This window comes from Synechococcus sp. ROS8604, assembly GCF_014279655.1.
Lineage (GTDB): Bacteria > Cyanobacteriota > Cyanobacteriia > PCC-6307 > Cyanobiaceae > Synechococcus_C.
Genome location: NZ_CP047946.1, coordinates 2,260,198 through 2,481,366 on the forward strand (window position 1 = coordinate 2,260,198; position 221,169 = coordinate 2,481,366).

Annotated in this window: 245 protein-coding genes, 3 tRNA genes and 4 pseudogenes (1 of these 252 only partly in view); 126 read left to right on the plus strand and 126 right to left on the minus strand. The window is 54.1% G+C overall.

What is annotated here, in order from left to right; all coding sequences use genetic code 11:
* Nucleotides 1-727 precede the first annotated feature (727 nt).
* A complete protein-coding gene (locus SynROS8604_RS12255) occupies nt 728-928 on the minus strand; it encodes a hypothetical protein (protein ID WP_186545968.1) in 201 nt (66 codons plus the stop codon).
* A 320-nt stretch (nt 929-1,248) separates the two neighbouring features.
* On the opposite strand from SynROS8604_RS12255, the gene SynROS8604_RS15530 reads away from it, so the two are divergent.
* From SynROS8604_RS15530 to SynROS8604_RS12270, 5 genes are all read left to right on the plus strand, one after another.
* Nucleotides 1,249-1,626 carry a hypothetical protein gene (locus tag SynROS8604_RS15530; RefSeq protein ID WP_255445044.1) on the plus strand — a complete coding sequence of 126 codons (378 nt, stop codon included), beginning with the start codon at nt 1,249-1,251 and terminating at the stop codon, nt 1,624-1,626.
* 495 nt (nt 1,627-2,121) lie between these two features.
* Nucleotides 2,122-2,394, plus strand: a complete 273-nt coding sequence (locus SynROS8604_RS16050) for an acyltransferase family protein (protein ID WP_255445045.1) — start codon at nt 2,122-2,124, stop codon at nt 2,392-2,394.
* Nucleotides 2,395-2,566: 172 nt separating this feature from the next.
* Nucleotides 2,567-2,974, plus strand: coding sequence for an acyltransferase family protein (locus SynROS8604_RS16055; RefSeq protein WP_255445046.1), 408 nt, complete (start codon nt 2,567-2,569; stop codon nt 2,972-2,974).
* A gap of 208 nt (nt 2,975-3,182) precedes the next feature.
* On the plus strand, nt 3,183-3,455 hold the full coding sequence (locus tag SynROS8604_RS12265) for a DUF3303 domain-containing protein (RefSeq protein ID WP_186544207.1): 273 nt from the start codon (nt 3,183-3,185) through the stop codon (nt 3,453-3,455).
* Nucleotides 3,456-3,685: 230 nt separating this feature from the next.
* Nucleotides 3,686-4,186 carry a cupin domain-containing protein gene (locus SynROS8604_RS12270; RefSeq protein WP_255445047.1) on the plus strand — a complete coding sequence of 167 codons (501 nt, stop codon included), beginning with the start codon at nt 3,686-3,688 and terminating at the stop codon, nt 4,184-4,186.
* 936 nt (nt 4,187-5,122) lie between these two features.
* Here SynROS8604_RS12270 and SynROS8604_RS12275 read toward each other — a convergent pair.
* A complete protein-coding gene (locus SynROS8604_RS12275; protein ID WP_255445306.1) occupies nt 5,123-5,578 on the minus strand; it encodes a GNAT family N-acetyltransferase in 456 nt (151 codons plus the stop codon).
* An 802-nt stretch (nt 5,579-6,380) separates the two neighbouring features.
* Between SynROS8604_RS12275 and SynROS8604_RS12280 the strand changes: the two genes are divergently transcribed.
* Complete coding sequence (locus tag SynROS8604_RS12280; protein ID WP_186544209.1) at nt 6,381-7,667, plus strand: MFS transporter; 1,287 nt, start codon at nt 6,381-6,383, stop codon at nt 7,665-7,667.
* 14 nt (nt 7,668-7,681) lie between these two features.
* On the opposite strand, the gene SynROS8604_RS12285 is transcribed toward SynROS8604_RS12280, so the two are convergent.
* From SynROS8604_RS12285 to SynROS8604_RS12295, 3 genes are read right to left on the minus strand one after another with little or no spacing between them, the layout of a single operon-like run.
* The gene (locus tag SynROS8604_RS12285; RefSeq protein WP_186544210.1) at nt 7,682-7,948 is read right to left on the minus strand and encodes a hypothetical protein; all 267 of its coding nucleotides are present in this window, start codon (nt 7,946-7,948) and stop codon (nt 7,682-7,684) included.
* A gap of 36 nt (nt 7,949-7,984) precedes the next feature.
* Nucleotides 7,985-8,398: a hypothetical protein gene (locus SynROS8604_RS12290; RefSeq protein WP_186544211.1), complete on the minus strand. Its 414-nt coding sequence runs from the start codon at nt 8,396-8,398 to the stop codon at nt 7,985-7,987.
* A gap of 36 nt (nt 8,399-8,434) precedes the next feature.
* Nucleotides 8,435-8,848, minus strand: a complete 414-nt coding sequence (locus SynROS8604_RS12295; protein ID WP_186544212.1) for a hypothetical protein — start codon at nt 8,846-8,848, stop codon at nt 8,435-8,437.
* Between the two features lie 586 nt (nt 8,849-9,434).
* On the opposite strand from SynROS8604_RS12295, the gene SynROS8604_RS12300 reads away from it, so the two are divergent.
* From SynROS8604_RS12300 to SynROS8604_RS12310, 3 genes are all read left to right on the plus strand, one after another.
* The gene (locus SynROS8604_RS12300) at nt 9,435-9,851 is read left to right on the plus strand and encodes a hypothetical protein (protein ID WP_186544213.1); all 417 of its coding nucleotides are present in this window, start codon (nt 9,435-9,437) and stop codon (nt 9,849-9,851) included.
* 335 nt (nt 9,852-10,186) lie between these two features.
* A complete protein-coding gene (locus SynROS8604_RS12305; RefSeq protein WP_186544214.1) occupies nt 10,187-10,879 on the plus strand; it encodes a hypothetical protein in 693 nt (230 codons plus the stop codon).
* On the plus strand, nt 10,783-11,604 hold the full coding sequence (locus tag SynROS8604_RS12310; protein ID WP_186544215.1) for a hypothetical protein: 822 nt from the start codon (nt 10,783-10,785) through the stop codon (nt 11,602-11,604). The genes SynROS8604_RS12305 and SynROS8604_RS12310 overlap by 97 nt, the downstream gene beginning before the upstream one ends.
* 315 nt (nt 11,605-11,919) lie before the next feature.
* Here the strand turns inward: SynROS8604_RS12310 and SynROS8604_RS12315 are convergent, their stop codons facing one another.
* From SynROS8604_RS12315 to SynROS8604_RS12335, 5 genes are all read right to left on the minus strand, one after another.
* A complete protein-coding gene (locus tag SynROS8604_RS12315) occupies nt 11,920-12,123 on the minus strand; it encodes a hypothetical protein (protein WP_222930110.1) in 204 nt (67 codons plus the stop codon).
* A 46-nt stretch (nt 12,124-12,169) separates the two neighbouring features.
* Nucleotides 12,170-12,466, minus strand: coding sequence for a hypothetical protein (locus tag SynROS8604_RS12320; protein WP_255445048.1), 297 nt, complete (start codon nt 12,464-12,466; stop codon nt 12,170-12,172).
* Nucleotides 12,467-12,873: 407 nt separating this feature from the next.
* Nucleotides 12,874-16,575, minus strand: coding sequence for a hydantoinase B/oxoprolinase family protein (locus SynROS8604_RS12325; protein ID WP_186544216.1), 3,702 nt, complete (start codon nt 16,573-16,575; stop codon nt 12,874-12,876).
* Nucleotides 16,576-16,579: 4 nt separating this feature from the next.
* Nucleotides 16,580-17,305 (minus strand): glucosamine-6-phosphate deaminase, encoded by a 726-nt coding sequence (locus SynROS8604_RS12330; RefSeq protein ID WP_186545971.1) that lies wholly within the window; start codon nt 17,303-17,305, stop codon nt 16,580-16,582.
* 75 nt (nt 17,306-17,380) lie between these two features.
* The gene (locus tag SynROS8604_RS12335; protein ID WP_186544217.1) at nt 17,381-18,802 is read right to left on the minus strand and encodes a SpoIID/LytB domain-containing protein; all 1,422 of its coding nucleotides are present in this window, start codon (nt 18,800-18,802) and stop codon (nt 17,381-17,383) included.
* Nucleotides 18,803-18,944: 142 nt separating this feature from the next.
* Here SynROS8604_RS12335 and SynROS8604_RS12340 point away from each other — a divergent pair, with 142 nt between their 5' ends.
* A complete protein-coding gene (locus SynROS8604_RS12340; RefSeq protein ID WP_006854276.1) occupies nt 18,945-19,889 on the plus strand; it encodes a ribonuclease Z in 945 nt (314 codons plus the stop codon).
* A 117-nt stretch (nt 19,890-20,006) separates the two neighbouring features.
* Complete coding sequence (gene psbV / locus SynROS8604_RS12345) at nt 20,007-20,519, plus strand: photosystem II cytochrome c-550 (protein ID WP_222930111.1); 513 nt, start codon at nt 20,007-20,009, stop codon at nt 20,517-20,519.
* A gap of 67 nt (nt 20,520-20,586) precedes the next feature.
* Here the strand turns inward: psbV and SynROS8604_RS12350 are convergent, their stop codons facing one another.
* The 4 genes from SynROS8604_RS12350 to serA form a co-directional block, all read right to left on the minus strand.
* Nucleotides 20,587-21,009 carry a hypothetical protein gene (locus tag SynROS8604_RS12350; RefSeq protein ID WP_186544218.1) on the minus strand — a complete coding sequence of 141 codons (423 nt, stop codon included), beginning with the start codon at nt 21,007-21,009 and terminating at the stop codon, nt 20,587-20,589.
* Between the two features lie 103 nt (nt 21,010-21,112).
* Nucleotides 21,113-21,412: a ferredoxin gene (locus tag SynROS8604_RS12355; protein ID WP_006043345.1), complete on the minus strand. Its 300-nt coding sequence runs from the start codon at nt 21,410-21,412 to the stop codon at nt 21,113-21,115.
* A gap of 141 nt (nt 21,413-21,553) precedes the next feature.
* On the minus strand, nt 21,554-22,447 hold the full coding sequence (gene prmA / locus SynROS8604_RS12360; RefSeq protein ID WP_186544219.1) for a 50S ribosomal protein L11 methyltransferase: 894 nt from the start codon (nt 22,445-22,447) through the stop codon (nt 21,554-21,556).
* Nucleotides 22,447-24,033: a phosphoglycerate dehydrogenase gene (gene serA / locus SynROS8604_RS12365; protein ID WP_186544220.1), complete on the minus strand. Its 1,587-nt coding sequence runs from the start codon at nt 24,031-24,033 to the stop codon at nt 22,447-22,449. The genes prmA and serA overlap by 1 nt, the downstream gene beginning before the upstream one ends.
* Nucleotides 24,034-24,179: 146 nt before the next feature.
* Between serA and SynROS8604_RS12370 the strand changes: the two genes are divergently transcribed.
* The 6 genes from SynROS8604_RS12370 (at nt 24,180) to SynROS8604_RS12395 (ending at nt 29,114) form a co-directional block, all read left to right on the plus strand.
* Complete coding sequence (locus tag SynROS8604_RS12370) at nt 24,180-24,737, plus strand: hypothetical protein (RefSeq protein WP_186544221.1); 558 nt, start codon at nt 24,180-24,182, stop codon at nt 24,735-24,737.
* Complete coding sequence (locus SynROS8604_RS12375; protein ID WP_186544222.1) at nt 24,734-25,513, plus strand: photosystem II S4 domain protein; 780 nt, start codon at nt 24,734-24,736, stop codon at nt 25,511-25,513. The genes SynROS8604_RS12370 and SynROS8604_RS12375 overlap by 4 nt, the downstream gene beginning before the upstream one ends.
* Before the next feature lie 96 nt (nt 25,514-25,609).
* Nucleotides 25,610-25,681 (plus strand) — tRNA-Val (locus tag SynROS8604_RS12380).
* A gap of 27 nt (nt 25,682-25,708) precedes the next feature.
* On the plus strand, nt 25,709-27,109 hold the full coding sequence (gene murD / locus SynROS8604_RS12385; protein WP_186544223.1) for a UDP-N-acetylmuramoyl-L-alanine--D-glutamate ligase: 1,401 nt from the start codon (nt 25,709-25,711) through the stop codon (nt 27,107-27,109).
* Between the two features lie 780 nt (nt 27,110-27,889).
* Nucleotides 27,890-28,360 carry an EVE domain-containing protein gene (locus SynROS8604_RS12390; RefSeq protein ID WP_186544224.1) on the plus strand — a complete coding sequence of 157 codons (471 nt, stop codon included), beginning with the start codon at nt 27,890-27,892 and terminating at the stop codon, nt 28,358-28,360.
* On the plus strand, nt 28,344-29,114 hold the full coding sequence (locus tag SynROS8604_RS12395) for a hypothetical protein (RefSeq protein ID WP_186544225.1): 771 nt from the start codon (nt 28,344-28,346) through the stop codon (nt 29,112-29,114). The genes SynROS8604_RS12390 and SynROS8604_RS12395 overlap by 17 nt, the downstream gene beginning before the upstream one ends.
* Here the strand turns inward: SynROS8604_RS12395 and SynROS8604_RS12400 are convergent.
* The 4 genes from SynROS8604_RS12400 to SynROS8604_RS12415 all read right to left on the minus strand — a co-directional run bounded on the left by SynROS8604_RS12400 (nt 29,066) and on the right by SynROS8604_RS12415 (nt 30,600).
* Nucleotides 29,066-29,299, minus strand: coding sequence for a DUF2811 domain-containing protein (locus SynROS8604_RS12400; RefSeq protein WP_071778057.1), 234 nt, complete (start codon nt 29,297-29,299; stop codon nt 29,066-29,068). The two genes, SynROS8604_RS12395 and SynROS8604_RS12400, sit on opposite strands and share 49 nt — an antisense overlap.
* A gap of 397 nt (nt 29,300-29,696) precedes the next feature.
* Nucleotides 29,697-30,065: a DUF1818 family protein gene (locus tag SynROS8604_RS12405; RefSeq protein ID WP_186544226.1), complete on the minus strand. Its 369-nt coding sequence runs from the start codon at nt 30,063-30,065 to the stop codon at nt 29,697-29,699.
* Nucleotides 30,062-30,289, minus strand: coding sequence for a DNA-directed RNA polymerase subunit omega (locus tag SynROS8604_RS12410; RefSeq protein ID WP_011620178.1), 228 nt, complete (start codon nt 30,287-30,289; stop codon nt 30,062-30,064). Before SynROS8604_RS12410 ends, SynROS8604_RS12405 begins: the two co-directional genes overlap by 4 nt.
* Nucleotides 30,290-30,315: 26 nt before the next feature.
* Nucleotides 30,316-30,600, minus strand: coding sequence for a hypothetical protein (locus SynROS8604_RS12415; RefSeq protein ID WP_006854290.1), 285 nt, complete (start codon nt 30,598-30,600; stop codon nt 30,316-30,318).
* Nucleotides 30,601-30,639: 39 nt separating this feature from the next.
* On the opposite strand from SynROS8604_RS12415, the gene SynROS8604_RS12420 reads away from it, so the two are divergent.
* The 3 genes from SynROS8604_RS12420 to SynROS8604_RS12430 all read left to right on the plus strand — a co-directional run bounded on the left by SynROS8604_RS12420 (nt 30,640) and on the right by SynROS8604_RS12430 (nt 33,462).
* Complete coding sequence (locus SynROS8604_RS12420; RefSeq protein WP_186544227.1) at nt 30,640-32,271, plus strand: Hsp70 family protein; 1,632 nt, start codon at nt 30,640-30,642, stop codon at nt 32,269-32,271.
* 111 nt (nt 32,272-32,382) lie between these two features.
* Nucleotides 32,383-33,189, plus strand: coding sequence for a hypothetical protein (locus tag SynROS8604_RS12425; RefSeq protein WP_255445049.1), 807 nt, complete (start codon nt 32,383-32,385; stop codon nt 33,187-33,189).
* A 51-nt stretch (nt 33,190-33,240) separates the two neighbouring features.
* Nucleotides 33,241-33,462: a ferredoxin-thioredoxin reductase variable chain gene (locus SynROS8604_RS12430; RefSeq protein WP_006854293.1), complete on the plus strand. Its 222-nt coding sequence runs from the start codon at nt 33,241-33,243 to the stop codon at nt 33,460-33,462.
* Nucleotides 33,463-33,473: 11 nt separating this feature from the next.
* On the opposite strand, the gene pyrR is transcribed toward SynROS8604_RS12430, so the two are convergent.
* The gene (gene pyrR, locus SynROS8604_RS12435) at nt 33,474-34,043 is read right to left on the minus strand and encodes a bifunctional pyr operon transcriptional regulator/uracil phosphoribosyltransferase PyrR (protein ID WP_006854294.1); all 570 of its coding nucleotides are present in this window, start codon (nt 34,041-34,043) and stop codon (nt 33,474-33,476) included.
* A 146-nt stretch (nt 34,044-34,189) separates the two neighbouring features.
* On the opposite strand from pyrR, the gene gpmI reads away from it, so the two are divergent.
* Both gpmI and secG read left to right on the plus strand, forming a co-directional pair.
* The gene (gpmI, locus tag SynROS8604_RS12440) at nt 34,190-35,821 is read left to right on the plus strand and encodes a 2,3-bisphosphoglycerate-independent phosphoglycerate mutase (protein ID WP_186544229.1); all 1,632 of its coding nucleotides are present in this window, start codon (nt 34,190-34,192) and stop codon (nt 35,819-35,821) included.
* Nucleotides 35,822-35,834: 13 nt separating this feature from the next.
* Nucleotides 35,835-36,065, plus strand: coding sequence for a preprotein translocase subunit SecG (secG, locus tag SynROS8604_RS12445; protein ID WP_006854296.1), 231 nt, complete (start codon nt 35,835-35,837; stop codon nt 36,063-36,065).
* A gap of 288 nt (nt 36,066-36,353) precedes the next feature.
* Here the strand turns inward: secG and SynROS8604_RS12450 are convergent.
* The 5 genes and pseudogenes from SynROS8604_RS12450 to groES all read right to left on the minus strand — a co-directional run.
* Nucleotides 36,354-37,841: pseudogene (locus SynROS8604_RS12450) on the minus strand (IS5 family transposase); the annotation flags it as partial.
* 174 nt (nt 37,842-38,015) lie between these two features.
* Nucleotides 38,016-38,354, minus strand: coding sequence for a hypothetical protein (locus SynROS8604_RS16060; protein ID WP_255445050.1), 339 nt, complete (start codon nt 38,352-38,354; stop codon nt 38,016-38,018).
* The gene (locus SynROS8604_RS12455; RefSeq protein WP_255445051.1) at nt 38,290-39,384 is read right to left on the minus strand and encodes an ammonium transporter; all 1,095 of its coding nucleotides are present in this window, start codon (nt 39,382-39,384) and stop codon (nt 38,290-38,292) included. Before SynROS8604_RS12455 ends, SynROS8604_RS16060 begins: the two co-directional genes overlap by 65 nt.
* Before the next feature lie 236 nt (nt 39,385-39,620).
* A complete protein-coding gene (gene groL / locus SynROS8604_RS12460) occupies nt 39,621-41,252 on the minus strand; it encodes a chaperonin GroEL (RefSeq protein ID WP_186544230.1) in 1,632 nt (543 codons plus the stop codon).
* Between the two features lie 69 nt (nt 41,253-41,321).
* Entirely contained in the window at nt 41,322-41,633 is a 312-nt protein-coding gene (gene groES, locus SynROS8604_RS12465) for a co-chaperone GroES (protein WP_006854300.1), read from the minus strand.
* A 221-nt stretch (nt 41,634-41,854) separates the two neighbouring features.
* Here groES and atpD point away from each other — a divergent pair, with 221 nt between their 5' ends.
* The gene (atpD, locus tag SynROS8604_RS12470) at nt 41,855-43,318 is read left to right on the plus strand and encodes a F0F1 ATP synthase subunit beta (protein ID WP_186544231.1); all 1,464 of its coding nucleotides are present in this window, start codon (nt 41,855-41,857) and stop codon (nt 43,316-43,318) included.
* A gap of 73 nt (nt 43,319-43,391) precedes the next feature.
* Nucleotides 43,392-43,799 carry an ATP synthase F1 subunit epsilon gene (gene atpC, locus SynROS8604_RS12475; RefSeq protein WP_006854302.1) on the plus strand — a complete coding sequence of 136 codons (408 nt, stop codon included), beginning with the start codon at nt 43,392-43,394 and terminating at the stop codon, nt 43,797-43,799.
* A 184-nt stretch (nt 43,800-43,983) separates the two neighbouring features.
* Here the strand turns inward: atpC and SynROS8604_RS12480 are convergent, their stop codons facing one another.
* Entirely contained in the window at nt 43,984-44,544 is a 561-nt protein-coding gene (locus SynROS8604_RS12480; RefSeq protein WP_186544232.1) for a 30S ribosomal protein PSRP-3, read from the minus strand.
* A 93-nt stretch (nt 44,545-44,637) separates the two neighbouring features.
* On the opposite strand from SynROS8604_RS12480, the gene SynROS8604_RS12485 reads away from it, so the two are divergent.
* Nucleotides 44,638-45,429, plus strand: a complete 792-nt coding sequence (locus SynROS8604_RS12485; RefSeq protein WP_186545972.1) for a TIGR01548 family HAD-type hydrolase — start codon at nt 44,638-44,640, stop codon at nt 45,427-45,429.
* Nucleotides 45,429-46,571: a calcium:proton antiporter gene (locus SynROS8604_RS12490; protein ID WP_186544233.1), complete on the plus strand. Its 1,143-nt coding sequence runs from the start codon at nt 45,429-45,431 to the stop codon at nt 46,569-46,571. Before SynROS8604_RS12485 ends, SynROS8604_RS12490 begins: the two co-directional genes overlap by 1 nt.
* Before the next feature lie 3 nt (nt 46,572-46,574).
* Here SynROS8604_RS12490 and SynROS8604_RS12495 read toward each other — a convergent pair whose 3' ends face one another.
* Nucleotides 46,575-47,915, minus strand: coding sequence for an aminopeptidase P N-terminal domain-containing protein (locus SynROS8604_RS12495; protein WP_186545973.1), 1,341 nt, complete (start codon nt 47,913-47,915; stop codon nt 46,575-46,577).
* A gap of 53 nt (nt 47,916-47,968) precedes the next feature.
* On the opposite strand from SynROS8604_RS12495, the gene SynROS8604_RS12500 reads away from it, so the two are divergent.
* The 7 genes from SynROS8604_RS12500 to SynROS8604_RS12530 all read left to right on the plus strand — a co-directional run bounded on the left by SynROS8604_RS12500 (nt 47,969) and on the right by SynROS8604_RS12530 (nt 55,705).
* A complete protein-coding gene (locus SynROS8604_RS12500; RefSeq protein ID WP_186544234.1) occupies nt 47,969-48,982 on the plus strand; it encodes a CNNM domain-containing protein in 1,014 nt (337 codons plus the stop codon).
* On the plus strand, nt 48,979-50,328 hold the full coding sequence (locus SynROS8604_RS12505; protein WP_186544235.1) for a GTP-binding protein: 1,350 nt from the start codon (nt 48,979-48,981) through the stop codon (nt 50,326-50,328). The genes SynROS8604_RS12500 and SynROS8604_RS12505 overlap by 4 nt, the downstream gene beginning before the upstream one ends.
* On the plus strand, nt 50,325-50,903 hold the full coding sequence (locus tag SynROS8604_RS12510) for a nicotinate-nucleotide adenylyltransferase (RefSeq protein ID WP_186544236.1): 579 nt from the start codon (nt 50,325-50,327) through the stop codon (nt 50,901-50,903). Before SynROS8604_RS12505 ends, SynROS8604_RS12510 begins: the two co-directional genes overlap by 4 nt.
* A 6-nt stretch (nt 50,904-50,909) precedes the next feature.
* Nucleotides 50,910-52,631, plus strand: a complete 1,722-nt coding sequence (locus tag SynROS8604_RS12515; protein ID WP_186544237.1) for an NAD+ synthase — start codon at nt 50,910-50,912, stop codon at nt 52,629-52,631.
* 70 nt (nt 52,632-52,701) lie between these two features.
* Nucleotides 52,702-53,841 carry an alanine dehydrogenase gene (gene ald / locus SynROS8604_RS12520; RefSeq protein WP_186545974.1) on the plus strand — a complete coding sequence of 380 codons (1,140 nt, stop codon included), beginning with the start codon at nt 52,702-52,704 and terminating at the stop codon, nt 53,839-53,841.
* A gap of 110 nt (nt 53,842-53,951) precedes the next feature.
* Entirely contained in the window at nt 53,952-55,415 is a 1,464-nt protein-coding gene (locus tag SynROS8604_RS12525) for a SagB family peptide dehydrogenase (RefSeq protein WP_186544238.1), read from the plus strand.
* A 152-nt stretch (nt 55,416-55,567) separates the two neighbouring features.
* A complete protein-coding gene (locus SynROS8604_RS12530; RefSeq protein WP_006854313.1) occupies nt 55,568-55,705 on the plus strand; it encodes a hypothetical protein in 138 nt (45 codons plus the stop codon).
* A 122-nt stretch (nt 55,706-55,827) separates the two neighbouring features.
* On the opposite strand, the gene SynROS8604_RS12535 is transcribed toward SynROS8604_RS12530, so the two are convergent.
* From SynROS8604_RS12535 to SynROS8604_RS12605, 15 genes are all read right to left on the minus strand, one after another.
* Nucleotides 55,828-56,013 (minus strand): hypothetical protein, encoded by a 186-nt coding sequence (locus SynROS8604_RS12535; protein ID WP_186544239.1) that lies wholly within the window; start codon nt 56,011-56,013, stop codon nt 55,828-55,830.
* Between the two features lie 42 nt (nt 56,014-56,055).
* Nucleotides 56,056-56,493 carry a YchJ family protein gene (locus SynROS8604_RS12540; protein ID WP_186544240.1) on the minus strand — a complete coding sequence of 146 codons (438 nt, stop codon included), beginning with the start codon at nt 56,491-56,493 and terminating at the stop codon, nt 56,056-56,058.
* On the minus strand, nt 56,493-57,521 hold the full coding sequence (locus SynROS8604_RS12545) for a DUF3326 domain-containing protein (RefSeq protein ID WP_186545975.1): 1,029 nt from the start codon (nt 57,519-57,521) through the stop codon (nt 56,493-56,495). The genes SynROS8604_RS12540 and SynROS8604_RS12545 overlap by 1 nt, the downstream gene beginning before the upstream one ends.
* Nucleotides 57,522-57,559: 38 nt before the next feature.
* Complete coding sequence (locus tag SynROS8604_RS12550) at nt 57,560-57,727, minus strand: hypothetical protein (protein ID WP_255445052.1); 168 nt, start codon at nt 57,725-57,727, stop codon at nt 57,560-57,562.
* A gap of 17 nt (nt 57,728-57,744) precedes the next feature.
* On the minus strand, nt 57,745-58,086 hold the full coding sequence (locus SynROS8604_RS12555; protein WP_038014577.1) for a 2Fe-2S iron-sulfur cluster-binding protein: 342 nt from the start codon (nt 58,084-58,086) through the stop codon (nt 57,745-57,747).
* A gap of 46 nt (nt 58,087-58,132) precedes the next feature.
* The gene (locus SynROS8604_RS12560) at nt 58,133-58,840 is read right to left on the minus strand and encodes a TIGR02466 family protein (RefSeq protein WP_186544242.1); all 708 of its coding nucleotides are present in this window, start codon (nt 58,838-58,840) and stop codon (nt 58,133-58,135) included.
* Nucleotides 58,841-58,894: 54 nt separating this feature from the next.
* Nucleotides 58,895-59,848 carry a F0F1 ATP synthase subunit gamma gene (locus SynROS8604_RS12565; protein ID WP_006854320.1) on the minus strand — a complete coding sequence of 318 codons (954 nt, stop codon included), beginning with the start codon at nt 59,846-59,848 and terminating at the stop codon, nt 58,895-58,897.
* A 10-nt stretch (nt 59,849-59,858) separates the two neighbouring features.
* Entirely contained in the window at nt 59,859-61,379 is a 1,521-nt protein-coding gene (atpA, locus tag SynROS8604_RS12570) for a F0F1 ATP synthase subunit alpha (RefSeq protein WP_006854321.1), read from the minus strand.
* 59 nt (nt 61,380-61,438) lie between these two features.
* Nucleotides 61,439-61,987: an ATP synthase F1 subunit delta gene (atpH, locus tag SynROS8604_RS12575; RefSeq protein WP_186544243.1), complete on the minus strand. Its 549-nt coding sequence runs from the start codon at nt 61,985-61,987 to the stop codon at nt 61,439-61,441.
* Nucleotides 61,987-62,508, minus strand: a complete 522-nt coding sequence (locus SynROS8604_RS12580; RefSeq protein WP_186544244.1) for a F0F1 ATP synthase subunit B — start codon at nt 62,506-62,508, stop codon at nt 61,987-61,989. The genes atpH and SynROS8604_RS12580 overlap by 1 nt, the downstream gene beginning before the upstream one ends.
* Nucleotides 62,508-62,972, minus strand: a complete 465-nt coding sequence (locus tag SynROS8604_RS12585) for a F0F1 ATP synthase subunit B' (protein WP_006854324.1) — start codon at nt 62,970-62,972, stop codon at nt 62,508-62,510. Before SynROS8604_RS12585 ends, SynROS8604_RS12580 begins: the two co-directional genes overlap by 1 nt.
* Nucleotides 62,973-63,058: 86 nt before the next feature.
* Nucleotides 63,059-63,304: an ATP synthase F0 subunit C gene (gene atpE, locus SynROS8604_RS12590; RefSeq protein WP_006854325.1), complete on the minus strand. Its 246-nt coding sequence runs from the start codon at nt 63,302-63,304 to the stop codon at nt 63,059-63,061.
* A gap of 168 nt (nt 63,305-63,472) precedes the next feature.
* On the minus strand, nt 63,473-64,198 hold the full coding sequence (atpB, locus tag SynROS8604_RS12595; RefSeq protein ID WP_006854326.1) for a F0F1 ATP synthase subunit A: 726 nt from the start codon (nt 64,196-64,198) through the stop codon (nt 63,473-63,475).
* Nucleotides 64,199-64,223: 25 nt separating this feature from the next.
* Entirely contained in the window at nt 64,224-64,607 is a 384-nt protein-coding gene (locus SynROS8604_RS12600; RefSeq protein ID WP_255445053.1) for a hypothetical protein, read from the minus strand.
* Between the two features lie 38 nt (nt 64,608-64,645).
* Nucleotides 64,646-65,866, minus strand: coding sequence for a trans-aconitate 2-methyltransferase (locus SynROS8604_RS12605; RefSeq protein WP_186544245.1), 1,221 nt, complete (start codon nt 65,864-65,866; stop codon nt 64,646-64,648).
* 157 nt (nt 65,867-66,023) lie between these two features.
* Between SynROS8604_RS12605 and SynROS8604_RS12610 the strand changes: the two genes are divergently transcribed.
* From SynROS8604_RS12610 to SynROS8604_RS12640, 7 genes are all read left to right on the plus strand, one after another.
* Nucleotides 66,024-68,930 (plus strand): phycobilisome rod-core linker polypeptide, encoded by a 2,907-nt coding sequence (locus SynROS8604_RS12610; RefSeq protein ID WP_186544246.1) that lies wholly within the window; start codon nt 66,024-66,026, stop codon nt 68,928-68,930.
* 410 nt (nt 68,931-69,340) lie between these two features.
* Nucleotides 69,341-69,826, plus strand: coding sequence for an allophycocyanin subunit alpha (locus SynROS8604_RS12615; protein WP_006854330.1), 486 nt, complete (start codon nt 69,341-69,343; stop codon nt 69,824-69,826).
* 40 nt (nt 69,827-69,866) lie between these two features.
* Nucleotides 69,867-70,355 carry an allophycocyanin subunit beta gene (gene apcB / locus SynROS8604_RS12620; protein WP_006854331.1) on the plus strand — a complete coding sequence of 163 codons (489 nt, stop codon included), beginning with the start codon at nt 69,867-69,869 and terminating at the stop codon, nt 70,353-70,355.
* Complete coding sequence (locus SynROS8604_RS12625) at nt 70,355-70,555, plus strand: phycobilisome linker polypeptide (protein ID WP_006854332.1); 201 nt, start codon at nt 70,355-70,357, stop codon at nt 70,553-70,555. Before apcB ends, SynROS8604_RS12625 begins: the two co-directional genes overlap by 1 nt.
* Nucleotides 70,556-70,676: 121 nt before the next feature.
* Entirely contained in the window at nt 70,677-71,927 is a 1,251-nt protein-coding gene (locus SynROS8604_RS12630) for an FtsW/RodA/SpoVE family cell cycle protein (protein ID WP_186544247.1), read from the plus strand.
* An 89-nt stretch (nt 71,928-72,016) separates the two neighbouring features.
* On the plus strand, nt 72,017-72,685 hold the full coding sequence (locus SynROS8604_RS12635; RefSeq protein WP_186545978.1) for a cytochrome c biogenesis CcdA family protein: 669 nt from the start codon (nt 72,017-72,019) through the stop codon (nt 72,683-72,685).
* A 4-nt stretch (nt 72,686-72,689) separates the two neighbouring features.
* Nucleotides 72,690-73,997: a cytochrome c biogenesis protein ResB gene (locus tag SynROS8604_RS12640; protein WP_186544248.1), complete on the plus strand. Its 1,308-nt coding sequence runs from the start codon at nt 72,690-72,692 to the stop codon at nt 73,995-73,997.
* Here SynROS8604_RS12640 and queF read toward each other — a convergent pair.
* Nucleotides 73,969-74,379 (minus strand): preQ(1) synthase, encoded by a 411-nt coding sequence (gene queF / locus SynROS8604_RS12645; RefSeq protein ID WP_186544249.1) that lies wholly within the window; start codon nt 74,377-74,379, stop codon nt 73,969-73,971. The genes SynROS8604_RS12640 and queF overlap by 29 nt on opposite strands.
* Nucleotides 74,380-74,529: 150 nt before the next feature.
* On the opposite strand from queF, the gene SynROS8604_RS12650 reads away from it, so the two are divergent.
* Nucleotides 74,530-74,757: a hypothetical protein gene (locus SynROS8604_RS12650; RefSeq protein WP_186544250.1), complete on the plus strand. Its 228-nt coding sequence runs from the start codon at nt 74,530-74,532 to the stop codon at nt 74,755-74,757.
* A 31-nt stretch (nt 74,758-74,788) separates the two neighbouring features.
* Nucleotides 74,789-75,127, plus strand: a complete 339-nt coding sequence (locus SynROS8604_RS12655; RefSeq protein WP_186544251.1) for a P-II family nitrogen regulator — start codon at nt 74,789-74,791, stop codon at nt 75,125-75,127.
* On the opposite strand, the gene SynROS8604_RS12660 is transcribed toward SynROS8604_RS12655, so the two are convergent.
* A complete protein-coding gene (locus SynROS8604_RS12660) occupies nt 75,116-75,934 on the minus strand; it encodes a TlyA family RNA methyltransferase (RefSeq protein WP_186544252.1) in 819 nt (272 codons plus the stop codon). The genes SynROS8604_RS12655 and SynROS8604_RS12660 overlap by 12 nt on opposite strands.
* Before the next feature lie 98 nt (nt 75,935-76,032).
* On the opposite strand from SynROS8604_RS12660, the gene SynROS8604_RS12665 reads away from it, so the two are divergent.
* The 4 genes from SynROS8604_RS12665 to fumC all read left to right on the plus strand — a co-directional run bounded on the left by SynROS8604_RS12665 (nt 76,033) and on the right by fumC (nt 79,151).
* The gene (locus SynROS8604_RS12665) at nt 76,033-76,296 is read left to right on the plus strand and encodes a hypothetical protein (RefSeq protein WP_186546101.1); all 264 of its coding nucleotides are present in this window, start codon (nt 76,033-76,035) and stop codon (nt 76,294-76,296) included.
* Between the two features lie 65 nt (nt 76,297-76,361).
* A complete protein-coding gene (gene purB / locus SynROS8604_RS12670; RefSeq protein WP_186544253.1) occupies nt 76,362-77,657 on the plus strand; it encodes an adenylosuccinate lyase in 1,296 nt (431 codons plus the stop codon).
* 4 nt (nt 77,658-77,661) lie between these two features.
* Nucleotides 77,662-77,763 carry an adenylosuccinate lyase gene (locus SynROS8604_RS12675; RefSeq protein WP_186544254.1) on the plus strand — a complete coding sequence of 34 codons (102 nt, stop codon included), beginning with the start codon at nt 77,662-77,664 and terminating at the stop codon, nt 77,761-77,763.
* A complete protein-coding gene (fumC, locus tag SynROS8604_RS12680) occupies nt 77,760-79,151 on the plus strand; it encodes a class II fumarate hydratase (protein ID WP_186544255.1) in 1,392 nt (463 codons plus the stop codon). The genes SynROS8604_RS12675 and fumC overlap by 4 nt, the downstream gene beginning before the upstream one ends.
* A gap of 41 nt (nt 79,152-79,192) precedes the next feature.
* Here fumC and SynROS8604_RS12685 read toward each other — a convergent pair whose 3' ends face one another.
* Complete coding sequence (locus SynROS8604_RS12685) at nt 79,193-81,928, minus strand: RNA helicase (RefSeq protein ID WP_186544256.1); 2,736 nt, start codon at nt 81,926-81,928, stop codon at nt 79,193-79,195.
* A gap of 48 nt (nt 81,929-81,976) precedes the next feature.
* Between SynROS8604_RS12685 and SynROS8604_RS12690 the strand changes: the two genes are divergently transcribed.
* From SynROS8604_RS12690 to bioA, 6 genes are read left to right on the plus strand one after another with little or no spacing between them, the layout of a single operon-like run.
* Entirely contained in the window at nt 81,977-83,134 is a 1,158-nt protein-coding gene (locus tag SynROS8604_RS12690; RefSeq protein WP_186544257.1) for an aminotransferase class I/II-fold pyridoxal phosphate-dependent enzyme, read from the plus strand.
* A 9-nt stretch (nt 83,135-83,143) separates the two neighbouring features.
* Complete coding sequence (locus SynROS8604_RS12695; RefSeq protein ID WP_186544258.1) at nt 83,144-83,869, plus strand: alpha/beta fold hydrolase; 726 nt, start codon at nt 83,144-83,146, stop codon at nt 83,867-83,869.
* Nucleotides 83,866-84,621: a methyltransferase domain-containing protein gene (locus SynROS8604_RS12700; protein WP_186544259.1), complete on the plus strand. Its 756-nt coding sequence runs from the start codon at nt 83,866-83,868 to the stop codon at nt 84,619-84,621. Before SynROS8604_RS12695 ends, SynROS8604_RS12700 begins: the two co-directional genes overlap by 4 nt.
* Entirely contained in the window at nt 84,618-85,283 is a 666-nt protein-coding gene (gene bioD / locus SynROS8604_RS12705) for a dethiobiotin synthase (protein ID WP_186544260.1), read from the plus strand. The genes SynROS8604_RS12700 and bioD overlap by 4 nt, the downstream gene beginning before the upstream one ends.
* Entirely contained in the window at nt 85,280-85,435 is a 156-nt protein-coding gene (locus SynROS8604_RS12710) for a hypothetical protein (protein ID WP_186544261.1), read from the plus strand. The genes bioD and SynROS8604_RS12710 overlap by 4 nt, the downstream gene beginning before the upstream one ends.
* A 44-nt stretch (nt 85,436-85,479) precedes the next feature.
* Entirely contained in the window at nt 85,480-86,772 is a 1,293-nt protein-coding gene (gene bioA, locus SynROS8604_RS12715; protein WP_186545979.1) for an adenosylmethionine--8-amino-7-oxononanoate transaminase, read from the plus strand.
* Between the two features lie 4 nt (nt 86,773-86,776).
* Here the strand turns inward: bioA and SynROS8604_RS12720 are convergent, their stop codons facing one another.
* Complete coding sequence (locus SynROS8604_RS12720; protein ID WP_186544262.1) at nt 86,777-87,034, minus strand: DUF3143 domain-containing protein; 258 nt, start codon at nt 87,032-87,034, stop codon at nt 86,777-86,779.
* Entirely contained in the window at nt 86,985-87,515 is a 531-nt protein-coding gene (locus tag SynROS8604_RS12725; RefSeq protein ID WP_186545980.1) for a J domain-containing protein, read from the minus strand. The genes SynROS8604_RS12720 and SynROS8604_RS12725 overlap by 50 nt, the downstream gene beginning before the upstream one ends.
* Before the next feature lie 62 nt (nt 87,516-87,577).
* Here SynROS8604_RS12725 and rsmG point away from each other — a divergent pair, with 62 nt between their 5' ends.
* Nucleotides 87,578-88,342, plus strand: coding sequence for a 16S rRNA (guanine(527)-N(7))-methyltransferase RsmG (gene rsmG, locus SynROS8604_RS12730; protein ID WP_186544263.1), 765 nt, complete (start codon nt 87,578-87,580; stop codon nt 88,340-88,342).
* On the opposite strand, the gene SynROS8604_RS12735 is transcribed toward rsmG, so the two are convergent.
* From SynROS8604_RS12735 to rpsT, 14 genes are all read right to left on the minus strand, one after another.
* Nucleotides 88,318-89,535 carry an aldo/keto reductase gene (locus tag SynROS8604_RS12735; RefSeq protein ID WP_186544264.1) on the minus strand — a complete coding sequence of 406 codons (1,218 nt, stop codon included), beginning with the start codon at nt 89,533-89,535 and terminating at the stop codon, nt 88,318-88,320. The genes rsmG and SynROS8604_RS12735 overlap by 25 nt on opposite strands.
* A gap of 6 nt (nt 89,536-89,541) precedes the next feature.
* Nucleotides 89,542-89,982: a ferredoxin gene (locus tag SynROS8604_RS12740; RefSeq protein ID WP_186544265.1), complete on the minus strand. Its 441-nt coding sequence runs from the start codon at nt 89,980-89,982 to the stop codon at nt 89,542-89,544.
* Complete coding sequence (locus tag SynROS8604_RS12745) at nt 89,975-90,367, minus strand: DUF1257 domain-containing protein (protein ID WP_186544266.1); 393 nt, start codon at nt 90,365-90,367, stop codon at nt 89,975-89,977. Before SynROS8604_RS12745 ends, SynROS8604_RS12740 begins: the two co-directional genes overlap by 8 nt.
* Nucleotides 90,367-90,606, minus strand: coding sequence for a DUF2997 domain-containing protein (locus tag SynROS8604_RS12750; RefSeq protein ID WP_186544267.1), 240 nt, complete (start codon nt 90,604-90,606; stop codon nt 90,367-90,369). The genes SynROS8604_RS12745 and SynROS8604_RS12750 overlap by 1 nt, the downstream gene beginning before the upstream one ends.
* Nucleotides 90,607-90,681: 75 nt before the next feature.
* Nucleotides 90,682-91,491, minus strand: coding sequence for a HEAT repeat domain-containing protein (locus SynROS8604_RS12755; RefSeq protein WP_186544268.1), 810 nt, complete (start codon nt 91,489-91,491; stop codon nt 90,682-90,684).
* A gap of 24 nt (nt 91,492-91,515) precedes the next feature.
* On the minus strand, nt 91,516-91,641 hold the full coding sequence (locus SynROS8604_RS16065; protein ID WP_255321986.1) for a hypothetical protein: 126 nt from the start codon (nt 91,639-91,641) through the stop codon (nt 91,516-91,518).
* 32 nt (nt 91,642-91,673) lie between these two features.
* Nucleotides 91,674-93,437, minus strand: coding sequence for a sodium:solute symporter family protein (locus tag SynROS8604_RS12760; RefSeq protein WP_186544269.1), 1,764 nt, complete (start codon nt 93,435-93,437; stop codon nt 91,674-91,676).
* Between the two features lie 33 nt (nt 93,438-93,470).
* Nucleotides 93,471-94,511 (minus strand): 23S rRNA (adenine(2503)-C(2))-methyltransferase RlmN, encoded by a 1,041-nt coding sequence (gene rlmN / locus SynROS8604_RS12765; RefSeq protein ID WP_186544270.1) that lies wholly within the window; start codon nt 94,509-94,511, stop codon nt 93,471-93,473.
* A complete protein-coding gene (locus SynROS8604_RS12770) occupies nt 94,508-94,660 on the minus strand; it encodes a high light inducible protein (RefSeq protein ID WP_006854361.1) in 153 nt (50 codons plus the stop codon). Before SynROS8604_RS12770 ends, rlmN begins: the two co-directional genes overlap by 4 nt.
* A gap of 68 nt (nt 94,661-94,728) precedes the next feature.
* The gene (locus tag SynROS8604_RS12775) at nt 94,729-98,826 is read right to left on the minus strand and encodes a DNA-directed RNA polymerase subunit beta' (protein WP_186544271.1); all 4,098 of its coding nucleotides are present in this window, start codon (nt 98,824-98,826) and stop codon (nt 94,729-94,731) included.
* Between the two features lie 47 nt (nt 98,827-98,873).
* Nucleotides 98,874-100,778, minus strand: coding sequence for a DNA-directed RNA polymerase subunit gamma (locus SynROS8604_RS12780; RefSeq protein ID WP_186544272.1), 1,905 nt, complete (start codon nt 100,776-100,778; stop codon nt 98,874-98,876).
* Between the two features lie 47 nt (nt 100,779-100,825).
* A complete protein-coding gene (gene rpoB / locus SynROS8604_RS12785; RefSeq protein WP_186544273.1) occupies nt 100,826-104,119 on the minus strand; it encodes a DNA-directed RNA polymerase subunit beta in 3,294 nt (1,097 codons plus the stop codon).
* A gap of 274 nt (nt 104,120-104,393) precedes the next feature.
* The gene (locus SynROS8604_RS12790) at nt 104,394-105,179 is read right to left on the minus strand and encodes a TatD family hydrolase (protein WP_186544274.1); all 786 of its coding nucleotides are present in this window, start codon (nt 105,177-105,179) and stop codon (nt 104,394-104,396) included.
* Between the two features lie 50 nt (nt 105,180-105,229).
* Nucleotides 105,230-105,529: a 30S ribosomal protein S20 gene (gene rpsT, locus SynROS8604_RS12795; RefSeq protein ID WP_186545981.1), complete on the minus strand. Its 300-nt coding sequence runs from the start codon at nt 105,527-105,529 to the stop codon at nt 105,230-105,232.
* 147 nt (nt 105,530-105,676) lie between these two features.
* Between rpsT and hisD the strand changes: the two genes are divergently transcribed.
* Nucleotides 105,677-106,960 carry a histidinol dehydrogenase gene (hisD, locus tag SynROS8604_RS12800; protein ID WP_186545982.1) on the plus strand — a complete coding sequence of 428 codons (1,284 nt, stop codon included), beginning with the start codon at nt 105,677-105,679 and terminating at the stop codon, nt 106,958-106,960.
* Nucleotides 106,961-106,966: 6 nt separating this feature from the next.
* Here hisD and rpiA read toward each other — a convergent pair whose 3' ends face one another.
* The 4 genes from rpiA to SynROS8604_RS12820 all read right to left on the minus strand — a co-directional run bounded on the left by rpiA (nt 106,967) and on the right by SynROS8604_RS12820 (nt 111,666).
* Nucleotides 106,967-107,683 carry a ribose-5-phosphate isomerase RpiA gene (rpiA, locus tag SynROS8604_RS12805; RefSeq protein ID WP_006854368.1) on the minus strand — a complete coding sequence of 239 codons (717 nt, stop codon included), beginning with the start codon at nt 107,681-107,683 and terminating at the stop codon, nt 106,967-106,969.
* A gap of 37 nt (nt 107,684-107,720) precedes the next feature.
* Nucleotides 107,721-108,857: a trypsin-like peptidase domain-containing protein gene (locus SynROS8604_RS12810; protein ID WP_255445054.1), complete on the minus strand. Its 1,137-nt coding sequence runs from the start codon at nt 108,855-108,857 to the stop codon at nt 107,721-107,723.
* Between the two features lie 425 nt (nt 108,858-109,282).
* Complete coding sequence (locus SynROS8604_RS12815) at nt 109,283-110,929, minus strand: cellulose binding domain-containing protein (protein WP_186544275.1); 1,647 nt, start codon at nt 110,927-110,929, stop codon at nt 109,283-109,285.
* A gap of 263 nt (nt 110,930-111,192) precedes the next feature.
* Nucleotides 111,193-111,666: a response regulator transcription factor gene (locus SynROS8604_RS12820; RefSeq protein WP_255445055.1), complete on the minus strand. Its 474-nt coding sequence runs from the start codon at nt 111,664-111,666 to the stop codon at nt 111,193-111,195.
* An 833-nt stretch (nt 111,667-112,499) separates the two neighbouring features.
* On the opposite strand from SynROS8604_RS12820, the gene SynROS8604_RS12825 reads away from it, so the two are divergent.
* From SynROS8604_RS12825 to SynROS8604_RS16070, 10 genes and pseudogenes are all read left to right on the plus strand, one after another.
* Nucleotides 112,500-112,766, plus strand: a complete 267-nt coding sequence (locus SynROS8604_RS12825) for a hypothetical protein (RefSeq protein ID WP_186544277.1) — start codon at nt 112,500-112,502, stop codon at nt 112,764-112,766.
* Between the two features lie 88 nt (nt 112,767-112,854).
* Nucleotides 112,855-113,772, plus strand: coding sequence for an extracellular substrate binding-like orphan protein GrrP (gene grrP, locus SynROS8604_RS12830; protein WP_186544278.1), 918 nt, complete (start codon nt 112,855-112,857; stop codon nt 113,770-113,772).
* A 38-nt stretch (nt 113,773-113,810) separates the two neighbouring features.
* The gene (grrA, locus tag SynROS8604_RS12835) at nt 113,811-114,125 is read left to right on the plus strand and encodes a GrrA/OscA1 family cyclophane-containing rSAM-modified RiPP (protein WP_186544279.1); all 315 of its coding nucleotides are present in this window, start codon (nt 113,811-113,813) and stop codon (nt 114,123-114,125) included.
* On the plus strand, nt 114,122-115,270 hold the full coding sequence (gene grrM, locus SynROS8604_RS12840; protein WP_186544280.1) for a cyclophane-forming radical SAM/SPASM peptide maturase GrrM/OscB: 1,149 nt from the start codon (nt 114,122-114,124) through the stop codon (nt 115,268-115,270). The genes grrA and grrM overlap by 4 nt, the downstream gene beginning before the upstream one ends.
* Nucleotides 115,271-115,287: 17 nt before the next feature.
* Nucleotides 115,288-115,809, plus strand: a complete 522-nt coding sequence (locus SynROS8604_RS12845; RefSeq protein WP_186544281.1) for a hypothetical protein — start codon at nt 115,288-115,290, stop codon at nt 115,807-115,809.
* A 113-nt stretch (nt 115,810-115,922) separates the two neighbouring features.
* Nucleotides 115,923-116,390 carry a ribosome maturation factor RimP gene (rimP, locus tag SynROS8604_RS12850; protein WP_186544282.1) on the plus strand — a complete coding sequence of 156 codons (468 nt, stop codon included), beginning with the start codon at nt 115,923-115,925 and terminating at the stop codon, nt 116,388-116,390.
* Nucleotides 116,391-116,446: 56 nt separating this feature from the next.
* On the plus strand, nt 116,447-117,952 hold the full coding sequence (gene nusA, locus SynROS8604_RS12855; protein WP_186544283.1) for a transcription termination factor NusA: 1,506 nt from the start codon (nt 116,447-116,449) through the stop codon (nt 117,950-117,952).
* Nucleotides 117,949-118,230: a YlxR family protein gene (locus SynROS8604_RS12860; protein ID WP_186544284.1), complete on the plus strand. Its 282-nt coding sequence runs from the start codon at nt 117,949-117,951 to the stop codon at nt 118,228-118,230. Before nusA ends, SynROS8604_RS12860 begins: the two co-directional genes overlap by 4 nt.
* A 62-nt stretch (nt 118,231-118,292) precedes the next feature.
* On the plus strand, nt 118,293-121,742 hold the full coding sequence (gene infB, locus SynROS8604_RS12865; RefSeq protein ID WP_186544285.1) for a translation initiation factor IF-2: 3,450 nt from the start codon (nt 118,293-118,295) through the stop codon (nt 121,740-121,742).
* A pseudogene (locus SynROS8604_RS16070) lies at nt 121,742-122,254 on the plus strand (low-complexity tail membrane protein); the annotation flags it as partial. The gene infB and the pseudogene SynROS8604_RS16070, both read left to right, overlap by 1 nt.
* Nucleotides 122,255-122,506: 252 nt before the next feature.
* Here SynROS8604_RS16070 and SynROS8604_RS12870 read toward each other — a convergent pair.
* Entirely contained in the window at nt 122,507-122,764 is a 258-nt protein-coding gene (locus tag SynROS8604_RS12870) for a DUF3493 domain-containing protein (protein WP_370586514.1), read from the minus strand.
* Nucleotides 122,765-122,805: 41 nt separating this feature from the next.
* Between SynROS8604_RS12870 and SynROS8604_RS12875 the strand changes: the two genes are divergently transcribed.
* A tRNA-Thr gene (locus tag SynROS8604_RS12875) sits at nt 122,806-122,878 on the plus strand.
* A gap of 405 nt (nt 122,879-123,283) precedes the next feature.
* On the opposite strand, the gene SynROS8604_RS12880 is transcribed toward SynROS8604_RS12875, so the two are convergent.
* The 3 genes from SynROS8604_RS12880 to SynROS8604_RS12890 form a co-directional block, all read right to left on the minus strand.
* Entirely contained in the window at nt 123,284-123,475 is a 192-nt protein-coding gene (locus SynROS8604_RS12880; RefSeq protein ID WP_186544286.1) for a hypothetical protein, read from the minus strand.
* Between the two features lie 449 nt (nt 123,476-123,924).
* Nucleotides 123,925-124,083, minus strand: coding sequence for a metallothionein (locus SynROS8604_RS12885; protein ID WP_186544287.1), 159 nt, complete (start codon nt 124,081-124,083; stop codon nt 123,925-123,927).
* Nucleotides 124,084-124,107: 24 nt separating this feature from the next.
* Nucleotides 124,108-124,290, minus strand: a complete 183-nt coding sequence (locus SynROS8604_RS12890; protein ID WP_186544288.1) for a hypothetical protein — start codon at nt 124,288-124,290, stop codon at nt 124,108-124,110.
* On the opposite strand from SynROS8604_RS12890, the gene SynROS8604_RS12895 reads away from it, so the two are divergent.
* Nucleotides 124,289-125,560 carry a DUF389 domain-containing protein gene (locus SynROS8604_RS12895; RefSeq protein WP_186544289.1) on the plus strand — a complete coding sequence of 424 codons (1,272 nt, stop codon included), beginning with the start codon at nt 124,289-124,291 and terminating at the stop codon, nt 125,558-125,560. The two genes, SynROS8604_RS12890 and SynROS8604_RS12895, sit on opposite strands and share 2 nt — an antisense overlap.
* Here SynROS8604_RS12895 and SynROS8604_RS12900 read toward each other — a convergent pair.
* Both SynROS8604_RS12900 and psbA read right to left on the minus strand, forming a co-directional pair.
* Complete coding sequence (locus tag SynROS8604_RS12900; RefSeq protein ID WP_255445056.1) at nt 125,545-126,078, minus strand: HIT family protein; 534 nt, start codon at nt 126,076-126,078, stop codon at nt 125,545-125,547. The two genes, SynROS8604_RS12895 and SynROS8604_RS12900, sit on opposite strands and share 16 nt — an antisense overlap.
* A 179-nt stretch (nt 126,079-126,257) precedes the next feature.
* Nucleotides 126,258-127,337: a photosystem II q(b) protein gene (gene psbA, locus SynROS8604_RS12905; RefSeq protein ID WP_006854385.1), complete on the minus strand. Its 1,080-nt coding sequence runs from the start codon at nt 127,335-127,337 to the stop codon at nt 126,258-126,260.
* Nucleotides 127,338-127,521: 184 nt separating this feature from the next.
* On the opposite strand from psbA, the gene SynROS8604_RS12910 reads away from it, so the two are divergent.
* From SynROS8604_RS12910 to SynROS8604_RS12925, 4 genes are all read left to right on the plus strand, one after another.
* On the plus strand, nt 127,522-127,662 hold the full coding sequence (locus SynROS8604_RS12910; protein ID WP_006854386.1) for a hypothetical protein: 141 nt from the start codon (nt 127,522-127,524) through the stop codon (nt 127,660-127,662).
* Nucleotides 127,663-127,694: 32 nt separating this feature from the next.
* Entirely contained in the window at nt 127,695-128,045 is a 351-nt protein-coding gene (locus tag SynROS8604_RS12915) for a hypothetical protein (RefSeq protein WP_186544290.1), read from the plus strand.
* Between the two features lie 89 nt (nt 128,046-128,134).
* A complete protein-coding gene (locus SynROS8604_RS12920) occupies nt 128,135-128,503 on the plus strand; it encodes a hypothetical protein (protein ID WP_006854388.1) in 369 nt (122 codons plus the stop codon).
* Between the two features lie 65 nt (nt 128,504-128,568).
* On the plus strand, nt 128,569-128,937 hold the full coding sequence (locus tag SynROS8604_RS12925) for a hypothetical protein (protein WP_186544291.1): 369 nt from the start codon (nt 128,569-128,571) through the stop codon (nt 128,935-128,937).
* Here the strand turns inward: SynROS8604_RS12925 and SynROS8604_RS12930 are convergent.
* On the minus strand, nt 128,926-129,864 hold the full coding sequence (locus SynROS8604_RS12930; protein ID WP_186544292.1) for an aspartoacylase: 939 nt from the start codon (nt 129,862-129,864) through the stop codon (nt 128,926-128,928). The two genes, SynROS8604_RS12925 and SynROS8604_RS12930, sit on opposite strands and share 12 nt — an antisense overlap.
* 55 nt (nt 129,865-129,919) lie before the next feature.
* Here SynROS8604_RS12930 and SynROS8604_RS12935 point away from each other — a divergent pair, with 55 nt between their 5' ends.
* From SynROS8604_RS12935 to SynROS8604_RS12950, 4 genes are all read left to right on the plus strand, one after another.
* Complete coding sequence (locus SynROS8604_RS12935; protein WP_186544293.1) at nt 129,920-130,912, plus strand: glutathione S-transferase C-terminal domain-containing protein; 993 nt, start codon at nt 129,920-129,922, stop codon at nt 130,910-130,912.
* Entirely contained in the window at nt 130,909-131,571 is a 663-nt protein-coding gene (locus SynROS8604_RS12940) for a DUF2301 domain-containing membrane protein (protein WP_186544294.1), read from the plus strand. The genes SynROS8604_RS12935 and SynROS8604_RS12940 overlap by 4 nt, the downstream gene beginning before the upstream one ends.
* A complete protein-coding gene (locus SynROS8604_RS12945) occupies nt 131,568-133,487 on the plus strand; it encodes an ATP-binding cassette domain-containing protein (protein ID WP_186544295.1) in 1,920 nt (639 codons plus the stop codon). The genes SynROS8604_RS12940 and SynROS8604_RS12945 overlap by 4 nt, the downstream gene beginning before the upstream one ends.
* A gap of 146 nt (nt 133,488-133,633) precedes the next feature.
* Nucleotides 133,634-133,852, plus strand: a complete 219-nt coding sequence (locus tag SynROS8604_RS12950; protein WP_186545985.1) for a CP12 domain-containing protein — start codon at nt 133,634-133,636, stop codon at nt 133,850-133,852.
* Between the two features lie 77 nt (nt 133,853-133,929).
* Here SynROS8604_RS12950 and cgtA read toward each other — a convergent pair whose 3' ends face one another.
* On the minus strand, nt 133,930-134,919 hold the full coding sequence (cgtA, locus tag SynROS8604_RS12955; protein ID WP_186544296.1) for an Obg family GTPase CgtA: 990 nt from the start codon (nt 134,917-134,919) through the stop codon (nt 133,930-133,932).
* Between the two features lie 60 nt (nt 134,920-134,979).
* Here cgtA and SynROS8604_RS12960 point away from each other — a divergent pair, with 60 nt between their 5' ends.
* Nucleotides 134,980-136,212: an ABC transporter ATP-binding protein gene (locus SynROS8604_RS12960; protein ID WP_038014606.1), complete on the plus strand. Its 1,233-nt coding sequence runs from the start codon at nt 134,980-134,982 to the stop codon at nt 136,210-136,212.
* Between the two features lie 9 nt (nt 136,213-136,221).
* Here SynROS8604_RS12960 and SynROS8604_RS12965 read toward each other — a convergent pair whose 3' ends face one another.
* From SynROS8604_RS12965 to SynROS8604_RS12980, 4 genes are all read right to left on the minus strand, one after another.
* Nucleotides 136,222-138,639 carry an endonuclease MutS2 gene (locus SynROS8604_RS12965; protein WP_186544297.1) on the minus strand — a complete coding sequence of 806 codons (2,418 nt, stop codon included), beginning with the start codon at nt 138,637-138,639 and terminating at the stop codon, nt 136,222-136,224.
* Nucleotides 138,639-139,040: a VOC family protein gene (locus SynROS8604_RS12970; protein WP_186544298.1), complete on the minus strand. Its 402-nt coding sequence runs from the start codon at nt 139,038-139,040 to the stop codon at nt 138,639-138,641. Before SynROS8604_RS12970 ends, SynROS8604_RS12965 begins: the two co-directional genes overlap by 1 nt.
* 90 nt (nt 139,041-139,130) lie before the next feature.
* A complete protein-coding gene (hemB, locus tag SynROS8604_RS12975) occupies nt 139,131-140,132 on the minus strand; it encodes a porphobilinogen synthase (protein ID WP_186544299.1) in 1,002 nt (333 codons plus the stop codon).
* 42 nt (nt 140,133-140,174) lie between these two features.
* Entirely contained in the window at nt 140,175-141,155 is a 981-nt protein-coding gene (locus tag SynROS8604_RS12980) for a DnaJ C-terminal domain-containing protein (protein ID WP_186545986.1), read from the minus strand.
* 115 nt (nt 141,156-141,270) lie between these two features.
* Between SynROS8604_RS12980 and SynROS8604_RS12985 the strand changes: the two genes are divergently transcribed.
* Together SynROS8604_RS12985 and SynROS8604_RS12990 are read left to right on the plus strand one after the other, a co-directional pair.
* On the plus strand, nt 141,271-141,639 hold the full coding sequence (locus tag SynROS8604_RS12985) for a thioredoxin family protein (RefSeq protein ID WP_186544300.1): 369 nt from the start codon (nt 141,271-141,273) through the stop codon (nt 141,637-141,639).
* A 3-nt stretch (nt 141,640-141,642) separates the two neighbouring features.
* Nucleotides 141,643-143,289, plus strand: a complete 1,647-nt coding sequence (locus SynROS8604_RS12990) for a SulP family inorganic anion transporter (RefSeq protein WP_186544301.1) — start codon at nt 141,643-141,645, stop codon at nt 143,287-143,289.
* An 840-nt stretch (nt 143,290-144,129) separates the two neighbouring features.
* Here SynROS8604_RS12990 and SynROS8604_RS12995 read toward each other — a convergent pair.
* Together SynROS8604_RS12995 and SynROS8604_RS16075 are read right to left on the minus strand one after the other, a co-directional pair.
* On the minus strand, nt 144,130-144,402 hold the full coding sequence (locus tag SynROS8604_RS12995; protein WP_006854405.1) for a DUF1651 domain-containing protein: 273 nt from the start codon (nt 144,400-144,402) through the stop codon (nt 144,130-144,132).
* A 137-nt stretch (nt 144,403-144,539) separates the two neighbouring features.
* Nucleotides 144,540-144,608: a hypothetical protein gene (locus tag SynROS8604_RS16075; RefSeq protein ID WP_255445307.1), complete on the minus strand. Its 69-nt coding sequence runs from the start codon at nt 144,606-144,608 to the stop codon at nt 144,540-144,542.
* 300 nt (nt 144,609-144,908) lie between these two features.
* Between SynROS8604_RS16075 and SynROS8604_RS16080 the strand changes: the two genes are divergently transcribed.
* Nucleotides 144,909-145,142 (plus strand): hypothetical protein, encoded by a 234-nt coding sequence (locus SynROS8604_RS16080; RefSeq protein ID WP_255445057.1) that lies wholly within the window; start codon nt 144,909-144,911, stop codon nt 145,140-145,142.
* Here SynROS8604_RS16080 and SynROS8604_RS13005 read toward each other — a convergent pair.
* Together SynROS8604_RS13005 and SynROS8604_RS13010 are read right to left on the minus strand one after the other, a co-directional pair.
* Complete coding sequence (locus SynROS8604_RS13005) at nt 145,124-145,441, minus strand: hypothetical protein (protein WP_186544302.1); 318 nt, start codon at nt 145,439-145,441, stop codon at nt 145,124-145,126. The two genes, SynROS8604_RS16080 and SynROS8604_RS13005, sit on opposite strands and share 19 nt — an antisense overlap.
* Nucleotides 145,442-145,928: 487 nt before the next feature.
* On the minus strand, nt 145,929-146,189 hold the full coding sequence (locus SynROS8604_RS13010) for a hypothetical protein (protein WP_186546103.1): 261 nt from the start codon (nt 146,187-146,189) through the stop codon (nt 145,929-145,931).
* On the opposite strand from SynROS8604_RS13010, the gene SynROS8604_RS13015 reads away from it, so the two are divergent.
* Nucleotides 146,188-146,757 (plus strand): hypothetical protein, encoded by a 570-nt coding sequence (locus tag SynROS8604_RS13015; protein WP_255445058.1) that lies wholly within the window; start codon nt 146,188-146,190, stop codon nt 146,755-146,757. The genes SynROS8604_RS13010 and SynROS8604_RS13015 overlap by 2 nt on opposite strands.
* Before the next feature lie 38 nt (nt 146,758-146,795).
* Here SynROS8604_RS13015 and SynROS8604_RS13020 read toward each other — a convergent pair whose 3' ends face one another.
* The 3 genes from SynROS8604_RS13020 to SynROS8604_RS16085 all read right to left on the minus strand — a co-directional run bounded on the left by SynROS8604_RS13020 (nt 146,796) and on the right by SynROS8604_RS16085 (nt 147,670).
* The gene (locus SynROS8604_RS13020) at nt 146,796-147,119 is read right to left on the minus strand and encodes a sulfiredoxin (protein ID WP_255445059.1); all 324 of its coding nucleotides are present in this window, start codon (nt 147,117-147,119) and stop codon (nt 146,796-146,798) included.
* On the minus strand, nt 147,100-147,342 hold the full coding sequence (locus SynROS8604_RS13025; RefSeq protein ID WP_186544303.1) for a hypothetical protein: 243 nt from the start codon (nt 147,340-147,342) through the stop codon (nt 147,100-147,102). The genes SynROS8604_RS13020 and SynROS8604_RS13025 overlap by 20 nt, the downstream gene beginning before the upstream one ends.
* A gap of 193 nt (nt 147,343-147,535) precedes the next feature.
* Nucleotides 147,536-147,670 (minus strand): hypothetical protein, encoded by a 135-nt coding sequence (locus SynROS8604_RS16085; protein ID WP_255445060.1) that lies wholly within the window; start codon nt 147,668-147,670, stop codon nt 147,536-147,538.
* A 128-nt stretch (nt 147,671-147,798) separates the two neighbouring features.
* Between SynROS8604_RS16085 and SynROS8604_RS13035 the strand changes: the two genes are divergently transcribed.
* The 3 genes from SynROS8604_RS13035 (at nt 147,799) to SynROS8604_RS13045 (ending at nt 150,619) form a co-directional block, all read left to right on the plus strand.
* Nucleotides 147,799-148,071 (plus strand): DUF3764 family protein, encoded by a 273-nt coding sequence (locus tag SynROS8604_RS13035; protein WP_186544305.1) that lies wholly within the window; start codon nt 147,799-147,801, stop codon nt 148,069-148,071.
* A gap of 760 nt (nt 148,072-148,831) precedes the next feature.
* The gene (locus tag SynROS8604_RS13040; protein ID WP_186544306.1) at nt 148,832-149,107 is read left to right on the plus strand and encodes a hypothetical protein; all 276 of its coding nucleotides are present in this window, start codon (nt 148,832-148,834) and stop codon (nt 149,105-149,107) included.
* A 333-nt stretch (nt 149,108-149,440) separates the two neighbouring features.
* Entirely contained in the window at nt 149,441-150,619 is a 1,179-nt protein-coding gene (locus SynROS8604_RS13045) for a hypothetical protein (RefSeq protein ID WP_186544307.1), read from the plus strand.
* Between the two features lie 338 nt (nt 150,620-150,957).
* Here SynROS8604_RS13045 and SynROS8604_RS13050 read toward each other — a convergent pair whose 3' ends face one another.
* Nucleotides 150,958-151,278 (minus strand): hypothetical protein, encoded by a 321-nt coding sequence (locus tag SynROS8604_RS13050; RefSeq protein WP_186546104.1) that lies wholly within the window; start codon nt 151,276-151,278, stop codon nt 150,958-150,960.
* 89 nt (nt 151,279-151,367) lie between these two features.
* On the opposite strand from SynROS8604_RS13050, the gene SynROS8604_RS13055 reads away from it, so the two are divergent.
* Entirely contained in the window at nt 151,368-152,093 is a 726-nt protein-coding gene (locus SynROS8604_RS13055; RefSeq protein ID WP_255445061.1) for a MauE/DoxX family redox-associated membrane protein, read from the plus strand.
* Nucleotides 152,094-152,287: 194 nt separating this feature from the next.
* Here SynROS8604_RS13055 and SynROS8604_RS13060 read toward each other — a convergent pair whose 3' ends face one another.
* Nucleotides 152,288-153,142 carry a bile acid:sodium symporter family protein gene (locus SynROS8604_RS13060; protein WP_186544309.1) on the minus strand — a complete coding sequence of 285 codons (855 nt, stop codon included), beginning with the start codon at nt 153,140-153,142 and terminating at the stop codon, nt 152,288-152,290.
* A 338-nt stretch (nt 153,143-153,480) separates the two neighbouring features.
* Here SynROS8604_RS13060 and SynROS8604_RS13065 point away from each other — a divergent pair, with 338 nt between their 5' ends.
* Nucleotides 153,481-153,705: a hypothetical protein gene (locus SynROS8604_RS13065; protein WP_006854417.1), complete on the plus strand. Its 225-nt coding sequence runs from the start codon at nt 153,481-153,483 to the stop codon at nt 153,703-153,705.
* Nucleotides 153,706-153,962: 257 nt separating this feature from the next.
* Here SynROS8604_RS13065 and SynROS8604_RS16090 read toward each other — a convergent pair whose 3' ends face one another.
* Entirely contained in the window at nt 153,963-154,094 is a 132-nt protein-coding gene (locus tag SynROS8604_RS16090) for a hypothetical protein (protein WP_006854419.1), read from the minus strand.
* 64 nt (nt 154,095-154,158) lie between these two features.
* Between SynROS8604_RS16090 and SynROS8604_RS16095 the strand changes: the two genes are divergently transcribed.
* Nucleotides 154,159-154,281 (plus strand): hypothetical protein, encoded by a 123-nt coding sequence (locus SynROS8604_RS16095; protein WP_255445062.1) that lies wholly within the window; start codon nt 154,159-154,161, stop codon nt 154,279-154,281.
* A 204-nt stretch (nt 154,282-154,485) separates the two neighbouring features.
* On the opposite strand, the gene SynROS8604_RS13070 is transcribed toward SynROS8604_RS16095, so the two are convergent.
* Nucleotides 154,486-154,815 (minus strand): hypothetical protein, encoded by a 330-nt coding sequence (locus tag SynROS8604_RS13070; protein WP_255445063.1) that lies wholly within the window; start codon nt 154,813-154,815, stop codon nt 154,486-154,488.
* A 426-nt stretch (nt 154,816-155,241) separates the two neighbouring features.
* On the opposite strand from SynROS8604_RS13070, the gene SynROS8604_RS13075 reads away from it, so the two are divergent.
* From SynROS8604_RS13075 to SynROS8604_RS13085, 3 genes and pseudogenes are all read left to right on the plus strand, one after another.
* The gene (locus SynROS8604_RS13075) at nt 155,242-155,442 is read left to right on the plus strand and encodes a hypothetical protein (protein WP_186544310.1); all 201 of its coding nucleotides are present in this window, start codon (nt 155,242-155,244) and stop codon (nt 155,440-155,442) included.
* Nucleotides 155,443-155,607: 165 nt separating this feature from the next.
* Nucleotides 155,608-155,925, plus strand: a pseudogene (locus tag SynROS8604_RS13080) (DUF3303 domain-containing protein).
* A 98-nt stretch (nt 155,926-156,023) separates the two neighbouring features.
* Nucleotides 156,024-156,413 (plus strand): putative quinol monooxygenase, encoded by a 390-nt coding sequence (locus SynROS8604_RS13085; RefSeq protein WP_186544311.1) that lies wholly within the window; start codon nt 156,024-156,026, stop codon nt 156,411-156,413.
* A gap of 154 nt (nt 156,414-156,567) precedes the next feature.
* Here the strand turns inward: SynROS8604_RS13085 and SynROS8604_RS13090 are convergent, their stop codons facing one another.
* The gene (locus tag SynROS8604_RS13090; RefSeq protein ID WP_255445064.1) at nt 156,568-156,927 is read right to left on the minus strand and encodes a 4a-hydroxytetrahydrobiopterin dehydratase; all 360 of its coding nucleotides are present in this window, start codon (nt 156,925-156,927) and stop codon (nt 156,568-156,570) included.
* Nucleotides 156,928-157,309: 382 nt separating this feature from the next.
* Between SynROS8604_RS13090 and SynROS8604_RS13095 the strand changes: the two genes are divergently transcribed.
* A complete protein-coding gene (locus SynROS8604_RS13095; RefSeq protein ID WP_186544313.1) occupies nt 157,310-157,651 on the plus strand; it encodes a hypothetical protein in 342 nt (113 codons plus the stop codon).
* A gap of 96 nt (nt 157,652-157,747) precedes the next feature.
* On the plus strand, nt 157,748-158,098 hold the full coding sequence (locus tag SynROS8604_RS13100; protein ID WP_186544314.1) for a hypothetical protein: 351 nt from the start codon (nt 157,748-157,750) through the stop codon (nt 158,096-158,098).
* A 337-nt stretch (nt 158,099-158,435) separates the two neighbouring features.
* On the opposite strand, the gene SynROS8604_RS13105 is transcribed toward SynROS8604_RS13100, so the two are convergent.
* Complete coding sequence (locus SynROS8604_RS13105; protein WP_186544315.1) at nt 158,436-158,600, minus strand: hypothetical protein; 165 nt, start codon at nt 158,598-158,600, stop codon at nt 158,436-158,438.
* A gap of 382 nt (nt 158,601-158,982) precedes the next feature.
* On the minus strand, nt 158,983-159,375 hold the full coding sequence (locus SynROS8604_RS13110; protein WP_186544316.1) for a DUF1330 domain-containing protein: 393 nt from the start codon (nt 159,373-159,375) through the stop codon (nt 158,983-158,985).
* Nucleotides 159,376-159,916: 541 nt separating this feature from the next.
* Between SynROS8604_RS13110 and def (SynROS8604_RS13115) the strand changes: the two genes are divergently transcribed.
* Both def (SynROS8604_RS13115) and SynROS8604_RS13120 read left to right on the plus strand, forming a co-directional pair.
* Complete coding sequence (gene def / locus SynROS8604_RS13115) at nt 159,917-160,450, plus strand: peptide deformylase (protein WP_186544317.1); 534 nt, start codon at nt 159,917-159,919, stop codon at nt 160,448-160,450.
* Nucleotides 160,451-160,999: 549 nt separating this feature from the next.
* Nucleotides 161,000-161,578: pseudogene (locus tag SynROS8604_RS13120) on the plus strand (transposase); the annotation flags it as partial.
* Between the two features lie 247 nt (nt 161,579-161,825).
* Here the strand turns inward: SynROS8604_RS13120 and SynROS8604_RS13125 are convergent.
* Together SynROS8604_RS13125 and SynROS8604_RS13135 are read right to left on the minus strand one after the other, a co-directional pair.
* Entirely contained in the window at nt 161,826-162,902 is a 1,077-nt protein-coding gene (locus tag SynROS8604_RS13125) for an inverse autotransporter beta domain-containing protein (RefSeq protein ID WP_255445065.1), read from the minus strand.
* 560 nt (nt 162,903-163,462) lie between these two features.
* The gene (locus SynROS8604_RS13135; RefSeq protein WP_186546106.1) at nt 163,463-163,621 is read right to left on the minus strand and encodes a hypothetical protein; all 159 of its coding nucleotides are present in this window, start codon (nt 163,619-163,621) and stop codon (nt 163,463-163,465) included.
* A 1,165-nt stretch (nt 163,622-164,786) separates the two neighbouring features.
* Here SynROS8604_RS13135 and SynROS8604_RS13140 point away from each other — a divergent pair.
* Nucleotides 164,787-164,954, plus strand: coding sequence for a hypothetical protein (locus tag SynROS8604_RS13140; RefSeq protein WP_186544318.1), 168 nt, complete (start codon nt 164,787-164,789; stop codon nt 164,952-164,954).
* Nucleotides 164,955-165,070: 116 nt separating this feature from the next.
* Nucleotides 165,071-165,856 carry a transposase gene (locus SynROS8604_RS13145; protein ID WP_186544319.1) on the plus strand — a complete coding sequence of 262 codons (786 nt, stop codon included), beginning with the start codon at nt 165,071-165,073 and terminating at the stop codon, nt 165,854-165,856.
* Between the two features lie 221 nt (nt 165,857-166,077).
* On the opposite strand, the gene SynROS8604_RS13150 is transcribed toward SynROS8604_RS13145, so the two are convergent.
* From SynROS8604_RS13150 to SynROS8604_RS13165, 5 genes are all read right to left on the minus strand, one after another.
* The gene (locus tag SynROS8604_RS13150; protein WP_186544320.1) at nt 166,078-167,031 is read right to left on the minus strand and encodes a carbamoyl-phosphate synthase; all 954 of its coding nucleotides are present in this window, start codon (nt 167,029-167,031) and stop codon (nt 166,078-166,080) included.
* A gap of 141 nt (nt 167,032-167,172) precedes the next feature.
* A complete protein-coding gene (locus tag SynROS8604_RS13155) occupies nt 167,173-167,565 on the minus strand; it encodes a cupin domain-containing protein (protein ID WP_255445066.1) in 393 nt (130 codons plus the stop codon).
* 357 nt (nt 167,566-167,922) lie between these two features.
* Nucleotides 167,923-168,234 carry a DUF1651 domain-containing protein gene (locus tag SynROS8604_RS13160; RefSeq protein WP_255445067.1) on the minus strand — a complete coding sequence of 104 codons (312 nt, stop codon included), beginning with the start codon at nt 168,232-168,234 and terminating at the stop codon, nt 167,923-167,925.
* 437 nt (nt 168,235-168,671) lie between these two features.
* A complete protein-coding gene (locus tag SynROS8604_RS16105; protein ID WP_255445308.1) occupies nt 168,672-168,878 on the minus strand; it encodes a site-specific integrase in 207 nt (68 codons plus the stop codon).
* On the minus strand, nt 168,815-169,627 hold the full coding sequence (locus tag SynROS8604_RS13165; RefSeq protein ID WP_255445068.1) for a tyrosine-type recombinase/integrase: 813 nt from the start codon (nt 169,625-169,627) through the stop codon (nt 168,815-168,817). The genes SynROS8604_RS16105 and SynROS8604_RS13165 overlap by 64 nt, the downstream gene beginning before the upstream one ends.
* Nucleotides 169,628-169,898: 271 nt before the next feature.
* On the opposite strand from SynROS8604_RS13165, the gene SynROS8604_RS13170 reads away from it, so the two are divergent.
* From SynROS8604_RS13170 to SynROS8604_RS13195, 6 genes are all read left to right on the plus strand, one after another.
* Nucleotides 169,899-171,116, plus strand: a complete 1,218-nt coding sequence (locus tag SynROS8604_RS13170; RefSeq protein WP_186544322.1) for a site-specific integrase — start codon at nt 169,899-169,901, stop codon at nt 171,114-171,116.
* A gap of 424 nt (nt 171,117-171,540) precedes the next feature.
* Nucleotides 171,541-171,765, plus strand: a complete 225-nt coding sequence (locus SynROS8604_RS13175) for a hypothetical protein (RefSeq protein WP_186544323.1) — start codon at nt 171,541-171,543, stop codon at nt 171,763-171,765.
* Nucleotides 171,762-173,573, plus strand: a complete 1,812-nt coding sequence (locus SynROS8604_RS13180) for an AAA family ATPase (RefSeq protein WP_186544324.1) — start codon at nt 171,762-171,764, stop codon at nt 173,571-173,573. Before SynROS8604_RS13175 ends, SynROS8604_RS13180 begins: the two co-directional genes overlap by 4 nt.
* A gap of 266 nt (nt 173,574-173,839) precedes the next feature.
* Complete coding sequence (locus SynROS8604_RS13185) at nt 173,840-174,850, plus strand: hypothetical protein (protein WP_186544325.1); 1,011 nt, start codon at nt 173,840-173,842, stop codon at nt 174,848-174,850.
* Nucleotides 174,843-175,724, plus strand: a complete 882-nt coding sequence (locus SynROS8604_RS13190) for a sulfotransferase domain-containing protein (RefSeq protein WP_186544326.1) — start codon at nt 174,843-174,845, stop codon at nt 175,722-175,724. Before SynROS8604_RS13185 ends, SynROS8604_RS13190 begins: the two co-directional genes overlap by 8 nt.
* A complete protein-coding gene (locus tag SynROS8604_RS13195) occupies nt 175,717-176,283 on the plus strand; it encodes a hypothetical protein (protein ID WP_255445070.1) in 567 nt (188 codons plus the stop codon). Before SynROS8604_RS13190 ends, SynROS8604_RS13195 begins: the two co-directional genes overlap by 8 nt.
* On the opposite strand, the gene SynROS8604_RS13200 is transcribed toward SynROS8604_RS13195, so the two are convergent.
* Nucleotides 176,280-176,561, minus strand: coding sequence for a PqqD family protein (locus tag SynROS8604_RS13200; protein WP_186544328.1), 282 nt, complete (start codon nt 176,559-176,561; stop codon nt 176,280-176,282). The genes SynROS8604_RS13195 and SynROS8604_RS13200 overlap by 4 nt on opposite strands.
* 61 nt (nt 176,562-176,622) lie before the next feature.
* On the opposite strand from SynROS8604_RS13200, the gene SynROS8604_RS13205 reads away from it, so the two are divergent.
* On the plus strand, nt 176,623-177,408 hold the full coding sequence (locus tag SynROS8604_RS13205) for a transposase (protein WP_186544329.1): 786 nt from the start codon (nt 176,623-176,625) through the stop codon (nt 177,406-177,408).
* A gap of 298 nt (nt 177,409-177,706) precedes the next feature.
* Here the strand turns inward: SynROS8604_RS13205 and SynROS8604_RS13210 are convergent, their stop codons facing one another.
* Nucleotides 177,707-178,687, minus strand: a complete 981-nt coding sequence (locus SynROS8604_RS13210) for a carbamoyl-phosphate synthase (RefSeq protein ID WP_186544330.1) — start codon at nt 178,685-178,687, stop codon at nt 177,707-177,709.
* A gap of 156 nt (nt 178,688-178,843) precedes the next feature.
* Entirely contained in the window at nt 178,844-179,038 is a 195-nt protein-coding gene (locus SynROS8604_RS13215) for a hypothetical protein (protein ID WP_255445071.1), read from the minus strand.
* 150 nt (nt 179,039-179,188) lie between these two features.
* Between SynROS8604_RS13215 and SynROS8604_RS13220 the strand changes: the two genes are divergently transcribed.
* The 3 genes from SynROS8604_RS13220 to SynROS8604_RS13230 are packed head-to-tail and all read left to right on the plus strand — an operon-like array spanning nt 179,189 to nt 181,155.
* Nucleotides 179,189-179,722, plus strand: coding sequence for a hypothetical protein (locus SynROS8604_RS13220; RefSeq protein ID WP_255445072.1), 534 nt, complete (start codon nt 179,189-179,191; stop codon nt 179,720-179,722).
* Entirely contained in the window at nt 179,715-180,596 is an 882-nt protein-coding gene (locus tag SynROS8604_RS13225; protein WP_186544326.1) for a sulfotransferase domain-containing protein, read from the plus strand. Before SynROS8604_RS13220 ends, SynROS8604_RS13225 begins: the two co-directional genes overlap by 8 nt.
* Nucleotides 180,589-181,155 (plus strand): hypothetical protein, encoded by a 567-nt coding sequence (locus tag SynROS8604_RS13230; protein WP_255445070.1) that lies wholly within the window; start codon nt 180,589-180,591, stop codon nt 181,153-181,155. The genes SynROS8604_RS13225 and SynROS8604_RS13230 overlap by 8 nt, the downstream gene beginning before the upstream one ends.
* Here the strand turns inward: SynROS8604_RS13230 and SynROS8604_RS13235 are convergent.
* Complete coding sequence (locus tag SynROS8604_RS13235) at nt 181,152-181,433, minus strand: PqqD family protein (protein ID WP_186544328.1); 282 nt, start codon at nt 181,431-181,433, stop codon at nt 181,152-181,154. The genes SynROS8604_RS13230 and SynROS8604_RS13235 overlap by 4 nt on opposite strands.
* 61 nt (nt 181,434-181,494) lie before the next feature.
* Between SynROS8604_RS13235 and SynROS8604_RS13240 the strand changes: the two genes are divergently transcribed.
* Nucleotides 181,495-182,280, plus strand: coding sequence for a transposase (locus SynROS8604_RS13240; protein ID WP_186544331.1), 786 nt, complete (start codon nt 181,495-181,497; stop codon nt 182,278-182,280).
* 258 nt (nt 182,281-182,538) lie between these two features.
* Here SynROS8604_RS13240 and SynROS8604_RS13245 read toward each other — a convergent pair whose 3' ends face one another.
* The 3 genes from SynROS8604_RS13245 to SynROS8604_RS13255 all read right to left on the minus strand — a co-directional run bounded on the left by SynROS8604_RS13245 (nt 182,539) and on the right by SynROS8604_RS13255 (nt 184,163).
* The gene (locus SynROS8604_RS13245) at nt 182,539-183,525 is read right to left on the minus strand and encodes a carbamoyl-phosphate synthase (RefSeq protein WP_186544332.1); all 987 of its coding nucleotides are present in this window, start codon (nt 183,523-183,525) and stop codon (nt 182,539-182,541) included.
* Nucleotides 183,526-183,657: 132 nt separating this feature from the next.
* Nucleotides 183,658-183,987, minus strand: coding sequence for a hypothetical protein (locus SynROS8604_RS13250; protein WP_255445073.1), 330 nt, complete (start codon nt 183,985-183,987; stop codon nt 183,658-183,660).
* Nucleotides 183,987-184,163, minus strand: a complete 177-nt coding sequence (locus SynROS8604_RS13255; protein WP_186544334.1) for a hypothetical protein — start codon at nt 184,161-184,163, stop codon at nt 183,987-183,989. The genes SynROS8604_RS13250 and SynROS8604_RS13255 overlap by 1 nt, the downstream gene beginning before the upstream one ends.
* A gap of 812 nt (nt 184,164-184,975) precedes the next feature.
* On the opposite strand from SynROS8604_RS13255, the gene SynROS8604_RS13265 reads away from it, so the two are divergent.
* Nucleotides 184,976-186,130 carry a class I SAM-dependent RNA methyltransferase gene (locus SynROS8604_RS13265; RefSeq protein ID WP_186544335.1) on the plus strand — a complete coding sequence of 385 codons (1,155 nt, stop codon included), beginning with the start codon at nt 184,976-184,978 and terminating at the stop codon, nt 186,128-186,130.
* A 10-nt stretch (nt 186,131-186,140) separates the two neighbouring features.
* On the opposite strand, the gene SynROS8604_RS13270 is transcribed toward SynROS8604_RS13265, so the two are convergent.
* Together SynROS8604_RS13270 and SynROS8604_RS13275 are read right to left on the minus strand one after the other, a co-directional pair.
* The gene (locus tag SynROS8604_RS13270; RefSeq protein ID WP_186544336.1) at nt 186,141-186,539 is read right to left on the minus strand and encodes a phage holin family protein; all 399 of its coding nucleotides are present in this window, start codon (nt 186,537-186,539) and stop codon (nt 186,141-186,143) included.
* Nucleotides 186,536-186,964 carry a YqjD family protein gene (locus SynROS8604_RS13275; RefSeq protein ID WP_186544337.1) on the minus strand — a complete coding sequence of 143 codons (429 nt, stop codon included), beginning with the start codon at nt 186,962-186,964 and terminating at the stop codon, nt 186,536-186,538. Before SynROS8604_RS13275 ends, SynROS8604_RS13270 begins: the two co-directional genes overlap by 4 nt.
* A gap of 45 nt (nt 186,965-187,009) precedes the next feature.
* On the opposite strand from SynROS8604_RS13275, the gene SynROS8604_RS13280 reads away from it, so the two are divergent.
* The 3 genes from SynROS8604_RS13280 (at nt 187,010) to SynROS8604_RS13290 (ending at nt 192,303) form a co-directional block, all read left to right on the plus strand.
* Nucleotides 187,010-187,432 carry a hypothetical protein gene (locus SynROS8604_RS13280; RefSeq protein WP_186544338.1) on the plus strand — a complete coding sequence of 141 codons (423 nt, stop codon included), beginning with the start codon at nt 187,010-187,012 and terminating at the stop codon, nt 187,430-187,432.
* A 104-nt stretch (nt 187,433-187,536) separates the two neighbouring features.
* Nucleotides 187,537-191,094 (plus strand): chromosome segregation protein SMC, encoded by a 3,558-nt coding sequence (smc, locus tag SynROS8604_RS13285; protein WP_370586516.1) that lies wholly within the window; start codon nt 187,537-187,539, stop codon nt 191,092-191,094.
* Nucleotides 191,095-191,154: 60 nt separating this feature from the next.
* Nucleotides 191,155-192,303, plus strand: coding sequence for a PRC-barrel domain-containing protein (locus SynROS8604_RS13290; RefSeq protein ID WP_186544340.1), 1,149 nt, complete (start codon nt 191,155-191,157; stop codon nt 192,301-192,303).
* A 26-nt stretch (nt 192,304-192,329) separates the two neighbouring features.
* Here SynROS8604_RS13290 and msrB read toward each other — a convergent pair whose 3' ends face one another.
* The 3 genes from msrB to SynROS8604_RS13305 all read right to left on the minus strand — a co-directional run bounded on the left by msrB (nt 192,330) and on the right by SynROS8604_RS13305 (nt 194,181).
* Nucleotides 192,330-192,755: a peptide-methionine (R)-S-oxide reductase MsrB gene (msrB, locus tag SynROS8604_RS13295; RefSeq protein ID WP_186544341.1), complete on the minus strand. Its 426-nt coding sequence runs from the start codon at nt 192,753-192,755 to the stop codon at nt 192,330-192,332.
* A 28-nt stretch (nt 192,756-192,783) separates the two neighbouring features.
* Nucleotides 192,784-194,070: a glycosyl transferase gene (locus tag SynROS8604_RS13300; protein ID WP_186544342.1), complete on the minus strand. Its 1,287-nt coding sequence runs from the start codon at nt 194,068-194,070 to the stop codon at nt 192,784-192,786.
* A gap of 29 nt (nt 194,071-194,099) precedes the next feature.
* Nucleotides 194,100-194,181 (minus strand) — tRNA-Leu (locus SynROS8604_RS13305).
* Between the two features lie 100 nt (nt 194,182-194,281).
* On the opposite strand from SynROS8604_RS13305, the gene accC reads away from it, so the two are divergent.
* Nucleotides 194,282-195,625 (plus strand): acetyl-CoA carboxylase biotin carboxylase subunit, encoded by a 1,344-nt coding sequence (accC, locus tag SynROS8604_RS13310; protein WP_186544343.1) that lies wholly within the window; start codon nt 194,282-194,284, stop codon nt 195,623-195,625.
* Nucleotides 195,626-195,666: 41 nt separating this feature from the next.
* On the opposite strand, the gene SynROS8604_RS13315 is transcribed toward accC, so the two are convergent.
* Complete coding sequence (locus SynROS8604_RS13315) at nt 195,667-195,999, minus strand: YggT family protein (protein ID WP_186544344.1); 333 nt, start codon at nt 195,997-195,999, stop codon at nt 195,667-195,669.
* Between the two features lie 100 nt (nt 196,000-196,099).
* On the opposite strand from SynROS8604_RS13315, the gene psbX reads away from it, so the two are divergent.
* From psbX to SynROS8604_RS13335, 4 genes are all read left to right on the plus strand, one after another.
* Entirely contained in the window at nt 196,100-196,222 is a 123-nt protein-coding gene (gene psbX, locus SynROS8604_RS13320; protein WP_011620364.1) for a photosystem II reaction center X protein, read from the plus strand.
* Nucleotides 196,223-196,302: 80 nt separating this feature from the next.
* Nucleotides 196,303-197,277 (plus strand): Ycf66 family protein, encoded by a 975-nt coding sequence (locus SynROS8604_RS13325; RefSeq protein ID WP_186544345.1) that lies wholly within the window; start codon nt 196,303-196,305, stop codon nt 197,275-197,277.
* 23 nt (nt 197,278-197,300) lie between these two features.
* A complete protein-coding gene (locus SynROS8604_RS13330) occupies nt 197,301-197,828 on the plus strand; it encodes a Tol biopolymer transporter periplasmic protein (protein ID WP_186544346.1) in 528 nt (175 codons plus the stop codon).
* 74 nt (nt 197,829-197,902) lie between these two features.
* Nucleotides 197,903-198,310 carry a hypothetical protein gene (locus SynROS8604_RS13335; protein WP_370586517.1) on the plus strand — a complete coding sequence of 136 codons (408 nt, stop codon included), beginning with the start codon at nt 197,903-197,905 and terminating at the stop codon, nt 198,308-198,310.
* On the opposite strand, the gene SynROS8604_RS13340 is transcribed toward SynROS8604_RS13335, so the two are convergent.
* The 3 genes from SynROS8604_RS13340 to SynROS8604_RS13350 are packed head-to-tail and all read right to left on the minus strand — an operon-like array spanning nt 198,311 to nt 200,899.
* Nucleotides 198,311-198,547 carry a chlorophyll a/b-binding protein gene (locus SynROS8604_RS13340; protein WP_186544348.1) on the minus strand — a complete coding sequence of 79 codons (237 nt, stop codon included), beginning with the start codon at nt 198,545-198,547 and terminating at the stop codon, nt 198,311-198,313.
* Complete coding sequence (locus SynROS8604_RS13345; protein ID WP_186544349.1) at nt 198,544-200,532, minus strand: ATP-binding cassette domain-containing protein; 1,989 nt, start codon at nt 200,530-200,532, stop codon at nt 198,544-198,546. The genes SynROS8604_RS13340 and SynROS8604_RS13345 overlap by 4 nt, the downstream gene beginning before the upstream one ends.
* 25 nt (nt 200,533-200,557) lie before the next feature.
* Nucleotides 200,558-200,899 (minus strand): histidine triad nucleotide-binding protein, encoded by a 342-nt coding sequence (locus SynROS8604_RS13350; RefSeq protein ID WP_186545991.1) that lies wholly within the window; start codon nt 200,897-200,899, stop codon nt 200,558-200,560.
* Between the two features lie 69 nt (nt 200,900-200,968).
* Between SynROS8604_RS13350 and SynROS8604_RS16110 the strand changes: the two genes are divergently transcribed.
* Nucleotides 200,969-201,871 carry a magnesium chelatase domain-containing protein gene (locus tag SynROS8604_RS16110; protein ID WP_255445074.1) on the plus strand — a complete coding sequence of 301 codons (903 nt, stop codon included), beginning with the start codon at nt 200,969-200,971 and terminating at the stop codon, nt 201,869-201,871.
* On the plus strand, nt 201,793-202,542 hold the full coding sequence (locus SynROS8604_RS16115; RefSeq protein WP_255445309.1) for an ATP-binding protein: 750 nt from the start codon (nt 201,793-201,795) through the stop codon (nt 202,540-202,542). The genes SynROS8604_RS16110 and SynROS8604_RS16115 overlap by 79 nt, the downstream gene beginning before the upstream one ends.
* 12 nt (nt 202,543-202,554) lie before the next feature.
* Here the strand turns inward: SynROS8604_RS16115 and SynROS8604_RS13360 are convergent, their stop codons facing one another.
* From SynROS8604_RS13360 to def (SynROS8604_RS13380), 5 genes are all read right to left on the minus strand, one after another.
* The gene (locus SynROS8604_RS13360; protein ID WP_186544350.1) at nt 202,555-202,701 is read right to left on the minus strand and encodes a hypothetical protein; all 147 of its coding nucleotides are present in this window, start codon (nt 202,699-202,701) and stop codon (nt 202,555-202,557) included.
* A 137-nt stretch (nt 202,702-202,838) separates the two neighbouring features.
* Nucleotides 202,839-203,009 carry a 30S ribosomal protein S21 gene (rpsU, locus tag SynROS8604_RS13365; protein ID WP_006043142.1) on the minus strand — a complete coding sequence of 57 codons (171 nt, stop codon included), beginning with the start codon at nt 203,007-203,009 and terminating at the stop codon, nt 202,839-202,841.
* Between the two features lie 53 nt (nt 203,010-203,062).
* Nucleotides 203,063-203,641 carry a DUF3747 domain-containing protein gene (locus tag SynROS8604_RS13370; RefSeq protein ID WP_186544351.1) on the minus strand — a complete coding sequence of 193 codons (579 nt, stop codon included), beginning with the start codon at nt 203,639-203,641 and terminating at the stop codon, nt 203,063-203,065.
* Nucleotides 203,642-203,700: 59 nt separating this feature from the next.
* Nucleotides 203,701-203,898, minus strand: a complete 198-nt coding sequence (locus tag SynROS8604_RS13375; RefSeq protein WP_006854479.1) for a hypothetical protein — start codon at nt 203,896-203,898, stop codon at nt 203,701-203,703.
* A gap of 4 nt (nt 203,899-203,902) precedes the next feature.
* A complete protein-coding gene (def, locus tag SynROS8604_RS13380; RefSeq protein WP_186544352.1) occupies nt 203,903-204,511 on the minus strand; it encodes a peptide deformylase in 609 nt (202 codons plus the stop codon).
* A 65-nt stretch (nt 204,512-204,576) separates the two neighbouring features.
* Between def (SynROS8604_RS13380) and SynROS8604_RS13385 the strand changes: the two genes are divergently transcribed.
* A complete protein-coding gene (locus SynROS8604_RS13385) occupies nt 204,577-206,490 on the plus strand; it encodes a S9 family peptidase (RefSeq protein ID WP_186544353.1) in 1,914 nt (637 codons plus the stop codon).
* Here SynROS8604_RS13385 and SynROS8604_RS13390 read toward each other — a convergent pair.
* The 3 genes from SynROS8604_RS13390 to SynROS8604_RS13400 all read right to left on the minus strand — a co-directional run bounded on the left by SynROS8604_RS13390 (nt 206,480) and on the right by SynROS8604_RS13400 (nt 208,947).
* The gene (locus tag SynROS8604_RS13390) at nt 206,480-207,154 is read right to left on the minus strand and encodes a class II aldolase/adducin family protein (protein ID WP_186544354.1); all 675 of its coding nucleotides are present in this window, start codon (nt 207,152-207,154) and stop codon (nt 206,480-206,482) included. The genes SynROS8604_RS13385 and SynROS8604_RS13390 overlap by 11 nt on opposite strands.
* Before the next feature lie 13 nt (nt 207,155-207,167).
* Nucleotides 207,168-208,280 carry an S-methyl-5-thioribose-1-phosphate isomerase gene (gene mtnA / locus SynROS8604_RS13395; protein WP_186544355.1) on the minus strand — a complete coding sequence of 371 codons (1,113 nt, stop codon included), beginning with the start codon at nt 208,278-208,280 and terminating at the stop codon, nt 207,168-207,170.
* Nucleotides 208,281-208,395: 115 nt separating this feature from the next.
* Nucleotides 208,396-208,947, minus strand: a complete 552-nt coding sequence (locus SynROS8604_RS13400) for a DUF1543 domain-containing protein (RefSeq protein WP_186544356.1) — start codon at nt 208,945-208,947, stop codon at nt 208,396-208,398.
* A gap of 37 nt (nt 208,948-208,984) precedes the next feature.
* Here SynROS8604_RS13400 and SynROS8604_RS13405 point away from each other — a divergent pair, with 37 nt between their 5' ends.
* Nucleotides 208,985-209,686: a class I SAM-dependent methyltransferase gene (locus SynROS8604_RS13405; protein ID WP_186544357.1), complete on the plus strand. Its 702-nt coding sequence runs from the start codon at nt 208,985-208,987 to the stop codon at nt 209,684-209,686.
* Nucleotides 209,687-209,693: 7 nt separating this feature from the next.
* Here SynROS8604_RS13405 and SynROS8604_RS13410 read toward each other — a convergent pair whose 3' ends face one another.
* The 5 genes from SynROS8604_RS13410 to SynROS8604_RS13430 are packed head-to-tail and all read right to left on the minus strand — an operon-like array spanning nt 209,694 to nt 214,838.
* Nucleotides 209,694-210,962, minus strand: a complete 1,269-nt coding sequence (locus SynROS8604_RS13410; RefSeq protein ID WP_186544358.1) for a SufS family cysteine desulfurase — start codon at nt 210,960-210,962, stop codon at nt 209,694-209,696.
* A complete protein-coding gene (gene sufD / locus SynROS8604_RS13415) occupies nt 210,959-212,191 on the minus strand; it encodes a Fe-S cluster assembly protein SufD (RefSeq protein WP_186544359.1) in 1,233 nt (410 codons plus the stop codon). Before sufD ends, SynROS8604_RS13410 begins: the two co-directional genes overlap by 4 nt.
* A gap of 2 nt (nt 212,192-212,193) precedes the next feature.
* Nucleotides 212,194-212,982, minus strand: a complete 789-nt coding sequence (gene sufC / locus SynROS8604_RS13420; protein WP_186544360.1) for a Fe-S cluster assembly ATPase SufC — start codon at nt 212,980-212,982, stop codon at nt 212,194-212,196.
* A gap of 51 nt (nt 212,983-213,033) precedes the next feature.
* Nucleotides 213,034-214,473: a Fe-S cluster assembly protein SufB gene (gene sufB, locus SynROS8604_RS13425; RefSeq protein WP_186544361.1), complete on the minus strand. Its 1,440-nt coding sequence runs from the start codon at nt 214,471-214,473 to the stop codon at nt 213,034-213,036.
* A 5-nt stretch (nt 214,474-214,478) separates the two neighbouring features.
* Complete coding sequence (locus tag SynROS8604_RS13430) at nt 214,479-214,838, minus strand: ferredoxin-thioredoxin reductase catalytic domain-containing protein (RefSeq protein WP_186544362.1); 360 nt, start codon at nt 214,836-214,838, stop codon at nt 214,479-214,481.
* Nucleotides 214,839-215,115: 277 nt separating this feature from the next.
* On the opposite strand from SynROS8604_RS13430, the gene sufR reads away from it, so the two are divergent.
* The 8 genes from sufR to SynROS8604_RS13470 form a co-directional block, all read left to right on the plus strand.
* A complete protein-coding gene (gene sufR, locus SynROS8604_RS13435; protein WP_186544363.1) occupies nt 215,116-215,757 on the plus strand; it encodes an iron-sulfur cluster biosynthesis transcriptional regulator SufR in 642 nt (213 codons plus the stop codon).
* 3 nt (nt 215,758-215,760) lie between these two features.
* On the plus strand, nt 215,761-216,192 hold the full coding sequence (locus tag SynROS8604_RS13440) for a hypothetical protein (protein ID WP_186544364.1): 432 nt from the start codon (nt 215,761-215,763) through the stop codon (nt 216,190-216,192).
* Nucleotides 216,189-216,800 carry a phycobiliprotein lyase gene (locus tag SynROS8604_RS13445; protein ID WP_186544365.1) on the plus strand — a complete coding sequence of 204 codons (612 nt, stop codon included), beginning with the start codon at nt 216,189-216,191 and terminating at the stop codon, nt 216,798-216,800. The genes SynROS8604_RS13440 and SynROS8604_RS13445 overlap by 4 nt, the downstream gene beginning before the upstream one ends.
* A 104-nt stretch (nt 216,801-216,904) precedes the next feature.
* Nucleotides 216,905-217,663, plus strand: coding sequence for a phycobilisome rod-core linker polypeptide (locus SynROS8604_RS13450; RefSeq protein ID WP_186544366.1), 759 nt, complete (start codon nt 216,905-216,907; stop codon nt 217,661-217,663).
* A gap of 202 nt (nt 217,664-217,865) precedes the next feature.
* The gene (locus SynROS8604_RS13455) at nt 217,866-218,951 is read left to right on the plus strand and encodes a DUF4912 domain-containing protein (RefSeq protein WP_186544367.1); all 1,086 of its coding nucleotides are present in this window, start codon (nt 217,866-217,868) and stop codon (nt 218,949-218,951) included.
* Complete coding sequence (locus SynROS8604_RS13460; RefSeq protein WP_038014540.1) at nt 218,942-219,136, plus strand: hypothetical protein; 195 nt, start codon at nt 218,942-218,944, stop codon at nt 219,134-219,136. The genes SynROS8604_RS13455 and SynROS8604_RS13460 overlap by 10 nt, the downstream gene beginning before the upstream one ends.
* 37 nt (nt 219,137-219,173) lie before the next feature.
* A complete protein-coding gene (locus SynROS8604_RS13465; RefSeq protein WP_186544368.1) occupies nt 219,174-220,610 on the plus strand; it encodes a phosphatidylserine/phosphatidylglycerophosphate/cardiolipin synthase family protein in 1,437 nt (478 codons plus the stop codon).
* On the plus strand, nt 220,522-221,169 hold the 5' portion of the coding sequence (locus tag SynROS8604_RS13470; protein WP_186544369.1) for a hypothetical protein. It continues 462 nt past the right edge of the window; the window shows 648 of its 1,110 coding nt (coding positions 1-648); it begins with the start codon at nt 220,522-220,524; its stop codon lies beyond the right edge, outside the window. The genes SynROS8604_RS13465 and SynROS8604_RS13470 overlap by 89 nt, the downstream gene beginning before the upstream one ends.

Sequence of the window (221,169 nt, forward strand, 5' to 3'; positions counted from 1 at the left end):
AAGGCCATGAATACTGGTTAGGTTCACTGTCATCACCAATCTTGCACAAGACTCATTCCGCTGACGTCATCTAGATTGAGATTTGGATCATCACCGCAAAGATTGGAGCAATCCATTAAAAAGCTGAAATAGCAAAGATTTTCTTGCTTTTCACAAACAAGTTTAAATCCATCTGCAAAATGTTGCTGAGTCAGAAATTCTTATCAGGATTTGCTCTTCAGGCAACGCTTCTTGGTGCATGATCGAGGAGATGGATTGTAGCCAATACTTAGACCCAAGACAAACGTTTTAGAGTGGCTTGAAAAAGTCTGATTTTGATTTTCCTCATCAAACTGCTGTTGGAATAGCGACTCTTTCTCTGAGATCAATCGCCAACTCCTTTGCTCCATTCAGCGAGCAAGCAAGAAGCTTCAATCACTGAATCACCCAAAGAATTGCTTTGCCTATGAGAGAAGGCGAAACAGCAATTGAACGCCCTTGGGCCAATTCCAATATGGCTGCATTTTGAAAAGAAGATACTTACAAATCAAGATTTTTAAATCTCCATTCCAAAGCGAATAAAACCTGAAAAGCCTACAAACATAGCGTGGGCTTAGCCATCTCACCAACGGATACAAGCTCTATCGATTCACCATCTGCGAACGGCTTCTTTCCCGCATGCCCCTTGCACGGTTGTTGTGACTGGCATAGATGATCGTGCCAACAACCCAGGCACGCAAGCCAAGCCTCAACGCATCAAAAGCCAGACAGCAAGACCACCGATTCCTACACCCTTAAAGAACTGAGCCCAAGTCAGCCCATAGGTATCAAGCTGGAATGACCTCATCATCCAATTGAGAAGCTCTTTGTGCTTGCGAATCAAAAGGGGACTATCCGCCGTATTCAGCTGCTGAATTTGCTTGAGCTTTATCTCACCAAGCTTTGCCACGAACCCTTTCAACAAAGAATCACAATCTTAAAGCCATCGAGGTGATAGCAAGCTGTTGAGCGGCACGATTCCATCGCCCCCTTCGCACGCCAAGCAATCAGTCGATTCGCATGCCGCGACATCGAAATCCAAATATCGGGACGAATCCACAAAAAAATCATCAAAAAAGCACGAGCAACCTAACATTTAAAGTAACGCATACAACGAAAGTCAAATCAATGCCTGATGCAAGCTTACTTTTACCCACAACCATAGAATAACACCTTTTCAGGTAGAAAAACTTCACTCTGGTTCTTTTATGTGTTGACCGCGATAACACTTTGGTGCAGCCAACACCACTTACTCGCGGCCGATGGAGGTACACAATCGCTAGCCACCATCCGCTTGACACCTATTCAGCAGAAGCATCAGGAAGCGTTATTGGGATATTTACACTTTGGGGTCTATCACAATTAGTCATCGGAATCATCTATCTTGCGACATGCTTGAGATACAAAGCACTCATACCTCTTTTATATGCCCTTGGCAGCATTGAATACGGAGTAAGAGCTTTTTATATTGGCCACTACAAACCAATTAAGACAATGGGTGAAGCCCCAGGAGCCATCATCAATATACCTTTAATGATCATCCTCATCGCCATGCTATTGCTGTCCTTATGGAGAAAGGATCATCCAGAGCGACGGCAATCTTATTAACTATTCAAAGTAAACATGAATCCATGGGCCTTCATAACCCCAGGACCATGGCCATATCCCGGAGCTTGGGTGGCCGGCTCCAATCGCAACAGATAGGAGCATTTCAGCACCAGTCATTGATCAGAGCCCATCTTGATGAAAACAATTACACCCTTCATCACAATCTTCTTGAGGTGAGACCACAGTTTTCACCAAGCAGGAATTGAGTGGCAATCTTGAAACGCAACAGAGGATTCAAAGACCTCCTACAAGACCTCTTCACGAGACAATAACAAAACCAAACGAAGGACAATTGTGCTCTCTAGCCCCACAAAAGCGCCAGAAAGGCTGATTTTTTTAGATCAAATCAACGCAATTATGATAGCCCTAGTAATCGCCAGTCATACGATATTTGTAGGAATACTTTTCACAACAGACACGAGACAAATGATTGCGTTATAACCTATTTACGAGGCAGCGAGCAATTGGTTTGGCTGGATCTGCAACACATTTTACATGAACATCCTAATCCTGATCTCAGGCTACCTATTGCCAAATTCAGTGCATAAACGAGGGGTCAGATGCCTTGCCAAGCACCGCCTTCCTCGCCTTGGAATCCCTCTGATTATTGCAATTTTGATACTTAATAACATAACGCCTTTAGCCGGTCTCGCCATCCCAAACAGCACCGTATTTGCGCAAGAAATCAACACTCTTCCACTGAATAGAATTGGGCCTCAATGGTTTCTTGTAATACTCATTTTATTGAATGCAATGTACTGCTGCTGAACCTTCATTCGAAAAGCCGATTTTCAGTTAAGAATACACAACAGTTACCAGACTGGCGTTCCTGGCTGATGAGTGCTGTAATTATTGGGACACTAGAGATCATACTGGGACACTTCACAGGATTCTGGTCAAACTTAAAAAATCCCATTTAGATGGTCTTGGCTATCAGGGAATGCACCTTTGGAGTGATTACTTTTTATTCTTTTTGGGATGTAAAGCAGCATCGCATCAATGGTTAGAACGTATGAACAATCGGCACGCATTGCGATGGCTACAACTTTCATTACTGATCACACTGGTATTCATGGCTGCAAACCACGCACCATTTCAAGTCCCCCTTAACGAGACAGACTCGCAAACGTTTACGCCAATCATGAAATTTTTAACACCACTCATTGGCTGGGGATATATGGCCGCAATTTTAGCTTGGAGTCAAGACCACCAACAGCCAGAACAGCATTGGCTTGTCAAGGCAGGCAAGGATAGTTTTGGCGCCTATTTAATCCACATACCACTCCTCGCAGGAACCATGATCACCTCCTATTCTCTGGGGGAAGAAACATCTGGTTGCTTGGATTAGGATCAACAACAATGTCGATTTTTTATCATTTTTAGCAAGCCATCAATTGCGCCGAATTCCTGCCATTAAGGGCATCGTGTGACAAAATATACCGAAAGAAGGCTGAACCATCAGGTGCAAAACGCAGCAAGATGCCAATTCAATGTGTATCAAAAGCCACATGACTTTTTGAGCAGTCGTGCAGAATAGACAATTAACGAAAACGTTCATGACATTTTTAATGCATTGGTCATTTAAAACTGGTTATCACGCCATTGCCGCTAAAAAGTTTTTATCCACAGGGGCTCCATTCCCTGAATGCAAATCATGGAAGCGGTTTCACGGTCCTGGCTCAGTAGAAGGCTGGATTTTGGTGGAAGCAGATAATGCTGATGCCTGCTACGAACACGCTGCCGAATGGGCCGAGTGCTTGGATTGGGAAGTGACCCCCGTTCTTACGGACGATCAGGCAGCTCCCTTCATGGCCAAGGTTTACAGCTGATTTCAACCGGAAGAAGGAACGCTCGCCACCAGCAAAATTTTCGTTGTGTGGCTTCCATTCCTTCCGAAGCGCCACCTCTTGATAGGGTTCGCATGATTGGAATGCTATCCAATACAAACTCTGAACACATCCATCAAGAAGAGCACAACCGCTGAGCCAATCCATAAATGCGAGCCAGTACAAAAAAATTCTCTAGCCTATCGTGATATATTGGTAAGAAAGGATCAAGGATGACCGCGAACCTATCAAGAACATTCTTACGAAATAAGGCAATCAAAAATCTTTTCATTACCTTATCTTTCGTCTTTACAACATCAATCTTGTGGCCATCATTCGCAAACAGCGATGAGGGGCACTCAGCAAGCCATGGAGTCAAGGTTGAGGTATTAGCAAACTCCACTAAAATGTGGAATGGGATCGTGTTACCCAGCTATCCCAAGGGACAGCCCAATATCAAAATACTTCGGATCCAAGTGTCAAGTGGAGTGACATTACCCTGGCACTACCATCCTGTGATCAATGCCGCCGTCATTCTCCAGGGAACACTAGAGCTCAAATTAAAAGATGGCACTAAAAAGACTTACCAACAAGGCGATGCTCTCATAGAAGTTGTCAACACGATTCACGAAGGCAAAGCATTAGGAGCAACCGATGTAGATCTGATTGTATTTTATGCGGGAGAGAAAGATGTGCCAACCACAGTTCTCATCGATCCTCAAAACAATCAGTAGCAGTATGAAGCTGCCTCCGCGTCGATAAAAATGCTAACGATGCAAAGGGAAAAAGAAAGAAGCACTCGCCTACAATAAAAACATCAAGAGAAGAAACCTGTTGAATGGCTTCAGCTGATGGCAAAGCTTGCTCATTCACTACACTCCTTCTCATCCGCTTTCAAATGTTCGAGCAAATAGGAGTACCAGTTACAATACGCAACAGCAGCATCCTTCGTGATTTCATTAGCCTCTATTGCTGCAAGTAGTCGATATGCAGCTGCTCGTTGTTTTTGATCCAATGCCCATTACCCCCCCCGATCATCGAAAGGGAGTGAAGCAAAGTTGGCGCAGGCATCTCAGATACGAACTTCGAGAAAGAGATCTTCGTTTGACAATAGTTGGGCTCACATTTAAACGGAGAAGACATTAATTCAACAAGCTCTCTCCGCTCTTTCTTCATAGCAAATACTGGCAATTCAGGCATCAATGTTGGTTCTGAGTGATGAGATCACTATCGCCCACACACATTCAAAAGAACTCCCCCAAACGGGTGATCGTAGACATCGAATGAATCACCTATTCAGGGGAGACAGAAGGTTGGATGCACCCAGCACGGCATCGCCCATCGCGATGAAATTCCATAAAGGGCATCAGGAGCAGGCAATTGAGACCACTAAACTTGCTATGAGCTCAACGCAGAATCTATTCACATTGGAGAGACCCATGAAAATAAGACAACGAATACCGCCTAAGCTAAGTAATCTGATCGACAAAATCAGACGAAGGATTGCCTACGTCCCAGCCGTGAGCGATACGATTTCATCCATGAAAGATCTTGGAATCGACCTGAAAGAGGACAAAAAAAACAACGAATGAAAGGCCTCTAGGGAAACCAATGATCAGGATCATGGATTCCGCCTTGGTCTTGCCCTCGTGATTCCTGGTTTCTATGCGTCAATCTCGACGCTCCAACCCCCCAGCCCCTTGCAGTGACTTGAGAAACCAACAGTCACAACCACCATGCCCTGTTTGGCCAAGAGGGTGTTCCATCTGGAGGAATCCCCAAGCCCGATACAGCTGTTGAGCAGCAACCATTCCAGAAAGCGTTTCGAGATACATCCAGCGATAGCCCATCACACGAGCCTGTTCCAACAAGCTCCCCATTAGGCGCCAACCAACACCCTTTCCTCTCGCTGACGGAGCTAAATACATCTTCTGCAATTCGCAAGTAGCCTCCACACCCCTTAGGGGTCCTATTCCGGCTCCGCCAAGAACATTGGTGCCCTCCACTGCAACGAAATAAAGACATCCAGGGGCGTCGTAGGTCTTGCTCATTGCATCGAGCTCTGGATCTTGCCAAGCAAAACCAGGGCGATCAGCACCAAACTCAACAAGTGCCGACCGAATCACTTTGGCCAACGCTATGTCGTCCGACGGGTGTAATGGGCGAAGCTTGATGACAAGCCCTTCACTCAAAAGGATGACCTCCAAATCGAGAGACCTGTTCGAAGTTCAATCGAGACAACCCCAGTGAACTGGATCTGATGAGAGACATCGTCAGCAACCAAAGCGGGCAAAGGAACTCAACATCAACATTAATCAAATCAGCCAAAGAGCAAGAAAATCAATCATGAATCCTATGCATTCAGCAGCTTTGATATGACAAGTGCCTCCAACGCAACAACAGGTGGGGCACTAAGCCATAGCGGTGTTCATGCTAGATTCAAGAAAATATTACCAACATGCTAGATATTTTACCTGGATATTATATTGTTTTCTTGGCACTAGGACTAGCAGCCGTTCTCGTGGTCTTTTTTTATTCCTTTACTCGAAATTCCAACTATGAAGTGCAACAGCGAGCCAAAAAAATCCAAGAGAAGAGGCAAAAAACATCAAAGCCTAACGATGAATAGCCTCTAACACATCTGCCAAGTGTTGTGCTTACAGTTTCAAGTCTCTGCTTTTTTGCCAAGGGAGATCGAAACCAAGCGTAAACGAGCAATCTTGGCATTGAATCAACTAATTACTTTCAATGCAGATTTTGCGTGCTCTGCACGAATAGTCATTCACAAAAACATGCTGATCAATCCCAATTGCCCCCAAACCATTCATTATCAGACATTGGCGCAATATAGCCTCAACAAAAAGTTGTTCGTAGCGTGCATCAGCGAAGCAATCTCTTTAGTTTTTTCCAAAAAAACTCTCAGCCAAGATGTTCAATTCAAGAGAGCAAAGCAGAATCACTTCAAGCTGGAAACGGATTGTCGCCGTAGGAGTGGAGGGCTTTGCAAGTGGTCTTCCACTGATGTCAGTTAGCACGCTGCTTCAGGGATGGCTAACCGCTAATGGGATTCCGATTGCAACGATTGGGCTTCTTGGACTCACAGAACTGCCCTACACCCTCAAATTGTTTTGGGCGCCCCTGATGGACCACTGGGCCATCCCATGGCCAGACCGGCGCCGAGGATGGATCGCCCTCCTACAGCTAATGATCGGCATTGGCTTGGTGAGTTTCGCCCGTTTCGGGGCAACAATTTCCACAAATGAGATTATCGCGATCGGCGTTGCTGCTTTTGTGATTGCGATATTGAGCGCATCTCAAGATGTTGTCGTTGATGCCTATCGGACGGACCTGCTAGCTCCACCCGAACGGGGCGGAGGTGCGGCATCAGCAACACTCGGTTACCGAGGCGCCATGTTGTTTATTGGCGCCGGCTGCTTCGTGATCGCGGGCCAATTTGGCTGGCAAACATCCTTCATCACGGCTGGAAGCGCCATGTTGGTGATTGCGCCCATCACCCTAGCTGCTCCAATACTCCCTGCAATCCAAAACCCGGTTCCAACCCTCAGGGGAGCCGTTCTTGGACCTTCCCGTGAATTCATCACTCGGACAGGCCGAAAGCGGGGCGTTCTGATTTTGCTCCTTGTGATGCTGTATCGCTGGCCCGATGGGCTTCTGGGTTTGATGGCCGTTCCATTCCTGATCCAAAGCGGGTTCTCTCCAGAAACGATTGGCACGGTTCAGGGAGGCTGGGGCATTGGCGCTGCAATCGCTGGCACTGCGGTCGGTGGACTCTTTTTTTCCAAGCTAGGGCTCAATCGTGCTCTATGGGTCTATGGCGTGATCGGGGCCTTCAGCAACCTCGCCTACTGGGCACTAGCTCGATTTGGAGGCGGCTTCAAAGGTCTTCTGGTCGCTGTGAGCGTAGAGAACTTCTGTAGCGGAATGATGGTGAGTGCCTTTTTAGCACTGCTGATGAGTTTATGTAATCCTCGCTTTTCTGCCGCTCAATATGCACTTTTATCTGGAATTTATGCCCTCAGCCGATCACTCTTGTCCACGCCTGGAGGCGTGATTGCAAGTCAGGTGGGCTGGAGTACGTTTTTTGCTCTCACGATGGCAGCGGCGGTTCCATCTCTACTCTTGTTGTGCGTGTTGGCTCCATGGAAAGAACGCTTGCCCCGCGGTGCATTCGACCTCAGTCGAGACGCGGCCTAACACCACTTGATCGTTTAAAGGAGAGCAACAAGCAAGCCACTTTCAGTCTCGTCGGTTTTGGTTCTAGTGGCAATGCGCGATTGCACCGATGCGCTGTCCACCCGTCTAAGCCACACTTTGTGTATCGAAATCGGAGGAGCCATGACGGCCGACACTCCACCTGAGCAGATCACAGAAGCAGCCTGACCACTTGGCCCCTGCTCCAACAGTTTTTTCACCCAACGGCGAGTTCCGTCCTTCGGTAGGCAATCTCTTGAGCGCCACGTCGATCGACACTCCATCTGCACCGAACCAGGTGCCCTAAGGAGTTCAAACACTCACCACTTAGGAACCAGGCCCCAGGCGCCGAACGCCAGACGCTTCGCACTCCTCTTTCCATTCACTGTTGTCGTTTCGAGGTTCACACTTCTCCGATACAGATTCACTGGATATTGGTTAGCGATATGCATAAACGAGCGAGCTAGGCCGTCTCTTCCATCCGGGAGGGGCGGCCTCTCCTCGTCGGTTTTGGTTCTAGTGGCAATGCGCGATTGCACCGATGCGCTGTCCACCCGTCTAAGCCACACTTTGTGTATCGAAATCGGAGGAGCCATGACGGCCGACACTCCACCTGAGCAGATCACAGAAGCAGCCTGACCACTTGGCCCCTGCTCCAACAGTTTTTTCACCCAACGGCGAGTTCCGTCCTTCGGTAGGCAATCTCTTGAGCGCCACGTCGATCGACACTCCATCTGCACCGAACCAGGTGCCCTAAGGAGTTCAAACACTCACCACTTAGGAACCAGGCCCCAGGCGCCGAACGCCAGACGCTTCGCACTCCTCTTTCCATTCACTGTTGTCGTTTCGAGGTTCACACTTCTCCGATACAGATTCACTGGATATTGGTTAGCGATATGCATAAACGAGCGAGCTAGGCCGTCTCTTCCATCCGGGAGGGGCGGCCTCTCCTCGTCGGTTTTGGTTCTGATGGCAATGCGCGATTGCACCGATGCGCTGTCCACCCGTCTAAGCCACACTTTGTGTATCGAAATCGGAGGAGCCATGACGGCCGACACTCCACCTGAGCAGATCACAGAAGCAGCCTGACCACTTGGCCCCTGCTCCAACAGTTTTTTCACCCAACGGCGAGTTCCGTCCTTCGGTAGGCAATCTCTTGAGCGCCACGTCGATCGACACTCCATCTGCACCGAACCAGGTGCCCTAAGGAGTTCAAACACTCACCACTTAGGAACCAGGCCCCAGGCGCCGAACGCCAGACGCTTCGCACTCCTCTTTCCATTCACTGTTGTCGTTTCGAGGTTCACACTTCTCCGATACAGATTCACTGGATATTGGTTAGCGATATGCATAAACGAGCGAGCTAGGCCGTCTCTTCCATCCGGGAGGGGCGGCCTCTCAATTCACGAATTATTGATCCCTCAGATCATGCCGCAGAGTATTTCTGGCGATATGACTGATACTATATCGATAGTAAGCCTTAACAAATAACCACTGACTATTGGTAGCCAACTAAAAAATCTGAAGCCAAGCCAAAACATCTTCTCACTTAACTGCTTACATCAATCCCAAGAAAAAATCAGCCTCAAACAAGGCTTAGTCAACGACAACCCCCTAACCGATTCGACAATAAACAGAACGGACAGCTTAGGCATTCTTGCTTAATCACCAAAGCAACGAAAAGTATATTTCACAACGTTTAGGAGCCTCATGCACTCTCTCAAAGTTAGTCGTTACTTATTATCTTAAAAGCATAGACGCCTTCGGGGCATGAAATTCAATCTTCGCTTAGTGCTCTCTGCCTGGAACCAAGTAGGGCTGGACCTTGTCAAGGGAGCAGAGCGTGGCCCAACGATAAGTAGTCGCTTTTACGCTCTTCTCAACATGGCAATGTGGGAGGCACTTGAATTTATTGAATCCAAACCTTCTAATGACTTATTCACAGATATTTTCGCATCAGAGCAGGAATCTGCAGCATTTGCTGCTCATAAAATAATCACAACAATTGGCATTGACTTGTTGAATGATCAGTATTTAGAAAACAAATGGGATCTTTCTGAGGGTACAGGAATTGCGCCTAATAATCCGCCAAAATTTGGAGATGATATCAGCGCATCCGATCAAAAAAATACTTTTTATCCATTGCCGATAATCTTTTACAGAAAATCATTAGTGATACAGGCTTAAATTCAGCCTATTCTGAAAAGATAGGGCATGCAGCAGCCCTCAAAGTCATTGACTTCTCATATGAAGATGGAGCAGATCAAAATGGAGATTATCAAGGTGAAAGCTCATATCAAATTCAACATTGGATTGAAGATCGTGATCTTGGTCCACTGATTGAGCGGCCTACATCATCTGATGGCACCCCACTGACCAACAAGCAGATTAACTACAACTTCTACGACGAGGATCGCTGGATTTATAAAAATTTTAATCCCAATATTGCTCTTGCTTCATTACCTGAGGGTTTTGTCATTTCAGAGAAAGGAGTCTTAAGCACTTCAAATGATCCTGGATTTATGGAGATCAACCTAGCCGTTAAGGCTGGTCAAACTTCTTTGACATCTACATGGCAGAGTATTACTGATTGGGGAATTTTCCCCACTATTGATGATGGGGGCACCCAAAAACCACTTACTCCTTACTGGGGAGATGTTGATGTATATTCTTTCGATACAGCTGATGATTATCAATTAACGTCATATGAATTGCCCTATCTTCCTGATGGCAGTTTGAATCAGGCTTTTGTTGATGAAGCAAGACAACTTGCCATCTTATCGAAAGGACTTCAGACAGGTCAATCTGATGCAGCACATAATAGAGCTATTGCTGAATACTGGGAGCTTGGTGATGGTTCACCTTACCCATCAGGCCACTGGATTAATCTAACCAATGATATCCTTCTTGATTCTAAGATAACGATCTCTGACGATATCGCCTCTGATTTATTATTTGCAGTGTCACAGAGTGTACGTGATGCAGGTGCAATTGGCTGGGGATTAAAGTACAACTTGGATACAGTACGACCTTTTACAGCCATAAATCAATTGTTTTACGGCTCTATTACTCCTGACTGGGAAGGAGACGACTTGGCGCAGATCGATGACAGAGAAGGATGGAACCCTTATCAATTAAGACGAAATTATACGCCGCCATTCCCGGACATTGTTTCAGGCCACTCGGCTTTCAGTACATCTTCTTCTGTTGTATAAGAGGTATTCTTGGAAGTAATTATTACCCCTATCAATCAGTTGAATTTAATTCCCGTTTTTCCGGTAACGATGGATTTGACGGTATCTCTAGCAATGGTAACGAAACACGTTCTTTGCAATGGAATTATTTCTCACAACAAGCAGAGGAAGCAGGGTTTTCACGAATGCTAGGAGGAATTCATATGGCTTCTGGCAATGTTGAAGGGATGAAGCTTGGAATTGAGATCGGACATCGAGTACTTCAACGTCTTAAACTCGATCAAGAGGGCTTAGAGCTTGAGGGAGACGTTTCAGAAACACTTTCCACCATGATTCCAGACTTGATTTTTGGGACTCTGGTAAACGATTCTATCACCGGTACATTTTCTTCAACAGCCAAAGTTGGTGAGGTATATGCTTTTGGCGGAGACGATCTGATTAGTTATAATGTTTCAGACCATTCATGCCTGGATCAAATTCATTTATTTGGCGGTTTAGGCAATGATCGTTTTCTGCTGGACGCTGAAGCTGTCAGCATTAATGTAAGAGTAGCTGACTTTGAAGCCGGTGACACCATCGAAATCATCAACCTAGGCTCAAGCGATAGCGTGGGTGATTTTAAATTTAGCATTATACAAACCGATGCAGGGACTCCAATCACTCAAATCATGCTAGACAATAATTTATTGTTTGAACTTGATGGCTACTTTGAACGCAACCTACTAGAAGCAATTAGCATAAGCTAGTGATTTATTTAACCGATCAACAATACAATCAGCCCAAGGATCTTTTCGTCAGCGCAAGTCATCACTTCGTGAATCAATGAATTTCCTGAGTAACTTCGCTGAACATGAGAGGCAACTATAGTCTATTGAACGTTAACCTGAGAGGAATAGTACTCCTGTCCGGAGCAAGATTACGCCCTAAAGATCGCTGTCAATCACTAGGCAGACTGCTTGATCCCTACCGCTTTTAGCACCTCAAACCCAAGTCAAAAACGATGGTTTTAGATATTTTCATTTTACTTTGCAGAGTAATCCTCCCCTGCGCATTCAAAGCTTTTATTTTCTTCCCGTCAGCTCATCCCAACTAACCGCAGCCTCAACATTCTCAATGCTTTGATTCAATCGACAGTGAGGATTCTGATGACGGTCAAAAAGGGAATACTGCTCAATCACTTTAGGGTCGATCAATCCGAGCCTACTTAGAGGCTCCTGCTTTGCATCAATAGAATCAGACATACAGCCATCTTCATCAAGAGCCATGAATTCAGCCTCAAAACAGATTTTTCGACAAATATTAGAACTTAAATCATTTAGACAGCTCAATTCCATCGTGATAATCATCTAAGAGCAAAGAAAACCCATTAAAGTAAGCACAGAGTTCACCACGCAGCTGTGCGTAATAGCTCAAAGCTTCATTACTATAAGCCTGGCTCATTTCTTTTAAAAGGTTATCAGTAAGTCTATCCAATGCTTGATGGGCGACAACCAAATCAACATGGATCAGATCCCTCCTTTCGTTCGAAGTGATTGGGTCATTACTGCTAGAAGCACAGCAAGGATTCGCCTCTATCAATTGCTGTCGAAATGCTTCAATTTCGCTCATCGGATCATGAAACCGTTGCCCCAGAAACATAGAACGTCTGCTCCCATCAACCTGGTTAATCCAGATACACAACAATGTGTTCGAGAACACGCATCACGCATCTACTCCTAAGAACAAATCATTCGCTAGCGGAGTCTAATCCGCATCAATAGCTACAAAGCAGCTAAACGTCAAAATACTCATGACTGAAATTTAGTATCATATTTAACCAGAAAAAAACGTCCAAGTAGCATTCAACACTCCCCGTCAGGATCGCCCCAAATCATGGTCAATGGAGAACAATTTCATAACCATGGAACTATTTGTTGGGATCTGCATCATTCCCTTTTTGAGCGCCCTCTTTATCCAAGCCGGTCAAAATGACGACGCTGACGACCATGATTTCCTTTAGCCAAGAAGGTCCTTTCTTAGGCAACCGAAGACATTGAGTCTTTGATTGATTGCGTTCGTTCCGCCATTCCCCAGCCGCCACCACCAGGCGTTGCAATCCAAAGCCGATCACCGGCTTCAACCCTCTGCTCGAAACAGCCTGATTGTTTCTGCCAGGGACCTCCCTGTTCACTCAACCAAGTCATCCCAAGAGCACCTGCCTCTCCACCAGCCAAACCAAATGGCGGCACGCGCCTTGACCCAGACAGCAAAGCCACCGACATCGGAGCAAGAAAACGAATCTGCCGCTCAAGCCCATCACCACCGCACCAGCGGCCGATGCCTCCACTGCCTCGGCGCAGCTGAAAGCGTTCCAAACGCACTGGGAATCGCTGCTCGAGGATTTCCGGATCTGTGAGTCTGGAATTGGTCATGTGGGTTTGCACGCCGGATGACCCCTGGAAACCCGGACCGGCCCCGCCGCCTCCAGTGATCGTTTCGTAGTACTGAGATTGCTCATCTCCAAACGTGAGGTTGTTCATGGTTCCCTGCGCCGCGGCCATCACTCCCATGGCTGCAAACAACAGGTTGCAGAGCGCCTGAGAGGTTTCCACATTGCCTGCCACCACGGCAGCTGGGGGAAGCGGATTCAACAACGATCCTTGCGGGACCACCAGGGTGAGCGGCTCAAAGCAGCCCGCATTCAGGGGGATCGATTCATCCACCAAGCAGCGCAGCACATACAACACAGCGGCTTTAGTCACCGCTAGCGGAGCATGAAAATTGTGCTCCCCCTGGGGACTCGTGCCCGTGAAATCCAGGCGCGCCGTCCTCGCTTGGTGGTCCACATGCACAGCAAGCTGCAAACGGCCGCCATGGTCTAACTCCACGCTGAACTGCTGGTCCGCCAAACGGCTGATCACACGACGCACCGTTTCCGCCGCATGGGTTTGAACAAAACGCATATATCGACTGACGCGGGCAGCTCCCTCGCGCAGCATCAACTGTTCGAGATGGTTCACGCCGAGGCGGTTCGCCGCCACCTGAGCCTGCAAATCTGCCCAAAGCACATCGGGAGAGCGCGGCGGCTGCCGCTCTGCCTTCAAGATCGCGTTCCAGCCATCCCGATCCAAAACACCCCCACGCAGCAGTGACCAGTTGCGGAGCCGTAGGCCTTCCTCTCCGATCTCTTGACTGAAGGGAGGCATGGAACCAGGCGTGAGTCCCCCAACATCGGCGTGATGTCCGCGACAAGCGACGTAATAGCTCGGCCGTTCCCCCTCCCCAAAGACAGGGGTCATCGCCGTGATATCCGGGAGATGGGTTCCTCCGTGATATGGGTCATTGCTGAGCACTGTTTCGCCCGGCTCAAGCGGCGGACGCTCTCCGCGCTGGATCTGATTCAGCAGGTCCAGCACCGCCTCACCCATGGATCCCAAATGAACGGGAATATGGGGTGCATTGGCAACCAAGGCCCCGTTGTGATCGAACAACGCGCAAGAGAAGTCCAGCCGCTCGCGGATGTTCACAGAGCGGCTCGTCTGCCGAAGCCGCTCCCCCATCTGCTCAGCAATCACCATGAAGCGGTGATGAAACAGGCTCAGATCCACCGGGTCTGGACCATCAACAACCTGATCCCGCGCTGCCCGTGGAACCGGAAGCTCCTCACCGGTGAGGAGCAAGCTTCCAGCTGAGTCACAGCAGGCTGACCAGCCAGGCTCGAGCACGGTGCAACCCGTGGCATCAAGAATTAAAGCTGGACCCTGCAAAGGCTCACGCAACAAAGCATCGGAACGCTGCAGCACCGGAACCTCCTGCCAGCCCAATCCAGGCCAGTGAATGGTGGCTGTTGTGCTGAGAGCTTCCCACAGCGACCGTGGCTCTGAAGCCATCTGGCTGTCGTCCTGAAGGCGTGCGGGTGCCGTAAACACTTCAACCTCCAACCGCTCCACGATCAAGGCGGTGGTGCGGGGAGGCTTGTAGCCAAAGCGCTGAGCATGGGCTTGGTCAAAATCAGCTTCCAACTGTGAGAGTTGCAAGGTGGGTGCGAGCTCAGCGATCGGGATCAGCAAGCCACGTTCTGACGCAGCATCCCGAAGCTCCAGCCGAATGCGCCGCTCAAATTGAGACGCAGGGCCTGCACCCGCTGCCTCCAGCTTTTCCTCTGCAACGTCCAACTCCTGGCGAATCATTCCAGGAAGGGACGTCAACAATTCCGCGTCAAGGGCACACCGCACCACCACCTGACGCCATTCCCGCAGGCGCGCCTGACCCAGGCCAAAAGCCGACAAAACGCCCGCGAGGGGATGGATCAACACTTGGCGAAGACCCAACACTCCCGCCACTCGGCACGCCAATTGCCCGGCCGCTCCGCCATAGGCCACAAGAGCTCCAGCACGGATGTCATGACCCCGCAGCAACGACACCTGCTGAATCGCACCAGCCATCGTTTCCACGGCCAGGTCAAGCGCCCCCTCCGCAAGCGACTCAGGATCCCGTCCCAATTGGCAAGCAAGCTCCCCGAAGCGCTTGCGCACCACCTCCAGATCCGGACGCAAATCAGCCGCCGGACCAAACACAGCGGGGAAGGCCTCCACCTGTAAACGACCCAGATAAAGATGAGCGTCGGTAATGGTTAGGGGGCCACCACAGCGGTAGCAAGCGGGTCCAGGGTTTGCGCCCGCAGAGCGAGGACCCACCTGCAAACGATCGCCATCGGTATCAATGATCGAGCCCCCACCTGCGGCGACGGTCTGGATCGGAAGTCGCGCAGCAGACAACTCGAGGCCGGCAATTTTGGTCTCCGCACTGCGCTCCCAGTCCTTATCAGAGGCTCCTGCTGGCAAACAAAACACATCGGTGCTGGTGCCACCCATGTCCACACCGACAAGCGCCTGACCTGCCAAACCAGCAGCCTCTGCTGCGGCAACCGCCCCAACCATCCCTCCAGCGGGCCCAGAGAGAATCGTGTCCTTCGCGAACAGTTGATCAAGACCTTGCAAGGCGCCACTGGAGGTCATCACCCGCAGGCGTGTCTGCCCTCCAAGGGACTGCATCACTTGCTGGAGATAACGAAAGAGCACCTGTTCCACCGCCGCCTCAACGACGGTGGTCTCAGACCGAGGAACCAAGCGCGGCAATGGGCTCACCTGGTGGGAGCAAACCACCGTGGTGAAGCCCACCGATCGGGCGAATGCCGCCAGTCGCCTCTCATGGCTTGGCTCACGCCAGGTATGCATCAGGGCAATGGCGCAGGCGTTGATACCGGCACTCCGATGAGCGCGGAGCCGCGTCTCCAGGTCGGCATCGAGGCAAAGCGGTTCTACCTCTTCTCCATCGGCATTCAATCGCCCTCTGGATTCAACAACCGCCACGGCCAGCGACGTCCGAACTGGAATCTCTAGAGCGAACAGATCAGGGCGATGCTGATCACCAATCAACAACAAATCCGCCAGACCCTGGTTGGTAATCAACAGAACTGGCTCCCCTGCCCCCTCAAGCAGGGCATTGGTCGCCACGGTTGTCCCCAAGCGCACCTCCTGGATCAAACCTGGCGGAATCTGAGCTGCCGCAGGTAAACCCATCAGCTCTCGGATGGCACGAACAGCGGGATCACCACAATCGATCGCTTGCTCTGAGAGCACTTTGCGAACCACAAGCTCACCACTGGGGGCGCGACCAACGAGATCCGTGAAGGTTCCGCCACGGTCAATCCAAAAGTTCCATTGGGTCGCCGTCATCGGTTCACGGTCCTTCCTCACCCCATGCCGCATCGTCCACCCACAACCAAAGCCTTGGGTGACGCCGTAGCCAGCTGGCCGGCACCTCTGGATCACCATCACGATCCAAAGCCTTGCGCAGGATCCCCGCCTTGGATGCACCCGTCACGATCAGGTGAAGTTCATCCGCCGCCAAGATCTCTTGAAGGCCAAGGGTGATTGCTTGCTCGGGCACCAACCCCGGACGTCCCTGGAACGCAGAGGCATTTTGAGATCGCGTACTGGAGCTGAGCCTGACCACGCGACAACGCACCTCTGGACCGCAGGGGGGCTCGTTAAACCCCACATGGCCATTGCTGCCCAATCCCAACAGCTGCAAGTCAATCCCCCCGGCGCTACGGATAGCGGCTGCATAGCGATCAGCGGCTGCTTCAGGGTCGGCAGTCGCTCCATCTGGCAGCGAGACCTGAGCAGGATCCAGGCCTAGAGGCCCCACCAGGTGGTGTCCCATAAAGGCGGAGAAAGAGCTGGGATGCTCCGCTGCCAAACCCACATATTCATCAAGGTTGAAACTGCGCCAGTGCTGACGCAAAAGCTCTAAACGATTCGTAGGCCAATCCCTTAAACGAGAGACCAAGGCGGCATAGAGGGGCTCCATGGTGCGTCCAGTCGCCAAACCGAGGGGCCGAAACGCCTCTGACTCAAGAGAGGCCAGCAAGCGTTGCTCAAGCTGATCAACCACAGCCTCCATGAGCTGCAGCGGATTGCGCTTGCGACTGATCGTGGTCGTGTCCGAGATCTTGAGCACGATGAACGGCCATTGTCATCAACCCCACCAGGCTGACTCTGAACGGAGCCGAAGCGCCACAGCTGGATCATCGCTGGAGCGATAAGGGCGAATTTCTGCACCGCGGTAGTAATGCAAAAGAATCTGACGAAAATCAGCACCTTGAAGAGCCAAACCATGGGCTCCCCACTGACTCATCCCAACCCCATGTCCAAAGCCTTGACCACGGGCTTCGAGCACCAACTCGCCCTCCCTGACATCAAGACGTGGACGGTTGAAGGCTGAAGGGTTGCGTTGGGGGAGTGGTGGCGGTAGTGGTGGTGGCAGGAGAGACGCCAGTCGACTCGGGGGGCTGGATGTGGTGGCAGGACCCGTGTTGTCAGAACCACTCGCAGAGTCCTGCCACAGACCGATCAAAGGCGGAGCTGCTTGAGAGCCGGATTGTGAGGCTGTCCAAGACGTTGTCCGAGTAGCTGTGTGAGTCGATGCCGTTGGAGGCTCGACCGAGCCATTGATGAGCTCGAATTGAACCATCGTGCTTTTGAGACCGAGACGCTTGCGCAGCTCCCTCCCCGTTAGCAGCAAAGAGCCTCGTGGACCCTGCACACGCGCCGAACGCACCCGACCCGTCGAGCTTTTCTTGAGCACCTGCAAGCGCTTGACACCTCCAGTTTCACGGAAGAGATCGCGCAGCTGATCGTCATCAAACCGTTTGTTCCAGCGATGCACCGGACTGTGTTGATCGTGATCCGCAACGCTGACCAGATAGGGAAGTTGACTGCGCCAAACCTCACCACTGGGTTCCGTTGCACCACCAGAGCTGCTGTGAAACACAGCGTTAATCAGCCGGCCGGCATGGACTAAAACCAACGAGCGAGTGCTTTCCACGGCTTCGATTGTGCTGGGGGTTTCGGATTCAACCCCGCGGTAAACCTGGCTAGAGACGGTGGCCTTGACATCAAAGTCTCCTGTCTTCCCGCGCTGCCTGAGGGCATAGGTGCGCGCCGCAACCGCCTGCGCTTGCAAGGCCGGCAGTGGCCAACGATGGGGCATTTCACTCCCCACAACACTGGCTAAATAGGTCTCAATCCCAATGTGATTCACCACCTGCACCTGGCCGCCACGCACTAAAAACTGCAACCGGCCGCGATAACGGCGAGAGCCGAGCCAAATGCCGCGGGGGTCATTGCTTTGCACCTCGATCGCAGAGCCAGCTGACAGGGAGCGAGCCGAGCCGTCACTCATCTGACCACTGATCTTGAGGCGCCCGGATCTCAGACTGACCTCCATCGAGCGCATGCGTTGATCGCCGCGGCCCAGACCTCGCACCAAGAAAGGCTGATCTGCATCAGCGCGCAGACGCACCACCGAGGCTTGTGACAGCAGCACTCGCATCGACGGCTCCTGTGCCGCCTGCACAACCCGCTGCTCGAAGCTGACCGCCATCACAGCAATCGGCATGGCCAAGGCAGCAGTCAGCACAGAAAAAAACGCTGACGTACGTGTGAGCACTGCAAGCTGAAACCAGGCAGCTCAGTGTGACCTGATGATTCGGAAGCGGCTAGGTCCCCGTGGCAGATTTGATGGCTCAGCGCGTTAAAACGTGCAGGTCACCTTTCTTGGAACCAGTTCAGGCGTGCCCACCCGGGGTCGCAATGTTTCGTCTGTGGCACTGCGTTTGCCGCAGAGATCGGAGCTGTGGTTGTTCGATTGCGGAGAGGGAACCCAACATCAATTTTTGCGCTGCGATTTGCGCCTCTCCCAACTGAGGAGAGTGTTCATCACCCACATGCATGGCGACCATGTCTTCGGACTGCCTGGGCTGCTGGCAAGTTTGGGGCTGGGCGGCACAAGCAATGGGGTGGATCTCTACGGCCCTGATCCTTTGGATGCGTATCTCCAAGGGGTTCTGCGCACGAGTTCAACCCGCATCGGCTATCCGCTGGCGATCCATCGCGTGCGCGAAGCGGCTGAACAACACACCGTTGTGTTTGAAGACGACGATCTGATCGTGACCGCGGCCCCCCTCAACCATCGCGTTCCGGCCTACGCCTATCGAGCCGAACAAAAGCCAAGAGCAGGACGTTTTGACATCGACAAAGCGAGAGAGCTCCAAATCCCGCCAGGGCCTGTGTACGCCGCCCTAAAGCGCGGTGAGTCGGTCACGCTGGAGGACGGTCGAACCATCGATGGCCGGACCTTATGCGGGCCAGAACAACCGGGTGTGAGCGTTGTGTATTGCACCGACACCGTCTTCTGCGAAGCAGCGGTGCAGTTGGCTCAGGGAGCCGACCTGCTGATCCATGAATCAACCTTCTCCCACGCCGAAGCCGATATGGCTTTCAAAAGACAACACTCCACCAGCACCATGGCGGCACAGACCGCTGCTGAAGCCGGCGTCAAGCAGTTAGCGCTGACCCACCTCAGCCCGCGCTATGCCCCTGGAAACGCAGTCACCGCAGACGATTTGGTGGCAGAAGCCAGGGCCATTTTTCCGAACACGATTTTGGCCAAGGATTTCCTCAATGTGGACGTCCATCCCTCTTAATCCGTGGGCGCGCGCTGCAACAGTTCGTGATCACTAGACCCTTAAGGGGCTCATCCGCATCCCACCCCGTGATACAAGGACTTGGTGCGCTGTCTACGTCAGTCTCTGACATCTTTCATGGCCTCTTTTTTCTCCACATTGCGTCGATCCTTGAATCGACTGTTGATCGCCCTGCCAGTGCTGCTTGGACTGTTGATCAGCGCCCCCGCCCAGGCCGCCCAGTGGGATGCCGAGATTCTCACGGTGCCAGCTGACGGCGATGGCGCCCTGGTCACCTTCAGTGAGCAAGAAATCAAGACAGGGCGGAAGGTGTTCAACGTCAGCTGCGGCACCTGCCACGCCGGCGGCATCACCAAAACCAACCAGAATGTGGGCCTGGATACTGAAACGCTTGCGCTGGCCACTCCAGCCCGTGACAACGTCGCGTCTCTCGTGGATTACCTCCAAGACCCCACGTCCTACGACGGGGAATACAGCATCGCCGATTTGCATCCCAGCATGCGCAGTCGCGATCTTTATCCCGCCATGCGCGATCTCACCGATGAAGATCTCCGCCTGATGTCCGGATACATCCTGGTGGCCCCCAAAGTCTTGGGTGTCGAATGGGGCGGCGGCAAGATCTACTTCTAACGCCCAAACAAGTTCCCAATCGCTCAGCCTGCTCTATCGCTCAGCCTGCTCTTCGGAGCAGGCTTTTTTATGGAGTGTCCTCCGTGAAAGGCTCTGATCCAGAAAGCTCGGCAGGTGAATCATTGTCAGCAGCCATGGACTTCGGTTGACGGCTGTACCACCACTCCTGCAACTCAGGCGTCAAGCACATCGAAAAGAGCGTCAGGAGCGTGGCCGTAGGGCGAGATCCCGGCTGGAGCAACTCAACGGAATAGGAAGGGCAGCGCCTGGAAGCAAGATCTGGAACAAACCGGCGACCCACCCGACGCCAACTCGGCTCTTTGCTACGCCAAGCCAAGCGACAACAGGGCCAGGGCAGCTCCTCACGATCAAACAGACGACAACAGGGTCCAATCACCCGAAAGCTGTACTGTCCGCCTGGACTGGCATGCACCGTTCCGTGCTCCAGCAGTGCCTGTACATCAGAACGCAGAGCAGGAACAGGTTTCACAGGGATGATCAAGCACTTAGAGCCGTCATCACATTAAAAAGCCACCCCGAGGGGTGGCAGAAAGATCGCTCGGATAGGAGACCTCAGCTCGAAGCTGCAGAGCTCAATACAGCTCTTCTTCAGCGTGAGTTTTGATGGTGCAATCTGAAGTGGGGTAGGCCACACAGGTCAGAACGAAACCAGCTTCGATCTGGTCGTCGTCAAGGAAGCTCTGGTCGGACTGATCAACGGTGCCGGCAGTGATTTTGCCTGCGCACGTGGAGCAAGCGCCTGCACGGCAGGAATAGGGGAGATCGATACCTTGCTCTTCAGCAGCATCGAGGATGTACTGATCGTCAGGAACTTCGATGGTCTTGTTGAGGCCTTCGCTCTCGCTGACCAGGGTGACCTTATAAGAAGCCATGGATGGATGTAATGCGCAGAGATCGAATCGATCTGAACCTGCTGGACCGAACCCTTCTACATCGGACAGACACCTTGATACGGGATTCATCAGGGTTTTCCGTCCAAGCCCAATCAAAGACGGAGCATTGATAAGAAGGGCTTATTGAATGAGTCGCTTGATTTCGAGCAGGCCCCAGCGTCCTTGTTCCCCGATTGGCCTTGCCTGCCAGCCGCATTCAGCTAAAACCTCAATCAGCCGAGGCGCCTGATCCACCAACAAACCACTCAGCAGGCCGCGGCCTGTGGACTTGAGCACCGAAGCGAACTGCGGGGCTAAAGCTTCGATCACCGGAGCAAGGATGTTGCAGAGGAGCAAATCCGCCTCCTCTCCGTTCAACAGGGCCGCGAGCGCATCGATCGATCCATGGCTGACGCGAAGTTGTTCGGCTGTCAAAGCGTTCAGGCCAGCATTGTCTGTGGTCGCCCGAACCGCCAATGAGTCGGTATCAGCCGCAAACACCTCACGCGCGCCAAGGGCCAAGGAAGCCAAGCCCAACACTCCACTCCCACAGCCCAAATCAGCCACCCGCTGATCGCGTGGAGGCATCGCCTCAAGCGCTTCAAGGCAGAGGCGGGTGGTGGGATGACTGCCGGTTCCAAAAGCACTTCCAGGGTCCATCTTCAAGACCAAGCGGTGGGCGTGCTCTTCAGGGACCTGCAGCCATGCCGGAAGGATCAACAAGCGCTGACCCACGGGATCGGGTTGCCAATGCTTTTTCCAACTAAGACTCCAGTCTTCGTCGGCCAACTCCTCCCAAAGCGGCTCTGCCAAGGCCAGTCCGAACGTGGCCGCCATCGGGCGAAGGCTGTTCAGCAACTGGTCACGTTGATCTTGCGGCCACTCCGACGCTGGTAGCCATGCCAGCAACGTGCGCTGATCTGGCGACTCAGGGGCATGTTGAACGGCCAAGCGATGCAGCCCAAGGGACTCCAGCTTCCAAAGCAAGGACTCCTCAAGGACTGGAGGCAGGGGCAGGGAAAGGCGCCACCACATCACAGCGTGACGGGGTGGGCTTCCTGAATGCCGTTAATGCTGTGAATGGTGGTCAACAGAGCGGGAGGAATCGGGTCATCAATGCTGAGAACCATCACGGCATCCCCACGCACGATGCGACGCCCCACCTGCATGGAAGCGATGTTGACGTTGTGCTCACCAAGAAGGGAGCCGAGGTGACCAATGATGCCTGGCATATCGCGGTGCCTGGTGAACAGCATGTGACGGCTTGGCGGAACATTCACGGGGAATTCATCAATGCTGGTCACGCGTAAATCACCATCTGCAAACACCGCACCGGTCACGCTGTGACCTCCCTGACCACCGCGAGTGGTGAGCTGCAGAGACCCACCCGCAAAATCACGGCTGGCATCATCTTTAATTTCCAGCACATGAATGCCGCGGCCCTTGGCCTCCAACGATGCATTCACGTAGTTAATCCGATCTCCCAGTGCCGTGCTGAGCAAGCCCTTCAGAGCCGCCACTACCAGGGGTTGTGAGGGGTGGCTGGCGAATTCGCCTTGCAAACGCACCTCCAACTCCTGAATCGGCCCGCCACTGAGTTGACTCACGAGCAAACCGAGCGTTTCGGCCAGCTGGAGATGGGGCTTGAGGCGCTCCATGATCTCGGCACTGAGGCCTGGGATATTCACGGCGCTGCGGGCAGGCAGTCCCAGCAACACATCACGAATTTGTTCGGCGACATCAACCGCCACATTTTCTTGAGCCTCTTCCGTGGACGCTCCGAGGTGAGGGGTCAACACAAGACCTCGCTCCACAGCGCGCAGAGGGGAGTCTGGAGCTAGCGGTTCAGATGCAAACACATCCAGACCGGCTCCAGCGATCACTCCGGATTCAATTGCTTCCGCGATCGCAGGCTCATCGACAATTCCACCGCGCGCACAATTCACAATCCGTGCCGTACTTTTCATCGTGCGCAACAGCTCGGCATTGACCAGATTTTCTGTATCCGGCGTACGCGGAATGTGCAGGGTGATGTAATCGGCCTGCTGGAACAGAGCCTCCAGAGTGGTGAGCCGCACCTGCATCTGTTGGGCACGCTCTGCGGAGATGAACGGATCAAACGCGATCACCTCCATACCCATCGCTTTCGCGACGCGAGCGACGTGGGAGCCAATTTTGCCCAACCCCACCACGCCAAGCGTTTTTTTATAGAGCTCATTCCCCACGTATTTTTTGCGATCCCAGGCTCCAGACCGCATCGAACCGTGGGCTTGGGGCACGTGACGAGACACCGACAGCAACATCGCAAGCGCATGCTCCGCCGCGGCGATCGTGTTGCCCTCGGGTGAATTCACCACCAACACCCCGCGCTGCGTCGCCGCAGGCACATCCACGTTGTCGACCCCCACACCCGCACGGCCGATGATCCGCAACCGATCAGCAGCCTCAATCACATCCGCTGTGACCTGGGTGCCCGAACGGATCATCAGGGCGTCGTAATCGCCAATGATCGATTTGAGCTCTTCCGGTGACAACCCAACGCGCTGATCGACTTGAGCCACTTGGCTAAGGATGTCGAGCCCCGCCTGATCAATGGGGTCTGAAACGAGAACTTTTGTCATCCAGCGGCGGGAGAAAGCCACCATTAACTGTAGAGATCAGCCCGAACGGTCTTTTCCAAGTGTCTTCCAGCCCAAACAGTTCCAAGAGAATCGGCTCCAGGGGCAACAGTTCCGAGCGAGAATGAAAGCTCGGCTGCTGATGTTTGATGCCCGTTTGCGTTCTGGTTCTCAATGAGCGCACTGCTGCCGACCGTCTTCGCCTGTCGCTCCAAGAGTTAGGCACGCCATTGCTTCGCGTCGCCCTCGTCGCACCCGCCCCCGGGAAAGGCGCTGAGCCACAGCAGCAAGAATCCGCCTCTGGTTCTGATCTCCCTGCTGAGGCGATGGACGATGTGGACCTGCTCAACCCCAATCTGGCCCGCAGTCTCCGTCAAAAGTCGATGGCACGCTGGTTGATGCCCTTCGGGTTTTTCGCCGGCGCCACCTTCACCCAGATCACCACGCTCGATACGTTTGCGAGCTTTGGTCCCTGGGGTGCAGCCTTTATTGGGGGATTATTGGGCATGGGGTCGGGCCTGATGGGCAGCTATGCCGCCGCCGCCAGCGTGCCGTCGGAAAACGAGGATGGCGTAAGAATCCTGCGCAATCGACACCTCGAAGGCTGCTGGCTCCTGCTTCTAGAAACGAGGCCCGGGTTGGAATTGCCTTGGCAAACCGTCCAAAAGGCACGTCCCCAGCAAGTGGTTCGGCTCAGCGAACTATGAGCCTCCCTCGCGACGCGCTGCTTCGGTCCTGCAGGCATCCCACAACGATGGCCGCCTTGATCGACATTGCGGAAGACGTTCTGAAGACCTGGCAACCCCGATGGAGTCCTTTTCTCTCAGCCCTCATGCTGGAAGATGCCCATCAGCTTGGGGCCCTGGCAGAACTGAAGATCAGCCGTAATGGCGGCTACCCAGGAGCCGAGCGACAACGGTTGCTCATCCAACATGCGGCGTCCCCAGAGCCTGAGCCCCCTTGTCCTTTGGCGGGTCTCAACGTGGAGGGAAACTTCCTGTTCGACCCAACCTCACCCGACGAGATGCGCCTGGCCCTGCAAGGCATCGGGGTGGATGACGCGGCTCTCGGTGATCTATGGATCCGTGGAGACAGGGGTGCTCAGGCCATTTGCACTCCGGAGGCCGCGGCCCTGCTGCAAGGCCAGCGAGGCAGCGTTCGCGAGGTGATGATCGCCTGCGAATCTTGGCCACTCGAGGCCCTGCAATGGCCTATTCAGCGGGCTGCTCGCCGCTTGAGCAGCGTTGAAGCTTCATGCCGTCTTGATGCCATTGCCTCTGCCGGCTTTGGCATCTCTCGCTCAAAGGCCGTGAAACAAATTAAGGACGGGCGGTTGCGCCTCAACTGGGAACCGGTGCGGCTGGCAAGTCGCGATTTAAAAGTGGGAGACCGCCTGCAACTTCAAGAAAGAGGCAGCATCGAGGTCATGAACATCGAACGCACGAAACGGGAGCGATGGCGCATTGACATCCTCCGCCAATAAGTGGAGGGAATTCTGAGGGCACTCCAACTGCTAACTTCAGTGCCTGGTTGAGCCATTTATCAACCACCCGTCTCAAAGGACAAATTTGAGAATTGGGGGCGATTAGCTCAGAGGTAGAGCACTACCTTGACACGGTAGGGGTCACTGGTTCGATTCCAGTATCGCCCACTTCCCTTTAGGGACAGGAGTAGGACAATGGCATGCAGCTTGATCGTGGGGCTTGGCCGCTCCGGGGTCGGCGCAGCGCGCCTTCTTCATGCCCAAGGTCATCAGGTTGTTGTTCTCGAAAGGGATAACGGTCCCGAACAACAATCCAAAGCCCAACAACTAAGCGATCAAGGCATCCAAACCGAATTGGGATGCCCTCTGGAATTTTCCAGCTTTCAACCTTGGCTAGATCAAGTTGAGCAAGTGGTGATTAGCCCAGGGATCCCTTGGGACCATCCCACCTTGATGCAGCTACGCAACCACGGCGTGACGGTGAGAGGTGAAATGGCCGTGGCTTGGCAAGCCCTTCGCGATTGCCCTTGGATTGGAATCACCGGCACCAATGGCAAAACCACCGTGACGCACTTGCTGCATCACGTTCTCAACCAAGCCGGACTGCATGCGCCGATGGCGGGGAATGTGGGCCATTCCGCCGCCGAATTAGGGCTGCAATGCATGGATCCATCCCAAACCAAACCGGATTGGATCGTGATGGAGATGAGTAGCTACCAAATTGAATCGGCGAATGAAGTGAGACCAACCATCGGCATTTGGACCACGCTGACGCCCGACCATTTGGAACGGCACGGCTCCATGGCTGCCTATCGAGACATCAAACAAGGCCTGCTTCAACGCTCCAAGCATGCCGTTCTCAATGCCGACGACACCGACCTAAAGAGCAGGCAGGCTCACTGGCCGGATGCCCAGTGGGTTAGCTCTGCACAAACGAACCATGAGCCATTCAATCTTGAGCTTTGGGTGAACCCAGAGGGTTTCGTTTGCAATAAAAAAGGTGCCCTCTTTCCAGCCAATGCTCTAGCCATGCCTGGCGAACACAACCGCCAAAACATGCTGCTCGTCACCGCAGCTGCCTTGCAAGCTGGATTAGAGCCGCAAGCGATTGAGCGCGGCTTGCGCAGTTTCCCTGGAGTGCCCCATCGCCTAGAGAATCTGGGATCGCTCCACGGAATGAACGTCTTCAACGACAGCAAAGCCACGAATTACGACGCGGCTGCCGTTGCACTTCAAGCCGTACCAGGCCCAATCATTTTGCTTGCCGGTGGATTGTCTAAACAAGGCGATGCCAGTGGATGGCTGCAATTGCTTCAAGGCAAGGTTTGCTCCATCGCCCTATTCGGAAGTGATCGAGATGTTTTATCAGGCCTGATTCGCGGCTCCGGCTATACAGGAGACTTGACATCTCACTCCACCATGACGGATGCCGTGACAGCAGCGATTGAGCAAGGGAAAAACAGAAATGCCGCCTCTCTGCTGTTATCACCCGCCTGCGCAAGCTTCGATCAATACAGGGATTTTGAAGCACGCGGCAATCACTTTAGGGAGATGATTAAGCAATACTCTCATAGCCCATCAACGCGAGCAAACTAAGCCCATACGAGCGGTTTACCTGGCAAATCCATAGCCTTCTAAATCAAGGTTATCAGGATCAAGGTACGCTAGAAAGCTTTTAAAAAATATTTACTAAGACAGTGAAGACCCTATCCATTCGAAGTCCAGACAACCCAGAGTTCGACTCCTGCGATCCTTTCTCAGCACAGCAAACAATTCTCTCGAAAATCCAGACAAGCACCAGGCGCATACCCTAAATTCGTTGAATGAAGACATCAAAACGCCTTCTACCCTTCGTCCTCTTTGTCTTCTTGGTGTCTTGCAACGCCAAGGAAGCCAAAGATCAACAGACTTGCTTTCTTTACAACTCTGACAAAATTGACGCCGTCGAAGCTCTCGAACGCTTAGGGCTTCAGCCCAACACGAACGGGCAAAGGTTTGAGCCAGTTGAAACAACCTGTGCTTCCTTCAAGAATTCTCCTTGAAAGGGCGAAAAGCCCTTCTTCTAAGCAAGACAGATCCCTTTCCCCCAAGCAGACGGACTCGAACAAAACGAGGGAGATAATGATGATGGCCCCTCTTTTACTTAAAGCCATTTCACTTATCAGATAAAGCCATTAGCCAATCAACACCACAAGAAGATAGAGACATTTAATCAATGCATTTCCAAGAATAAGAACGAGTATTCGTGGCAACCACGCTGGATTGATCGGCACGAACAGCTAAAATCGATTGACTCCCGGGGCAATCTTCAAAGAATGCCGCGCATACGACCTGAGTAATGCACCCCCATCATCCCGCCTCTTCAAACTTTTCATCATGAATAAAGCCTCCTACTGGCTCATGAAAAGCGAGCCAAATGTTTACGGCATTGAACATTTAAGGGATGAAAAAGTTACACTATGGGATGGAATCAGAAACTACCAAGCCCGAAACTTCATGCGAAAGATGAAGGTCGGAGATCAAGCTTTTTTCTATCACTCGAATTGTAAACCTCCAGGAATTGTTGGTCTCATGGAAGTTACAGAAACGGGCCTTGTCGATCCAACCCAGTTTGATGTCAGTTCTAAATATAACGATCCAGCCTCCAAGCAAGAGTCTCCACGCTGGGATTGCGTGAAACTTGCCTATCGCGGCCAGTTTTCTGACATGCTGACCCTAGATGATCTCCGCGAGTCCTACCAAGCAGACCAGCTAACCGTCGTTCGTCGCGGAAATCGCTTGTCCATTCTTCCGGTTGACACAGAAATCGCGATGGATTTATTAAAGAGACTTGGACCACTTCAATGATCCGCTCGGAAGGATTTCTACTGAGCGACTGCCGATTGCCACCATTATTCCCAGGGCCTGGATTGGCTTCAGGAAAGCGCCCTGGTCCTTCATCGGACTGACAGCCTTGATGCTGATCAGCCTGACGGGCTTAGGGGTGATCGCACGAGATCTCCAACTCAGCAGCAATCGTTTCCTTCAATACACGGGCGATCTTGTGCTCGTGATGGCGGCCCTTGTTCCGCTCGCGCCCCTCTTAGCGCTTCTGCAGCTGGCAGATGAACACTTACCAGGGGGATTGGATCGAGACCCAGAGCAACCCGCGGCAAGACGCCGATTTTTTTGGCTTCTAAAGCAGACCTGCGGCCTCGTGGTTCTAGAGGTCCTCATCGGCATTGGAGGGATCAGCTCGATTCGTCTTTTGAGTCAGTTTTTGGCCCCCCATAGCGGCGTTCTTGCCAGCTTGGCCTTCCTGTTGGGTGGTGTCAGCATCGCCATCTGGATGATTGGCCAACTGCTCTCCATTCCGTTGCTGATCCATCACGGCTATCGGCCACTCCGAGCCATGGAGCACAGTCGCAAACTCGTTCAGGCCAATCGCCTCAAAGTTATGGCCTTGCTGGGACTTCTTCTAGGAATCAACTTGCTTGGCCTCATGGCCGCGAGCCTTGGGCTGCTCTTGAGTCTTCCGTTTAGCGCCCTCTTGTTGATGGCCAGTTGCCGGACTCAAACGCCTTGGCGAAGGGAGTCGCGACGAAACATTTTGCCGACGTAAAGGCGGGTGAGCTCTCTGGAGTCCACCCCATTCTGAACAAGAAATCCCGCCAAAGCGGCCTGCACGAGTCGGTACTGATCCCAATTCGGACAACGCTCAATAAAGTCCGCCATGGCCTGGTGCAAAGGCAGGGGCATCTCAGCTTGAAAACTGACGATGTCTTCACCCTGGATGGGCTCAGGCATTGCTTGGCCTGCACCAACTGCAACGGACTCAACAACCTGATCAGTCACCAATTGGCCTTGAATCACTCCTCGTCCCTCATCACGACGCCCCAAATCTATGGCCTGTTCTCCACAATCACAAGGGGCCGTCAACATAAGCCGCGCAGGCCATTGCCAACCACTCCGCCCCTGCGACCTAGGCCAAAAGAGCAGTCCAGGACAAGTGTTTTCCCTTCTCAAGGGAGTCCACTTGCCGCACTCGGGCAATAGCACACAATCTCCGAAACCGATGCTTTTCCACAAGGCGAAGGCCTCCACTCAAAACAGCCAGCGAGCCTGTGGAAAAGCTGTGCAATGGGGCTGTCCCAACGTGGAGAAATCAATCAATCCTGATTGATTAGACCAGTTAATAAAATCTTCAATCCCAAACCGTTCTCAGCGCAGCCAGGAAAGCTTGAGCCGCTGGAGCAGGCCAAGCGCCCTCGAGCCCTCGACTCCGCATCCCCTTGCCTTGAAGCACCACACGCAGCCCCCAGTGGTCACGGGTGCCATCAAGGCACCCCCACCACTCCTGCTGTTCCAGCTCCAAGGTGATGGATTCTTCCTCCATCAACTGATCACAAATCAGCTTGTGTTGATGGTCGAGCTCAACAAGAAGGGCCTGCAGCCCCTTCATTTCCATCTCAGTAAGCTCGACAGCCCAAAGTTCCCCTCCGATGAGGAAGGGAAAGCCGTCACGGCTGAAATCACGGGCGAGACGCCAGCCAGGCCCCTCCTCTTGGATCATCCAGGCAGGAGATCAGGCTGATCCTGCTCGTCGGAAAGCTCAACGATTGCGCGATGAACCGGCTTCACACTGGATTCCTCTAAAAGCCCGTCGAAGTCGTCAAAACGTCGCTGCTTAGCGCGAAAAGCGATTTTGACTGTTGTCAGATAACGGTTGGTGGACTGACGAATCAAGCTCTCACCCCGCTTCGCGAGGTCCTTTGAGTCCACACCTGCAGAAATCATTCCCATCTAGTCATCGACACTTCACTCTATGTGAGCAAATCGCTGTGAAACGGAACCTGCATGGGATAAGCGCGTTGGGGACGACCCGGCACTCGCAAAACGATCTGGCGGCCTAACCCCATCGCGAGGAGTGGACGTCTCAGGTGCGTCATCAAACCACTCACCTCTTCAAGGTGCTTCCCATCCATGCACTCAATACGAATGCATCCCCAACTACGGGACATCCGGCAATCACGTAACGGTTCCAACTCAGCTTCAATCTCTGGGTCCTCCCTGTAGAAGGAAAACACCAAGCGGCTCAACCGATCCATCGCTAGGCCCCGTAGCCTTAACTCCTTATCAAGATGGCCATGGCTGAGGATCAGCCCCTAAAGGACGAACAAAACCTTCATCTTTCTCTTCAAGGAACACTGGCCATCGACCTTGGGAGCACCAATACGGTGGTGGCCTTTCACGACGGCAGCGCCTCCCCCCCCCAACTCCTCGATCTCGCCCCGATCAGTCAACGACCGGGGGAAGTCCCGAGCCTCATCTGGAGCAACGCTCTTTCCAACCATCAGCCTCTCGTTGGCCGGCAAGTCCTCGACAGCGGACTCTCCGATGGCACATCCCCGGAACTTCATCGCGACTTCAAGCGCTGGATCGGCGTCTTAGACAAAACCGACCTTCCAGCACATCCCCTCAGCCCTGAGCAAGCTGGCGAGATTCTTTTGCACCAGATCTGGAAACGCCTACCCACGACCGTGTCGGTGAAGCGGCTGGTGCTCACAGCTCCAGTGGATCAGGCGCTTGGTTATCGCCAATGGCTGTTGCAGGCCTGCACGATCCTTCCGGTTGATGAGGTGGCTCTCGTGGATGAGCCAACAGCCGCGGCCATGGGCGCAGGACTGCCTGCAGGCTCCAAGTTGTTGGTGGTGGACCTAGGCGGGGGGACATTGGACCTCTCCCTTGTCGCTTTAGAAGGAGGCGAGGGAAGAGCAGCTCCACTAGCGCAGCTGTTGCGCTTTCGGGGACGTGATCTCAAAAACAGCAAGCAAACCTTGCGCTCGGCAAGGGTCTTAGGGAAAGCCGGCATCGCCTTGGGTGGCAGGGATCTCGATCACTGGATCTTGGATCACCTTTTTCCAAACGATCCGGATCTAATTCTGAGAAGTCAGACGAGCCTTTTGAATGCGGCTGAACGCTTGAAATGCCGCCTGAGCAGCCCTGATGTCGGAAATGAGGAGACCCTCAGCGAGTTAGCGAGCAGCATCGACCTCGCGCAACCCATCACCTTGTCGCTTAATCGCAACCAACTCCACGCGCTGTTTGAGCGCCGGGGATTGATCAAGGTTCTTGAAGGGCTGCTCGATCGCACATTGGCCTCGGCCCGCCAACAAGGCTGCAGACCGGAAGACCTCAACGCCGTCGTCGCCGTTGGAGGAGGAGCCCATCTTCCGCTGGTGCGCCAATGGTTATCAGAGACGATGCAGCCGGTGCCATTGCTGACGCCACCACCCGTTCAAGCCGTGGCCACTGGTGCTCTCAATCTCACTCCAGGGGTAAGGATCAGAGATCTCCTCCAAAAAGGCGTGTATTTGCGCTGCTGGGATCGTCGCAGTCGTGCCCATCACTGGCATCCCTTATTTCTGAATGGCCAACCATGGCCCTCGCTTCAACCCTTGGTGCTGAACCTGAGCGCAAGTCGCAGCCATCAACAGGACATCGAGCTCGTGCTCGGTGAGCCCCAGGGCGAGCGGCGTCACGAAGTGGTGTTCGTTGGAGGGCTTCCCACGATTAGGGACAACAGCAACGTTCCGGACACCATTCAGCCTCTTCCAAGCAAGACCATTCGTCTTCAACTCAATCCCGTTGGCCAACCAGGTGAAGACTGCCTCCGCCTAGCTTTTCAACTTGATGACGATGCTCAACTTGTGATGAGCGGGGAAGATTTAAGAACCGGTTTGGCCATCGAACCGTGCACTCTGATAACTGTGCAGTGAACAGTCCGTCCACATAGCGTTGAGAGTCCTTTCTCCCCTCCATAGAAAGGAGTTTCTCTAAAGAGGCTTTGGACTTTGGCGCTGCGTCGCCACCTGCCACATTTTTGGATCATGGCGACCCTTGGTGGAGTCGCAGCACTTTGTGCTGGAGCTTATTTATGGGAGCAACAGCTGCCGCGGAAATTGAGTCGGGCGCTTGCAGCTAACGACCTGCCTGCCTGCCTGCGCTACGGAGAACAATTAGCTGCCTTGCGTTGGCTCGGCCAGAAAGCGCCCGAAGAGCTTGCCGTATGTCGACGCAGACTCGCTCAACAAACCTGGGATCAGGCTGATCCAGGTCGAGCTCTGCTCCTTCAAGAGCAGCTCGTGAATTCAGGCGTTGGCTCTCCACAGCAAAAAGAACAAGATCAACAACAGCTCAAACGCTGGCGTGATCAGCTACGCGAACAGGCTCTCGCTCAATTTCGCGCTGGCAAGTTAAACGAGGCATTGACCATGCTTCAGCCGCTGGAGAAGCACGATGGACGCCCCGGAAGTCACTTAAGTGACGGCTTGAAGGAGAGCTGGAATCGCAATCGCCTTCAGCTGGAACAGCTGAGAGAGCATGTGAACCAAGAACAATGGTGGGAGGCACTCAGCGCCCTCAACCAGCTCGATCATCCCTGGTGGCAACGCCAAGCCGAACCCATGCGTCAGGAAGTCGAGCAGGCCATTGACGATTTAAGGGACCAGAAAGAGCACCACAGCCACGGAGCCTTGCCGGCTCACACGGTGGCGAGAAATCAATTGAACGAGGCAGTGGATGCCCACATCCGCGAGGGCATGGCTCCCTGGGAGGCATTCATGGCCGGTTGCAGCGATCTAGGCGGCACCATCGTTGAGGACGGTCCTGAGACGCTCTGTCAGGCCAAGAATTAAGGCCTTGTTTTGACTTCCCGTGAGACAATCGCCTGACTTGAACCGATGTCCATGCAGCCGGGTGACAAGGTTGTCGTCTCCACCAGCGTTGTGGTTTTCAACCACCCCCAACATCGAGGAGAAAGTTTCGATATGGAAGGAAGTGAGGGAGAGGTTTTCCAGGTGCTCGACGATTGGAAGGGGCGTCCCATCAGCCCAACGCTTCCGATTGTTGTGGCTTTTGGTCGCTACAAGGCCCACTTCCGAGTTGACGAGCTAACCCCAGCCGGGTGAAGCAAGCCTGATCATTCAGGGTTGTTTTCATGAACGCGTCGAAGGAAAACTCCCTCCTCCCCATCCAAACCAAGCAGGCGCAGTTCAATCGTTTCCGATTGACGCGTCGGCACGACCCTGCCGCAAAAATCCGGATGGATTGGCAATTCGCGATGGCCTCGGTCCACCATGACCAGCAAGGACACTCGCCGTGGTCTGCCCCAGGCCTGGATGGCCTCCAAGGCGGCTCTCACGGTTCGCCCCGTAAAAACAACGTCATCCACGAGCACGACATCCCTTCCCTCCACGCTCACGGGCAGGTCGGTGGCCTGAACCATGCGCACACCCACACGACCTAAATCGTCGCGATGAAATGTGGGGTCAAGAGTGCCCGTAGCCACAGCGTGACCGCTCTGATCTTGTAAAGAGCGAGCAAGGACACCCGCCAATTGAACTCCGCGGGTTGGGATCCCCAGCAACACCAGAGATTCCACGTTGGGCACGGACTCCAACACCTGGGACGCCAGACGCGTCACCGTTTTTCGCAGCTCATCCGCAGAGAGAATTTCAATCCGATCATTCCCAACGTCTCGATCTGCCATCGCTTTCTTTTAAGGCGATCAGTGTATGAATGATTTTCCCCAGCACGATCAGCTTTTGCAAACCTGCAAGGCACAAATCAGAAGCTTTTGGGCAGCAGGGAGGTAACTTGAATCTGTAGAGGGACTTAAGAACTGAGATTGACGGAGTGAACGTACCGAACAACCTCGAACAAAATCTTCCTCGCAACGCTCCCGTTGCACCTGTGGTTCTTGCGATCCTGGACGGCTGGGGAATTTGTGACTCCACTGAGCACAACGCCATCCGCAGCGCGTCAACTCCTGTCATCGATGCGCTCTGGCATGCCTATCCCCACGCCCTGATTGAAGCGAGCGGATCCCATGTGGGCCTTCCCGACGGTCAGATGGGCAATTCAGAAGTCGGGCATCTCACCATTGGAGCCGGTCGGATCATCCGGCAAGAGCTGGTGCGTATTAGTGAAACCGTGCGCGAACGGCGGCTTGGCAGCACCGCAGCGCTTCAAACCGTCGCCGACCGTCTCCGCAGCACTGGTGGCACCCTGCATCTGCTCGGTCTCTGCTCCGATGGCGGCGTACACAGCCATGTAGACCACGTTTGCGGACTGCTCGAATGGGCGGCAGAAGAGGGGCTTAAGAGCGTGGCCATCCACGCCATCACGGATGGACGAGACACGCCAACCCAAAGTGCACCGACACACCTGAGCAAAATCCAAGCCGCAATCAGCAGCCATGGAATTGGACGAATTGCCAGTCTCTGCGGGCGCTACTGGGCAATGGATCGTGACCATCGCTGGGAGAGAACAGAGCGGGCCTATGCCCTCCTGACGGATCCTGACTTGGCCAGGACCGACGCTGAGCCCTTATCCGCACTGACCAGCAGCTACGACCAAGACATCACCGACGAATTCTTAGAACCCGTTCGCGTCTCCGACGATCCACTGCGAGATGGGGATGCGTTGCTGATGTTTAACTTCCGTCCAGACCGAGCCAGACAGATTGTTCAGGCGCTCACACTCCCGGAATTTGACGGTTTCAAGCGTGTGCATCAGCCAAAGCTGGATGTCGTGACGTTTACTCAATACGAAACGGATCTACCAGTCTCCGTTGTCTTCCCACCCGAATCCCTCGATCAGCTTCTTGGACAGGTGGTCGCAGATGCCGGCCTCAAGCAGTACCGCACAGCCGAAACGGAAAAATATCCCCATGTCACCTATTTCATGAACGGGGGAATTGAACAACCCCTTCAAGGCGAAAAGCGACATCTCGTCCCCTCTCCCCGGGTCGCCACCTACGACCAAGCTCCTGCGATGTCCGCAGACACGCTCACCGAAAGCTGCGTTGCCGCTATCCAGCAGGGTGAACACTCCCTGGTTGTCATCAACTATGCCAACCCCGACATGGTGGGGCATACCGGCCTGATGGAAGCCGCTACGCAAGCGATTGAGACCGTTGATCGCTGCATCGGCAAGTTGCTGGATGCCGTTGGGCGAATGGGTGGCACCTTGCTGATCACGGCAGACCATGGAAACGCTGAGCGGATGCAAGGACCGGATGGTCAGGCCTGGACAGCACACACCACCAATCCCGTGCCGGTTATTTTGATCGAGGGAGAGAAACGCAAGGTCCCAGGATTCGGGAATTCGATTCGACTTCGAGAGAATGGGGGCCTTGCCGATATTGCGCCAACGCTTCTTCAACTGCTCAACTTGGACAAACCCGAAGCCATGACGGGCATTTCCTTGATTGAACCGATCGAAGCCTCAGCTCCAGCAACGACCAAGCTGCCACAACCCGTTTAAGTAAGATCCACTCATGCTTACGACTGTTCTCTCTTGGGTCTGGATCGGCAGTGGTGCCGTTCTGATTCTTCTCGTTCTCCTGCACAGTCCCAAAGGGGATGGAATGGGAGGTATTGCGGCAAGTGGAAGTTCATCGTTCACCAGCTCTAGCAGTGCAGAAGCAACGCTGAATCGCATTACCTGGACAACACTTTCATTTTTCCTCGCACTCGCTGTGATTCTGAGCGCAGGCTGGCTCAGCTAAATCCTCGGCTCAATCTAATGTCATCCCATCCCGTCAATTCATCGTTCACGCACGCATGAATTGAGTCTTAAAAGACGAGTTAAAGACCATATATTTGGAACAAAATCCCCGTTGTTTTAATTTTTTTTCGTCGGCTCAGCAGGGTTTTTTTAGGGCTTCCTGAGAAAGTGAGTTACAGGAGAGATGAAGCAGAACGAACTGGCCTGAGCAGCAATTGAGCGATGCTCAAGCCCCGTTCACCTGATAACTCAGCCCTCTGTTGTTGGAGCTCAAAGCCCGTGCAGCAGAGACCATGAGTTGCCAGCAGAGTGCACAAAAGAGATAAAGAAGCTCCAGCAGCTTCTCGAGGTTCATCACCAGCACATTCAGTGCAATCATTGAACCCTGGGTGATGGCGAGCTTCTCACGGATCAGACCCAATCCAAAGCGCCGCTTGCCTTGTCCAATCTTGCCTTCAACGGCATTCCTTTGGCGCTGGTCATCGATGAACTGCTGCTTCTCGGCGGCTACCAACTAAGGATCGTTCTTCGGCCGTCCCAGAGGCGGGCCGCTTCAACGGATTCCATGACGCTGACAGAAAGCTCGATTGGCGCGAGATCTGGTCAGCACAGATCACTTCCGGGTAATGACCGTGACGGCGGCGATAGGCCATTGCTTGAGCCTTGAGGTCTTCTCCTTCGTTGTAGGGGTCATAACTCAGGCGATCGAGAAAAGTGAATCCCTCGCTGCTGACAGAGATTGAGATCTACCGTAACCGGAAGCCCTTTGGGCTAGGGCTCCAAACTCAACATTGCAACGAGCTTTCCCACGAACAATCGGCCTGATATGGGCCTGGCCGAGACTGACGATGCGATCAGGGATGCTTCTACTGTCTGCGTGATAGAGAATTGTCTGCTGGCGGACCAGCTCGCTGATCACCAGCAACTTCTGATAGATATGCCGTCCGGCGGCCAGAAGGCATCCACCACAAGCGATCAGGCTGTCGATGCTCGCCAGATTCCGCTTGAGGTAGCCAAGCTGCTGCTTGATGGCCTTGCGTATCTTGTTGATACGGGGTCTCTTTTTCTTCTCAACAGCAAGAAACTGCCGCCTCGCCTGTTTGCGGTGCGTACGCGGCTTATGGCCAAAGCTTTCTCTGACCTGAGGATGCATCGCATCAATCAGAATCTCAGTCGCCTCCCTCGCTTCATTGAGCAGTGATAGATCTGTTGGATGACGGATATCTACAGGCGCGCAGGTGGCATCGATCAAAAGTGATCCCTGATTAGGCTGCTTCTGCGAGGATGATTTTGGCTGGCCTGCAGAACTGGTCGATCCACCACCACTGCCATTGATATCGCCTGGGCCCTGGAAATCGGATGAGCGAATCACTTTCGGGCCATGGCGCACAATTCGTTCATTGCAGTCATTCACAACGGCTTCCGGTAGGCGCTTGCGGAAATAGACCATCATCGATGAATCGAACGGCGCCGAATACTGGAATGCTTCCAGGCCGATGAAGAACTGGAAGTATGGGTTTTCCTTGATCTGCTCGACCAGTTCTTCATCCGTGAGCCCGAGACGGGCCTTGATGATCAATGCAACCAGTGCCATTCGAAAGGGTTTTGCCGGTGCTCCAAAGCCCTTGCAAAATTGCGCCGCATAGTCGGCCTCCAGCGCGTCCCACAGGATCAGCTAAGCCAGCTTGATCCAGCGATTGTCACCTGAGAGTTGTCCACCAAATGGCAGGAAGAAATCCTTGAACGAGAGCTGATGACGATGCTCGCGCCGATACATGTGGAAAACTCCGGGCGGCTTTTGGGCGCAAATGGACCCGTTTGCGTACATTTTACCGCCAGAAATTGCTCAGATCCATTGGGGCGCAAATGATCTGGCTTTATTCAGAAGACCCTTTTTAAAGAAGCGTGATGATGCCCTGGGCCTTGCAGGTGGACATCATCACGAGAGGAATCAAGACAGCTGCCGTAGCGATTCACTGGAATTGAGGAGAACCAACCCGTTCGGCATAGGCCTCTTCTCCATGGGCCTGCACATCATTCCCAGGTTTTCTGCTTCTTCTGACACCCGGAAGCGCAGACCCAGACCCCTCAAAACGAACGCGATCAAGAACGTGCCAACAGCTGCCAGGCCATAGGCCACCAAGACGGCTTGCAGTTGCCCAACAATCAGAGCACCCCGTCCCTGTTCGATCAGAACGTTGGCAGCAGGATGCCCAGCAATCAAGTCAGAACTGGCAAAAACACCCGTTAGCAAGGCGCCAATCGTGCCCCCCCACACCGTGAACCGCATAGGTATCGAGAGAATCATCAAATCGAAGTCTCACTTTGAGCTGAACTGAGGCAAAGCAAAACAACGACGTGATGGCACCAATGGCCATTCCCGCACCGGGGGTGACAAACCCAGCCGCCGGGGTAACACCAACCAAGCCAGCGACAGCACCTGTGGCCATACCAACAACGGTGGGTTTGCCACTCCTCCACGTCTCGATCAAAGACCAAGCCACAAAGCCCGCGGCTGCTGAGATGTGTGTTGTCGTAAACGGCAACTCTGCACCGGCTACCGCCAACTGACTTCCACCGTTGAAACCAAACCAACCAAACCAAAGCAGACCCGTCCCCAGAAGAATCTGACTGACATCGTGAGGAGGACGCACGGCCTTAGGCCACTGACGGCGCGAGCCCACCAGCCCAGCGAGCACCAAGGCCGATACGCCAGAACTGATATGAACCACCGTCCCACCGGCGAAATCAAGATCTTTACCAAGGAAGCCCCCACCCCAAACCATATGGGCCAAAGGGGCGTAGACCAGCAACAACCAAATCGGGCTGAACACACACCAAAACTTGAAACTGATCCGCTCCACCAGCGCACCCGAGATCAAAGCAGGCGTGATGATCGCAAACATGCCCTGAAAGAGCGCAAAGGTGAGACCTGAGATCGCCAGTCCATCCCAGACGGGAGGCACGTTCTCCAACAAAGCAAAGGAGAACGGATTAGCCACCACAGCTTGCAAGGCACCCCCATCGGAGAACGCAAGACTGAATCCAAAGGTGACCCACACCAACGTGGCAAGTCCCATCATCACGAAGCTCATCGCCATCGTGTTCAGTACGTTTCGAGATTGGACAAACCCGCCGTAGAAAAACGCCAAACCAGGCGTCATCAACAGCACCAAAGCCGAGGACGTCAGAATCAGGGTGTTGTCAGCTGCCAAAAGGGCCGTCTCTCCGGCGTAGGCAGGAAGCAAGGCAGCACTCAATAGTTGAAGTGCTGCCACCACCCATAGGGCGATGAGGAATCGACGAAGACGGGACGACAAAAGAGCCCTTTTGTATTCAGATACCGACGCAAGCCAAAGCTTGAAAAATTGTTCACTCTGAACAATTTTTCAAGCTTTGGCGAATCGAACGACCCTGATCAGATTTCATTCTCTGAAGGCGTCACGCTGCGTAACTGATCGCCCCCGCCATTAAAAAGGCACCCGTGAAGGCGCCAGATATGTTGCTAGTTGGTGTCTGATCCGTATCAGAGGGTGTTTCCACCCCCTCATTAGGGTCAGTAGTCGAAGTCGCCGCCCATACCACCGCCACCAGCAGCAGCTTCTTTCTTCTCAGGCATGTCAGCCACGATGCATTCGGTGGTTAGCACCATGCCAGCGATCGATGCAGCATTTTGCAAACCAGAGCGGGTCACCTTGGCCGGATCAACAATGCCAGCAGCAAGCATGTCGACGTAGTCACCATTGGCGGCGTTATAGCCCTCGTTAAAGGACTTGGATTTGACGTTTTCGGCAACGACAGCACCGTTCACACCAGCATTTTCAGCGATGCGCATCAAGGGAGCAGTCAGCGCTGAGGCCACAATGTTGGCACCGATCAACTCTTCGCCAGAAAGGTTGGCGGCTGCCCACTCTTCCAAGATTGGTGCCATGTGAGCCAAGGTTGTACCGCCACCAGGAACGATGCCCTCCTCAACAGCTGCCTTTGTGGCGTTGATGGCATCTTCCAGACGAAGTTTCTTGTCCTTCATCTCGGTTTCAGTGGCTGCTCCCACCTTCACAACAGCAACGCCACCGGCCAACTTGGCTAACCGCTCTTGGAGCTTCTCCTTGTCGTAGGTGGAATCGGTCTCATCCATCTGCTTCTTGATCTGCTCGCAACGCATTTTCACAGCCACCTCATTGCCTTCGGCAACAATCGTGGTGGTGTCTTTGTTGATGGTCACGCGGCGGGCAGTGCCCAACATCTCCAGCTTGGCATTTTCCAGCTTGAGACCTTGGTCTTCCGTGATCAGCTGACCGTTGGTCAGGACTGCCATGTCTTCGATCATCGCCTTACGGCGATCACCAAAACCAGGAGCTTTTACGGCCGCCACATTGAGCACACCGCGCAATCGGTTCACCACCAAGGTGGCGAGGGCTTCTTTCTCGATGTCCTCGGCAATGATCAGAAGAGGCTTTCCAGTACGAGCAATTTGCTCAAGGACAGGTACCAAGTCTTGTACCAAGCCGATCTTCTTATCAGTTAAGAGGATGTAGGGCTCGTCCAAAACCGCTTCCATCCGTTCCGTATCTGTTGCGAAGTAAGGGGAGATATAACCCTTATCGAAACGCATACCCTCGGTGACCTCAAGCTCGGTCTCCATGGATTTCCCTTCCTCAAGAGAAATCACACCTTCTTTACCAACTTTATCCATGGCGTCGGCAATCATTTTGCCAACCTCTTCGTCATTACCTGCAGAGATCGTGCCAACCTGAGCGATTGCATTGCTGTCTGCAATTGGCTTAGCGTTTTCTTGGATCTTCCCGACCAAGAAATCGGAAGCCTTATCAATACCCTTCTTCAGAGTGATTGCGTTGGCGCCAGCTGCCACGTTACGAAGGCCAGCTTTCACCATGGCATGAGCCAAAACGGTGGCCGTTGTGGTGCCATCACCAGCAGCATCGTTGGTTTTAGATGCGGCCTGACGAATGAGAGAAACACCGGTGTTTTCGATGTGATCCTCAAGCTCGATCTCTTTGGCGATCGTTACTCCATCATTGATGATTTGAGGAGCACCAAATTTCTTCTCAAGAACCACATTGCGACCCTTGGGGCCTAGGGTTACTGCGACAGCTTCGGTGAGAATGTCGATGCCTTTTTCGAGAGCACGGCGAGCATTCTCGCTATAGATAATTCGCTTAGCCATAGGAGGCGATTAAAAAGATGTAAGAGGAAAATTCAGTCGTTTCTGAGATAAAACTCAGAGAGATTGCGGTCAACCCACAACAGCAAGAATGTCTTTCTCGGACAACAGGACGTACTCGTCGCTGCCAAGCTTGATATCTGTACCGGCGTATTTGCTGTACAGAACCTTGTCGCCAATGCTGACTTCAGGAGCCTGACGGCTTCCATCGTCGTTGGACTTACCAGGACCCACTTGGACAACTTCACCCACCTGAGGCTTCTCTTTGGCCGTATCAGGAAGGAGAATGCCGCCTGCAGTCTTCTCTTCGGATTCAGAGATTTTTACGAAGACGCGGTCTCCAAGAGGCTTAACGGTGGAAACGCTGAGAGAAACAGCTGCCATAGGTATTTGAGAAGCAGGGACAGGGCGCTCGGCGCCGCTCGATCGACGCGAGTTAGCACTCGGGATCGATGAGTGCCAAAGCTAGGTCGGTGCATGGGTCAAGCACCAGCGGTGACCTGTGCGGGTGACCGAACAGCGAGAGCAACATCAAGACGGTGTTAAGGTTCTGCCGCTCAGGAAGGGATCGTCCTGTTGCGCGTCCCTCTCACTTCTCCTTACTTATGGCCGCTGCTGCTCCTGCCTCTACCGGTTCCAAGGGCGTTGTCCGTCAGGTAATCGGACCGGTTCTGGACGTGGAATTTCCAGCCGGCAAACTCCCCAAAATTCTCAATGCGTTACGTATTGAGGGCACCAACACTGCTGGTGAAAAGATCGGCCTAACCGCCGAAGTCCAGCAATTGCTTGGTGACCACAGAGTCCGTGCGGTGGCCATGAGTGGCACCGATGGTCTTGTGCGCGGAATGGAAGCCTTGGACACTGGCTCACCCATCTCTGTCCCTGTGGGAGAAGCCACCTTGGGCCGAATCTTCAACGTGCTCGGAGAGCCCGTTGACGAGCAAGGCCCCGTCAATACCGACGTCACTTCCCCCATTCACCGCGAAGCTCCCAAGCTCACTGAACTCGAAACCAAGCCCAAGGTGTTCGAGACAGGCATCAAGGTCATCGACCTTCTCGCCTCTTACCGCCAAGGAGGCAAAATTGGCCTCTTCGGTGGTGCCGGAGTTGGCAAAACCGTTTTGATTCAGGAGCTCATCAACAACATTGCCAAAGAACACGGCGGCGTTTCTGTGTTCGGCGGTGTGGGTGAGCGCACCCGCGAAGGCAACGACCTTTACGAAGAATTCAAGGAGTCCGGCGTGATCAACGCCGACGATCTCTCCAAGTCGAAAGTGGCCCTCTGCTACGGCCAAATGAATGAGCCTCCCGGCGCTCGTATGCGCGTAGGTCTCTCAGCTCTGACCATGGCCGAGCACTTCCGCGATGTGAACAAGCAGGACGTTCTGCTCTTCGTGGATAACATTTTCCGCTTCGTGCAAGCCGGTTCTGAGGTTTCTGCTCTCTTGGGTCGGATGCCTTCAGCTGTGGGCTACCAGCCCACCCTGGGTACTGACGTGGGCACTCTTCAGGAGCGGGTCGCTTCCACACTGGAAGGCTCCATCACCTCCATTCAGGCCGTTTACGTCCCTGCTGACGATCTCACCGACCCCGCTCCTGCCACAACATTTGCTCACCTCGATGCAACAACGGTTCTGAACCGTGCCTTGGCTTCGAAGGGTATCTACCCCGCGGTGGATCCTCTCGATTCCACAAGCACCATGCTTCAGCCAGCCGTTGTGGGCGATGAGCACTACCGCACAGCACGTGCTGTTCAATCCACCCTTCAGCGTTACAAGGAGCTTCAGGACATCATCGCCATTCTTGGCTTGGATGAACTGTCTGAAGACGATCGTCAGACTGTGGATCGTGCTCGCAAAATCGAGAAGTTCCTATCCCAGCCCTTCTTCGTTGCCGAAATCTTCACCGGAATGCCTGGCAAGTACGTGAAGCTTGAAGACACCATCAGTGGCTTCAATCAAATTCTTGCTGGGGAGCTCGACAGCCTTCCAGAGCAGTCTTTCTATCTGGTCGGCAACATCGACGAAGTCAAAGCCAAGGCCGAGAAGATCGCGGCTGAAGCCAATTGATCCCCATCGGGGCGCTTGCGCGCCCCGAACATGATCAACAACTCGCTTTCCAACTCTCCGCAGTCTTCTTTCCATGTCCCTCACCCTCCGCGTTCTGGCACCAGACCAGAGCGTGTTCGATGGTTCGGCCGATGAGGTGATCCTTCCCAGCACCACCGGTCAAGTCGGCATTCTTCCTGGCCACGTTTCCTTGCTCGCAGCGCTCGACGTTGGAGTTTTAAGAGTTCGTACCGATAGTAATTGGCAATCCATCGCCCTGATGGGTGGCTTTGCTGAAGTTGAATCCGATGATGTCACCGTTTTGGTGAACTCAGCCGAACTCGGCGTCAATATCGATTCCACATCAGCTGAAAGTGATCTTTCCGCTGCACGCACTGCTGTCACCAAGCTCGAAGGCCAGCCCTCCACTCCTGAAAAAGTGAAAGCGCAGCAGCTTTTTGAACGAGCCAGAGCACGCGCCCAGGCAAGCAAATCAACCTAAGTTGTAAAAAACAACGCCGGATCTGAAAAAAGCACCCTGAACAGGGTGCTTTTTTATGGATTGAATGTGTCTCCCAAAACTGATTTCAACATTCAACATTCCCCGTCGCAAAGACATAAAAAAGCCCCGTCGAAACGGGGCTAAAAACATGATCATTAAACGAAGAGCCTTCGTTCCGTTCCAATCAGGCAGTACCGCAAAAAGTAACGTCGGGGAACTTGAGTTTTGCTTCGTCAAGGCTCTTGCCTTTGCCTTCTTCTTGCCAGTAGTTAATGACCTCAGTGGCCTTGTTCAAAACTTCAACACGCTCGTTATCAGTGATCCAGCTTTTGCCTTCCAACTCACTTTTGAGAGTCTCCCAAGCATCTTCACGAGGCCAGAAGAAATAAGCCGTCAGTGGGCTGGGGCCACCGCCAACAATCTGATCAACCGCCAAAGCCACGTTATCAGGAAGCCAGAGAATCTTCAGCAAGAAGCGGCCTTCATCGGCTTTTGGGGTGTAGCCAGAGGGAACTCCATCCGCATCGATGGTGGCAGAAGCAAGTGCTGCACTGCCGCCGCGCATCACTGGACGACCTTCTTTGGGCTCCTGCTGCTGATCTGACACTTCACCCTTAGGAGTTGCATCTTCGCCCTGGGGAGCGGCATCACCCGCGGGTGTTGCGCCGGCCTGGGGTGCTGCATCAGATGCTGCTGCCTCTGTTGCGACCTCCTGGTCGACGGCTGCGCCTTCGGAAACCGTCATGGTGTCAGGGCTCAAGGATGAAGGACAAAGAACTAACTTACCAGTTGCTGAAGCCAAATCCCCCTGCAATCTTCAGGATCAAAGCCACAAGCAATCCTGCTTCTCGACATTGATGGCGTTATTCGGGATGTGGCAGGCAGCTATCGCCGTGCACTCCAGGCCACCGTGCATCACTACTGCGGGTGGAAGCCTGGTCACGAGACGGTTGATGCCCTGAAGGGTGAAGGACGCTGGAACAATGACTGGGATGCAAGCCTTGAACTTTTACGTCGGCACGCGCTGACCCATCCCTCACCCAACTCGTCCTCCCATTCAGCGGCCCTACCCAGTCGCACTGATCTGATTAACGTTTTCAGCCGTTTTTACTTCGGATCTGAACCAGAGGGCGATCCCTTTGCTTGGGATGGATTTATTTGCGATGAGCCCCTCCTCGTCGATCGAAACTTTTTTTCAGCCCTGACGAATCGAGACATTCTTTGGGGATTCGTTAGCGGAGCAGAGCCCCCTTCTGCTCGCTTCCTACTGGAACAACGTCTCCGCTTGCAGAACCCTCCCCTGATAGCGATGGGGGATGCGCCAGACAAACCTGATCCAGAAGGACTCATCAGGCTGGCAAGCACCCTTGTGGATGGCAACCTCGGTTCCGACGCACCGCTGATTGCCTATCTCGGTGACACCGTGGCGGACGTCAACACCGTGATTCGAGCCCGGGAGCAGGTCCCGCAACAACGCTGGATGAGCTTGGCGGTTGCACCTCCCCACCTACAACGCCCAGGGCAATCTGAGGCGCGAGCGCACTACGAGCAGACCTTACGGGCTGCAGGAGCAGAGGTGATCCTCACCGACACCCAAGCGGCACTCAACTGGAACCCCACTCAGCGTTGATGCGCAAAGAATGGCCCTTGCTTGTTGGAGCGGTTGTCCTCATCGGTCTCCAAACCACCCATCTCCTGGATTGGCTCTTGCTGCAATCGGCAACGCTCGTCTTAGGCGGATTAGGGGGACTCAGCCTCTTGATTTTGCTGCTGGCGAGACGCATTGCCAGCCAAGCCGATCATCTCGCCGAAAAGCTCGGTGAACCGCTTGGAACGCTTGTGCTCACAGGTTCCGTGATTTTGATCGAGCTGGCTCTCGTCACCAGCACCATGTTGAGCGGCGAAAGCAATCCCACGTTGGCGCGGGATTCGATGTTCTCGGTGTTGATGATTGTGCTCACTGGGGTGAAGGGAATCACCTTGATTTTGGCTTCGCGATTTCAAACAGCGGGGATCACGGAACCCTTCCAAGCAGAAGACATGGCCACCGTCAACCAAAGCGGTGCCTCCACTTACATCAACTTGATTACGACGATGAGCGTGCTTGTGTTGGTGCTCCCTAATTTCAGTGCTGACAGCACAGAAGCCAACTTTTCCCTCCCGATCAACTGGCTTCTCACCGTTGTGGCCATTGGGCTATACGCAGCTTTCCTGCGCTTCCAAACCGGCTCATACCGCAATCTGTTCCTTGAGGCCTCCCAGCGGCTGGAGTTGCCCAAAACCAAGGAGAAAAACGGGCTGACCCAGGCATCCAATGGCGATAACGACTCGGCTCTTCGGAGCGGCGTTCTCATGGCGCTCGGCCTCTTGATTTTGGTTCTGATCGCAGAATCGATGGGGAGCCTGATCGACATTGGCATCAGCGACCTCGGGCTCCCAAGCTCCCTGGGTGGTGTGCTTGTTGGCCTCCTCGTCGTGGCTCCGGAAGCGCTAAATGCCTTCCAAGCGGCCAATCGAGGGGAAGTGCAACGATCTCTCAATACCCTCTATGGATCGTCCTTATCGACGCTTTGCCTCACCGTTCCGACCGTGCTCTTCGTTGGAGAACTCACCAACACCAAGGTGATCCTTGGCCTCAATCCAATGGAATCCGTGTTGCTTGTTCTCACACTGATCTTGGTCCGCCCTCTCAGCGGACGGGTCAGCGAGCTCGATGGCCTGATGCTCTTGTCCGTTGGTTTGGTCTGGATTTCCCTGCAAGTGGTGAGCTGAACGTCATCCACTCTCCATCGAGGCAACATCCTTCAAGGCCGTAGCCGTCAAGACCTCATGACCATCCTTGAGAACGGCCACATCATCTTCAATGCGGATACCAATGCCTTTCCAGCGGTCATCGATTTCCGGCTGGCCATCCGGAACCGGTAAGCGGTCACTGACATAGAGACCAGGTTCCACGGTGAGCACCATGCCTGGATCCAGTTCGACATGGTGCTCACCAAGCCTGTATGCGCCAACGTCGTGCACATCCAACCCAAGCCAGTGCCCCGTGCGGTGCATGTAGAGATGGCGGTAAGCACCCTGCTCAATGATTCCGTCAGCCTCTCCAGCCAAGAGTCCAAGATCCAACAGGCCCTCCACAAGCGCTCGCAAAGCGGTCTGATGCACCTCCTCCGCTGTTCCTCCAGGCCTCACGGTGGCAATGGCCGACTCCTGAGCACTCAGAACCAATTCATAGAGCGCGCGCTGTTCACCGCTGAAGCGGCCATTCACAGGAAAGGTACGGGTGATATCACCGTTGTAGTAGTCACCGATTGAGCACCCGGCGTCGATCAGCAACAGATCACCGTCCTTGAGCGGATCCTGATTGTCGATGTAATGCAGGACGCAGGCGTTATCACCTCCCGCAACGATTGAGCCATAGGCAGGGCCCCGTGCCCCTTGATCAAGGAAGTGAAACTCGATGAGGGCTTGCACCTGTCGCTCATTCATTCCGGGCTTCACAGCGGCACGCGCCAACTCATGAGCCTGGGCTGAAATGCGGCACGCCTCGCGCATCCGATCCAGCTCCGCTGGATCTTTGCGCAAGCGAAGTTCATGCAGGACCGGGCAGGGCGCCACCAGCCCTAAAGCCGCGGCTCCACGTCGCGACGCCCGATCCAATTGTTCAGACCAAACCTCGAGCACCACGGACTCCACCGCCGGGTGATGCCCCGTGCGGAAGGCAATGCCCTCGGCATCTTTCAGATACCCACGCAGATGTTGGGCCAATTCAGAGCGGGGATGGGCCACATCCGCGCCGAACTGATCCACAGCCCCCTCTGTGCCCCACCGCCGCCCTGTCCAGACCTCGGCCCCTGGCTCACGAGGGTTCACAAACAATACGTAGCGCTCGCCTTCAGGCCGATGGGGCAAAAACAGGGCGACGGCATCCGGCTCATCAAAGCCGGTGAGATACCAGAAGTCGCTGTTCTGACGAAAGGGCCACTCACAGTCGGCATGGTGTGTCATCAGGGTTGCCGCTGGAATCACAGCCGCCGCACCGCCAAGATGGGCCATGAACCGCTGACGCCGCTCGGCGTAACCCTGAGCATCAATTGGGAGCGAACTATGAACCACGACGGAGACAGGGCACCAGGTAAACGTCAGGATGGCAGGCAAAGCATCCAGGCATGACTCACGACCTGCTGATCCTGATTCTGCTTGTGGTCGTGGTCCTCACAGGATCCGCCTTGTGTTCTGGCGTCGAAGCTGCTCTGCTCTCCGTCAACCCTGTTCGCGTTCTCGAACTCGCCGGTCGATCCAAACCGGTGTCCGGTGCAAGGAGATTGGCCCAACTCCGTCAGCGACTCGGCCGGACCTTGTCGGTTCTGGTGATTGCAAACAACGGCTTCAATATTTTCGGCAGTTTGATGCTCGGTGGCTACGCCGCTTGGCTGTTCGAAGACATGGGCATCAGCGCCGTGGCTCTGCCCCTGTTCTCCATTGGTCTCACCGTGCTGGTGATTCTTTTGGGGGAGATCCTCCCCAAGGCGATCGGCACCCGACTGGCGCTGCCTGTTTCACTCGCGAGTGCTCCGGTCTTGCACCTGCTTGGCGTTCTCATGCGTCCGCTCGTCCTTCTCCTGGAAAGACTGCTGCCGGCCTTAACCCAGGAAAGCGAACTCAACACAGACGAAGAGGAGATTCGACTGCTGGCCCGTATGGGGTCCCAAACCGGCCAAATCGAAGCGGATGAAGCCGCGATGATCGCCAAGGTGTTCCAACTCAACGACCTCACCGCGAGGGATTTGATGACACCAAGGGTTGCTGCTCCGAGCTTGGACGGAGCGAGCACACTGATGCAGTTAAGATCCGCCCTGCTCGAAAACGAGGCGCAATGGTGGGTGGTCCTGGGTGATGCCGTTGACAAGGTTCTTGGTATCGCAAGTCGAGACCGATTGCTGGCGGCACTCGTTCAAAATCAAGGTCAACTCACCCCAGCCGATCTGAGCGAGCCCGTCGAATTTGTGCCTGAAATGATTCGGGCCGATCGCCTGCTGACAGCCTTTCGTCGCGACAACAGCGGGGTTCGTGTTGTGGTGGATGAATTCGGAGGGTTTGTGGGCGTGATTGGCCCTGATGCGGTTCTGGCCGTGCTCGCTGGCTGGTGGCGCAAGTCAGCAGGAGCCAATGGGGCGTCATGACGACGTTCTCGCCTACATCCACCACGGAGCGCTGCCTTTCACTGCTGCAAACCTGGCGATCTCAGCTTCAGCTCAACCGCCGGGAAGAAACCATTTTAGCGGGTTCGCTCAGGAGCTTGGACCGGCAATTGGAGCGCTTATCGACTCGGAAGCTGCGCGTCGCGGTCTTCGGCCGCGTGGGAGTAGGGAAATCAAGCCTCGTCAATGCACTGATCGGTCAAGACCTCCTGGCCACCGACGTCGCTCACGGCTGCACGAGACAACAACAAGCGCTGCCTTGGACGATTTCCATTGCTGGTCTCCACGCGATTGAACTCGTCGACACACCAGGAATCGATGAGGTTGCAGCGGAAGCGCGCGCGCGACTGGCAGCGCGGGTGGCCCTGCAGTCCGATCTTGTGCTGCTCGTGTTGGATGCCGACATCAGCAGGGTTGAGCTCGATGCCTTGGAGACCTTAATCAGCAGTGGCAAGCCGGTGCTTCCCGTGCTGAACCGCAGTGACTGTTGCCCCCCAGAGCAACTCGACAGCCTCCGGCAAAGCATCAGCCACAGGATCCGGGAGCGGTGTTACCGCAACCATCACGCAAGGATTCCTCAAGCGATTGCCGTTTCAGCCGCCCCTCGCAAAGCCTGCCAACGCTCAGATGGCCGGGTGCGCAGCGAGCGACAGCCAGCGATGGTGAAACCACTCCGCACTGCCGTGATCAATCTGCTGAAAGAGCAAGGCCAAGCCCTCTTGGCCTTAAACGCCCTCCGCCAAGCAGAACGGCTCCAACAACAACTGGAATTAGGGCGACTGGAGCGCCGACGACACGATGCGCAAGGCCTGATCGGCCGCTACGCAGCACTCAAGGCCACAGGGGTTGCGGCCAATCCTTTGGTGTTGCTCGATCTAGCCGGAGGCTTGGCCTGCGATACCGCTTTGGTGGTTCAGCTCTGCAAGCTCTATGACCTGCCGATGGGAGGCCCAGCAGCACGACGGCTGATGCAACGGCTATCAGGACATAACGCCATGTTGGGAGGCGTCCAACTGGGACTTCAGCTGGCGCTCTCTGGACTTCAACAGCTGTTGCTGATCGCCGCACCCTTTTCCGGAGGCTTGAGCCTGGGTCCAGCGGCCCCCGTCGCCGTCGCCCAGGCGGCTCTCGCTGTGCACACCACGCGCAGAACAGGTCGGCTCACAGCACGTTGGCTGGTCGATCAACGCGGTCGTGGCAGGAGGGGCAATCCAGCACCGACGACCCTCATGCGGCGCCTGGTACGCAGCGATACCGGCATGCAACGTCTGCTTGCCGAGTGGCCACAGCCGCCCAAGCGGCCCCGGCGTGACGGGCTCTTGCCATGACTGCAACCATCGCCCTGCTCGGCACGAGCGCCGATCCACCAACGCTTGGGCATCAGGCTCTGCTTGAAGGCCTTTTGGATCACTTTCAACGCGTCGCCACCTGGGCTAGCGACAACCCAATAAAACGCCACGATGCCTGCCTCGAGCTCCGCAGCGAGCTGCTCCAGGCCTTGGTGATGGCCATCGACAACCCACGGGTGAGCATCGACCAAACCCTCAGCAGCCCGTTCACCATCACCACGCTTGAACGGGCAGCACGTCGATGGCCCAATCACGAGCTCTGCTTTGTGGTGGGCAGTGATTTGGCCGCTCAGATCCCCCATTGGAAACAAAGCGAGCTTTGGCTCAAGCGCTGCCAGCTGGGGGTGGTGCCGCGGAAGGGTTGGCCGTTGGAGCCCGAACACCTCGAACGACTCCGCCAGCTCGGCGCCCAGATCACCGTGTTGCCCTTACAGATTCCTGAGACAGCCAGCTCAAGCATTCGCAAAATGAGCGCTGCGGATCAAATCCCAAAACCGCTTTGGCCCCTCCTCTTGCAGCACAATCTTTATGGACTCCAAGACGCTCCTTCCTGAATTGCCATGCGCATCGCCCTGGCCCAGACCAATCCTCTGGTGGGCGATCTGTCCGGGAACGCCAAACGGCTCCTAGACGCTTGTCTCAAAATCAGCCATCAGGCGCAGGGCTCCGCTCCCGCCCTTGTGGTGAGCCCAGAGCTTTCCCTTTGGGGATACCCACCTCGAGACCTGCTGCTGAGTCCTGAGCATCTCCAGCAGCAGAGCGAGGCCCTCAACCAGCTGCAACAGGGGCTTAGGGAGAAGCTGCCGCAAACGGCACTGCTGGTGGGGGTTGTGGAACCAGCCCCAGACCAGCAACATCCACGACTCTTCAATGCGGCAGCCCTTGTAGAGGCCAACGGTTGGCGCGTCGTCGCCCGCAAACAGCTCCTTCCCACCTATGACGTCTTTGATGAATCGCGTTATTTCAGACCTGCCAACCAACCCAGTGTTCTGAGCTTTGAATCGGAAGGGCAGACTTGGCGCCTGGGGCTCACCATCTGCGAAGACCTGTGGGTTGAGGATGCGCTTCAGGCACAACGCCTGGTGGGACCAGATCCGATTGCCAATCTCATCCCGGAGCAAGTGGATGTGTTGCTGAACCTCTCCGCGTCCCCCTTCGGAAGAACCAAAGCATCCATCCGACATCAGCTCAGCGCCCGCGCTGCCAACCGTCTTCATTGCCCAGTGATTTATGTGAACCAGGTGGGGGGCAACGACGAATTAGTGTTCGATGGCGGCAGTTTCGTGATGACAGCCAGCGGTGAAGTGGCGTTGCAACTTCCCACCTGCCAGGAAGCCATCGCCTGCTGGGACAGCAGTGAAAGAGGTTCTGATGCATCGGCAGGCACGTCGGCCCCCACGGAAAGCGCTGATCTTGAGCAACTGTTCCAAGCCCTTGCGCTCGGCGTGCGGGATTACGCCCAAAAATGCGGTTTTCAACGCGCCCTGCTGGGTCTGAGTGGCGGCATCGACTCAGCTCTTGTGGCGGTCATTGCAGCAGCGGCACTCAAAGCAGACCGCGTGCAGGCTTTGCTCATGCCCTCTCCCTGGAGCTCTGTTGGGTCGATTGATGATGCAGAGGCGCTTGCAGAACGCCTGGGAATTTCCACGACAACCGTACCCATTCAAACCTTGATGCAGGGCTTTGAAACCACCCTGACCCCGGCACTGGATCAAGCACCGTCGGGCGTCACGGCAGAAAACCTGCAGTCGCGCATTCGAGGCACTTTGCTGATGGCTGTTGCCAATCAGCAAGGACAGCTCCTGCTCTCGACGGGCAACAAATCAGAACTTGCCGTGGGGTATTGCACCCTTTACGGCGACATGAATGGAGGGCTCGCGGTGATCGGTGATCTCTACAAGTCCACGGTGTTTTCCCTCTGCCGCTGGTTAGACAGCTCTGATGCCATGGCCTGTCGCCAAGAACTTGGACTTCCAGAGCACAGCGACTTGATCGGACGAGAAATCCTGACCAAACCTCCGAGTGCTGAGCTACGCCCTGACCAACAGGACAGTGACTCCCTTCCCGACTACGCAACGCTCGATCCGCTTCTGAATGATTTGATCGAGAAGCACAGCTCGGGCACTCAATTGATCGCAGCTGGGCATGACCCGGCGGACGTGAAACGGATTGAGCAACTGTTTCGCCGCGCGGAATTCAAACGCCGCCAAGCTCCTCCTGTTCTGAAAGTGAGCCGACAGGCCTTCGGGACCGGTTGGAGGCTCCCAATCGCCGCCCGCTGATTTCAAGACGCATAGACCAGTGGCCAATCCGGCTGAGCAGGGTCAGATTGAAGGATCGTCTTCGGCAGCCATGGCTCAATCCGTACTGACGGCTCCGATGGCCACCATCGGAGTCCCCACAGAGATCAAGGTTGATGAGCAACGCGTCGCGCTGACACCGGATGCCGTCAAAGAACTCGTCACCCATGGACTGGAGGTGCGGATCCAGAGCGGTGCCGGCTCCGGAGCAGGCATTGACGACGAGGCCTTCGCCGCAGCAGGCGCAGAGATCGTGGATCAAGAACAAGCCTGGGGTGCTCACTTGGTTGTCAAGGTGAAGGAACCACAGCCGGAAGAATTCCGCTTTTTGCGAAATGACATGGTGCTGTTCACCTACCTGCACTTAGCGGCTTACCCAGAGGTGGGAGAAGCTCTTCTCGCAGCTGGCACCACGGGGGTTGCCTACGAAACAGTGCAACTGGAAAACGGAACCCTGCCGCTGCTAGCGCCCATGAGCGAAATCGCTGGCAGGCTTGCCGCACAAGTGGGGGCTCGCTTGCTGGAGCGCCCCCAAGGAGGCAGAGGAGTGCTGATCGGAGGCTGCACTGGTGTGCAACCAGCCCGGGTGGTGGTCCTGGGTGCAGGCACGGTGGGTTTGAATGCGGCGCGTCTGGTGGCTGCCATGGATGCGGAAGTGATGCTTCTGGATCGCTCCCCGGAACGGTTACGCAGCCTGGAGGCCTATCGAAGCGGACGCCTGATGAGCGTGGTGAGCAGCCGCGGGCTGCTCGAGCGCTTAATCCCCACTGCTGATCTTCTGATTGGCGCCGTCTTAACCCCTGGAGGCAGGGCACCAACGCTGGTCGATGAAGCGATGGTGAAAGGAATGAAGCCAGGCTCAGCGATCGTTGATGTGGCCATCGATCAAGGCGGCTGCATCGCCACGAGCCGCGAAACAACGCACACCAACCCCACCGTGACCATTCACGGTGTGCAGCATTACGCCGTGGGCAACATGCCTGGCGCCGTGCCGTTCACCTCCACTGAAGCCCTGGTGAGCGTGACCTTGCCTTACATCGTTGGCATCGCAGGGCGCGGCCTGGAGGAAGCGGTCACGGAGCGACCTGAATTGCTGTCTGGTCTCAATACGGTGCAGGGCTCCGTCTGCCATCCAGGCGTCGCCAAAGCCTTAGACGTACCACCTCGTCATCCAATGGCCTGCTTGCGTTGATCAAACCCAGAAACAGTTCAAAGCAAGCACAGATATAGGCCCCAAACAAATCACTTCAAACGTATATATTCCAGCAGTTCGCCTCAAATCAAGAGACAAAGGACACAGACATGCCCAAATACTTATTTCGAGAAGGGGTGGACCTCAGCACAGATATTAACGACATTGTTGTCACAACTCCCTATGCCACGCGATCAAATCCCCATCGCCAAACATTTCGCCTCAAAAACGCAAAAGAGCCCCTAAAAAAACTGCTCGCAGCACTTTCTCAAGAAGGAGTCGAAAGCAATCAATATTTAGCATTACCAGAAACAACAGAATCTGCTGCCACGCATTTAGAGCTTGGACTGCAACTCAAAAACCTTTACGAGAAGGGCTTACTGATTCACGCAATCGATGGATGCAACGGCAGGGCAATGTGCCTGCTGCCGATGAAACCAGGAATCAAACAACAACCCTGCCCAGACGACGGAAAGGCATTAAAACTTTCGAAATTTACCAGCATTCACCCCTGCCTTGAAGGCCTCGATGTCACAACTCCCTTATCACCCACAACGTTGCGACTACAAGACCATCGGCTCTATCCACTCATCCAGAAGCTCCTGTCGCCCTGCACAACAGACATCATCAGGAACGTCCTCCCTGAAGATCTACGCATTCACCATCGAGAGCTTATTTCCCTCTTACTTTCATCTGGCGTGGCCGGAATCTGCAATACAAATCACAATGCAGACATCGACCAGGAGGCCATCGAAGCTGGCTGGAACAGGCAAGACCTGAGCTTCCATCAACAGACGCGGCGCCATATTGTTGACTTCAAGGCACAAGAGTCTCTGCCAAAGCCAATCGACAGGAAGGCCCCACCAGCGAAGCACCAAAGGATCATCCTCAGCACAGTCTCCTTACCAACACCATCGATCGACAATCAAAAAACAAATTTTTACCAGGTCATTCAACAAAGACAATCGATTCGTACCTACGACTCCAATCCTGTCAGCGCTGAAGCTTTAGGCAATCTACTCTGGTATTCGATGCATACCCGAGAAGAGATTCTCTGCGACCCAGCCCTACCTCGATCCTATGAAGGCTTACTGAGACCTGTCGCCAGCGCTGGAGGCCTTCATTCCATTGAGCTCTATCTATGCATTCATCTATGCATCGGCATCAGCCCAGGCTTTTATCATTACGACTCTTTTGAGCACTCACTCGGAAAAATCAGCGACCTCAACAGACCATGCGAAAGCATGCTTGAAATGGCAGTCAATACAACATGCCGAGCACCTCAGGCTTCCTCAGTATCACCTGGCTATGGACAAAGGCCCGACGTCCTCATCGTGATGGCCGCGCGCTACGAAAGAAATGCAAGCCTTCATTCTGAAACCGGGCTGGCCTATGCCCTGATTCTTAAAGATGCAGGGTCGCTTTACCAGCAGCTTTATCTTGTTGCCACAGCTCTTCAGCTCGCCCCCTGTGGGTTGAGCTTCGGAAGCAGTGAATTGTTCGAACAAGCTTCCGGCATCTCCAGCAAGGCTGAATGTTCCGTAGGTGAATTCATGATTGGCAATCCCAAGTAAGCCATCAAAACAATGCCCCCATCCCCCATGGCTTAAGAATGGCCAAAGAGCAAGACGGATGAAAACCAGGAAGGGGAAACAGGAGCCTGGGGATCCAATCCCAACAGGGCAGGTAACAATCTGTTACGATTGGTGAAATTGCGTTAATTCAGATGAATGACTCCAAATTTGGTTTCTCATCCTTTGCTGAGCAATGGAACGGAAGACTGGCAATGATGGGTTTCGTGATTGGCTTAGGCACAGAACTGCTCACCGGACAAGGCATCCTTTCCCAAATTGGTCTCGGCTGAAACAACTAGTTCGATTAGACAATCGAACACTGACGACAAGAGCTGGGATTTTCCAGCTCTTTTTTTTATGGAAAGGCAGCAGCTGTCGGCATTCCTTGAAGTCAACCAATGGTCCTTTGCGATCATTGATAGATCAAGATCGGTGCATAAGGTCGTCCGTACCAAATGGACCACCAGCGCGTGGCACGAGCTTCCGCAGCTCGCCGAGCCTCCACCGCCATGCGGTATTGGTGTTCCCTCTCTTCCCGCAGCTTGCGTTCACGGAATGCCTGCTGGCGATCATCGTTAGCCGCGCCTTCTCTCTCCATCTGGGCTCTAGCAGCTGATTTAAACCAAACCGATTCAACCCCCTACAGAGGCTTGATATAAAGCCAATGGCCTTTTGGATCCCTATCCTTGCGCTGGAAGAGCGACGTTTCAGTCATCACATTGCGTTGCCCCCCGGCTGCAAATGTGGCCTCAAATGTCACTGTGCCCTCAAGATCATTCACACCGCCAGCCTCCACAGCCTTGATCTTCAGGCCTAACCAACGCGCTTCGCGACAATTCTTCCGCAACTCTTTTCGGCGTTGAAGCAAAGGCGTCGCAGCATCGGGATGCGTTGCGATCAAATAATCCACGTCTGCAAACGCGAAAGCCGAATAACGCGAACGCATCAACTGTTCAGCAGTCGCAGCCCATTGCTCCCCTAGATGCAGAGGTTGGCAACATCGTTCGTAGCTCATTCCGCTCAAGCAAGGGCATGGCTCTCTACTTTTTGATGATCCAAAGCCAGCAGCTCTTGCCATTACGTCAACTCCTTCAAAGCAGGTAAGGGTCGCATCAAGGCGGATAAGGCCACACCCTCGCGTAAGGCCAGCACCATGCCAGCCGCTTCTGCATAAGAGCGCGCTTGCAACACCTCATGTCCCAGGCCAAGCGCCGTTGACGTGACTTGCAACACGGACGGATTGGCCACACTGATCACAGGAACCCTGCGCTCAAGACAAGCCAACACGGCTTCTCCACCCAGAGCCCCCTCTGGAGCAACCAACACTCCCAAATCATCAGCCACCAGATCCTGTGAATGAGCAGCAGCACGCTGGAGCAAATCTGGTGCCTGACTTAAACCCACCAACACGCATGCCAAAAAGGTGTAACCCAACTCTTCGCCTGCAGCACGAGGATCCAGCTGCTCATCCAGCGACAACGCTGATAAAGCCGGTGCATGAGCACAAGGAATCTGCAGGTGCCGCACCAGTAGATGACTGATCACGGCTTCGGCACCTGCAAGGGCATCCACGCCGCTGCCATGGCGGTAGGCCTGCAATGCCTCACTTCCCTGGTCGTCGGGGAAGCGGGCAACCACCGCAATCGCCGTTGCTCCATGGGCTCTTAAGCGTTCCCCCGCGCGCAATAAGGAATCCGGGCGCTCAAGGGTGCCCCAACTCGCACCGCTCTGGCCCAATCCCATGTGCACCCCTAACGGCACATCACTCGACACCACAGGGCCGATCTCAATGCCCAGCGTTGCCCTGCAACCATCGGCCACTTGAAGGTGACGTTGACGCAGCTCCGGTTCGATACCAGCATCCAAAAGCAAACCAATCCGCTGCTGACGAGCAGGCCGTAGAGCCCAATCGCCGACGGCAAAGCGATCGAGGCCATACCCCTCCACATAGCTAATGCGAGGGTCTTTCCAGTACAAGGACGCCCCATTCATCACGTTGGGGTGGGTGATCAAACAGCCGGAGGCCGAAGCGAGAAGCCTTGCACTGGGAAGCGCATCACCCGCATAGCCGCCGATCGCACATCCAATCCCCGTCGGCACCACCATCAACGTGGGCAGGGGAGATCCCAAAGACAGCCCCTCCTTCACTCGATCAACACCGCTTCAATCTTCAAGACAGCACTGTCTTCCTGCGTTGAATGATCGACAGCGGTAATCGCCCAACGCAAGGGATCACCATGAGCGCGTAATTGACCTTTCACCCAAGCGCTCAAATCCGCCGCCTTGCAATCTTTAGGCCAAAGCAAAGTCAACGTTTTCGACGTCAACCTCATTTTTGGTACTGACCAAACTGAGCCTCATAGAGCGCATCCTCCTGACCTGCTAACAGCTGAAGATCAGAACAAGGGAAGGCAACACAAAGCAAAGTAAATCCTTCGGCGCGTAGGTCCTCCTTGACACCCATCGCATCAGATTGTTCCACCGAACCGCTTTTTAAACGGGCGGCACACGTGGTGCAAACGCCTGAGCAGCATGAACTCGGAAGCATGACTCCTGCTTCTTCCGCCGCCGCCAACACCGTTTGATCTGATCGACAGGAAAAGCTGTGTTCAACAGCATCCACTTCGATGCTGACGTTGTAGGTGGCAACAGCACTGGCTTGATCGCTCATCCTGAAAGGGAAGCCTTGGTCATTCATCTTCTCAGGGCAAGAGGCGTCATGACGACAAATCCGAGCAGGGACTCCAATGAGAAGGATGGGGGGCAAGGTATTCCGGTGGGTTGCCCTGCTCAGGAGCCGTGAGCACAAAGTCGAAACTGATCGAGCAGCGCAGCGACTCAGGATCGCCATTGGGCAACACGCTGTGATCAAGCCTGGAAGGGAATAGCACTAGCAGGCCAACCTCCGGAGCCAAGTCCCAGCTGTCTGCATTGAAAGGATGATCAATCGCAATCGGCCCTGCATGGCCAGCGGACAGTCCTGGCAAGAGTTCATTGCTTTGCAATGGCGAATGAACACGAAGCACACCCTCCTCACCTGAGCCAGCCCCCGTGAGATACAACACGGCGCTGAGGTGGGCATTCGGATGGTGATGGCGGCCAACCAGCTGATCCCAATCGCTCAGCACAGGCCAGCAGCGCTGAAGATGCAAAGCCACCTGGCTGCAATCAAACCCAACCGCCGCCAAATAACGCTCGGCCTGGGCTGACACCTGTTGAACCAACGGAGCAAATTCAACTTGACGATGCAATTGCCAAACGCCGTTGATATCACCTGTCCAAGCGCAACCTTCACTCGGGTTGCCAACGGCCTCACCCCTAAGCGCTATCAGCGTCTGCAAATGCCCAGCAAGGTCGAGTGGATCGATTGCCAACTTTGTTGTGGCGACAACCGTTGGGAAAAGCTGGTGAAGGGTCAAAGTCATCACCCCATTAAAAAAGCCGGCCCAAAGGCCGGCTCAATCATGGTGAACAGAAATTTAGGCGCCTGCTGCTGCAGATCCACCCACCACTTCCAGAATTTCCTGGGTAATGGCTGCCTGACGTGCCTTGTTGTAGTCAAGCGTCAGAGTCTTAGCCAACTCCTTGGCATTGTCACTGGCATTGTTCATTGCCGTCATTCGGCTTGCCAGCTCGGATGCTGCTGATTCCTGCAGGGAACGCAAGAGTTGATTTTGTAGATACAAAGGCAACAACGCATTCAACAATTGATCAGGACTTTGCTCGAAGACGATGTCGGAAGGCAAAGGAGGCTGTGAATTATCAGGAGCACTTCCTGTTTCAACAGACAAGCGACCTTCTTTTGTTGTAAGCCTGAAGATTTCATCTTCGGCCTCAGCAATCCCTTGGGGATCAAGAGGCAGAAGCGTTTGCACTACTGGCTTGCAGCTCACCAAGTTGATGAACTTGGTGAAAATAATCTCAACTCGATCTGATGCCTGAGAAAGAAACTCAGCAAAGATTTCGCTAGCAATGGACCCAGCTTCATCAGCAGTAGGTACTTGCTCCAAGCCCGTGAAGGTAGCTTGGATGGGATAACTACGATTGGTGAAATAACTAATTGCTTTGCGTCCAATCAACACAAGAGTCACCTTGTAACCCTGGCTCTGAAGCTCAGCGAAACGCTTTTCAGTGCGCTTGATGATATTGGAGTTGTAACCACCGCAAAGACCACGATCGCCAGTAACGGCCATCAAGGTGATGGTTTCAACAGGACGCTGTTCCAGCAAGGGAGCATCCGCATCTTCAAAGCGCATCCGCGCTTGGAGGTTTTCAAGCAAACGTGCGAGCCGATCAGCAAACGGACGGCTGCGCAGGACTTGCTCTTGGGCTCGACGAACTTTGGCCGCAGCCACGAGGCGCATGGCCTCGGTGATCTTTCGGGTGTTCTTGACCGATTTAATCCGGTCCCGGATCTCTTTGAGATTTGCCATGGCTTAGCCCTCAGTTGGCGGAGGCCAGCATGGTGGACACAACTTCAGCAATCGCCTCTTTGAGAGTGGTTTCAGCTTCAGGGCTCAAGACCTTCTCCGTTTGGATTTTGCTGATGAACTCTGGCTTATTGCTCTTGAGGTACTCACGCAGTTCACGGGAGAACTGAACAACCTCTTCAACGGGAACATCATCAATCAGGCCTTTAACACCTGCATAAACAATCGCCACCTGCTCGGCCAAGATCAGTGGGCTGAACTGCGACTGCTTGAGAAGCTCACGAAGACGTTTGCCTCGGCTGAGCTGCTGCTGTGTAGCGGCATCGAGATCAGAAGCAAACTGGGAGAATGCCGCCAGTTCATCAAACTGAGCCAATTCAAGCTTAAGTGTGCCGGCAATCTTTTTGATCGCCTTGGTCTGAGCTGCACCGCCAACACGACTCACCGAGATACCAACGTTGATCGCTGGACGAAGCCCGGAGTTAAACAAGTCAGAACTGAGGAAGACCTGACCGTCCGTGATCGAAATCACGTTTGTAGGGATGTAGGCAGAAACGTCACCAGCCTGGGTCTCAATAATCGGCAGGGCGGTCATGGAACCTTTACCCATGGCATCAGAAAGCTTGGCAGCACGCTCAAGCAAACGGCTGTGGCAATAGAACACGTCACCGGGGTAAGCCTCACGACCGGGTGGACGACGCAATAGCAATGACATCTGGCGATAAGCCTGGGCTTGCTTGGTCAGATCGTCATAGATCACCAAAGTGGCCTTGCCCTTGTACATGAAGTACTCAGCAATCGAGGCTCCGGTGTAGGGAGCCAAGTATTGAAGAGCGGCAGGTTCGGATGCGTTAGCTGCCACCACGACGGTGTAATCAAGAGCGCCGCGCTCGCGCAGCACCTCTGTGACCTGTGCAACAGAAGCGGCTTTCTGTCCGATCGCCACGTAGACGCAAACCACATCCTGATCCGCCTGGTTCAGGATCGTGTCGATACAAATAGCTGTCTTGCCGGTCTGACGGTCACCAATGATCAACTCTCGCTGACCACGGCCAATGGGAATCATGGCGTCGATGGCCGTGATGCCCGTCTGCATTGGCTCATGGACAGACTTACGCTGAATAATTCCCGGGGCAGGAGACTCAATCAGCCGGGATTCAGTGGTGGCGAGGTCACCCTTGCCGTCAATCGCCACGCCGAGTGGATTCACCACGCGGCCAAGCATGGCATCACCGACGGGGACAGAAGCAATCTTGCCCGTTGCTCGGACGGTACTTCCCTCCTGAATGCCAAGGCCCTCGGCCATCAGCACAACGCCGACGTTGTCGTCTTCGAGGTTGAGGGCAATCCCTTCTGTGCCGTCTTCGAACTCAACCAGCTCTCCAGCCATCACCTGCTGCAGGCCATAAACGCGGGCGATTCCATCGCCTACTTGCAGGACTGAGCCGACGTTGCTTACCGATACGGACTTGTCATAGTCCTCGATCTGCTGCTTGAGAATGGCGCTGATCTCGTCGGGTCTGATGGAAACCATGGCGGGAAAACCCAGGGGCGGGTGGTGAGTGGAAGGGCGAGATGAAGGTGTGGCTTAGCTCAGCTCGCCTTAGCGAGTGCAAGACCAAGGCGACGAACCTGACCGGAGAGGCTGGCATCGATCACCTGAGAACCGAGGTTGACGACAAAGCCACCAATCAATGAAGGATCGACCTTGAGATCGATTTCAACAGCATTGGTTCCAGCCATTGACTGGACTTTGGCGGTCAATGAGGCCTGCTGCTCTTCTGAAAGAGGCTGAGCAGCACGAACATGAGCTAGGGCAATATTCCGAGACTCCCTATAGAGCTCGAGATAACGGCGAAGCACTGCCTCCAGAGCCGGAAGACGTTGGCGATCTGCCAAAACCTTGAGCAAGTTCAACAGCGAAGGCGCGACTTGTTCTGAAAGAAGGCTGGTTAGAACGCTCTTCTTGGCATCAGGCTCAAGGACAGGAGATGTCATCGCGTCACGAAGAGGCTCTGAAGACTCCCAAGCAGCGAGAAGGTCCTTGCACTGAGAGGCAACTTTTTCAGACTCCTGACGAACGTCAGTGACCTGAAGCAGGGCATCTGCGTAAGGGGTTGCGAGAGAATTTAAAAGAGGCATCAGACATCCTCCAAATTAGAAATAGAAGTGTCGATCAGCTTGGCTTGAGCTTTGCTGTCGAGGCGATTAGGCAGTTCAGTCAAGGCCTTATCAATGGCGGAAAGAGCCGCTTCTCTACGGAGTTGTTCCGTAAGTCGAGCACCCTCTGCAGTGAGGTCGGCTAAGGCATCTTGCTTGAGAGCAGCCATGGCCTGAATCGTTTTCTTCTCACCATCAGCACGAATCGCTTCAGCACGGGCCTTGCCGTCTTGACGGATTCTTTCAGCCTTTTGCTGGGCCGCCGATAGCTCCTCTTGAGCTTTCGACAGTTCAACCGTGGCCGTCTTCAAACGCTTTTCAGCATCTTGAAGATCTTTGAGAATGGCCTCGCGTCTGCGCTCGAGCATCCCCCCCAGAAATCCCTTCAGGAACCAATACAAAACACCGATCACAATGACCAGGTTGATCAGATTGGTTTCAAAGAGATTGAGGTTGATTCCGAATCCACCCTCAGTAGCAATCAAAGGAAATAGGACAGTCATCAAGCAGCTAGCAGTCGTTCAATGATCTGGGAGCTGAGCTGATCAACCTGAGCCATCAACTTTGACTGAGCAGATTCACGTTGAGACTCAATTTCTTTACGAGCTTGTTCTCGGGTGCGATTCGCTTCAGTTTCCGCTGTAGCTAGTGCCTCGCGGTAGAGAGCGTCAACTTCCGTTTCTGCTTCAACAATGGCTGACTGCGCAGCCTGTCTAGCGCCTCGAAGTTGATCTTGAAGGTCGGCCTCGAGACGACGAACTTGCTCAAGCTTTTGCTTGGCGTCAGCACGACTCGTATTGATATATCCCTCACGATCTTCCACGACCTTGCCAACCGGCCGGAAGAACAGAGAATTGAGCAGAAAGGTTAGGAGAACCACTTGAAGAGCCATTAAAGGCAAGGTGGCATCGAGGTCAAAGAGACCTCCCTCCGGAACCGCCGCTTCAGCGAACAGAAGCCAGGTCATGGAAGAGGTGAGCTGGAGAGGAGCGAGAAATTGCGTACAGAGTTATGCGGGGAGCGACATCACGGGAGACGCTCCCCAAATCTGCATCAAGCGAATGGGTTGGCGAACAGAAGAACCAGGGCCACCACAAGGCCGTAGATCGTCAGAGACTCCATGAATGCCAGTGAGAGCAGCAGGGTGCCGCGGATCTTGCCCTCAGCTTCAGGCTGACGAGCAATGCCTTCAACAGCACCTTGGGAAGCGCTGCCCTGACCGATACCAGGGCCGATGGCAGCCAGACCTACGGCCAGACCAGCAGCAACGACGGAGGCTGCAGAAGTGATGGAATCCATGTTGAGTGCGTTTGGGGGCGCGCCGGAAGGCGCTGAGAGTTATGAAGTGGGAGTTAGATCACCCTGCGCAGGGACACCGTCACTAAGGAAAGTGGGCCCGAATGTTGATGGTCGGACCTGCGCACAAGATTTTCTAGCAGACGAGCCTTTGAAAAGGCCGTGAATCAACTAGTGCGCTTCGTGAAGACCTTCACCGATGTAGAAGGCCGCAAGAGTCGCAAAAATAAGAGCCTGAATAGCACTGGTGAAGAGGCCAAGCAACATCACCGGAAGGGGAACAATAAGGGGCACAAGATAAACAAGCACACCTACCGCTAATTCATCAGCAAGGATGTTTCCGAAAAGACGGAAAGAAAGAGATAGAGGCTTGGTAAATTCCTCGATGATTTTGAATGGGAGCATGATGGGAGTTGGCTCCACGTAAAGCTCGAAGAATCTCCAACCCTTCTTGCTCAAACCAGCATAGAAATAAGCCAGTGTCACAAGCAGAGCCATCGCCACCGTGGTGTTGATGTCTGCGGTTGGAGCTCCAAGTTCTCCTTCAGGGAGTTCGATCACCTTCCAAGGGATCAGTGCACCACCCCAATTACTGACAAAAATGAACAGGAACAGGGTGCCAATAAAGGGGAGCCATTCGCGGTAATACTTCTCTCCGATCTGATCACGAGAGAGATCACGAATGTAATCCCACAAGAACTCAAGAAGGTTCTGCGCACCTTTTGGATCGCGACTAAGATTTTTAGTACCTACAAGCACAAAGGCGAGCAGGGCACCGATCAAAATCCAGGAGCTGAGGAAAATCTGGCCGTGCAGATTGAGGTTACCGATCTGCCAATACAGATGGTGACCAACCTCCAGTTCGGCGAACGGCAGTGTGAAAGGCAGCAAAGCCATGAATGCAGAAGAGGGAAGCGCGAGATCAGCCGTCGAAAACGGTCTGAAGAATCAAGGCGGGCTTGTAAAGGAGAAAACCTACAAATGCAGGTAAGAGGTCGAGCTGGGGAAATCGAGCTGCTGAAACGATGAGAACAATCGGAACAACGAGCTGAAAACGACCAACTTGACGGGAACCTCCACCGAGCCGGGCCACGCTGCGGGCGAGTAGACGCAAGTAAAAAAGACCAGCGACAGCTCCAACAAGCAGGCTTCTGGCTACTAAGAGATCGAAGTAAAACGCTGTGAACAAAATCACAACGACAGACACGATCACTGTGGCCAGCATCAGACGCACTTGAAGCCGAGCGAAAGACTCCATTCCATTTTCAGCTGAGGCGTTCACCGCAGCTGAATCTGAGGAGGGCAAGGCTTGCAAATTGCGCCTGAGAAAGCGGCCGGAATCTATCACGTGATTCCGCTGAGTAACGCATCGTTAGCCTCGAGCAAAAGCAATTTTTTGCTCATGAGGCCTCTGGCTAAAGAAGCAGTTGTTGGGTCTCCACTCAGGATTCCTAGGGGAACGTCAGGGTTTTCATCCACTAAACGGAGCAGGCTCATTTCCTCATCTGAAATGGAGATGGGTTCGAGATCTGGGCCCAACATGCTTCTGGAAGGCCACCCCCACAGACATGACTGGCGTCGACCAGACGCTTGGAGCAGCGTTTTGTCGTTGGGCCAACGCCAAGGCTTTATGGGTTGTGCGCTCACAAAAAACTCAAAGTGGCTGATGTCGGGGTCGAGCTGCTCGACCAGTGCCCATTGATCCGCTGGCGATAGAGCTTGAGCACGGGATAGCAATTCACCCTTGAGCAATCGAGCGGGGTCCCAGACAGAAGGATTGGAGAAGCCAGCGAAATAAAGCCCCGACGCCTTGATTAAGGCCATCAGCCTCCCGAGGTCGTAGCTGGTCTCCTGAGGGTGCAAATACATATCGGCAAAGTTGGCGTCAGCTTGGGTATCAAGCGCCCAACGTTGGTCGTGGGTGCGGCGCAAACGGTTGGTCTCAGGCAAGTCTGAAAACAACTCACGCCCCAACCTCAATCCGTCCGAACCCGTCCCAGCGTCCAATAGCTCCAGAGCTTTCTGCGTGCGATGAATCTCCCAACGGCCAGCGTCGGCATAGAGAAATAGATGCAAAATCCCCTGAGGAGCCAGTCGCTGGCCCAGTGCTTTCAATCCAGCCAGTGGGTCGCGCAGGTGATGCAAAACCCCTACGGAGTTGATGTAATCAAAAACACCTTCATCTTGAAGATCCAAAAGGCTGCGCTGCTCTTGTCGTAGGGATCGGACCTGTTCAGCACCTCCAGAACGGCGCAAGCGCTCCCGCGCCACATCGAGTGCTCCCGCACTGATATCCACGGCCAAAATCTCTGCGCCCGGATTGAGGTGACAGAGGTAGTCCGTACTGACTCCTGTGCCACACCCCGCATCAAGGATGCGAATCACCTCATCCTTGGAATCCTGAGCTTTGAGCCCTCCCTTCACCGCAGCGAGCACGCTGTCGTGGCACCAGCGCCAGTTGTATCCAGGAGGCGGACCGTCTTGAAGGGGGTCTGCTGGATAGGGGAAGCGGTCATAAAAGGCGCTCACCACAGGGGTCGCCACATCCGAGGGAGGAGTGTTCATAAAGCCACCAGTTCTGGAAGTAGACGCTCAAGCGAGCATTTCACGGGACATTGCCCTTACAGCCAAAACCTCATCCGAGCTGCAAACATTTGTTCATGGCTGCCCAGAAGCTCGAGAGATGGGCCGTAACCTGACGCAATCCGGCTTGCTCTCGTTCATGACAGTGACCGCTAGTAGCGGCAGCCCAAGGGTTTCCCCTCAGCTGTACGACACCCTGCCGCTCTCCAGTGTCCGTCAGGCTGAGCAACAAGACCGCTTCCCAGACGGCGGTGAGCTCGACACTCTGATCACTTTTTTCCGAAGTGGAAACGATCGGCTTGACGCAGCCCGACTCCTAGCGAGCAACGCGGAGTCCATCGTGGCCCGTGCCGCCAATCGAATTTTTGTAGGTGGAACTCCTCTCTCGTTTCTGGAAGAACCTCTAAGCACTGGAGAGGTGGCAGCCACGGACGCCACTCCTTTGGCCGCTGATCAGGTTGCATTCCAAGACTCGGTTCGCACCTTTACGGGCACTGAATCCGGCAATACCAGCGGTAATTTCATCAGCAGACTGCTTCAGGGCAGCGACGACGGCGATGTACGCGTCGTTTTACCAACGGGCTTTACCGCCATCAGCGTGGCGAAATATGGCCCAGGGAATATGCGCAAATCGGTGCGCGACCTGGGTTGGTTCCTTCGCTACGTCGGCTACGCCTTAGTAGCCGGAGACCCCAGCATTCTCGCGGTCAATACAAGGGGGTTGAGAGACGTGCTCGAAAAGGGCTGCTCTCTCGTCGCAACAAACGTGGCACTGCAAGAAATGCGTGCTGCTGCTGCGGCCCTTTTGAGAGAGCGCCCTGAAGCACGCCGACTCGCGATCGAATGCTTTGACGTTCTGCTCAAAGAGCTTGCTATCGCTACGCCTTCGACGCGCCAGAAGCTCGGAAGCGCTGTTCGACAAGGGCTGCAACTCCCTGCCATCTATGCCTTAGCCGCTGAAACGGCTCAGCGCTTTGAAATGCGGCCTGGACTCTCTGGAGCTGAAAAAGCAGAGGTTGTTCGTGCCGCCTATCGGCAGGTGTTTGAACGTGACATCGCCAAGGGCTACTCACAAACACCCTGTGCAGTGGAAGCCAGCCAGCTCGTCCAAGGCAAACTTTCCATGCGCGAATTCATTCGTGCGCTCGGAAAGAGCAAGGAATACAGAACTCAGTTTTACGGTCCCTTCGTCAACAGCAGGGTCGTCGAGCTGGCTTACAGGCATTTCCTTGGACGAGGGATCAGTTCTCTCGAAGAGTTCCGAAAAGCCTTCTCGATCGTCAGCAACCAAGGTCTCAACGGTCTTGTCGATGTGCTGATTAATGGTGCGGAGTATGCCCAAACCTTCGGAGAGGAAACCGTTCCTTATCTGCGTGATCTCGGGGAAGAGGCCCAGGAAAGTGCTGGCTGGGGTTCCAATCGCCGCTTGTTCCGATTCAGCGCTCCCTTCGAATCTGCGCCGCAATACGTCACCCTGTATGCCTCGTACCGCCAACCCTTAGGAGACCAGCACGTCTACGGCGGCGGCAATGATCCGATTGGCAATCAATACGGAGCCATTTTCCCGTCTGCCACGGCATCTGTTTCCACACGCCCAGCACCTTTCGGATACGACACCCGTCGTCTGCTTGTGAGCAATGGGCTTGCCCAGCCTGGGCAAATGGACAGTCCCCAGTTCCGCGGCAGCCGACCACGCCGACTTGGGCCCACGGTTGTCCGCTTACAACAGATCGCCACTGGGGGAAATTCCGTGCCCCGTCGGGGCGGACAACCCAGCATCCGTGGGACAGAATCCAGCACCCAGGCTGTCATTAAAGCCGTCTACGTGCAGGTTCTCGGAAACACCGGATATTCCGGAGAGAGGGTTGAAAGCGCCGAAAACAGACTCGAAAATGGCGATATCAACTTGCGTGAGTTCATCCGCCAAGTTGCCTGCTCTAACCCCTTCCGACGTCGCTATTGGGACGGCCTTTACATCACGAAGGCCATCGAAGTGATGCATCGCCGATTACTTGGTCGTCCCACCTTTGGTCGTTGGGAAATTGATGCGCTGTTTGACACCGCAGCTCGCAAAGGCTTCTACGGAGTTGTTGATGCCCTGATTAGCAGCAAAGAGTTTTCCGACTGTTTCGGAGATGACACGGTTCCCTATGAACGGTTCATTACTCCGAAAGACCTGACTGTGAGGCGCGCTCCTGGGCTTTGCCGAGAAGTGAAGGTTGAAAAACTGACTGATACAACCTTGCGCCAGCGGCCTGATCCCATTCGAAACAACAAGTTCCTTGGCACTGCAGACCTCACGACACGCAATCTGAAGCCAGTGGGATCTATCCCTTCCCTTTGGAGTGCCAACGTCAGCAACGCAACGCCTTCAGCGCAGTGGACAAACCTGATGCGTTCCCGTGGGGCACAAAACACCTCAGGAACTTCCCCGTTTGCATCACCAATCAGTCGAACGATTGGCAGCTCTACCCCCAATACATCTGAAGCTCGTCTGCGTGCAGCCCTAGCCACTGGCGAGCCCGACGGATATCGCTTCCGTGGAGGATTGCCAACACCGGCCATGCTGCGAAGACCCGCTGATGAAAGCGAGCTGCGCCAAGTCATCAATGCTACTTACCAGCAACTTCTCAATAAGGTTCCACTCGAAAATCAACGGATGGTCATCGCCGAGTCCAAACTGCGCGATGGTCAGATCGATCTTGATGAATTCGTTGAAGCCGTTGCCCTCGGAGAGGACTTCCAAGAGCGTTTGTACTGCATGGCACCCCTGCGAGCAGCCACCGCTGCGTCGTTAGCCCTTCTCGGACGCGCCTCAACGCCATCTGAAACGAGTCGATTCCTGAGAATCAGATTTGAATCAGGTCAGCCAGCAGCCGTCAGTGAAGTTTTGGCCCAGAGGAGTGAATCCAAGGAGCCATCAAGCGTTCCAAGTCTCGATGGAATGAACACCCAACCGGGTGTCCCTCAGGAGACAATCACTCGCACTGCGTCTCTTTACCGAGGCCCAGCGGGCATGTCGCCGCCACCACGAAAAGCTCTTTAATGTTTTCTATTGCTTAAATAGCCCTAAAAAATAATAAACAAAGCCGGGATTAAATTTCCGGCTTTTTATTGCCTTGTTATCATAAAAACAACGCAAAAGCCCTTTAGTCGCATCAAGTTTTCGCTTTCTGAGCAAGCAATGAAGATCTGTTACCGATGTCAATTCAGACGGGCAGATTGCACGAAAATATCCTTGGCAGAGACAGGTTCCGCTTCACGAAGCCGACCCAGCCTTGGCCCCGAAACGTCAACAGATACAACATCTGCGGGCCTTTCGACTCGGATCTTCCGATCCACCCCCCTTGCGGCACTTAAGCTGCTCCACGATCTCCTCGGAGATCTCCCCACACACCCATCACTCACCGGATATCGGTCTCCTACGGGCGGCCGCTTGTTTCGAGGTAGAACTGCATGAGCATCGTCTCCAACTCGATCATCAACGCGGATGCCGAAGCCCGCTATCTAAGCCCTGGCGAACTGGACCAAATCAAGTCCTTCGTCAGTGGTGGCCAGCGTCGCCTGCGTGTTGCCCAGGTTCTCAGCGAGAGCAGGGAGCGCATCGTCAAAACAGCAGGCGGCCAGCTTTTCCAAAAGCGTCCTGATGTCATCTCTCCAGGCGGTAACGCCTACGGAGAAGAGATGACCGCAACCTGTTTGCGAGACATGGATTACTACCTTCGCCTTGTCACCTACGGCGTCGTGGCAGGCGATGTCACTCCGATCGAAGAGATTGGCGTCATTGGTGCCCGTGAGCTGTATCGCTCCCTTGGCACTCCTCTTGAAGCCATGGCTGAGTCCGTGCGCGAAATGAAGTCAGTCGCCATGGGCATCCTCACCGGCTCAGACGCCGAAGAGGCTGGTTTTTACTTCGATTACGTGATTGGCTCCCTCGCCTAAATCAACGAAACCATCTCTCTCCACGTCATTCCTCTGATCCATGCAAGACGCGATTACCAACGTCATCAACAAGTCGGACGTTCAGGGCCTGTATCTGGACACCACGTCCATGACCAGCCTCGAGTCGTATTTCGCCAGCGGCGAACTGCGTGTTAAGGCTGCCGCCACCATTAGCGCTAACGCCTCTTCGATCATCAAAGATGCGGTTGCCAAGGCCTTGCTGTACTCGGACATCACACGTCCAGGCGGCAACATGTACACCACGCGTCGCTATGCAGCTTGCATTCGCGACCTGGATTACTACTTGCGCTATTCCACCTACGCGATGCTCGCTGGTGACACCTCCATCCTTGATGAGCGTGTCCTGAACGGTCTTAAGGAGACCTACAACTCCTTGGGCGTGCCGATCGGCGCAACCGTCCAAGCCATCCAAGCTATGAAGGAAGTCACGGCTTCCCTGGTTGGCCCTGATGCCGGCAAGGAGATGGGTGTCTACTTCGACTACATCTGTTCTGGTCTCGGCAACTGATGCGTCTCTTCAAGGTCACGGCCTGCATCCCCTCGCCCGAGAAGGTTCGTTCACAGCGTGAGCTGCAAAACACCTTCTTCACCAAGTGGGTGCCCTACGAGAGCTGGTTCGCTGAACAACAGCGAATCCAGAAGCAAGGTGGCCGCATCATCAAAGTTGAACTTTGTACCGGTGGCCGTCAGGTCAACGTTGGTAACTAACCACCGAGGCGTTTCATTGCATCACTCCAACCCGGCCTTGGCCGGGTTTTTTGTTGTCTTGGCTTGGCAAAACGTTCAGAGGGCGGCTCAATAGGAGCTGTACTCTTCATCTCTTCATCTCTTGAGCGACACCAGCGTGACCTCCAGAAGGAGCCGACCCACGCGGAAGAGGGCTGGGGCTTTGAAAGGCCCTAAGGACTCAACGTCTCGTCCGCGTGGATTCTGGCAAAGGTTGTTGCCTCTCGATTGGTCCCTTTGGCCAACAGAGGCGAGGCTCCTCCTGAGTCTGACTGCCATCTGGTGCATTGCTGGATTGTTGGTCCTGGCATCCGCCAGCTGGTGGGTAGCCGCTCGCGAGCAAGGAGAAGGGGCTTACTACCTCAAACGCCAACTGGTCTGGATGGTGGCTAGCTGGAGCCTGATGGCCTTCGTTGCTTCCACTACGCTGAGACGTTGGCTCAAGATCGCCGGTCCTGGCCTATGGATCGGCTGCCTGATGGTGGCAGCCACATTGGTGATGGGAACCACGGTGAATGGAGCCAGTCGCTGGCTGGTGATCGGTCCCATCCAGGTCCAGCCTTCAGAGTTGGTGAAACCATTCGTCGTTCTTCAAGCTGCCAATCTCTTCGCCCATTGGAAGCGAAGCGCACTCGATCAAAAACTGATCTGGCTAGCAAGCTTCGCCATCCTCGTTCTGCTGATTCTTAAACAGCCGAATCTGAGTACCGCAGCACTGATCGGTCTGTTGATCTGGTTGATGGCGTTTTCAGCGGGGCTTCCCTTGCTTCAGCTGTTTGGAACCGCACTAGCTGGAGGCATGCTCGGAATCAGCAGCATCCTGATTAACGAGTACCAGCGGATCAGAGTGATCTCGTTTCTCAATCCTTGGAACGACCCCCAGGGCGATGGTTATCAACTCATTCAAAGCCTGTTGGCGATTGGTTCAGGAGGCATTTTTGGCCAGGGATTCGGCCTTTCAACCCAGAAACTGCAATACCTGCCAATCCAAAGCACAGATTTCATCTTCGCTGTCTACGCCGAAGAGTTCGGTTTCGTGGGGTCTGTGATGTTGCTGGTATTTCTGATGTTGATGGGCTTCTTGGGTCTTCGTGTTGCCTTGCGTTGCCGAAGCAATCAGGCAAGGCTGACAGCCATTGGCTGTTCGACCCTTCTGGTTGGACAATCACTCATGAATATTGCCGTGGCCTCCGGTGCCATGCCCACAACAGGCCTCCCCCTCCCACTGGTCAGCTACGGAGGCAATTCATTGCTCTCGAGCATGGTGATTATTGGCCTGTTGATCCGCTGCTCACTCGAATCCACGGGCTTAATCGGTGGTCGCGGCCTCCGAGAGCAACAGCGTCGTGGATAAGGTGATCTTGAATTGATCCCGGCCTCACCGGTACAACCATTTTCTCATTCGAGCTGGCTTTGTCCGACCTTGCCCGCAGCAGCGAGCAACTGCTCAGCCATGCGCTGCAGCAGCCTGGTCCCATCACGGTGGCTCTTGTCTTTGCAGGAGGAGCTTTAACCAGCCTGGGGCCATGTTCCCTGTCGTTGCTGCCAATCACACTCGCCTACCTAGCAGGCTTTGATAGCCAGCAGAAACCTTGGCAACGCAGCCTGTCGTTTTGCGCTGGCATCGTTGGCGCCCTGGTTGTGCTGGGAAGCCTGAGTGGTTTGCTCGGCCGCATTTACGGCCAAGTTCCCGGTTTGATCCCAACTCTTGTTGCGGCGTTGGCAGTGGTGATGGGACTCAATCTGCTTGGAGTGGTTCGAATTCCCCTTCCAGCCGGGCCGGACCCGATGCGTTGGACCAGCAGGGTGCCCGCTCCGCTTGCCCCGGTGACAGCCGGGTTGGCATTTGGGCTTGCTGCTTCACCCTGCACAACCCCCGTACTCGCCGTCCTGCTCGGCTGGATTGCCAGCACGGGACGCCCCCTTCTCGGCGTGCTGATGCTCACAAGCTTTGGGATTGGTCAAGTGCTGCCTCTCATGCTTGCGGGCAACTTGGCAGCCTCCCTGCCGCGCTTGCTGGCGTTACGCCCCATCGGCCGGTGGGTTCCACCGATCAGTGGCGTGATCCTTCTTGCCACAGGCACTCTCACCTTGCTAGCGAGATTGACCTGATCCGATGCCTGCACTTCGCCGACTCTTCGCGCTGCTCTCCGATCTTCGTTTGGCGATCCTGCTCCTTCTGCTCATTGCAGGAGCCAGTGCCCTTGGGACCATTCTTCCGCAGAACGAAGCGCCTGATTTGTATCTCGAGCGTTTCAATGCGGACCCATGGCTCGGATTGATCAACGGCGAGCAGATGTTGCAACTGCAGCTGGACAGCATCTATTCCAGCGTGTGGTTTTTAAGCCTTTTGGCATGGCTGGGGTTGGCCTTGATCCTCTGCAGCTGGCGTCGTCAATGGCCAGCGCTGCTCGCCACCATGCGCTGGATTGACTATCGCCAACCCAGGCAGCTGAGCAAGTTGGCACTGGCCGAATCAATTCGCTGTTCCAACGGTGCATCGGCCCTAGACGCGCTGAGTTCCCACCTCCAGCAGCAAGGCTGGGCGGTCCAGAGGCATGAGGATCGGCTTGCGGCGCGGCGTGGCGTGATTGGGAAGGTAGGGCCCCTGTTGGTTCACACCGGCTTGGTCCTGCTGCTTATCGGGGCTGCATGGGGAGCACTGGCTGGAAATCGCTTGGAACGCTTCCTTGCCCCTGGCCGAGCTCTCGATCTTCTAGACCCGTCTGGAAACAACAGGCTCTCGCTGACCCTCGAGCGCTTCGAGATTGAGCGTGATCCAGCAGGACGCACCGAACAATTTCGCTCAACGCTGAGGCTCGATCCGCCAGGAGGCCCCTCAGAGCAGCGCATGATCAGCGTGAATCATCCACTCCGCTATCGAGGGATGACGGTCTATCAAGCGGATTGGTCGCTTGCTGCGATCACCGTACAAATCGGCAAGAGCCCTGAATTGCAATTACCTCTTCGGAGTTTTCCCGAGCTCGGTGAACAAATTTGGGGTCTTGTGCTTCCCACACGGCCGGATGGATCTGAGCCAGTGCTGATGAGCACAAGCAGCGAACAAGGCCCTGTTCAGGTGTTCGATGCCGACGGATCGCTGCTCGGCAACCTGCGACCTGGCGGAGCATCCACTGAAATCAAAGGATTACCCCTGAGGGTGGCCGACATCATGCCCGCCAGCGGACTGCTCCTTAAGCGTGACCCTGGCGTCCCACTGGTTTATGCAGGCTTTGCGATCACACTGCTTGGCGGAGGACTCAGCTTGATCGCAACCCGACAACTCTGGGCCGTGCTTGACCCAGAAACCTTGCAGCCATCCCACAGAAAGCTGCACATCGGCGGACTATGCAATCGCAATCTCGCTGGCTTCGCGGCTGAATTACCAGTCCTGATCAGCAGGGTTGACGGCTCCCATGACTGACCCTCACAACCGTGTGAACGTTGCCACGAGGGTTGAAATCAGCTTCTAGCTCCATCCATACAGGGGCACAGGCCGCGACGAGATCATCAAGAATTTTGTTCGCCACCTCTTCATGAGAAATCGAAGTGTTGCGGTAATGATTGACGTACAACTTGATCGCTTTCAGCTCGACCACCCGAGGTCCCGGCTGATAAATCAAGCGCAACACCGCGAAATCCGGGTAACCCGAGAACGGGCAGAGGCAGGTAAATTCCGGCAATTCGATCGACACCTCATAAGGGCGCCCAGGCCTTGGGTTGTCGAAACAGATCAACTCGGCATCTGCAATAGCCCTTTCGCCATACAGCGGAGTCTTGGTGAGCTCAGTGCCGGTTTTGCTCATAAAACGAATACGGAAATCTTTAGCGCTCGACCTTAAAGCCAGCCCTCCACAACCGCTGCGTGAACCTCTGTGCTGTTTGATTTGGTATCGATACGTACAACACGTGGGCCGAAATGCAGGCCTAATGGTTATGAAATGAATGTGTATGCGATGGATCTCAGACTGATTAGCGAAGGACAGGCCTTCCGACTCCAGCCTGAGAGCGTCCACGGCATGCTCTGGCTCCAAACGCATTTTGAAAAGTCTCACTGGGAGCTTCTGGCTGAGGGCCTTGCCACGCTGAGCCCAGTCAATGTCGATGAGCTGATTGAGGACGCTTCGAACGCCGGATTGAACCTTTCTCCTCTTCCGGCCCTGTCATCTCAGCTCAATTCCTGACACACTCGAAAGATCGATTACTAACAATTCCATGAAAAAGGTCGAAGCCATCATCCGTCCCTTCAAGCTTGAAGATGTCAAGTTGGCGTTGGTCAATGCCGGCATCGTCGGCATGACCGTGAGCGAAGTGCGCGGATTCGGTCGTCAGAAGGGGCAAGTGGAGCGCTATCGCGGTTCTGAATTCACTGTTGAGTTTCTGCAGAAGCTGAAAGTTGAGGTTGTGATCGACGATGACCGCGTCGATGATGTGATCAACGCCATTGCAGAAGCAGCAAAAACAGGCGAGATCGGCGATGGCAAGATTTTTGTCTCCCCAGTCGAAACCGTGGTACGCATTCGTACAGGCGATCGCGACAGTTCAGCCCTCTGATTGCAGAGTGTCCTGAACCACCTTCCGAACCACTTCATCAGAGAGGTGGTCTTGATCATGCTCGCCTAACCACAACAAGTACTCGTGGTTGCCGGCTGGACCGGTAATCGGAGACCCCACAACTCCCTGGGCATTCCAGCCCAGGGAGTGTGCCGCGGAGATCACTGATGCAATGGCATCCCTGTGAGCCAAACCATCTCGCACCACTCCGCCCTTCCCCACCCGTTCGCGTCCCACCTCAAACTGAGGCTTAACCAGCACCAAGGCTTCGCTTCCCTGCGGTTCCAACAAGGCGCGAATCGCCGGAAGCACGAGTGCCAAAGAGATAAACGACACATCTGCGACAGCCAGGGTGGGAAGAACGTCATCAGGCCCGTAAAGCTCAGCTGCGCTCAATCGACGCAAATTGGTGCGCTCCCTGAGCACAACCCTTTCATCCGTGCGCAAACTCCAGGCCGTCTGGCCATAGCCAACGTCGATGCCATACACCTGACGGGCACCATGTTGCAGTAAGCAATCGGTGAAGCCACCCGTCGAAATTCCCCCATCAAGGCAGGTGCGCCCCTCCACCTGGACAGGGAAAGCCTCCAACGCTGCCAGCAACTTTTCACCCCCTCTCGACACAAACCGAGGAGGCTGCTCCACGATCAACGCAAGATCGAGCAAAACCGTGTGACCTGGCTTATCGAGCAGCTGGCCGCGATGGTCTCTGACCTTGCCGGCGCGAATGAGTTGTTGTGCTTGCTGACGAGATGCCGCCAAACCCAACGTCAGCATGTGGAGATCTAAACGCTGTTTACGAGCCATTTCGACATGAAAGCACCGTGAAACCGAAACAAATACCGGAGTTCCTCCCCGGGTTCAGCAGACCTCCCTGAAGATCTTCGCAAGCCGCACGCAAGTCCGTGTCAGCCAACAACGTCTTCAATATCAAAAGCGGACTCCGCCCATCCCTTCGGGCCAGATTCTGTCGCAAGTCCAGCGAGGCTTCGAACCGCGTCCTCGAGCTCTTGGCCCCAGGCTCATTCGTCACCCTCGACAACCACCCCAAGGATCTCCCCCCCTTTCAAGTGATCGAATGTCGGGGAGGCCTGTGCTGGGTCCGTCAGCAAGCCTGGGGACAGAATGTTCAATGGGAAGTGGAGCATCGCCGCCTCACCTCTGCTTAACGCCACACGCCATATCCCAGCCTTCAGCGCCATACATTGGTTGAGTTGTCGCCACGCGCTGGCCCTTGATCGAGAGATACACCCTGCCCGAGATGGGCGAGATCTGGACAGACCGGGCCAAATACCAAAGTTGGCTGGATGTTGAGGTTGCGGCCTGTGAGGCCAACTGCAGGCTTGGTCGTGTCCCCAAGGACGCGATGCAAACGATTAGCGAACAGTCGGCGTTTGAACCGGAGCGGATCCTTGAGATCGAGGCCGAGGTCCGCCATGACGTGATCGCCTTCTTGACCAATGTGAACGAGCACGTTGGCGATGCAGGGCGTTACATCCACGTCGGCATGACCAGTAGCGACGTCCTTGATACAGGCCTAGCGCTGCAGTTGAAAGCCTCCGTCGCTCTCCTGCGCCAAGAGTTGGCGGCCTTGGACGCCGCGATTGCCAAGCTGGCGGTGGAACACAAAGCCACCGTGATGATCGGCCGTTCCCACGCGATCCATGGAGAACCGATCACCTTTGGCTTCAAACTGGCTGGCTGGCTGGCTGAAACCCGCCGCAATGGTGAACGTCTGGCTCGCCTGGAGCGTGATGTGGCCGTAGGCCAGGTGAGCGGAGCGATGGGCACCTACGCCAATACGGATCCAGAGGTGGAGAAGATCACCTGCGACATTCTCGGCCTCACTCCCGACACGGCGAGCACCCAGGTGATCTCTCGCGATCGCCACGCGGACTACGTGCAGGTCCTAGCCCTGGTTGGGGCCTCGCTCGATCGCTTCTCCACCGAAATTCGCAACCTGCAGCGCACCGATGTTCTGGAGGTCGAAGAAAGCTTCGCTAAGGGGCAAAAAGGCAGCTCGGCCATGCCCCATAAACGCAATCCGATACGCAGCGAACGAATCAGCGGGTTAGCGCGCGTGCTGCGCAGCTACGTGGTGGCAGCCCTGGAGAACGTGGCTCTCTGGCACGAACGTGACATCAGCCACAGCTCAACGGAACGGATGATGCTGCCGGACTGCTCTGTGACCCTGCACTTCATGCTGCGTGAGATGACCGCCGTCATCTCTGGCCTCGGGGTTTACCCAGAGAACATGGTCCGCAACATGAACGTCTACGGAGGCGTGGTCTTCAGCCAACGGGTCCTGCTCGCCCTCGTGGATGGTGGAATGAGCCGGGAGGATGCTTATCAAGTGGTTCAGCGCAACGCCCACAGCGCTTGGAACACCAACGGTGGTGACTTCCGCGCCAACCTTCAGAGCGATCCTGAGGTCAGCAACAAGCTCAATGCAGACCAACTGGCGGAGTGCTTCAGCACCGAGCTGCACCAAGCCAACCTGGGGGTGGTCTGGGACCGACTCGGACTCTGAGTGAATGTTCTGGACTCCTTATGCCGACTGGATTTATGTGGTGGTGAGCGTGAGTGGGATGCTGCTCATCATCTTGCTGGTGCTTCGCCCTGACGCCAAGTCATGACCCAAACAACTAGGACCGAACACGACAGCATGGGACCGGTCAAGGTCCCCTCTGAGGCCCTCTGGGGGGCACAGACCCAGCGGTCTCTCCAAAACTTCGCCATCAGCGATGACCGCGTTCCTATTGATCTGATCCATGCCTTAGCGCAAATCAAACAGGCGGCGGCGATTGTGAACGCTCGCCTGGGCGTGTTGGATGACCACCGACGCGACCTGATCGTGAAGGTGGCTGCTGACATTGCCAAGGGGCATCACGACGATCAGTTCCCCCTGAGGGTTTGGCAAACCGGTAGCGGCACCCAAACGAACATGAACGTCAATGAGGTGATCAGCAACCTGGTATCCCAGGGCGAAGGAGAGCCTTTAGGCAGCCATCAGCCTGTTCATCCAAACGATCACGTCAACCGTTCTCAGTCGACCAACGACGCCTTCCCGGCAGCGATCCACATCGCTGCCGCCGCAGGCATTGAGCACAGACTGTTGCCGGAAGTCCAACGTCTGTGCGAAGCTTTTGCCGCCAAAAGTGAGGCTTGGCAAGACATCGTGAAGATTGGCCGCACCCATCTGCAGGACGCGGTGCCGCTCACCCTTGGCCAAGAAGCGTCGGCCTGGCGGGATCAACTCGGCAGTGCCGGGAAGCGCATTGAAGCAGCGCTGCAGGAGCTGTACCCACTCCCGCTCGGCGGCACCGCCGTTGGAACAGGCCTGAACGCCCCGGAAGGATTCGCCGACCAGGCAGCGACTGAACTGGCGCGGCTGAGCGGCTTGCCCTTGGTCTCGGCACCAAACAAATTTGCGGTGATGGCAAGCCATGACGGGCTGGTGAATGCCATGGGCCAGTTGCGACTCCTCGCGGTGAGCTTGCTGAAGATCGCCAACGACCTCCGTCTCCTCGCCTGTGGCCCACGTGCAGGCCTAGCGGAGCTGCACCTACCTGAGAACGAACCCGGTAGTTCGATCATGCCTGGCAAGGTGAACCCCACCCAGTGCGAGGCGATGGCCATGGTTTGCACCCAGGTGATCGGCCTCGATGCAGCCGTTGCGATGGCCGGTGCCGGAGGCCACCTGCAAATGAATGTCTACAAACCCCTGATCGGCTTCAACCTGCTGCAAACCATCAAGCTGCTTACCGATGCCTGCCATTCCTTCCGAGTGGCCATGGTGGAAGGCATTGAACCCAACCGCAGTCGCATCCAACGCGATGTAGAGCAATCCCTGATGCTCGTGACGCCACTGGCCCCTGTGATCGGTTACGACAAGGCCAGTGCGATCGCAAAATACGCCCACGAGCAAGGGACAAGCTTGCGCGATGCAGCCCTAGAGCTGGGCTATGTGAATGCGACGGAGTTCGATCGAATTGTCGATCCCGCGGCCATGACGAACCCTTGATGGGCGCCATTCGCAAAAGCAGGGCACGCCCTGCAGCGATCTCAGGCAGCCCGCTCCGTGGCCGCATTGAGACCGCTGGATTCGGCAGCCGCGGCCTTGAGCAGCTGATCAGCCTCCGCCACGGGGAAGCGATTAATCGCGGTTAAGGCCGCACGGGCGTTCTTGCGCAGCTGCTCACTAATCGCCTCGCAATAAGGCACCTGGGCCAATAAATCCACCGTGCGCCGCATGATCCGCACCACATCTCCTTCATCCAACGAGGTGTTAGCGATCAGATCATTCCAGGTTGTCCCCTTGGCCCAAGCCTCCACCAATCCCATCAATTCAGGCTCCCACCAAGCTGGCACCACCACTTTGAAGCGGTCCTGAGCCCGCAAAAGCTCCCGACGGATCCCCGACAAATCATGCAGGGCCTCTTCTGCAAGAGGAGGCGCCGGGAATGCGCTCCAAAGATCTGGCCGATTCACCTCCGTGCTGATGGCCTCAAACACTGCGGCTAGTTCTGCTGGAGGCAACTCGTCGAGATGACCGCTCATCAGTGCCAGGCCAAGCCAGAGCTCGTTATCGCCACGAAGAGCGGCAACGGTGCGACCGATCTCCGTAGGTTCCAACGCATCCAGGCAGCCAAAGTGCCGCAGGATCTCAATGAGAGCCAAAAAGGTCTCCCAGTGCCGGTTGGAGCGGTGATGGAGCAATTGCTCGCGCTCACGAATTTCATGTTCAAGATCTTCCATGCGTCTCCGGTGCTTCTTGAGTTGCTTGCGATCCCCCCAGCGATGAGCCGGATGCCCCTCTAGCTGATCCTCCAACTCCTGGACGAGGCGAACTTGCGACAACACTTCGCCAGCCAAGTCGTACTGAGCGGTGGTCATGTCATGACGCCTTGCCATGTGAGCCACCGCCAAAGCCAAACGGCCACTGTCCTGATCGCCATGACGGAGCTCACCAGCACGGCTGAGATCAGGCGACGTCACGCCATCAACCTGCAAACAACTCAATTCCGCATGCAAACTCACCACCCCCTGGCAGGGCAACAGCATCCAGACGTTGTCCTGCGTTAGGCAAAGCAACAATGGGAACTGCCCTGGGCCATCGCATTTCTCCACGATCACGGCCGGCGTGACCCCTCCTCGCAGCCGTGGAGATTTAAGGCTCACCAACGTTCCAACGCTTGCGAACTGGAGGGCAATCGTGAGTTCGTGGGCCAGGGTTTCTTCTGCCTGCTGCTGAAGAATCCTGAGCAGTCGCCTCTCCTCGCGGACACGGCCACGCTGTTTTTCGTAGTCCTCAAAGTCTTCCCAAGGCACGTCACCAGCCGTGCCTTGCAGTTGGGCAAGCTGCATCTGCAACGCACCCAGATGGTCTTCTTCCTCCACCAAATCCAAGCTGGCGAGGTAGCGACCAAAGCTCCGCTCTACCAGCTCTCTGGCCTTGGCCAAGTCATGTCGCTGCAGCAGGTTGAGCACCATGCCGTAGCTGGGGGTGAATTGACTCACCAAAGGATCAGAAGGGCTCGTGGCCAGCTGAGCCGCCTCACGCACCCCCTCAAATCGACTCTGAACAGTCACCACATAGCCCTGGGTATCTAAGCCGCGACGGCCGGCGCGCCCAGCCATTTGCAGAAATTCACTGGCCATGAGGGGGCGATGCCCCCGTTCGGTGCGCTTCGAAAGGGATGCGATCACCGTGCTGCGCGCCGGCATATTGATGCCCGCTGCCAATGTTTCGGTGGCAAACACCACCTTCACCAACCCCTGCTGAAACAACTCCTCGATCAGCTCTTTCCACGCAGGCAGCACGCCGGCGTGATGGGATGCGATCCCACGCAGCAAGGCATCAGCATGCAAACCATCGCGAACGGCCTCCGGATTTGCGGCTGTGTAAGCCTCAAGCCGGTCCCGAATAATGGCTTGCTCAGCCTCGCTGACCAGGCACTGCACCCCTAGGTCGCGAACAGCCTTGTCACACCCACGGCGACTGAAGATGAAATAGATGGCGGGGAGCATCTCCCGTTGCGCCATTTGCGCCACCACAAAACTGATCGGCGGTGCTTCCGGCTGAGGCGGTCTTGGCGAGCGACCTTTGCGCTTGTGCCCTTTTGGCGCACGCCAAACCTTGCAATTGGGATGGATTCCAGTCCCCTGTTCATTCAAAAGTGGATGGAGCCCCTTGGCACTACAAAAACTGAACTGCAGAGGGACAGGACGAAAATCACTGAGCACCAGACGCGTTGGACCGTGCACCTTCTCGATCCAATCGGTGAGTTGCCCCGCATTGGCAACGGTGGCGGACAACGCCACCAGTTGGACAGAAGGCGGACAGTGAATGATCGATTCTTCCCAGACGGTTCCCCGCTGGGAATCATTCATGTAATGGCACTCATCGAGCACGACCGACTCCACATCGGCAAGCGGATCGTCATGCTCATCCGCTTCTGCGTACAGCATGTTGCGGAAAATCTCGGTGGTCATCACCACCACCCGTGCCTCGCGGTTAACGCTCAGGTCACCGGTCATCAGGCCAACATTTTCAGCCCCAAACTGTTCACGAAAATCGCGCAGCTTTTGATTGGATAAGGCCTTGAGCGGTGTTGTGTAAAAGACCTTTTGGCCATGGGCAATGGCCCGATGAATCGCGTACTCGCCCACCAGCGTCTTGCCTGATCCCGTGGGCGCACTCACAACAACGGAATGCCCTTGATTCAAGGCATCAATTGATTCCAACTGGAACCCATCCAAAGGGAATGGGAACAGCTGGGAAACATCCGGTGACACCATGTTCGGATCCTAGGGATTGTGCGAGCAGAGAGCAGCAAACTGACTCCCATGAGCAGCCCGTCTCAAGCACGCCGACGCCAGCTACGCACCTGGAGGCCCAATCCAGATGGATCAGGGCTGCTGCCGGTCAACGCAATCGATCAAGAAGGGGAAGCGTCGCCGTGTCTGGTGGATTTAGCCAGCAACGATTACCTCAATCTGGCTCAGCACTCAGAGCTCATCGCGGCAGCGACAGAAGAAATCAAACGAAGCGGCGTGGGGGCCGGTGGGTCCAGGCTGGTGAGCGGCAGCCGCCCGGTGCATGACCAACTCGAGCAAGAGCTCGCGCACTGGTTGAATCGAGATCGCGTTCTGCTCTACCCAAGCGGCTTTCAAGCCAATCTTGCCGCCGTTCTTGCCCTTGCCGACCGCCATACGCCAGTTCTGGCGGACCGGCTCTGCCATCACTCCCTCCTCACAGGCGTGCAAGCCAGTGGTGCCAAGCTTCAGCGCTTTGCCCACAACGACCTCATCGATCTGAACCGCAAGTTGGAGCGCTGCCGGGATCGACACCCAGAGCAGCAACCCTTGGTGATCACGGAGAGCCTGTTCAGCATGGAGGGCACCAGTCCCAACCTGAGTGCCATGGCAGAGCTCTGCTCCAGCCATGCTGCCCGACTCCTGGTCGATGAAGCCCATGCCCTGGGCGTCCTGGGGGATGGGGGACGTGGTCTCAGCCATGCCTTACCGACCAAGGCCGTCACCCTGCTCAGTGGCACCTTCGGCAAAGCCTTTGGAAGCGGCGGTGCGTTTCTGGCCTGCGATGGAGATCTCGGCGAAACCCTGCTCCAAACCAGTGGCGCCTTTCGCTACACAACAGCGTTGGCACCACCCCTTGCCGCGGCCGCTCTTGCTGCATTAACGCTGATGCAACGCCATCCCCATTGGTCGACAGAGCTCATCGCAACGAGCCAGCACTGGCGCTCCGCTCTCGCTGCCGCTGGTTGGACGCGTCCAGGTGGGGTCGGTCCGATTCTGCCCCTGGTGATCGGTCCAGACCAAGCAGCCCTCGACCGCCAACAAACCCTGGAAGCCGAAGGGCTGTTGAGCATTGCCATCCGCCCCCCCACCGTGCCCGAAGGAACGGCACGACTCCGTCTGGTGGTGCGTCGGAACCTGCCCGATGGGACATTGGACGCACTGCTGCACGCCCTTTCTTTCGGCTGATAGGACCCGATGAAACAGGTCATCGCCATGCATGGCTGGAGCGGAGACAGCCATTCATGGGTGTCCTGGATCCGGCATTTCAACCATCACCACTGGTCTTGGCAAAGCGGTGAACGGGGTTATGGCAAACGCCAGGAGCACATGCCCTTTTGGCAAGACGATCAAGAGCCAACAGAACGGCAAAGCCGCGTGGTGATTGCTCACTCCCTAGGAGCGCATCTGCTCCCGGATGCCGTGCTCGCCCACGCCACCGATGTGGTGTTGCTGGCAAGCTTTTCCAGATTTGTGCCGCAAGGAGCCAAAGGTCGCGCTCTCAAAACCGGTTTAAAAAGCATGCGCCGCTGTCTTGGCAGCGACGCTGAAGCCGAGATGCTCACGAACTTTTTGAGGCGGGCGGCAGCGCCATCGCCAGCAGACGGCCTTCCACGCGGCCCCATCCATGAGGGGCTGTCGCACGAGGGCCGTCAACGCCTAACCGACGACTTGGATCTGCTCATCGCCAGCGCAGAGTTACCGCCAGGGCTGCAGGCATCCAGCAGAGTGCTGGTGGTCGAAGCACAACAAGACGCCATCGTGGTGCCTGCCGCCAGACAGGAACTGCGCGATGCCATTCAGACCCGCCTCCAGCATCCAGCGGAGCACTGGTTCATGCCCGGCAGCGGGCATGCCCTGTTGGTGCCAGATCTTCTGATGCGCATCCAACGCTGGCTTGATCAGCCCCCTAGAGAGCGATGAGCAACACCTGGGGAGAGAAGGTTCTACAAAGCTTCGATGGCGCAGCAACCCAATACAACCGGGCCGCCCGTCTGCAAACGGCCATGGCCTGGCGACTCGCCGGGCACTGCCAGCGATTACCCATTCCATCAGGACGCTGGTTGGATCTCGGGAGTGGAACGGGATTGCTTGCCGATACCATCGAACAACGCAACCCCGGCAGGGTGGTGGAGCGCATCGATGGAAGCCCGTCCATGCTGGCCCGCAACTCCCGTCCAGACCACACGCAGCTGTGGGATTTAAATCAGTCCCTCCAAGCCTGGGACGACGCTCCAACGCTGATCGCCTCCAGTTTCTGCCTCCACTGGTTGTCCGATCCCGGCATAAGACTGCAGCACTGGTTCGAGTGTTTAGCCCCAGGTGGCTGGTTAATCGTGGCGCTGCCGGTTGAAGGTTGCTTCCCGCAATGGCACACGGCGGCACGCCAAGCGGCCGTCCCCTGCTCAGCACTGCGCTTCCCAACCAGCGAAGCGTTGATGGCGTCGTTACCCAAACAGCAGATCAGACGCCAACAGCAGCTCCGCTTCAGCGAACAAGCGAGCCAGATCACAGCTCTATTGCGGCCCATGCAAACCATTGGCGCGGGCAGCAGCACGCGCTCCGCTCTCAGCGTGAAGCAATGGCGTCAGCTGAGCGCCCACTGGCCTGAGCGTTCTGCTCAAGGACAAGTCAGATTGACCTGGTTGATCCAACTCCTGGTGCTCGAGCGATGAACACGCCTCCGCTTCGATTGGTGATTTGCGGAACCGACACCGATGTCGGGAAAACGATTGTCAGCGCCCTCTTTGTTCAAGGCTTCGAAGCCACCTATTGGAAGCCGGTCCAAAGCGGAACCGAAGGCAGTGGTGATCGTCAACGGGTGATCGATCTTCTCGAGCTTCCACAGGAGCGATGGCACCCAGAAGCCTATGCATTTCAAGCTCCCGTCTCTCCGCACTGGGCTGCGGAACGAGAGGGAAAATGCATCGATCCAGACCAGCTCAAACTGCCAGCCATCGCTGGTCCGTTGGTCGTGGAGACCGCTGGAGGCCTGATGGTGCCACTCACACGCCAGTGGTTACAAATCCAACAATTGGAACGGTGGCAGCTTCCGGTGGTGTTGGTAGCCCGCAGTGAACTGGGCACCTTGAACCACACGCTTCTCAGCCTAGAAGCCCTAAGGAAACGGAACATTCCGATCCTTGGGCTGGTGATCAATGGTCCTGCCCATGCCGACAACCCCCGCACCCTGAACGAACTCGGCCAGATTCCTTTGCTGTGCGAATTACCACCGCTGGAGCAACTCAATGCCGCGGCCCTAGCGAGGCAATGGCATGTTCAGAACGTGAAAGCTAAGGTCGAAACCGAGATCAATCGTTTACGGGCTTCGAGATGAATCGCCGTCAGACCGGAGCCGCCGTGGCTATAGCCCTCCTTTGCGCGGGGATTTTGGTGTTATTCACCGACGTCGAAGTCGGACTGGTGCGTTGGTTTAACTGTGGCCCGATCGCCACGGAAGCGGAACAAAACAGTGAGATGTGCCGCTGACATCAGCACAGACGAATCCATCCACTGGCAGCTGCGACGACGAAGTGCCTCAGAACCACCATCCCCACCTTTGGCCTCCGTTCACCCAGGTCTCGACAACGCCTCCCTTAGAGAAAGTGCTTCGAGGAGATGGTGCCCTTCTTTACCGCGCTGAAGGGCCTCCGTTAATCGATGCAATCAGCAGCTGGTGGGTCACCTTGCATGGGCATGCCCACCCTCATGTCGCAGCTGCCATCGCTCGTCAGGCAGAAACCCTTGAGCAGGTTATTTTCGCTGAATTCACGCACCCTCAAGCGGAACGGCTCGCCGATCGCTTAGCAGCCAAAACCGGATTGGAGCGGGTATTTTTCTCCGACAACGGTTCCACCGCCGTTGAGGTGGCACTCAAAATCGCGATTCAGTGGTGGCACAACAAGGGAGAGCCAAGGCAGCAGGTCATCGCATTCGACGGCGCGTATCACGGAGATACGTTTGGAGCGATGGCCGTCGGAGCACGCAGCCTGTTCAGTGAACCCTTTGACCCCTTGTTGTTTCCGGTCGCCCGCATCCCATGGCCGGCAACTTGGTGGGACGACGATCAGGTTGAACAGCATGAACAAACGGCCCTGAACCAGCTCGAACAAGCCCTCAAGACACCTACCGCGGCGGTGATCCTCGAGCCGCTTGTCCAGGGCGCGGGAGGCATGAGCATGGTGCGTCCAACCTTTCTGCAAGAGGTAGAAAAGCGTGTTCGCAACGCTGGAACCTTGTTGATCGCCGACGAAGTCCTGACAGGATTTGGGCGTTGCGGTGATTTTTTGGCGACCCAACGGGCAGGGGTCAAACCCGATCTCGTCGCGCTATCCAAAGGCCTGACCGCTGGATTTCTTCCCATGGGAATCACCATGGCCAGCAGCGCTGTTTTCGACGCCTTCGTTGGCAAGGACCCGAGCTTGACGCTTTGGCATGGCCACAGTTTCACCGCCAACCCCCTGGGGTGTGCGGCAGCGAACGCCAGTCTGGATCTCCTCGAAGCAGAACCAGAGAAATACCTGGGGTTTGAGGCGAGACATCAATCGCGCCTAGAGGGATTGGCACGCCACCCAGGCATCAAGCGTGTTCGCGTAACGGGGACCATCGCAGCCTTTGATCTCGTCGTCACAGACCAAGAGGGTTACCTCAACCCTGCTGGAAAAGTGCTGCGCTGGCTGGCGAGAGACCGGGGCGTCCTGGTTCGGCCTCTCGGTCAGGTGGTGTATCTGCTTCCACCGCTTTGCATCAGCGATGAGCAGCTCGATCACTGCTACTCCGTTCTCCAGGAAGCGCTCGACATTCTGCAAACACAAGCCACGAACTGAGTTCTCAGGGCCCTAGACGCAGGGCCGCCTCGACATCAGCGCGGGACAGTCCATAGGGGAACAGGCAGGGGCGAGGCGCCTCATTCGGACTCCAGATCACCGCGAGATCCGTTTGTTGCAGACGGATCTCAGCCGTCCATCCCTCCTGCTGCCATGACCAGCCACACGGATCGTTGTCTAGCCGCTGCGCTCCAAGCTGCTGGAGCCAATGCTCAAGAGCTTGGAGCGAGTGCTGATTCAAAGGAGTTTCGGCTGGAGGCATCGACACCATCAAGGACTTCCTTAATCAACGGCTCGTCTTGAGTCTGCTCGGCCACCAGCCAACTGGGCTGAACCTGAAGCTCCATGCCCCGACTCCAGGCGACCCCAACTCCCAGCGATAGGCACAAAAGCAAGGCCCCGAGCAACATCAACAGCGACAACCACTCCCCACCTGAAAGGGGTCGCCGCTCACCAATCGCCGTTGCAGAAGACACGGCTGGGGATGGCAGCGGAGCGTGCTGCTGTTGCCAGAGCTGATCCTGCTGGATTAATTGAGCGTCATAGAGCCGCCGCAACGAGGGATCCGCCAACTGGTCATAGGCCTCACGCAACAGCTGAAATTGGCGCGCTGCTTCCGCGGCCGGCAAGGTCGTGGTGTCGGGATGAACCGACTTACTGAGCCGTCGAAAGGCGCGACGTAGCGTCTCGGCGTCGACTCCACGGCCGACTCCCAACCGTTCGTAATGGGTCGAGGCCGACATCAGGTCTTCTTCGAGCCGAATCACGAAGGTGCATTGTAGGAAGAGTCGCTGCCCTGGCAGCCATGCCAGAAGCAAACAGCTTTTCTGATGCCGGGCCTGACCTATGGGAGTGTCTGGGCTGGCAACCCAATGACACCCAGCTCTCACAACTCAAAGAGCTACAAGCCCTGCTGCGCCATTGGAACAGCAGGGTGAATCTCACCCGTTTAGTGGAGAACGAAGAGTTCTGGATCGCCCAGGTCTTTGACAGCCTTTGGCCTCTTGAGAAGGAGCTACGCACCCCCGATCTGACCCGTCGCTGCATCGATGTGGGAACGGGAGGTGGGTTCCCTGGACTGGCTGTTGCCATCGCCCTACCTGGGACCACGCTCACCCTTGTTGATTCCGTCGGCCGCAAAACTGCAGCGGTGGAAGCCATGGCCAACGCGCTTGGCTTAGGAAAGCGCGTGGACGTGCGCACCGAGCGCGTAGAGGTGACCGGTCAGGAGCGGGCTTGTCGTGGGACGTTCGATTTAGCGATGGCCAGAGCCGTCGCCACACCCCCGGTGGTAGCCGAGTATCTCGTGCCCCTTTTGAGCCTTCAAGGCCAGGCGCTGCTCTATCGCGGCCATTGGAGCGACGACGACAAAACAAACCTCAAACGAGCCTTGGTTCCACTCAAAGCCAAACTTGCCGACTGCAAGCAAATCAACCTGCCAGCCGGTCGGGGGCTGCGCACATTGATTCGAATTGAGCCCTTGGCACCTTGCCCCAAGAGCTATCCCCGACCCGTTGGACTACCCAGCCGTCTTCCCCTCGGGACTCAGGCTGACGACAAGCGTTCCTGAGGAACGCCGCCCACCCGTTCCTTTAACCCCCTAAGGATGCCTGGGATCGTTTCAGCCCAGGGGCTTTGGTTCAAAACAGATCGGAGCTCACTCTCGCTGACCTCCTGATCAAAAGCATCGGCGTTCGCACCAGGAGCCCAATGTCCTGCATGACCAAGAATTCCATAACGCGCCTGGGCATAACTCTCTAAATCCCACGCTTCCATCAAATTGTGGAGCCAGAGCAACACAGGGAGGTTGATCCCCCCTGGCGTGTCTTTCCAATGGGGCAACCCCTCACGCCAGGTCATCAGCCAAGGCTCACCAAGAGCCCGCAGAGCTTGCGCATGCAAACGGTCTTGAATCGGAGCGATCAGCGCTTCAGCGCTATCGAGTTGCCCCACAGCTTCAAGATGAAGATCAAGATCACCCGGCCTGGATGCGCCAACACTGATGGTGTGAACGCGGGGATCACGCAGGCAGAACAGATCGTTAAACACGATCGGGTGCAGGGGAGCGCAGAGCTGCTTCAACAGCAGCGAAGGGGTATGCAGATGGCCACCTTTATCGGTGGGGCTAATGATGAACACGCCCATGTCGTGACGTTGAGCTGCGTTCAACGCGGGGTCGTTGTCTTGCCGGATGTAATACCAATGCAAGTTCACGTAATCGAAGGCATCGGAGTTGATCGCAGCTTCGATGACACTGGTTTCGCCATGGGTCGAGAAGCCCACATGGTCGATCCGGCCCTCTCGCTGCCAGCGGCGGACCACCTCCATACAGCCCCCTGGTCGCAGCGTTTGCTCCAGATGATCCAAGCGGTTGATGCCATGGATGGCCAGCAACTCAATGCGCTGAACGTTTAAGCGCTCCAGGCTGAGTTCAAGCTCGGCTTCAAACACCGCAGGGTCCTCCCTGGGCGGCACCTTGGTTTGAAGGATGCGATCTGGATCAGGGGCAAGGGGAAGGGCCCAGCCCAGTTGTCGTTCGGAGCTGCCGTAATGACGCGCGGTTTCTAGATGGTGAAACCCAAGCTCTACCGCACGGCGGAGGGTGACCTCCACCGTGCGTTGAGACTCCTGAGTAATCCCGTTCGCCTCAAGATCCGACCAGCTTTGCTGAAAACGCATGCCGCCCAGGGACAAAACGGGCATCGCCAGCTCTGTGCGACCAAAGCGTCGTGTTGGCAAAGCCGGGAAAGCCAGGGATGACATCGCAGTTCAGTCTTGAGACTGCCGAGGAAGAATCCGTCTTGGACGAGCCGGTGAGGGAAGACCTAGGGGAAGAAGCTCCTGAGAATCCAGCTGCGCTTGGAGGCCCTTGAGGTCATCAAAGGCAACCCAGTGAATGCAGTCCACAGGGCAGGTTTCAATCGCCTCTTGAATGCGCGCAGAACTGTCCCCGTCCTGGCGAACCGCACGGGAGCGCCCCAAATTCGGCTCAATGATGAAGGTGTTGCAGGCCACATGAGCGCAGTACCTGCAACCAATGCAGACAGCCTCGTCCACCCAAACGGCTTTTTCGGCAAGGGCACCACCCAGTACGGGTTCCATGCCGGTGGATTGCAGATCCTCCTCAAGGGAGGACGCGCTGTAAGCAGCAGCGGGATTACCGGAGGGGTCGTTCACGGATTGCCCGCCCGCCCGCTGCAAATCAGGCATCCCAACGGGTCACGACAAGTTCAATGGATCCGTCCTGGCAATCACGCTGCTCGGCAACAGCGAAGCCCTCGGTGAGGGAAGCCTTCAACACCGTGTTGAGGGCATAGCGCTGGGTGAGACGAGACAAAAATCTCTCAACTGGCATGGACTGGCGCCACAAATCCAGATCGGTCACGAACTCATAGGCACCGTTGGCTTCGTTCCAAACGAACCCAAAATCAGCAGAGTCCTGAACGGTCACCGATAGCTCAGCCTCCACGGTTTGGCCGCGATATCCGCGAACGGAATGGCCTCCCTGTTTGGGCTCATAACCAAGATCTTCAAGAGCGGAGACCAAAGAATCCCGCTGGCGAAGTTCGGTTTTGACAGTACTGAAATGGGACATCAGGAGGGCTCTACGAACTGGGACTGGGACTGGGACTGGGACTGGGACTGGGACTGGGACTGGGACTGGGTTTGGGTTGTGACGTAGGCATCAGACGTTGGCTGACGGCGTTCCACCGTGCCTAAAACTGATTCCAACCGTTCCGTCAGTTGCAGACAAGCGTCGCCTTCAACGCCTTCCACCTGCTCCTCGACGCGGCCATCCGGACGAATTCGGAAACGAAGCGTGCGCTCAGGCATGCACCAGACCCAACAATGAACAGATGTTAAAGGCGAGAACGCGAAGCTGATGGGGGGTCGTGTCAGTTCGTCCGATCAGCTAATCAATCCCTCGTCCATCAAGGTCTGCAGTCGATCCAAAACATCGGGGGATTCCATCTGCTCAAGAGCCGTGCGGGCTTCATCGCGAACAGACCTTTCACAATCTTGCAAAAGGGCACGCACAAACACCTCGATCACCTCAAGGCGACGGGGCTCAACAAGATGCTCCAGCAGGCGGCCAAGAGCCCAGATGCAATTGCTTCGCACCACGGGTTCACTGTCGATTCGCAAGCTAATCAGCAACTGGCCAGCCGCCGGATCGGCCTTTGCCGCCGAGGTCACACCGGCTTCAGCAAGGGACACCGAAGCCCACAAGCGCACCGCTGCCACATCGGTTTGCAAGGCGCGAATCAAGGGATTCAACACCGGTGCATCGGGGTAATTGCCAAGGCTCCAGGCCGTGGCTTTGCGCACATAGGCATTGCTGTCATCTTGCAGCAATTTCAAGAGGGGCCCTACAGCGGGGGGGGAGGGATTCCGGCCGAGGGCGTAGACGGCGCTCATCCGCACAACGGGGCACACCTCTTCCAGAAGAGGCAGGAGCAGCGGAACCGAGCGGGGATCTCGATGTTCACAAAACACGCGCAACCCTTGGAGCCGCTGGTCATGCCCTTGCTGCAACCAATTCAGGGCCTCATCGCACTGGCGGATGGCCTCTAGGGCGTCCTGCTCTGGATCGTCGAGATCGATTTCATCGAGGGGATCACCCACCTCTTCTGCTTCAAGCTCACGGGCGAGCACATCGGGATCGATAGCCAGATTGGCCACACGTGGTTCACGATCCAGGGGCAGGCGATCGGTCATGGCATTGATCGTAGAAGCATCAGGTCAACTGACCGGAGCTGGCGCAAGCATGTCACCAGGCAACCAGATGCGGGCGCTCACTGCAAACAAAGCGAGGCCAAATAAAGCCACGATCAGAACAGGAAGAATGGTGCTGCGAAAAAAACTCACGGTTCCGGTTTTCAGTCCATTGTGAAGGGTGACTAAACGGCTAGACGGGAATGCCGCCCTCGCCAGAGCAGCGAGAGGGAGACAACCGTGAGGATCAAACCAGACCAACCGGCCACTTGCTGATGGAGAAGGAAGGCACCCGACCCAAGCAGCGCCCCAAACAGAACACAACTACTCAGCAAAAAACGAGTGAGCAGATCTTGCAGCGATTCAGAGGCCTCCACCTCACAGCGACGCCTCCAACGACTCCAGCCAGGCCCCGGGGGCTGAACGCGCTGCACGAACCGCTCCAGCACCTCCGCTGATTCCGGCGGGGTGATCAACATCACCACCACCCAAACCACTGCGGTGATGGCCGTGGTGACCATCAACCTGAGCCCGTAGTCCGAAATTTGAAGAACGGGAACCACAGACGTGGCCAAGCCAACAAAAAATCCACACACCATCGATGACAGCTCTGCTGCAGCATTGATGCGCCACCAGAACCAACGCAAGACCAGGACCACTCCAGGTCCCGTACCGATCGCAATCACCAACCGGAACACGGTGCCGATGCTGTCACTGATCAAAGCCGTTAACACCCCTAACACCAACAAAAGAACGCTGGTTGCCTGTCCGACCAAGAGCAGCTCTTTCTGGGAGGCGTCAGGCCGGACAAAACGCTGATAGAGGTCATGGGTGAGATAACTCGCGCCCCAGTTCACAGATGTGCTCACCGTGCTCATAAAGGCCGCCACCAAGGAGACCACCACCAGGCCAAGCACCACAGGCGGGAGGTAGGCCACCGCTAAAGCCGGATAACTCAATTCCCAGTCGGCCTGATCGGGCAGCAGCACCAGAGCCGCTAAGGCCACCAACACCCACAACCAGCTGCGCAGCAGGTAATTGACCACCAGAAACACCCAGCCCGCCAACCGCGCCTGGCGTTCATCGCGGGTGGCAAGCATCCTTTGAATGAATTCACCACCGCCATCACTGCGTCGGAAACTCCACCACTGCACCGTGAGGTAGGCCAAGAAGGTGGAAGCACTGATGCCCGCCCCACCAATCCAATCAAAACCAGCGTCGGTCCAGCGCCAAGGAACCAGTGACAACACCTCGGGACGACCCAAATCGTTGAGGCTGGTCAGCAGAGCATCCATGCCACCAGCGGCATGGATGGCAGCCCAAGCCACAGCAAAAGCGCCCAGCATCGCCAAAATCAGCTGAACAAAATCAGTGATCACAACGGCCCACAGGCCACCGGCCACGGTGTACACGAGAACCAAAACAGCCACGATCATGAGCAACAGAACCGTGTCGGGGAGACCGCCAAGTGCTGGAACGGGCTGATCGGACACAATCCCTAGCGCTTGCACCACCTTTCGCATCGCCAAGAACGCATAGCCGATGCCGATGCAATTGATCGGAAGAGCAAGCAAAAAGGCTTTTGTGCCCCGCAGCCAAGCCGCCGTGGCTCCTCCATAGCGGAGTTCGGTAAAGGCAGCGTCTGTCATCACACCGCTGCGCCGCCACAGGGGAGCAAACACCACCGCCATCGCCACATGAGCAAGGCCAAACCCCCACCACTCCCAATTCGCCGCCAGCCCTCTGGTTCCCACCAAACCGGCCACGTACAACGGTGTGTCGATAGAGAAGGTGGTGGCCGCCATCGAAGCGCCTGCCAACCAACCGCTCAAGCTGCGTCCAGCAACGAAATAGTCCTCTTCACCCTGGTTGCGTCGAGCCAACCAAAGCCCGAGGAACAAAGTTCCGATTAAGTAAAAGACCAGCAAAAACCAGTCAATCGGTGCCATCGGATCCAATCAAGTCTGCGTCTGCAGTCTCCTCTAGGACCGTCGATTGCGACGCAACTGTCCACAAGCTGCATCCTGATCCAAGCCGCGGCTAGCGCGCAAACTCACCGCGACGCCACGACGCTCCAGGACGCGCCGAAACCCCTCAATCCTCTGGGCTGTTGGTCGCTGAAACTCCTCTTCCTCAATGGGGTTGTAGGCAATGAGATTCACGTGGCTCTGGAACCCGCCCACCCGATCGGCGAGTTCCGCGGCGTGGTGCGGATGATCATTGACCCCACCCAGAAGAATGTATTCAAAACTCACCCTCCGACCCGTCTTTTGGAGGTAGTAACGACAATCATCCAAGAGGGCCTCGTAGGGATAGGTTTTGGCCGTGGGAATCAACTCCTCTCTTAAGGCTTGGTTGGGGGCATGAAGGCTCACGGCTAAGGTGAACTGAGCGCGCCCCAACTGTTGGAGGGCTAAGTCAGCAAGCCGGGGAAGGGTGTGTGGCACGCCAACGGTGCTCACGGTGATCCGACGCTGACCGATGCCCAGATCGTCATTGATGCAGCGAATGGACTCGAGCACAGCCTCAATGTTGAGCAGGGGCTCACCCATGCCCATGAACACCACATGGGAGGGACGACGCTCCATCACCTCTCGAATACTGAGCACCTGGGCAACAATTTCATGGCCCGCTAAGGAACGTTGCAAGCCTCCCTTACCCGTCGCGCAAAAACGACAGGCCATCGGGCATCCCACCTGGCTCGATACACAGACCGTGAGGCGTTGATCAGTAGGAATACCTACCGTTTCCAAGGTTTCGCCGTCCTCGGTGCCCAACAGCAATTTTGTAGTGGCATCAGCAGCGACCCGTCGCTCTTGCTCATGCAAACGGCCCACGGATATCCCCTCGTCTTGAAGGGATGCGCGCCAAGCCTTGGGGAGCACCGTGATGCCTTGAAGATCCCTAGCCCCCTTGGCGTAAAGCCAATCATGGAGCTGCCGACCGCGAAATGCGGGCTGGCCCTGAGCGACAGCCCACTCCTCAAGCTCGGACTTGCTTCGACCGAGAAGGGTGTTGATCACCAGATCAACAAGCCATGACCAATTTTGAACTCCACAACCAGCAAGGCAATGAAGCCGAGCATCGCAGCACGACCATTCAGCTTTTCAGTGTGAGTATGAAACCCAAAACGAGGGAGTTTCCGCTTGGGGATCAAAGAGGGCTCAATCATGAGCGACACCGATAAAGAGCAACATTCTGGAGCGGCAAGAGCCGCTCATGCGAACGGGAACGAAAGAATCATTCATCGCTTAAGAGACCCTGCTCCTGCAGATTCTCCACAGCAGCCGGATCCAAAACTTGCTCTTCCGCAAGCTCGTTATCGGCATCTGGACGTGTAAAGGCAGCAAAATTGCTGGCCTCTGCCTCGATGCCATGGCGGCTGCGGGTGGCCTCTAGGTCTGCGGCACTGGGATCGTCAAGCAAAGCCGTCGATTTGGCGGCAGGAGCTGCCGGCATATCCACCGTGTAGTCAGGGCGAAGGTTCTGCATACGGCGGTAGCCAGCAGGATCCTCCGAGAGGATGTCGGGATGAGGACCAGCTTCCGCTCTCAACTCCTCTTCAAAACCACTGAAGCCTGTACCGGCAGGAATCAAGCGACCGATAATCACGTTCTCCTTGAGGCCCCGTAGCCAATCGCTCTTGCCTTCGATCGCTGCTTCAGTGAGCACGCGAGTGGTTTCTTGGAAAGAAGCCGCAGAGATGAAGCTATCGGTGTTCAGCGATGCCTTGGTAATACCCAGCAAAACTGGCGTGAATTCGGCAGGCGCTCCACCCGTAATCGACATCGCCTGATTGGTGTTTTCCACCTGGCGGAGTTCGATCAACTCACCGGGAAGCAGCGTGGTGTCACCAGCATCCTCGATCCGAACTTTGCTGGTCATCTGGCGAACAATTACTTCGATGTGCTTGTCGTGAATCGCCACGCCCTGCGACTTGTAGACGTTCTGCACTTCAGTCACAAGGCGATGCTGAAGCTTGGCGATCGCTTCCTGAGCCGCATCCATCAAGGGCTTGCGGCTGCGCAGGTCTTCAAAGAAGCACTCCAGCAACTCATGGGGGTTGATGGGCCCGTCTGTCAGAAGCTCACCAGCTTTCACCTGCTGGCCATCACTCACCATCACGTTCCGACCAAGAAGAATCGGATACTCAGCGATCGCGTCGTCGGACTCGATCACGGTCACCGTGGTGAACTCGTCGTCTTCGCCCTGTTTGATTTCAACGGTTCCTGGCTTTTTGCAAAGAATCGAAGACTCGCGGGGACGCCTCGCCTCGAGCAACTCCTCAATACGAGGTAGACCCTGGACAATGTCACCGGTCTTCTGACGTTCAAAAACGAGAAGAGCTAATCCGTCACCGCGTTGGACGAGATCGCCATCGCGCACATGCAAAAGCGAGTCGGGCGAAATCATGTAAGGACGGCCCAAACGCATCGTGATGGAGCCGTTTGAAACCTGCTCGACTTCACCGCAGCAATCGGAGGGCTGACCAGGAGCCAGCTCTTCGCCATCCACGACGCGCTGACCAACGGTGACGACGGGGGCTCCAGATGTATTGATCGTGATCGTGTCCTCAGGCCTTTCAACGATCAAACGCCGAACGGGCTCATCTTCCGTCGCTTCTGGCATCTCAGCGACACCAGCCTGCTTACAGAGAATCTGGGTGGTGGCAACAACATCACCCGCCTTAATGGACTGCCCGTCTTCCACCTGGAGTTCGGTGTGAGTGGAGCCATGGCTGGAGTCTGAAATGGTGTCGCGACGCACCAAAATGCTTTCCAGAATCACGAGCTGGAGTCGTTCGATCGTTTTGGCCCTCTTGTCGGGCACCGCTTCCACGTCCACAGTCATCTGCGGTGTGGTGTCAAACGTTTCCAACATCAATTGAGTACGCAGCAACTCAACGCCCTCAACCGATTTGACCAATTCGTTGTCTTTGAAAGCCAAGCGTTGGGTGGCTTTGATCCCGAGATGGGGTCCATTGGGTTGCTTGACATGACCCAAATCAGGAAGCTGGGCCTCATTTGGAATCGTGTATTCCTCCACAGGACGGAGGAGCAGGCCAGTGCCCTCAGGGGTTTCAACCGCTTGGACAAACACCATCGTTTCGGTACTGATGCCCTTAGCGATCGCTTCTCCTGGATTCACCATGACGCCATCGCCCTGGAAACGCTCAAGCGCTTTCTTTTCCGTACAGAGATGGAAACTGCCGCTACGAACAATAATTTCGCGAAGAATATCGTTCTTCTGAGTCACACTCACGATCCCTGCAGTCTGGCTGAAAATATCCTTCACCACTTCGGTGCCGGCTTCAATCCATTGACCGTCAGTAATCATCAGCAAAGAAATATCTTTGTTGATTTCATGGGTTTCCTGAGGGATCCACAACAAGGTGCCCCCCTTATTGACCTCATAACCATTTTTGGCTGAGCGCGCTTTCTTAATCGCAAGCCCCGGTGCGAATTTGACCAGGCCACCGGTTTGTGTACGGAAGCGATCATCAGCGAGTTCGGCAATCACTTCAGCGTTGCCGATTTTGCTTCCAGGGATGGTGTTCAGGCGATACCGCGTTCCATCCTTAGCCTCCAGATTCCAGATCTCACCAGCATGGGTTGATTCGCCCAGAAGCTTGAAATCGCGGAGTGTCATTGAAGTGGTGACGATCTGCACTTCACGAGAATCTCCCAGAGCTTCTCGCAAACGAATCGCACCGCCATACTCACTGGCCTGACTGGCTTCAGCCAACACTTGAGCCTCGACAACAGAGCCTCCCGCCGAGACAACAGGCCGAGCGTTTGGCGGCAAGTTGTAGACATCCCCGGCAAGAACCCACATCCGGCCCAGACGCTGAGCTTTGTGGGTGATGTTGCCCTGCCTGTCAGTTACCTCGCGGGGCTGAATGGTGGGGTCATAGCTGACCTGTCCAGCCAGGTCGCAGATCACATCTTTGGTCGCTTTCTCAACGCTCTTCTTAACAGCGCCAGCCGCAATGGTTGCCACGGTCACGTCCGAGGCAATCTGCTGACCGTCATCTACAAACAGCAACGAACCATTGGTGATTTCGATCTTCTGTGGCTTGCCACTTCCGCTGGGCTTAATCGTGAGCAAAAAGTCCACATCGGACTGCTGTGCATTCACACCATGGGGGGTGCGGTAGGGGCGAACTCTTGCCTTGGAACCAAATTCAACGGTGCCTTCCACTTTGGAACGCACCACACCACTCTCAGCCGTTGACACACCACCGGTGTGGAACGTTCTCATGGTGAGCTGAGTACCCGGCTCTCCAATGGATTGAGCCGCGATAATTCCAACAGCTTCACCCAAATCAACCAGCTGATTGTGGGCAAGAGCCCAGCCGTAGCACTTACGGCATACGGAGCGATTAGCTTCACATGTGAGCGGAGAGCGGACCATCACCGTGGTGACACCAGCTGCCTCAAAACGTTTGGACAGCGGTGGATCGATTTCGATATTGCGTTCAGCAATCACCTCACCATCAGCACCAAGCACCTGATCAGCGGTCAATCGACCAACCAGGCGATTGCCAAATCGACCGTCCTCTCCCTTCACCATGATCGAGCGCATGGTGCCGCAGTCGTCCTCTCGAACGATCACGTCCTGTGCGACGTCCACCAAGCGACGGGTGAGATAGCCGGAGTCAGCTGTACGGAGAGCGGTATCAACCAGTCCCTTACGGGCTCCGTACGAAGAAATCACGTACTCCGTAACCGTGAGACCCTCTCGGAAATTGGTACGGATCGGAAGGTCAATGATCTCCCCTTGCGGGTTCGCCATCAGACCGCGCATACCCACCAGCTGACGGACTTGGGACATATTGCCCCTAGCCCCAGAGTTGGCCATCATCCAAACCGAGTTGAGCGGATCGTTGTCGTTGAAGTTCTTTTTGACAGCATCAACCAAGCGCTCATTGGTCTCAGTCCAGGTGTCGATCACCTTGGTATGACGCTCAACCTCTGTGATCACCCCAAGTCTGTAGGACTCTTCGGTTTCAGTAATCAGCTCCTCAGCCTGAGCCAACAGGTCTTGCTTGGCTTCAGGAACTTTGAGGTCATTCACTGAAATCGACACGGCCGCCTGGGTGGCGTACTTGAAGCCGAGATCTTTCAGTTGATCCGCCATCGCCGAGGTGGCAGCGGTTCCATGGTGCTTAAAAGCCCAAGCAACCAGCTGTTTCAGGGCCTTCTTGTCCACTACGCGGTTGCGGAAGGGAGGTGGCGTTTTGGCCAGTGCTCGAGATTTTGCAGCGGCAGCAGCGGCAGCCTTGGCGGCCTTGGTGGCCTTAGCAGACTTGCGGGATTTGGAGGGAGTGGAAGTCATGACAGCGAGTGGATCAGGTTGAAGGGGTAGGCGTTACGAGAGGGGCTTCAGGTGGCTGCCACCGCGTCGATGATCGTGTGATTCATCACCACGCGTCCCACTGTCGTGAGGATGTAACGGCTGATCAGGGCACCGTCTTCGTCAAAGCGATCACGGCGATAGGTCCATTGTTCAAAGCGAGTGCCGTCACTCAGGGTCTCGCTGGTGATGGGCTCTTCACGCTCATCTTCATCTTCAACCTCGCCGTTGAAGCGAACCCAAACCCAGTCGTGCAAGGTAATTCGATTGTCTTCAAAGGCATGAATCACGTCTTCAAGACAGGAGTAGGTGCGGGAGCGATCACCAAACTCAATGGGATGCATGTCGGGCTGCAGTGCCGTTAGGTAGTAAGAGCCCAGCACCATGTCTTGGGATGGCGTGATGATCGGATCGCCAGTTGCTGGAGACAGGATGTTGTTGCTCGCCAGCATCAACATGCGGGCTTCCGTTTGTGCCTCGATCGCGAGCGGCACGTGGACGGCCATCTGGTCACCGTCGAAGTCGGCGTTGAACGCTGGACAAACAAGGGGGTGAAGCTGGATCGCTCTGCCATCCACCAACTTGGGTTCAAAGGCCTGAATCCCAAGACGGTGGAGTGTTGGGGCTCGGTTCAGCATGATTGGGTGACCATCAATCACCTCCTGAAGCACCTGCATCACTTCATCGTCAGCTCGCTGAATCAGCTTCTTCGCTGCCTTGATGTTGTTAACGATGTTTTGACGAATCAGGCGGTGAATCACAAACGGCTGGAAGAGCTCGATTGCCATTTCCTTAGGCAATCCACACTGATGCATCTTCAGCTTGGGTCCCACCACGATCACAGAACGACCGGAGTAATCGACACGCTTACCAAGCAAGTTTTGGCGGAAACGACCTTGCTTACCTTCAATAATGTCGCTCAAGGACTTGAGCGGACGATTATTAGCTCCAACAACCGTGCGACCGCGTCGTCCATTGTCGATGAGGGCATCAACCGCTTCTTGGAGCATCCGCTTTTCATTGCGAACAATGATTTCCGGAGCAAGAATTTCCTGAAGACGGGCGAGACGGTTGTTGCGGTTAATGACCCTTCTATAGAGATCGTTGAGGTCAGAGGTTGCAAAACGTCCACCATCCAACTGCACCATTGGGCGCAGATCTGGAGGAATGACGGGGATCGCATCCAACACCATCCAATCAGGACGAGCATCGGTCGCAATGAAGTTGTCAATCACCCGAAGGCGCTTAATCAGTTTGGCGCGTTTTTGCCCCTTACTGCCAGCAATCTCTTCACGTAATTGTTCAGCAACAGCATTGAGTTCGAGATCTTCCAGGAGCTGCTTCAGCGCCTCAGCACCAATTCCAACAACAGGTTCGTTCTCAATTTCTGAATCTTCTGCATAAATCTCGTCTTCAATTTCAAGCCACTCATCTTCTGTGAGCAACTGCTTGTACTTCAGATCTTTATGATCGCCCGCATCGAGTACCACATAGCAGTTGAAATAAACAATCTGCTCCACATCCCTAAGAGGCATGTCCAAAAGGATGGCCACATAACTAGGGATCCCTTTGAGATACCAAACATGGGAGACCGGGGCTGCCAACTTAATGAAGCCCATGCGGTGACGTCGCACCCGGCTCTCGGTGACCTCAACGCCACAGCGCTCACAAATGATGCCGCGGTGACGGACACGTTTGTACTTACCGCAATGACATTCCCAATCCTTGGAGGGACCAAAAATCTTTTCGCAGAACAAGCCGTCCATTTCCGGCTTGAGCGTGCGGTAGTTGATGGTTTCAGGCTTGGTCACTTCTCCAACCACCTGTCCATTCGGCAAGGTGCGCTGGCCCCACTCCATCACCCGATCGGGTGATGCGAGTGTGATTTTGACGTAGTCGAAGTGGTTCTCTGTACGCAGATTGCTGTTGGTCATTGGCGTTTAAGAAAGAAGGCGGTTGTGTCGATTCGTTCGTTGATCCGTCAGTCCTCGTCGTAATCCGCGACGCCTAGGGATTCGTAGGTAGGCCTGCTTGGGGTGCTGCGGCGTGGATTCACGTCTTGCATCAGGTCGACTTCCTTGCCCTCATCGGTGAATACAGCGATATCAAGACCAAGAGACTGAAGTTCGCGCATCAAGACCTTGAAGGACTCGGGTGTTCCAGGCCGTGGAATCGGCTTGCCTTTCACGATCGCGTTGAGAGCTTCATTACGGCCCTGCATATCGTCTGACTTAACCGTGAGCAGTTCTTGCAGGGTGTAGGCGGCGCCGTAAGCCTCAAGGGCCCAAACCTCCATCTCACCCAAACGCTGACCACCTTGCTGGGCTTTACCACCCAATGGCTGCTGAGTCACCAAGGAGTAAGGGCCGGTGGAACGAGCATGGATCTTGTCGTCGACGAGGTGGACCAGCTTCAGGAAGTGGGAATAGCCAACAGCCACAGGTTGGTCAAAGGGTTCGCCTGTCCTTCCATCTCGCAGCAGGAGTTTTCCTGGATCTTCAGGGTTGTAGATCCAATCTTTTCCTGGCTGACCAGCCGCTTCCTTGAGATAGGCCTGAACCGTTTGTTGAGACTTTTCAGCGCCATACATTTCGTCAAAGGGAACGATTTTGACGCGGCAATCAAGGTTGTGAGCAGCCCAACCCATCAGCAATTCAAACACCTGTCCCACGTTCATGCGACTCGGCACGCCCAAAGGGTTCAGAACAATGTCTACCGGTGTGCCATCGGGCAAGTAAGGCATGTCTTCGCGGGGAAGAATGCGGCTGATAATGCCCTTGTTGCCATGGCGACCAGCCATTTTGTCGCCGACCTGAATTTTGCGACGTTGAGCGACATACACCCTCACCACCATGTTGGCGCCAGGTGGCAACTCATCACCTTGTTCACGGGTGTAAATCCTGACATCAACAACGCGGCCGCGCTCAGTACTGGGGACGCGAAGGGAGTTGTCGCGAACGTCACGGGCTTTCTCACCAAAAATCGCTCGAAGCAATTTTTCTTCCGGGGGCTGGTCGGATTCACCTTTCGGCGTCACTTTGCCAACAAGAATGTCTCCACTCTCTACAAAGGCTCCGATACGAATAATCCCCATTTCATCGAGGTTGCCGAGACTTTCTTCGGCAACATTAGGAATCTCCCGGGTAATCTCTTCCGGCCCTAATTTGGTTTGACGAGCCTCAATCTCATACTTCTCAATGTGAACAGAAGTATAAAGATCATCATTCACCAAACGCTCACTCACAAGAATTGCATCCTCGTAGTTGTATCCCTCCCAGGGCATGTAAGCGATCAGGACATTCTGGCCAAGAGCAATCTCTCCGCCTTCACAGGCTGAACCATCGGCAAGGACTTGGCCGATGATGACCGGATCACCCTGTCGGACGATCGGACGCTGGTTCAAGCAGGTGTCTTGATTGGAGCGCTGATATTTCTGAAGGAAATGGGTGTGGTCGTAGCCCTCTTCATCTCGCACCACGATCGCCGTCGCATCCACGAAGGTGACAGAGCCATTCACCCGTGAGATTGGGACCATGCCTGAGTCACGGGCCACCTGAGTTTCAAGGCCAGTGCCAACGAGAGGACGTTCTGGACGGAGCAAAGGCACCGCCTGACGTTGCATGTTGGAGCCCATCAAGGCACGGTTGGCGTCGTCGTGCTCCAAGAAAGGAATCAGTGATGTCGCCACCGAAATCACCTGTACAGGCGACAGCTGCACATAATCGACCTGCTCAGGCGGAACTTTCTCGAAGTCCTGCCGGTAGCGAACGGGAATCAGCTCAGCCAAGATTTGGCCATCCGCATCGGTCGCAACGTCACCGGGAGCGACGCGACACTCATCTTCAAGGTCAGCAGAGAGATAAATCGGGTCTCCGCTCTTTTGAACGACTCCGTTCTCGACTCTCCAGAACGGAGTCTCAATGAAGCCATATTCATTCACTCGGGCATGGGTCGCCAGAGAGTTGATGAGTCCAGCGTTCGGGCCTTCTGGGGTCTCAATCGGGCAAAGACGACCGTAATGAGAAGGGTGAATGTCTCGTACAGCAAAGCCTGCGCGTTCACGGGTGAGGCCACCTGGACCAAGCGCCGAAATCCTGCGCTTGTGCGTGAGCTCAGCCAAAGGATTTGTTTGATCCATGAACTGGCTCAACTGGCTGGAACCAAAGAACTCTTTGATCGCTGCCACAAGAGGTTTGGGATTCACCAATTGAGCGGGAGTGAGCGAGTCGGTTTCCCCAACCGTCATCCGCTCCTTGATGATCCGCTCAAGACGATTCAAGCCAACGCGAACCTGGTTCTGAAGAAGCTCTCCAACAGAACGAACGCGACGGTTACCCAGGTGATCGATGTCGTCAAGACTTGCGCCACCCACATCAAGCTCGAGATTGATGAGGTAATCGAGGGTCGACAGAACATCCTCATGCGTGAGGGTGCGAACCGAGTCGGGAATCGTGAGCCTTAGCTTTTTGTTGATCTTGTAACGGCCGACGCGACCAAGGTCGTATCGCTTGGGGTCAAAGAAGCGGGTTTGCAACAGCTGCTGGCCACCACTCACAGAAGGTGGTTCACCTGGTCGCAGCTTTTTGTAGAGCTCAAGGAGCGCTTGATCCTCGGAACTAATGCCTTCGTCGTTGGCAGCCTCGATCGATTTCTTGTAGTACTCGGGATGCCTGAGCTTGTCGACAACATCGTTGTCAGACAGGCCCATCGCACGCATCAAGACGTGGGCATTGATTTTGCGTGTTTTATCAACGCGAACATGCAAGAGATCATTTTTGTCGGTCTCAAACTTCAACCAAGCCCCACGATTGGGAATCACGCTTGCGTTGTAAGTACGACGGCCATTCTTATCCTGCTCATCCTTAAAATAAACGCCAGGACTACGAACGATCTGATTAACGATGACTCGCTCAGCACCATTAATGATGAACGTTCCACGTTCAGTCATCAAGGGGAGTTCTCCAATAAAAACTTCTTGCTCCTTGATCTCACCGGTTTCCTTATTAACCAAACGGCAAGTCACATACATCTGAGATGCAAAGGTCGCATCACGACGTTTTGCCTCTTCCACATCGTGGCGAGGACGCTTCAGGCGATACTCACTGCCTACAAAATGCAGTTCCAGCTTGCCGGTGTAATCCGTAATAGGCGAGAAACTCTCCAGTTCCTCGATCAGGCCCTTATCCAGAAACCACTTAAAACTTGCCCGCTGCACCTCCACCAGATCGGGCAGGTAGGTGACGGTCTTGGCGACTTGAATCGCGCTGCTGCTCATGCGGAGACCTGCAGTTGAAAAGTGGGAACAAAGGCCTGAAGAATCGTCAAAGATTCAGAAAACCAAAATCTCGTCGCTACAAGAATAGGCAGCCATCCCAATCAAGGAACGACTGCCGTACTCAGTGGCTTTAGAGGTTTTTGATCTGAACAGATGACGTCGTCAATGAACCGGAAGAAAATGGACGCTTCTGGGGCCGAAGACACAGGAAATGCATCTTGGCCAGGCCGGTTAAATATCTTACACTTTCGTATCGACTCCAAAGGAGCCTTTGTCAGGGAAGCCCGAACAAGCTTCTGGCGTTGGCGGTGCTGGCATCAGCCACTTCAATCACAGTCTGCCCCCTTAGCTCGGCCACGCGTTCGGCAACTGATGCCACAAAAGCAGGTTCATTTCTCTTTCCGCGCCGAGGGACTGGGGCCAGGAACGGGCAATCGGTTTCCACAAGAAAGCGATCCTGCGGAACGTCTTTCGCGCAGAGATGCGTGTCGACGGCTTTCGGGAAGGTGACCGTTCCACTGAAACTGATGTAGAAGCCAAACTCAAGAAAAGCTGCCATTTCCGAGGGAGTCCCGCCCCAGCAATGCATCACGCCCCTGGGGCAATGGCCGTGGAGTTGTCTTTCACGCAGTTCAGCCAGCATCGGTTCAGCAGCATCCCGGCAGTGAACAATCACGGGCAAATCAAGCTCCACTGCGAGATCCAGCTGAGGCCTCAACACGGAGAGTTGCTGATCCAGATTCTTATCTCGAAACAGATCTAGGCCAAGCTCCCCAATGGCCACAACACGAGAATCGTCTTTCGCAGCGGCGCGTAAAACGTCAACAGTATCGGCGGCCCAATGCTCCGTATCGAGAGGATGCACGCCGACGGAGTAACGCATCTCAGGGAAGCGATCGGCTAAAGCACGAATCGCCGGAATCTCTGAAGGCTCCACGCAGGCATGCAACAGAGAAGTAACCCCGGCCTCTCGCCATCGGGAAGCCACCTCATCCAGATCGTCATCAAACGTGCGAAAGACGATGTGACAGTGGCTGTCGATCAGGGTTGGAGTGGACATCAGATCAGGACCCGAAACGCGCCTTCAGGCCCCATTGTGCCGGGATGGGATCAGCTAACGCTTGGCTCGGTAGCGCGCTTGACAGCCGTACTCAAACGAGACTTTTGATGCGCTCCGGTGTTGCGGTGCATCACACCACGCTTGACCGCTTTATCAATTTTGCTGAATGCTGCATTGAGGCTGGCGTTCAACGTGGTTTTGGCCTCATCGCCTGGGGCCTCGCTGTAAGCACTGCATGCAGTGAAACAGCGCTTCATGAGGGTACGCAGCGCTGATTTATACGCCTTGTTCTGTAAGCGATTGCGCTCGCCGATCTCGACGCGCTTTTTCGAAGACTTGTTATTGGCCACAGAGCCGGATTTCAGTTCAACAATCCGTGACCATAACCCACCGCGCTGCAAATCATCGAGCACATGGTTCAAGGGCCACGTAGTTTGAGCAAGAACGACGATGGGGTGACGAGAGTGCTGAGCAATGAGCATCCGCCTGCCGGTCTCATGCGCTGCATCAGCACCGCTGCGCAAGCCGAGCAGGAGCTCGATCGGATCGCGACCAGAACCACCGGAGCGACCCAACGCGAGGCGGAGCAACGGGTCCAAGAGATTTTGGAGCAGGTCAAGAGGGAGGGAGACCAAGCTCTCATCAGCCTCACAGAGCAATTTGACGGCTTCCGCCCAGAACCTCTTCGCATCGATTCAAACCTGCTGGAACAAGCCTGGAAGGACACCCCTGTCAATCTTCGCGATGCCTTAGATCTCGCGCACCGACGCATCCAAGATTTCCACCAGCGCCAACGTCCCACTGACCTCAGCGTTTCCGGGGTTCACGGAGAGCAGCTCGGTCGACGTTGGCGCCCAGTCCATGCAGCCGGCCTCTACATCCCAGGGGGTAGAGCGGCCTACCCCAGCACGGTCTTGATGAATGCCGTGCCAGCCAAAGCTGCGGGCGTGAAGCGAATCGCGATGGTCACCCCTGCTGGGGCCAACGGATTGATCAACACCACCGTTCTGGCAGCAGCTCACATCGCTGGGATCCGCGAGGTGTATCGAGTGGGCGGTGCACAAGCGATCGCAGCTCTCGCCTATGGAACAGACACCGTCCAGAAGGTCGATGTCATCAGCGGACCAGGAAATCTTTTCGTGACCTTGGCCAAAAAATCGGTCTATGGCCAGGTGGGGATCGATTCTTTGGCAGGTCCGAGTGAAGTTCTGGTGATCGCTGACCAAACAGCAAAACCAGAACTGGTGGCGGCTGACCTCCTAGCTCAGGCAGAACATGACCCGCTTGCTGCCGCCATCCTTCTCACCACGGAAGAGGAGCTCTCTCGTTCCGTCCCAGAGGAGATTGAACGTCAGCTTGCCTCCCATCCACGAGAAAGCATTTGCCGACAATCCTTAAGCCAATGGGGTCTGATTGTGACTTGTGACAGCCTTGAAGATTGCGCCAGTCTCAGCGATCGCTTCGCTCCAGAGCATTTAGAACTCCTGGTGGAGCGACCAAGAATGATGGCTGATCGCATTAACCATGCAGGGGCCATTTTTATTGGCCCATGGAGCCCGGAGGCTGTCGGGGACTATCTAGCAGGGCCCAACCACACACTCCCCACCTGCGGCGCCGCCCGATTCAGTGGGGCACTCAGCGTGGAGACGTTCATGAGTCACACCTCCCTGATCGAGTTCAACAAGGAAGCCCTTGATGCAACCGGGGTGGCGGTGGAAACCTTGGCCATGAGCGAAGGTCTCCACAGTCATGCCAATTCAGTGCGGATCCGGCTTCAGTGAACAGCCTTAACCCACACGCTCCAAGCTGCGGACTCCGGCAACGCCATCACTGATTTCACCCACAAGCACTTCGTCAGCCAGGTTGACGAACAGTCCGTTCTCCAAGACACCTGGAAGGTTGTTGATGTCACGCTCGAGAGCAATCGGATCAGAGATTCCAGCTTCAAACCGAACATCCAGAACAAGATTGCCCTGGTCGGTCACCACAGGGCCCGCTTTACGCGTTGCCATTCGGAGCTCTGCAACGCCTCCCATGGATTTCAGACGGGATTGAACTTGCACCCATGCGCCTGGAAGCACTTCAACAGGCAAGAGGAAGTCGAGATTTAAACGCTGCACAAGCTTTGTGGAATCAACCACGACGATGAACCGTTCGGCGCGGTCAGCGACCAGCTTCTCTTGCACATGGCAAGCTCCACCACCTTTGATCAGTTGGAAAGCAGGATCCACTTCATCGGCACCATCGATCGCCAAATCAATGCGATCAATCGCGTTCAAAGCCCGCAAAGGAATCCCCAACTCAGCAGCAAGAACCTCTCCTTGAAACGACGTGGTCACGCCGACAATGTCATGAAGCTCACCTGCTGCCAGTCGCGCCCCGAGGCCTTGAATCATCAAAGCGGCAGTGGAACCCGAGCCGAGGCCAACCACCATGCCGTCACGAATCTGTGCAACGGCCGCCTCCGCGACGGCCTGCTTCATTTGAGTTTGGAGATCCGACATCGATCAGCTGCTGAGGGCGAGACGGTAGCAAGAGTTCTCAGCTCATTCCTGGCAAAGGAGCCGGTTTCACCGACAGCTGCAGATCTCCCCCATTGCGCAGAATCTGCAACAGCAACGGCTGATCAATTTCCGCTTGGTCCACCTGTTTCAACAAATCCTGAGGATCTCGGATGGTGTCTTCTCCAGCATGAACAATGAGATCACCGCGCCTTAACCCGGCACGTTGAGCAGGGCTGTCGGGCAGAACCGATTGCACCAAGGCACCAGAGCGTTCCGGCAATTCAACGAGAGCATTCGGATCACGGTTGTGATCTCGCGCAATACGAGCGGTGAGAGGCACAAGTTGGACTCCCAAATAAGGATGCACAACCTCACCATCTTTTTGGAGTTGCTCAGCCACTCGGGAGGCCAAATTGATCGGGATCGCGAAACCCAATCCGGCCCCAGGACCAGAACGCACCAGCGTGTTGATCCCAATCACCTCCCCGGTTGCATTCACAAGGGGTCCACCGGAATTTCCAGGATTAATCGCGGCGTCGGTCTGGATCAGATCGAGACGCTTATCGGAAAAGCCGAGGCTGCTGATATTGCGATGAAGACTGCTGACAATGCCCAACGTGACCGTTCGTTCCAGGCCGTAGGGAGTGCCTAGCGCAATGGCCCAATCACCAACTTCCAAGGCCTCAGAGTCTCCCAACGTTGCCGGAGAGGGCAGAGCCCGACCAGACAGACGGACCAGCGCGAGATCGGTGACAGGGTCTTGACCAATCACTTCCCCGTCTCTCTGTTCCCCATCAGACAACGTCACATTGACAGTGCTGACTTGATCAACGACATGGGCATTGGTCAACACCAGGCCACGGCCATCGATCACAACCCCTGACCCCTGACCCCGCTGACGCTCAGGGCCGATCCCATAGCCGGGTTCTCCCAGGAGGTCTCTCAGGAGAGGGTCAATCAAGTTCGGATCAAAAGGCTGCCGTTCGATCAGGCGCTCAGTGTCTATCCGAACAACCGAAGGTGCCGCTTCTCTGACGGCATTCGCCACAAAACTATGTCCATCGGCTGAGAAGGTCAGTTCGGCCGCTAGAGCGGGGAAACAAGAGCCGGTGAAGAAAGAAACGATCAACAAGGTTGCGAAAAAACACCCTCGAATCAATGGGAGAGACTTCATACCAGCGGCGAAGGGCGCTAACGCATTGGCTTATCACGCTAATGGCCATGCGCAAAAGATCAGAGTGGAGCCAGCTCTCCATGAGCATCTCGAAAGAAGATGACTTTCACATGCAAATCCAACCCTGCATGGCCACACAGCAAACAAGAGAACAGGTTGTAGGGCAGAAAACCCCAAATCATTGCTGAGCCTAATCAAAGCGGTTTGCTGCCACCAGATGAATCAAGGTGCCCCACAAATCATGGTTGAAAGATGGTTTGACATAAAGGAGGAGATAACAAGACTCCTCCTACACATCACGCCTTGGGAAAAGGAGAAACAGATCAATCTTAACCAGAACTCCCCATCAAGCTGAAAGGAATCGTTTCCAAAAGCAAAAAGGGAAACAAAAAAATCAACAGACTCCGAAACATCAGCCAAACAAGTCAAACAAAAAAGTTGTCATCTGTAATCTCAACACCACTAGCTGTAATATCCGAAGATACAGCATTAAAGTTAACGCGAATCTCTCCATCCGCTGGAATCATTGAGGTCCAAGATTTTGGAGTTAATGTGACTTGCGTTGTACCATTCCCAAGATCCTCCGTTTGAAAATCACCACCCCAACCCTGGAAATTATTTGCATTGGCAGCGAAGGAAACACTCCAATCCTCTATGTCACTATTTGTAGTATTGGCAAGAATCAGATCTGCGCCGAAGCCACCTCCAGACCAAGTCATACCCTCAATATCCAGTTCAATTCCATTCTGAGAAGGGTTCATCATCATTCCAGTAATTGGATCTGACGCCGAACCTATTACAGGCATATTCATCTCTCCCTGTTCCATTCCTGGCATCGTCATACCCCCCATATTCATCCCAGACATATTCATTGAAGACGATGTCTCATTAAAGAAATTAGCTGGAGTAATCGCGACGTCACCAGCTGTTATATCAGTAGATTGAGCATTGAAATTCACGCGAATTTCACCATCGGCAGGGATTGTTGCATTCCATGCTTTGGGCGTAAGAGTCACTTGCGTTAAACCATTTCCAAGATCCTCCGTTTGAAAATCACCTCCCCAACCCTGAAAGCTATTGGCTTTAGCCACGAATGAAACACGCCAATCCGTCAAAGACTCATTAGACGGATTTTTAAGAATCAGATCAGCACCAAAGCCACCACCAGACCATGTCGTTCCCTCAATATCTAATTCGATTCCATTCTGAGTTGGCCCCATAGACATCATGACATTCTGCATAGCTTGCTGAAAGCCATCACCTCCAGGCACACCCGTAACCGACTCGGAATTCATCATCATTCCGGCAGGCATATTTCCCACGGTCATCAGCAACTCGGCGCTTTCTTCCTCTGTTTGAGCGACACCTGGGATCGTTCCATCGTTGCGAACAAACTGGCCTAAGCGCTCCTGAAAGCCATCCGTAGGCCCGCCCTCAGGCGTAAAAAGACCTTCTCGACTCACCAAAGTCAACTGCTCTGGAGTAAAACTAAAGGCGCGATCTAGAAGATCTTCAACAATTTGATCAAAATGAAATTCTATATTTTGACCGATGAGGTCCTCTCGCTGAACATTAGTAAACCTGAAGCTTTGACCAATAGGCTCTGAACTAATCACCATATCAGGACCATCGTTTTCGACCAAAAGCCGCTCACGGGTTCCGAAATACAAAAAACTAATCTCATCGGTGATTGGATCAAAGCCATCGACAACTGTTTCGCCGATGTTTTTTTCATGCGAACGAATATATACCGTGTCACCAGCAATTACATTACCGCCAGCATCAAAAGCAGGCCCTAGCTTATTTTCCCATGAATACACACCACCGATATCTCCCCTGAGATGTTCATTTCCCACATCAGCAAAATTAGCTGGAGAAAGATCACTCCAACGAACACCCTCAATGCGCTGAAATGAGTTCGGCTGCCATGGATAAACGATCGTAGCCGTGCCGTCTACATCATTCCCAAGAATCAGACTATGAACTGAGATATTGCCAAAATCCAGCTGATCAGACGATGGATCGAATCCAGTGATGTCTTGACTGAAATTCCCAACAGTGAAAATGGCCATAATCCAGAAGTTCACTTAGAACATATCAATTGTGCTGACTAACAAAAAATTTTTAAACCCTTCATTCGCAGGGTTTATCGAAGCACTTGAACATACCTATAAGCTGCACAGTCACAGATAAGACGTCTCCGAGAAATGTCCTGTCACATCCCATCAACACACCGTTAAGCGTCATGAGCAGGAACCAGTCAGCAACAAAGAATTGGGCATCCCTTGAATAAATCTGCTGGGTCATCGTTCAGCAATCCCATCCAAAAGGAGCCTTAGCTGACCAAGCGACGCCGTATCCCTTCGACGGCGGCCGCAGTCCGATGACGCACATCAAGCTTTCGCATGATTGATTGCACATGGCCCCGTGCCGTCGTTTCCGCAATTGTCAGCTGCTCAGAAATTTCGCGATTCGTCAGGCCATCACAAATCAATTGCAAAACCATGCGTTCACGTATTGATAAGCCATGCGCATGCGGATCACCTTGTTGAAACAAAGACGCACTCAAAAACGGATCAACAAATCGTTCCCCATTCAAAATCGAATCCCATGCATGAATAATCGCGTGCAAATTGAGACGTTCTTCTGCGAGAACCACATTGGACGGACCAGAAAGGGCCTCACGGACGAGAGTGGGGTCCTCACTTTCCAGCAGCAAAATCGTTTCGATCGGAGCCTGAGGCAAAGACCGCAACTTGAGATCCTTGACCAAGTCCACCCCACGACCTTCATCAAGAACCTCGCTCACGCACACCAAAACTGGTCCTTTCGCTGAATCGAGACTGTCCAATGCGTCCTGAGACGTTGTTGCAACCCCAATCAAACAATGAGATTGCTGCTTTGAAAGTTTAAAAAAGAGCCATACCACGAGCCAAGCCAAAGGGCGGTTGGAGGTCGCCACCAAAATGCTGTGTGGACATGGAGAGATCTCTAATTGATCAATCAAAGATTGAATGCTGTCATTTAATTCAATCAGCACGCTCTATTACTCTTCATATCAAATTTCAAAACAAGACAAAAGAGCTTGGGGAAACAACTGAGAACCAGCTTTGATGCAAGGCATTCCTAAAAACAAGTGTTCAACCGGGGAAAGCCTTTATTAATCGCACCGCTACCAAAAAGCGGTGCAGAAAAGCAATGGGGAAAAGAGATGGAGAAACCTGCTCAGAAGCTGGGACGACACTGGTCAGCGGAACCGTCAAAAAATCGAGGCCAATTTAAAAAATATCCCCAGCATACCAACCGAATCAAAATAGCACAAAAATGCATCACTATATTGTCATTTATTTTTTAGCTTATCGCAATCATGCCGCTATTCTATTTCGGCAACCACGTCAACGTGCCAACAACTCAAAGCAGCAATAAAAAGAAAGCCGCGCAGGATGATTCAGTTGATTTTGCCAGAGCAAATATCGAAATACTTTAGAAGCTATCAGCTGTTAAACACAACCTAAAGACCGAGAAATTACATCTTCTGTTGAGAACAAGACAGCAACACAGAGAGGGGAGGCATCTTCGTTCACTCTTGACAGCTCAGCAGCACTAACTTGACCATCCATTCATCAAAGGAGAGAAAGCACCATGCCTTCAAGCCAACGGCTGAGATGCGAGCTCTGTCAGATCGAGATCAATGAAAATGCTGCTCAAGGCGATGAGGTCAAGTTCAGTCGTGGTGCCACCGGGAGTCGCAGCAAACTTTGGGCCCGCGTCTGTCAGTACCTGAAAACAGATGAACAGAAGGCTGCTTGCATCAATCAAGACGCATCCCAACGCGGCACCGAGAAGCCTGGTGATCGCTACGAAGAAATCGCACCTGTCGAGGTCGGAGGCACTCAGGCCAAAAACTGATCCCGATCGTGCATGATCCAATCCTCAACTGGCGTCTATCTAAATTCATGTCTATGACTACCCTTAGGTACGATGTCAACGACCGATCATGCGCTTGCTCAAAGCGGCCGCTACTGGCCTGATCGCGCTCACTTCGGTGGGCCTTGTGGCTTGCCAAAAGTCAGCTCCCACCAGCGACAAAGGAGCTTCAAGTCAGGCAGGTAATGTATTTGAGACAGGAAAGCTCAGGGCGGTCGTTCTTGACGATGTCCTCCCCATGGTTGACGAGAACGATGGGAAATATGAAGGCCTTTCTTTCGTCGTGCTCAACGCGATCCGCGATCAGCTGAAATCAGCCTCGGAGAACACGTCCGATGACATCGTGATCGAGCCTGTTTCCATCAAGTCTGCACAGGATGGACTGAACAAAATTCGCTCCGGAGAAGCCGATATTGCGTGTGGCGTTGCCTTCACATGGGAACGACAAAGAACCCTTACTTACAGCTTGCCTTTCGCAACAAGTGGCGTTCGTGTCTTAGCCCCTAAAGGCAATGACGGAACACCAGAAAGCCTCAAGGGCAAAACAATTGGTGTCGTGAAAGACACGGCAGCAGCAGCCGTGCTGGCTAATTCCGTTAACGATGCCCAATTCCAATTCTTCTCAACCCCCACAGAGGCCCTTGCAGGTCTTAAGGACGGAACCGTTGAATTCCTGGGTGGCGACACCCTTTGGCTGAAAGCAAGCCGTCAAGCCACAGCTCCGGATGCTGATCTTGTCCCCACATTCCCTTACGCAAGATCCAGCGTGGGCTGTGTTGTCGCGGACACCACTCCTCACCTTCTGAATTACAGCAACTTGGCCATCGGTCGCATGCTGACCGCTTACGTGGATGACAACAAAGACGTACGCACAGCCGTCAATCAGTGGATTGGTCCTGATAGTCAGGTTGGACTCAGCGAAAACATGATTGGCGATTTCTTCACCATCGTGCTCGCAACGACAGCTGAATTATCCAAAGGCTCCTGAGCCCTAGTCCCTAACTCCATTCACATTTCACGTCACCCATGAACAAAACAACCCTGCTGAGCATCGCTGCAATCCTCGCCTCAAGCTCAGTGCTCACTGACGCCTCCCACTCCGCTGTTCTCAGTGAGCCCGACCTCGGGAATGCTCTTGAACAGCGCATTGAAAAACTCTCCCATAACGCTTGGGCACGCTTGGAGACCAGTGATCACAACACTGGACAGTCGATTGCCCGCGCTTGGGGCAACGGCAACGGCCGTGCCTTCGCTAACGGTGGTGGTGCTCGTCGAGGCTTCGCTAATGGCGGCGGCGGCGGCTTTGGCAATGCCTATCGCGCAGGTTTCGCCAATTGGTGAACCACGCTGATTACGGACCCATTGGCCTCTTGGTGATTCAGGCCACATCACTCTGCAATCTCGATTGCAGTTACTGCTACTTGCCTGATCGCCAAAAACGCCGGATCTTTGATCTCAATCAATTACCTGTCTTGCTGAACAGGGTGTATGAGAGTCCCTTTTGGGGCCCTCATCTTTCAATCCTTTGGCATGCAGGCGAGCCCCTGACGTTGCCCTGCAGCTTTTATGACGATGCCACTGCCATCGTGCGTGAGCAAACGGCTGAGCTGCAGGAGCAAGGGGTTCAGATTGAGCAGCACGTGCAAACGAATGCCACGCTGATCAACGACGCCTGGTGTGAATGTTTTAAACGCAATCGCATTGTTGTTGGGGTGAGTGTTGATGGGCCGGAAGAGATCCATGACTCCCATCGCCGATTTCGGAATGGGAAGGGCTCTCAGGCTCTAACCATGCGTGGCATTCGCAAGCTTCAAGAACAAGAAATTCCCATCCATGCGATTGCCGTACTCACCAGTGCTGCCATGGAAGATCCAGAGAAGATTTACTCCTTTTTTCGGGACAATGGGATTCATGATCTCGGCTTCAATGTCGAAGAGCAGGAAGGCGTCAATGCCAGCTCTTCCATGCAAGGAATCAGCCGAGAAAAGCAATATCACCACTTTTTAAAATGCTTCTGGGAGTGCAATCAAAGGGACAGTTTTCCGATTCGGCTTCGTGAATTCGATCAAATCACCGAGATGATGATCAGCGGTCAAAGACTGCTTCAAAACGAAATGAATCGCCCATACTCGATCTTGAGTGTGGATTCAGCCGGTAACTTCTCCACGTTTGACCCTGAACTGTTATCCGTTGAAACCCAAAAGTATGGGTTATTCAACTTAGGCAATATTCGCGATCAATCTCTTGTCGCAGCCACTGAAAGCGAGACATTTCAGCAATTGCTTCAAGACATGACCGCGGGCACAGCGCTTTGCAGAGATCAATGCGATTACTACGGCTTTTGCGGAGGCGGAACTGGAAGCAACAAGTATTGGGAGCATGGAACCTTGGCCTCAAGTGAAACCTGCGCCTGCCGCTTTTCAACCCAAATTCCAGTTAAGGTCCTTCTCGAACAAATTGAAGATCAGGGTGTAAAAACACCCTGATTATTTCAACAGCAAATATGTTTTCTCTGGCACTCAAAAGCCGTCGATCCACATCAGCCATCGGCGTCGTCGCGGCTTGCTCAACGCTCATTTTTGCTCACGCACCAACAGCTCAAGCAGGTTGCACGTTCCTCATGCCAATTGGTGGCAATGGCGACGGCCCCAAGCCTTACATCGTCAAAAAGAAAGTTGAGCGTCCGAAGGGCCTCATCGGAAAGGCGGTGGGTCGGACTAACTGGAACACCGATTTTGTGGTGAATCAGCCTTTTGCCTCTTACAAACTCTTCTTCACAGCAGATTCAACCGATAGCAACCCTGGCTCTTACCCAATCGAAGCCTTCCTGAAATTTTCAGACGGCAGCAATTTAAAAGTTGTCAACGAATTCATGAAGCCACCAACGGGCACGGGAGCCCAGTTCGGGCCATTTCAGTCTCCTTCCGGGAAGGCCGTGAGCCAAGTGAATTTCAGAATTGGCGCCAACAACGATCCTGGGGCGACCGGATTCAGTTATCGCATCTCCGTACAGGGCTGCGACTGATGGAGGAAGGGGCAATCAACTACATTGTTGATCGGCTCGGTGAGTTCCTCTTTTAAGGGGGTGATCGCAGTATCAACCATCGGGCCAATGCCCGACTCTCCCTCCGATTGTCCTTGCCCCATCCTCTGCTCCCAGCACTCAAGGAATTGGCCTCTGCCACAGCAGTAGGCCACGGATTTGAGCTGGCTAACTTGCAGGTCTTAGCCCACATGCAACCCATGACGGTGCAGATCCAAATTCGCCGTTCCAGCGGAAAGGATGTGACCCTCGATGATTGCGCCGGTTTCAGTGCACCGATGGGACAAGCCCTGGAGAATTCTGCTGTTCTCAGCGAGGCTTATGTCTTAGAGATCAGCAGTCCAGGGATCGGAGAACAGCTTCAGTCGGATCGCGATTTCCAGACTTTTCGTCGCTATCCAGTCGACGTGATTCAACGTGATGCCGAAGGAACTGAGCAGAAACATTCCGGGACCCTCTTGGAGCGAACGGAAGACCACGTAAAGATCAGTATTCACGGGCGAATTAAACAGTTTTCGCGAAGCTCCATCATTTCTGTAGTGCTCACCAGTCCCACAGGCTGATGCTTTAAGCCTCTTTCCAACCTCACTCTCCTCCAAGACTTTCATTCCCGTCCTCGATGGCTCTCGTCCTTCTCCCCGGCCTCAGCAACCTGATCGAAGACATCAGCGAGGAAAAGAAACTCGCCCCTCAGGTCGTTGAAGCTGCCTTGAGAGAAGCTCTCCTCAAAGGCTATGAGCGCTATCGACGCACTCTTTACTTAGGGATCAGTGAAGATCCTTTTGACGAGGAGTATTTCAGCAATTTTGATGTCGCCCTGGATCTCGACGAAGAGGGCTACAGGGTCCTCGCCAGCAAAATCATTGTTGACGACGTCGAGAGCGAAGACCATCAGATTGCCTTAGCCGAGGTGATGCAGGTGGCTGAAGACGCCCAGGCCGGCGATACCGTCGTCCTGGACGTCACGCCCGAGAAAGAGGATTTCGGTCGCATGGCAGCTGCCACGACCAAACAAGTGTTGGCTCAAAAGCTGCGTGATCAGCAGCGACGGATGATCCAAGAGGAGTTCGCTGATCTTGAGGATCCGGTCCTGACCGCACGCGTGATTCGATTCGAGCGTCAATCGATCATCATGGCTGTGAGTTCAGGCCTCGGCCGCCCCGAAGTGGAGGCTGAATTACCCAGACGCGATCAGCTCCCCAACGACAACTACCGAGCCAACGCCACCTTCAAAGTCTTTCTGAAAGAGGTCAGCGAGGTCCCACGCCGTGGGCCTCAACTCTTTGTGAGTCGAGCCAATGCGGGATTGGTGGTCTACCTCTTCGAGAATGAAGTTCCTGAAATTCAAGAGGGCTCGGTACGCATCGTTGCTGTCGCCCGCGAAGCCAATCCTCCATCGAGGTCGGTAGGACCTCGTACCAAGGTGGCTGTCGACAGCATCGAGAGAGAAGTCGATCCTGTTGGAGCTTGTATCGGAGCCCGGGGCTCGCGCATTCAACAGGTCGTGAATGAACTCCGAGGCGAAAAAATTGATGTCATCCGCTGGTCCCAAGACCCCAGCCAATACATCGCCAACTCGCTGAGTCCGGCGCGCGTTGAAGTAGTACGACTTGTGGATCCCGAGGGGCAACATGCCCATGTTTTAGTGCCACCCGATCAATTGAGTCTTGCGATCGGACGAGAAGGCCAAAACGTTCGTCTTGCGGCTCGATTAACGGGTTGGAAAATCGACATCAAGAATTCAACGGAATATGACCAAAGCTCAGAAGATGCTGTTGTTGCTGAGCTCATCACCCAAAGAGAAGAGGAAGAAAGCCTTCAACGCGAGGCGGAAGAGCGCCTTGCCGTGGAACAGGCCGCCAGGGCCGAAGAAGATGCCAGACTTCGTGAGCTCTATCCCCTTCCTGAAGACGAGGATGGATCCATGGAAGATGGAGAGTATTACGAAGACACCGAAGCGTCAGCTGAGGAGCCCTTGGCCGAAGCCAACGAGGAGTCAGTCGAAATAGCGGACACCGAACGACAGGCTGAAGAAGAGACCCCAGAGCCCATTGAGCAACAGGACACTGAGCTCGACTCTGAAGTTGCCCCCAGCACAAGCGATGACGAGGAAGGAGCCCGGTGAACGATTCGCGCCCCGTCCTCCGTCGCTGTGTCGCTTGCCGACAGCTTCTTGATCGAAGCCTGCTTTTGCGAGTGATTCGTGACCATCAGGATGGGGTCCTCTTCGATCAGGGGATGGGCCGATCGGCCTACCTCTGCCCGACTGAGGCCTGTTTTGAAGAGGCACGCCGCCGCAAAAGGCTTCAGAAATCCCTGCGTTGCCAGGTTTCTGACGACTTACTGACGGCGCTGCAAGAGCGGCTCACCGAACCTCGTGTAGCAGCCGCTGAGGCAAGATGAACATTGGCACCACGCGTGTGGAGCCCCGAGGCACACCGTGCCCGGACCGACCGGAGACCTGAATGACCAGCAGCGGCAAAGTCAGAATTTATGAGTTGTCCAAGGACCTTGGCTTGGAGAACAAAGATGTCCTGGATGCCGCCGAGAAGCTGTCCATCGCGGCAAGGAGCCATAGCAGCTCCATCAGCGAAACAGAAGCCGGCAAAATCCGAAACCTTTTGAAGCAAGGTGGGAGCCCAGTTACGTCTGCTCCTGTCAAGCCCGCGCCTGGAAAAGCAATTCTCTCGGTCAAAAAGGCATCCAGCCCAGCAGCCCCGTCGATGCCCAGCAAACCTGCGGCTCCTACGGCAGCAAAACCATCTCCGAAACCTTCTGCACCTTCACGACCAGAGGCGCCCCTGCCCTTGATCGTGCAGAAGCCCGTGTCGCGTCAAGCCGCACCACAAAAACCGGTGAGCCGACAAAGCGCCCCCGCCGCGGCCGCGCCAGCACCGTCTGCCCCAGCACCTTCTGCCCCAGCACCTTCTGCCCCAGCACCGTCTGCTGCAGCACCGTCTGCACCCACACCACGGCCCAAGCCTGCAGTCTCTCCTGCGCCCTCAGCGCCCAAGCCCTCATCCCCTGCGCCGACAGCTTCTGCTCCATCGGCTCCTGCAAGGCCTAGCTCGGCCAGACCGACACCAGCCCCTGCCCGACCCACAGGCACCGCTCCGGTGAAGCGCCCTGGCAGTGAAGCCAGTAGCCCGAGACCAACGGCTCCTCCAGCGCGTCCGCAACCAAAAGCCCCAGTCAACCGAGGGGCACCACAGCGCCCTGCCCCCAAACCAGAACTCGTGGGCCGGCCACAGCCCAAGCGAGCTGCACCTGGTGCCCCCGTGCGCCAGATCGGACAACGCCCAGGAGTGAGTCCTCGGCCAAGTGGGCCTCCGGGTCAGCGGGCAAACATGCCGCAGCGCCCCGCCGGTGCTCAACGTCCTGGGGCCCCAACACGACCTGGAAATGCCCCATCGAAGCCCGGGCAACCCCGCGCAGGTGCGGGATCACTTGAATTGGTCGGCAAACCCATCCGCAGAGACGGCAGCAATGATGGCGCCGGTGGCCGTGGCGATGGACAAGGGCGTCCCCCTGGTGCAGCCAGACCTGGAGCCCCCCGTCCTGGTGGCATGCCTGGGATGCGAAAGCCGGTGGCCCCCGGTGAGCTCATGCAGCTCCAAAAACCGAACAGCCGCCCATCAGCACCACCGCCGAGACGCGTGGATGGCACTCCTGTCGCCACCCGAAGCGGTGGTGAAGCTGCCGCTGGAGGAGCCAAAGCCACTCCTCCTGTTTCCCGTCCTACCGCCACTCCCCCATCAGCACCCAGGCGTCCAGGCTTCAGACCTGGCCCAGGCGCTGGTGGTCAGCGCAGGCCTGGACGGCCTGACTGGGATGACAGCGCCAAACTGGAAGCGCTGCGCAGTAAATCGCCTCAGAAACAGCGCCAAAAGGTTCACATCATCGGCGAAAACGATGATGCCCTAACCGCTGAGACCGGAGGATTCGCTGGCGAACGCCAGGCGATGGTGCTATCCGCCAGCTTGGCCCGTCCCTCCAAACCAAGGACCAAGCACAAGCCAGCGCCCAAGCCAGTTGCTGCTATCAGGAAGCGGCGTAAGGAAACCGCACGTCAGCGTCAACGTCGCCGCGCGATGGAGCTGCGTGCAGCCAGAGAGGCCAAGCAGGTACGGCCAGAAATGATCGTGGTCCCCGAGGACAATCTCACGGTCCAAGAGCTCGCTGACATGCTCAGTATCGAGAGCTCTGAAATCATCAAATCCCTGTTCTTCAAGGGGGTCATTGCCACGGTCACGCAGACCTTGGACATGCCAACTATCGAAGCTGTGGCACAAGAATTCGGCGTGCCTGTACTTCAGGACGATGTCGAAGAGGCGGCCAAGAAGACCGTCGAGATGATCGAAGAGAAAGATCTCGAGCATCTCATTCGCCGTCCCCCTGTCGTCACCGTCATGGGCCACGTCGACCACGGCAAGACCAGCCTCCTCGATGCGATCCGTCAAGCTCGCGTCGCCGCGGGAGAAGCCGGTGGCATCACCCAACACATTGGTGCTTACCAAGTCGAGATTCAGCACAACGACGCCCCTCGGAAGCTCACCTTCCTGGACACTCCTGGTCACGAGGCGTTCACCGCCATGCGTGCTAGGGGCACCAAAGTCACTGACGTTGCCGTCTTGGTGGTTGCGGCAGACGATGGGGTGCGTCCTCAAACCTTGGAAGCCATCAGCCATGCACGAGCGGCAGAAGTGCCGGTTGTTGTGGCGATCAACAAGATCGACAAAGAGGGAGCCTCCCCCGATCGCGTCAAACAGGAACTGTCTGAACAGAACCTGCTAGCGGAAGAATGGGGAGGCGATGTGGTGATGGTGCCCGTCAGTGCCCTCCGCGGAGAGAACATCGACAAGTTGCTTGAAATGATCCTCCTCGTCACCGAGGTTGAGGATCTTCAAGCCAACCCCGATCGCCTCGCTAAGGGCACTGTGATCGAAGCCCATCTCGACAAGGCCAAGGGCCCTGTGGCCACGTTGCTAGTTCAAAACGGCACATTGCGTACGGGTGACGTGCTCGCCGCAGGCCCAGTTCTGGGCAAAGTGCGCGCCATGGTGGATGACGGAGGCGGCCGCTTGAAGGAGGCAGGTCCTTCCTGTGCTGTGGAAGCCCTTGGCTTCAGCGAAGTGCCCACGGCAGGCGACGAGTTTGAGGTCTATCCCGATGAGAAGTCAGCACGCGCCGTGGTCGGCGATCGTGCTTCCGATGCCCGGGCGAGTCGTCTGGCTCAACAGATGGCCTCCCGTCGCGTATCCCTCACAGCCATGTCTGGCCAAGCGAAAGAGGGCGAACTCAAGGAGCTCAATCTCATTCTCAAGGCCGATGTTCAAGGCAGTGTGGAAGCGATCCTTGGCTCGCTTGAACAGCTACCGAAAGACGAGGTGCAGGTCCGTGTGTTGCTGTCCGCTCCTGGCGAAGTCACAGAAACGGACGTAGATCTGGCGGCAGCCTCTGGCGCAGTGATCGTGGGCTTCAACACCTCGATGGCATCAGGCGCCAAACGGGCAGCAGATGCCAACAGTGTTGATGTTCGCGACTACGACGTCATCTACAAGCTGTTGGAGGACATCCAGTTGGCGATGGAAGGTCTCCTCGAACCAGAACTTGTCGAAGAATCCCTTGGAGAAGCGGAGGTTCGAGCCGTTTTCACGATCGGCAAGAGCGCTGTGGCTGGTTGTTATGTCACGACCGGAAAACTGCAACGGAACTGCAAGGTACGGGTGCGTCGCGGCAAAGAAATCGTCTTTGCTGGAGACCTCGATTCCCTGCGTCGCAACAAAGACGACGTCAAGGATGTGGCCACAGGCTTCGAATGCGGTATTGGCTGTGATCGCTTCGCGAATTGGAAGGACGGCGACATTGTTGAGGGCTACAAGCTCGTGACCCAGCGCCGCAAGCTCGCCACCTAATGTCACCGCGCAACGAGCCGCTTCTCTGGCTCCAGTTGGTGGCGATTGGAGCCATTCCACTGGAGCTACAGCTGCTTCGCTTGATCCTGGCTGGCTCGGATCTTGGTCCTGTGCCCTCTGTGGAACGCCTTCTTTGTTGGGGAATCGCCGTTGTTGCTCCTGCTGTGTTGTTGTGGAAACGGCCTGTTGATTGGGGCTCCCTGCTCCTCGTGCGTCAACCCCTCAAAGGGCGGACAAGCTGGCAACGAAAAATCAGTCAATTCCAAGAAAATCTGCTCTTAAAACTGGTGGGAGCAGCAGGAGCTGTTCTTTTGCTCGCCGTGTTCTGGTCGATCGATAGATCCTCGCTGCTCATTGCGGATTTATCGCCTTTCAACAGTGGCTATCGCCTTCAATGTCTGCTGATTGCAACCCCGCTGCTGGCAATCATTGTTTGGCAATGGAATCAGCTGGTGAACGCGATCTGGCTGCTCACGCGTCCGTCAACGGCCATTGAAGGGGCAATAGCGCTAAGCGACCGACAGCTAGAAGACGCAAGGTGTTCATTCGGCTTGGACCTTCTCCGCCTCGAGACGTTGGATTGGCACACTCCGGATCGCAAGACACCAACAGTTGAGGAGCCGAAGGAACCTCAAAAGACCATCGAAACGCCTCCAGCTCCTGAGCTATCGATGGAGGCGGAAGAAGAGGAACTCTCAGACCATGACTCCAACGCCTTGAACGGCCCAAACGCAGAAGAACTGAATCTTCCTTCCGCACCAGACTCAGGACTCTCGCGTGCGATCGAACCAGAGCAAGCTGCCGAACAGAACGACAGCGCCGATCTGGATCCCCAGGTCACTGAGGACAACAGTGTCTCCAGCGGTGACCTTGAAGGTCATGACGAACAGACCAAGCCCGCCGGAAGCGAAGAGAGCGACCCAGAGCAAGCGCCTTAGAGAACGCCAGGGAGTGCGTGCTTCCTGTAGGAGCCGCGCCTTCAATTCTGGATCCAACTGTCTTTGAGAGTCGCGGTCGCTCAAACCCTGTGCTGCGCAATGCCAAATGTTAAGTTCCTAAAGATGCCGATGTAGCTCAGCTGGTAGAGCAACGCTTTCGTAAAGCGTGGGTCGCCTGTTCAAGTCAGGTCATCGGCTTAAGACATCAAGCCAGTTTCAGCATGAAAACGTGCTGTAGCTGGTTTTTCATGGCTCGAACCCGCCTAAGAGCAACATCAAAACTGATGTGCGTTAGCTGATGAGATCCCATGAACCTATTCACTCGCTTATGCACGGCCTACGAATTCAGATCCATGGGCATAGCGCACATTGACAGGAACCCCAGCCTGACAAAGAGGGCAGTCATCAGCAGGCCAGGACGGGAGGAGGACTTCATCTGAAAAAATAAAATTTTCTACCCCAAGATCTACCGCCCTCACATTGCCCCTGGTCACATAAGCTCAATTCCCATCGGATAGCCCCCTGATTGAACGACTGCGTCACAGGTAAGACGAACTGAAAATTGAGTATTAATGACGCCATCAACAATCAGAACAGATTGACCTAGAATAACTCATCATATCCTTGCTTAATTTCAAACTTTTCCGTTTTTCCTCCCTCGCCAACCAGACGCTCTGCAAAGACGCAACGAGCTTTAAGAGCCAAAGCCACATATTGAGCACAAATCGAACTACCAATTGCAGGGGCACAGATCAAGTCAGACCTGAAACCTTGAATTTGAACTACTTCGACCAAGAATTGACCAGATGGGCGAATCCTGGCCTTAAGTTAACAGATACTCAGCAACCCATCCGGATCCATGACCTCCAAAAACATACACAAAGTGATCATTTTCGATCAGCGTTCCACTTGATTCCAGGATTTTTCTTGTCATTTCCTGTCTCTGCTTCGTAGACACAACAATGATGGATGACCACTACAGACAGATTGGCAACAACCAAATGGTCTTACAACAAAGCAAAGGGGGAAAACAAAGCTATCACCAGACAATCGTTGCAATAGCTTCAACCCAAGGCAGCCTCGTCAAGCATGAAGCGCATTGATAGCCAAGCAAATGAGCACGTGGCCCATGAAAATCTGCCTCAACAGAAAAGCAGTGATCGATGAATTCAGTCTTCAGACTGATTGAGCACGAGGTGCGCAATCAGTCGGGGAGCTGCAACAAGCCTCAAAACGACTGGAGATCAGCAGCAATTACAGCTCTTGCAGCATTCCTCTGAGCCAGAATGACCATCTGCGCAAGGCTGTGAGCAATAGGTCTTGCCATCTTTTTCGACAGCGGATTCAACAGACACCATGCAAGTGCAGGGATCGCAGTCACAAATTTGATGGGTGGTTGCCATGTCTTCAGTGGAAATCGATCTCTTTCATACAGCGAAAACGTCGCCAAGTCCATCACCCGTTTGGGGGAGAGCACCCACCTCCAAATGATGTAGGCATTGATGCATGGTTGCTGGATAGGGCCTGATCGAAGACTCCAGATCCGTAGCAGTGCATTGAGGTTCTCGCCGACGTGCCATCAAACTGAAACCATCCAAACCAGAGCTCATGGCCAGCATCGAACCCAGCAAGCTCGATCGCATGAAACGCAGCTTTGGGAGCGATGCGGAACTCGATGAAGTGTTCATCGTGCTGAGTATCGGCGCAGGGCTCATCGCAACCCTGGGATTACTCGCCAACAGCCCCGCTGTCGTGATCGGCGCCATGGTTGTCGCTCCATGGATCATGCCCCTGAGAGCCGCAGCGTTTGCAGTGCTCTTTGGTGACATCCCACTGCTCACCCGCGCTTTACGAACGCTATTGGTGGGCGTGTGCGCCACCACTCTCCTGTCCATTGTGCTCGGGAAGCTGGCCGGGTTGCCTCAATTTGGCTCGGAGGTAGCAGCGCGGACATCGCCAAACCTTCTTGACCTCGGGATCGCTCTTGTGGCCGGTGGACTCGCCACTTACGCCAGGCTAAGAAGTGATGCGGTGAGCTCACTGGCAGGAACTGCCATTGCGGTTGCTCTTGTCCCACCGATCTGCGTGATGGGCCTTCTCCTCTCCAATGCTTACTGGGAAGAAGCCGTTGGAGCCGGTCTCTTATTTACCACCAACCTTCTTGGAATTTTGACCGGCGGTTTGGTGCTGATGGCCTGCAAAGATTCCTACTTTCGCCACGAACTCAAGCGAAGCCATTTAGGGGCCGCAAGCTTTGCACTCACCGGCCTACTACTGATTCCCTTAGGAACCAGTTTTATCAATCTCCTTGTCCAAGCGAGAAACGAGAATACACGCGAATCAGTGGAAAAGACCATTGAACAATTTCTAACCCGCGAGACATTGACCTTTGGAGATAAAAAGAAAGTAGATGTCGAGAGAGTTGATATCGACTGGAATCAAAACCCACCGGTCGTAAGGGTGATTGTGCGTGTTGCAGATCCAGAGCTTCCAACCTTCAAACAAGTTTCAGCTGTTCAAGAAGAGATCAATAAACGGCAAGGACTGCGATTTCGGCTTGTCGTTCAACGCACTGCGGTGGATGTGGTGGGCCCCAAAGAAGCACCCAACCTTCAAAGTCCAATCTCCAAACGACTGATCGATTCAACGATTGAACCAGTGGATGCAACAAAACCCGTTAAAGACAGGAGACCCTTCCAACAAGTCCCCCGAATCGAGCAATTGCCTTTTCTTGACAACATGCAATTCGTTGAAAAGGGAAAGGAGAAAGAGAAGGGAAAAAGCAAGAACAACAACCTCAACTCAACATCTGAGCTTGAGACGATCAAGGCACCAGAGCTGCCTTTGGAAAGTCAAACGCCGGCTCAAAACTTGGATTGATATGAGTTGGATCCATCCATGAAACCGCTCTGAGTTTGAAACCGAGCAGCCATCAGAAATTCATCCACAGCGTCAGAGCCGACAGGGTGCTCACGACCTGCTTCTACATCGCGATAGAGATCAGCAACACTCCAGGCCGCACTGCGCTGATCTGCCTGAAAACGAGGAATTAAATGCAAGTGCAGATGACGCGCTCCCTCCCCGAAGGCAATGGCATACACCCTGTCGCAGCCACTCACCGTCTTAACGAGTTTGGAAGCTTGCCTCACCACTTGTCCCCATTCATCGGCTTCATCGTCCAGAAAATCGATCGGTCCACCAAGATGGCGACGCGCATCGAGCAAACACCAACCAAGCAGCGGAGAAGGATGGGGATGATGACGCAAGAGCCAATGGCGATTCCGCCAGATCTCTACTTCACGAAGATGCTCAACATTGGAATGAAGCTCACAAATCGCACATTGTTCTAAACAATCAATCAAATCAACAGTTGGAAGCATTCCTGGATTGATTGTCATCGCTTAAGGCCTGTGATCACTCCATGATCCTGATCGCAGCCCCATCACCATGGCTGGGATGCTGCTGGTGATTGTCACTTCAAAACCGTCCATCAAACTTTCCAATGCCAACAAAAAAGCCCCCTCTTTGAGAGGGGGCTTCCTCGTTCAGTTGATCTGAACGTTGGATGGATTCCAGATCAACCGATTGCAGGTGCTTGGAGAGCCACAGGTGTGGACTCAGCAGCTGCCAGGTCGAGGGGGAAGTTATGAGCGTTGCGCTCGTGCATCACTTCCATACCAAGTCCAGCTCTGTTAAGAACATCGGCCCAGGTGTTCAGGACGCGGCCCTGACCATCAAGGATGGACTGGTTGAAGTTGAAGCCGTTCAGGTTGAAGGCCATGGTTGACACGCCAAGGGCGGTGAACCAGATGCCGACAACAGGCCAGGCAGCAAGGAAGAAGTGAAGGCTACGGCTGTTGTTGAAGGAGGCGTATTGGAAGATCAAGCGACCGAAATAGCCGTGAGCTGCAACGATGTTGTAGGTCTCTTCTTCTTGGCCGAACTTGTAGCCGTAGTTCTGGGACTCGGTCTCGGTTGTTTCACGAACCAAGGAAGAGGTCACCAGTGAGCCGTGCATGGCGGAGAACAGTGAACCACCGAAAACACCAGCCACACCAAGCATGTGGAAGGGGTGCATCAGGATGTTGTGCTCAGCCTGGAAGACCAACATGTAGTTGAAGGTTCCAGAGATGCCCAGGGGCATGGCGTCAGAGAACGAACCCTGACCGAAGGGATAGACCAGGAAGACTGCAGATGCAGCAGCAACAGGTGCGCTGTAGGCAACACAGATCCAAGGGCGCATGCCCAAGCGGTAGGAAAGTTCCCACTCACGTCCCATGTAGGCGTAGATGCCGATCAGGAAGTGGAACACAACCAGTTGGAAAGGACCGCCGTTGTAGAGCCACTCGTCGAGTGAAGCAGCTTCCCAGATGGGGTAGAAGTGCAAGCCGATGGCGTTGCTGGAAGGAACAACAGCACCAGAGATGATGTTGTTGCCATACATCAGAGAACCTGCAACAGGCTCGCGGATGCCGTCGATATCAACCGGAGGTGCGGCGATGAAAGCGACGATGAAGCAAGTGGTAGCGGCAAGCAGGGTGGGGATCATCAGAACACCGAACCAACCGACATAAAGACGGTTGTTGGTGGAGGTGACCCACTCACAGAACTGCTGCCAGCCGTTAGCGCCGGAGCGCTGCTGGATGGTGGTAGTCATGAGAACGGAAAAGAAGGTCTCTCAAGGAGACGGTTACGGAAGGGCAGGACGCCCTGCCTGTTCAATTGTAAAGCAAGTTTGCGGTTTGTGATCGTCCATTAAGTGCTCGAATCGTTTTTCGCCCCGCGAGAAGGGCAGCTTCAGGAAGGCTTAAGATTTGAATGAACCCCGTACCGAGAGGCTCATGGTTTTGATCCGATGGCTTCACGCTGGTCAACGCACGGAAGAAACGGTTCCCGTTGCCATGGCACGCCACAGGCGTAATGAGCTTGAAGCACAAGGAGCTGTTGTGTACTGGAGCGAGCGCCTAGGCAACGCCTTCTAGCCATCCACACTGGATTCGTCGCACCAGGAACCATGACAATCAGCTCAAGGGCATTCCGCTTCCGAAGTGGGGTCATCACTGCTGCGTTAGCCAGTTCAGCTGCAGTCGTTCTCAGCGCTTGCGGATCCAAATCAGTTCCTGTCAACACATCACAGGGCGAAGCGATCAATCGCTTGGGAAAGCGCCTGGAGCAGCTGGAACGCCAACTTGCAGAACAGCTTCCAGCGCCTTCAGACAACAGCAATAAGGTTCCTTCAGGCCCCGTCAGTTCCATCACCTTGAGGACAGGAACGGCTGATGACCGGTTGAGGATCTACTGGGCTGATGGCACACGCAGTGATCTTCCCTGCACCCAGGAACAGAACACTTGGGCCTGTGGGTAGAGCTGTCCCTGAGACGCCAGTCACAACCGTTTACACCTGCAGCTCGCTTGAAGCATTGAACAAGCGATTCATCGCGCCAAAATTGCGGCATGAATCAGTTCAAAACAGGCTTGGTGCTGATCAGCGGCCTTTGGCTATTGGCTTCCAATGCTGCAACAGCTCAGGCCACAAGGCCCTTACCACTGGCCCAACCGAAGGCAGCCAATCTCGCGCGCATGCGTGCAGAGTCGCTGAACGGGGGCTTAAGCCAATACAGAGCAGCAAGCTGCATGTACGAAACCGGAGCAGGGTCCTGTCTCGAATCCATTAGCGACGGGGGGTTTCTGTTCCGCTTCCAAGGTGGGCCGCCTGGTTGGCAGCAGCAAACCCCTCCCAACCCAACCATCGAGACATCGGTGCTGGTCTCCAGAGACGGTGACCGCATCCTGGAGGTCACTTACAACGGAACGGTCCGGTAAGGGCACGATCCAGTTGACAGATCGGGGCACCATGATTCCGATGTAGGTGCACTATCTGGTTCTGCATGAATCTCCGTACCCTCTCGGCCATGGCCGTCATCACCGGTGCAAGCGTGATGGGCGCAACCCCCGGGCTTGCTCAAGACCCCATTCCAGCGTCGCAAGTGAGAGCAATCAACTTGGCCCGCAACACCGCCGTTGCTGAGAATGGTGGCCTCAACGTTTATCGCCCTCAGCCCTGCATGTTTGAAACCAGCACTGGAGGAGGAGATTGCCTGGTGAATCAGGACGCCAACGGATACACCTTTCAATTTCTGGGAGGCGTCCCAGGCTGGCCTGAAAACGGCAGTTCACCCACCACGGAAACGGAGATCCAGATTGCTCCAGATGGGCGCAGCGTGAACGAAGTTCTCTACAACGGATCACCCCGCTGATAGCTGCGCTTGAAAGGCCTCTGTCCATTCATAAGACAGAGGCCAGCACTCTCTGTGGGTCAGGCTCAAGGCAATGGCCTTCTCGGCATAGGCCGCCTCATTGATAAAGACTGGAACCAGTCCATCCGCTCCCTCATAGGGAACACAGCTGCCATCAGCCTTCTGAAAGAGCGGATCGCCGCCACGCATGGGCTGCCAGTCCGCAGCTTGTCGCTGAGGGTGGAGGAAGGCGTCTGGGGAACCGGATGGGGAGCGTGGGAGATCAAGACTTCCCAGATGGCGATGCACCACCAATTGATTGGGATAGCGGGCTCGTCCGGCCAGCGCATCAGAGCAAGCCTCAAAAACGGCCTCGAGAGCCAGGCGCGTTTGCGTCAAAATTTTGTGGTGACGCACCATCTGAGGAACGGGCCCCACTTCTATCGCCAGGCCACAGGGCCAGCTCTCCACAAGAAATCCCTGCTGATCTGGATCAGCTTCATGGAGATAAATAGGTAGGCCCAAACGTCCCTGAACGAGGGCCGCCAACGCCAAATCAGCAGGGCGACGTCCGTGGACCACCAATGAGTTCCCCATCGAGGACGTGGTGCTGTGAAGATCAATCACCACCCCACAGGCATCGATGCCCCCTATTCCGTAACGGCTAATCAGATCGAAGGCACGCTGAACTTCGCGATCCACCTGGGACGGTGGATTCCGCTCTGAGCCAGCCTGCCGAAGAAGGCCTGGCTGGAATGAGCGATTGAGATCGCGATCGAGATAACGACATCCCTTGGCATAAGCCTCGGGGTTGCCAATCACCGGGAGCACCTCGCATCCATGGGTCTGAATCAAATCGGGCTGCTGCTGCCACTGTTCCAGCAACCAGGGAGCATTGATTTCATTCCCATGGGTTCCAGCCACAACAAGCACACGAGGGCTTGGCATCAACTCTCAGCAGTCATCAACAATTTGATGGAAGATGCGTGCAAATGGAACAAAGATGGCGATCCATCCACTGATTGTGCGCGGCGCTCGTCAAGGCTGGCGCTGGCAATGGCTTCGCTTGATGGGAGGACTAGGCCCTGCCGATCAAGGTGGACACTATCGGCGCCCTGACAGCACACCGATGCAAACCCTCGTCTTAGAGGAGCAGGAGCTTGAGGCGCGAAACAGCAAGACAAAACCCCACCTGATCGTTGGCCGAAGTTGCCCATGGGCCCATCGTGTCTGGCTGGTTTTTCAACTGAGAGGACTCAGCGCAAGCATCAACCTGTTGAAGGCCGATGCCAATCACGACGAAGGACGTTGGCGACTGGAGCCGACCTGGCTCGGCTGCGACAGCCTTCTGGATCTTTACAAGCTATGCGGAGCACCTCCCAGCTACCGAGCCACGGTGCCGGTCCTGGTGGATCCAGGTGCGAGCCCATCCGATCAGCCCCGATTGCTGGGGAATGACAGCACCCCCTTGAGCGCTGCACTGTGTTCGTGGCCAGCAGAGGCAACGGCACGCGATCTCGCCCCCAGCGAATTGAAACCTGCGATTGCGTCATGGCAGGAATTGATCCAACCCTCGATCAACGACGGCGTCTATCGCTGTGGATTTGCACGAAACCAAGGCGCCTTTGACCAAGCCAGCCAAGCCCTGTTCTCCGCTTTGGACCAAGTGGAGAAGAGCTTGCAAACCCAAGGGCCATGGCTCTGCGGCGAGCAAATCACGCTGGCAGATGTGCGTCTTTTCCCCACGTTGATCCGTTGGGAAATGGTCTACGCGCCCCTGTTTGGTTGTAGCGCCAAGCCGCTGTGGATGTTTCCAGCACTTTGGAGTTGGCGTCAACGCTTTTTTGCACTTCCTGGGGTCGGTGAGAGTTGCGACAGCCAAGGCTGGAAGCAGGATTATTTCGGAGCACTGTTTCCCTTAAACCCCAGCGGAATTGTTCCAAATAGCCCTGAGCTGAGCAGACTGATTGGAGCGGGAGTGGCACAACCGGAATGACAACCAACAGCAAGACAAGAGCAGAACAATCGGAACCAAGCTTTGAGGGAATGTATGGCCCCTATTGCATCACCCTTCAGGATCAGCGAGAGGTTCAGCTTTACCGAAGCTGCTTGCTGGTGTGTGGATTGAGCTTCAGTGCAGGCCTCGGACAATGGATCCTCGTAGGGCCGCAGCTGGCGCCCCTATGGCTGTTGCCCCTTGCCGTATCACTTGGCCTGGCCTTGCGCTGGATTCACATCTATTTGCGCCCTCTCCATCAAGCCCTTCAATTGTTTTGGGCGGCTGGATGCATCGGCTGGCTGGTCTTAGCCATCCAGGCCGGTCCATCGGACATTTTCAACGCACTCGAAAGCCAGCGTCTTTGGACCCTGGCGATTGGCCCCCTCTTTGCAGCCCTGGCCGGCATCGGCTTCAAGGAGTTCTTTTGCTTCAGACGGCCAGAAGCCATCGGACTCACCCTGCTTCTGCCCGTTGCCCTTCTCGGTCATTTGAGTGGCCTGATGGCAGGACCAACAGCCATCAGCTTGATGGCGATTTCCGCCGCTCTTCTGGTGCTTCTTGCCTTGCGCAAATTTGGAATGGAAGCCGCTGCAGATGTAGGCGATAAGAGCGTATTTGCTTATCTGGAAGATCTGCGTAGGGCCGAGAGCACGTGAGCCTGATCAGTCTGATCGATGCATCCAAAGACTTCGGCATCCGCACGCTGTTTGCTGACCTAACCCTGCACATCAGAGAGGGTGATCGCCTGGGACTGATTGGCCCCAATGGGTCAGGGAAGTCGACCTTGCTGAAAGTGCTGGCCGGAGAGGAACCGCTTGGGGGAGGGGAACGACGCTGCTCGTCGCGGCTGAGAGTTGAGCTCGTGGGCCAAGAAAGCACCGTGGACCCAGGCCTCACCGTTCTGGAACAGGTGTTGGCAGGGTGCGGAGAGAAACGAGATTTGCTGCTGCGTTTCAGCGAACTCAGCGAAGCCGTTGCCGACAATCCAGACAACTCCGAGCTCCTAGCCGAGCTGGGGGTTCTGAGTCAAAGGATGGACGAATCCGAGGCGTGGAGCCTCGAACAACAGTGCCAGGAAGTGCTGCAACGGCTTGGGATCGCAGATCTACACAGCCCTGTGGAGGCTCTTTCCGGTGGTTATCGCAAACGCGTTGGACTGGCATCGGCCCTTGTGGCTTGTCCTGATGTCCTGCTTCTCGATGAGCCCACCAACCACCTCGATGCCGCAGCGGTGGAGTGGTTGCAAAGCTGGCTGGATCGCTACCCAGGAGCGGTCGTCCTCGTCACGCACGACCGCTATGTGCTGGATCGTGTGACCCGAAGGATCGTGGAGGTGGAGCTGGGGGAAGCGCGAAGTATTGACGGCAATTACAGCGCTTACTTACAGCGAAAAGCCGAGCAAAATCAGGCCGATGCCGCTGCTGCTGCGAAATTCAAAAGCGTGCTCCGACGCGAATTGGCTTGGTTACGACAGGGACCCAAGGCCCGTAGCACCAAACAAAAAGCACGTCTGCAGCGGATCGACGAAATGCAGACCGCGCCGACAAAACAGAGCCGCGCTCAGCTGGAGATGGCCAGTGTGAGTCGTCGGATCGGAAAAGTCGCGATCGAGGCGGACCAGCTTTCCGTCTCGGCGGATGGCAGCAAAGACGGGCCGTTTTTGCTCTCAGACTTCAGCTACAGCTTCAGCCCAGAAGATCGTGTCGGAATCATTGGCCCCAACGGCAGTGGCAAATCAACCCTGCTGGACCTCATCGCAGGACGGCGTCAGCCGACCTGCGGGTCCCTTCAGATTGGAGAGACCGTTCATCTCGGCTATCTCGACCAACACACCGATGTCTTGAGCGATGGGAAAGGGTTGGAGCGCAAGGTGATCGACTTTGTTGAAGAAGCAGCCTCAACAATCGACCTTGGTCATGAACAGCTCAGTGCCTCCCAGCTCTTGGAACGGTTCCTCTTTCCACCAGCCCAACAACACAGTCCCCTCAGCAAACTCTCTGGTGGAGAACGACGGCGCTTAAGTCTTTGCCGCATGTTGATTCAGGCACCCAATGTGTTGCTGCTCGACGAGCCAACCAACGACTTGGATGTCCAGACCCTGAGCGTGCTCGAAGACCTCCTCGAAGACTTCCGTGGGTGTGTCGTCGTCGTTTCACACGATCGCTACTTTTTGGATCGCACCGTCGACCGTCTTTTCTGTTTTGAGAACGGGCGCTTGCAGCGTTTTGAAGGGAACTACAGCGAATTTCTTGATCACCGCCGTGATCTGGAGAAAGCGCAAAGCGAAGCTTTGGCAGCACAGGAAACAGCTCAACGCGCAGCAAAATCAACCTCTAAACGGGTCTCTCATCAAGACAACAAGCCGAAACGGCGCAGCTTTAAAGAATCGAAGGAGTTGGAGCGCCTGGACAGCGACCTTCCCGCCCTGGAGAACAGAAAACAGGAGCTGGAGGAGGCCATTGCTAGCGGCAGGGGCGATCTCAGCTCTTTGAGCTTGGAGCTGGCCACGTTGTTGGACTCGCTTCATGCCAGTGAGGAACGCTGGCTGGAGCTCAGTGAACTCGAGCCATAAGCCCTTGCACCAGCAAGTCCTTCCTCCATTTGAGGGAGGACAAACATGTTGTTACGGAAACCATTTCGCCTACAGCACTGGTGGATTTAGAGGAAACCGGTCGTAAAATATTTGTATTGCAACTGGCTTCACGAGCAGCCGATTCCATGAAATCCATCGACGAGCACATCAAGAAAGATCAAACAGAAATTGAAGCCGCTCGTGCTTCAGGCGATGAAGCAAAGCTGCGTCACCTGACGACCGAGCTGCAATCTCTTGAGGAATACAAAGAGCACAACCCTGAGGACAAGCACGATCCCACCTCACTTGAGCTTTATTGCGATGCAAACCCAGATGCCGAGGAATGCCGCGTCTACGACGACTGAGTCGAACCAGCGTTCATTGGTCATGAACCTGCCCCCCAGGGCAGGTTTTTTTATGCCTTTCGATCCAGCCGCCAGCCCTAGATCCCCAAGTCGCTCCAGACACGATCCAACAGGTGATTCAGTCCGCGACTCATCGCCGCCGAAATCAGCAGCGGTGTGCTCCCGCTGGCATCAGTGAGAGCGGAAACAATCGCATCTAGATCTTCTTCCTGAATCAGTTCCTGCTTATTAATGACGAGGATTCTGGGGCGCTCAACCAACCCATGCCCATAGGCCTCTAGCTCCTTTTCAACAACGCGTAGATCCAACAAAGGATCCTCGGCGCCGCCATCCACCAGGTGAATGAGCAGCCGGGTGCGCTCGATATGACGAAGGAAATCGTGGCCCAACCCCGCGCCCTGCGCAGCACCAGCGATTAAACCCGGAATATCCGCAAACACGGTGCCGTCTCCTGTCGGCCGGCGCACGACCCCAAGATTCGGGATCAGCGTTGTGAACGGGTAGTCGGCAATTTTTGGTCGCGCGGCAGATAGAACACTTATCAAGGTGCTTTTCCCCGCATTCGGGAGCCCAATAATCCCCACCTCTGCAAGCAGCTTGAGCTCCAGCTGCAAAGGCCATTCTTCGCCGTCGCGACCCTCCGTACATTTTTCTGGAGCGCGGTTGCGATTGCTGAGGTAATGGGCATTACCCAGCCCTCCCCGCCCACCAAACGCCACGGTGAGGCGTTCTCCATGGGTGGTGAGATCCCCAAGCACGATGCCCGTACTCAGATGACGAACTTCGGTGCCACAGGGCACTTTGATCACCAAGGGCGGACCTGAAGCTCCAGTGCAGCGATTGGGGCCTCCCCGTCGCCCATCGATCCCAGCGAACAATCGCTTGTATTTGAAATCCAAAAGGGTTTGCAGGTTGGAATCGGCCTCTAACACCACATCCGAGCCCTGGCCTCCATCACCACCGGAGGGGCCTCCCGCTGGAACATATTTTTCTCGACGGAAGGCCACGATGCCATCGCCACCACGGCCACCCCGCACGGAAATGCGCGCTTGGTCGATGAACTGCACAGCAAGCCTCAGTTGGGGCCAATTCCCAACCCTAGGATCGAAGAGTACGAGGACAAGAGCTTGGCCGGGGTTCGCTTTGAAGCACTCAGCAAGAACTATCCGGCCCGCGGGGGGGGCAAGCCTGTTGAGGTGATTCGCGATCTCTCCCTCAGCATCGCTGACGGTGAATTTCTAGTGCTCGTTGGTCCCTCAGGTTGTGGCAAAAGCACGCTTTTGCGACTCATGGCAGGACTGGAATCCCCGAGCTCAGGCGAGATCCTGGTGGGGGACCAACCCGTGTCTGGCCTGAGGCCAGCCAAGCGCAATGTGGCGATGGTGTTCCAAAGCTATGCGCTTTACCCCCATCTGAGCGTCCGCGACAACTTGGCCTTCGGCCTGAGGAGAAGCCAACAGCGCACGAGCTGGCAACAGCTCCAGGACCAACTTCACCGCAACACACGCCGTCTCCCTTCTCCGCTGAGAGTCCCTTCGCATCGAGAGCAACAGCTCGAGAAGCGCATCCAGGATGTGGCGCAATCTCTGGAATTGGATCAACTCCTCGATCGTCGACCGAAAGAACTGTCTGGCGGACAAAAACAACGGGTGGCCCTGGGCAGGGCCATGGCCCGTAAACCAGAGGTCTTCCTGATGGATGAACCACTGAGCAATCTCGACGCCAAATTGCGCGGGAGCACGCGCGCGCGGATCGTTGACCTCCAGCGCCAACTCGGGACCACCACCATCTACGTCACCCATGACCAGGTGGAAGCGATGACGATGGGCCACCGCATCGCCGTGCTCAACCAAGGGCATCTGCAGCAATTAGGCACTCCGATGGAGCTGTACCGCTGGCCTTCGAACTTGTTTGTCGCCCAGTTCATCGGCAGCCCGCCGATGAACGTGCTCCCCGTGCATGTTGGCTCTGGCGGCACACTGATGCTCGAGGACAGGCGACTCAACGTGGAGGGACCGATCAGGACCCTGCTTCAGACCCTTGAAGGCCAACAATTGAGCGGAGGAATTCGTCCAGAACAACTCCATGTCGCACCAGCCACCAACCGAAACCTGCCAGCTGAGGTGAGTCACAGTGAGGTTTTAGGGAACGAACAACTGCTCACCTGCCGGTTGCTGGATGGCGACCATTTGGTGCAAGTCAGAGCCGATCCAAGCCTGAACGTTTCGATTGGAGGGTCCATTCACTTAGAAGCCGATCCAGATGGCTGGCGGTTATTTGATGAGGCTGGGGACGCCATCGCTCTCCCAACCCCACCACCAGCCGATACCGATGAGCCTCAACTCCCCCCGCTGAGCTGAGCTCAGCGATCAGCGCACCCAAACAACGCTGCAACCTGGACCACCATCTCCCTGATCGGCATCACCAACCCGTTCCACATACGGGAGCGAATCGAGCCACTGACGCAAACCGCGCTTGAGGCGACCAGTCCCGATCCCGTGGATCACCCAAACCGGGCCATTCGCACCACGGAGGAGCTCTTCCACAGCAGCTTCCGCTTCATGCACTCTCTGGCCGCGAACATCCACGGTGTTCCGCGAGGTACGCACCTGAGAGCCGCCGACTCCTCGCCGCGCTTTCACCTGAACCACTGGTTTCTCAGGGGGTGCAGCTCGGCGACCATCCAAGCTTTCCACCGCTTGCAGATCCACCATGCTGCGCATCACACCACAGCGCACACTCAGCTGCTGACCATCGTCTGACACCTCAAGCACCTCAGCCGCTTTATCGAGGGCTAGCAGGCGAATGCGCTCGCCCACAGACGGGCGCCATTCAGGATGATGGCGACGCTCTGGAAGGGAGCGATGGTTGGATTCAAGCTTGCGCAGCCGCTGACCGGCGCGGCGAGCGGTTTCACCATCCGCTTTCTGATCCCGCAGCCGACGAATCAGATGACGCACCTCTTTTTGACCATCGCGAATGGAGCTCTCCAAACGCTGACGGCCCAACTCCTGCTGCTGAGCTGAGTTTTTGCGTTGCTGCTCCCAACGCTGAAGGAGCTCCTCATGCAGCAATTCGGTGCGAGCCAAAAGTGCCGCCGCATCTTCAGCCGCGGCCTGTTGGCGTTGCCGCTGCTCTTCCAGGCCACGGATCACAGCGTTGACATCGCCATCGCCACTGGGCTTAAGCAATTGCCTGGCTTGTTCGATCACGCCGCTATCAAACCCGAGACGCGTCGCAATCGCCAGCGCATTGCTGCGTCCTGGAATCCCCCAAAGCAGCTGGTATGTCGGCGAAAGGGTATCGCTATCAAAGGCAACGGAGGCGTTTTCAAAGCGTGAATCGCTGTACTTGAGTGCCTTGAGCTCGCCAAAGTGAGTTGTAGCAATGGTGAGTCGGGCGCAATCGGCCAAATTGCGCAGCAGAGCAATCGCCAGAGCCGTGCCTTCACTGGGATCTGTGCCAGCACCCACCTCATCAAGCAGCACTAACGCCGGCGACGGACCAGAGGCGATGGATTGGAGGATGCTTCCGATTCTTTTCACGTGACCACTAAACGTGGACAAACTCTGCTGAAGCGATTGTTCGTCGCCGATGTCGGCAAGAACCTGTGCACACCAAGGGAGTGAGGGGCTGCCGTTGCAGGGAATCCACATACCGGCTCTGGCCATCAATGCCGCTAAGCCGATGCTCTTCAAGGTCACTGTTTTTCCACCGGTGTTGGGTCCAGTGATGGCGACAACCCGCAACTGTTCCGACACCTCAACGCTCACAGGAACCACAGGGGCGCCACCCTCCTTGCGCTGCTGCCAAACCAGTAGTGGATGGCGCAGCTCCAAAATGTGAAAAGGGGCATCAGCTTCAGCGTCAAGCCGGGGCGGGACGGCACCAAGCCACTGGCCATAACGCCCCCGAGCCAAGGCCAGATCTAACTTCAACAGCACGGCCATCAAGCGATCGATCACCTCGTTCTGCTCTGCAACGGCAGCGCTGAGCTCCGCCAAGACCCGACGCTCCTCTTCTCTGATCCGACCATCGAGAGCGGCAAGACGATTGCCGAGACCGATCACCGTCTTCGGCTCAACGAAGACCGTATTTCCTGAAGAAGAACTGTCGTGAACCATTCCCGGACATTGAGAAGCGGCACCGGCTTTCACCGCCAAAACCGGACGACCATGGCGTTCCGCGATCACGGTGTCTTGCAGCAACGTCGCCCAACGCCGCAGAACCGCCTGCAAACGATCACGCCGCTCCTGCCGAGCGACCTGCCATTGGAGGCGCAACTCTTCCAACGATTCACTCGCTCGATTCGCAACGCGCCCACCCTCTTCCAAGGCAAATTTCAAACGCTGCTCGAGCTCCGGAAGAGTCGCCACATTTTCCAGCAGTGCTGAACAGTCAGGCCTCAAGTCAGGGTCATCGATCTGACGGCGAAGGCGTCGGGCAGCAGCGAGTGTGTGCGCCACAGACAGCAACTCCTCACCTGAAGCTGTCCCGCCTTTGCAACAGCGGAGCAAAACCATCTCAAGGTCAGACACCCCTTGAAAACTCAATCCGCCATCCAGGAGACCGTCCAGGCTGGCGAGTTCCATACTTCTGACCTGATAGGTCAGCGTGGTGTCCAAGTCAGCTGGCAGCTGACCCTTCAAGCAGTGTTGGCGCCCCTGTGGGGTGCTCGCAAAGGTTGAAAAGTGCTGACATAACCGAGGCCACTCCAGCAATTCCAGGGTCTCTTCCAGGATCGAAACCGAAGGAGATGCCGATGTCATGCGGGGATCGGATGTCATCAGGAGACCCCCGCCGATGCCTCCATCTGATTGGAAGGGATGCCACCGGGGGGTTCATAGAGCATCTCAAGCCAATTTCCATCTGGATCCCGGAAATAAAAAGAAGCTGTTCCATCTCTGTGGTCATGAACCGCTCCAACGCTGACCCCAGACGCTTTGAGTTGGTCGTGGACCACATCAACTTCAGCGCGATCGTAAAAGTGAAAGGCAAAATGCGGCCCTGCTGCTTTGTAGCTGGGTCCCAGAAGCGCTAACCCATCACGGCTTTCTCCCGCCTCGAGATAACACCAGTCGTCCGCCTTCCAAACCAAGCGCATGCCGAGATCACAGTAAAAAGCGATCGCACGCGACAGATCCTGCACACGGATGGCGACGTGGCCAAGGCGCTGTACAGCTGGCATAAAGGCAGTGAAAGAAGACAGTCATTCTGGTGGGTTAATCGCCATCTGTGAGGGACTCCATGACCGAGACCGTCTACGGCATCGCCATCTTCAGCGCGTCCGAAGCCACTCGGCAGCATCACAGGCGTGATAGGTGAGGATTAAATCGGCACCTGCTCGCTTGAAGCTCAGCAAGGTCTCCAGAACCACAGCACGTTCATCAATCCAGCCACGCTCGGCGGCCGCCTTCACCATCGAGTATTCGCCACTGACGTTGTAAGCCGCGATTGGAAGCTCGGACTCATCCCGAAGACGGCAAATGATGTCTAGATACGCCAAGCCTGGCTTCACCATCATGATGTCGGCACCTTCTTGTTCATCAAGCTGAGCCTCCGTGATGGCCTCGCGAGCATTGGCCGGATCCATCTGATATGTGTCTTTGTTTTTAGGGATCACCTTTTCAGTGGTTGCGCGAGGAGCCGAATCCAGCGCCTCGCGGAAGGGGCCGTAATAGGCGGACGAATACTTGGCGGTATAGCTAATAATGCCGACGTGCTCGAAACCGGCGTCATCAAGGGCTTCACGAATGGCGCCAACGCGCCCATCCATCATGTCGCTGGGTCCAATCAGGTCGGCCCCGGCCTCCGCCTGCATCACCGCTTGTTTGCACAGCTGGTCGATGGTTTCATCGTTCAGCACGATGCCTTCTGGGCTGACAATCCCGTCGTGGCCATCACAGGAGTAAGGATCGAGGGCCACATCGGTCATGATCGCCATATCGGGGACATCCCTCTTGAGCTGACGAATCGCCCTGGGGATCAAACCGTTGGCATTGAAACTTTCTGAACCGTCTTCACTTTTCAGACCTTCCGCCACCTTCGGGAAGAGAACCACACAACGAATCCCCAGATCCCAGGCTCGCTGAACCTCAGCACTCAAACGATCGAGACTCCAGCGATAGGCACCTGGCATCGCACCGATCGGCTCAACTTCCGCCCCTTCGTGCACAAACAGCGGATAGATAAAATCAGCTGGAAGCAATTGGTTTTCGCGCACCATGGCTCGTAGGGCCGGAGAGCGACGCAAACGGCGCGGGCGATAGGTGATCTCCATTAATGCGGTCGGACGACAGATGGGGAAATCGTAAATCCCGCCTTAAAGGCTGGCGTTCTGAATCCACTGTTGCCGGAGGTTTCCGTCTCGGCTGCTCTGAAATTGTTCCAGAAGCTGACGCTGTTCGTCTGACCACTGCTTAGGCCACTGAAGGGAAAGGGTGAGCAACAGATCTCCACGACCAGACTTCCCTGGCCAGCCTTTTCCGCGTAAACGAAGGCTTTTTCCAGGTGCCGTGCCAGGGGGAATGGTGACGTCTGCCTCGCCATCGGGGGTCATGACCTTGACCGTTCCGCCAAGGGCGAGTTCATCGAAAGCAACGGGCAATTCAGCGCGCAACTGATCGCCATCCAGCGTCCAGATCGAATGGGGTTGGACCTCAATCACCAAATAGAGATCCCCTCGACGGCCCGTGCCCGGTTGAACATTTCCCTTGCCCTTAAGCCGAAGCTTCGAACCACTCTTCACCCCAGGAGGGATCCGAACCTGAACTCGCTCATCGTTCACAGACAAGGTGCGCTCACCCCCTCGAAACGCTTCCGAAAACGTCACCTTGACCGCTGCTTCTGCATCGAGATTGATGGGTGCTCTCGACCCACCGCGGGAGAAGCCTCCTCCAGGAAAACCTCCTCCAGGAAAACCTCCGCCGCCATACCCGGCGGGACCAGCGCCTCCAGCGGCTCCTCCAAAACGGCCAAGGAGGTCGTTGATGAAATCATCAAAATTTCCGTATCGACCAAAATCAACATCAAAACCGGCGGGACCTGAGCCACCTCCAGGCATTCCTGCCTGATTCCAATATTGGCCAAATTGTTCGTAGCGACGACGCTTCTCAGGGTCAGAAAGCACCTCATAGGCCTCGCTCACTTCTTTGAAGCGGGCTTCAGCGTCCTGATCATCAGGATTCACATCGGGGTGATATTGACGGGCCAACTTGCGAAAAGCACGCTTCACCGTATCGGCGTCGGCACTGCGTTCCACACCCAGCACTTTGAAGTAATCGCGGTAGCCACTGCCGGCCATGGAATTCATCAACCCTTTGGGCTGCGCATCAGATCCAATTGCCAGTTTCGTCCGTGGATGCGGACCGGAGCAATGGCGGGATGCCCGAACGGCAGACCTTTCTTAGATTTGGACCATGGTTGAAATCAACAAGCTGGTGCCTTTGTTGGCATCACTAACAGCGCTCGCACTGCCATTTCCAGCAGCAGCGTCACCCGATCCTGCAGAACTGGCTGACCATCTCAGTACAAGCAAGGCGCTTTACTACGGATCCTGGCGTTGTCCTGCCTGCAGGGCCCAAACAGAACTGTTTGGCGATGCAGCCAACAAACTTCCTTACGTTGAATGCGGGAAACGCAAGGACCTTCCGATTCAGGCAGCAGCCTGTCGAACAGCAGAGATTCGGGCGTATCCAACCTGGATTCTTGAAAACGGCGAGCGACGAGAAGGCGTTCAAACCCTGGAGCAACTCGAGGCATGGACATCCATGCCAGCCCGTCCTTAATCCATGGCGCGTCCAAGACTGGCCTTAGTTCACGGCTTCAGCTGGAGGTACTGGAGAGGAGATTTACTAGGCGGCCTCACGGCAGCCGTTGTGGCTCTACCCCTGGCCCTTGCGTTTGGAAACGCCGCACTTGGTCCGGGCGGAGCGATTTACGGGCTGTACGGAGCGATCATTACGGGCTTTCTGGCCGCTCTCTTTGGCGGAACGCCTGCGCAAGTCTCAGGTCCTACAGGGCCGATGAGCGTCACCGTTGCAGGGGTGATTGGAACGCTCGCAGCCGTAGGAATTTCTCGGGAACTTGGGAGCAATGAGCTCCTCCCGCTCGTGATGGGAGCCGTCTTGATCGGCGGGCTCATTCAGATCCTGATGGGAGTTTTGCGGCTTGGTCGGTACATCACCCTGGTTCCTTATTCCGTGGTGTCTGGCTTCATGTCTGGCATTGGGGTCATCATTTTATGCCTGCAAATAGGACCCTTATTAGGAATCAAGGGCCAGGGCGGAGTGATCACCTCTCTCGGGACAGTTTTTAGTCAATTCACACCTAATACAGCTGCATTACTGGTTGGTCTATTGACATTGGCAGTGGTTTTTTTAACACCCAAGAGAATTAGCACCTGGGTGCCATCGCCACTGATTGCCTTGGTAATCATTACTCCTCTCTCCATGCTGTTGTCACAAGACGGCATCCCCCGAATCGGAACCATTCCGGAAGGGGGATTGAATTTCAGCCTGCCTAATTTTAAAGATCATTTTCCGGTTTTATTACGAGCTGGCCTTGTGCTCGCGGTGCTTGGTGCCATCGACTCGCTGCTTACATCCCTTGTCGCCGACAACATCAGCCAAAGCCGTCACCACTCCAACCGAGAGCTGATCGGGCAAGGCATTGCCAACAGCGTGGCAGGACTCTTTAACGGCCTCCCCGGGGCTGGAGCAACGATGCGAACGGTGATCAATATCAAATCAGGAGGCCGAACTCCCATCTCAGGGATGGCGCATTCGGTGTTTTTACTTGTGCTGCTGCTGGGCGCTGGGCCGCTGGCCGAGAGCATTCCAGAAGCATTATTGGCAGGAATCCTCATCAAAGTAGGCCTAGACATTATTGACTGGGGATTCCTATTAAGGGCCCACCGTCTCTCCATCAAAACAGCACTGGTGATGTGGGGGGTTTTGCTGATGACCGTGTTCTGGGATCTGATTGGAGCGGTCCTTGTTGGAATGTTCGTAGCCAACCTTCTAACCATTGAATCGATAACAACGCATCAACTGGAGAGCATGAATTCAGAGGACAGCTCTCAGCTCGACCAAGAAGAGCAGCATCTCCTCAATCGCTGCGGTGACGCACTCATGCTGTTTCGCTTGCAAGGACCACTGAGCTTTGGAGCCGCGAAAGGAATTAGCGAACGCATGACCCAAATCCGGCAGTACAAAATACTTTTGCTGGACGTCACAGATGTTCCGCACCTTGGAATCACGGCCACGTTGGCCATTGAAAGGATGGTGGAGGAAGCGGAGCACCACGAACGCCAAGTGTTAATTGCCGGTGCCAACGCAAAGGTCAAAGCCCGCCTGCAGCAATTCCGCATTCATAGACTCACAGCAAGCAGAAGAGACGCTCTGGCACACGCAGCTCAGGAACTAGACCCGAACTAAGGGGTCCAAGGCATTCAGCAGCGGTCAGTATTTATACTCAACACAAAGACTGTGTAACCGCGAACACACAGCCAATGGAAATTGCCTGCAGAATATTTATACTTCTTAAATTCCAATGGAAATCCTCACCGCGCTTGCCATCGCTCCATTCCTAGCCGCGCTTGTCCTAGGGGCTAGAGAGGCCGAGCTCGAAGAGCAAAGCAACCGGTAAAGGCATTCCGAATCATTTCCGTGCAGGATTAAACATCATCCTTTACCTAAATCAATCACACCAAAATAACACTCATCAATTCAAAACTTTTACATTTTTAGCAGTTACAACTGCTTCGCCATAGGCGATCGAATTGCAATAACTGATATCAATCTTTTCAAAAGACCACTTTAAAAAAATTGGACAATGAATTAAACTATTTAGATATCTGAGGTTCTGCCATCACAAATCGTCAGCGCGGAAGATCAAAAGAAGACTTGCCCAGAAATCCAATGGCCGTAGGGTCTCGATGAAGCCTCAGCAAATGCCAAAAACACTGTGACACCAATGCCGAGAAGGGTGATCGAAATGCCACTCATGATGGCGATATCGTACAAAGCGCGTATCTCAGAAACGCTGCGCCCAGGAAGGGAAGAACGTCGAGCCATTCACCTGAACAACAAACCACAAATTAGTTATGGAGCATCAGAGAGAAGAAAACAGCTTTCATTGATGAAGCTCATCAATTCGTTTCACGGCGCAACATGGCGTGGCCAATGTTGCTGAAAAGGAAAGAGTCAGCGCAAAGGAACCGGCTGTACAACAAACTTGCACACCTGGATGCAGCTCAGGCGATATCAGAGTCTCTTTTACCGAACAGGCGGATAGCAGCGCTGCCAACCCGCCTCACGCATGGTGTCCCAGGTGTCGACTGCCTGATGACGAAGCATCCGACGACGCGATAGGGGGACTGGCGGATAAGGCGGTTTCCACTGAAATGTCCTTAACGCGATCAATTCGCCATCAGCAGAGTTGCCAGCAGACTGGAAATGCACAAGCTGCTGTTGAAGCTCGTTAGAGAGCCAACCCTCACCACCAGGGATGTCTGGCAGGCGTTTTGAGTCCGGTCGGAGACGTGGCATGTGTAAATTATGACAGCCTCAAACCAAAATTGTCAGAATTAATGATGAATAACAGATATTTGTTCTGATTCAGGTGCGAACCAACTGAACCACTAGAAGCGTTTACAAACCAAAAGGAATCGGAGTGGCAAGCCAGCTCAGCGAATCAGAACGGGGGTCCCCACCTCAACCAGATTAAAAACTTGAATAACGTTATTATTCAACATTCTGATGCAGCCCAAACTTGCAGCAGCCCGAAGGTGACCCAGCGTGGCCAAGCCATTCCATGAACGGCATAAACCTTTCCATCTGAAGCCGCCTTGAGATAAGGCATAAATCGAACATCCACTGGATCATTAGACCCAGCAGGGAAAACCCTATGATGAGACTTTGAATAACAAGTAGGGGCTTATACTTTTTTCAGAATGCTATAAACACCCGGAATCGTGGGGGTTTCAGGGGCGCCGATCGCAATTGGATATCCCTTGATAACAGTTCCTGAGCCTTTGAGCCAAACGAGACCCTCTTTGAGACTCACCTCGATCTCAATCTCAGCTTTTGCTTCCACTGAAGAGATACCGGTTAAGGCAATGGAGCAATGGAGCCCAAAGAAGCAGCCAAAAATACATTTAAAAGAGACCTTGGCGAAAGCATTGGGCCACACAAAAAAGTTCAGAGATGCTAAATCAATTAACAGCTCAAAACGCAGCAGAGCAAGGCAAGAAGCATTGAATACCGAGAATTACGATTCAACCGCTTGATCGCCCTCTTCCAAACTCTTAGAATCTTCAATTTCTTTGAGAATTCTTTTATAGATGCTTGCAATCACCACTCCATCAGCATTTCGCAAAACAACAGAGTCGATACCAACAGAGCTTTTGGACAAATCCACCTCATCTTCATGCTTGATTTTATCTTGAGATATTGCAAATTCGATTGCTGGCTTAAATGAAAATGAACTCGTCATCAAGCAGTTGCGACTGCGACCAAGCTGACAGGCAAACAGAACACTGGCAGCAAATACGGTTTTACTTAAGACAGCAAAGGGGCAGGCCGCCAAGTTAAGCAGCCAAACATCGATCAGAGAGAAGGAGAGATGGCCACAGGCTTTTGGTGGATCAAGCTCTTAAGAGCTGGCCATATCAAACCGACTGATGCCTGCTGAATGCGCAGACTCACGGTAGAAGCGTCAAAAATGGGCTGTTATGCCTATCGCCTTAGGGATACTCGGCTCCCTAGAACGATTGAGTGATATTTCCAAGCAATGAAGCTCGATAGTGCAAACGCCCAACCGATGGGAAGCCTGATCCACGATGGAACTCACACACCCTTCCACGCCCTTGCCTGCCCCTTGAATCCCCGCATGGTTCGAATCGGCAAAAAAAGATAATCGGCCAAATCTTGATTGGGGCAATGATTAAAAAAGCAAGACATCAGCATTGGCCACCGAACGCCCTGATCGCGCCAGACGCGCTGAGCTAATCAAATCCTCTAAAACAATAAAAAACCCCGTGTCGACGGGGTGGATCACAACGATCAGGGCGACGTTAACGCGCCAGAGGAGCAAGCTTCGTAGGCGAAAGATGAGCGGAGGTGTAATCAATGCCCTCTGAATGGACAGCGAAACAACGCTGAGCATCTTGAAGACGTTGTGCCTTCAGCTCTTTTTCTTTGATCAGGAGGAGGGTGTTCATGGGAACGACCGACAGCGCCTCAAACCCCGTTGCTTGTTTGAGATCGAACTGCGTCCCCTCATGGGGACCAACGTGATCTGAATATAAGGGAAAAGGCAGGGATAGCAAAGCCATGAACCGAACCTTCAATGGCGTAACAACCGTTCCTTCCTCAAACCCCATAGCTGGGGAGATAAAACCCGCCACAGATAGCCACGGGCCCATGCCAAATGCCCCTCCACTCCCATCACCGCTGGGTTGGCTTGCATCTGTATCGGTGAACAGTGAGCAGACCCTGAGATACTTGGTGCTGAAGGCGGGAGCAGCTCAAGTGGCAGGAAAGTCTGGCTTCACACAAAGCGAATTTGAAGAAATCAAACGCCTCTACGTGGAAGAGGGAAGAACCTTTTCTCAGATCGCCAAAGTCATCGGCAAAGGTAGCGAAAATTCGGTACGAAATTCTTTGTCAAAGGCACGTGTTAATCGCGCTTCTAACGGAGAGAGGAAGCTCGAAAGATTTAAATCTGGACAGAAATATGGAAACATCACTCTGCTCACAAGGCTCGTAAAGTCCAAAAAACTTAGATACCATGTAGTTTGTGATTGTGGCTATGAATTCGACATTGATCCATACTTCCTGACACTTCCTGATGACCACAAAAACAGCATCTCACAATGTCAGAGATGCCGAGCAGGAAAGTAAAGAAATCAATCCCAATAAGGTACTCCAGTGCTGCTGAATCACATCAAATGGAGACGGAACGTAGCCCGATCAACTTGACGAATATTGGCCTCAATCGTTGTCCGGCCGAGACGCTTATGCGCTGTATACCGATGGCAGCCATTAAATCCATAGAACCTACCCTCAAACTCAATGAGATCGATAGGTTCTTGAAGCCCAATCTCCTTGACGCTTCTGATCAAATCATCAACTTTTCTTTCATCAATCACACTCTCATGAGGGCGGTTAATGGACTCAATCGGAACGGCTACTCGCTTTTTCATGATGAAGCAGTTGGTGAGAATGAAGCGATCGGTAGCGCCATCACCGCCGAGATCGAACAAAAGCAAACAAGTTGTTGACCTTTTTGAGCAACTGTAGAAAAAGGCCGCGCTGCTGAGGTCCGCTTGGTCGCTGCAACACCATGGTCTCCAGCTCTGGACCTTCGGATTGAAACCCATCAAAAGCCATCAAGGCTTCGCCAGCCCCTTCCAAGTCATGCTCAAGAATGCGCTGATTGACCTGAGGGCTGTGGTGCGAGTGCGAGCGGTTGCGAATGGAAGACATTCTCTACTCCTGATCTGACTCCTTTCTGTCTGAAAAGCAAGAGAAAAGCAAGTGTAGCGAGATGCTTCTTTAAGTAATCTTTAATCAACTCAGAAAGGAGCTGGATATCGAAATCAGAAGTGAAACCTATCCCAATGACCGATATGAATCACATGAGTATCATCTGAAACACATTGATTCATCGATCACCCAATCAAAACTTCCTGGGATAGGGATTATTACCCGCAAGCTCCACGTTCACTGCCTTGCAAATATTCATCATTGCCACAAGACCAAAATTCACACCCATCGGGCCATCAAGGAAATCCTGAAACTGCTCAGGAGTCATGGCTGTCTGCGCAGCAGACCACCAATCCTGAGCTTTTCCATGGCAAAACTCATGTTGGACACTGTCACAACGCAAACAAACAGAGTCAGAGAGAGAGTGCTTATATCAATGGACAAATTATTTGCCCCATGGAAACCACCATCTGGACCTTTAGCTTGAGTGTTCCCTTCGCACAGTGGGCTGCAATTTATGACAGTCAAGATGTAAGCAAAATGCACAAGGCCGTTGGGTTAACGTCACTGTTTCGTGGCGTTAGCAAGAGCGATCCATCCAAGATCTGCGCCATTCAGCAAGCACCCGTTGGTGTTGCCCAGAAGATCTTTGATGACAACAAAGAAATGATTCGTGGCAGCGGCCACATTATTGAAAGCACGGTGATCAGTGCCTATGCAGAAGAATAGTTGACGAACGGATTGGTCGTTTCCGAATGGCCAGTCAATTTCGTATTGGCTGATGACCTCTATCCCCATCTCTTCACTAAAGACGTGTAGGCAGCGGCAGCCATGACTTGTGGTAACAACAAGCTGATCACTGCGACAGGGCGGCAATAAAAATCCCCGCTCCTGGCAGGGGTAATGAATCAAGAGCCTTGGATTAGTGATTCCTCGGCTCAACGTGAATCCTGCAGGCATCTGACTTAGCCAGTTCTGCGTCAGCAGCACAAAGCCGCCTCATAAGATCGTCCTTATCAAATTCAGAAAGCGAGCCGTCAGAGGCCCACTTAAGACACGTTCTGCCAAGGCAGTTCTTGGCAGGTTTGCCCCCAGAAGATAGAGCCATAATGCAATTCGCGATGGGAAACTCGCCTAGCTCTCTCGAGCATGCATGGTTCACACCGAGAGTGCTTCAGAGGTGTGAGAGGGCAGCCCACCTGCGGCAGATGTGGGAGTGCTCTTTCATGATTCTTCGCTTCCGACACCTCTGGGAATCCAGAAACCAGAGGTCAAGCCGCATGCTTCAAACGTCAGGACGAAGTGTCGGGCTTTGATGAGCAACTGGGGCGAATGTTCCAGGTGATGGACCTTCTGGCTCCGATTGGAGTGCCCCCCAGCTTGCTAAAGCCGGGATGAAGGGCGTGTCCATGGATGGTGAGAAAACTCGTGGAGCAGGTGCTTAAAAGGCCAGGCAGCTTCTTACTTTTGCTGGGGGGGAGTGTTTGCCATGCTTGGCACCTCCGATCTCGGTGAAAGTATTCTCCACCCGATGAGCATTTTCTGCATCGGTTTAAACGCGCATTGCCTTCTGAACAGAAACAGCCGAGGATTGCAGAAGCATGGCCAAAAGCAGCTAGTCGCTCATACCAGGCACACACAAAAAAAGAATGTGCTCAGCACGGGGCCATCAGAAGACTGTGATGCATGGAACGCTGATGACAATCATGCATTTGCACTCGATGCGCATCATGCAGCCTTCTGGCAGATCAATCCAGGGACTTGATTAAAACACGAATGGGCCGAGCAAAGTTATCGAGGGCAGAGACATTTCTTCTCACTAAACCTAATTCAAGACACTGCAAGTGACGCCCTTCGCTTCATAGCCACAAGCCCTCACTCCCTCCAGTCTAGCGGTCAATAGATGCATTCTCTTGGCATCCATTTGGCAACCAGATGCAATGCCTAGACTTAAAAAATTAGCCAATAGCCCAAGCTCTTAAACAATACAAGCGGCTTTTCCAAGCCAACGTCATACGGATCTGAACCTAAAGACTTCTAGAACCCCCAAGAACATCAATGATCCACCGATAAAATCAATAAAGCAATTCACATTTGCTTGGCTAACACAAATTCACTCCCTGTCGCTTTCCAGGATCAAATCCAAAGCATTGCAGAGAACAAGACTGCTGATCGTGATGTCGTCATCAGCCTCTATGAGTATATTAAAAGACGATATTTCGAAGAAAATCCAGACTTTATTACCTCTAACTGGAATTGGGGAACAAGCAAAATCAATGGGACGGCGCTCGAAGGAAGACTGTTGCCATTGCAAGACGAAACAAGAGTTATTGATGAAGTCATCGGCGAAAACAGATTAATTGTCAACCTAGGCACACGCAAAGCGGGAACAAGAGTCGGAATTCACGTCCATGAATCGGGAGGTTTAACATTTGTAGTAAGCGGAGATGGAGCAATAACTGACTACGTGGAAGGCATTGAGAACACTTTTAACCAGGTTGGTGATTATTACTTTATGCCCTACAACACCACCATGTCAGCAGCAAATCTAGAAAGCGAAGACGTGGTTTTGCTGGATATATTTTACTTCCCGATCAACAAAACCCCTATTACGATACTAGAAGAAGGATATCCCTTATACGATCCACCTTCATATTTTTATACTTCGATATTTCTAGAACCAGAAGATGCAAAGCAAAAAATAGATGATTCTATCCTTGACGGCAGCCAAAAGCAATTTGAGGTTCTGGGTGGCCCAAAAAATCTTAGATCGATTGATGTATCTTTCAGCGAAATTGAAGGCAACAGCAAAGTAAGCCTGGATCGAGAGACAGCAGGAGGAGGAACCATTAAATCCAACTCTCCACTACCCATGCAACAAACAACGGAATATAATCTTGATGGAATTTATTTTAATAGTGATGCGGGGAATGATTACATCGCTGGCAGCAAAATGAACGACTTTATACGCGGCGGTGCCGGTGCCGACAAAATTGACGGATTAGCAGGAAACGACATTATTCGCGGCGGATCTGGTGGAGACTTAATGAGCGGAGGAGAAGGTTTTGACAAGTTTTACTTCACAACCGATCAGATCGATGATGCCATTGATGTGATTACCGACTTTAACAAATCAGAAGACAAAATAGTTATCCAAGGCGGCATTGAGATCATTGCAGACAATGACAGTTTATTTCTTGGATACAAGGGCTTTGAACTAGAGGTCCAAGTTGGCGCTCTGGTTCCTTTGGCTGACATTTTGATCAACGAAATCTGATTCGTTCATTTCAAATATTTTCTACTATTGCGAACATCGCTTCATAGACACCACATAGACGCAAGTACACACGAGACCCTGATTAGGCAGTGCTTAGAATCTAGCACCCCTTCAGGAATATCAGCCATACATTCTTTATACCATCAGTACTCCTGAAGCAATGCCAAGAACGCAATCAAAGCAAAGTTCAAATAAATATCCTTTTAAGAAGCATTCCATGAAGCAAGCATCACGACCTGCTTTAGAAAATTTGCTTACGCAGGTCTAACTCCAACGTGCTTCAGAAAAGCCGAAGCCAAAATCCAACTCAAGTGCGATCCACGCTTGTCATGACTGGCCTACTTGCGGTTCAGGTACTTCCAGCCTGCCCAGATGATCACAGCGAGAACAATCCAACCCAAAAATGCACGCAGGAGCACGACACCAATCAAGAGCACCACTGCCGTGCCAGCGGTATTTTTAACGATGGCCTTGCTGCGATCAGACATGTACTGCCAGCGAGGAATCAGAGCCATGAAGTCACCTAACGACAAAGCCACAGTGACAGTGGTAGGCGTTTCTGTCACGTTTGGGAAGGGGCAGCGATCACCGGCATCCTCAAGAGTGTCTGAAGCAGCTTCGATGCACCTGTGCTGAAGGGTGGCATCAGGTTGGATCATGATGAAACGATCCGTCTCACAAAAGGAGATCAAGCTCCGAGTTAAGAAAGATCGCCATGGCTACGTTCAAGATGATCATCCCCACAGCCATGACCTCTTCATCCAAGCTTAGAGACGTGCACGTTTTTCGGATGTCAATGCCGGAACACGAATGCCCTTGGGGACTGAAAGCCATTGCATTAATGCAGAAGCATGGGATCAGCTTTGAAGACCATCGATTAACAAGCCAAGAGGAAGTCAACACCTTCAAAGCTCAACATGGCGTTGCCACAACGCCACAAATTTTCAACGGCGATGAACGAATAGGGGGTTATACAGAGTTGGCCGCCATGCTTGGAGAAGAAGCTCAGGAAGCTGAGTATTCCTACATGCCAGTGGTAGCAGTCTTCGGAACTGCGCTTCTGATCTCACTGGTTCTGGAAGGCAATGTGATCCAACACTTCATGGGGATTTCCATCTGCACACTGGCGATGCTCAAGCTCATTGACGTGGAGTCCTTCGCGGCCAGTTTCGTGAAATACGACCTGGCCACGAAACGATGGCACCTATGGGGCAAGCTCTATCCGGGGGTGGAACTACTGATCGGCCTTGGTTTTTTAATGAAACCGCCGCTTCCAATGGCAGGGTGGATCGCACTGATTGTTGGTATCCAGGGAATGATTTCAGTCCTCAAAGCGGTTTACATCGACAAGCTCGCTTTGAACTGCGCCTGCGTTGGAGGGAACAGCAAAACACCCCTAGGAATTATTAGCTTCACTGAATATGCAATGCAAAGCCTGATGGGCATCGTTGTCGCCTTCCAATTAGCATTTTAAACTTCTCAAAAAACACATCAACACACTAACAAATCGATAAAAATAAAGCAATATTACCTTGCTATTGCAGAGAACATAGCCAACCTCAAAGCCAGGCTTCAGATGCAGATGAACAATACCAAGCCACTGAAACTAATCATTTCGAGAAATCACTCTTTCTGCCCAATAAAGGCTATTAGCAATGCCAACCTGTTTCACAGGCGTCTTCTCCAAAGAACGAAAGGAATGATAGTAACCAACATTAAAACACTATAGACAGCGGATGGGAGACTAAAGCGACTCAAACCACCTTGAACAAGCTCCTCACTGATCAGCGAACCAACAACAATACCTATCGTGCCATTTTGAAACCCAGCCTCTACAGAAAGGGAAGTAATCTGGGACTTTTTTAAACGCAGCAAATGACCAACAATCAAGCCAACCGCTAGCATGATCACATTAAGCAGCAGCAGAATTGGGCCCAAAGTAGGGAGATTTGCGATAAAAACATTCCACTGGCCAATCAGTACTCCAATCAAGACTGCCGCAAACAAACCATTGGATATTTGACTGCTTAGCTGTTCCCAACGAGACGCTTGCATCGGGGTGCATTGGCGAATCAAAACACCGATCAATACAGGCAATGTTGCCAAAGAAAAAACTTTTAAAATCAAAGGGAGTATTGATAACTCAATGCCTTGTTGTGGAACAAGAACGGGTGCCGTAACACTCAAAACAAGAGGAAGAGTTACAGCCGTAACAAGACTAGCCAGTGCGGTATAAGAAATAGAGAGGGCTACATCTCCACGAGAAAGCTTAGTCATAATATTCGACGTTATTCCACCCGGACAGCAACTCAAAATCATGACACCAAGGGCAAAGTCACCTTGCAGTCCAAACGCCCATATCAATACAAAAGCAATCGCTGGAAGCAGCAAGAGCTGAGCAAGTGCTCCAGCAATCAAGGCCTTTGGCTGCTGAAATGCGAATCCAAAATCTTGCGGCGTTAGAGAAAGCCCCAAAGAAAACATAATGAAAGCAAGACTTCCAGTAAGAAGAAGTTCAATCACAATTGGGCCAATTCCAAGCTAGCCGAGAATAATCCATAGACATGCTCCCGTAGCACAAGCCTGCTCAGCATCAATGCTGCGAAAATCAAGAAACTCTAAAAAGCGTATTCAACCTGATCCTTGATTTGAATCGTGCCAAAATTTGTTCCTACTCAGAAAGATATTGAAGACAAAAATCTAGAGAATAATGGATGCGGTGGGTCGCTCAAGGCATAGGGTGATCCCAGACATGTTTTTTCGGAATACCAGGACCGTATCCAGGCTCTGCTCCGTTGATTCCCCTCTGCTGCGGTTTAAAGCTCGACTAATCTTTAGAGATGCACAATGATGAGCTTTCGGTGGAAGCCACAGACTCAGTACTGATGATGCGCCACGTTCATGAGCATGGCTTCCAGGCTGATGGCTGCACATGGCAATTAGCCAAACAACAAGGGAATAGAGCAATCCGAGGAATGGGCTCTAAAAAGTTCGCTAAGGCTGTTCAGGAGCTTGTCTCTCTCGGCTATGGGGTGGTGAAGATCGAAAAACCTCTTACTTACCGCTCTCTGAAGGAGATGGCATAAAAAAAGGCCTGCTTCCACGCAGACCCTTTTAGTGATTGAAGACCGCTCCCTCAAGCGACGTTCGTTTGCAGATCCCGTCCAAGGAATGCTTTACATACAGTAACAGGCCGGTAAAGCTTTGTAAAGCTCACTGCTCTGGGGATTGATTCAACTTGTAGATGTTGAGAGCGAAGCAGGCTGTCCCGAAGCTCACAAGAAGCACGAGAAGATCTTGGGTGTTCATGGGTTGAACCGGTAAGGAGTGTTCAGAAGGGGACTCAGTTTTGAGCTGATTTTGCTTTCTTCACGACTGGCAGATCGGAAGGCTGGGCAAGGATGTACACCACGGCAGCGGAGACAATTCCGGTGAAGGCGATCAGGCCAAAGATGGCGGTTGAATAGTCGGTCATCAAAAGCACTCGTGAACTTATGCAACAGAACCTAGAGGTTTTTGTAACGGATCGCAAAGGTCGCATGCCTCAAGCTGATCGTGCAGCCTGCATCACAGCAGCGGTTGATGCAGGTCATCAGCTCACTGCCATGGCAGGTGGCATCGCCATGGGACCGTCAATCCCATTAAAGGCAAAGCCTCGATGAGCGAAACAAACAATATTGAACGACCAAGAGAGGACTTCAGCAACGATGACCACAAAAAACAAGCTATTTGCTTCTTCTATCCCCCACCATGGATGAGATCTTGATTGCCTAGGATTTTGAAAAATGTCAGACAATTCCAGCACAAACGAGAAGCGGAAACACTTCTCTCTGCCATTACGAACGAAGTATCAATAGAAAAATGAGTTATTCCATCCAAAGTTTTTTGAAAGCATAGGGAGCAGATTCACGCTGCTCCATCGATGATTCACGAATGAAGGTGATGCAAGCATTTGAACCATCAAACTGCTTGTTATTGATGACCATTTCCATCGCATCATTTAAGCTTTTCCCTTTTTTGAATCCTGTATCAAGAGTTTTTACAGCACCGTCAGGATCGCACTTACCAAGCCTCAGTGGTTCTGTGTCTTTGGCATGGCTTGTTGGAATGACACCGACAGACAGGATGAAGCTCAAGAACAACAGATTGATCAACGTCATCGTTCTATCGCTCATAACAATCATTAAAGCATCCACCTCTCAAAATTTCCGCCCTAGGATATGACAAAAGGTGCATAAGGGAAGTAAAACCGTTAAGCCCTTGATCAACATCTTTCAAGACGATCAGGGTTCTGATGGAAGCGGGAGCGCGCAGCTTTCCCCCAGCACATCTATCGCATAACAACATCACCGCTATACCTGGTCAGCCACAGGCCTTCGGACTGATCACCCGTTTGGGGGTAGAGCGGGAACAGCGCAGCTGTTTTGCTGAAAGCCCGAACAGCCCAGACCTCTGGTCTGATCCGATGAACAGAACCAACGAATTCCTCAGCCCCAAACAAGACAACAAGCTTGGGAAATCAGCTCTGCTGATGCCCCCCCCTACGCGATGTCCAGTTCTCCTTCGACATCGAGGACCACACCCCTCACCAGGACGAATACTGGAAATGGTGGGTCCATAGGATGCAGCTGGCGATCAGTCGCAGCTACGAAAACGATGCTGTGCCAGTCCTGATCACTGACATCGCTGAGGAGTTCAGCTATGCCTGTAAGTGGGAGCTGGAGATCATCAGGACCATCTCAGACATGGCCCTAGAGCTGGGGCGAATGCGTCTCTCAATCAACGAAGAGGAAACAGACGGAACAACTCTTCAAAGCGACTAAGCGGCAAGCTTCTACCCAAGTCCCAGCGGGAATCCCTCGGCAAAAAGCACGAAGCGTTCATTCATATGGGCTGATTGTCATTTAACAGGTCACTGATCAGTTCCGTAAACAAGTGACACTTACTCATTAGAGCCACTGGTAGAGAAGCTAATTGGTTGAAAGTTAATGCAGCACTCTTTGATCGTCTGGAATTTCCCAACAGTGGAAGGGGCTTGGGATGCCTGCACTCGATTTGCTGAATACATCAATGCTGGCAGCCCTAAAGATTGCTTCGATGGCTTTGAGCTCAAATATCGCGTCTGCGAGCCTATCGATGGAACAGCAATGGCCATTGCTGTTGCGAGCAACATAGGCAAGGTGTGAGCCCATCTCGCCCCTTGGATCAAGGGCTCTGGCATCGAATTCGAAGTGACACCTGTTGTTTCCGATGCTGAGTTCGCGGCCATGTGGCCAGGAGTTCAAGCTGCTGCCTCCACTGACTGACCAGCTGGTTGCATCACCTCCACCCTCAGTCCGTTGAATGCTGTGACTGAACGTATTGAGGGTGACTTTGTGATAATCAATGAAATTCAAGGCTCAAAATGGCGACATTCGATCAATCCACTCCCTTCATACTTCTGGCCCGGATCCACGTGAAGCAGGGCTGCGTGGACCAGTATCTAGAGCTGGCCCGTGTGACTGATGCAGCTGTTCAGTCTTCCGAGCCTGGAATGCTTCATCACACCATTGATCAGGATCCGGAAGACCCACAGATGTTTGTTTGGTCAGAGGTGTACGCCAATGAGAAAGCCTTTGCCCTTCACGTCTCAAATCCTCCAGTCCAGGAATATTTGCAAAAGCATGCTGAACTAGGAGATGGATTCAGCATCGAGGATTACGGCACTATTGGCGAGGAGTGCAGAAAGCTGATGGAATCTTTCGGTCTTGCTCTCAAGATTTACCCATCCAAATTAGGATACAGCAGAGTCTAAGCAAAACCAGATCAATGCCAACTTGGTGACTCAAATCGTTCGCACTGATTGAGAACCGTTCCCCGCCACAGGCAGATTTTTTGTTGAAGCAGAGAAAGCCTTATAAACAAAAGCCTCCTACTTGGCTTCAGATCATCTTCCTCAAGACGCCGCTCTAAACATCAATTCCATTCAGCTTTGCGGCCAATACAGCATCGGCTTGCGTTAGGCCGTCAACCTTATGGGTGTAAATCACAGCTTCCGCATGTGCCCAGCCAAGGGAAAACTCAGCATGGTGTCCCTCGACTTCACAGATCGCACCAGCTGCATTCACCCAATCGAGAGCAGTCTGAAAATCGATGAATCGCAACGAACGCGTGAGGTGATGGTTATCAACCACTTCCCAGCCAGGCAGTTGAGGCAGCAGATCAGCAAGTTCTGCTTCTGTGAGTTTCGGAGCACCTACTTGGCAGGGGATACAGGTCTGTTTGGCTAAATCCATTGAGATCACAGGCAACATTTTCAGTATGGCCACAGCATTGATAGACCTGCATTGAATCCATACAGGGGAAGCTGCTGATGGGCATAAGGTCGAAACCTTCCTCAAACGACAGCCTGAGGGGGGAGAAGCAAAACAGACCTACAAGCTTGAAGGCCATGCCAGGGCATGGGCCTCTACAGCCGAAACGGAGGGTCAACAACCATGAATGCAATAAAGACCCTGAAATACATCGAGCCGCTTGGCGAGAAGGATGAACGAGAAGACGCCAAATGCAGAAACTGCAACCAATTCAATGCCGTTAAAGAACATCAAAACCGTTCGTGCTCCATGGAGACGTACAGAGGTGATGCACTAGCAAGGAAAGCTTGGCGCAGAAGCATTCCCTAAATGCAACGAAAAAATTTCGGCATGGCCGATGGCCACCCTTTCTGTATTAAAGACTACGCATATACTTCTAATCAGCAGTAAATTGGAAGGAGCACGCAAAAGGAGAGCAGCGATGGGAATAGAGGCATTCCGCAAACACTTAATTGACGCCAACCCCAAAATGACTTCAGCTGCAAAACAGGAACTGATATCCGAAGATTTAGGCATCCCTTACGAGGCGCTAGACCGCATAACAGACAATCTCGGGAGGTTAATTAATGAGACAAAGGACACCGAAAAGATCGTTTACTACGCACAAATAAGTGGAGAACGATGCTCTCATTTTAATGGCATAGCCATGCTGTTAGAAGACTACAGCCAGGATGTTTAGCAATCACCGTTCCAGGCGACTCCTGATTTTGTATTAGAAATTACCAAAAGCAAATCCAAATCACAGATATAGTTTGGGCAATAAAGGCAAAATCCAATGACAACGATACCAAGAATTCACAGGCCCATCCCTCGATCAGGAGCAGGAAAGCATGACAAATCCCACCCTCCAAATCCAACTGCTACACCCCCGGCTACGTATCAGGAGGCCATCTCGCGTGATTTAGTTATTGCACTTGAAGCAACGGAAAGACTCAACAAAAGCCTTGACGAACTGATTGAAGGGAATGGATGCAGCGAGTTTCTCGCCTCCCATAGACTGCTTGGAGAGAAGATAACGTCTAATCGCAATATTTTGCACATGCTGATTCGAAATACTATGGATATCAGCATCAAGATTGACAAGCCAGAGCTTAAAGCAAAATACCCCGACTATTTTACAAAATAAATCGAGTCCATCAACACATCATTCACCGAAGACAACCAAGTCTTCTGACTGTTTGGTCCTAAGATCAGCTTAGCAGTCAGCTCATCAAATTAATCTTGTAATCGCAAGGATAAAATTTAGTCCCGCCACTAAGGAGGCTTTAATTGCCTACAGAACCCGTGAGTAACATTACAGCACCGCTTGATGTTGCTCGTGAACACAGCAATTAATTCAGGAGATGATGTTTTTAGCAAAGGAAATTCATTTGCTCATGATGAATCAAAACTCTATTTCCAATGATTAACTCTAAAGACAATGCACGTCTGCATGGGCCAATCACCAGCGACGGTTGCCACTATCAACAGTAGGTTCCCGAATCGTGAAAAGGAGTGATCGGAATTGGCTCGTCGATGGCATTGGAGATATAGACCACATGTTGGGCACAAATTTCGCGCTTGGACTGGCAACTCGCCATCAGGAACGAGGCAACAGCAACGGCGGCGATGGGTGCGAGGGGTTTCATCAGTTGTAGCCGCTTGGTCAACGACAAACTTGCTCAAGCATGGCTAAGCAGGCTGATCAGGATGGGAGTGAAAACCAGTCAGCTGTTGTTCCATCACTGAAATGTTCCCTCGTTCGACCTGCATCACAGTCGACCACGACTTTCCAGACATTTCAATCAGACGATCGGATCTGAAAAAAAGACTGGTGAGATGACCCTCACAGAATCACAACGGTTCTCGTAAAAACTCACATCCACCCAGCGTTTCATAGTCCACGCTTCAGCAGGAAGGAGAGTGCACATTGGCAGAGCTAAAACACTGAAAACCAACGGATCGATTGGCTAATTGACTGCGAAGAGTGCAGCGACTGAAGCGAGGGCATTGAATGTGGTTCGAATCATGTCAAAGGAGCCTATAAAGCTCAATTGTGTAATCGCCTGCATTTTTCCTGAGAGGCTTGATTTTCTGCCGATAAACAGGAGAATTCCAGAAGTCAATTGCTGCACACTCTGAAGGGAAATTGATCAACAACGTCACATGGTTTTGATCGCGATTTCCTTCAAGAATGCGAAGTGGTCTAGGGTCATTTAAGTAGTAAGAGCCGGCGTTTTGGTGGAGTCCAGACTCCTTTAGTGCTTGCCCATAAATTGCCATCTGCTGGGGATCATTGGTCACCCCATCAACAACCATGACCACTGGCTTTTGACTGCAGCTCGTAGTGTTATCTGACGCTATTACTGGTGTTGTTAAAGGGCTGGTAGCGAGTGCTACTGCGGTGAGTGTGGTTCGGATCATTAGTTCGCCCCCGTCAGGTGCTTAGTGCTGGAGTCTCCAGCCGTTTCGTCAACGTAGAGCGCCATCCTTCCTATCCCCCGCAAGGACTAGAGGCTGACTCCAAGTTGCCACGCCATAAACCTGTCTCTCTCTACTTCAACCAGCAAAGGCACCATCCACTCAGACTCAACTTCACTCGCTACATCCCTTCCAAGCTCTTCAATGCCAAGCGCAAGCCAAGACTTGTTCCATCAGCGTTGTTAGCTCTCAGCGCCAATAAAAAACCCCGCTCATGGCGGAACTGCAATGTCTGTAGCTGTCAACCTTATTTTAGCTAGCTTGTTTTTGGCTAAATCTTGTTCACTTTTGACGATGATACAATGTTGAAAGCTCACACTTCTTCCCGTTCAGACTTACTTTCATGGCTGGCAAAGCCCTAGTAAAACCTAAGGCTTGAGCTTGGACATGAGATCTAGACTTTGAAAGAATTTGCCCCGTCAAGGACACTTAAAAAAGTGAGGATAAGAAGACAGAGCAGACTACTAGATGGCATGATTAGCACATGAGCATTCGAAGTGTCCTGCGACTTGGTGACCCGTCTTTACGAGGGCGCTCGGCGGAAATTCCTGATGATTGGTTCGGCAGTCAACGCTTGCAGACGCTGATAGACGACTTATTCGATACCAAATCAGCATGCTCTGGTGCAGGGATAGCCGCACCTCAGATCAGTGAGCCGTGGAGGGTTTTTGTACTCGGAATGGAGCACAACCCTCGTTATCCCGAGGCTCCACCATTACCTGAACGTATAGTGATCAATCCTGTATTTAAGGCAATTGGCGAAGAATCGACGACTTTCTGGGAGGGGTGTCTAAGTGTCCCTGGAATGCGTGGTGAGGTGAAAAGATCCAAATACATTCATTTGCAGTATCAAGACCAAGAAGGGTTTTCCCATCAGGAAGAATTGGAGGGGTTTCATGCACGAGCTGTTCAGCATGAAGTTGATCACTTAGATGGAGTATTTTTCACTGACCGCTTAACCAGCACAGTTGCCTTTGGCTTTATTGATGAGCTTCAGGCTCATGGGCTTATTCCTTGATAAAGCACAATTGGCATGAGGACAACGAGTTCGCTGGTGGCGGGACTGGATATTAACTAGTGCCAGGCATTGCAGGCTGACTCATGGGTTTTAGGGGTTATTTAAGCAATAAAAAACCCCTGCGATTGCAGAGTCTTTTGGTGAGCAAGCCAAATCAAAGTTTTGTCTACCATAAACATTGACTTTCAAGTTCTGGCGCGTGCAACACCATAACAACGAAGCGTTAACAACGCATTTATCAGGTGATTAGTAAAAATATGTTGCCCACCAGCCACTCCTTCCAGTTCTTCATCTCAAAGTTCTGATTGAGCTTTAGTTAGGTCGTCGGCAGAAATCATAAATCCCGCCTCTTTGGCAACGGCAATAACAGAATTGGCAGCAGCAGCTCTTGCAGCAGAGCCAGTGTCATCTGAGTGTCGAGGGTCGTGGGGAAAAAGCAGCTGCTTGAAGCATTCCCCGCTGGAATAAAAAACCCCGCTTGTGGCGAGGCTGGTGAATATTCTGTCGGGAGATCGTTAGCGACAATTCACCAATCTGGTTGTTGATTCAATGGGTCGATCATCTCGTCGGCTTCCTCCAGGACATTCATTTCATATCACGCTTAGATGCAATAGCCGTCAGTTTTTGATTGCCAAAGGATTGAGAAGGGATGTGCTGCTAGCTGTGCTCGCGAAAGCCAAACAAAAGGTGCCACACAAGTTGTATTCGGTGTGTCTGATGGCTAATCACCTGCATCTGCTTCTGCGTCCTGATGATGCAAGTGAATTGCCAAAGCTGATGCATTGGATTGGCTGGTACTCAGCCATGGCACTGAATCGTCTTTCTGGTCGTTGCGGGCATTTTTGGGAGGCAAGGTATTACGCCACTGCGATTGCTCCAAAAGATCACAGGAGAGTGCTGAATACATTGCGGTATATCCACGCCAACCCAAAGGCAGCAGGAGTGCGAAAGGGTTTCTACGACCCCTATTCCAACTATGGGCACTACGGAAGGTTGGAATGTGATGGCATCAGCGAGTGGCACCCAAGCTTTCTGCAATTGGCATCAAGCCTAAAAGGCTGTTCCAGGCGATATGCACGGTTCTGCCAGTACTACCGACACAAAGGAAAAGGCGGTTCTAGGTGCCATAGGTAGCTGTTGCAGCAGGGCCAGCGTCATCTGTATATCGAGGGTCAAGGGTTTAGGTCAACTGGTCAAAGCATTCCCCGCTGCAACAAAAACTCCGCTCGTGGCGGGGCTAAGTATTAATTAGTGCCAGGTACTGGATGGCATTTAGCAATGGCTAGGCAGTAATTATAGAAATAAAAAGCTCTTGCTTTGACAAGGGTTTTGGAGGTTAGGATGCGTTTAATTTTACATTTTAAAAACACAAAAGTCACACTTCCTCCGGATTTAAGCAGTTCCCCGCCTTCTCAAAACATTCCCCACCTTCTGAAACTGGAAGGGCCTTAATGCATTGAACCAATTCTTCTCCACTATATAGCTCCTCACACACCGTCCGTGCATCTACACAGCCTGGAACTGTCGATCCAGTGCTGCACACCCTATCGTGCACCCTCACATCCCGGTTGCTTGGTGTTGATGTTAAGGCATTGATTACAGGATGTTCTTGAACATCTTTGCGCTGCACTGTTGTACTCGGACCACCAAAGCGCACTTTAAGATCAGCTGAAACTCTTGTATCGAATGCTTCGTCGTAGGAGAGATTGACCCCTGCTGTGACTCCACTGGTCATTGCATAAGCAACTCTTCCAAGCACACCAGACCCATCAGCAGATCCAAGATCACCGCTTTGGTAGTAGTAACCAACAGAAGCATTCAGCTCAGGCGTGATGAAATAACCAACATCAAGCCCGTAGGTGTTAAGTGCACCGCCTTGGTAAAAGAAGTTGAGATCTTGCTCCGTATCACCAACAGGAATTAAGGCATAAGCGTTGAGGTTCCAGCCATTGGAGACCGCTTCTGCATTGACTGCCACCTGCTGGAAGAACGCACTCTCCTCTGTGCCGCTGACAATGATGCCGGTATCGGTTCCTCCTGTATTCATCGGGCGGCTGTCATAGCCAGCATTCAGCCCGTACATCCAAGAGCGGTCACCATTCAGCCAGCGATAACCAAGCCGTGATGAGGTGCTGATCGTTGTACCAGCCACATCGGTATTGATGATGCTGCTGTTGTTTTCGTAATCAGCGAAATTAGCGTTAGCGAGGACATCAAGAAACCAGACGCTGTTGTCGCCAACAGACAGTGGCAAGAACCCGCCAATACCCGCCTGATTCGGTGTTCCTGCTCCTTGCAATGCACCTTGAAACCCAAAGGTGGGCTTGACCACATCCTTCAGGCTGATGCTCATCACACCAAGATCATCAGCACTGCCCTCTTGCGCAATGGCAGGCAGGGAAGCAAGAGAGATGGCAGAAGCCAAAAGCCCCAGGGAGATACGACGCAGCATGGGGAGCTGATAGATAAGGCAACGATGCCTTGCTTGTGCTGCTGCCGCACGCTGCAGTAGGCAGTTTCAGCTTTGCTGCTATTAAGTAGGCAATAAAAAACTCCCGCTGTTAAGCGAGAGCTGATTGATGTGAAATCCTTGGTTTACTTGGCGTATGACACGCCGCGATAGGTCAATGGTGCCTTCTTGGTTGCATCAAAACCAACACCTTTGTGCTGGACATACTGCTTACCACGATAGGTGAGAGTCATTTGAGGTTCCTCAGAAATCCAGGTCCCCGTTCCGTGGCCTGGCGAGTCTGCGCCTCACAGAAGTGAGGTGAACGTTCTTTGTAGTTGGTACTACTTTATTTTTATAGCAACAACGTCAACGTTTCTGTTGTTCGTGCTGTTACACAAGTGAATCCAATCTTTCTATTGGCAGCATATCTATACAGAAACGAAAAACCCCCAACAGTTAGGGCAGGGTTAGAAGGCTTTAGCGTTGGTTGCCAGAGCTTCATCAGCAGTGCCACGCTTGCGCTTATCAGGCAGCTTGGTCGAAATGATGTCGTCATACAACTAATCCAAGTCCTCACCCGTTATGGGTACAACACCTCCATAATTTCCCAACGGGACTGCAGACTCACGCCTAGCTGCCAAGCCATCAGCGTCATTCGCCCTCAGTGCCATCAGTAGCTCTTGCAGTAGAGCCAGCGTCATCTGTGTGTTGAGTGTCATTTGTTTGGGTCAACTGGTTAAAGTATTTCCCTCTGCAATAAAAAACCCGCTCGTGGCAGCACGGAGGAGCTAATAGTGCCCGAAAACAAAAGCCTCACCTCATCGAGTTCCACAAGTAGAGTCATTGGATGAAAAAGGCATTACTGCTGCTTCCTGTTCTTTTTCTGTTGGTGTCGTGTACCCCTAAGAAAAATACATGCACTCTTGTGGCTACTAAACAGATTGATTACCCAACTGCAATGAAAAGGTTGGGGCTAGAGCCAGATTTAAGTGGAAAGATGGATGATGGCACGCTAGTAAAGGATTTCTGTGAGGCAGTTTGGGGTCCCCCTTAGATTTTGACTAAAAACAGTGAACCCTAATTTCGTAAACAGCTCCTGTAGAAGAACAAAGGTCATCTGAGTGTCGAGGGTCGTTGGGAAAAAGCAGCTGCTTGAAGCATTCCCCGCTGCCTGTAAGTCATTTCTTTCGTCAAGCCTGATAGTCCAGGCCAAGGTAGCGATTCTAAGGGCATCAGTTAAATGCCAATTGAAATCAGTTTGCAGCGACTGAGAGTTGAGTGGTGCTTTTCATGCCTTTGGCGGAAAACAGTAGTGATTCGCACCACGGCTAGCCCAGACAATTTTCTAGAGCAAGTTCAGTGAAGCTTGTCCTCATGGAAATCCATACAGCCCATGGCGAACCCATTTTCGCGCATTGGCTTGCCCAGTCGGCACCAGCTGTCGGCTCACAATCGCGAAAGAACTGACTCGGAAGACCTGAATCAGGATGATCAAGCCAGGAAGAACGTACTCCCCCCCCACTCCCGATAAACTCAAATATCATCTTCCCTATGAAGCTGGAAGATTTCTCTCTGCAAGTACGTGTTCTTGCTGGCTTCATCAGAGAAATATGTTTGTGGCGAACCGACACAACATCTGATGTGCTCGATAGTAATTTTAGTTGCTCAAGTACCTATGTCTAGAAGCACTTGGCTCAAAACACCAACTCGTTGCTCGGCTGCCTCTACATGGCGCTTCTCTCACCAGCCGTCAATAAAGAAGCTGGCATCACCTTCTGAGATCACGTCGAAAGAGTCCTCTTCTGTTCTCAGGGTCGCCTCATGTTCTCCGATGTAATTCAGTGTGTCTTTATGGTTGTGTGTTGACGGGTGTTGATTTGGCTCATGGCGAAAGCAGGTTGGAGCGTTGCTGTTGTCGGAGCACTGGTGCTTGGTATCTGGGTTGCCAATACCTCTTGGCGTCAAAGAAAGCAATTATGGAAGATACAAAGTGCACTTATTGGTGGCTCAGTTGGTTTCGTAGCAGGCAGATTCACCAGCAAAAAGAATTAATCCCAAATACGGATTCTAGGCTGTGTAGAGCAACAAAAACCCCGCTCGTGGCGGGGCTGGTGAATATTCAGTCGGGAGATTGATAGCCACAATCAGTAAGCCTGATCGTTTATGGAATGGGACGTACGCAACGCAAGCTTCCAGCAGGTCACGCCTTTCACATCACGCTCAGGTGCAATAGCCGACAGTTTCTAATTGCCAAAGGCTTGAGAAGGGATGTGCTTCTTGCTGTGCTCACTAAAGCCAAACAAAAAGTGCCACACAAGTTGTATGCGGTGTGCCTGATGGCTAATCACCTGCACTTGCTAATCAGACCTGACGATGCATCACAGCTGCCAAAGCTGATGCATTGGGTTGGCTGGTACTCAGCCATGGCACTGAATCGTCTTTCTGGACGTTGCGGGCATTTTTGGGAGGCAAGGTATTACGCCACTGCGATTGCTCCAAAAGATCACAGGAGAGTCCTGAATACCTTGCGGTATATCCACGCCAATCCCAAAGCAGCTGGAGTGCGAAAGGGTTTCTACGACCCCTATTCCAACTATGGGCATTACGGAAGGTTGGAATGTGATGGCATCAGCGAGTGGCACCCAAGCTTTCTGCAACTGGCATCAAGCCTGAAAGGTTGCTCCAGGCGATATGCGCGGTTCTGCCAGAAGTATCGCCATCACGCCAAAGGAACACCTAAGTGCCATTGGGGCTCAAGCATGCTGAAACGACTGGTTGAGAAAGGCAGAAGCAGTCAAAGCAGGAAGAACCGGGTCTCACCAGGTCAGCAGAAATTACCCTTTGCATTTGACATTCGTCTTAATCAAATTCCAGAAGAGTGGCATCAAGTCGCGGTGAGATTTAGAAGAGCAAATGGCATCCGTGATGGCGATCAAATCCTCAAGCTGTGGTGATTGAGCTAGGAAATATAGATAGAGTTAGGGCAAATTAGTCGAGGCATATTTGTCATGAATACACAGAAATAATTCTTATTGGCTCCTGCCAAATAAGCCATCAAGTCAACTTTCTAGGTTCCAATGGTGCCAGGCATCAAAGACTGATTTAAGGGTTTATGGTGTTGATTGAAGAAATAAAAAGCCCCTGTCGATCGAGGTGCATTTAGCCATAAACTCTATCAATTAATCCCATCATTAATACAGTCTTGGAAGCTAAAAATAATCTCACAGTCATGCACTTTCACATCCCTGTTGGTTGGTGTTGACGTTAAGGCGTTGATTACAGGTAGTTGTTGAACTTCTTTGCGCTGGGTAGTTGTACTTGCACCGCCAAAGCGCACTTTAATATCAGCTGAAACTCTTGTATCAAATGCTTCGTCGTAGGAGATATTGACTCCTGCTGTAACTCCACTGGTCATTTCATAAGCCAAGCGTCCGAGTACGCCAGAGCCATCAGCTGTTCCTAAATCACCATTTTGGTAGTAGTAACCAACAGACGCATTCACCACTGGAGTGATGAAATAACCAACATCAAGCCCGTAGGTGTTGAGTGAACCGCCTTGATAAACGCTGTTGAGTTGAGCTTCTTTCTCACCAACAGGAACCAAGGCATAGGCATTGAAATTCCAGCTATCAGAGACCGCTTCTGCATTGACTGCCACCTGCTGGAAGAAGACGCTGCTCTTATCTGTGACGGATACCCCTGTATCGGCATCACCTGTAGCCATCGGACGGCTGTCATAACCAGCATTCAGCCCATACATCCAGCTGCGATCGCTATTCAACCAGCGATAACCAAGCCTTGATGAGGTGCTGATGGTGGTGCCAGCAACAGTGGTGTTGATGAGGCTGCTGTCATTGCCGTAATCAGCAAAGTTGGCATTGAGCAGCACATCAGCAAAGAACACACTGTTATCGCCAACAGACAGTGGCAAGAACCCGCCAATGCCTGCTTGATTCGGTGTTCCAGCACCCTGCAGTGCGCCTTGAAAACCAAGGGTTGGCTTGACCACATCCTTAAGGCTGATGCTCATCACCCCAAGGTCATCAGCACTGCCCTCTTGCGCAATGGCAGGAAGGGAAGCAACAGAGATGGCAGAAGCCAGCAGCCCTAGGGAGAGACGACGCAGCATGGGGCGTTAGTAGATGCCGTAACGATGCCTTGCCTTTACTGCTGCTGGCAGCTGCAGTAGGCAGTTTCAGCTTTGCTGCTATTCAGTAGGCAATCAAAAACCCCGCTCGTGGCGAGGCTGGTGAATATTTAGCCTGTTATTTTACTTGGAAAGCTCAGACTCAATCACTTTCATTGGCACCTCACCTGGGGGAAGCACGAAAATGTCAACAAGAATCACTGGCTCACTACCAAGATTAGCCGCCGACATTGGTGTACCGGCAGGCATGAAATAGCAGTCTCCAGCTCCATAGATTCGATCTTTCTTACCTTCAATAAAATCTGTTATCTGTCCTGAAATAACGCATGTCAGACCCGAGTGATCGTGAACATGAATCGGAGTACGTGTACCAGGAAGTCGCGTGCCGCGAGCAGCCAAAACTCTTTGCCCATCGTGCCTTATATCATCAACAAGAGTTTTCTTGTCGCGTAATCCTTTGATCAAACCGGGTAGATCCTTTCCGTTAATCTTTTCGATAGGTTCGACCTGAGCCATCACCGAACGAGAAACACTGCTGAGGCTCAATGCAGAGGAGAAGATGAGAAAACAGGTTAGGGCACGTAATAGCTTCATCGATAAAGCGTCTATTTTCTATAAATATAAGATACTTGAAGTAGGCACAAAATCTATCGAATTACCAATTGGCTCCATCGCGCGTAGAACACAACACTTCTCCTACCTTGTGAACTGCACCTGCAGTGCAGAATGAGATCTGGCAGAAGCCAATAGCCCCAGGGAGTGATGACGCAGCATGCCTGAGAACTTGGTGAGAGGCTCACCTTGACTATTCCTAACGGTGATGCCCGCTGAAGTAGTCAGTTTCGGCTTTGTTGCTATTCCAAAATTGAAGATTTAGTTAGGCAGCGTGCAGCGTTCCCAACCAATTTTCTGCAGGTTGATCCACATCTCGATGCCCAGGTGTCTGAGCATCCGCTGTTGTCTGATGGGTTTCCCAATGCGAGCTGACAAGCGGTAGTTGCTCACCAGAACGAACTGAGCATGTTGCGTTGCTGCATCGGGTTTGATCTGGATGAGCGTCCCTTCTTGCCTGTTGACCAGCCAGCCTTCACCGCCGGACTTCTCCTTATATCGGGAGTAATCAGGCTGTTGCTGCCATTTCAGAGCAGTTTGGCGAGATTGCCAATTGGGGTGAAACCCACTCACTCGAAAGGATGAGTCAAGACATAAAAAAAGAAGGCGACTAAGCCTTCTTCGGGGGGTGTGAGGAGCCAAGCCTTGTGAGGAGTTGGCCGGTCACATGCTGAGGAAATTCCGCAGAACAGTCAACCAACTGATACGAAGGGACTTGCCCAGCCGGATTCCTGAGGCATGATTCAAAGGTGAGGAGGGCTTCTTTACGGAGTGGAAACTAGGCAACACGCCCAACAAGAAGCCGAGAGACCCTGCCTTTGGCGGGGTTTTCTTTTCCCATTCATAAAAAAGGAGCGGTGTCCCACGCCGCCCCCATGTGATTTGTCCTTATGTGAGCAGCACGTCGCCGCTGCAACAAGAGCCATGTATCTTTTGGAACATGTTTGCAGTGATACATGCAAAGTCGAAAATTGCTTGAGACAGGCTGTTATCAACTATTGAGTGTGCTCTTATCCCAGTCTCAACGAGCTGCTGTCCCGGGGGTTAGCAGCCACGTAATGCCCCGTAGTTGCACTTGATGAGTGGCCTAGCGTTACCTTCAGCGTGAACACATCCACCCCGCGGCGAATCGCCTGCGTGGCATGACTGTGCCTCAGTTGATGGGGGTGAACATGGAATCCAGCGGCTCTCCCCCATTTACGGCAGACATCCCCGATTGCTTGACGCGTGAGATGCCCATCTCGCCTTGGACTTGGGAAAAAAACTCTTCATCAGCACCACGGCCTAGGCCCTCAAAGAGTTCGAGCGTTGCTGGAGATACTCGGACAGTGCGTCGCTTTGATCCCTTGCCGAAGAGGTGAATTTGGCCTCCATCATTAAGAGCTTCAATATCTTTCCAGCGAACAATCGCGATCTCTGAAACTCTGCAACCCAACAAGTAGGCGCCCTTGATCAAGGTGTAATCCCTGACTGCATTGCGATCGAGATGAGCTGCCCTGGTGATGGCTGCGAACAACAGACCGATCTGCTCCTCATTCAGCGGTTTTGTGGTTTTCTCCGCTTGGAGAAGGGATCGTGGCGGCATCGGATTACGCGGCACACCAGTGACCGCTGAACGGCTTGGCTCAGCAGCCCATCGGTACATGGAACTGATGGCAGCGATCCTGCGATTGAAAGTTCGAGGCTTCATCAAGCCGTCCTCGACTTGTTCCCGCAGCTGGGACACCCAGTCCTGACAGAACGCAGGATTGATCTCCCGCAAATGCAGATGTGGATGGTTGCGATCACGCCAGCGGGTGAACTCGCGAATCTCGAAGCGATAGCCATCTTGAGTCGCCTTGCTGCCGGTACGGCTGCACTGACTGATGAAGCGTTTGATCAACAGCGCATCGCCCCAGAGGACAGCGCCTGCTTCTGCGGCATCAAATAGACGGCTGACGTAGGCCAATGCCTCAGCCTTATCCATGCCGTCCAAGACAGCTGGAAGCCGTTTGGATGACGATTTGGATGAGACAACTTTTAGTGTCTCCGTCACAACCTCGGAGACTTCAGTTGTGGATTGGTTCGAGGGGGGCATTCCACCCCCACGAGTCACTTGGGTGATACGGAGTACTTTTGGCATGACGTGCAAAGAGACTTAGGCCAAAACCAGTTGCTGTAACTGGCATTGAGGGTAACAACTCGGAAGTAAGCGGAATCGAAAGGCGGTAATTTGTCCTGAGATTTGTCCTGAAATTTTGGGTGCGTTAGCTAAGTGGGAGGAAGGCTTCAGAGCAGCGGTCAAAACAGGGCGTCAAGGTTGGACCGTGGGCAACAACAGTGGACGAATGCGGCTCAAAATTCGAGCAAAAGATCTGCGTACCGATTCAGCCAACCTGCCTTTCCCCTGGACAGCAGAAGCAGTTGGAGACGCTCTTCTTCTGATCAATCGCCTCTATCCCATTTGGATGAAGGGCGAGGTCAGCATGAAACAGGCAATCACAGAAGCCTCTGGCAAAAGTGACAACCTCGCTTCAACGGTCACAAAAACATGGCCACAAATCATTGAAAGCTTTCGAATTTCACTTCAAGAAGGTCGAAACCAGATTCTCGACATGACTTATCGGGATAACTACGAGCCCTGCCTCAATGAAGCTCTCCGGCTATTGAGGAGCAGAACAGCTCCAGCCGATGGACACGTCTTACTTCAACGAACACTTCAACGTTGGAAGGGGAAGCCATCTAGCAGAGCTGCATGCTGCCTGGCCTTACGAAACCTGATGGACCATGCGGTTAGTCGTCACAAAATGCCCGCGGGATGGCAAATCAGCCAAACCAGTATTCGGGAACTAAGAGGTCGACCAGCAGAGAAGAAAACGAAAGCGACACTGACTGATCAAGAAGCTCTCGATTTGATCGAAGCAGTTGGCTCTCGCAACGAAGGCTGGGGAAACGTGCTGAGGCTGATGGTGCTTTATGGCTTACGACCGATAGAGCTGCAGTATTTGGCACCTCGTCTGACGGATCAGGGGGATCTGGGTTTGTGGTGCAGCTACAGAAAAATTTCAGGCCCTAATCGCTGCGATCCTCGCTGGCTTCAGCCACTGCCACTAAGAGACAGCTTGGGTGAAACAGTCAATTGGAATCTCTGCCAAACACTGAATGCTGGACTTCTAGAACTACCCGCTGGACGTGATGGTGACTTCAGGAAACTGAACGGCAGATACGTTCTCAATCACCTGAATCGCCAGCCTGAGTGGAAACAGCTCAAGGACAAATACGAAGCCAGCGGAATGTGGCTACGCCCCTACTCATTCCGAGACGGATACAGCGTCCGTGCACATCGCCATGGCATTGAGACAGCTCAAATCTGCCGTGCAATGGGACATGGCCTCGCCGCACATAGCAGGGCCTATGAATCGGCTACAGATGCAACAACTAAAGATGCCTTTATTAGAGCTACCGCCAACTCGTAATGCTGCTGGCTTGCTCAATTACGAAATAAAAGCCATCCCACCACGAGGAGTTCTCTGATAGTTATGAGAGCTTTAAGGATGTCTTAGGGTTTCCTTGCGAACATCAAAACAAGGCGTTTTGGGGAGTTTTTGGGAATAAAGAGAGTTAAAACCTCGCGAAAGATCGTTAAAAAGCCTCTAAACCGCCTTTTTTTGCATTTTTCTGCCAAATAAGTGCTGCCTCTATTCCATTAGATGATGAGGAATAAACGGCTAGCTTTCTAGCAAGGACCAGGAACTCCTCAAAGAGGACCTATTTCTCTCTCCAATCCGATTCTTCCTCGAAAACTCGGAACGGAAACTTGCTTTTACCAGGAACTTTCACCAGAGGTCAGTCAGGAGATCAGGCTTTTTCCAAACACCTATGTGGATCTCTACAGAAGAGATGGCTGAAACCATTGGGATACATCCAAAGACGCTCCTTGGCTTACGCAGAAAGGACATCTGTCCATTTGAAGAAGGGACGCACTACCGCCGCAAGGGAGCTACTACCAAAAGTCCCTTGCAGTGGCAGCCAGAAAAAACTGAACAAGCCTTTACCTATTTTAAAAGGGCTGATCCAGCAGAGATTGAAATCTATGGAGGAAGTATCGGAGAGATTGATCGATGACCTTCAATATCCTTCAACACCTGGAGAAGCTCGAACCTGATGGGGGTAGCAATACTCCCCAAGGTGATCACAGCTTTAAATGTCCCAGCTGCGGATCGTCCAACTTCAAAGTCCATATCAAAAACGGGAAATATGCCGCCTTTGGTTGTGATTGCAGCAAGACAGAGGAAGGGAAACGTCGGATTCGTCATGCACTCTCGCCCTCCAGTCATAGATCTGGAGCCAACACACCTCCCAGCAAACCGATCCGCCCCAAAGCCAAGGCTCACTGGGATTACAACGACATTGATGGCAACGCCCTCATCAGGGTGAATCGAAGCGATGACGGAAACGGCAGACGGAGGTTTTCGCAGTCATCGCGAGTGAATGGAAAATCCGTAAAAGAACTTGCAGCTCAAGTAATGCCATACCGCCTCAAAGAGGCACTTCAAGCATTGGAAGACGGTGCACCATTCATTGCACACGCAGAAGGTGAAGGATGCGTAGATGCCATATGGGCTCTTGGTTTACCTGCTATCACCAGCCTGGGTGGTTGCAATGGCTTCAAAGCTGAAAGAGATAGCGGACACATTGATCCACAACGGTTAGTCATCGTTCCTGACCAAGACCAATGCGGCCTCACATACGCCAAAAAAGTGGCTGAGGCACACCCCGGTTGTAAGTGGCTATTGCCATTCCCAAATTCTCCGCACTGGGAAGGATCCATACCCCCAGATAGCGGACTGGACATAGCGGATTGGCTGGAACAAGGCGCAACCGCAGCAGATGTGATGGAGGGAATCCAAGAAAGCTGCCCTTTCCCAAGCAATGAAGCAATAGAGAAACCCTGTATCAACCATGTAGGAAAAGTCCGATCAGCGGCGGAGCTTCTCAAAAACAGGAAACCCACTGATTGGTTAATTGATCAATTCGCAGCTCGTGGATGCATGACTCTTATCGGTGGTGCAACGGGTACTGGCAAAACGACATTTCTCTATGCAGCGGCGCAGGCCATCTCAACAGGCAGTTATTTCATGAATGAGTTAACTAGCAAGAGAGGCAAAGTCTTGGTAATTCAAGCTGATGAGTCTGAAACAAACTTCAGCGATAAGTTAGACCAAATGGGTATAAGTCCAAAATTTGAAATCAGCTTCGATCCAGCTTTATGGAACCTGGAACAACTCACAAGAATCCAGAAAGAGAAGAACTATGACGCGATCCTTGCAGACAGCCTGACAACACTCTTAAGCGGACAGGGCAGCAGATTTAATGATGCTGAGTTTGGTCTGCCTTGCTACGGGTACAACCACTGGGCCAGTGAGCACAATGTATGGCTTGGGGTTGCTAGTCACCTCAGGAAACAATTCAACGGGGCCGGTTCACCAACGGTGAATGACATCTATGGCGCTGGCACTCAAACATGGGCTGCATCAGATGTTTGGACACTCCACAAGCCCGAAAGGCCAGCGCATGACGATCATGTTGTCCTGCACTGCGTTAAAGCTCGCTGCTGCGAACAAGACACGATCTGGAATCTCCAGGGGAGCAAAGAAGACTTCAGTTACATCATTATGTCCGCCGGAAAAAGCAGTGACCTTTTGCCTAAGCAACAGCAAAGGTATGAACAGGAGGCTTACCAACTACTCAGCCAAAGCAATGGAAAGCATTGGCACTCTGACGATATAGCTGCGGCCATCGGTTGCAACAAGGAGCACAGCCGCAGAGTGATGAGAGGTCTCCGCAAACAGCAACGAGTTGAACGGCATCAAATGGAGTCAACCGGAGGAAGACCACGTTGGATGTATTTCATCCCTTGGCCTTCCCCTTAAAGACTTTTCCTACATCCATGACACCAGGGTGAAAGTTCAATCATTCATCGATCCCCCTCACAGAAGAACTCTCCGCCACCTTTTCTGCGGAGGAACTCTTTTGCCATTGGCCGACATAACGCTTCCGCTGGAGTCTTGCTTAGTTCCACTGCCATTTGGGTAAGCGGTGCAAGAGAAGACTCTTCGCCTGGATCAAGAGGCATTTCAGTGAGTTCTTGCCAGCTCAGGCCTAATCACGAGAGACTCCATGAAACCTCACTATTTCGTTGATTAAACCTCATCGCTATTGCGCCCTTGGGGCAGAGATCAGCAGTGATTTGGTTTTACCTGAACTGACCGTCTCCGAATCGACCAGTAATGCGCTGGTGCAAATCCAACAGGGAGATCATGAGCAATGGCCCAGCCTTGAGCCGAGCCCTCACAGCACGCCAATACTGCAGTTAGCACCCCAGGATTGGCGCCTAGAACTTGAAGGCATTGGCTGGTTTCGTGCCACTGGTGGTGAGCGTTTGGAATGGCAGCGCTGGGACGACAGCGTTAGCGACCGCGACATCCGCACGTTTGCTGTCACGAGTGGACTTGGAGCCCTAGCGATCCAGCGTGGTGCATTGGTTTTGCACGGAACAGCTCTGGAGCGTGACGGTGAGGCCATTCTGCTTTTGGGTCATCCAGCTGCAGGAAAGTCCACCCTGGCCTGGTGTTTAATCCAAGAAGGTTGGCACTTACTCAGTAGTGAGCTAGTTGCCGTTGGCAGTGATGGCATAGTTCAGCCAGGGATGCATCAACTCAAGCTCTGGTATGACGCTGCTATGACTTTGGAATTGGATTATGCACAGCTACAACCTGTACGTAAGGGACTTAAGCGATATGCATTGCTAGCTGAAGAGTTAACTTGCATGCCACAGCCAACACCATTACGGCTGATCTATGCCTTAAATCGCGCCAAAGAAGATTCAGGTAAAGAGGAGGATGCCGATGAGGCAGGAGATGAAATGGAAAAAGTATCTCTTAAGGCTTCACGAATTTTCTCACAAACAAATGCCTTAATGCGCCTGCGTAACCAAGCCTTTCACGCCAGGATGTATCGAGGCATGGACGCAGAAGCTCAATTATTTATGCAAGCAGCTGCATTAGCTCGAACGGTGCCATTGCATGCCTTGATCGTTCCAGATGGAATCAAAGCAATGGCAGAAAGCCTCAAAGAGGTGGACCTGACGCAACCAGAATCGATGCAACAGCGCAGAGAAGCTACAGAAGAGGACGCAAGCAATGACTGAAGATCACAGCTACTGGTATCTGGCCTCGTATCCAAAATCAGGCAACACCTGGTGCAGGGTTTTTATTACTGAATTGATGAGGCTGGCAGGAGACAATCCTGAAGAAGAATTAAATCTTAATCAAGATATTGAAACTGGAGCGATTGCCTCATCAAGACTTTGGCTGGACGATCAATTAGGAATTAATAGTTGTGATCTCAGTTTTAGCGAACTCGATCCCATGCGCGGACGTGCTGGTGCGAGTGCATGGCTATTCGCAGAAGGAGAGCGATTTCATAAAGTGCATGATGCATTTAAATCTCCTGATTCGCGTGGGCGCCCGGTGGTGAGTACAACAGGTTGCTCTGGTGTTGTTTATATCCTGCGCCACCCGGAAGATGTGGCTGTATCACTTAGTCACTTCTTCTCATGGCCGCTGGATCGATGCGTTGATTCCCTACTGGATCCCAATGCAGCGCTGGTGCCAGGGGAACGCTTTGGCGGCCATCAAGTACGACAACACATGGGCCGCTGGGATCAACATGTGCGCTCATGGGCTGATCAAACTCAGCTTCCAGTCTTGATCATGCGCTATGAGGATATGTTGGCAAAAGGATCAGAAACATTCACTAAATTAGCAACCTTTTTGGGCCTCCCGAATGACGCTCATCTAATTGATCAAGCACTCGAAAATACCTCCATTGATCGACTCAAGAAGCTGGAGGAAGATATTGATGGCTTTGCAGAAAAACCTGCCGGTTGTGAGCGGTTCTTTCGCTCAGGGCGAACCGGAGAAGGAGCAGAACAGCTTTCAATTGAGCAGCGAAAGCGACTAGCAAATGGGTTGTCTGAAGCGATGAATCGCTTTGAATATGAGGGTCCAGAACTTGACTGATCCTCGAATTGAATTTGTATTTGGAGAGGTGAATAATCAGCTAAAACGTGAGTTGAGAGCATTCTGGAGCCAGCATGGAAATGCATATCAAGAAGAATTGAAGTCGTTTCGAGCAACACTAAGCAATAATCAGAAGCGCATGGGTCTACTTAAAAAGCCTATATCGCGTCAGCCAGCCGCAATCTCACGTGATCAGTCAGGAGAAATTAACGGCATTGTATTTGTCGTATTACGAGAGTTAGAAGCCTCACTAGGGCTTGGAAGCCATGCCTACTTTCAACGCATGTACATCACGCCAACAGCCCGGCATCTGACAATAAACCTAAGCTATCAACGTTTAGCAAATCAGCTCTTTAGAGCATTCCTTGAAGGATTTGATCGTGAAGTAGAGAAACGTGATCATCGAGCAAAAGTATTACTAGCCGAAAACATTAATCCTGGATTGCAGAAAGCATCCATGCGCCGTTATTTTGCACGCCTTGGCTTCCAAATGCTTGGAGGGAATCAACTTGGCGGTGAAATTTGGGCAAGAAAGCTCAAAACACATTTCTCATTTTAGTCCTCAACCACGGCAATCACTTTCTTCTCCAAGGCAGCTTCCAGCCAAGTTTCGATAGCGGACTTGCATTCATCTGTAGTGACTTCATATTCCTCCTCCAAATACTTGCAAAGCTCAGGCAGTGTTGGCTGAGTCTTGAGTGCATTCCAAATAGCTGAGCCTGTCTCGTTAAGAACAAGATAGTCGCAGGTATTGCTTTGAAATAAAGCTACATCGCCGTCGAGTTCAGTGCAAACAGCTTGGTGATGCTGCTTAAAACGTTTGGTGCTATTAATCATCTAATGTTTCAAACCCATCATTAGCATCTTGTCAATAATGACAGAGAACCTTGGTGAGGATATGGCACGTCAACCGCGCTATCTACCAGCAGGTCACTCCTTTCACATCACACTCAGGTGTAATAGCCGTAAGTTTCTGATTGCCAAAGGCTTGAGAAGGGATGTGCTGCTAGCTGTGCTCGCTAAAGCCAAGCAGAAGGTGCCACACAAGTTGTATGCAGTGTGCCTGATGGCTAATCACCTGCATCTGCTTCTGCGTCCTGATGATGCAAGTGAATTGCCAAAGCTGATGCATTGGATTGGCTGGTATTCAGCCATGGCACTAAACCGCCTTTCTGGTCGTTGCGGGCATTTTTGGGAGGCTCGGTATTACGCCACTGCGATTGCACCAAAAGATCACAGACGAGTGCTGAATACATTGCGCTACATCCACGCTAATCCAAAGGCAGCAGGAATCAGAAAAGGGTTTTATGACCCCTATTCCAATTACGGGCATTACGGAAGATTGGAGTGTGATGGCATCAGTGAGTGGCACCCCAGCTTTCTGCAACTGGCATCAAGCCTGAAGGGTTGTTCCAGGCGATATGCACGGTTCTGCCAGTACTACCGACACAAAGGGAAAGGCGGTTCTAGGTGCCATTGGGGCTCAAGCATGCTGAAACGACTGGTTGAAAAAGGCAGAAGCAGTCAAAGCAGGAAGAACCGGGTCTCACCAGGTCAGCAGAACTTACCCTTTGCATTTGATATTCGCCTCAATCAAATGCCAGAAGAGTGGCATCAAGTCGCGGTGAGATTTACACGAGCCAATGGCATCCGTGATGGTGATTCACGGCCATTGCTGTGGTGAATAAATTGAGGGGATAAGCGTATTGATAGAGATCTTGAATGCAGAGGTTGAGTTTACTTTGCCTAAATATTTAAAGTGGAATTAATTAATATAGAAATCATCAATGGAAGAAATGCTGGCACGATATAGGTGCCAGGTATTGGAAGGCATTTATGCGTGATTAGGCAGTGATTAAAGAAATAAAAAGCCCTTGCAATTGCAAGAGCTTTGGGAGTTAGCCTCTAATTTCTTTCTTCAATTTTTTCTAATTAATTTTTTCTTTGCGTAGCTTGCTTCTGTGTCTGTGTGCCTGAAACAGTTAGTACGTGCATGTCCCTAAGTAAAACGACTTGTCCTGACATCCCTGAATCGTGTCGTGCACCCGTACATCCCTGTTCTTGGGTGATGCTGTTAACGCATTAATTGTTGGATTCTCCCACTTTTTCTTCTTCGCTGCTGTTGTACTTGGACCACCAAATCGCACTTTAAGATCAGCTGAAACTCTTGTATCGAATGCTTCGTCATAGGAGATATTCACTCCTGCTGTGACGCCACTTGTCATTTCATAGGCCAAGCGTCCGAGCACGCCAGAACCATCTGCTTCTCCTAGATCACCACTTTGATAGTAATAACCAACAGACGCATTAACGGCTGGAGTGATCAAATAACCAACATCAAGCCCGTAGGTATCCAGCGAGCCGCCTTGATAAACGCTATTCAGCTGTTGCTCTGTATCACCAACAGGAACTAAGGCATAGGCATTGAAGTTCCAGCTATCAGAGACTGCTTCTGCATTGACAGCGACCTGCTGGAAGAACGCACTCTTCTCTGTGCCGCTGACATTGATGCCTGTATCTGCATCACCTGTATTCATCGGGCGGCTGTCATAGCCACCGTTGATGCCATACATCCAGCTGCGATCACCATTCAGCCAGCGATACCCCAATCGCGTTGAGGTACTGATCGTGGTGCCAGCAACAGTGGTGTTGATGATGCTGCTGTCATTGCCGTAATCAGCAAAGTTGGCATTGAGCAGCACATCAGCAAAGAAGACGCTGTTGTCACCAACAGAGAGGGGCAAGAAGCCACCGATGCCTGCTTGGTTCGGCGTTCCTGCTCCTTGCAATGCGCCTTGAAAACCAAGGGTTGGCTTGACCACATCCTTAAGGCTGATGCTCATCACCCCAAGGTCATCAGCATTGACGTCGTCTTGAGCAGCAGCAGGTAAGAGAGGAGCGTTGGCGAGGGCAAGAGCAGCAACACCGCTCAGCGATAACGACAGGCGCAAGGAACGCTGCATTGAAAAAAATCTATTGAGCGCAACATGACATGCAACGTGCCACTCTTTTACTGCTGCTGCGAGCTGCAGTAGGCAGTTTCAGCTGTGCAACAAGTCAATTGGGCGGTGTGCAGCGTTGCCAACCGATCTTCTGCAGGTTGATCCACATCTCGATGCCTAGGTGCAAGAAGCAAGAACGGGTTTCCCAAGCCGAGCTGACAAGCGGTAGTAGCTCACCAGAACGAACTGAGCATGTTGGGTTGCTGCATCTGGCTTGATCTGTAGGAGCATCCCTTCCTGTCTGTTGACCAGCCAGCCTTCACCGTTGAGCTTCTCCTTGTATCTGGCGTAATCAGGCTGCTGCTGCCACATCAGAGCAGTTTGACGAAATTGCCCAGTGGGGTGAGACCCACTCACTCGAAAGGATGAGTCCCATTCATCCTTCTAAATCACTGTTAGTTCGGTTGGTTTAGTAATTGTTTGATTCCGTAAGCCGCTTAGGACTGGAGTTCTCGTAGTCGGTTGAAACTGATGCTCCTCTGTCCGTTTGATTGCATTGCCCCAGCTGCTGCTCAAGACGACGCTGCTATGACCTTGGAATTGGATTATGCACAGCTACAACCTGTACGTAAGGGACTTAAGCGATATGCATTGCTAGCTGAAGAGTTAACTTGCATGCCACAGCCAACACCATTACGGCTGATCTATGCCTTAAATCGCGCCAAAGAAGATTCAGGTAAAGAGGAGGATGCCGATGAGGCAGGAGATGAAATGGAAAAAGTATCTCTTAAGGCTTCACGAATTTTCTCACAAACAAATGCCTTAATGCGCCTGCGTAACCAAGCCTTTCACGCCAGGATGTATCGAGGCATGGACGCAGAAGCTCAATTATTTATGCAAGCAGCTGCATTAGCTCGAACGGTGCCATTGCATGCCTTGATCGTTCCAGATGGAATCAAAGCAATGGCAGAAAGCCTCAAAGAGGTGGACCTGACGCAACCAGAATCGATGCAACAGCGCAGAGAAGCTACAGAAGAGGACGCAAGCAATGACTGAAGATCACAGCTACTGGTATCTGGCCTCGTATCCAAAATCAGGCAACACCTGGTGCAGGGTTTTTATTACTGAATTGATGAGGCTGGCAGGAGACAATCCTGAAGAAGAATTAAATCTTAATCAAGATATTGAAACTGGAGCGATTGCCTCATCAAGACTTTGGCTGGACGATCAATTAGGAATTAATAGTTGTGATCTCAGTTTTAGCGAACTCGATCCCATGCGCGGACGTGCTGGTGCGAGTGCATGGCTATTCGCAGAAGGAGAGCGATTTCATAAAGTGCATGATGCATTTAAATCTCCTGATTCGCGTGGGCGCCCGGTGGTGAGTACAACAGGTTGCTCTGGTGTTGTTTATATCCTGCGCCACCCGGAAGATGTGGCTGTATCACTTAGTCACTTCTTCTCATGGCCGCTGGATCGATGCGTTGATTCCCTACTGGATCCCAATGCAGCGCTGGTGCCAGGGGAACGCTTTGGCGGCCATCAAGTACGACAACACATGGGCCGCTGGGATCAACATGTGCGCTCATGGGCTGATCAAACTCAGCTTCCAGTCTTGATCATGCGCTATGAGGATATGTTGGCAAAAGGATCAGAAACATTCACTAAATTAGCAACCTTTTTGGGCCTCCCGAATGACGCTCATCTAATTGATCAAGCACTCGAAAATACCTCCATTGATCGACTCAAGAAGCTGGAGGAAGATATTGATGGCTTTGCAGAAAAACCTGCCGGTTGTGAGCGGTTCTTTCGCTCAGGGCGAACCGGAGAAGGAGCAGAACAGCTTTCAATTGAGCAGCGAAAGCGACTAGCAAATGGGTTGTCTGAAGCGATGAATCGCTTTGAATATGAGGGTCCAGAACTTGACTGATCCTCGAATTGAATTTGTATTTGGAGAGGTGAATAATCAGCTAAAACGTGAGTTGAGAGCATTCTGGAGCCAGCATGGAAATGCATATCAAGAAGAATTGAAGTCGTTTCGAGCAACACTAAGCAATAATCAGAAGCGCATGGGTCTACTTAAAAAGCCTATATCGCGTCAGCCAGCCGCAATCTCACGTGATCAGTCAGGAGAAATTAACGGCATTGTATTTGTCGTATTACGAGAGTTAGAAGCCTCACTAGGGCTTGGAAGCCATGCCTACTTTCAACGCATGTACATCACGCCAACAGCCCGGCATCTGACAATAAACCTAAGCTATCAACGTTTAGCAAATCAGCTCTTTAGAGCATTCCTTGAAGGATTTGATCGTGAAGTAGAGAAACGTGATCATCGAGCAAAAGTATTACTAGCCGAAAACATTAATCCTGGATTGCAGAAAGCATCCATGCGCCGTTATTTTGCACGCCTTGGCTTCCAAATGCTTGGAGGGAATCAACTTGGCGGTGAAATTTGGGCAAGAAAGCTCAAAACACATTTCTCATTTTAGTCCTCAACCACGGCAATCACTTTCTTCTCCAAGGCAGCTTCCAGCCAAGTTTCGATAGCGGACTTGCATTCATCTGTAGTGACTTCATATTCCTCCTCCAAATACTTGCAAAGCTCAGGCAGTGTTGGCTGAGTCTTGAGTGCATTCCAAATAGCTGAGCCTGTCTCGTTAAGAACAAGATAGTCGCAGGTATTGCTTTGAAATAAAGCTACATCGCCGTCGAGTTCAGTGCAAACAGCTTGGTGATGCTGCTTAAAACGTTTGGTGCTATTAATCATCTAATGTTTCAAACCCATCATTAGCATCTTGTCAATAATGACAGAGAACCTTGGTGAGGATATGGCACGTCAACCGCGCTATCTACCAGCAGGTCACTCCTTTCACATCACACTCAGGTGTAATAGCCGTAAGTTTCTGATTGCCAAAGGCTTGAGAAGGGATGTGCTGCTAGCTGTGCTCGCTAAAGCCAAGCAGAAGGTGCCACACAAGTTGTATGCAGTGTGCCTGATGGCTAATCACCTGCATCTGCTTCTGCGTCCTGATGATGCAAGTGAATTGCCAAAGCTGATGCATTGGATTGGCTGGTATTCAGCCATGGCACTAAACCGCCTTTCTGGTCGTTGCGGGCATTTTTGGGAGGCTCGGTATTACGCCACTGCGATTGCACCAAAAGATCACAGACGAGTGCTGAATACATTGCGCTACATCCACGCTAATCCAAAGGCAGCAGGAATCAGAAAAGGGTTTTATGACCCCTATTCCAATTACGGGCATTACGGAAGATTGGAGTGTGATGGCATCAGTGAGTGGCACCCCAGCTTTCTGCAACTGGCATCAAGCCTGAAGGGTTGTTCCAGGCGATATGCACGGTTCTGCCAGTACTACCGACACAAAGGGAAAGGCGGTTCTAGGTGCCATTGGGGCTCAAGCATGCTGAAACGACTGGTTGAAAAAGGCAGAAGCAGTCAAAGCAGGAAGAACCGGGTCTCACCAGGTCAGCAGAACTTACCCTTTGCATTTGATATTCGCCTCAATCAAATGCCAGAAGAGTGGCATCAAGTCGCGGTGAGATTTACACGAGCCAATGGCATCCGTGATGGTGATCAAATCCTCAAGCTGTGGTGATTTAAAGAAAATATGAACATATCCTTAGAGGCAACAAATAAAGACAGTGAGCTTATATTGCCTGATTTTTTTATATGAATTATTGAATACTGAACTCACGATGCAAGCTCCTTTAGGACTCTGATCGTGCCAGGTATTGAAGGGCGATATGGACGGTTATTAGAGCTAATAAAGAAATAAAAAGCCCCAGCAATTGCAGGGGCTTTGGGGGTTAGGGTCAATCAAAATAAAATAATGTGGCTAAGAAAAATAATGTGGCTAAGACGTGACCGTAAAGCCGGCATTTCCACCATAAAAAGTACACGACCCGCAGTACTGCGTGTCGTGCACCCGAACATCCCTGTTCTTGGGTGTTGCTGTTAACGCATTAATTGTTGGATTCTCCCACTTTTTCTTCTTAGATGCTGTTGTACTTGGACCACCAAAGCGAACTTTAATATCAGCTGAAACTCTTGTATCAAATGCTTCGTCGTAGGAGATATTGACTCCTGCTGTAACTCCACTGGTCATTTCATAAGCCAAGCGTCCGAGTACGCCAGAGCCATCAGCTGTTCCTAAATCACCATTTTGGTAGTAGTAACCAACAGACGCATTCACCACTGGAGTGATGAAATAACCAACATCAAGCCCGTAGGTGTTGAGTGAACCGCCTTGATAAACGCTGTTGAGTTGAGCTTCTTTCTCACCAACAGGAACCAAGGCATAGGCATTGAAATTCCAGCTATCAGAGACCGCTTCTGCATTGACTGCCACCTGCTGGAAGAAGACGCTGCTCTTATCTGTGACGGATACCCCTGTATCGGCATCACCTGTAGCCATCGGACGGCTGTCATAACCAGCATTCAGCCCATACATCCAGCTGCGATCGCTATTCAACCAGCGATAACCAAGCCTTGATGAGGTGCTGATGGTGGTGCCAGCAACAGTGGTGTTGATGAGGCTGCTGTCATTGCCGTAATCAGCAAAGTTGGCATTGAGCAGCACATCAGCAAAGAACACACTGTTATCGCCAACAGACAGTGGCAAGAACCCGCCAATGCCTGCTTGATTCGGTGTTCCAGCACCCTGCAGTGCGCCTTGAAAACCAAGGGTTGGCTTGACCACATCCTTAAGGCTGATGCTCATCACCCCAAGGTCATCAGCATTGACGTCGTCTTGAGCAGCAGCAGGTAAGAGAGGAGCGTTGGCGAGGGCAAGAGCAGCAACACCGCTCATCGATAACGACAGGCGCACGGAACGCTGCATCTCAAAAAATCTATTGAGCGCAAGATGCCACTCTTTTACTGCTGCTGCCCGCTGCAGTAGCCAGTTTCAGCTTTGCTGCCCTGCGCTCACAAACGGATTAAAAGCTCACGCCAAGCGTCCAAGCCATCAGCCTTATCTACGCGAAGCAGACAAACCACATAGCTTGTCCAGCTGAGATACAGCACCAACAACGGCACCAGGATTGTTTTGCGCCAAACCCATTCGCGCACTCTCCATCAATAAATGAATGGCCTGTGCAATTAAGTCAGTCCTTTCAACATTGCATTGATCAATGTCCTCGCGAATCAAGGCATAAGCCTGTTGAACAGTTCTCTGCGCTGTGCGGCGACTAAGCCCCTTTGATTCCGCCAGCTGCGTCACCACTGCAGTACAGCTGTAACCCTCTAAAAGCTTGGCGTGCGCTTGCTTGACCCGATCAAAAATCTCTACTCGATGAGCCATCAAAGAAGCTCCCAGCGTTTCAAGGCTGCTTTCAGCTTTTTGCTTGTTGCTTGATCAAAGTCCAGCTCAATAAGAGCAGCCTGAAGACGATGCCGATAGTCCTTTTGATCAAGCCTGTTGATCGCGTAATCCAAAACGCTGATCTCAGACCGATAAGCCGCGGCCAAAGTACCCATGCATTTGTCCTGAAATTTGTCCTGAACGCAACAAGCGAAAATCTCAGTGTAGCGAGGATCCGTGTCCTGGAATGGTTAAGGGGGCTTTCCACCCCCAATGAGTCACTTGGGTGATAAGGCTGACTTCACCCCATCTCCCTTAATAGGGTCAGGCAGCAACAGGGGCTGTCTGACGGGAGAAACGTACGATGTTGTTCGCAGTTACGGGATTTGCTCTGACCGAGCAGGCTTCAGTCACCCTCCTTATGCCCCGTCGAAACCATTGCAGCCCCGAAGGGAGAATGGAGCTGAGCGGAATCGAACCGCTGTCCGAAACACCGGTGTGGACCACCTAGTCCGTTCAAGAACGGACTTTGTCATTCTGGCATCCAACACGAGAGATGGCATCGCCGCTGAATCAGCAGATGCACGGATGGAGCAACGCTCTGCCATAGCAAGCCCTGAAAGGCAATCACGCATCAAGATTGAACATACCAAAAATTACTTACTTATCACATGAGCAAGCAATAAAGCCAATAAGCATAAAGATTTTATTACGATTCACCACTTAGAAACTTTCTAGTTCGGGCATGAAGCCTTGGCACCTCTAGACTACCATTTCGAATTATAATAAGACAGCAATTAATATGCTAAATCCAAGACTCCTGCAGGCCTTAAGCACAATCTAAGACTCCATTTAGAACACCTAATCGCATCTCTATTCCGCTTTTTCCTAAAAGTGGCTTTCGCAGAATGCCCTCGAACCACGTGATGGCGACAAGGGCTTAAGGTTCAGATACCTTACTAATCATTGGCAAAAGCGAGCGATCATAATGAAGAAAACAAAAGCAAACTTTGAGCGCATTAAAGGTGTCTCCGTGCTACCTCAAGGATTGGAAGAAGCTGGCGTCACTGAGCTTCTTGCCTTAGGAGCGAAAGCGGTGAAACCACTGCGTAGGGCCGTCTCATTCGAGGCAGATATGGCTTGCTTCTATCGGCTTCATTTGCAATGCCGTCTTCCTTTTCGATTGCTCCGGGAAGTGGCCCGATTCCCGTGTGATGGACGCGAGTCGCTGTATTCAGGGGTGCAGGAAGGACTGAACTGGGAACGCTGGCTGCATCCCTCGATGAGTTTTCGGGTGGATGTCACCGGGACAGCTCCCGGCCTTAATCACAGCCACTACTCCGCACTGCAAATCAAGAACGCGATCGTTGATCGACAATGCGACATCTGGGGACAACGGTCTTCGATCGATCTCGACGAACCTGATGTTTGCCTGCACGTGCATCTCGATCGAGAAGGTGGCGTGCTGAGTCTCGATGGATCAGGCGGCAGTCTCCACCGCCGCGGCTATCGCGCAGAAATGGGGGATGCTCCCCTCAAAGAGAATCTCGCCGCTGGCTTAATCCGCCTGAGTGGATGGACAGGAACCACTCCGCTCGTGGATCCCCTCTGTGGCTCGGGAACGTTGCTCATCGAAGCGGCGTCACTGGCTGCAGGGCATGCCCCTGGCCTCAACCGCAGCTTTGCCCTCGAAGGTTGGGCTGATTTTGATGACGACCTCTGGAGAGAGGAGAAAGAACGCGCGCTCAAGCGCCAAGAGCAGGGCCAATTCCAACCCCTCATCATTGGCTGCGAACAGGATCCATCGATCGCCAAACAGGCTCGCAACAACGTTGAGGCCGCTGGTCTTTCCCACTTGATCTCGATCCAAACGGGAGATTTCCGAGATCTCCAGCTTCCAAAAGGACCGGGAACGATCGTTTGCAATCCTCCCTATGGCTTACGCATCGGAGCCGATCAGGATCTCGAGGCGCTCTACGGAGATCTCGGAGCAATGGTGAAAAGCCAAGCCTCAGGATGGGATTTTTGGTTGCTTAGCGGTAATGCTGGCGTCACAGGAGCCCTCCGAATGAGAGCGTCCCGACGGATCCCGATCAACAACGGAGGCATCGACTGCCGCTGGTTGCATTACCAAGTGCGCTGACCGCAATCGATCAACGCCCCATCACGGCACGGGTGGTTTTGGACAACCCTTCGAGGGTCTGCGGCAGATAGGGCCCCTTGGCCAGCTGTCCTCCAATCCGCAAGCTCGCACCCGCAACCACCACATTCAACGACGCAAGGGTGAGCAACGACTGCAGCAACGTCCAACTGAAAGCGGTCAACGACCAGACCACAAAAGCCGTCTCAACAGCCACGAGAGCCAAGAGCATCAAGGTTCCGCCCATGGCCAAAAACACACCCCCGCCAATCAGGCGGCGCTTCTCTCGACCAACTTCCTGCAGAGCAATACGGACATGCAGGTCCATCACCGAAGCGGCTAGCGAGGTCACTCGACCCGCCGCGCCGAGACTTCTTGGGCGGCTCTCCTGAGATCCAGGTAGTTCACTCATGAGGAACGACGACCTCCGGTGAGCAGGGCACCAACAAGAAGGCCAACCCCAGCAGCGATGGCGATGGCCAGCAGCGGCCGCTCTCGCACGGGGCGTTCAATCTTGGGTCGCAAGGTGGCATTGAGATCATCAAGCAGCTGCTCGAGTTGCTCTTCAAGGGGTTCGAGGGTGTCGGCAAAACTGCGCACGCTCTCACCGGGCTGATGCATCAGATCTTCCAGCTGTTGCTGCACGGTTTGCACCGCTCGATCGCTTTGGGAAGCAATCAAGTGCACAACCTCATCAAAACTGCCCCGGGTGGCCTCTAAGGCTTGATGCGTCACCTCGGGCCAACGACGCTGGATTTCAGGGACGAGAGACTCAAAATGATCCCGAAACCGCTGCGCAAAATCCTTGTCTTCCTCTTGGGATGGAGCTGAGTCCATGGGTAGGGGTAACGCCTTTTTCAGACTAGGGATGGTGTCGAGAAGATGACACCCATCTCAGCGCAACTGTCTCGATACCTATTCCTAGAGCACACGAATGCTCCAGATGATCCGGCATGCAGGCATGTGGATTTACTGCTTGAAGATGGTGAAAGCTGCCGCACCTGGCGTCTGCGCAGTGTGCCACTTCCCAATGGCCCCAGCCTCAAAGCCACCCCATTGCCCAGTCACCGACTGATCTGGCTGGAGCGAACATCAGCGGCCGTGTCTGGAGGGCGCGGTTGGGGACGGCGCATTGTGGGGGGCACGTTCCAGGGGGTCTTACCCGACAACCCAAGGGCGCTGATCAGGGTTGAACTCCGCGGCACTGCCGCCCTTCGCTTTCCAGACCCCTTGATCCTCGAACTAGCCGATAGCCAATGCCGGCTGCATTCATCGGCAGATCACAGACCGACGCCAAGCCCTTGAGCTTTTCAGAAGCTTCGCTAGTTTTGATTTGCTGACAGCTGTGTCACCTGTTGGTCCATATCAATCAGGTCGGACTAACTCACTTCAAGTCCTTCGGCGGGGCGATGACCATCCCCCTCGAGACCGGGTTCACTGTGGTGACCGGTCCCAATGGGTCTGGAAAAAGCAATATTCTAGATGGAATTCTTTTTTGCCTAGGCCTGGCCAACAGCCGGGGCATGCGTGCCGATCGCTTACCCGATCTGGTTAACAGCGGCATGCTCAAGGCAGGCAAGTCGGCTGAGACCACCGTCAGCGTGCGTTTTGATCTGAGCGACTGGCAGCCAGATGCCGCAGAGGAGGGGATTGACCCCCCTGAGGACGGTCCCTGGATTCAGACTGATGCCAATGCGTGGACGGTGACGCGCAAGCTGCGCGTGATGCCGGGGGGGTCTTACAGCAGCACCTACAGCTCAGACGGGGAACCGTGCAACCTGCAGCAGCTGCAAACCCAGCTGCGCCGATTGCGCATCGATCCGGAAGGCAGCAATGTCGTGATGCAAGGTGACGTGACGCGGATTGTCTCGATGAGCAATCGGGACCGCCGCGGCCTCATCGACGAGCTGGCAGGTGTCGCGCTCTTCGACACCCGCATTGAACAGAGCCGCCGAAAGCTCGACGACGTGCAAGAGCGGCAAGATCGCTGCCGCATCGTTGAACAAGAACTCCTAACCGCCCGCCAACGCCTGGAAAAGGACTGCGCAAAAGCACGGGCCTATCAAGACCTACGCGATCAAGTGCAACGTGGCAGGCAGCAGGAGCTTGTGCTGGCCTTCGAAGCCGCTGAAGCGGAGCTGAAGCAGCTCAAAACCCGCCAACAGCAACTCAGCGAGCAGGAGATCCGCGACAGCGCAGCCATCAAGGAGAAGGAAACAACCTTGTCTGAGCAGGCCACACGCCTCCAAACCCTTCAGGAGAGCGTGAAGGCCTTAGGCGAAGACCAACTGCTCAGCGTGCAGGCGGAATTGGCCGGTCTCGATCCTCAGAACCGCGCTCTCGAACGTCAAGCCACGCAACATCAGCAGGAAGGCGAACGCCTGCAAGGACTGCGACAGACCCTCACCAGCCGCCGACAGCAACTTCAAGCAGACAGCGAAGGGCTCAAGCAAGCCAACAACCCAGAGGTGCTTCAGGCAGCAGAGCAAGCCTGCCGCGATGCCGAAGCTGCTGTTGAAATCTCGCGCAGGCGCCTCGGCGATGTCGCCGGGCGATCAGGAGCCTGGCTGGATGAGCAACGCCAAAGGGCCGCACGCCGCTCCGACTTACAAACCACGCTCACGCCTCTTCAGGAGGAACAACAGCAACTCCAAGAGCGTTTGCGTCAGGACGAAGCGCGTCAATCCGAGCTGCAGCTGGAACGGGACGAAGCCGGTGCCGAAGACCGTGAGGTCCAAGACCAGCTGGAAGCCCTGGAACAGGAGTGGCAAGCGCTTCTGGAAAGCCTGCGCAGCGGCAAAGAACAGCTGCAAGAACGCGCTGAAGCCGTTGCGATTCAACAACGCACACGCACAAGGCTGGAAGAGGAACAGACCCGCCTGGAACGGGAAATCGCCCGATTAGAAAGCCGACGGGAAGCCCTGCAGGAAACAAGGGGGACGGGGGCCTTGCGCCTCTTGCTGGAAGCGGGACTGGATGGAATCCATGGAGCCGTTGCTCAACTAGGCGACGTGGAAGATCGCCATCGCCTAGCCCTAGAGGTCGCGGCTGGAGCACGCATGGCCCAGGTGGTAGTCGACGACGACCGGATTGCAGCCCGTGCCATCGATTTGCTGAAGAGCCGGCGGGCGGGCCGTTTGACGTTTTTACCTCTCAACAAAATTCGATCCCAAGCCGCTGGCGGTAGCGGTGGCGCAGCGATAGCCCGTGGCCGCCGACCGGATGGAGACCAGGGCGCCGGCCTGATCGCGCGAGCTGTGGAATTAATCCGCTACGAGCCGATCTATAGCGACGTGTTCGGGTACGTCTTTGGCGACACACAGGTGTTCAGCGACCTAGGCAGTGCTCGGCAACAAATCGGGCGTTTCCGCGCCGTTACCCTCGAAGGCGAACTGCTCGAAAAAAGTGGCGCGATGACCGGCGGCAGCTTCAGCCAGCGCAGCGGTGGGCTGAGTTTCGGGGTGAGCAGTGACAGCGACGAAGCCGAACCGCTTCGGCAGCGGCTGCTCGAGCTTGGCGAAACCCTGGCCGCCTGCAGACGCGAAGAAAGCCGACTGCTTCAAGCTCTCGAGCAAGAACGACCACGGCTGCGTCAGCTGGAACAAAGGCAAGCGGCCCTGGATGCGGAGAGAACTGCCGCCAAGCGAGCCCATGGCCCCCTGCTGGAGCGTTGCCGCCAACGCAGCGAGCGTCTCAACAGCCTTCAAGCCAACCGCACGCAACAGGAACAACGACTTCTCGTTCTCAAAACCACCATCAGTCCTCTGCTCGACGAACTCGAGAGAATGTCCACTGAAGAGCGAAAGGTTCAAGCCGAGGCCGATGCCGGGAATTGGCAACAACTCCAGACTGAACTCGAACAGTCGGACACCGCCTTGGAGCTGGCCCGCCGCCATCGTGATGATCGCCTTCAGCATCAGCGTGAACGCGAGCTGGCGCAGACCCGAATCGCTGACCAACAACAGGCGATCGAAGAGGAAGAAAACACTCTCCAACGCGCCGTCACAGCGCTCGCTGAAGCGCATCAAAGCTGGCGTAACGAACAAAAGGAGCTGCAAGAACGTCGCCAGACGTTGGAAAGCCAGCAACAAATCCTCCAAACCAAATTTGGGGAGGAGCGTCGCGCTCGGGATGCAGCAGAGGCTTCAGTGGCCGAGCTGCGACAGAACCTCCAGCAAGCCCGCTGGGAACTTGAACGCTTGCAGGAGGAGCGTCAAGCGATTCAAGAGCAACTGCGCAGCGGTGGAATCCGCCTAGAGGAACTCAAGCCCACACTGCCCAACCCCCTTCCTGAAATCCCAGAAGAGATCCGCGATGCCGGCCTTGAGGCCCTGCAGGAACAGCTGCAGCAACTTCTGAAACGGATGGAAGCGCTCGAACCGGTCAACATGCTGGCCCTCGAAGAGCTAACGGCACTGGAAGAACGACTGGGGGACCTGGGCGAACGCCTCGACGTGCTCAGCCAGGAGCGCGAGGAACTGCTCCTGAGGATCGAAACGGTGGCCACCCTCCGGCAAGAGGCGTTTATGGAAGCCTTTCAAGCCGTGGATGGGCATTTCTCAGAGATCTTTGCAAGCCTGTCCGAGGGCGACGGCAAGCTGCAGCTGGACAATCCAGATGACCCCCTCGAGGGGGGGCTCACCCTGGTCGCTCATCCGAAAGGCAAGGCCGTACGCCGCTTGGCGGCCATGTCCGGTGGGGAGAAGTCACTGACCGCACTCAGTTTTCTGTTTGCACTGCAACGCTTCCGCCCCTCACCGTTTTATGCACTCGACGAGGTGGACAGCTTCCTCGATGGCGTGAATGTGGAGCGGCTTGCGGCCTTGATTGCCCGTCAGGCCGAAGAAGCCCAGTTCCTTGTCGTCAGCCACAGGCGACCGATGATTGGCGCCTCACAGCGCACCATCGGTGTGACCCAGGCCCGTGGCGCTCACACCCAGGTGGTGGGATTACCCGATGCAGCCTGAACAGCGAGCTCCCTGGTCTTGCGTCAAAATGAGTCGAATTGCTTCGGCTGAGGCCTGCGTTTGAGCTCGTCCCCGTCCCCCAACGACCCATTGGCAACCGTCCCCAGCGACAGGCTGTGGCTTCGCTCGGAATTAATGGGGACCCAAGTGATCACCAGAGATTCCGGCAGACGCTTGGGCGTTGTTGGTGAAGTGGTTGTGGATATCGACCGTCGCGAAGTGGTCGCCCTCGGCTTGAGAGACAACCCGCTCACCCGGTTCTTACCGGGACTCCCCCGTTGGATGCCCCTTGATCGCATACGGCAGGTGGGCGATGTGATCCTGGTTGACTCCGCAGACTCCCTCAGTGAGGGCTTTTCCCCGGACCGATACAGCCGGGTGATCAATTGCCAGGTGATCACAGAATCGGGTCAAACGCTCGGCCGCGTGTTGGGCTTCTCCTTCGACATCGAGACGGGCGAACTCACCACGCTTGTGATGGGAGCCGTTGGCGTTCCTCTCCTGGGGGAAGGCGTGCTGAGCACCTGGGAAATCCCTGTCGATGAAATCGTTAGCAGTGGCGCCGACCGAATCATTGTGTACGAGGGCGCCGAAGACAAACTCAAACAACTGAGCAGCGGGGTTCTGGAAAAACTGGGCGTTGGAGGGCCGAGCTGGGAGGAACAGGAGCGGGAGCGTTACAGAGTGAACATCGTCCCCGTTGAAAACCAGCTCAGCTCAGGACAAGCGGTGGAAGAGGCACCCAGAATGCTGGAAGCCTCAGAATCACAGCGCTTCGAAACAGAACGCGAACTCGAGTACGTCGAACTCGAAGATCGGCGCAGTGAGAACACGCGTGAACGTCGCTACTTCGATGAAGCACCGATGCAGGGGCGAGAGAACTCCTATCGAGAGCCCTACCGAGAACCAGAGAATTACAACGAGCCCCCGTCGTATCGCGAACCGCAGCCGTTCAGGGAGCAACAGGAGTACAACAAACCCGAGCGTTTTCGCGAACCCGAGTCTTTTCAGGACGAAGACCGTTATCAAGCGCCTCAGCGCACATCAGTGCCACCTCAGGAACTCGATGCAGCTCCACGCTTCGAGCAACGACCCAGACCAGCGTCTCGTCGTCCAATCGAACGGCCGGGCGAACCTCTTGATGTCGAACCCATCGAGCGCCTCTCTCCCCAAAACCAAGAAAGCCAGCCTCTCGATGATCCCTGGTAAGTCCAGGGATCGATTCTCACCTCAACTCAAGCGATGGCTTTCTTTTTGAAGTCGAGGGAAGCGCTGTTCGTGCAATAGCGCTGACCGGTGGGTGCGGGTCCGTCGTTGAACACATGCCCTAGATGGGCATCACAACGCGAGCAAAGGATCTCTGTTCGCACCATCCCGTGGCTGCGATCTTCATGGGTGCGAATCGCCCCCTGGGTCACACCATTCCAGAAGCTTGGCCAGCCAGTACCCGATTCAAATTTTGTGCTGGAGCTAAACAGAGGCGCATCACAACAGACGCAGTGATACGTGCCGTCTTCCTTGTGATCCCAATAGGCACCAGTAAATGCCGCTTCGGTGCCGCCCTGACGCGCAACTTGAAACTGGGTTGGGTTGAGTTTCGCCTTCCACTGCTCAGGAGTGCGTTCCACCCGATCTCCACCTGCTACTGGCGCACTCGTCATGACTCAAATTTTTTCACTGGCGGGGACGCTAGTCGGAAAGAGCCAACGGCAAGAGTCCCTGAACCTCCTCTGCAAGTGCCCTAACGGCACCAGGATCACCGCGAAGACCGCGCAAATCATCGCGTTGACCCTGCAACCTGTCCGGTGTCGCGAGCCAGGACTCAGCCTCAAGTGCAATTTGCTCCGGAGTGATCGGACCCACCCGTTCAGGAACCACCATGCGACCAGCGCTGATATTCGGCCAAGCCATGAATCCATGGTTCCGAAGACGCCAAGCGCTGAGCAACAAGCCGATCAGACGCCGCAGTCCTGGTAGACGAGCCAAGAGCCCGAGCCAACCATCCCAAGCCTGCATCACACCTAAATGCTGGGTGGGCACCAACACGATCATGGGGACACCAAGAGCGCCAAGTTCAGCCGTGTTCGCTCCCACGGTGGTGAGCGCCAGCTTGCACTGGCTCAAGGCACCATGGGCTGGAGGGTTTTCCTGCAAGTGAATCTCCGTGCCATTGCGCGTGATCAAGCGCCTCAATCCCTCGCCAGCACGGGCCTGTTCAATCGAGGCGACATCGGTGTCGTAAGAAGCAGCGATGGGATTCGAGCGACTTGCGTAACGTTCCAAGTCTTCAACGGTGGTGGTGGGTGCCACCGGCAACAAAAAACGGCAGCCAGGGCGTTGAGCAGCCAAACGGTCTGCAGTGTCCAGCAGGAAAGGAACACCCACGCTGAGTTTGGCCGGTTTCGATCCGGGTAACAAAGCCACCCACTCACCGGATGGCAGCGGGGCCTCTTCTTTGGCATGGCTGGAAAGATCCGCCATCAAGTCACCCACGACGCGGCAGCGAGCTCGAAAGCGTCTGGGCAGCTCGTCCCGCACCGTTGGCGCCATAGCGGCGATTCGATCGTTCCAGCGCGGCCAACGCGCCACCCACTCCGCGTAAGTGATGTGGCGATAGCCCAGCCGAGCTGATAACAACACACTCCAAAACTGATCCCCACCCAAAAAGACCACCACACCCCGGTCTGGCCAAATCCCAAACCGAGAAGGCTTCAACAGCAGCAACCAAAACTGCCGGGCCAGGGTGATGCGATCAAACAATCCCCAACGGGAAGCAGCGGAGGCTTCCGTGCCCGTGGCATTGGGACAGGGGACCAAAACGAGTCGCAGGCTCAACAACGACCCAGGAGCTCGAGGCCGCATCAGTAGGCAGCGATGCAGCTGCTCCGCAAGGGGACGAACCCAAGTCGTGAGTTCACCAGGGCCGTTGGAAACGAACACCACAGCCAGGGCTTGGTCCTTGGTGCGTGACGTCACTCAGTTCCGGTGGGGCTGGGAAAGAATGATGCGGATGGCGAGACTTGAACTCGCAAGGCCGAAGCCACACGCTCCTTAGACGTGCGTGTCTACCAATTCCACCACATCCGCGTGGAGACGTAACCGAGATGGCTCGTCGATGGATGAGTATACCGACAGACCTAAAAAGCCCAACCGCTGATACGATCCGCGCTGGCTCGGATGCTGCGGAATGCCCATCGGCAAGGTGCTGATCGCCAACCGCGGCGAGATTGCCCTAAGAATCCTGAGGAGTTGCCGTGAACTCGGCATCAGCACAGTTGCGGTGTACAGCACCGTGGATCGCACGGCACTGCACGTGCAACTCGCTGACGAAGCGGTCTGCGTAGGCGAAGGCCCCAGCAACAAGAGCTACCTCAACATCCCCAACATTCTTGCGGCGGCCACCTCCCGCGGGGTGGATGCCATTCATCCCGGCTATGGGTTTTTGGCGGAAAACGACCGCTTCGCTGAGATGTGCCGTGATCACGGCATCACGTTTATCGGTCCGTCCCCCCATGCCATCCGATCGATGGGGGACAAGTCGACGGCAAAAGCCACCATGCAGGCTGTGGGCGTTCCAACGGTGCCTGGCAGCGAAGGCCTCCTACCCACCCCAGAGGCCGCCGCTGAGCTCGCTGCTGCCATGGGCTATCCCGTGATGATCAAGGCCACCGCGGGCGGCGGCGGCCGTGGCATGCGGCTCGTGCCCAGTCCTGATCAGTTGGTCAAGCTCTACAAAGCGGCGCAGGGGGAGGCCGATGCAGCGTTTGGAAATCCAGGGCTGTACATGGAGAAATTCATCGACCGGCCCCGTCACGTCGAAGTCCAAATCCTGGCGGACCGTCACGGCAACGTGGTCCATCTCGGCGAACGGGACTGCTCGATCCAACGACGTCATCAGAAACTTCTCGAAGAAGCGCCAAGCCCGGCCCTGGACCCTGAGCTGCGTCGTCGCATGGGAGATGCAGCGGTCGCGGCGGCGCGCAGCATCAATTACGAGGGCGCCGGAACGGTGGAATTCCTCCTGGACCGAAGTGGTGGGTTCTATTTCATGGAAATGAACACCCGCATCCAGGTGGAGCATCCCGTGACGGAAATGGTGACGGGGATCGACCTGATTGCGGAGCAGCTCCGCATCGCCGGCGGGGAGCCGATCAGCGTCCGGCAAGAAGATATCCAGATGAATGGGCATGCGATCGAATGCCGAATCAATGCCGAAGATGCCCAACACAACTTCCGGCCCGCCCCCGGACGGATCACGGGGTGGTTACCGCCTGGAGGCCCTGGAGTCCGCGTCGATAGCCACGTGTACACCGGCTACGACATCCCCCCCTTCTATGACTCCCTGATCGGCAAGCTGATCATCTGGGCGCCCAATCGCCCTGCAGCCCTCGAACGCATGAAGCGAGCTCTCAACGAGTGCGCCATCACCGGCATTCCAACAACGGTGGACTTCCACCTGCGCATGCTCGACCGCCCTGAATTCCAAAGGGGCGACGTGCACACCAAATTCGTTGAAGAGGAGATGCTCTAAGCGGGAGCAAAGGGGTTGCCAACGGAGCTCCCACCATCGATTCAGGCCGTGATTTGGGCGAGGGACTGGGCGCGGAGCAGCACCAAGGAGAGCAAACCTTGCTGCCCAACCAGCAGTTCGCGCAGCAAGCTGAGCAGCCCAACCCAGATCACGGGGGTGACATCAACGCCCCCGATGGGAGAGACAACTCGGCGGGTCACCCCCAAGATCGACTCTGTGGGCCAGGCCAGCAGGGGCCAAAAGCCCTTGGATAGATCCACCTGAGGGTACCAAGTGAGCACGATGCGCGCCAGGAAGGTGAGGGTCCATGCTGCCAACAACAAACCCAGTGCCAAGTTGAGAAGAGGGAGGATGGCGACAAGCGTTGGCGTCACAAAGCCCTAAGCATTGGTGATGTCATCGTAGAAACTTGACCTTGATCCCTAAGATCGCAGCCAATCAGGCCTCGCTAAACGCATTCGGTCCTAATTCCTTATGACGCCCTCCCTCTCCAATTTTCTGACCAGCCTCGTTGCTGGTGTCGCGATCGTTGTGATCCCTGCTTCTATCGGGCTCTTTTTCCTCAGCCAAACCGATCAGGTTGATCGCAAACTTTGAAGACCCTTTCACGCTCCGTAGAATGGGCTCACTAGACCCGAGCTTCGGTTCCACGCAGGTCGTTATCAGAGAGCTTCACAGTGGTTAATGCCAGTCTGAATTGGGCCAGCATTGTTGGCATTGTGCTGGCTGTAGGTGGAGCACTGCTCTACTTCATGCGCAGTTTCAAGCCCGCTCTCGCTCGTGATTACGACGTGTTCTTCGCGGCGATCGGCCTTCTCTGCGGAGGAATTCTTTTCTTCCAGGGCTGGCGACTCGACCCAATCCTCCAGTTTGGACAGTTCCTGTTGGCGGGAACCACGGTGTTTTTTGCCTACGAGAGCGTTCGTCTTCGGGGGATTTCAGCGGAACAGGCAAAGCGCTCGGCCTATTTCGATGACGATCCCGAAACCGCAAGCCCCGCTGGAGGTTTGCGGGGTGGTTACGACGATTCCTACGAGCGATTCGACGAACCTCAGCCGATACGACGCCGGTTTGGCGGCCAAGGCCCGGATAATGAAGAGAGGCCTGAACAAGATTTCTACCGCCCCCGTCGCACCTCCAGAGCTGCGATCCCAGAGCAGGCCGCGAGTCGGAGCCGTCAGCGGCCCGATCCCCCCTCGGATTGGTCAGACAGCAGCGAACGGGAGAGGCGCATGGCCCGATTCGGTCGCGGCGACGACTCTGCTGCGAGTGGTCCAAGCTTTGGAGAGCGCCGCGGCCAACGCCAGGATCAACGCCGAGGCTCTCGGCCAACTCCCGTCGCTTCTTCCAGGCCTGAACCGTCCAGGCCTGAACCCTCATCCCGCGCCTCTGCTGGGCCAGCTGGCCGATCAGCGAGCGGATCAGCACGAAGCGGCTTAGACGGACAACCTGGCATCCCCCAAGGCACCCCGCTGCGTCGAGAACCCGAAGATGCCGCTTACTCCCCAAGCCCGCGGCAACCCTCTTCCAAACCCCCGGTGAGCAGACGCAATCCCGCCCCTGAGAACGGGCCTGCCACGTCTAGGGACACCAATCGCACCCCTCCCCGCAGTTCCCGCCCCAGGGATAACAACTCCCGCTTCGACGACTGATCAGTCTGAGCATTCATTCCGGTATGACTCGACGCCTCCTCCTCGTGCTGCTCGCACTGGGAGTTGCTGCCTGTGAAGGTCGCTCGACCCGAGCACCATCCGGCTTTCTGGCGCCACAACAACAAGACCCTGCCCTCAGCGGTGATGGGCGGTTGTTAGCCGTCATCGAAGACCAAAACGGCAGACCGACCGTCCAATTACGCAATGTGCAAGGTGGGGGTTCGTTGCGTTTACGCCACCTCTCTCGCCATCAGCCCCATAGCTCGCCGTCCTTGAGCTGGAACGGCCGATATTTGGCCGTCATTACCCAACGCGGCAACCACAGGCTGGTCTTGATTGAAGATCGCCTCAAGGGCAAAGCCCACCCCCTGCGCTTGCCCTCCGGACGAGATCCCGTGCAGGTCAGCCTCGCTCCTGATGCACGCAAGCTCGCCATTCAAACCGCGGACCAGGGACGTTGGCGTGTTGAAGTGATCGATCTGAGTGGCTTGCTGGAGCCCGACGGACCTGGAGGCCAGCGACGCACGACGCCGAATGAAGCAAACCGATGAGACAGCGATTCCTGCCATCGGCCTTCCTGCTCTGTTTCCTCATTTTGGGCTGCGGTCAAAGCGGGATCCGTCCCATGTCCAGGGTCGGGGCATCGCTGCGTCGAAGCGCCGAGAGCAGGCGCCTTCCCTCGATGGGACAACGTTGGCTCGCCACCCTGGCCAGTCGCAACGGAAGAGAGCGCGTGGAACTCATTGACCTGAGCAACGACACACCGGTGCCCTTGAATGGGATCAATCAGGCCGATTCCCAGACCATCAGCCTCAGCGTGAGTGGGGATGGGCAGAGGATCGCCCTTGTCCGCCAACGCGAAGAACGAACCGAACTCATGCTCTATCGACGCAATGCCAGCGCTTTGCAACGCCTACCCATTAATCCGCCGGGTGTCCCCCGTTCTGTGAGCCTGAATGGGAATGGTCGGCTTCTCGCCGTTCAGGTGAGCCGGAGAGGGCGTTGGGATGTGGACTTCGTTCGCCTGCCCTAGCTAGGGAATCAACCCTGCCCAATGCAAAAAGGTATCGCCGCTGAGGGCTTCCGTGAGCACGACAGCTAAGAATCCGATCATGGCGAAACGGCCATTGATCCTCTCGGCGTAGGCACTCCAACCAAAGGCAGGCACATCTTTGGTGGTGGCACTGCTGGTGGGAAGGGGCTCTGGAGCAGCCGACGTAGAGGAGGGCTCCTCCGGAGTGCGATCGCTGACTTGATCAGGCTTGTTCATGGTTGATAACTACTGGCGGGGATCAGGCTCCAATCGCCATCCCCACGCAGTTCAAGCACGTTGTCATGGAAGTGCTTGAGGGAAGGACGATGGCCAACACTAATAAAAGAGAGATCTCGATCCACGAGCAACTCATAAAGCTGCTTCTCTGTCTTCACATCAAGGGCGCTGGTCGCCTCATCCAGAACCACAAAACTCGGAGAATTCAACAACAAGCGTCCAAAGGCCAGTCGTTGCTGTTCTCCAAGAGAAAGAATTCGGGGCCAATCCTGCTTGATATCCAAGTCGGGATAACGCGTCACTAACTTCTCCAAGCTGACTTGCTCCAACACGCTTCTCAATTGCTCATCACTAAAGCGATTCTCATCTACTGGATAACAAAGCTGTTCTCTTAACGAGCCCAGCAACATATAAGGCTTCTGGGGGATGAAAAGGAGATCCCCCATCGAGGGCCTCTCAACACTTCCCCTGCTGGGTTCCCAAAGGCCGCTAATCATCCGCAGCAGGGAAGTCTTTCCACATCCTGATGGCCCCACAACCAAAAGTTTGTCGTGGTCACCGATATCAATCGTGAGATCTTCGATGACTGGATTCTTTCCATTCGGAGGATATAAGTCTGCAGACCGAATCACGATGCCGTTGCTTCCTGGGACCTCGCGACTGTTGCTGCTGGGAGCCTGCTGGCTCACCTGCTCAATTTTGGTTTGGAATCCTTCGAGACGACTAATGCCGGCAGCAAACTGAGCAAGCTGCTCAATGCGAGCCACGATGAAGAACAACGATCCCTCAACCATATTGAAAGCAAAGTTGGCCTGATTGAACACACCAAAATCGATCTCTCCCGCAAAATACACAGGTGCCATAACCAAGAAGGGCAGAAAAACTCCCGCATACGACACCGATCGCCGCATGACATCGATGATCACCTGCCAAATAATGAGGAGATTGAAGTTTTTAACAACAGAACCCAGACGCCGATAGGACTCTTGCTTTTCCTGCCCCTCCCCCGAGTAAAAAGCGATGGATTCAGCATTGTCCCTGATATGAACCAGTCCGTAACGAAAATCAGCTTCATAGCGGAGCTGGTCATAATTAATGCGCACGAGGTTGCGCCCTGAAACAATCAGAAGCGTGGTGGCAACCGCCGAGTAGGCAAACAGAGTGAACGTCAGCCTGGAGCTAATACTCCAGAGCACCAAGATGTTGAGTGAAAACGTTAAGAGCGCATCAAAAAGACCCAAAGCAAGACTCAGACTTTGTGCCGTAAAAGACTCCGTATCTTGGGTAATCCTCTGGTCAGGATTATCAATATCCGTTTCATCTTCACTATTAGGGTTGAGAACATAATAAGCCCTATTTTTCATATAGTCGCCAATCAACGATTTAGACAGCCACTCCCTCCAAATAATTCCCAACTTTGCAGTAATATAAACTTGCGTCACCCGAATGGGAAGGGCTACCACAAAACAGGCGCCATAAATAGCCAGTCGTCCATAGAAGCCACCTTGGTCCTTATCCACCAAGGCATTCGTGATGTCTCGGTAGATAAATCCGATCCCCGTATTAATGCCGTTAACAGCAAGCAACATGAACACAATCGTTGCCAATAAGCCCCAATTGAGCCAACGCCGCTGGCGCAATTGCTGACGGAAAGCAATGAAACTGGCCAAACCAACCAGAAACAGCCCCACGAAAGCCACTCCCCACCAACTCGACCAAATCGTGGCGATCGTTCCCGAAACACCAGACAGATATTTCTCCGTTAAGTCTGGTTGAAGCCGATCCAGGCTTCGAATCAAGGCGGTAAGAACCGCAAGCACCAACCCGCCAACACAAAACAGAAGGCATAACAACAGCCAGATGAACTGCCATCCACTGGCCTGATCCAGGGGCAAGAAAAACGGTTGCGCCAGGTGCCGCAGCTTTCGGAGTTGATTGCGCAGGTTCTGCAGTGATCCGGGGCCTGCGGTGGTGGTCGCTGTCATGACGTCATTCTCTCAAGCAAAACCTTCATCCGGGAGGCCAATCCAGGGAACGCCCACCGATCACATGCACGTGCAAGTGGAACACGGTCTGCCCGGCACCCTCTCCGCTGTTAATCACCGTTCGCCAATCACTTAACCCTTCTTGTTTGGCGACCTTCGCAGCCACCAACAGCAAATGCCCAAGCAGCTCCTCATCCCCTTTCTCCGCCTCGCGCAAGCTCTCGAGTGGTTTGCGCGGAATCACCAGCACATGCACAGGAGCGGCCGGAGCGACGTCGCGGAACGCCAAACAGCTGTCATCGCTGTACACCTCATCGCATGGAATGTCTCCACGCAAGATGCGGGCAAAAATCGTGTCACCAGCCATGGTCACAACCCTGGGCAAAACAGTGCATGAGACGGGTGGGGCATCAGATGCTTACCCCGCAACCATTCAATGCTGGCACGCTGCTCAAGTGCATCCCTTCAAGGGATGGAGGCGCTACCCGTCACGGTGGAAGTGGATCTGGCCCCAGGGCTTCCCGGCTTGCAGCTTGTAGGACTTCCAGATACGGCCATCCAAGAGTCGCGCGAACGCGTCCGGGCAGCGCTGCGCAACAGCGGGTTCCGCGGGCCCCTGGTTCGGGTCATCGTCAATCTGGCTCCAGCCGATCGACGCAAGGAGGGACCGGCCTTCGATCTGCCGATCGCGCTGGCCTTGCTCGTCGCCAGCGGTCAGCTTGATCCCCAAAAACTGGAAGGGCTCTGCTGCGCCGGAGAACTGGGCCTGGACGGAAGCTTGAGGTCCTGCCGCGGCATCCTGGCCATGGCGTGCCAAGCGAAAACCCAGCAAGCCAAAGCCTTTGTGGTGCCATCAGCCAACGCAGCAGAGGCATCTCTCGTGGACGGACTCCCCATCGTGAGCGCCAAAACGCTTGGCGAGCTCGTTGAGCAGTTACGGCATGGAGGCCAGAACCACCGTTGTTCTCCTCCCGAACAGGAAGTGGCTACAACGACCACCATCCCAACCAGCGCATCAGAACCTCCGTCCGCAGCACCCCTCACGATTCAGCATTTCGCTCGAAAAGCCCTGGCGATTGCCGCCGCCGGTGGGCATCACCTTCTGATGGTGGGACCCCCTGGCTGTGGCAAAACGATGTTGGCGCGAGAGCTCCCCAGTCTGCTTCCGCCGTTGAGCGACTCAGAGGCCCTAGAGCTCACCCGTCTTCAATCCATTGCTGGCACGCTCGGCAGCGTGACAAGCCTGGTGAGGCAACGACCATTCCGAGCACCGCATCACAGCACCACGGCAGCAGGGCTTCTCGGGGGGGGGGGATCAATCCCCGTCCCGGCGAATTGAGCCTGGCCCATGGAGGCGTGCTGTTTCTTGATGAGCTCACTGAATTTCCGAGAGCCATCCTCGATCAGTTGCGTCAGCCTCTGGAGGAGGGCGTTCTCTGGATCAGCCGAGCCCGATTGCGCTGCTCGTTCCCCTGCAGGGTGACCCTGGTGGCGGCGACCAATCCATGCCCTTGCGGATGGCATGGTGATCCTTCCAATCGCTGCCGTTGTTCTGAACTTCAACGGCAGCGCTACTGGAATCGTTTGTCTGGGCCATTTTTAGATCGGCTCGATCTTCAATGCCGCCTCGAACCCGTGCCGACCAGCCAACTTCGCCGGTGCTTCAAGACAGCAGAAGAGCCAACAGAGACTCCAAGAAAAAGCAGCTTCTCTCCCAAAGCCATCCAAGCCGCGCGCATCAAAATGTGCCAACGCAACCCGGGCAAGCAGCTCAACAGCCAACTCAGCGCGCTGGAGCTCGGGCGTTACGGCCAGATCGCAGAGCGAGCCTTTCAATGCTGGGAGCAAGTGGTGTCGAAACGGCAGTTGAGCATGCGCAGCAGCTTGAGGCTTCTGCGCGTTGCCCGAACCATTGCCGACCTAGACGCTGTGCCAACGGTGGGCGAACAACACCTGGCGGAAGCGATCTGCTTCCGAAGTTATGACCACGCGCCCAGAGCAAACAGCTAAACGGACCGTCGCTTAACGCGCTCCATGGTGAGGAACGTCGCGATAGGGCTGGACTCCAATCGGAGGTGGAACCGTCTTCTTCTCTTCACTTGGATTTCCAACAGCATGCGACAGGGTTTCTGCAAACCATTCGCGCAGCGAACTAAACATGAATGCCATGGTGGATCTCCTCCGAGATGCACCCAGTCTCGTCAGGCATGCAAGAAAAAGAAACAGTCGAAATACCGATCATTCGTCGTGCCACAGGAATCAATCCGTCATGGCACGCCGATCTAAAAGCCAAAACTACGAACGAATCAACGACGGCGACGACGCTGCTGAGCTTTGCGCTTGTACTTCTCGATTGGGGTTTCGTGATGGCGCAGGCGCTTGAGATCCGCAAAGATGCCGGCCTTGGAGACCTGACGCTTAAAGCGACGTAGGGCAGATTCGATGCCTTCGTTTTCTCCAACCGTGACCTGAGTCATTCAACAAGCGAGGATTTCCAGCTCAGCAATGTAGCAAGCGATCGGCAAATGGCTCAAAGAGCGCCTGGTGATCCAGGCATGTCATCCCGGTAAACATAAAGATGTCCCAGCGTGCGCTTGCCGTATTGACGCCTCATCAGCTTCCAGCCCGGTTCAAGATTCAGCTTGAGGAAACCGTTTCCAGGCCCTCCTGAGCGAGCCACCACCATGGTGGGACGGGACGGATCACGCGTCGGGACGGCCAAGAGCTCGATATCGGAACCGGTTTTGATCACGGAGAGTCGATAACGCGTTCCAAGGTCATCGCCGCCAATGCGCAGGGAATAGCCATTGCCATCGATATAGCGGTTACAGATTCCGGTGAAGTCAAAACTGGCCAACAGGGGATCAACCACTGCAGGGGAAGCTCCTGACACCGCAAAACACGGCCGGGCGCTGGTCCGTTGCTCATAAATGTTCAGCTGAGAGCTCTCACCCTTACCGATGGGAGCCGACACCATCACAAATTGACTTTCGTCAACGTCTGCAGCAGTGAAGACGGATCCTTGAGCTCTCGCTGCTTGCGGCAGACCTGTGGCGACAGCTGCCGTAAACACAGCACAAGCAACACCAGCGTTCCAAGGACGGCCCATCAATCAAATCCGTTCATTAAGGGGATCGTATTAGTCCCTTTGCGTCTGAGCACGTGCCATCAGGCCGGTTTGTTGAGACGAATCGCGACTAAAAGTGACCCAAGCGTTGCCGGAAGACTCAAACCAAGGATCCATCGCGTTGGATTCACGCCCAGATCAGGGTCCCCATATGCCAATTCAAAAACACAGCCTGTAGCTGCGATTCCGAGCACACATGCCAGGGCCAGGAACAGGCCAGAAAGGGGTTTCATCGGCATCGGTTTAAGGCGTCATGGGGCGGACGTCCTTGGCGAGGAAGCCATGATCTTTTAGCTCCTTGTTAAGGCCAGTGGCATCGGTCACGCGATCCACAAACAGCACCCCACGGAGATGATCCATCTCGTGCTGAATACAACGCGCCATCAGGCCGTCGGCCTTCATCGTGCGGGGTCGCCCCATCTCATCCCTGAAACTCAACTGAATGGCCGTCGGACGGACCACATCGAGATACACCCCTGGGATGCTGAGGCAGCCCTCCTCATAGGTATCCACCGATGCGCTGCAGGTGGTGATTTCAGGGTTGATCAGGACAAGGGGTGGGGTGCTTGGCGTCTCAAGGTCGAGGTCGATCACCAGCAATTGCTGATGCACCCCAACCTGAGGTGCCGCCAAGCCGATGCCACGGGCCGTGTACATGCTGCGCAACATGTCACGGGCCAAGTCGCGCACACGCTCGTCCACCTTGCCAATCCTGCGCGCATCACCCCGTAGCGCGTCGTCGCCAAGGGTATAGATATTGAGCGGAGCACTCTCTAAGGGCTCCTTAGGCACGGCAATGGAGGAGCTGCTCTTCTCAGCCGATCGTGCCAACTGGGCGAAGCTCCTAGCCAAAACCCCTCCTACCTTGAAATTGTTCTGATCTTAGGCAGACCTGATCTCTGCTTGATCCGTTCGACATGTCTCTGCAACAGCCCCTACCCGCCACAACCGCTCTCGGACGGACTTCGCTGCTGCGAGCTCCGCAGCTGCTGGGGGATTGGCTGCTCTGGCTCGAGCAGCGTCCCCACGAGAAAGGCCGCACCACAGCATGCATCCGGCGCTGGGGGGAGCCAGAAGCCACACCTCTGGAGCTCACACCAGCCCCCATCAATTTGCGCAGCAGAGTGCACGACTACGGCGGCGCGCCGCTCACGGCGGCGCTAACGGAAGGAACACTCCAGCTGGTTTGGGTTGATGACGACGACGGTTGCCTCTGGTTCCAAGCCTGGACAGGTCTTGATGGAGATAACCCCCAAGCGCTAGACGCCCTCGACAGCCCCCAACGGCTGACCGCCCCCCGTGACAGCGCGCTGGGGGGCGGCGTGATTGACCCTCTCCGCTCACGATGGTTGGGCGTGATCGAGGAGTCCGGTTGTGATCGCTTGGTGAGCGTGGCCCTCGATCAACGGGATCAAACCCCTGTTGTCGTCCATCAGCCTGCTGATTTCGCGGGCTATCTCGCCCTCAATGCCGACGGAACCCATCTGGCTTGGGTGGAGTGGCAACAACCCTCCATGCCTTGGGATTGCTCCCAGCTCGTCTTGGCGCGACTGACGGCCTCTGGCTCCATAGAAGCTTGCCGTGGGATCGCGGGCGCTGAACCATCCCAGGCCCAGGGGATCTCCGTGTTTCAGCCCCAATGGCTGCCGGATGGAAGCCTCGTCGTGGCAGAGGACAGCAGTGGCTGGTGGAATCTGATGCGCCATCCCAACGCCGACAGCATGAACACCCACTGGCAACGCCTTTGGCCCATGGCCAAGGAGACCGCAATGCCCCAGTGGGTGTTTGGGATGAGTACCACCGCTTGGGATGGGGAGAAGCTGTTAGCCGCCGTCTGTGATCAAGGTGAATGGCAGTTGCAACGGCTCGGTCTCGATGGCTCGGCAGAGAGGGTGGAACAACCCTTCAACGATCTGGCCGATCTGCACGCATCCCATGGCCGGGCTGTCGCCATCGCCAGCAACAGCACCACAGGCCATGGACTGCTCGAGCTCGATTTGGGCGCAGGAACCTGGCGACACACTCCAGCCGCCTCCGCCGCCATGGAGGTCAACGCAATCAGCGTGGGGCAATCGCTGTGGTTTGACGGATCCGGTGGGCAACGCACCCATGCCTGGTATTACCCCCCTGTTGGGGGAGCCGATGCCTCGTCGCCACTGCTGGTGAAGAGTCACAGCGGGCCTTCATCCATGGCTCGCCGCGGCCTCAACCTCGCAATTCAGTTCTGGACCTCCAGGGGCTGGGGCGTGGTGGACGTGAATTACGGTGGCTCCACAGGCTTTGGCCGGACCTACCGCGACCGGCTTCAGGGGGGCTGGGGCGTGGTGGATGTCAACGATTGCGCCGCAGCCGCCAAAACCTTGATTGCCACGAACCGCGCAGATCCGAGCCGCGTCGCCATCGAAGGGGGCAGCGCCGGTGGCTTCACCACGCTGGCCTGCCTCTGCTTCACCGATGTGTTCCGCGCCGGTGCCTGCCGCTATGCCGTAAGCGATCCCAGTGCCTTAGCCACCGAGACGCATCGCTTTGAAGCCCGCTATCTGGATGGCCTCATCGGCCGTTGGCCCGAAGAGCGGGATCTCTATGAGCAGCGCTCGCCGCTGGGCCATGCGGACCAGATTCGCTGTCCTGTGATCTTTTTCCAGGGTCTCAAAGACAAGGTCGTCCTGCCGCAGCAAACCGAACGCATGGCCGAGGCCCTACGCCGCAATGCCATCCCAGTGGAGGTGCACACCTTCCCAGAAGAAGGCCATGGCTTCCGAGATAGCGCCGTGCAAATAGCTGTTCTGGAATCGACTGAGCGTTTTTTCCGCCAACACCTCAATTTTTAGAGGCTTGGCCATATCCCAACCCACGGAACTGCCGATGCACCTCTTCCATTTGTGATGCGGACAACAGCGGAGGCTCCCCCAGCTGCAGCGCTTGCAAATACATCTGTGCCAGCGTCTCCACCTCAACGGCAATCTTCAGAGCCTGATCAAGATCCCGTCCCAAACTGACCAATCCGTGGTGAGACAGCAGGCAGGCCTGCCGGTCCTGCAGCGCCTGCACCGTGTGGGCTGATAGCGCAGCGGTCCCGAAGGTGGCGTAGGGAGCACAGCGAATGTCATCACCACCAGCCACCGCTGTCATGTAGTGGAACGGCGGAATCCCCCGGTCATGGCAGGCCAGCGCCGTTGCATGAATGGGATGGCAATGAAACACCGCCATGGCATCGGGACGATCCGCCAAAACATCGGCATGCAAGCGCCACTCGGACGAGGGTCTCCGCTCACGGCGAGGGAGTCCGCTTGGCAAAGGTTGACCGTCAAAATCGATCGCCACCAGATCCTCCGGCTCCATCTGGTCGTAGGCCAAGGAGCTGGGAGTCACCAACAATCCCCCCTCAATCCGCAACGACAGGTTGCCGGATGTGCCCTGATTCAAGCCGGTGCTGTTCATGGCGCGGGCCACGTCCACGAGCTCGCAGCGCAAGGCCCGCTCGTTCTCGTTCATCCCTCTCCCTGAATCAGCCACGGTTGTAAAGCTCCTTCAGGCCAACTTCAGTGGCTGGCGCCACACCACGGTCGGTGATCAGAGCCGTGACAAGCCGCGCGGGGGTGACGTCGAACGCCGGATTAAACCCAGCACAACCATCAGGCGTGAGCTGCACGCTCACAATTTCACCGGCCGCCCCCCCCGCAATCACTCGCCCCTGAATGGACGTCACCTCCTCAGCAGAACGCGCTTCAATCGGGATCTCTGCCACCCCATCCGCAAGACGCCAGTCGATCGTGGACGTCGGCAGGGCGACATAAAAAGGCACGTTGTTGTCGTGAGCCGCCAGGGCCTTGAGATAGGTGCCAACTTTGTTGCAGACATCGCCGCAGCGCGTGGTGCGATCGGTCCCAACGATCACAGCATCCACCTGTCCATGCTGCATGAGGTGACCACCTGCGTTATCCACAATCACGGTGTGCGGAACCCCCTCCCGCGCCAACTCATAGGCCGTGAGCGAGGCCCCTTGATTGCGCGGCCGGGTTTCATCCACCCACACATGAATGTTCAACCCAGCGCGATGGGCCTTATAAATCGGTGCCAAAGCCGTTCCCCAGTCAACGGTCGCCAGCCAGCCCGCATTGCAGTGGGTGAGCACCTGAAACGGCTCGTTCTGTCGTGCGCTAGGTCGCTGCTCTGCCAGCGCTTGGAATAGATCGAACCCATGCGCCCCAATCGACTCGCACATCGCCACGTCTTCATCGGCAATCAGCGCCGCCTCCCGCCGTGCTGCCGCCGCACGCTCCGCTTCAGGCAAGGGATGCACCAGATCACGAACCCTTTCTAAGGCCCAACGCAGATTCACCGCTGTAGGGCGACTGGCGTTGAGCTGATCGAAGGCTTGGCCCAAGCCCGCATCGCTGGCGTCGTCTTGCAGGGCGAGCATCAAGCCGTAGGCGCCGGTCACACCGATCAATGGTGCGCCCCGCACCACCATCGTGCTGATCGCCTCTGCGGCTTGATCACAACTCGTCAGGGTTCGGGTGATCAAGCGATGGGGCAACAGGGTTTGATCGATCACACCCACGGAGCGCTGATCGGCTTCCAGCCAAATCGTCCGCCAAGCCTGGCCATCAATGTTCATGGTCGAATCAACGGCAAGAGCCGCATGGCTTCTTCCATTCTCTGATGAGCACGATCCAGGAAGTGAATCGGCCAGATCGCGCCTTTTTCCCTGTTGGAGCGCTCAGATCGGCTGATTAAATCGGGCGATATCCAAACCAATCAGGCACCTGATTCTGACTTTCCCCATCGAGCTGGCGATGGAGATGCACATAGACACTGTTGTTCTCTGTCAACGACAACTGCTCAATCAGCAAGCAATCATCCACGGCGCTGAGATCATCCTTGTGCTGCTGAATCGCATCCAACAACCAGCGCTTCTTGGCTGTTGCTTTGGCCGCTTGCCGCGAGGGGGCCACCACGAGTCCAAAGCGATGCAGTTCTGCAAGGGAGTCGGGCTGATAGGCCCCAAGGTTGACGAACCACAGCCGCTGCTTCTCTGAAGAAGGCTCCGGCTCAAGAGTGACGCGCCAACCGTCAATGCAATGCACGGCCATGTAGCTATCGAGATGCAAGCCACGACGGCGACCGAACCACTGACGACGAAGCTCGGGATAGGTGTCTTCGATGCAGCCACCGACGACAAATCGCACATCGTGAAGCTCGATCAAGCTTTGATCCGTACGACCTCCCAGGACCACCAAAAACAAAGTTGGGAGTTGCAAACGCGAGGGGTGGAAAGGGCTCATTCAAGGTGCCATCGTGTGGCCCAGATGTGAACCATGCGTGGATCTCTTTGAAAGGCAATGGGCCACCTACCGAATCCTGGTTGAACACAACCTGATGGAGCATTGTGAAATCAGTGAGGCCACAACCGCTGGGATCCATCAATGGCTGGCCCAACGAGAGGACCAGACTCAAGCCGTTGCCATGGTTGATCTGGGCTGTGGAGACCTCGGGCAGTTAGCGCCGCTACTCCGCACCCTTCCACTCAAAAAGTACGTCGGTTTAGACCTTACCCAAGCCGTTCTGCCGCTCGCCCAACGCAATCTTGGTTCCGTTCCCTACCCCTGTGTCTGGGAGCAGGGCGATCTCTTGAACTGGGCCTGTTCCAGCCAAAACAATCGTGTAGACCTCATCCACTCATCCTTCGCCTTACACCATCTCAATCAAGGCCAAAAGCTGCTGTTTCTCGAGGGTGCCAGGAAGCACATCGAACCCAATGGACTGTTCATCTGGGCGGATGTCTTCCGTCCTAATCAAGAGTCACGATTGGACTACCTCAGAAGATATTGCCAACGAATCAACCAATGGCCTGGCCTCTCTCAGAGTCAACGACACTCCATCTCCCAACACATCCAAACCCATGACTTTCCCGCCAATCGTGATTGGCTCGAGCAGCACGCCAAAACCAAGGGTTGGTCAATCCGCTGGGCTTGGATCGGTCAACACAATGCTGAGGCCGTAGCTCTGCTTCAACCCGTTTAGGGAATCGCTAGCTGTTTTCACGGAAAAACGCGATCACACTCACCAGCTCATCAGCAAAGCGATCGATTTCAGCATGGGTCGTACAAAAACTGAGGCTCGCGCGAGCGGAGCCTGTGACTCCGTACAAGCGATGCAGCGGCTGGCAGCAATGGTGACCACTACGAATACAGACACCGGCTAGATCAAGCATGGCGGCGATGTCGTTGGCATGAACACCCTCCACCACAAACGTGGCAAGGGCACCACGATCAGGCTGCTGCTCAGGCGTAGGGCCAAGAATGCGCAGACCATCAATCGATTGAAGCCGGCCAAACAGATGGGTGGTGAGCTCCGCCTCCCACGCCTGAATCGCATCGAATCCAAGCGTTTGCAGGTAGGTGATCGCAGCACCCATGCCGATCGCTTCACCAATGGCTGGCGTACCCGCCTCAAACTTATGGGGAAGGTCCGCCCAGGTGCTGTGATCCAAGAACACCTCTTGAATCATTTCGCCACCACCAAGGAAGGGCGGCATCGCCATCAACGTTTCTTCCGCAGCCCATAGAAAGCCCATTCCAGTGGGGCCACACAGCTTGTGAGAAGAGCCCACGAGGAAATCAGCGCCAAGGCTCTGCACCGAAATGGGTTTATGAGCCAGGCTCTGACAGGCATCCACCAACACCTTGGCCCCAACAGCATGGGCAAGGGCTGCAATCTCTTCGATCGGATTGCAGCACCCCAGGGTGTTGCTGATGTGTACCAAGCTCACCAGGCGTGTCCTCTCAGTGAGCTGATCCCGCAGGTCCGCTAGGTCAAGCGTGCCCTCAGGGGTCACCCCCACATGCCGAAGCACACAACCCGTCCGCTCAGCGAGCAATTGCCAAGGCACCAAATTGCTGTGGTGCTCCATCACGGTGAGCAGCACCTCATCACCAGCCTTCAACTGGGCATCACCCCAACTGCGAGCCACCAGGTTGATGGCTTCGGTGGCATTGCGCGTAAACACGATTTCTTTCGCGCTGGATGCAGCGATCAAGCCAGCGGTAATCGAACGAGCCCCCTCAAACGACTCTGTGGCACGGGCACTGAGCTGGTGAGCTCCGCGATGGACATTGGCGTTGTCGCAGGCGTAGTAGTGCTGAACCGCATCGAGCACGACACGGGGCTTCTGACTGGTCGCCGCATGATCCAGGTAGATCAGGGGCTGACCAGATCCTGAGACCTGGTCAATAATCGGGAAATCGGCACGAACTCGTTCCACAATAGACACGCAGGTGTTACGGGGAAGTGTTGTCATGGGGTCATCCCTCCGACCTGCAAGCTGCCGCCCAACCAGCGCTGCGAGGCACTGAGAGGCAAGCGGTCCAACACCTCCTTGCAGTAACCACGCAGCAGCAAGGTTGCGGCCGAAGACTGCGTAATGCCGCGACTGCGCAAGTAAAAAAGCTGATCCTCCTGAAGCTGACTCACGGTGGCCCCGTGGGTACAACGAACATCGTCGGCCACGATTTCCAACTCGGGCTTGGCATCCACGCGGGCGCGCCCAGAGAGCAACAAGTTTCTGCTGAGCTGGGAGGCATTGGTGCGCTGCGCCGGCCTGGGCACTTGAATGGCTCCGTTGAAGATGCTGTGAGAGCGATCGGCCGCGATCGTTTTTTGCACTTGGTCAAGCGTGCCCTCAGGCCCCTCAAAGCGCACAGCGGTATGAACCGCAAACTGCTCGTCAGCAGCGGTGACGGAAAGACCATGAATGGAAGCAGAAGCCTGGCCATCCACCTGCACAACACTCGGTTCCAGTCGCCCGAACGACCAGCCCTGAGACACGGAAACCAGGGAGTAATGACTGCGCGTCTCTTGCTCCACAGCCAGGTTGGCGAGCAAAGACTCGCCACCATCCCCTAAAGCAAGCAAACCGTGGTTCACCTTGGATTCCTGGCCGAGATGAATTTCGAGCAGATGACTATGGGCAGCCTGGCCCTTCGCGCTCACAACCTGAAGAAACTCGAGCTCGGCTTTTTCTCCAACCAGCAACAAAACCCTGGTTGGAACCAACATGGCGTCGGACGCGACCATCACCAGCTCAACGGGTGGAACTTTTCCGCGGATGCGCAACGCCAAAATCTGCTGACTCACTCCGTGATTCAGCTCCACCGGCCAATCCGACGCGCAGTGGCAGCGAGACAGGGTATGGCCGAGGGCCTGCTCCAACTCAGCCCCTTCGAGCAACGAAATTCCTTCCGGCAATGCCACCCCCTGCAGGGGATCCTGGCTGCCATCAATCACAAGCCTCAGGGCCTGCTCAGGAACAGGCGGCCAGCTATCTGCACTGGAGGAATCACTCCTTTGATCAGCGAGTGACAACTGAAACAGGGCCTCTAGGCGAGTGAGGTCCGTGAGCCTCCAGGCCTCTTGTCTCCTACTGGGAAACCTCTGCTCTGACAGCGCCAATCGTCCTCGGCGCTGAACTGGCTCGAGTGTCCCCGCTGGTGCAGGGAGCTGTGTCAACCAACCCTCGGGCATCACCATCGTTAGGCCACCCCCTCGGCCGCGAGCTGCTGATCCACCCAGTCGTAACCGATCTCTTCTAACTCAAGAGCCAACTCACGCCCGCCCGTACGCAAGATGCGGCCAGCCCCCATCACGTGCACGTAGTCCGGAGTGATCTCATCCAAAAGCCTTTGGTAATGGGTGATCAGCAACGTGCAGTTGTCCTGACTTGCCAACTGATTCACACCGCCAGCAACGATGCGTAAGGCATCAATATCCAAACCAGAGTCGGTTTCGTCGAGGATCGCGACCACTGGATCCAACAGGGCCATCTGAAGAATCTCGTTGCGCTTTTTCTCGCCACCAGAAAAGCCTTCATTCACGCTGCGTTCCAGGAATGCAGGGTCCATTTGCACCACTTGCAAGCGCTCACGCACGTGATCGTCAAAATCAAACGTGTCGAATTCCTCCTTACCTTGCTTTTCGCGCCGGGCATTCGTGGAGACCCGCAGAAACTCCAGGTTGCTCACTCCAGGGATCTCAATCGGATATTGGAATCCCAAAAACACACCAAGACGCGAACGCTCCTCAGGCTCCAGCGCAAGAAGGTCACGGCCTAAGTAGCGCACGGAACCCGATGTCACCTTGTAAGCGGGGTGACCGGCCAAAATCTTGGACAACGTGCTCTTGCCGCTGCCATTCCGCCCCATCACGGCATGAATCTCGCCGGCTTTCACCGTCAGGGTCACCCCATTCAGGATCGGCTTGCCCTCAACGGACGCATGCAAATCATTGATTTCAAGGAGAGGCTCGGCGTCAGGACGGATCACGTCAGAAGAGAAGGAAGAGGGAAACGAGTATTCGGAAACTTGGTGCTGGGATTAGCCCACCGAACCCTCAAGCTTGAGGGCGAGAAGTTTGTCGGCCTCAGCCGCAAACTCCATGGGAAGTTGATTAAACACATCCCTACAGAAACCGCTCACCATCATCGACACAGCTTCTTCAAAGCCAATGCCTCGACTTTGGAGATAAAACAATTGATCTTCCGACATGCGACAGGTACTGGCCTCATGTTCAATCGCAGCTTGAGGCTGTTGGGAGCGAATGTAGGGGTACGTGTTGGCGGCAGCTTGATCTCCAATCAGCATCGAATCGCATTGGCTGTAGTTACGAGCACCCTTGGCATTTGGACCAACTTGCACAAGGCCTCGATAACTGTTGCTTGACCGACCAGCACTAATCCCTTTGCTAACAATTGTGGAACGGGTTCGTGGTCCTACATGAACCATTTTTGTTCCCGTGTCTGCTTGTTGACAATTATTCGTAAGAGCAACGGAATAAAACTCACCAACCGAATCAGCACCCTGCAACACACAACTTGGGTATTTCCAAGTGATCGCTGATCCCGTTTCCACCTGCGTCCAGCTAATACGACTTCGATCACCGCGGCACTGACCGCGCTTGGTCACAAAATTATAAATACCACCAACACCATTCTCATCGCCAGCGTACCAATTTTGAACCGTGGAATACTTAATCGAAGCATCATCTAGAACAACCAATTCCACAACAGCTGCGTGAAGCTGATTGGTATCAAACATCGGAGCAGTGCACCCTTCCAGGTAGCTCACCGACGCACCTTCTTCCGCAACAATCAACGTGCGTTCAAACTGGCCAGTATCGCCAGAGTTGATCCGGAAATAGGTGGATAGCTCCATAGGACATTCCACACCCTTAGGAATGAACACGAACGACCCATCACTAAAGACAGCAGAATTTAATGCCGCAAAATAATTATCACTGCTAGGAACAACTGAACCAAGATATTTCTCGATCAGTTCCGGATGTTCAATAACAGCTTCACTAAAGGAGCAAAACACTACTCCATGCTCTGCAAGCTTTTCCTTGTAGGTAGTGGCAATCGAAACGCTATCAAAAACAGCATCGACAGCCACATTGCTCAGTATTTTTTGCTCGCTCAGAGGAATCCCTAATTTCTCAAATGTTTCAAGAAGCTTGGGATCAACTTCATCAAGACTTTGCTTTTTCTCTTGTTGCTTTGGCGCTGCGTAATAGACAATATCCTGGTAATCGATTGCTTTATAACCCAACGCAGCCCAATCAGGCTCTTCCAACTTCAACCAATGGCGATAAGCCTTGAGCCGAAAATCAAGGAGGAACTTCGGCTCATTTTTCTTAGAAGAAATCAATTTCACCACCTCCTCGCTTAGACCTTTAGCGATCTTCTCGGTTTCAATGTCAGTGACAAACCCGTACTTGTACGGCTGACTAACGAGATCGCGTGTGGAGGTACTGGTCATGGACTTCAACCTGCCGTGGCGTGAATCGTTTCAGTATTAATGGTCTGTTCCTCGCAGCGGAAGGGATTGTCTTCTGTGAGAAACAACATGCAGTGGCAGTCCTTCCGCTCGCGCATCGGCACGCAGGGACAATTCCAAAAGGCTTGAGACACCTCAGCTTGCTTATCTTCGTAATGACGACAAGGGCAAAGCGCTCCACCTAAATCATCTTTGTGCTTGGCAAGACCCTTTAAGACAACTGCCGTCACTCCGGGATCACTACAAAAATAAGTACCGGTTCGTTGGGCGTACGTTTCGGCAAATTTGCGAATGACCTCAAGGCTTTCAGCTGTCGGCTCTGTGCTGCCAGCGGACGCATCGGACATTGGGCTCAAGGGGGGAAAGGAGAGGACGTAGTCAGAAGCGAAGTCTGAATACACCCCGGCCGAGGGTCAGGCCAGGACCGAGATACGAAACAAAAAGGTTTCGTTTCTAGGAGACTAGGGCACTGATCCATCGTCCGGAGACCCCATCATTCTGAAGGGGCGAACACCCGCTGAGCAGAGATCGGTCCAATCGTCGTTAACCCTGTCGAAGGCGACGGCGGATTCACACGCCGATTCCAGCCTTCCCGTGGCATGGTGAGTTCAACAGCTTCATCCCATGGGAGCTCAGGCTCAGGCCCCGACCCGCGAGACCACACTCACCTTGCTTCTCCGGCAGGGCGAAACCAGTGCGGCGAAATTGGCACAGACGTTGGGAATTTCTGTGCAAGCCATGCGCCGGCATCTGCGCAGTCTTGAGGACGAAGAACTCGTGGAGGCCAGTCCCACGCCAGCCGGCCCTGGGCGTCCATCCAACCTGTGGAGACTCACAGCGAAAGGGCACCAGCACTTCCCTGACGGCAGCGAGAACTTCGCCTTAGGTCTGCTGGAGTCCATGGCAGCGACCTTGTCACCGGAGGTGATGGCTGATCTCCTCCGCCAGCAAGCTCTGGAGAAAGCCACCCTCTATCGCAAACAGCTGGGGAATGCACCGCTCGAAGAGAGAGTCCGCGCGCTGGTGAATCTCCGCCTCAAGGAGGGTTACGTCAGCGACATTCAGCCAGCCCCCACGGGTCCAGGTTGGTGCATCAGTGAATTTCACTGCTCAGTTCAAAGAATTGCCGAGGAGTATCCAGCGGTCTGTGATCAAGAGCTGCAGCTGATCAGGCACACCTTTCCCGACTGTCTCGTCGAGCGCGTGCACTGGCGCCTGGAATCAGGACATTCCTGTGGATTCAGCATCGCCCCCAAGCAGGACTAACCCATGCCTGAACAGCCGACCTTTAGTGCAGGCCCCTTGTCTCGATCTGATGCCGAGCGGATTGAAGCCACGTTGCTTCCCAACCTCGATCGCCACCACCTTCGCCTCTTGGCCCACTGCCTACGCAGCTTTCAAGCCATCGCAGATCCGCGTCAATCAGGCCCCCTTCCAGACCGACGCACGCTCGAGCAATGGCTGTTGCAGCAGCCACAATTTTTGGACGAACCCCAGTTTCGCGACTTACTTCTCAACCAATTTTTAGCGGCAGCGCAGCAGCTCGAAGATCTCGCCAAACAACAAGATCTCTCTCCGCTGGAACTCAACCTGGAAGCGCTCATTGAGGCCAGCACCAGGGCGAGCAAAGCCAGGCTCGAGGGGCCGCACAACCACCCTTCGAACTGCGATCATCCAATACAGGTGTCATCCCCCTCATGACCTCGGCCATTCCCAACGCTGTCCATTTCTTTCAACAGAGTTGCGGTCGTTGGCGATCGCAACGCAGTGTTCATCACCTGTTGCACCGACGAGCAGAGGCGGGTGGATCCCTCATCGTTGTGGAAGATCTCGATCAGGACGACCAACGCCTGCAAACACTGGCTGAACAACACGGCCACTCCCCGGGGAGCATTGCAGGAGGCAGCTTTGTGCGTTGGAGCGCCTCGATGGCCTGGGATCAAAACGGCGACGCCCATGACGGCGAAACAATCTTTGGTCTCATCCCAGATGGCGATGACGGACGCAGCGGCACCCTGCTTCGAGATTTGGGCTACGCCGAAAAAGCACCGGCCACCTCGACCTTCCAAATGGATCAACAGGACGGTCTCATCCTGTGCACCAGCTACGAGACCATGAACGTCTGGGAGCGCTTCTGGTTCACCAGCCCGAACGTAAGGCTGCGATCCAGCACGGTGGAAGGGCTTTCCAACAACGCCTCCTTTTGCATGGAAACGCGCTTAAGCGACGACAGCGTGGACATTACAGAGGCACCAGCAGGGGCCAAGGACGCGTCATTGCGACCCCTTTCAGCCCCATTCGGCTGGTAAAAACAGACCGCGGTAACTATTACGGACTGTGAGTGCTGACCGGAGAGGAAGAGGTGCACCGGACTCTTCTTCTACGATCACAAACGAAGGATGTTGAAGTTTGCGTGGCCATTCCTCTGTTGCAGTACGCACCGATCACCCAAAATTCAAGGGTGGCGGCGCTACGGGTCGCATCCGAAGAGGTGCCACGGGCCTATTCCATGGACATCGCCATGGATGCGGACAATTTGAAGTCCGTGATTGAAGGGGCTTACAGGCAGATTTATTTCCACGCCTTCAAGTCCGATCGGGACGTGAATCTGGAATCCCAGCTCCGAGACGGTCAGATCACTGTCCGCGATTTCGTTCGTGGCCTCTGCCTCTCAGACACCTTCCAGAGAAGTTTTTATGGCTTCAACAGCAACTACAAGGTGGTTCGCCATCTCGTAGAAAAGCTTTTGGGCCGGAAGACAAGCGGCAAATCAGAAGAGATCGCCTGGTCGATCGTGATTGCCACCAAAGGCGTGACCGGGATGGTTGATGCGCTGCTCGACAGTGAGGAATATCTCGACTCCTTTGGCTACGACACAGTCCCTTATCAGCGCAACCGCGTGCTCCCCGGACGAGAGCTAGGAGACACACCGTTCAACATCACCAGTCCTCGCTACGACGAGTACTACCGCGGAATTCTTGGGTTCCCCCAATTCATCTACACCGGCACGGTCAAATCGATCCCGGCCCGCGCCAAGATCAAGCGCGGCGGCTTCCCCGAGGACTACCTGCCTTGGGTCCGTGGTCTTTCTGGCGCTCGCGGGGCCGCTCCCAGCGGGAGTGCCGATATCGATTACATCTCCAAGGTTCCTTACCGCAGCATCGGTCGCTGAATCACGCAAAAGCATTGCGAAAACTAAGAAAGTCGAGGGGGCCATCAGGCCCCTTTTTTGTGAGTCCAGTGCGTGGGAGCAGCCAACTGAGACCTTAAGAGCAGGGGTCTGGAGTCAGAAGATGCTGACCACAGCAATGAAAGATGTCTGAAAAATGGAAGTTGGCTGCAAACTGATCCCGAAGAAACTCGGTTGGTTGTCCGTGACGCAAGCCCTCTCATCTCTAGCTCGCCTGACGCTGCGTCAGCTCCGCCAGATGGCAAGTGATCTGGGGGTCACCCTCTACAGCCGAAAGAGCAAGGAGGATCTTGTTGGCGCTATCGCCGAGCGCCAGGATCGCCGCGATGGCGACCTCGAAGCCATGGAGGCAGAGCTGCATGCTCCCTCCATGCCCGAAGCAACGACCCGGGTCGTTTTCCTGCCGAGAGATCCCCAGTGGGCCTACGTTTTTTGGGAAATATCCGATAGCGATCGACGGCAAGCTCAATCAGAAGGAGCCGCCTTCCTATGCCTGCGTCTCGCCGATGTAACCGGACTCGCGAACGGTTCATCTCACCCCCATACGCTCCAAGAAGTGCCGGTTGATAGCCACAGCACTGAGTGGTATTTGCCCGTACCTCTTTGCGATCGCGACTACCGCGTTGAACTTGGATACAAGTCTGAGAACAAGTGGATCTCCCTGGCCTTCTCTTCTGTGGCAAGGGTTCCAGCCCTCCACCCAAGCGATCAAATTCTTGATCAGTTTGTCCCCTTCAGCCTGGATGCCACACCCGCTGCAGCTCCCGTGCAGCCGATGACCATGCCTGGGGCTGATCCAGAACCAACGGACAGCAAGTTGCACGAACGTCTATATCAAAGCGCCACGACCCACTTCCGCAGTCGCCGCGTTGGCTCCGAGATCCTTCACGAAAGCGATTCGATGGGTTCCGATCAGCGTGGACTCAACGATTCGGGAGTTGGCCTGTGGGCCAGCGGACGCAATGAGTCCGGCCTGGGTGGAGTCGCTCCCCGTCAGCGCTCGTTTTGGCTCGTTGCCGATGCGGAACTAATCGTTTACGGCGCAACAGATCCATCGGCACGCCTCACCATTGGCAAAGAAGATGTGCCCCTTTCGAGCGACGGCACCTTCCGCATTCAGGTGCCATTCCGCGATGGTGAGCAGGTCTATGCCATCGAAGCCACGGCTGCTGATGGCGAACAGAAGCGCAATATCACCCTCAATTTTGAGCGTGTAACACCGGAAGACAACAGCAATCCCGCTAGCGAAGCACGCGCTGAGTGGTTCTGATTCTGAACTCCTCAATGCTGCGTTGGTTTGTTGCGATCACTCCCCTAGCAGGGGCCATGGCTTTCCCAATCCTTGTGCCGATCACCATGGCGAAAGTGGGGATCGGCGCCGGTGTAGGTGTCGCGCTCGTTTTGAGCACTCTTTGGTTTGTCGCCATGTTGCGGACATCTGAGATGCCGCACTGAGGGTGGAACCCTCAGTCTGAGAAGCGAACATTCCCTTTTGAATCGATCACAACACAGGCTTCCTGTACGTAAGCTGATCGTATCGATTGCTTTTGGCCTCCTAGCAAGTGGTTGCAGCCGAGCTGGTGTTGTGCTCGGACAGAGGCCCATCGATCTGGCCTTACCCAATGGGATCGATGTCGGGTTTAACCACCGCGGGGGCCGTCGCTATCGAAGTCCCTTAAGCGGAGAATGGAGAAATGGCGACAATCTCGAGCAGATGCTGATTAATGCGATTCAGTCTGCAGACGAAGAAATTTTAGTGGCGGTCCAAGAGCTCTCCCTACCGCAGATTGCCCAGAGTCTTGTTGCCGCAGCCCGCCGAGGGGTGAACATCAAAGTCATTTTAGAAAACAACTACAGCACCCCATGGAGCCAAGCTCATGAGCTCGATCTCAGTCGTCATGGACGCCAAAGACTCAGGCGCTTAAAAGCTCTGGCTGATCGAGACCAAAACGGTGTTGTGAGTCCACAAGAAGAACGAGAGAGCGACGCGCTACTCATCCTTCGAAACGGACGAATTGCTTGGATTGATGACACCGAAGACGGCAGCAAAGGCAGTGGTCTGATGCACCACAAGTTTGTCATCATCGATGCTGAACGCGTGATCACTGGCAGCGCCAACTTCACCAATTCCGGAATCCATGGTGATGCTGGAGCCACACAAACTCGCGGCAATGTAAATCACCTGATCAACATTCAAAGTCCAGCTCTGGCATCTATTTTTAAAGAAGAGTTTGCTCAGATGTGGGGAGATGGCCCTGGCGGCTCGAAAAATAGTCGCTTTGGACGCAATAAAACTTCCCAGCCTCTGCGGACCGTCAAGGTGGGCTCCATGAACATCAAAGTGCTGTTTCCACCCCATGCAAAAACACATCCAGGACATGGCCTTGATCTGATTGCGGGTCAACTAGGCAGCGCCAAACAAACGATTGACCTTGCCTTATTCGTGTTCTCCGCGCAGCAGCTCACCAACAAACTTGCCGACAGGGTCTCCGCTGGCGTGAAGCTGCGGCTGCTTGCTGACCCTGGATTTGCCAGCCGGTCCTTTTCAGAAGTGCTTGATCTTCTCGGAGTGGCCCTGCCCGATCGCTTCTGCAAATTAGAGGCAGGCAATCAACCCTTAACCAAACCACTCCAAGGCGTCGGCACCCCTGGCCTTGCCCGTGGCGACAAACTCCACCACAAGTTCGCGGTGATCGATAACAAAACCGTGATCACCGGCAGCTTCAACTGGTCTCCATCTGCTGCCCATACCAATGACGAAACCTTGATAGTCATTCATTCACCCCTGCTCGCCAAACACTTCACGCGCGAGATGGATCGGATGTGGAGAGGTGCAGAACTTGGGATCACCGCTCGGATGCAGCGCAAGCTCGATCGACAAACAAGAAAATGCGGGAGCGGAATGGCTACGGGAGTGGCTTCTGGGTAATTATCCACAAAATCTTGCAAACCTGGATGCCCGACTGCCTGAAGTGAATCACAACAAAAAGCGATACACACTCGAAGATGCGGTGATGATAAAATTCCTAGAAAATAGAAATCAAAAGATGAACATCTCGCCTCAAATGCAAAAGAAGATAGACAAGATAAGCGAGTATCTCAAAGCGAACGAATGCACCCTTGAAAAGGGGGCCGGTGGTTTTATATACATAAAGAACAAGAATGACAGGAAACTAATAAGCAAGGTTTACTTGTGGACCGGAAAACTATCGGAAGTGTCGTGGGTGGCTTTCTTCTTTGCGCCAATCGTAGCCGCACAGATCAAGTGTTGGGCATACTTTTATGCCTGCACTATTGGGTATTTTATTATCTCATTAATTGGAGCAGTAATTAAATTAGCCCCAGAAGAAACTCGCATAACAGTCGTGTCATCCTTCAGCTTTCTGGACCTAGCAATTCCATTGATCTGGGCGCGATCCTTTCCCTTCTACCGCCTAAGTGCAATTAAAGAGGGCGTGAAGGAGAACTCTAGATTTTTGTCGATCCTT

Excerpts from the sequence above, each read along its gene's own strand:
- SynROS8604_RS16050 (WP_255445045.1), top strand. The coding sequence starts at position 2,122 with ATGAACATCCTAATCCTGATCTCAGGCTACCTATTGCCAAATTCAGTG.
- SynROS8604_RS16055 (WP_255445046.1), top strand. The coding sequence starts at position 2,567 with ATGCACCTTTGGAGTGATTACTTTTTATTCTTTTTGGGATGTAAAGCA.
- SynROS8604_RS12265 (WP_186544207.1), top strand. The coding sequence starts at position 3,183 with ATGACATTTTTAATGCATTGGTCATTTAAAACTGGTTATCACGCCATT.
- SynROS8604_RS12270 (WP_255445047.1), top strand. The coding sequence starts at position 3,686 with ATGACCGCGAACCTATCAAGAACATTCTTACGAAATAAGGCAATCAAA.
- SynROS8604_RS12280 (WP_186544209.1), top strand. The coding sequence starts at position 6,381 with ATGTTCAATTCAAGAGAGCAAAGCAGAATCACTTCAAGCTGGAAACGG.
- SynROS8604_RS12285 (WP_186544210.1), bottom strand. The coding sequence starts at position 7,948 with ATGGAGTGTCGATCGACGTGGCGCTCAAGAGATTGCCTACCGAAGGAC.
- SynROS8604_RS12290 (WP_186544211.1), bottom strand. The coding sequence starts at position 8,398 with ATGGAGTGTCGATCGACGTGGCGCTCAAGAGATTGCCTACCGAAGGAC.
- SynROS8604_RS12295 (WP_186544212.1), bottom strand. The coding sequence starts at position 8,848 with ATGGAGTGTCGATCGACGTGGCGCTCAAGAGATTGCCTACCGAAGGAC.
- SynROS8604_RS12300 (WP_186544213.1), top strand. The coding sequence starts at position 9,435 with ATGAAATTCAATCTTCGCTTAGTGCTCTCTGCCTGGAACCAAGTAGGG.
- SynROS8604_RS12305 (WP_186544214.1), top strand. The coding sequence starts at position 10,187 with ATGGAGATCAACCTAGCCGTTAAGGCTGGTCAAACTTCTTTGACATCT.
- SynROS8604_RS12310 (WP_186544215.1), top strand. The coding sequence starts at position 10,783 with ATGGAACCCTTATCAATTAAGACGAAATTATACGCCGCCATTCCCGGA.
- SynROS8604_RS12315 (WP_222930110.1), bottom strand. The coding sequence starts at position 12,123 with ATGGCTCTTGATGAAGATGGCTGTATGTCTGATTCTATTGATGCAAAG.
- SynROS8604_RS12320 (WP_255445048.1), bottom strand. The coding sequence starts at position 12,466 with ATGAGCGAAATTGAAGCATTTCGACAGCAATTGATAGAGGCGAATCCT.
- SynROS8604_RS12325 (WP_186544216.1), bottom strand. The coding sequence starts at position 16,575 with ATGACGGCGACCCAATGGAACTTTTGGATTGACCGTGGCGGAACCTTC.
- SynROS8604_RS12330 (WP_186545971.1), bottom strand. The coding sequence starts at position 17,305 with ATGGAGGCTGTGGTTGATCAGCTTGAGCAACGCTTGCTGGCCTCTCTT.
- SynROS8604_RS12335 (WP_186544217.1), bottom strand. The coding sequence starts at position 18,802 with ATGCCGATTGCTGTGATGGCGGTCAGCTTCGAGCAGCGGGTTGTGCAG.
- psbV (WP_222930111.1), top strand. The coding sequence starts at position 20,007 with ATGGCCTCTTTTTTCTCCACATTGCGTCGATCCTTGAATCGACTGTTG.
- SynROS8604_RS12355 (WP_006043345.1), bottom strand. The coding sequence starts at position 21,412 with ATGGCTTCTTATAAGGTCACCCTGGTCAGCGAGAGCGAAGGCCTCAAC.
- prmA (WP_186544219.1), bottom strand. The coding sequence starts at position 22,447 with ATGTGGTGGCGCCTTTCCCTGCCCCTGCCTCCAGTCCTTGAGGAGTCC.
- serA (WP_186544220.1), bottom strand. The coding sequence starts at position 24,033 with ATGACAAAAGTTCTCGTTTCAGACCCCATTGATCAGGCGGGGCTCGAC.
- SynROS8604_RS12370 (WP_186544221.1), top strand. The coding sequence starts at position 24,180 with ATGCCCGTTTGCGTTCTGGTTCTCAATGAGCGCACTGCTGCCGACCGT.
- SynROS8604_RS12375 (WP_186544222.1), top strand. The coding sequence starts at position 24,734 with ATGAGCCTCCCTCGCGACGCGCTGCTTCGGTCCTGCAGGCATCCCACA.
- murD (WP_186544223.1), top strand. The coding sequence starts at position 25,709 with ATGGCATGCAGCTTGATCGTGGGGCTTGGCCGCTCCGGGGTCGGCGCA.
- SynROS8604_RS12390 (WP_186544224.1), top strand. The coding sequence starts at position 27,890 with ATGAATAAAGCCTCCTACTGGCTCATGAAAAGCGAGCCAAATGTTTAC.
- SynROS8604_RS12400 (WP_071778057.1), bottom strand. The coding sequence starts at position 29,299 with ATGCCTGAGCCCATCCAGGGTGAAGACATCGTCAGTTTTCAAGCTGAG.
- SynROS8604_RS12405 (WP_186544226.1), bottom strand. The coding sequence starts at position 30,065 with ATGATCCAAGAGGAGGGGCCTGGCTGGCGTCTCGCCCGTGATTTCAGC.
- SynROS8604_RS12410 (WP_011620178.1), bottom strand. The coding sequence starts at position 30,289 with ATGATTTCTGCAGGTGTGGACTCAAAGGACCTCGCGAAGCGGGGTGAG.
- SynROS8604_RS12415 (WP_006854290.1), bottom strand. The coding sequence starts at position 30,600 with ATGGATCGGTTGAGCCGCTTGGTGTTTTCCTTCTACAGGGAGGACCCA.
- SynROS8604_RS12420 (WP_186544227.1), top strand. The coding sequence starts at position 30,640 with ATGGCTGAGGATCAGCCCCTAAAGGACGAACAAAACCTTCATCTTTCT.
- SynROS8604_RS12425 (WP_255445049.1), top strand. The coding sequence starts at position 32,383 with ATGGCGACCCTTGGTGGAGTCGCAGCACTTTGTGCTGGAGCTTATTTA.
- SynROS8604_RS12430 (WP_006854293.1), top strand. The coding sequence starts at position 33,241 with ATGCAGCCGGGTGACAAGGTTGTCGTCTCCACCAGCGTTGTGGTTTTC.
- pyrR (WP_006854294.1), bottom strand. The coding sequence starts at position 34,043 with ATGGCAGATCGAGACGTTGGGAATGATCGGATTGAAATTCTCTCTGCG.
- secG (WP_006854296.1), top strand. The coding sequence starts at position 35,835 with ATGCTTACGACTGTTCTCTCTTGGGTCTGGATCGGCAGTGGTGCCGTT.
- SynROS8604_RS16060 (WP_255445050.1), bottom strand. The coding sequence starts at position 38,354 with ATGCGGTTCACGGTGTGGGGGGGCACGATTGGCGCCTTGCTAACGGGT.
- groL (WP_186544230.1), bottom strand. The coding sequence starts at position 41,252 with ATGGCTAAGCGAATTATCTATAGCGAGAATGCTCGCCGTGCTCTCGAA.
- groES (WP_006854300.1), bottom strand. The coding sequence starts at position 41,633 with ATGGCAGCTGTTTCTCTCAGCGTTTCCACCGTTAAGCCTCTTGGAGAC.
- atpD (WP_186544231.1), top strand. The coding sequence starts at position 41,855 with ATGGCCGCTGCTGCTCCTGCCTCTACCGGTTCCAAGGGCGTTGTCCGT.
- atpC (WP_006854302.1), top strand. The coding sequence starts at position 43,392 with ATGTCCCTCACCCTCCGCGTTCTGGCACCAGACCAGAGCGTGTTCGAT.
- SynROS8604_RS12480 (WP_186544232.1), bottom strand. The coding sequence starts at position 44,544 with ATGACGGTTTCCGAAGGCGCAGCCGTCGACCAGGAGGTCGCAACAGAG.
- SynROS8604_RS12490 (WP_186544233.1), top strand. The coding sequence starts at position 45,429 with ATGCGCAAAGAATGGCCCTTGCTTGTTGGAGCGGTTGTCCTCATCGGT.
- SynROS8604_RS12500 (WP_186544234.1), top strand. The coding sequence starts at position 47,969 with ATGACTCACGACCTGCTGATCCTGATTCTGCTTGTGGTCGTGGTCCTC.
- SynROS8604_RS12505 (WP_186544235.1), top strand. The coding sequence starts at position 48,979 with ATGACGACGTTCTCGCCTACATCCACCACGGAGCGCTGCCTTTCACTG.
- SynROS8604_RS12510 (WP_186544236.1), top strand. The coding sequence starts at position 50,325 with ATGACTGCAACCATCGCCCTGCTCGGCACGAGCGCCGATCCACCAACG.
- SynROS8604_RS12515 (WP_186544237.1), top strand. The coding sequence starts at position 50,910 with ATGCGCATCGCCCTGGCCCAGACCAATCCTCTGGTGGGCGATCTGTCC.
- ald (WP_186545974.1), top strand. The coding sequence starts at position 52,702 with ATGGCTCAATCCGTACTGACGGCTCCGATGGCCACCATCGGAGTCCCC.
- SynROS8604_RS12525 (WP_186544238.1), top strand. The coding sequence starts at position 53,952 with ATGCCCAAATACTTATTTCGAGAAGGGGTGGACCTCAGCACAGATATT.
- SynROS8604_RS12530 (WP_006854313.1), top strand. The coding sequence starts at position 55,568 with ATGAATGACTCCAAATTTGGTTTCTCATCCTTTGCTGAGCAATGGAAC.
- SynROS8604_RS12535 (WP_186544239.1), bottom strand. The coding sequence starts at position 56,013 with ATGGAGAGAGAAGGCGCGGCTAACGATGATCGCCAGCAGGCATTCCGT.
- SynROS8604_RS12540 (WP_186544240.1), bottom strand. The coding sequence starts at position 56,493 with ATGGCAAGAGCTGCTGGCTTTGGATCATCAAAAAGTAGAGAGCCATGC.
- SynROS8604_RS12545 (WP_186545975.1), bottom strand. The coding sequence starts at position 57,521 with ATGGTGGTGCCGACGGGGATTGGATGTGCGATCGGCGGCTATGCGGGT.
- SynROS8604_RS12555 (WP_038014577.1), bottom strand. The coding sequence starts at position 58,086 with ATGAGCGATCAAGCCAGTGCTGTTGCCACCTACAACGTCAGCATCGAA.
- SynROS8604_RS12560 (WP_186544242.1), bottom strand. The coding sequence starts at position 58,840 with ATGACTTTGACCCTTCACCAGCTTTTCCCAACGGTTGTCGCCACAACA.
- SynROS8604_RS12565 (WP_006854320.1), bottom strand. The coding sequence starts at position 59,848 with ATGGCAAATCTCAAAGAGATCCGGGACCGGATTAAATCGGTCAAGAAC.
- atpA (WP_006854321.1), bottom strand. The coding sequence starts at position 61,379 with ATGGTTTCCATCAGACCCGACGAGATCAGCGCCATTCTCAAGCAGCAG.
- atpH (WP_186544243.1), bottom strand. The coding sequence starts at position 61,987 with ATGCCTCTTTTAAATTCTCTCGCAACCCCTTACGCAGATGCCCTGCTT.
- SynROS8604_RS12580 (WP_186544244.1), bottom strand. The coding sequence starts at position 62,508 with ATGACTGTCCTATTTCCTTTGATTGCTACTGAGGGTGGATTCGGAATC.
- SynROS8604_RS12585 (WP_006854324.1), bottom strand. The coding sequence starts at position 62,972 with ATGACCTGGCTTCTGTTCGCTGAAGCGGCGGTTCCGGAGGGAGGTCTC.
- atpE (WP_006854325.1), bottom strand. The coding sequence starts at position 63,304 with ATGGATTCCATCACTTCTGCAGCCTCCGTCGTTGCTGCTGGTCTGGCC.
- atpB (WP_006854326.1), bottom strand. The coding sequence starts at position 64,198 with ATGGCTTTGCTGCCTTTCACACTGCCGTTCGCCGAACTGGAGGTTGGT.
- SynROS8604_RS12605 (WP_186544245.1), bottom strand. The coding sequence starts at position 65,866 with ATGAACACTCCTCCCTCGGATGTGGCGACCCCTGTGGTGAGCGCCTTT.
- SynROS8604_RS12610 (WP_186544246.1), top strand. The coding sequence starts at position 66,024 with ATGACAGTGACCGCTAGTAGCGGCAGCCCAAGGGTTTCCCCTCAGCTG.
- SynROS8604_RS12615 (WP_006854330.1), top strand. The coding sequence starts at position 69,341 with ATGAGCATCGTCTCCAACTCGATCATCAACGCGGATGCCGAAGCCCGC.
- apcB (WP_006854331.1), top strand. The coding sequence starts at position 69,867 with ATGCAAGACGCGATTACCAACGTCATCAACAAGTCGGACGTTCAGGGC.
- SynROS8604_RS12625 (WP_006854332.1), top strand. The coding sequence starts at position 70,355 with ATGCGTCTCTTCAAGGTCACGGCCTGCATCCCCTCGCCCGAGAAGGTT.
- SynROS8604_RS12640 (WP_186544248.1), top strand. The coding sequence starts at position 72,690 with ATGCCTGCACTTCGCCGACTCTTCGCGCTGCTCTCCGATCTTCGTTTG.
- queF (WP_186544249.1), bottom strand. The coding sequence starts at position 74,379 with ATGAGCAAAACCGGCACTGAGCTCACCAAGACTCCGCTGTATGGCGAA.
- SynROS8604_RS12650 (WP_186544250.1), top strand. The coding sequence starts at position 74,530 with ATGGATCTCAGACTGATTAGCGAAGGACAGGCCTTCCGACTCCAGCCT.
- SynROS8604_RS12655 (WP_186544251.1), top strand. The coding sequence starts at position 74,789 with ATGAAAAAGGTCGAAGCCATCATCCGTCCCTTCAAGCTTGAAGATGTC.
- SynROS8604_RS12660 (WP_186544252.1), bottom strand. The coding sequence starts at position 75,934 with ATGGCTCGTAAACAGCGTTTAGATCTCCACATGCTGACGTTGGGTTTG.
- SynROS8604_RS12675 (WP_186544254.1), top strand. The coding sequence starts at position 77,662 with ATGTTCTGGACTCCTTATGCCGACTGGATTTATGTGGTGGTGAGCGTG.
- fumC (WP_186544255.1), top strand. The coding sequence starts at position 77,760 with ATGACCCAAACAACTAGGACCGAACACGACAGCATGGGACCGGTCAAG.
- SynROS8604_RS12685 (WP_186544256.1), bottom strand. The coding sequence starts at position 81,928 with ATGGTGTCACCGGATGTTTCCCAGCTGTTCCCATTCCCTTTGGATGGG.
- SynROS8604_RS12690 (WP_186544257.1), top strand. The coding sequence starts at position 81,977 with ATGAGCAGCCCGTCTCAAGCACGCCGACGCCAGCTACGCACCTGGAGG.
- SynROS8604_RS12695 (WP_186544258.1), top strand. The coding sequence starts at position 83,144 with ATGAAACAGGTCATCGCCATGCATGGCTGGAGCGGAGACAGCCATTCA.
- SynROS8604_RS12700 (WP_186544259.1), top strand. The coding sequence starts at position 83,866 with ATGAGCAACACCTGGGGAGAGAAGGTTCTACAAAGCTTCGATGGCGCA.
- bioD (WP_186544260.1), top strand. The coding sequence starts at position 84,618 with ATGAACACGCCTCCGCTTCGATTGGTGATTTGCGGAACCGACACCGAT.
- SynROS8604_RS12710 (WP_186544261.1), top strand. The coding sequence starts at position 85,280 with ATGAATCGCCGTCAGACCGGAGCCGCCGTGGCTATAGCCCTCCTTTGC.
- SynROS8604_RS12720 (WP_186544262.1), bottom strand. The coding sequence starts at position 87,034 with ATGCCTCCAGCCGAAACTCCTTTGAATCAGCACTCGCTCCAAGCTCTT.
- SynROS8604_RS12725 (WP_186545980.1), bottom strand. The coding sequence starts at position 87,515 with ATGTCGGCCTCGACCCATTACGAACGGTTGGGAGTCGGCCGTGGAGTC.
- rsmG (WP_186544263.1), top strand. The coding sequence starts at position 87,578 with ATGCCAGAAGCAAACAGCTTTTCTGATGCCGGGCCTGACCTATGGGAG.
- SynROS8604_RS12735 (WP_186544264.1), bottom strand. The coding sequence starts at position 89,535 with ATGTCATCCCTGGCTTTCCCGGCTTTGCCAACACGACGCTTTGGTCGC.
- SynROS8604_RS12740 (WP_186544265.1), bottom strand. The coding sequence starts at position 89,982 with ATGCCTGATTTGCAGCGGGCGGGCGGGCAATCCGTGAACGACCCCTCC.
- SynROS8604_RS12745 (WP_186544266.1), bottom strand. The coding sequence starts at position 90,367 with ATGTCCCATTTCAGTACTGTCAAAACCGAACTTCGCCAGCGGGATTCT.
- SynROS8604_RS12750 (WP_186544267.1), bottom strand. The coding sequence starts at position 90,606 with ATGCCTGAGCGCACGCTTCGTTTCCGAATTCGTCCGGATGGCCGCGTC.
- SynROS8604_RS12755 (WP_186544268.1), bottom strand. The coding sequence starts at position 91,491 with ATGACCGATCGCCTGCCCCTGGATCGTGAACCACGTGTGGCCAATCTG.
- SynROS8604_RS12760 (WP_186544269.1), bottom strand. The coding sequence starts at position 93,437 with ATGGCACCGATTGACTGGTTTTTGCTGGTCTTTTACTTAATCGGAACT.
- SynROS8604_RS12770 (WP_006854361.1), bottom strand. The coding sequence starts at position 94,660 with ATGATTGAGCCCTCTTTGATCCCCAAGCGGAAACTCCCTCGTTTTGGG.
- SynROS8604_RS12775 (WP_186544271.1), bottom strand. The coding sequence starts at position 98,826 with ATGACTTCCACTCCCTCCAAATCCCGCAAGTCTGCTAAGGCCACCAAG.
- SynROS8604_RS12780 (WP_186544272.1), bottom strand. The coding sequence starts at position 100,778 with ATGACCAACAGCAATCTGCGTACAGAGAACCACTTCGACTACGTCAAA.
- rpoB (WP_186544273.1), bottom strand. The coding sequence starts at position 104,119 with ATGAGCAGCAGCGCGATTCAAGTCGCCAAGACCGTCACCTACCTGCCC.
- SynROS8604_RS12790 (WP_186544274.1), bottom strand. The coding sequence starts at position 105,179 with ATGTCCACTCCAACCCTGATCGACAGCCACTGTCACATCGTCTTTCGC.
- hisD (WP_186545982.1), top strand. The coding sequence starts at position 105,677 with ATGCGCTGCATCAGCACCGCTGCGCAAGCCGAGCAGGAGCTCGATCGG.
- rpiA (WP_006854368.1), bottom strand. The coding sequence starts at position 107,683 with ATGTCGGATCTCCAAACTCAAATGAAGCAGGCCGTCGCGGAGGCGGCC.
- SynROS8604_RS12810 (WP_255445054.1), bottom strand. The coding sequence starts at position 108,857 with ATGAAGTCTCTCCCATTGATTCGAGGGTGTTTTTTCGCAACCTTGTTG.
- SynROS8604_RS12815 (WP_186544275.1), bottom strand. The coding sequence starts at position 110,929 with ATGGCCATTTTCACTGTTGGGAATTTCAGTCAAGACATCACTGGATTC.
- SynROS8604_RS12825 (WP_186544277.1), top strand. The coding sequence starts at position 112,500 with ATGCCTTCAAGCCAACGGCTGAGATGCGAGCTCTGTCAGATCGAGATC.
- grrP (WP_186544278.1), top strand. The coding sequence starts at position 112,855 with ATGCGCTTGCTCAAAGCGGCCGCTACTGGCCTGATCGCGCTCACTTCG.
- grrA (WP_186544279.1), top strand. The coding sequence starts at position 113,811 with ATGAACAAAACAACCCTGCTGAGCATCGCTGCAATCCTCGCCTCAAGC.
- SynROS8604_RS12845 (WP_186544281.1), top strand. The coding sequence starts at position 115,288 with ATGTTTTCTCTGGCACTCAAAAGCCGTCGATCCACATCAGCCATCGGC.
- nusA (WP_186544283.1), top strand. The coding sequence starts at position 116,447 with ATGGCTCTCGTCCTTCTCCCCGGCCTCAGCAACCTGATCGAAGACATC.
- infB (WP_186544285.1), top strand. The coding sequence starts at position 118,293 with ATGACCAGCAGCGGCAAAGTCAGAATTTATGAGTTGTCCAAGGACCTT.
- SynROS8604_RS12885 (WP_186544287.1), bottom strand. The coding sequence starts at position 124,083 with ATGGCAACCACCCATCAAATTTGTGACTGCGATCCCTGCACTTGCATG.
- SynROS8604_RS12895 (WP_186544289.1), top strand. The coding sequence starts at position 124,289 with ATGGCCAGCATCGAACCCAGCAAGCTCGATCGCATGAAACGCAGCTTT.
- SynROS8604_RS12890 (WP_186544288.1), bottom strand. The coding sequence starts at position 124,290 with ATGAGCTCTGGTTTGGATGGTTTCAGTTTGATGGCACGTCGGCGAGAA.
- SynROS8604_RS12900 (WP_255445056.1), bottom strand. The coding sequence starts at position 126,078 with ATGACAATCAATCCAGGAATGCTTCCAACTGTTGATTTGATTGATTGT.
- psbA (WP_006854385.1), bottom strand. The coding sequence starts at position 127,337 with ATGACTACCACCATCCAGCAGCGCTCCGGCGCTAACGGCTGGCAGCAG.
- SynROS8604_RS12910 (WP_006854386.1), top strand. The coding sequence starts at position 127,522 with ATGGTTTTGATCCGATGGCTTCACGCTGGTCAACGCACGGAAGAAACG.
- SynROS8604_RS12915 (WP_186544290.1), top strand. The coding sequence starts at position 127,695 with ATGACAATCAGCTCAAGGGCATTCCGCTTCCGAAGTGGGGTCATCACT.
- SynROS8604_RS12920 (WP_006854388.1), top strand. The coding sequence starts at position 128,135 with ATGAATCAGTTCAAAACAGGCTTGGTGCTGATCAGCGGCCTTTGGCTA.
- SynROS8604_RS12925 (WP_186544291.1), top strand. The coding sequence starts at position 128,569 with ATGAATCTCCGTACCCTCTCGGCCATGGCCGTCATCACCGGTGCAAGC.
- SynROS8604_RS12930 (WP_186544292.1), bottom strand. The coding sequence starts at position 129,864 with ATGCCAAGCCCTCGTGTGCTTGTTGTGGCTGGAACCCATGGGAATGAA.
- SynROS8604_RS12935 (WP_186544293.1), top strand. The coding sequence starts at position 129,920 with ATGGCGATCCATCCACTGATTGTGCGCGGCGCTCGTCAAGGCTGGCGC.
- SynROS8604_RS12940 (WP_186544294.1), top strand. The coding sequence starts at position 130,909 with ATGACAACCAACAGCAAGACAAGAGCAGAACAATCGGAACCAAGCTTT.
- SynROS8604_RS12950 (WP_186545985.1), top strand. The coding sequence starts at position 133,634 with ATGAAATCCATCGACGAGCACATCAAGAAAGATCAAACAGAAATTGAA.
- SynROS8604_RS12965 (WP_186544297.1), bottom strand. The coding sequence starts at position 138,639 with ATGACATCCGATCCCCGCATGACATCGGCATCTCCTTCGGTTTCGATC.
- SynROS8604_RS12970 (WP_186544298.1), bottom strand. The coding sequence starts at position 139,040 with ATGCCAGCTGTACAGCGCCTTGGCCACGTCGCCATCCGTGTGCAGGAT.
- hemB (WP_186544299.1), bottom strand. The coding sequence starts at position 140,132 with ATGGAGATCACCTATCGCCCGCGCCGTTTGCGTCGCTCTCCGGCCCTA.
- SynROS8604_RS12980 (WP_186545986.1), bottom strand. The coding sequence starts at position 141,155 with ATGGCCGGCAGTGGCTACCGCGATTACTTCAAAGTGCTGGGTGTGGAA.
- SynROS8604_RS12985 (WP_186544300.1), top strand. The coding sequence starts at position 141,271 with ATGGTTGAAATCAACAAGCTGGTGCCTTTGTTGGCATCACTAACAGCG.
- SynROS8604_RS12990 (WP_186544301.1), top strand. The coding sequence starts at position 141,643 with ATGGCGCGTCCAAGACTGGCCTTAGTTCACGGCTTCAGCTGGAGGTAC.
- SynROS8604_RS12995 (WP_006854405.1), bottom strand. The coding sequence starts at position 144,402 with ATGCCACGTCTCCGACCGGACTCAAAACGCCTGCCAGACATCCCTGGT.
- SynROS8604_RS13015 (WP_255445058.1), top strand. The coding sequence starts at position 146,188 with ATGAACCGAACCTTCAATGGCGTAACAACCGTTCCTTCCTCAAACCCC.
- SynROS8604_RS13010 (WP_186546103.1), bottom strand. The coding sequence starts at position 146,189 with ATGGCTTTGCTATCCCTGCCTTTTCCCTTATATTCAGATCACGTTGGT.
- SynROS8604_RS13025 (WP_186544303.1), bottom strand. The coding sequence starts at position 147,342 with ATGTCTTCCATTCGCAACCGCTCGCACTCGCACCACAGCCCTCAGGTC.
- SynROS8604_RS16085 (WP_255445060.1), bottom strand. The coding sequence starts at position 147,670 with ATGACTCCTGAGCAGTTTCAGGATTTCCTTGATGGCCCGATGGGTGTG.
- SynROS8604_RS13035 (WP_186544305.1), top strand. The coding sequence starts at position 147,799 with ATGGAAACCACCATCTGGACCTTTAGCTTGAGTGTTCCCTTCGCACAG.
- SynROS8604_RS13040 (WP_186544306.1), top strand. The coding sequence starts at position 148,832 with ATGCTTGGCACCTCCGATCTCGGTGAAAGTATTCTCCACCCGATGAGC.
- SynROS8604_RS13050 (WP_186546104.1), bottom strand. The coding sequence starts at position 151,278 with ATGATCCAACCTGATGCCACCCTTCAGCACAGGTGCATCGAAGCTGCT.
- SynROS8604_RS13055 (WP_255445061.1), top strand. The coding sequence starts at position 151,368 with ATGACCTCTTCATCCAAGCTTAGAGACGTGCACGTTTTTCGGATGTCA.
- SynROS8604_RS16090 (WP_006854419.1), bottom strand. The coding sequence starts at position 154,094 with ATGACCGACTATTCAACCGCCATCTTTGGCCTGATCGCCTTCACCGGA.
- SynROS8604_RS16095 (WP_255445062.1), top strand. The coding sequence starts at position 154,159 with ATGCCTCAAGCTGATCGTGCAGCCTGCATCACAGCAGCGGTTGATGCA.
- SynROS8604_RS13075 (WP_186544310.1), top strand. The coding sequence starts at position 155,242 with ATGCAGCTGGCGATCAGTCGCAGCTACGAAAACGATGCTGTGCCAGTC.
- SynROS8604_RS13085 (WP_186544311.1), top strand. The coding sequence starts at position 156,024 with ATGGCGACATTCGATCAATCCACTCCCTTCATACTTCTGGCCCGGATC.
- SynROS8604_RS13095 (WP_186544313.1), top strand. The coding sequence starts at position 157,310 with ATGGCCACCCTTTCTGTATTAAAGACTACGCATATACTTCTAATCAGC.
- SynROS8604_RS13100 (WP_186544314.1), top strand. The coding sequence starts at position 157,748 with ATGACAACGATACCAAGAATTCACAGGCCCATCCCTCGATCAGGAGCA.
- SynROS8604_RS13105 (WP_186544315.1), bottom strand. The coding sequence starts at position 158,600 with ATGAAACCCCTCGCACCCATCGCCGCCGTTGCTGTTGCCTCGTTCCTG.
- SynROS8604_RS13110 (WP_186544316.1), bottom strand. The coding sequence starts at position 159,375 with ATGATCCGAACCACACTCACCGCAGTAGCACTCGCTACCAGCCCTTTA.
- def (WP_186544317.1), top strand. The coding sequence starts at position 159,917 with ATGAGCATTCGAAGTGTCCTGCGACTTGGTGACCCGTCTTTACGAGGG.
- SynROS8604_RS13125 (WP_255445065.1), bottom strand. The coding sequence starts at position 162,902 with ATGCTGCGTCGTATCTCCCTGGGGCTTTTGGCTTCTGCCATCTCTCTT.
- SynROS8604_RS13135 (WP_186546106.1), bottom strand. The coding sequence starts at position 163,621 with ATGACACTCAACACACAGATGACGCTGGCTCTACTGCAAGAGCTACTG.
- SynROS8604_RS13140 (WP_186544318.1), top strand. The coding sequence starts at position 164,787 with ATGGCGAAAGCAGGTTGGAGCGTTGCTGTTGTCGGAGCACTGGTGCTT.
- SynROS8604_RS13145 (WP_186544319.1), top strand. The coding sequence starts at position 165,071 with ATGGGACGTACGCAACGCAAGCTTCCAGCAGGTCACGCCTTTCACATC.
- SynROS8604_RS13150 (WP_186544320.1), bottom strand. The coding sequence starts at position 167,031 with ATGCTGCGTCGTCTCTCCCTAGGGCTGCTGGCTTCTGCCATCTCTGTT.
- SynROS8604_RS13155 (WP_255445066.1), bottom strand. The coding sequence starts at position 167,565 with ATGGCTCAGGTCGAACCTATCGAAAAGATTAACGGAAAGGATCTACCC.
- SynROS8604_RS13165 (WP_255445068.1), bottom strand. The coding sequence starts at position 169,627 with ATGGATAAGGCTGAGGCATTGGCCTACGTCAGCCGTCTATTTGATGCC.
- SynROS8604_RS13175 (WP_186544323.1), top strand. The coding sequence starts at position 171,541 with ATGGCTGAAACCATTGGGATACATCCAAAGACGCTCCTTGGCTTACGC.
- SynROS8604_RS13180 (WP_186544324.1), top strand. The coding sequence starts at position 171,762 with ATGACCTTCAATATCCTTCAACACCTGGAGAAGCTCGAACCTGATGGG.
- SynROS8604_RS13190 (WP_186544326.1), top strand. The coding sequence starts at position 174,843 with ATGACTGAAGATCACAGCTACTGGTATCTGGCCTCGTATCCAAAATCA.
- SynROS8604_RS13200 (WP_186544328.1), bottom strand. The coding sequence starts at position 176,561 with ATGATTAATAGCACCAAACGTTTTAAGCAGCATCACCAAGCTGTTTGC.
- SynROS8604_RS13205 (WP_186544329.1), top strand. The coding sequence starts at position 176,623 with ATGGCACGTCAACCGCGCTATCTACCAGCAGGTCACTCCTTTCACATC.
- SynROS8604_RS13210 (WP_186544330.1), bottom strand. The coding sequence starts at position 178,687 with ATGCAGCGTTCCTTGCGCCTGTCGTTATCGCTGAGCGGTGTTGCTGCT.
- SynROS8604_RS13215 (WP_255445071.1), bottom strand. The coding sequence starts at position 179,038 with ATGTGGCAGCAGCAGCCTGATTACGCCAGATACAAGGAGAAGCTCAAC.
- SynROS8604_RS13225 (WP_186544326.1), top strand. The coding sequence starts at position 179,715 with ATGACTGAAGATCACAGCTACTGGTATCTGGCCTCGTATCCAAAATCA.
- SynROS8604_RS13235 (WP_186544328.1), bottom strand. The coding sequence starts at position 181,433 with ATGATTAATAGCACCAAACGTTTTAAGCAGCATCACCAAGCTGTTTGC.
- SynROS8604_RS13240 (WP_186544331.1), top strand. The coding sequence starts at position 181,495 with ATGGCACGTCAACCGCGCTATCTACCAGCAGGTCACTCCTTTCACATC.
- SynROS8604_RS13245 (WP_186544332.1), bottom strand. The coding sequence starts at position 183,525 with ATGCAGCGTTCCGTGCGCCTGTCGTTATCGATGAGCGGTGTTGCTGCT.
- SynROS8604_RS13250 (WP_255445073.1), bottom strand. The coding sequence starts at position 183,987 with ATGGCTCATCGAGTAGAGATTTTTGATCGGGTCAAGCAAGCGCACGCC.
- SynROS8604_RS13255 (WP_186544334.1), bottom strand. The coding sequence starts at position 184,163 with ATGGGTACTTTGGCCGCGGCTTATCGGTCTGAGATCAGCGTTTTGGAT.
- SynROS8604_RS13265 (WP_186544335.1), top strand. The coding sequence starts at position 184,976 with ATGAAGAAAACAAAAGCAAACTTTGAGCGCATTAAAGGTGTCTCCGTG.
- SynROS8604_RS13270 (WP_186544336.1), bottom strand. The coding sequence starts at position 186,539 with ATGAGTGAACTACCTGGATCTCAGGAGAGCCGCCCAAGAAGTCTCGGC.
- SynROS8604_RS13275 (WP_186544337.1), bottom strand. The coding sequence starts at position 186,964 with ATGGACTCAGCTCCATCCCAAGAGGAAGACAAGGATTTTGCGCAGCGG.
- SynROS8604_RS13280 (WP_186544338.1), top strand. The coding sequence starts at position 187,010 with ATGACACCCATCTCAGCGCAACTGTCTCGATACCTATTCCTAGAGCAC.
- smc (WP_370586516.1), top strand. The coding sequence starts at position 187,537 with ATGACCATCCCCCTCGAGACCGGGTTCACTGTGGTGACCGGTCCCAAT.
- msrB (WP_186544341.1), bottom strand. The coding sequence starts at position 192,755 with ATGACGAGTGCGCCAGTAGCAGGTGGAGATCGGGTGGAACGCACTCCT.
- accC (WP_186544343.1), top strand. The coding sequence starts at position 194,282 with ATGCCCATCGGCAAGGTGCTGATCGCCAACCGCGGCGAGATTGCCCTA.
- psbX (WP_011620364.1), top strand. The coding sequence starts at position 196,100 with ATGACGCCCTCCCTCTCCAATTTTCTGACCAGCCTCGTTGCTGGTGTC.
- SynROS8604_RS13330 (WP_186544346.1), top strand. The coding sequence starts at position 197,301 with ATGACTCGACGCCTCCTCCTCGTGCTGCTCGCACTGGGAGTTGCTGCC.
- SynROS8604_RS13335 (WP_370586517.1), top strand. The coding sequence starts at position 197,903 with ATGTCCAGGGTCGGGGCATCGCTGCGTCGAAGCGCCGAGAGCAGGCGC.
- SynROS8604_RS13340 (WP_186544348.1), bottom strand. The coding sequence starts at position 198,547 with ATGAACAAGCCTGATCAAGTCAGCGATCGCACTCCGGAGGAGCCCTCC.
- SynROS8604_RS13345 (WP_186544349.1), bottom strand. The coding sequence starts at position 200,532 with ATGACAGCGACCACCACCGCAGGCCCCGGATCACTGCAGAACCTGCGC.
- SynROS8604_RS13350 (WP_186545991.1), bottom strand. The coding sequence starts at position 200,899 with ATGGCTGGTGACACGATTTTTGCCCGCATCTTGCGTGGAGACATTCCA.
- SynROS8604_RS16110 (WP_255445074.1), top strand. The coding sequence starts at position 200,969 with ATGCTGGCACGCTGCTCAAGTGCATCCCTTCAAGGGATGGAGGCGCTA.
- SynROS8604_RS13360 (WP_186544350.1), bottom strand. The coding sequence starts at position 202,701 with ATGGCATTCATGTTTAGTTCGCTGCGCGAATGGTTTGCAGAAACCCTG.
- rpsU (WP_006043142.1), bottom strand. The coding sequence starts at position 203,009 with ATGACTCAGGTCACGGTTGGAGAAAACGAAGGCATCGAATCTGCCCTA.
- SynROS8604_RS13370 (WP_186544351.1), bottom strand. The coding sequence starts at position 203,641 with ATGGGCCGTCCTTGGAACGCTGGTGTTGCTTGTGCTGTGTTTACGGCA.
- SynROS8604_RS13375 (WP_006854479.1), bottom strand. The coding sequence starts at position 203,898 with ATGCCGATGAAACCCCTTTCTGGCCTGTTCCTGGCCCTGGCATGTGTG.
- SynROS8604_RS13385 (WP_186544353.1), top strand. The coding sequence starts at position 204,577 with ATGTCTCTGCAACAGCCCCTACCCGCCACAACCGCTCTCGGACGGACT.
- SynROS8604_RS13390 (WP_186544354.1), bottom strand. The coding sequence starts at position 207,154 with ATGAACGAGAACGAGCGGGCCTTGCGCTGCGAGCTCGTGGACGTGGCC.
- mtnA (WP_186544355.1), bottom strand. The coding sequence starts at position 208,280 with ATGAACATTGATGGCCAGGCTTGGCGGACGATTTGGCTGGAAGCCGAT.
- SynROS8604_RS13400 (WP_186544356.1), bottom strand. The coding sequence starts at position 208,947 with ATGAGCCCTTTCCACCCCTCGCGTTTGCAACTCCCAACTTTGTTTTTG.
- SynROS8604_RS13410 (WP_186544358.1), bottom strand. The coding sequence starts at position 210,962 with ATGACAACACTTCCCCGTAACACCTGCGTGTCTATTGTGGAACGAGTT.
- sufD (WP_186544359.1), bottom strand. The coding sequence starts at position 212,191 with ATGGTGATGCCCGAGGGTTGGTTGACACAGCTCCCTGCACCAGCGGGG.
- sufB (WP_186544361.1), bottom strand. The coding sequence starts at position 214,473 with ATGACCAGTACCTCCACACGCGATCTCGTTAGTCAGCCGTACAAGTAC.
- SynROS8604_RS13430 (WP_186544362.1), bottom strand. The coding sequence starts at position 214,838 with ATGTCCGATGCGTCCGCTGGCAGCACAGAGCCGACAGCTGAAAGCCTT.
- sufR (WP_186544363.1), top strand. The coding sequence starts at position 215,116 with ATGGGAGCTCAGGCTCAGGCCCCGACCCGCGAGACCACACTCACCTTG.
- SynROS8604_RS13440 (WP_186544364.1), top strand. The coding sequence starts at position 215,761 with ATGCCTGAACAGCCGACCTTTAGTGCAGGCCCCTTGTCTCGATCTGAT.
- SynROS8604_RS13445 (WP_186544365.1), top strand. The coding sequence starts at position 216,189 with ATGACCTCGGCCATTCCCAACGCTGTCCATTTCTTTCAACAGAGTTGC.